This is a genomic window from Olsenella sp. An285 (genome assembly GCF_002159625.1).
Taxonomy (GTDB): domain Bacteria; phylum Actinomycetota; class Coriobacteriia; order Coriobacteriales; family Atopobiaceae; genus Thermophilibacter; species Thermophilibacter avicola.
Genome location: NZ_NFIZ01000001.1, coordinates 113,454 through 330,139, shown reverse-complemented (window position 1 = coordinate 330,139; position 216,686 = coordinate 113,454). Strand labels below are relative to the sequence as shown.

Annotated in this window: 195 protein-coding genes, 9 tRNA genes and 2 pseudogenes; 67 read left to right on the top strand and 139 right to left on the bottom strand. The window is 66.3% G+C overall.

The window, feature by feature from the left end:
- Both B5F79_RS01540 and B5F79_RS01535 read right to left on the bottom strand, forming a co-directional pair.
- A partial coding sequence (locus tag B5F79_RS01540) for a hypothetical protein (RefSeq protein ID WP_087217127.1) occupies positions 1-1,303 on the bottom strand: 1,303 nt, incomplete at its 3' end.
- Between the two features lies 1 nt (position 1,304).
- The gene (locus B5F79_RS01535; RefSeq protein WP_143786203.1) at positions 1,305-3,077 is read right to left on the bottom strand and encodes a hypothetical protein; all 1,773 of its coding nucleotides are present in this window, start codon (positions 3,075-3,077) and stop codon (positions 1,305-1,307) included.
- 224 nt (positions 3,078-3,301) lie between these two features.
- Here B5F79_RS01535 and B5F79_RS01530 point away from each other — a divergent pair, with 224 nt between their 5' ends.
- The 3 genes from B5F79_RS01530 to B5F79_RS01520 are packed head-to-tail and all read left to right on the top strand — an operon-like array spanning position 3,302 to position 6,255.
- Complete coding sequence (locus tag B5F79_RS01530) at positions 3,302-4,042, top strand: DUF4428 domain-containing protein (RefSeq protein ID WP_087217125.1); 741 nt, start codon at positions 3,302-3,304, stop codon at positions 4,040-4,042.
- A gap of 53 nt (positions 4,043-4,095) precedes the next feature.
- Positions 4,096-5,388: an SPFH domain-containing protein gene (locus B5F79_RS01525; protein WP_087217124.1), complete on the top strand. Its 1,293-nt coding sequence runs from the start codon at positions 4,096-4,098 to the stop codon at positions 5,386-5,388.
- A 27-nt stretch (positions 5,389-5,415) separates the two neighbouring features.
- Positions 5,416-6,255, top strand: coding sequence for a hypothetical protein (locus tag B5F79_RS01520; RefSeq protein ID WP_143786202.1), 840 nt, complete (start codon positions 5,416-5,418; stop codon positions 6,253-6,255).
- A 191-nt stretch (positions 6,256-6,446) separates the two neighbouring features.
- Here the strand turns inward: B5F79_RS01520 and B5F79_RS01515 are convergent, their stop codons facing one another.
- Positions 6,447-7,745, bottom strand: coding sequence for a hypothetical protein (locus B5F79_RS01515; RefSeq protein WP_087217122.1), 1,299 nt, complete (start codon positions 7,743-7,745; stop codon positions 6,447-6,449).
- Between the two features lie 461 nt (positions 7,746-8,206).
- Here B5F79_RS01515 and B5F79_RS01510 point away from each other — a divergent pair.
- Positions 8,207-8,746: pseudogene (locus B5F79_RS01510) on the top strand (BREX system ATP-binding domain-containing protein); the annotation flags it as partial.
- A gap of 2 nt (positions 8,747-8,748) precedes the next feature.
- On the opposite strand, the gene B5F79_RS01505 reads toward B5F79_RS01510, so the two are convergent.
- Complete coding sequence (locus tag B5F79_RS01505; RefSeq protein WP_087217121.1) at positions 8,749-9,903, bottom strand: aldo/keto reductase; 1,155 nt, start codon at positions 9,901-9,903, stop codon at positions 8,749-8,751.
- A gap of 111 nt (positions 9,904-10,014) precedes the next feature.
- Positions 10,015-10,608 carry an iron-containing alcohol dehydrogenase gene (locus tag B5F79_RS01500; RefSeq protein ID WP_087217120.1) on the bottom strand — a complete coding sequence of 198 codons (594 nt, stop codon included), beginning with the start codon at positions 10,606-10,608 and terminating at the stop codon, positions 10,015-10,017.
- A gap of 392 nt (positions 10,609-11,000) precedes the next feature.
- On the opposite strand from B5F79_RS01500, the gene B5F79_RS01495 reads away from it, so the two are divergent.
- On the top strand, positions 11,001-11,945 hold the full coding sequence (locus B5F79_RS01495; protein WP_158094809.1) for an IS1634 family transposase: 945 nt from the start codon (positions 11,001-11,003) through the stop codon (positions 11,943-11,945).
- A 237-nt stretch (positions 11,946-12,182) separates the two neighbouring features.
- Here the strand turns inward: B5F79_RS01495 and lacB are convergent, their stop codons facing one another.
- Both lacB and lacA read right to left on the bottom strand, forming a co-directional pair.
- On the bottom strand, positions 12,183-12,710 hold the full coding sequence (lacB, locus tag B5F79_RS01490) for a galactose-6-phosphate isomerase subunit LacB (protein ID WP_087217118.1): 528 nt from the start codon (positions 12,708-12,710) through the stop codon (positions 12,183-12,185).
- Between the two features lie 12 nt (positions 12,711-12,722).
- Positions 12,723-13,136 (bottom strand): annotated as a pseudogene (gene lacA, locus B5F79_RS01485) (galactose-6-phosphate isomerase subunit LacA); the annotation flags it as partial.
- A 343-nt stretch (positions 13,137-13,479) separates the two neighbouring features.
- Here lacA and B5F79_RS01480 point away from each other — a divergent pair.
- Positions 13,480-13,794 carry a PTS lactose/cellobiose transporter subunit IIA gene (locus B5F79_RS01480; protein ID WP_241147222.1) on the top strand — a complete coding sequence of 105 codons (315 nt, stop codon included), beginning with the start codon at positions 13,480-13,482 and terminating at the stop codon, positions 13,792-13,794.
- Positions 13,795-13,903: 109 nt separating this feature from the next.
- On the opposite strand, the gene B5F79_RS01475 is transcribed toward B5F79_RS01480, so the two are convergent.
- Positions 13,904-14,950: a LacI family DNA-binding transcriptional regulator gene (locus B5F79_RS01475; protein ID WP_342632970.1), complete on the bottom strand. Its 1,047-nt coding sequence runs from the start codon at positions 14,948-14,950 to the stop codon at positions 13,904-13,906.
- A gap of 293 nt (positions 14,951-15,243) precedes the next feature.
- Here B5F79_RS01475 and B5F79_RS01470 point away from each other — a divergent pair, with 293 nt between their 5' ends.
- Together B5F79_RS01470 and lacG are read left to right on the top strand one after the other, a co-directional pair.
- Positions 15,244-17,118 (top strand): lactose/cellobiose PTS transporter subunit IIB, encoded by a 1,875-nt coding sequence (locus tag B5F79_RS01470; RefSeq protein ID WP_087217115.1) that lies wholly within the window; start codon positions 15,244-15,246, stop codon positions 17,116-17,118.
- Positions 17,119-17,256: 138 nt separating this feature from the next.
- Positions 17,257-18,690, top strand: coding sequence for a 6-phospho-beta-galactosidase (gene lacG, locus B5F79_RS01465; RefSeq protein ID WP_087217114.1), 1,434 nt, complete (start codon positions 17,257-17,259; stop codon positions 18,688-18,690).
- 73 nt (positions 18,691-18,763) lie between these two features.
- Here the strand turns inward: lacG and B5F79_RS01460 are convergent, their stop codons facing one another.
- On the bottom strand, positions 18,764-19,378 hold the full coding sequence (locus tag B5F79_RS01460) for a hypothetical protein (RefSeq protein WP_241147221.1): 615 nt from the start codon (positions 19,376-19,378) through the stop codon (positions 18,764-18,766).
- 270 nt (positions 19,379-19,648) lie between these two features.
- Here B5F79_RS01460 and B5F79_RS01455 point away from each other — a divergent pair, with 270 nt between their 5' ends.
- Complete coding sequence (locus B5F79_RS01455) at positions 19,649-20,809, top strand: IS110 family transposase (protein ID WP_087217113.1); 1,161 nt, start codon at positions 19,649-19,651, stop codon at positions 20,807-20,809.
- A 153-nt stretch (positions 20,810-20,962) separates the two neighbouring features.
- Here the strand turns inward: B5F79_RS01455 and B5F79_RS01450 are convergent, their stop codons facing one another.
- From B5F79_RS01450 to B5F79_RS01440, 3 genes are all read right to left on the bottom strand, one after another.
- On the bottom strand, positions 20,963-22,465 hold the full coding sequence (locus B5F79_RS01450) for a hypothetical protein (RefSeq protein WP_087217112.1): 1,503 nt from the start codon (positions 22,463-22,465) through the stop codon (positions 20,963-20,965).
- Between the two features lies 1 nt (position 22,466).
- Positions 22,467-23,093 (bottom strand): ABC transporter ATP-binding protein, encoded by a 627-nt coding sequence (locus B5F79_RS01445; RefSeq protein ID WP_446723458.1) that lies wholly within the window; start codon positions 23,091-23,093, stop codon positions 22,467-22,469.
- A 449-nt stretch (positions 23,094-23,542) separates the two neighbouring features.
- On the bottom strand, positions 23,543-26,230 hold the full coding sequence (locus tag B5F79_RS01440; RefSeq protein ID WP_087217110.1) for a valine--tRNA ligase: 2,688 nt from the start codon (positions 26,228-26,230) through the stop codon (positions 23,543-23,545).
- Between the two features lie 177 nt (positions 26,231-26,407).
- Here B5F79_RS01440 and B5F79_RS01435 point away from each other — a divergent pair, with 177 nt between their 5' ends.
- Together B5F79_RS01435 and B5F79_RS01430 are read left to right on the top strand one after the other, a co-directional pair.
- Positions 26,408-27,175 carry a TatD family hydrolase gene (locus B5F79_RS01435; RefSeq protein WP_087217109.1) on the top strand — a complete coding sequence of 256 codons (768 nt, stop codon included), beginning with the start codon at positions 26,408-26,410 and terminating at the stop codon, positions 27,173-27,175.
- Positions 27,176-27,370: 195 nt separating this feature from the next.
- Complete coding sequence (locus tag B5F79_RS01430; protein WP_241147220.1) at positions 27,371-28,495, top strand: glycosyltransferase family 8 protein; 1,125 nt, start codon at positions 27,371-27,373, stop codon at positions 28,493-28,495.
- Positions 28,496-28,617: 122 nt separating this feature from the next.
- Here the strand turns inward: B5F79_RS01430 and clpX are convergent, their stop codons facing one another.
- From clpX to B5F79_RS01410, 4 genes are all read right to left on the bottom strand, one after another.
- The gene (gene clpX / locus B5F79_RS01425; protein ID WP_087217108.1) at positions 28,618-29,934 is read right to left on the bottom strand and encodes an ATP-dependent Clp protease ATP-binding subunit ClpX; all 1,317 of its coding nucleotides are present in this window, start codon (positions 29,932-29,934) and stop codon (positions 28,618-28,620) included.
- A 4-nt stretch (positions 29,935-29,938) separates the two neighbouring features.
- Complete coding sequence (locus tag B5F79_RS01420) at positions 29,939-30,556, bottom strand: ATP-dependent Clp protease proteolytic subunit (RefSeq protein ID WP_087217107.1); 618 nt, start codon at positions 30,554-30,556, stop codon at positions 29,939-29,941.
- A gap of 101 nt (positions 30,557-30,657) precedes the next feature.
- Entirely contained in the window at positions 30,658-32,007 is a 1,350-nt protein-coding gene (gene tig / locus B5F79_RS01415) for a trigger factor (protein WP_206390950.1), read from the bottom strand.
- A 53-nt stretch (positions 32,008-32,060) separates the two neighbouring features.
- Positions 32,061-32,147 (bottom strand) — tRNA-Leu (locus B5F79_RS01410).
- Positions 32,148-32,333: 186 nt separating this feature from the next.
- Here B5F79_RS01410 and B5F79_RS01405 point away from each other — a divergent pair.
- A complete protein-coding gene (locus B5F79_RS01405) occupies positions 32,334-33,617 on the top strand; it encodes a serpin family protein (RefSeq protein WP_087217105.1) in 1,284 nt (427 codons plus the stop codon).
- A gap of 287 nt (positions 33,618-33,904) precedes the next feature.
- Here the strand turns inward: B5F79_RS01405 and B5F79_RS01400 are convergent, their stop codons facing one another.
- Positions 33,905-34,114, bottom strand: coding sequence for a helix-turn-helix domain-containing protein (locus tag B5F79_RS01400; RefSeq protein WP_087217104.1), 210 nt, complete (start codon positions 34,112-34,114; stop codon positions 33,905-33,907).
- A 10-nt stretch (positions 34,115-34,124) separates the two neighbouring features.
- A complete protein-coding gene (locus tag B5F79_RS01395) occupies positions 34,125-34,820 on the bottom strand; it encodes a hypothetical protein (RefSeq protein ID WP_143786201.1) in 696 nt (231 codons plus the stop codon).
- Positions 34,821-35,027: 207 nt separating this feature from the next.
- On the opposite strand from B5F79_RS01395, the gene B5F79_RS01390 reads away from it, so the two are divergent.
- On the top strand, positions 35,028-35,765 hold the full coding sequence (locus B5F79_RS01390) for a hypothetical protein (RefSeq protein WP_087217102.1): 738 nt from the start codon (positions 35,028-35,030) through the stop codon (positions 35,763-35,765).
- Positions 35,766-35,795: 30 nt separating this feature from the next.
- Here the strand turns inward: B5F79_RS01390 and B5F79_RS11090 are convergent, their stop codons facing one another.
- From B5F79_RS11090 to B5F79_RS01355, 7 genes are all read right to left on the bottom strand, one after another.
- Positions 35,796-37,037: a sensor histidine kinase gene (locus B5F79_RS11090; RefSeq protein WP_206390948.1), complete on the bottom strand. Its 1,242-nt coding sequence runs from the start codon at positions 37,035-37,037 to the stop codon at positions 35,796-35,798.
- The gene (locus B5F79_RS01380) at positions 37,034-37,756 is read right to left on the bottom strand and encodes a LytR/AlgR family response regulator transcription factor (RefSeq protein WP_158094808.1); all 723 of its coding nucleotides are present in this window, start codon (positions 37,754-37,756) and stop codon (positions 37,034-37,036) included. The genes B5F79_RS11090 and B5F79_RS01380 overlap by 4 nt, the downstream gene beginning before the upstream one ends.
- Positions 37,757-37,968: 212 nt before the next feature.
- The gene (locus B5F79_RS01375) at positions 37,969-39,807 is read right to left on the bottom strand and encodes an ABC transporter ATP-binding protein (protein ID WP_158094807.1); all 1,839 of its coding nucleotides are present in this window, start codon (positions 39,805-39,807) and stop codon (positions 37,969-37,971) included.
- On the bottom strand, positions 39,797-41,509 hold the full coding sequence (locus B5F79_RS01370; protein WP_158094806.1) for an ABC transporter ATP-binding protein: 1,713 nt from the start codon (positions 41,507-41,509) through the stop codon (positions 39,797-39,799). Before B5F79_RS01370 ends, B5F79_RS01375 begins: the two co-directional genes overlap by 11 nt.
- A 252-nt stretch (positions 41,510-41,761) precedes the next feature.
- Entirely contained in the window at positions 41,762-42,100 is a 339-nt protein-coding gene (locus tag B5F79_RS01365; RefSeq protein WP_087217098.1) for a DUF3784 domain-containing protein, read from the bottom strand.
- A 328-nt stretch (positions 42,101-42,428) separates the two neighbouring features.
- Entirely contained in the window at positions 42,429-42,902 is a 474-nt protein-coding gene (locus B5F79_RS01360; protein WP_087217097.1) for a GNAT family N-acetyltransferase, read from the bottom strand.
- Entirely contained in the window at positions 42,899-44,113 is a 1,215-nt protein-coding gene (locus B5F79_RS01355) for an MFS transporter (RefSeq protein WP_143786199.1), read from the bottom strand. Before B5F79_RS01355 ends, B5F79_RS01360 begins: the two co-directional genes overlap by 4 nt.
- 259 nt (positions 44,114-44,372) lie before the next feature.
- Here B5F79_RS01355 and B5F79_RS01350 point away from each other — a divergent pair, with 259 nt between their 5' ends.
- Complete coding sequence (locus B5F79_RS01350) at positions 44,373-45,251, top strand: hypothetical protein (protein ID WP_087217095.1); 879 nt, start codon at positions 44,373-44,375, stop codon at positions 45,249-45,251.
- Between the two features lie 3 nt (positions 45,252-45,254).
- Here B5F79_RS01350 and B5F79_RS01345 read toward each other — a convergent pair whose 3' ends face one another.
- From B5F79_RS01345 to B5F79_RS01330, 5 genes are all read right to left on the bottom strand, one after another.
- On the bottom strand, positions 45,255-46,973 hold the full coding sequence (locus B5F79_RS01345) for an ABC transporter ATP-binding protein (RefSeq protein ID WP_087217094.1): 1,719 nt from the start codon (positions 46,971-46,973) through the stop codon (positions 45,255-45,257).
- A gap of 41 nt (positions 46,974-47,014) precedes the next feature.
- Positions 47,015-47,506: a hypothetical protein gene (locus tag B5F79_RS01340; RefSeq protein WP_087217093.1), complete on the bottom strand. Its 492-nt coding sequence runs from the start codon at positions 47,504-47,506 to the stop codon at positions 47,015-47,017.
- Positions 47,503-47,652 carry a hypothetical protein gene (locus B5F79_RS10920; RefSeq protein WP_158094805.1) on the bottom strand — a complete coding sequence of 50 codons (150 nt, stop codon included), beginning with the start codon at positions 47,650-47,652 and terminating at the stop codon, positions 47,503-47,505. Before B5F79_RS10920 ends, B5F79_RS01340 begins: the two co-directional genes overlap by 4 nt.
- A 227-nt stretch (positions 47,653-47,879) precedes the next feature.
- Positions 47,880-49,004, bottom strand: a complete 1,125-nt coding sequence (locus B5F79_RS01335) for a DUF4179 domain-containing protein (protein WP_087217092.1) — start codon at positions 49,002-49,004, stop codon at positions 47,880-47,882.
- Positions 48,988-49,512, bottom strand: a complete 525-nt coding sequence (locus B5F79_RS01330; protein WP_206390946.1) for an RNA polymerase sigma factor — start codon at positions 49,510-49,512, stop codon at positions 48,988-48,990. Before B5F79_RS01330 ends, B5F79_RS01335 begins: the two co-directional genes overlap by 17 nt.
- Positions 49,513-49,867: 355 nt before the next feature.
- On the opposite strand from B5F79_RS01330, the gene B5F79_RS01325 reads away from it, so the two are divergent.
- Complete coding sequence (locus B5F79_RS01325; RefSeq protein ID WP_087217091.1) at positions 49,868-51,070, top strand: helix-turn-helix domain-containing protein; 1,203 nt, start codon at positions 49,868-49,870, stop codon at positions 51,068-51,070.
- 131 nt (positions 51,071-51,201) lie between these two features.
- On the opposite strand, the gene B5F79_RS01320 is transcribed toward B5F79_RS01325, so the two are convergent.
- Positions 51,202-52,383: an FtsX-like permease family protein gene (locus B5F79_RS01320; RefSeq protein ID WP_143786198.1), complete on the bottom strand. Its 1,182-nt coding sequence runs from the start codon at positions 52,381-52,383 to the stop codon at positions 51,202-51,204.
- A 114-nt stretch (positions 52,384-52,497) separates the two neighbouring features.
- On the opposite strand from B5F79_RS01320, the gene B5F79_RS10760 reads away from it, so the two are divergent.
- From B5F79_RS10760 to B5F79_RS01315, 3 genes are all read left to right on the top strand, one after another.
- The gene (locus B5F79_RS10760) at positions 52,498-52,782 is read left to right on the top strand and encodes a hypothetical protein (protein WP_143786197.1); all 285 of its coding nucleotides are present in this window, start codon (positions 52,498-52,500) and stop codon (positions 52,780-52,782) included.
- Between the two features lie 198 nt (positions 52,783-52,980).
- Positions 52,981-53,169: a hypothetical protein gene (locus tag B5F79_RS10915; RefSeq protein ID WP_158094804.1), complete on the top strand. Its 189-nt coding sequence runs from the start codon at positions 52,981-52,983 to the stop codon at positions 53,167-53,169.
- Positions 53,150-53,632, top strand: a complete 483-nt coding sequence (locus tag B5F79_RS01315; protein ID WP_158094803.1) for a GNAT family N-acetyltransferase — start codon at positions 53,150-53,152, stop codon at positions 53,630-53,632. The genes B5F79_RS10915 and B5F79_RS01315 overlap by 20 nt, the downstream gene beginning before the upstream one ends.
- A gap of 147 nt (positions 53,633-53,779) precedes the next feature.
- Here B5F79_RS01315 and B5F79_RS01310 read toward each other — a convergent pair whose 3' ends face one another.
- Both B5F79_RS01310 and B5F79_RS01305 read right to left on the bottom strand, forming a co-directional pair.
- Positions 53,780-54,226 carry a GNAT family N-acetyltransferase gene (locus B5F79_RS01310; RefSeq protein WP_206390944.1) on the bottom strand — a complete coding sequence of 149 codons (447 nt, stop codon included), beginning with the start codon at positions 54,224-54,226 and terminating at the stop codon, positions 53,780-53,782.
- 54 nt (positions 54,227-54,280) lie between these two features.
- Complete coding sequence (locus B5F79_RS01305; RefSeq protein ID WP_087217088.1) at positions 54,281-54,577, bottom strand: hypothetical protein; 297 nt, start codon at positions 54,575-54,577, stop codon at positions 54,281-54,283.
- Between the two features lie 180 nt (positions 54,578-54,757).
- On the opposite strand from B5F79_RS01305, the gene B5F79_RS11085 reads away from it, so the two are divergent.
- Positions 54,758-55,420 (top strand): helix-turn-helix domain-containing protein, encoded by a 663-nt coding sequence (locus tag B5F79_RS11085; RefSeq protein WP_087217087.1) that lies wholly within the window; start codon positions 54,758-54,760, stop codon positions 55,418-55,420.
- Positions 55,421-55,471: 51 nt separating this feature from the next.
- Positions 55,472-56,029, top strand: coding sequence for a hypothetical protein (locus tag B5F79_RS01295; protein ID WP_087217086.1), 558 nt, complete (start codon positions 55,472-55,474; stop codon positions 56,027-56,029).
- Positions 56,030-56,208: 179 nt separating this feature from the next.
- Here the strand turns inward: B5F79_RS01295 and B5F79_RS01290 are convergent, their stop codons facing one another.
- The 5 genes from B5F79_RS01290 to B5F79_RS01270 form a co-directional block, all read right to left on the bottom strand.
- Entirely contained in the window at positions 56,209-57,255 is a 1,047-nt protein-coding gene (locus tag B5F79_RS01290) for a sensor histidine kinase (RefSeq protein ID WP_241147219.1), read from the bottom strand.
- Positions 57,252-58,073 (bottom strand): hypothetical protein, encoded by an 822-nt coding sequence (locus tag B5F79_RS01285; RefSeq protein ID WP_087217084.1) that lies wholly within the window; start codon positions 58,071-58,073, stop codon positions 57,252-57,254. The genes B5F79_RS01290 and B5F79_RS01285 overlap by 4 nt, the downstream gene beginning before the upstream one ends.
- Entirely contained in the window at positions 58,070-58,870 is an 801-nt protein-coding gene (locus B5F79_RS01280) for a hypothetical protein (RefSeq protein ID WP_087217083.1), read from the bottom strand. Before B5F79_RS01280 ends, B5F79_RS01285 begins: the two co-directional genes overlap by 4 nt.
- A complete protein-coding gene (locus B5F79_RS01275; RefSeq protein ID WP_087217082.1) occupies positions 58,867-59,820 on the bottom strand; it encodes an ABC transporter ATP-binding protein in 954 nt (317 codons plus the stop codon). The genes B5F79_RS01280 and B5F79_RS01275 overlap by 4 nt, the downstream gene beginning before the upstream one ends.
- A gap of 114 nt (positions 59,821-59,934) precedes the next feature.
- Positions 59,935-60,645, bottom strand: coding sequence for a response regulator transcription factor (locus tag B5F79_RS01270; protein ID WP_087217081.1), 711 nt, complete (start codon positions 60,643-60,645; stop codon positions 59,935-59,937).
- Between the two features lie 237 nt (positions 60,646-60,882).
- Here B5F79_RS01270 and B5F79_RS01265 point away from each other — a divergent pair, with 237 nt between their 5' ends.
- From B5F79_RS01265 to B5F79_RS01245, 5 genes are all read left to right on the top strand, one after another.
- Positions 60,883-62,031 carry an ABC transporter substrate-binding protein gene (locus tag B5F79_RS01265; protein WP_241147218.1) on the top strand — a complete coding sequence of 383 codons (1,149 nt, stop codon included), beginning with the start codon at positions 60,883-60,885 and terminating at the stop codon, positions 62,029-62,031.
- 160 nt (positions 62,032-62,191) lie between these two features.
- Positions 62,192-63,145, top strand: coding sequence for an ABC transporter permease (locus B5F79_RS01260; protein ID WP_206390942.1), 954 nt, complete (start codon positions 62,192-62,194; stop codon positions 63,143-63,145).
- The gene (locus B5F79_RS01255; protein WP_087217080.1) at positions 63,142-63,966 is read left to right on the top strand and encodes an ABC transporter permease; all 825 of its coding nucleotides are present in this window, start codon (positions 63,142-63,144) and stop codon (positions 63,964-63,966) included. Before B5F79_RS01260 ends, B5F79_RS01255 begins: the two co-directional genes overlap by 4 nt.
- Before the next feature lie 12 nt (positions 63,967-63,978).
- Entirely contained in the window at positions 63,979-65,025 is a 1,047-nt protein-coding gene (locus tag B5F79_RS01250; RefSeq protein ID WP_087217079.1) for an ABC transporter ATP-binding protein, read from the top strand.
- A gap of 82 nt (positions 65,026-65,107) precedes the next feature.
- Positions 65,108-66,094, top strand: coding sequence for a histidinol-phosphatase (locus tag B5F79_RS01245; protein WP_087217078.1), 987 nt, complete (start codon positions 65,108-65,110; stop codon positions 66,092-66,094).
- A gap of 27 nt (positions 66,095-66,121) precedes the next feature.
- Here the strand turns inward: B5F79_RS01245 and B5F79_RS01240 are convergent, their stop codons facing one another.
- From B5F79_RS01240 to B5F79_RS01195, 10 genes are all read right to left on the bottom strand, one after another.
- Positions 66,122-66,964 carry a PHP domain-containing protein gene (locus B5F79_RS01240; RefSeq protein WP_087217077.1) on the bottom strand — a complete coding sequence of 281 codons (843 nt, stop codon included), beginning with the start codon at positions 66,962-66,964 and terminating at the stop codon, positions 66,122-66,124.
- A 245-nt stretch (positions 66,965-67,209) separates the two neighbouring features.
- Positions 67,210-70,428: a carbamoyl-phosphate synthase large subunit gene (carB, locus tag B5F79_RS01235; protein ID WP_087217076.1), complete on the bottom strand. Its 3,219-nt coding sequence runs from the start codon at positions 70,426-70,428 to the stop codon at positions 67,210-67,212.
- Positions 70,429-71,697: a glutamine-hydrolyzing carbamoyl-phosphate synthase small subunit gene (gene carA, locus B5F79_RS01230; RefSeq protein ID WP_241147217.1), complete on the bottom strand. Its 1,269-nt coding sequence runs from the start codon at positions 71,695-71,697 to the stop codon at positions 70,429-70,431.
- 258 nt (positions 71,698-71,955) lie between these two features.
- The gene (gene hydF, locus B5F79_RS01225; protein ID WP_087217074.1) at positions 71,956-73,191 is read right to left on the bottom strand and encodes a [FeFe] hydrogenase H-cluster maturation GTPase HydF; all 1,236 of its coding nucleotides are present in this window, start codon (positions 73,189-73,191) and stop codon (positions 71,956-71,958) included.
- A 96-nt stretch (positions 73,192-73,287) separates the two neighbouring features.
- Positions 73,288-74,736, bottom strand: a complete 1,449-nt coding sequence (gene hydG / locus B5F79_RS01220) for a [FeFe] hydrogenase H-cluster radical SAM maturase HydG (RefSeq protein ID WP_087217073.1) — start codon at positions 74,734-74,736, stop codon at positions 73,288-73,290.
- Positions 74,737-74,826: 90 nt separating this feature from the next.
- Positions 74,827-75,894, bottom strand: coding sequence for a [FeFe] hydrogenase H-cluster radical SAM maturase HydE (gene hydE, locus B5F79_RS01215; protein WP_087217072.1), 1,068 nt, complete (start codon positions 75,892-75,894; stop codon positions 74,827-74,829).
- Positions 75,887-76,180 carry a TM1266 family iron-only hydrogenase system putative regulator gene (locus B5F79_RS01210; RefSeq protein WP_087217071.1) on the bottom strand — a complete coding sequence of 98 codons (294 nt, stop codon included), beginning with the start codon at positions 76,178-76,180 and terminating at the stop codon, positions 75,887-75,889. Before B5F79_RS01210 ends, hydE begins: the two co-directional genes overlap by 8 nt.
- A gap of 293 nt (positions 76,181-76,473) precedes the next feature.
- A complete protein-coding gene (gene gdhA / locus B5F79_RS01205; RefSeq protein ID WP_087217070.1) occupies positions 76,474-77,829 on the bottom strand; it encodes an NADP-specific glutamate dehydrogenase in 1,356 nt (451 codons plus the stop codon).
- Positions 77,830-78,061: 232 nt separating this feature from the next.
- Positions 78,062-78,135 (bottom strand) — tRNA-Gly (locus B5F79_RS01200).
- Between the two features lie 5 nt (positions 78,136-78,140).
- Positions 78,141-78,217 (bottom strand) — tRNA-Pro (locus tag B5F79_RS01195).
- Positions 78,218-78,397: 180 nt separating this feature from the next.
- Between B5F79_RS01195 and B5F79_RS01190 the strand changes: the two genes are divergently transcribed.
- Both B5F79_RS01190 and B5F79_RS01185 read left to right on the top strand, forming a co-directional pair.
- Positions 78,398-78,853, top strand: coding sequence for a DUF5684 domain-containing protein (locus tag B5F79_RS01190; protein WP_087217069.1), 456 nt, complete (start codon positions 78,398-78,400; stop codon positions 78,851-78,853).
- A 60-nt stretch (positions 78,854-78,913) separates the two neighbouring features.
- Complete coding sequence (locus B5F79_RS01185) at positions 78,914-79,837, top strand: diacylglycerol/lipid kinase family protein (protein ID WP_087217068.1); 924 nt, start codon at positions 78,914-78,916, stop codon at positions 79,835-79,837.
- 18 nt (positions 79,838-79,855) lie between these two features.
- On the opposite strand, the gene B5F79_RS01180 is transcribed toward B5F79_RS01185, so the two are convergent.
- From B5F79_RS01180 to B5F79_RS01130, 11 genes are all read right to left on the bottom strand, one after another.
- Entirely contained in the window at positions 79,856-80,611 is a 756-nt protein-coding gene (locus B5F79_RS01180; RefSeq protein WP_087217067.1) for a transposase, read from the bottom strand.
- 129 nt (positions 80,612-80,740) lie between these two features.
- A complete protein-coding gene (gene ptsP / locus B5F79_RS01175; protein WP_087217066.1) occupies positions 80,741-82,444 on the bottom strand; it encodes a phosphoenolpyruvate--protein phosphotransferase in 1,704 nt (567 codons plus the stop codon).
- A gap of 99 nt (positions 82,445-82,543) precedes the next feature.
- Positions 82,544-83,554 (bottom strand): 1-phosphofructokinase family hexose kinase, encoded by a 1,011-nt coding sequence (locus B5F79_RS01170; protein WP_087217065.1) that lies wholly within the window; start codon positions 83,552-83,554, stop codon positions 82,544-82,546.
- 161 nt (positions 83,555-83,715) lie between these two features.
- Positions 83,716-83,792 (bottom strand) — tRNA-Arg (locus tag B5F79_RS01165).
- Positions 83,793-83,815: 23 nt separating this feature from the next.
- A complete protein-coding gene (locus B5F79_RS01160) occupies positions 83,816-84,472 on the bottom strand; it encodes an NUDIX hydrolase (protein ID WP_241147216.1) in 657 nt (218 codons plus the stop codon).
- A gap of 7 nt (positions 84,473-84,479) precedes the next feature.
- Entirely contained in the window at positions 84,480-85,271 is a 792-nt protein-coding gene (locus B5F79_RS01155) for a DNA/RNA non-specific endonuclease (protein ID WP_087217064.1), read from the bottom strand.
- 161 nt (positions 85,272-85,432) lie between these two features.
- Positions 85,433-85,508: transfer RNA gene (locus tag B5F79_RS01150), tRNA-Lys, on the bottom strand.
- Between the two features lie 4 nt (positions 85,509-85,512).
- Positions 85,513-85,588: transfer RNA gene (locus B5F79_RS01145), tRNA-Lys, on the bottom strand.
- 13 nt (positions 85,589-85,601) lie between these two features.
- A tRNA-His gene (locus tag B5F79_RS01140) sits at positions 85,602-85,677 on the bottom strand.
- Positions 85,678-85,783: 106 nt separating this feature from the next.
- The gene (locus tag B5F79_RS01135; RefSeq protein ID WP_143786196.1) at positions 85,784-86,014 is read right to left on the bottom strand and encodes a hypothetical protein; all 231 of its coding nucleotides are present in this window, start codon (positions 86,012-86,014) and stop codon (positions 85,784-85,786) included.
- A 46-nt stretch (positions 86,015-86,060) separates the two neighbouring features.
- Entirely contained in the window at positions 86,061-86,810 is a 750-nt protein-coding gene (locus B5F79_RS01130; protein WP_158094802.1) for a Fic family protein, read from the bottom strand.
- Positions 86,811-86,991: 181 nt separating this feature from the next.
- Here B5F79_RS01130 and B5F79_RS01125 point away from each other — a divergent pair, with 181 nt between their 5' ends.
- Positions 86,992-88,065, top strand: coding sequence for a M42 family metallopeptidase (locus B5F79_RS01125; RefSeq protein ID WP_087217061.1), 1,074 nt, complete (start codon positions 86,992-86,994; stop codon positions 88,063-88,065).
- A gap of 388 nt (positions 88,066-88,453) precedes the next feature.
- Here the strand turns inward: B5F79_RS01125 and B5F79_RS01120 are convergent, their stop codons facing one another.
- The 3 genes from B5F79_RS01120 to B5F79_RS01110 form a co-directional block, all read right to left on the bottom strand.
- Entirely contained in the window at positions 88,454-89,470 is a 1,017-nt protein-coding gene (locus B5F79_RS01120; protein WP_087217060.1) for an aspartate-semialdehyde dehydrogenase, read from the bottom strand.
- A gap of 48 nt (positions 89,471-89,518) precedes the next feature.
- Complete coding sequence (locus tag B5F79_RS01115) at positions 89,519-90,850, bottom strand: aspartate kinase (protein ID WP_087217059.1); 1,332 nt, start codon at positions 90,848-90,850, stop codon at positions 89,519-89,521.
- Positions 90,851-90,941: 91 nt separating this feature from the next.
- Positions 90,942-92,063 carry a homoserine dehydrogenase gene (locus B5F79_RS01110; protein ID WP_087217058.1) on the bottom strand — a complete coding sequence of 374 codons (1,122 nt, stop codon included), beginning with the start codon at positions 92,061-92,063 and terminating at the stop codon, positions 90,942-90,944.
- Positions 92,064-92,175: 112 nt separating this feature from the next.
- Between B5F79_RS01110 and thrC the strand changes: the two genes are divergently transcribed.
- Both thrC and thrB read left to right on the top strand, forming a co-directional pair.
- Positions 92,176-93,660, top strand: a complete 1,485-nt coding sequence (gene thrC / locus B5F79_RS01105) for a threonine synthase (RefSeq protein WP_087217057.1) — start codon at positions 92,176-92,178, stop codon at positions 93,658-93,660.
- Positions 93,657-94,565, top strand: coding sequence for a homoserine kinase (thrB, locus tag B5F79_RS01100; protein WP_241147215.1), 909 nt, complete (start codon positions 93,657-93,659; stop codon positions 94,563-94,565). Before thrC ends, thrB begins: the two co-directional genes overlap by 4 nt.
- 434 nt (positions 94,566-94,999) lie before the next feature.
- On the opposite strand, the gene B5F79_RS01095 is transcribed toward thrB, so the two are convergent.
- The 15 genes from B5F79_RS01095 to B5F79_RS01025 form a co-directional block, all read right to left on the bottom strand.
- Positions 95,000-95,908, bottom strand: a complete 909-nt coding sequence (locus B5F79_RS01095; protein ID WP_143786195.1) for a hypothetical protein — start codon at positions 95,906-95,908, stop codon at positions 95,000-95,002.
- 791 nt (positions 95,909-96,699) lie between these two features.
- Entirely contained in the window at positions 96,700-97,410 is a 711-nt protein-coding gene (locus tag B5F79_RS01090) for an ABC transporter ATP-binding protein (protein ID WP_087217054.1), read from the bottom strand.
- Positions 97,411-98,265, bottom strand: a complete 855-nt coding sequence (locus B5F79_RS01085; RefSeq protein ID WP_087217053.1) for an ABC transporter ATP-binding protein — start codon at positions 98,263-98,265, stop codon at positions 97,411-97,413. It lies immediately after the preceding gene.
- Positions 98,258-99,391 carry a branched-chain amino acid ABC transporter permease gene (locus tag B5F79_RS01080; RefSeq protein WP_241147214.1) on the bottom strand — a complete coding sequence of 378 codons (1,134 nt, stop codon included), beginning with the start codon at positions 99,389-99,391 and terminating at the stop codon, positions 98,258-98,260. The genes B5F79_RS01085 and B5F79_RS01080 overlap by 8 nt, the downstream gene beginning before the upstream one ends.
- A gap of 27 nt (positions 99,392-99,418) precedes the next feature.
- The gene (locus B5F79_RS01075) at positions 99,419-100,291 is read right to left on the bottom strand and encodes a branched-chain amino acid ABC transporter permease (protein ID WP_087217051.1); all 873 of its coding nucleotides are present in this window, start codon (positions 100,289-100,291) and stop codon (positions 99,419-99,421) included.
- Between the two features lie 101 nt (positions 100,292-100,392).
- Entirely contained in the window at positions 100,393-101,604 is a 1,212-nt protein-coding gene (locus tag B5F79_RS01070) for an ABC transporter substrate-binding protein (protein WP_087217050.1), read from the bottom strand.
- Positions 101,605-101,761: 157 nt separating this feature from the next.
- Positions 101,762-102,247: a VanZ family protein gene (locus B5F79_RS01065; RefSeq protein WP_087217049.1), complete on the bottom strand. Its 486-nt coding sequence runs from the start codon at positions 102,245-102,247 to the stop codon at positions 101,762-101,764.
- Positions 102,244-103,425: a hypothetical protein gene (locus B5F79_RS10910; protein WP_158094801.1), complete on the bottom strand. Its 1,182-nt coding sequence runs from the start codon at positions 103,423-103,425 to the stop codon at positions 102,244-102,246. Before B5F79_RS10910 ends, B5F79_RS01065 begins: the two co-directional genes overlap by 4 nt.
- 263 nt (positions 103,426-103,688) lie before the next feature.
- Complete coding sequence (rho, locus tag B5F79_RS01055) at positions 103,689-105,641, bottom strand: transcription termination factor Rho (RefSeq protein ID WP_087217047.1); 1,953 nt, start codon at positions 105,639-105,641, stop codon at positions 103,689-103,691.
- A gap of 189 nt (positions 105,642-105,830) precedes the next feature.
- Positions 105,831-106,532, bottom strand: a complete 702-nt coding sequence (locus B5F79_RS01050; protein ID WP_087217046.1) for a MarR family transcriptional regulator — start codon at positions 106,530-106,532, stop codon at positions 105,831-105,833.
- Between the two features lie 182 nt (positions 106,533-106,714).
- Positions 106,715-108,559, bottom strand: a complete 1,845-nt coding sequence (locus B5F79_RS01045) for an arginine--tRNA ligase (protein ID WP_087217045.1) — start codon at positions 108,557-108,559, stop codon at positions 106,715-106,717.
- 541 nt (positions 108,560-109,100) lie between these two features.
- Entirely contained in the window at positions 109,101-110,591 is a 1,491-nt protein-coding gene (locus B5F79_RS01040; RefSeq protein ID WP_087217044.1) for a nicotinate phosphoribosyltransferase, read from the bottom strand.
- Between the two features lie 8 nt (positions 110,592-110,599).
- On the bottom strand, positions 110,600-110,908 hold the full coding sequence (locus B5F79_RS01035) for a hypothetical protein (RefSeq protein ID WP_087217043.1): 309 nt from the start codon (positions 110,906-110,908) through the stop codon (positions 110,600-110,602).
- Between the two features lie 34 nt (positions 110,909-110,942).
- Entirely contained in the window at positions 110,943-111,938 is a 996-nt protein-coding gene (locus tag B5F79_RS01030; RefSeq protein WP_087217042.1) for a radical SAM protein, read from the bottom strand.
- The gene (locus B5F79_RS01025; RefSeq protein ID WP_087217041.1) at positions 111,935-113,164 is read right to left on the bottom strand and encodes a glycosyltransferase family 4 protein; all 1,230 of its coding nucleotides are present in this window, start codon (positions 113,162-113,164) and stop codon (positions 111,935-111,937) included. Before B5F79_RS01025 ends, B5F79_RS01030 begins: the two co-directional genes overlap by 4 nt.
- Positions 113,165-113,608: 444 nt before the next feature.
- On the opposite strand from B5F79_RS01025, the gene B5F79_RS01020 reads away from it, so the two are divergent.
- Positions 113,609-113,684, top strand: a tRNA-Ala gene (locus B5F79_RS01020).
- Positions 113,685-113,804: 120 nt separating this feature from the next.
- Here the strand turns inward: B5F79_RS01020 and B5F79_RS01015 are convergent.
- On the bottom strand, positions 113,805-114,626 hold the full coding sequence (locus B5F79_RS01015; protein ID WP_087217040.1) for an ABC transporter ATP-binding protein: 822 nt from the start codon (positions 114,624-114,626) through the stop codon (positions 113,805-113,807).
- Between the two features lie 117 nt (positions 114,627-114,743).
- On the opposite strand from B5F79_RS01015, the gene ilvA reads away from it, so the two are divergent.
- Positions 114,744-115,964 (top strand): threonine ammonia-lyase, encoded by a 1,221-nt coding sequence (gene ilvA / locus B5F79_RS01010; protein WP_087217039.1) that lies wholly within the window; start codon positions 114,744-114,746, stop codon positions 115,962-115,964.
- A gap of 107 nt (positions 115,965-116,071) precedes the next feature.
- On the opposite strand, the gene B5F79_RS11180 is transcribed toward ilvA, so the two are convergent.
- Both B5F79_RS11180 and B5F79_RS11175 read right to left on the bottom strand, forming a co-directional pair.
- Complete coding sequence (locus tag B5F79_RS11180; RefSeq protein WP_241147213.1) at positions 116,072-116,344, bottom strand: hypothetical protein; 273 nt, start codon at positions 116,342-116,344, stop codon at positions 116,072-116,074.
- A 103-nt stretch (positions 116,345-116,447) separates the two neighbouring features.
- The gene (locus tag B5F79_RS11175) at positions 116,448-116,810 is read right to left on the bottom strand and encodes a transposase (RefSeq protein WP_241147212.1); all 363 of its coding nucleotides are present in this window, start codon (positions 116,808-116,810) and stop codon (positions 116,448-116,450) included.
- Positions 116,811-117,223: 413 nt separating this feature from the next.
- On the opposite strand from B5F79_RS11175, the gene ilvD reads away from it, so the two are divergent.
- The 4 genes from ilvD to ilvC all read left to right on the top strand — a co-directional run bounded on the left by ilvD (position 117,224) and on the right by ilvC (position 122,345).
- Entirely contained in the window at positions 117,224-118,888 is a 1,665-nt protein-coding gene (gene ilvD / locus B5F79_RS01000) for a dihydroxy-acid dehydratase (protein ID WP_087217038.1), read from the top strand.
- Positions 118,885-120,759, top strand: coding sequence for a biosynthetic-type acetolactate synthase large subunit (ilvB, locus tag B5F79_RS00995; RefSeq protein WP_087217037.1), 1,875 nt, complete (start codon positions 118,885-118,887; stop codon positions 120,757-120,759). The genes ilvD and ilvB overlap by 4 nt, the downstream gene beginning before the upstream one ends.
- Positions 120,759-121,244, top strand: coding sequence for an acetolactate synthase small subunit (gene ilvN, locus B5F79_RS00990; RefSeq protein ID WP_087217036.1), 486 nt, complete (start codon positions 120,759-120,761; stop codon positions 121,242-121,244). Before ilvB ends, ilvN begins: the two co-directional genes overlap by 1 nt.
- Positions 121,245-121,349: 105 nt before the next feature.
- Positions 121,350-122,345: a ketol-acid reductoisomerase gene (gene ilvC / locus B5F79_RS00985; protein WP_087217035.1), complete on the top strand. Its 996-nt coding sequence runs from the start codon at positions 121,350-121,352 to the stop codon at positions 122,343-122,345.
- Between the two features lie 624 nt (positions 122,346-122,969).
- Here the strand turns inward: ilvC and B5F79_RS00980 are convergent.
- From B5F79_RS00980 to B5F79_RS00960, 5 genes are all read right to left on the bottom strand, one after another.
- Positions 122,970-124,349, bottom strand: coding sequence for a helix-turn-helix domain-containing protein (locus B5F79_RS00980; protein WP_143786194.1), 1,380 nt, complete (start codon positions 124,347-124,349; stop codon positions 122,970-122,972).
- A 158-nt stretch (positions 124,350-124,507) separates the two neighbouring features.
- Entirely contained in the window at positions 124,508-124,867 is a 360-nt protein-coding gene (rplT, locus tag B5F79_RS00975) for a 50S ribosomal protein L20 (RefSeq protein ID WP_087217034.1), read from the bottom strand.
- 48 nt (positions 124,868-124,915) lie between these two features.
- The gene (rpmI, locus tag B5F79_RS00970) at positions 124,916-125,113 is read right to left on the bottom strand and encodes a 50S ribosomal protein L35 (protein WP_087217033.1); all 198 of its coding nucleotides are present in this window, start codon (positions 125,111-125,113) and stop codon (positions 124,916-124,918) included.
- A gap of 2 nt (positions 125,114-125,115) precedes the next feature.
- Positions 125,116-125,691: a translation initiation factor IF-3 gene (gene infC / locus B5F79_RS00965; protein ID WP_087217032.1), complete on the bottom strand. Its 576-nt coding sequence runs from the start codon at positions 125,689-125,691 to the stop codon at positions 125,116-125,118.
- Between the two features lie 318 nt (positions 125,692-126,009).
- Positions 126,010-126,528, bottom strand: coding sequence for a ferritin (locus B5F79_RS00960; RefSeq protein WP_087217031.1), 519 nt, complete (start codon positions 126,526-126,528; stop codon positions 126,010-126,012).
- A gap of 115 nt (positions 126,529-126,643) precedes the next feature.
- Here B5F79_RS00960 and B5F79_RS00955 point away from each other — a divergent pair.
- Positions 126,644-126,728 (top strand) — tRNA-Leu (locus B5F79_RS00955).
- A 289-nt stretch (positions 126,729-127,017) separates the two neighbouring features.
- Here B5F79_RS00955 and B5F79_RS00950 read toward each other — a convergent pair.
- The 6 genes from B5F79_RS00950 to B5F79_RS00925 form a co-directional block, all read right to left on the bottom strand.
- Positions 127,018-127,656 (bottom strand): MBL fold metallo-hydrolase, encoded by a 639-nt coding sequence (locus B5F79_RS00950; RefSeq protein WP_087217141.1) that lies wholly within the window; start codon positions 127,654-127,656, stop codon positions 127,018-127,020.
- Between the two features lie 163 nt (positions 127,657-127,819).
- On the bottom strand, positions 127,820-130,225 hold the full coding sequence (locus B5F79_RS00945; RefSeq protein ID WP_087217030.1) for a RelA/SpoT family protein: 2,406 nt from the start codon (positions 130,223-130,225) through the stop codon (positions 127,820-127,822).
- Positions 130,209-133,574, bottom strand: a complete 3,366-nt coding sequence (gene recJ, locus B5F79_RS00940) for a single-stranded-DNA-specific exonuclease RecJ (RefSeq protein ID WP_087217029.1) — start codon at positions 133,572-133,574, stop codon at positions 130,209-130,211. Before recJ ends, B5F79_RS00945 begins: the two co-directional genes overlap by 17 nt.
- The gene (locus tag B5F79_RS00935; RefSeq protein ID WP_087217028.1) at positions 133,575-135,020 is read right to left on the bottom strand and encodes a SecDF P1 head subdomain-containing protein; all 1,446 of its coding nucleotides are present in this window, start codon (positions 135,018-135,020) and stop codon (positions 133,575-133,577) included.
- 88 nt (positions 135,021-135,108) lie between these two features.
- A complete protein-coding gene (tgt, locus tag B5F79_RS00930; protein ID WP_087217027.1) occupies positions 135,109-136,248 on the bottom strand; it encodes a tRNA guanosine(34) transglycosylase Tgt in 1,140 nt (379 codons plus the stop codon).
- Positions 136,249-136,435: 187 nt separating this feature from the next.
- The gene (locus B5F79_RS00925; protein WP_075280393.1) at positions 136,436-136,708 is read right to left on the bottom strand and encodes an HPr family phosphocarrier protein; all 273 of its coding nucleotides are present in this window, start codon (positions 136,706-136,708) and stop codon (positions 136,436-136,438) included.
- A 251-nt stretch (positions 136,709-136,959) separates the two neighbouring features.
- On the opposite strand from B5F79_RS00925, the gene B5F79_RS00920 reads away from it, so the two are divergent.
- On the top strand, positions 136,960-138,237 hold the full coding sequence (locus B5F79_RS00920) for a hypothetical protein (protein WP_087217026.1): 1,278 nt from the start codon (positions 136,960-136,962) through the stop codon (positions 138,235-138,237).
- Between the two features lie 117 nt (positions 138,238-138,354).
- Here B5F79_RS00920 and queA read toward each other — a convergent pair whose 3' ends face one another.
- The 4 genes from queA to B5F79_RS00900 form a co-directional block, all read right to left on the bottom strand.
- The gene (gene queA, locus B5F79_RS00915; RefSeq protein WP_087217025.1) at positions 138,355-139,521 is read right to left on the bottom strand and encodes a tRNA preQ1(34) S-adenosylmethionine ribosyltransferase-isomerase QueA; all 1,167 of its coding nucleotides are present in this window, start codon (positions 139,519-139,521) and stop codon (positions 138,355-138,357) included.
- A gap of 64 nt (positions 139,522-139,585) precedes the next feature.
- Positions 139,586-140,557 (bottom strand): magnesium transporter CorA family protein, encoded by a 972-nt coding sequence (locus tag B5F79_RS00910; protein ID WP_087217024.1) that lies wholly within the window; start codon positions 140,555-140,557, stop codon positions 139,586-139,588.
- 395 nt (positions 140,558-140,952) lie between these two features.
- Positions 140,953-141,549, bottom strand: a complete 597-nt coding sequence (locus B5F79_RS00905; protein ID WP_087217023.1) for an epoxyqueuosine reductase QueH — start codon at positions 141,547-141,549, stop codon at positions 140,953-140,955.
- Entirely contained in the window at positions 141,546-142,088 is a 543-nt protein-coding gene (locus B5F79_RS00900; RefSeq protein ID WP_158094800.1) for a DUF3267 domain-containing protein, read from the bottom strand. Before B5F79_RS00900 ends, B5F79_RS00905 begins: the two co-directional genes overlap by 4 nt.
- Before the next feature lie 69 nt (positions 142,089-142,157).
- On the opposite strand from B5F79_RS00900, the gene B5F79_RS00895 reads away from it, so the two are divergent.
- Together B5F79_RS00895 and B5F79_RS00890 are read left to right on the top strand one after the other, a co-directional pair.
- Positions 142,158-144,179 carry a class I tRNA ligase family protein gene (locus B5F79_RS00895; protein ID WP_087217021.1) on the top strand — a complete coding sequence of 674 codons (2,022 nt, stop codon included), beginning with the start codon at positions 142,158-142,160 and terminating at the stop codon, positions 144,177-144,179.
- Positions 144,180-144,413: 234 nt separating this feature from the next.
- The gene (locus tag B5F79_RS00890) at positions 144,414-145,904 is read left to right on the top strand and encodes an alpha/beta fold hydrolase (protein ID WP_087217020.1); all 1,491 of its coding nucleotides are present in this window, start codon (positions 144,414-144,416) and stop codon (positions 145,902-145,904) included.
- A gap of 119 nt (positions 145,905-146,023) precedes the next feature.
- Here B5F79_RS00890 and B5F79_RS00885 read toward each other — a convergent pair whose 3' ends face one another.
- The 10 genes from B5F79_RS00885 to B5F79_RS00840 form a co-directional block, all read right to left on the bottom strand.
- On the bottom strand, positions 146,024-147,052 hold the full coding sequence (locus B5F79_RS00885) for a hypothetical protein (protein WP_087217019.1): 1,029 nt from the start codon (positions 147,050-147,052) through the stop codon (positions 146,024-146,026).
- Positions 147,036-147,542, bottom strand: coding sequence for an RNA polymerase sigma factor (locus B5F79_RS00880; RefSeq protein WP_087217018.1), 507 nt, complete (start codon positions 147,540-147,542; stop codon positions 147,036-147,038). Before B5F79_RS00880 ends, B5F79_RS00885 begins: the two co-directional genes overlap by 17 nt.
- 245 nt (positions 147,543-147,787) lie before the next feature.
- Positions 147,788-149,179: a sensor histidine kinase gene (locus B5F79_RS00875; protein WP_087217017.1), complete on the bottom strand. Its 1,392-nt coding sequence runs from the start codon at positions 149,177-149,179 to the stop codon at positions 147,788-147,790.
- Between the two features lie 164 nt (positions 149,180-149,343).
- Positions 149,344-150,024, bottom strand: a complete 681-nt coding sequence (locus B5F79_RS00870) for a response regulator transcription factor (protein WP_087217016.1) — start codon at positions 150,022-150,024, stop codon at positions 149,344-149,346.
- Positions 150,025-150,065: 41 nt separating this feature from the next.
- On the bottom strand, positions 150,066-150,761 hold the full coding sequence (locus B5F79_RS00865; RefSeq protein WP_087217015.1) for a phosphate signaling complex PhoU family protein: 696 nt from the start codon (positions 150,759-150,761) through the stop codon (positions 150,066-150,068).
- A complete protein-coding gene (gene pstB, locus B5F79_RS00860; RefSeq protein WP_087217014.1) occupies positions 150,761-151,549 on the bottom strand; it encodes a phosphate ABC transporter ATP-binding protein PstB in 789 nt (262 codons plus the stop codon). Before pstB (B5F79_RS00860) ends, B5F79_RS00865 begins: the two co-directional genes overlap by 1 nt.
- Before the next feature lie 17 nt (positions 151,550-151,566).
- Positions 151,567-152,367 carry a phosphate ABC transporter ATP-binding protein PstB gene (gene pstB, locus B5F79_RS00855; protein ID WP_087217013.1) on the bottom strand — a complete coding sequence of 267 codons (801 nt, stop codon included), beginning with the start codon at positions 152,365-152,367 and terminating at the stop codon, positions 151,567-151,569.
- Positions 152,364-153,305 carry a phosphate ABC transporter permease PstA gene (gene pstA, locus B5F79_RS00850; RefSeq protein WP_087217012.1) on the bottom strand — a complete coding sequence of 314 codons (942 nt, stop codon included), beginning with the start codon at positions 153,303-153,305 and terminating at the stop codon, positions 152,364-152,366. The genes pstB (B5F79_RS00855) and pstA overlap by 4 nt, the downstream gene beginning before the upstream one ends.
- Positions 153,298-154,197: a phosphate ABC transporter permease subunit PstC gene (gene pstC / locus B5F79_RS00845; protein WP_087217011.1), complete on the bottom strand. Its 900-nt coding sequence runs from the start codon at positions 154,195-154,197 to the stop codon at positions 153,298-153,300. Before pstC ends, pstA begins: the two co-directional genes overlap by 8 nt.
- A gap of 74 nt (positions 154,198-154,271) precedes the next feature.
- The gene (locus B5F79_RS00840; protein WP_087217010.1) at positions 154,272-155,219 is read right to left on the bottom strand and encodes a phosphate ABC transporter substrate-binding protein; all 948 of its coding nucleotides are present in this window, start codon (positions 155,217-155,219) and stop codon (positions 154,272-154,274) included.
- Positions 155,220-155,567: 348 nt separating this feature from the next.
- Between B5F79_RS00840 and B5F79_RS00835 the strand changes: the two genes are divergently transcribed.
- From B5F79_RS00835 to B5F79_RS00815, 5 genes are all read left to right on the top strand, one after another.
- Positions 155,568-157,430 (top strand): ABC transporter ATP-binding protein, encoded by a 1,863-nt coding sequence (locus B5F79_RS00835; RefSeq protein ID WP_087217009.1) that lies wholly within the window; start codon positions 155,568-155,570, stop codon positions 157,428-157,430.
- Positions 157,430-159,454, top strand: coding sequence for an ABC transporter ATP-binding protein (locus B5F79_RS00830; RefSeq protein ID WP_087217008.1), 2,025 nt, complete (start codon positions 157,430-157,432; stop codon positions 159,452-159,454). The genes B5F79_RS00835 and B5F79_RS00830 overlap by 1 nt, the downstream gene beginning before the upstream one ends.
- A 727-nt stretch (positions 159,455-160,181) precedes the next feature.
- Positions 160,182-160,622, top strand: coding sequence for a MarR family winged helix-turn-helix transcriptional regulator (locus B5F79_RS00825; RefSeq protein ID WP_241147211.1), 441 nt, complete (start codon positions 160,182-160,184; stop codon positions 160,620-160,622).
- Positions 160,623-160,708: 86 nt separating this feature from the next.
- The gene (locus tag B5F79_RS00820; protein WP_206390953.1) at positions 160,709-162,469 is read left to right on the top strand and encodes an ABC transporter ATP-binding protein; all 1,761 of its coding nucleotides are present in this window, start codon (positions 160,709-160,711) and stop codon (positions 162,467-162,469) included.
- The gene (locus B5F79_RS00815) at positions 162,462-164,390 is read left to right on the top strand and encodes an ABC transporter ATP-binding protein (protein ID WP_087217007.1); all 1,929 of its coding nucleotides are present in this window, start codon (positions 162,462-162,464) and stop codon (positions 164,388-164,390) included. The genes B5F79_RS00820 and B5F79_RS00815 overlap by 8 nt, the downstream gene beginning before the upstream one ends.
- A 555-nt stretch (positions 164,391-164,945) precedes the next feature.
- Here B5F79_RS00815 and B5F79_RS00810 read toward each other — a convergent pair.
- Complete coding sequence (locus B5F79_RS00810; protein ID WP_087217006.1) at positions 164,946-165,536, bottom strand: HdeD family acid-resistance protein; 591 nt, start codon at positions 165,534-165,536, stop codon at positions 164,946-164,948.
- Between the two features lie 191 nt (positions 165,537-165,727).
- On the opposite strand from B5F79_RS00810, the gene B5F79_RS00805 reads away from it, so the two are divergent.
- Positions 165,728-166,120, top strand: coding sequence for a metallopeptidase family protein (locus B5F79_RS00805; protein WP_206390937.1), 393 nt, complete (start codon positions 165,728-165,730; stop codon positions 166,118-166,120).
- Positions 166,121-166,151: 31 nt separating this feature from the next.
- Here the strand turns inward: B5F79_RS00805 and B5F79_RS00800 are convergent, their stop codons facing one another.
- From B5F79_RS00800 to B5F79_RS00790, 3 genes are read right to left on the bottom strand one after another with little or no spacing between them, the layout of a single operon-like run.
- Positions 166,152-166,946, bottom strand: coding sequence for a CHAD domain-containing protein (locus B5F79_RS00800; RefSeq protein WP_158094799.1), 795 nt, complete (start codon positions 166,944-166,946; stop codon positions 166,152-166,154).
- A 56-nt stretch (positions 166,947-167,002) separates the two neighbouring features.
- Entirely contained in the window at positions 167,003-168,325 is a 1,323-nt protein-coding gene (locus B5F79_RS00795; protein ID WP_087217004.1) for a lipase family protein, read from the bottom strand.
- Positions 168,322-169,584 (bottom strand): putative ABC transporter permease, encoded by a 1,263-nt coding sequence (locus B5F79_RS00790; protein ID WP_241147210.1) that lies wholly within the window; start codon positions 169,582-169,584, stop codon positions 168,322-168,324. The genes B5F79_RS00795 and B5F79_RS00790 overlap by 4 nt, the downstream gene beginning before the upstream one ends.
- Before the next feature lie 288 nt (positions 169,585-169,872).
- On the opposite strand from B5F79_RS00790, the gene B5F79_RS00785 reads away from it, so the two are divergent.
- Positions 169,873-170,802, top strand: coding sequence for a LysR family transcriptional regulator (locus B5F79_RS00785; protein WP_087217002.1), 930 nt, complete (start codon positions 169,873-169,875; stop codon positions 170,800-170,802).
- Between the two features lie 119 nt (positions 170,803-170,921).
- Here B5F79_RS00785 and B5F79_RS00780 read toward each other — a convergent pair whose 3' ends face one another.
- Complete coding sequence (locus B5F79_RS00780; RefSeq protein ID WP_087217001.1) at positions 170,922-171,920, bottom strand: hypothetical protein; 999 nt, start codon at positions 171,918-171,920, stop codon at positions 170,922-170,924.
- 201 nt (positions 171,921-172,121) lie between these two features.
- Here B5F79_RS00780 and B5F79_RS00775 point away from each other — a divergent pair, with 201 nt between their 5' ends.
- From B5F79_RS00775 to B5F79_RS00755, 5 genes are all read left to right on the top strand, one after another.
- The gene (locus B5F79_RS00775) at positions 172,122-172,895 is read left to right on the top strand and encodes an SDR family NAD(P)-dependent oxidoreductase (protein WP_087217000.1); all 774 of its coding nucleotides are present in this window, start codon (positions 172,122-172,124) and stop codon (positions 172,893-172,895) included.
- 66 nt (positions 172,896-172,961) lie between these two features.
- Positions 172,962-173,987 (top strand): Gfo/Idh/MocA family protein, encoded by a 1,026-nt coding sequence (locus B5F79_RS00770; RefSeq protein ID WP_158094798.1) that lies wholly within the window; start codon positions 172,962-172,964, stop codon positions 173,985-173,987.
- An 84-nt stretch (positions 173,988-174,071) separates the two neighbouring features.
- Positions 174,072-174,368 carry a hypothetical protein gene (locus B5F79_RS00765; RefSeq protein ID WP_087216998.1) on the top strand — a complete coding sequence of 99 codons (297 nt, stop codon included), beginning with the start codon at positions 174,072-174,074 and terminating at the stop codon, positions 174,366-174,368.
- 285 nt (positions 174,369-174,653) lie between these two features.
- Positions 174,654-175,319, top strand: coding sequence for an MBL fold metallo-hydrolase (locus B5F79_RS00760; RefSeq protein WP_087216997.1), 666 nt, complete (start codon positions 174,654-174,656; stop codon positions 175,317-175,319).
- Between the two features lie 41 nt (positions 175,320-175,360).
- Positions 175,361-175,849, top strand: coding sequence for a prolyl-tRNA synthetase associated domain-containing protein (locus B5F79_RS00755; RefSeq protein WP_087216996.1), 489 nt, complete (start codon positions 175,361-175,363; stop codon positions 175,847-175,849).
- A 30-nt stretch (positions 175,850-175,879) separates the two neighbouring features.
- On the opposite strand, the gene B5F79_RS00750 is transcribed toward B5F79_RS00755, so the two are convergent.
- The 10 genes from B5F79_RS00750 to B5F79_RS00705 form a co-directional block, all read right to left on the bottom strand.
- Entirely contained in the window at positions 175,880-176,764 is an 885-nt protein-coding gene (locus tag B5F79_RS00750) for an aldo/keto reductase (protein ID WP_087216995.1), read from the bottom strand.
- Positions 176,765-176,939: 175 nt separating this feature from the next.
- The gene (locus B5F79_RS00745; protein WP_087216994.1) at positions 176,940-177,851 is read right to left on the bottom strand and encodes a PDDEXK nuclease domain-containing protein; all 912 of its coding nucleotides are present in this window, start codon (positions 177,849-177,851) and stop codon (positions 176,940-176,942) included.
- Between the two features lie 9 nt (positions 177,852-177,860).
- A complete protein-coding gene (locus B5F79_RS00740; RefSeq protein ID WP_087216993.1) occupies positions 177,861-178,316 on the bottom strand; it encodes an SWIM zinc finger family protein in 456 nt (151 codons plus the stop codon).
- Positions 178,317-178,328: 12 nt separating this feature from the next.
- Positions 178,329-178,949, bottom strand: coding sequence for a DNA-3-methyladenine glycosylase I (locus B5F79_RS00735; RefSeq protein ID WP_087216992.1), 621 nt, complete (start codon positions 178,947-178,949; stop codon positions 178,329-178,331).
- A gap of 75 nt (positions 178,950-179,024) precedes the next feature.
- Positions 179,025-180,269, bottom strand: coding sequence for an MFS transporter (locus B5F79_RS00730; RefSeq protein WP_241147208.1), 1,245 nt, complete (start codon positions 180,267-180,269; stop codon positions 179,025-179,027).
- Between the two features lie 42 nt (positions 180,270-180,311).
- Positions 180,312-180,950 carry a response regulator transcription factor gene (locus B5F79_RS00725; RefSeq protein WP_087216990.1) on the bottom strand — a complete coding sequence of 213 codons (639 nt, stop codon included), beginning with the start codon at positions 180,948-180,950 and terminating at the stop codon, positions 180,312-180,314.
- A complete protein-coding gene (locus tag B5F79_RS00720) occupies positions 180,947-182,077 on the bottom strand; it encodes a sensor histidine kinase (protein WP_087216989.1) in 1,131 nt (376 codons plus the stop codon). Before B5F79_RS00720 ends, B5F79_RS00725 begins: the two co-directional genes overlap by 4 nt.
- Before the next feature lie 48 nt (positions 182,078-182,125).
- Positions 182,126-183,331 carry an ABC transporter permease gene (locus B5F79_RS00715; protein ID WP_087216988.1) on the bottom strand — a complete coding sequence of 402 codons (1,206 nt, stop codon included), beginning with the start codon at positions 183,329-183,331 and terminating at the stop codon, positions 182,126-182,128.
- Complete coding sequence (locus B5F79_RS00710) at positions 183,318-184,520, bottom strand: ABC transporter permease (RefSeq protein WP_087216987.1); 1,203 nt, start codon at positions 184,518-184,520, stop codon at positions 183,318-183,320. The genes B5F79_RS00715 and B5F79_RS00710 overlap by 14 nt, the downstream gene beginning before the upstream one ends.
- Positions 184,521-184,529: 9 nt before the next feature.
- The gene (locus B5F79_RS00705) at positions 184,530-185,492 is read right to left on the bottom strand and encodes an ABC transporter ATP-binding protein (protein ID WP_087216986.1); all 963 of its coding nucleotides are present in this window, start codon (positions 185,490-185,492) and stop codon (positions 184,530-184,532) included.
- A gap of 135 nt (positions 185,493-185,627) precedes the next feature.
- On the opposite strand from B5F79_RS00705, the gene B5F79_RS00700 reads away from it, so the two are divergent.
- Positions 185,628-187,052: a DUF2252 domain-containing protein gene (locus B5F79_RS00700; protein ID WP_087216985.1), complete on the top strand. Its 1,425-nt coding sequence runs from the start codon at positions 185,628-185,630 to the stop codon at positions 187,050-187,052.
- A gap of 73 nt (positions 187,053-187,125) precedes the next feature.
- Here the strand turns inward: B5F79_RS00700 and B5F79_RS00695 are convergent, their stop codons facing one another.
- The 3 genes from B5F79_RS00695 to B5F79_RS00685 are packed head-to-tail and all read right to left on the bottom strand — an operon-like array spanning position 187,126 to position 188,844.
- On the bottom strand, positions 187,126-188,133 hold the full coding sequence (locus B5F79_RS00695; protein ID WP_241147207.1) for a PDDEXK nuclease domain-containing protein: 1,008 nt from the start codon (positions 188,131-188,133) through the stop codon (positions 187,126-187,128).
- Positions 188,134-188,141: 8 nt separating this feature from the next.
- Positions 188,142-188,570, bottom strand: a complete 429-nt coding sequence (locus B5F79_RS00690) for a type II toxin-antitoxin system VapC family toxin (protein WP_087216984.1) — start codon at positions 188,568-188,570, stop codon at positions 188,142-188,144.
- Positions 188,563-188,844, bottom strand: a complete 282-nt coding sequence (locus B5F79_RS00685) for a type II toxin-antitoxin system RelB/DinJ family antitoxin (protein WP_087216983.1) — start codon at positions 188,842-188,844, stop codon at positions 188,563-188,565. The genes B5F79_RS00690 and B5F79_RS00685 overlap by 8 nt, the downstream gene beginning before the upstream one ends.
- Before the next feature lie 348 nt (positions 188,845-189,192).
- On the opposite strand from B5F79_RS00685, the gene B5F79_RS00680 reads away from it, so the two are divergent.
- The gene (locus tag B5F79_RS00680; RefSeq protein ID WP_241147206.1) at positions 189,193-189,465 is read left to right on the top strand and encodes a DUF4143 domain-containing protein; all 273 of its coding nucleotides are present in this window, start codon (positions 189,193-189,195) and stop codon (positions 189,463-189,465) included.
- A gap of 40 nt (positions 189,466-189,505) precedes the next feature.
- Here the strand turns inward: B5F79_RS00680 and B5F79_RS00675 are convergent, their stop codons facing one another.
- The 3 genes from B5F79_RS00675 to B5F79_RS00665 all read right to left on the bottom strand — a co-directional run bounded on the left by B5F79_RS00675 (position 189,506) and on the right by B5F79_RS00665 (position 193,079).
- Positions 189,506-190,537: a helix-turn-helix transcriptional regulator gene (locus B5F79_RS00675; RefSeq protein WP_087216982.1), complete on the bottom strand. Its 1,032-nt coding sequence runs from the start codon at positions 190,535-190,537 to the stop codon at positions 189,506-189,508.
- Between the two features lie 487 nt (positions 190,538-191,024).
- Positions 191,025-192,038, bottom strand: coding sequence for a DUF2207 family protein (locus B5F79_RS00670; RefSeq protein ID WP_087216981.1), 1,014 nt, complete (start codon positions 192,036-192,038; stop codon positions 191,025-191,027).
- 9 nt (positions 192,039-192,047) lie between these two features.
- Positions 192,048-193,079 carry a DUF2207 domain-containing protein gene (locus tag B5F79_RS00665; protein ID WP_087216980.1) on the bottom strand — a complete coding sequence of 344 codons (1,032 nt, stop codon included), beginning with the start codon at positions 193,077-193,079 and terminating at the stop codon, positions 192,048-192,050.
- Positions 193,080-193,432: 353 nt separating this feature from the next.
- Here B5F79_RS00665 and B5F79_RS00660 point away from each other — a divergent pair, with 353 nt between their 5' ends.
- The 3 genes from B5F79_RS00660 to B5F79_RS00650 all read left to right on the top strand — a co-directional run bounded on the left by B5F79_RS00660 (position 193,433) and on the right by B5F79_RS00650 (position 194,721).
- Positions 193,433-193,642 (top strand): helix-turn-helix transcriptional regulator, encoded by a 210-nt coding sequence (locus B5F79_RS00660; protein ID WP_087216979.1) that lies wholly within the window; start codon positions 193,433-193,435, stop codon positions 193,640-193,642.
- Positions 193,643-193,647: 5 nt separating this feature from the next.
- Positions 193,648-194,139: a hypothetical protein gene (locus B5F79_RS00655; RefSeq protein ID WP_143786192.1), complete on the top strand. Its 492-nt coding sequence runs from the start codon at positions 193,648-193,650 to the stop codon at positions 194,137-194,139.
- 342 nt (positions 194,140-194,481) lie between these two features.
- Complete coding sequence (locus B5F79_RS00650; RefSeq protein WP_087216977.1) at positions 194,482-194,721, top strand: ATP-binding protein; 240 nt, start codon at positions 194,482-194,484, stop codon at positions 194,719-194,721.
- Here the strand turns inward: B5F79_RS00650 and B5F79_RS00645 are convergent.
- The 3 genes from B5F79_RS00645 to B5F79_RS00635 form a co-directional block, all read right to left on the bottom strand.
- Positions 194,718-196,040: an ATP-binding protein gene (locus B5F79_RS00645; protein ID WP_087216976.1), complete on the bottom strand. Its 1,323-nt coding sequence runs from the start codon at positions 196,038-196,040 to the stop codon at positions 194,718-194,720. The genes B5F79_RS00650 and B5F79_RS00645 overlap by 4 nt on opposite strands.
- Before the next feature lie 425 nt (positions 196,041-196,465).
- Complete coding sequence (locus tag B5F79_RS00640) at positions 196,466-197,164, bottom strand: DegV family protein (RefSeq protein WP_087216975.1); 699 nt, start codon at positions 197,162-197,164, stop codon at positions 196,466-196,468.
- Positions 197,158-197,442, bottom strand: coding sequence for a hypothetical protein (locus B5F79_RS00635; protein WP_087216974.1), 285 nt, complete (start codon positions 197,440-197,442; stop codon positions 197,158-197,160). Before B5F79_RS00635 ends, B5F79_RS00640 begins: the two co-directional genes overlap by 7 nt.
- Positions 197,443-197,562: 120 nt before the next feature.
- On the opposite strand from B5F79_RS00635, the gene B5F79_RS00630 reads away from it, so the two are divergent.
- Entirely contained in the window at positions 197,563-198,012 is a 450-nt protein-coding gene (locus tag B5F79_RS00630; RefSeq protein WP_087216973.1) for a MarR family winged helix-turn-helix transcriptional regulator, read from the top strand.
- 10 nt (positions 198,013-198,022) lie between these two features.
- Here B5F79_RS00630 and B5F79_RS00625 read toward each other — a convergent pair whose 3' ends face one another.
- On the bottom strand, positions 198,023-198,883 hold the full coding sequence (locus B5F79_RS00625; RefSeq protein WP_087216972.1) for an AraC family transcriptional regulator: 861 nt from the start codon (positions 198,881-198,883) through the stop codon (positions 198,023-198,025).
- 141 nt (positions 198,884-199,024) lie between these two features.
- On the opposite strand from B5F79_RS00625, the gene B5F79_RS00620 reads away from it, so the two are divergent.
- Entirely contained in the window at positions 199,025-199,432 is a 408-nt protein-coding gene (locus B5F79_RS00620) for a hypothetical protein (RefSeq protein WP_087216971.1), read from the top strand.
- Between the two features lie 246 nt (positions 199,433-199,678).
- On the opposite strand, the gene B5F79_RS00615 is transcribed toward B5F79_RS00620, so the two are convergent.
- The gene (locus tag B5F79_RS00615) at positions 199,679-200,977 is read right to left on the bottom strand and encodes a Na+/H+ antiporter NhaC family protein (protein WP_158094797.1); all 1,299 of its coding nucleotides are present in this window, start codon (positions 200,975-200,977) and stop codon (positions 199,679-199,681) included.
- Positions 200,978-201,025: 48 nt separating this feature from the next.
- Positions 201,026-202,003 carry a helix-turn-helix domain-containing protein gene (locus B5F79_RS00610; RefSeq protein WP_241147205.1) on the bottom strand — a complete coding sequence of 326 codons (978 nt, stop codon included), beginning with the start codon at positions 202,001-202,003 and terminating at the stop codon, positions 201,026-201,028.
- A gap of 135 nt (positions 202,004-202,138) precedes the next feature.
- On the opposite strand from B5F79_RS00610, the gene B5F79_RS00605 reads away from it, so the two are divergent.
- Positions 202,139-202,807, top strand: a complete 669-nt coding sequence (locus B5F79_RS00605) for an ABC transporter transmembrane domain-containing protein (RefSeq protein ID WP_087216968.1) — start codon at positions 202,139-202,141, stop codon at positions 202,805-202,807.
- Positions 202,808-203,127: 320 nt separating this feature from the next.
- Here the strand turns inward: B5F79_RS00605 and B5F79_RS00600 are convergent, their stop codons facing one another.
- The 4 genes from B5F79_RS00600 to B5F79_RS00585 form a co-directional block, all read right to left on the bottom strand.
- Entirely contained in the window at positions 203,128-204,027 is a 900-nt protein-coding gene (locus tag B5F79_RS00600) for a hypothetical protein (RefSeq protein ID WP_087216967.1), read from the bottom strand.
- Positions 204,028-204,065: 38 nt separating this feature from the next.
- A complete protein-coding gene (locus tag B5F79_RS00595; protein WP_087216966.1) occupies positions 204,066-204,632 on the bottom strand; it encodes a hypothetical protein in 567 nt (188 codons plus the stop codon).
- Positions 204,633-204,656: 24 nt separating this feature from the next.
- Positions 204,657-205,031: an SHOCT domain-containing protein gene (locus tag B5F79_RS00590; protein ID WP_206390935.1), complete on the bottom strand. Its 375-nt coding sequence runs from the start codon at positions 205,029-205,031 to the stop codon at positions 204,657-204,659.
- 375 nt (positions 205,032-205,406) lie between these two features.
- Complete coding sequence (locus tag B5F79_RS00585; protein WP_087216964.1) at positions 205,407-206,792, bottom strand: hypothetical protein; 1,386 nt, start codon at positions 206,790-206,792, stop codon at positions 205,407-205,409.
- Between the two features lie 272 nt (positions 206,793-207,064).
- Between B5F79_RS00585 and B5F79_RS11305 the strand changes: the two genes are divergently transcribed.
- Complete coding sequence (locus tag B5F79_RS11305; protein ID WP_087216963.1) at positions 207,065-207,226, top strand: helix-turn-helix domain-containing protein; 162 nt, start codon at positions 207,065-207,067, stop codon at positions 207,224-207,226.
- A 198-nt stretch (positions 207,227-207,424) separates the two neighbouring features.
- A complete protein-coding gene (locus B5F79_RS00575; RefSeq protein WP_087216962.1) occupies positions 207,425-207,985 on the top strand; it encodes a recombinase family protein in 561 nt (186 codons plus the stop codon).
- A 276-nt stretch (positions 207,986-208,261) separates the two neighbouring features.
- On the opposite strand, the gene B5F79_RS00570 is transcribed toward B5F79_RS00575, so the two are convergent.
- Positions 208,262-209,656: a tyrosine-type recombinase/integrase gene (locus tag B5F79_RS00570; RefSeq protein WP_087216961.1), complete on the bottom strand. Its 1,395-nt coding sequence runs from the start codon at positions 209,654-209,656 to the stop codon at positions 208,262-208,264.
- Positions 209,657-209,798: 142 nt separating this feature from the next.
- On the opposite strand from B5F79_RS00570, the gene B5F79_RS11295 reads away from it, so the two are divergent.
- The 5 genes from B5F79_RS11295 to B5F79_RS00545 all read left to right on the top strand — a co-directional run bounded on the left by B5F79_RS11295 (position 209,799) and on the right by B5F79_RS00545 (position 214,673).
- On the top strand, positions 209,799-210,998 hold the full coding sequence (locus tag B5F79_RS11295; protein WP_342632969.1) for an ABC transporter ATP-binding protein: 1,200 nt from the start codon (positions 209,799-209,801) through the stop codon (positions 210,996-210,998).
- Entirely contained in the window at positions 210,999-212,732 is a 1,734-nt protein-coding gene (locus B5F79_RS11290; protein ID WP_087216960.1) for an ABC transporter ATP-binding protein, read from the top strand. It abuts the gene before it with no gap.
- 98 nt (positions 212,733-212,830) lie between these two features.
- Positions 212,831-213,502: a DUF3793 family protein gene (locus tag B5F79_RS00555; protein WP_087216959.1), complete on the top strand. Its 672-nt coding sequence runs from the start codon at positions 212,831-212,833 to the stop codon at positions 213,500-213,502.
- A 38-nt stretch (positions 213,503-213,540) separates the two neighbouring features.
- Positions 213,541-213,969 (top strand): flavodoxin, encoded by a 429-nt coding sequence (locus B5F79_RS00550; protein ID WP_087216958.1) that lies wholly within the window; start codon positions 213,541-213,543, stop codon positions 213,967-213,969.
- Between the two features lie 71 nt (positions 213,970-214,040).
- Entirely contained in the window at positions 214,041-214,673 is a 633-nt protein-coding gene (locus B5F79_RS00545) for a DUF6796 family protein (protein WP_087216957.1), read from the top strand.
- A 25-nt stretch (positions 214,674-214,698) separates the two neighbouring features.
- Here the strand turns inward: B5F79_RS00545 and B5F79_RS00540 are convergent, their stop codons facing one another.
- Together B5F79_RS00540 and B5F79_RS00535 are read right to left on the bottom strand one after the other, a co-directional pair.
- On the bottom strand, positions 214,699-215,868 hold the full coding sequence (locus B5F79_RS00540; protein ID WP_075280470.1) for an ATP-binding protein: 1,170 nt from the start codon (positions 215,866-215,868) through the stop codon (positions 214,699-214,701).
- Positions 215,869-216,170: 302 nt separating this feature from the next.
- A complete protein-coding gene (locus B5F79_RS00535) occupies positions 216,171-216,587 on the bottom strand; it encodes a YjdF family protein (protein ID WP_087216956.1) in 417 nt (138 codons plus the stop codon).
- Between the last annotated feature and the right edge of the window lie 99 nt (positions 216,588-216,686).

Here is a 216,686-nt window from a genome sequence, read left to right as displayed (position 1 = left end):
CCCTCCCGCCCGAATCCGCACCCTCGTCCGTCGATTCGAGCCTCACCTCGACCGAAGTCGCGCGCGCGTGGCGCACGGCGTTCGTCACCGCCTCCCTCACGACGCGAACAAACGCATCCGCCACCTCGTCGCGGTCGGGAAGAGAGCCGGAAACGTCTATGCCGACACCAATCAGCTCAAACGCCTCGATGACCGACATTAGGTCTGCCTTGGGGTCGGCCTGCTCGCGCATGGCCAAGTCGGCCATGATGGTGTCAACCATCTCTCGGAGATTGCCCAGATGGCTACGAGAGAGGTCCCCGTCTTCGAGCGCGCGGTGAAGAATCGACAGACGCTGTCCGATGACGTCATGCACTCGCGCACGCATGTGGGCGAGCGCGTCGAGCTCCGCCGTCGCATCGACAACCGCAAGAGACGCGCGCAGGTGGTCCTCCACGAGCGCAAGCTCGGCGTTGGTCGCGTCAAGCTCCTCGTTGAGCTTCATGAGCTCCGTTACGTCCGTCGCGATCACGCGCCCGCAATGCCCCATCCCCAACCGGACCACATCGAACACGAGACGCCATCTGGTCGAGTTGGGGGCCGTTATCCACGCCTCGCCCACGTCACCATTTGCATCCAGCATGCACTCGTGAATCTCTCGCGCATCTGACAGCAATATCCGACGCACCTCGCACGCGTCGACGAGCACGCTCCGACACCCCAGCGTCTCGAGAAGGCCGCGCATGGCGTCGTTCATCACGAGAATCCTGCCATCCGCCTTGTAGCAGAGTATCCCCTCCTGAGCCGTGTTCACGACTTCGGCGAGCGAGAATCGCGTGACGAGCTCGCCACCACGTCGGTAGTCAAGCGCGACGCAGGCAAGCGAGCGAGACGTCATGAATGCCACGCCAATCGCCACGACCCAGGGCCACGCACTCCCGAGAAGCCATACGAAGGGAGGGAGCCAGCATGCCATGACCACAAGCTCCGCGACCATGATGGGGCGCCGCGCCACGAGCGCCAGAATCGTCCCCCAGAGAACGGGCGCGACGTTCGCCCAGCTCGCATCGATCGCCGGCACGCAAAACGAGCGCGACCACAGCGACACGTAGGCGTAGTTCGCGCAGGCCTCGCGAAGAATCACAGAGGCGAGCAGCAGGTGCACCATCAGCAGGGCCTCGTACACCAGCGTGCCGACGCGCATCGGGCTCTCTCGCCAGAGCGCCAGAACGAAGAGATGCGCCCCCTGCAAGGCCATTGCGGAGAGGCAGGCGGTACCCAGCAGCAGCAATGAGACGTCGTTGAGGTGAAACAGGACCTCCACGCTACCTCTCCTTCCTCACGACCACAACGAGCACAAGCGACCCCTCTTCCCCCGTGAGGCGATAGGCCACGTCCCTCCCATCGAGCAACACGCGCAGCTCCTGCATCTCCTCGGATTCGGCGAGGTTGCGAAGCTCCCCCGTGGAGAGCGCGAGCCGCATCTCTATCGCGCCGTCGCTGTAGTCGGAGAAGTACATCATGAGAACGGGGTCCACGCAGTACAGCGACGCGATCGAGAAGTCGTACAGGCAGTCGTACAGCACGCTCACGGCATCGACCGGGATCATCTCGCCGGTCTCGACGAGCGCTCCGCAGCTCACCCCCGCGGTCTGGAGGTCGGTAACGAGCTCACCCACGATGAGTTGGAGCTTCTCGCGCTCGAAGTCGCAGTCGCTTCGACGCGCGAGCACGATGCCGCCCTTGCGCTTGCAATACGAGATGAGCATCTTGGCAATCGTCAGCTTGAAGACCGCCTCGTCACCCGGCAGGCCCTCAACCTGGCACATGAGCTCCCGGGCCCTCCCAAGCGCCTCGGAGATGGACTGGTCAACCTCGTCGTAGAGCGCCCTTTCGCTCTCCTGCTTGCGGAGGCGCTCGCGCATCAGGCGCTCCTGCTCGAGCAGTGCACAGCTTGAGCGAAGGGCCGCGTGCCGTTGCTCGAGCACGCGTCGACGCGAGGAGATGGCCGAGATGTCCTCGGTGACCAGCGTGATGCCGCCCGAGACCCTCTGGGCGTGATACACGACATCGGGGGTCACGTCAGAGATGAGCCGTACGGGCCCCGTCGCGCACGCCTCGACGCAGGACCGCCCCTGGGGCGAGACGGGGCCGGCCTGAAACGTCGCGTAGACGGGACCATCCCCCCTCTCGGCAGAGAGGGAGAACACCTTCACGTCCATGGGGAGGGTCTGGAACAGGCGCCCGTAGTGAGCGAAGGCCGGAATGATGCCGAAGTCGAAGCACAGCTCGATTGCCACGCATACGAACCACGTATAGCTGAGAGAGAAGTTGCCCGAGAAGAAGAACGGGACGCGCAGCACGTAGGCCAATCCGTACACGACCGCCAGCGCGCAGATGAGCGACACGGTGACGATCGCGCCCCTGAGCTGCCGATACGCGTTTGCAAAAAGCAAGGCAAAGAACGCGACGAACTGACCGACGGCCATCGCATACACCGCGTAGTACAGAGGCGCGTACTCGTAATTCTCATACCAGTCGGGGTCTGTGGCACCAAAGGAGAAGACCGCGTGGTGGATCCCGTTGGTGAACACCACCACCAGAAGCAAGGCGTTGATCGCGAGGAGTGCCCTCCTGCACCTCACGACGGCAGGGCGGCCATCCACGCCGGCAGCCCGAAACGCCGTGAACACGCACAGCATGGGGACGAGCAGGATAGGAACGTAGAAGCAGTACCACAGGAGCTCGACGGCGGGGTCCCAAACCACGGCGTATTTAACGATGACGACGAGCATCCAGCCGGCAAACAACATGAAGCAGCCGGCCATGTACCTACGAACCAGAGGATCGAAGCACCGCCAGCACGAAAAGGGACCCCATATCGACAGGATGGCGACCGTCGCTGCCATGTGGGGCGTCGTGTTGTAGTGCCCAAGGGGATAGAACGCGTCCCGATCGGCCGAACGCCAGATATCGTGGTCGAGAAGACCCTCCGACAAGAGCAGCAGCACGATGATCGCAAGGGCACATGCGGCGCAGGCGACGAGGACCTGACGCCTGTCGGCAGCTCGCACGCGTGCGGCGGCCTTTCGAACCATCGAAGCAATCCCTGACATCGCGACACCCCCGCTCGGCCCGATCCTAGTCCATTGTACGCAACACCGCCCCCCGAACATGGGACATCAGGCGCGCAATACCCGCCAAGCCTGGGCCGCAGGGGCATCGCCCGCAAACGCGACGCGCTCTATCGTAAGGCCAACGCCACAAAGGCGGCAAGCCGAAGCGCCAGCGCATCGGTGGCGCCCTAGGAGAAGGGATTGCCATGGGACTCTTTGGAAGCCTCTTCGAGAAGAAGTCATGTGACATCTGCGGCAAGGAGCTCGGCCTGCTGGGAAAGCGCAAGCTGGAGGACGGCTATCTCTGCAAGGACTGCGCCGGGAAGCTCTCCCCCTTCTTCAGCGAACGCCGCAGCTCCACGGTACAGGACATCAGGGAGCAGCTTGCCTATCGCGAGGAAAACAAGGCACGCGTCTCCTCCTTCACGCCCACGCGCACGCTCGGCCAGCGAACCCGCGTGCTCATCGATGATGACGCGCGCGCATTTGCCGTCGTGCCCGCTGGGTCCGGCTGGCGCGAGGCCAACCCCGACATCATCGACTTCAGCCAGGTCACAGGCTGCATCGTCGACGTACGAGAGACGCGCACCGAAATCGAGCGCGAACTCGAGGATGGGACGAGCGTGAGCTACGACCCGCCGCGCTACGACATCGACTACGACGTATACGCAATCGTTCAGGTCAACGCCCCGTATTTCGATGAGATCACCGTCAAGGCAAACACCTCTCGCATAGAGACCCAGGGCTCCCCCGACTACCGCGAGGCCGTGCGCATAGCCGAGGAGATTCGCGAGGCGCTCCTCGGCGCTCGTGACGCGGTTCGCGACGAGGCCGTTGCCGCCGCCGCTCCCAAGGAGGCGCGTACCTGCCCGTTCTGTGGAGCCACGACCTTCCCCGACGCCAATGGCCGCTGCGAGTACTGCGGAGGAGCCATGGGCTCGGCTTAGGGGCAGCCGAGACTCACCATCCCGTCCTTCCGACACCGTCATTGGAGGCAACCATGGGACTTCTCAAGGCTGGCACCGGAGCCGTCGGCGGCGTTCTCGCCGATCAGTGGCGTGAGTTCTTCTACTGCGACTCGTTGGACGCCAACGTCCTCGCCGCGAAGGGCCAGAAGAGGACCTCAGCACACGGGCGCAGCTCAAATACCAAGGGCGAGGACAACATCATCTCCGATGGGTCAATCGTCGCCGTCAATGAGGGCCAGTGCATGATCATCGTCGAGCAGGGTGCCGTGGTCGAGGTCTGCGCCGAGCCTGGCGAGTTCGTCTTCGAGAGCTCCAGCGAGCCGAGCGTATTTGCCGGCAACCTCGGCGACAGCATCAGACGTTCGTTCGAGACGCTGGGCCGCCGCTTCACCTTTGGCGGAGACACAGGCCGTGACCAGCGCATCTATTTCTTCAACACCAAGGAGATCGTCGGCAACAAGTACGGTACGGCATCCCCGGTCCCCTTCCGCGTGGTCGACAGAAACATCGGCCTGGACGTGGACATCGCGGTGCGCTGCAACGGCGAGTACTCCTACCGCCTCGTCGACCCGCTGCTGTTCTACAAGAACGTGTGCGGCAACATCCAGGACGTCTACACCCGCGACAGGATTGACTCCCAGCTCAAGAGCGAGCTGCTCACCGCCCTGCAGCCCGCCTTCGCGAAGATTTCGGAGATGGGCATCAGGTACAGCGCCGTGCCCGGGCACACCATGGAGCTCTCTCGCGCCCTCAATGAGGTTCTGAGTGACAGCTGGGCGGAGACGCGCGGCATTCAGGTCGCGGCCTTCGGGGTGAACACCATCTCGGCGTCGCCCGAGGACGAGGCGATGATTAAGGAGCTGCAGAAGGCCGCGGTCATGCGCGATCCCACCATGGCAGCCGCGAACCTGGCAGCCGCGCAGTCCGATGCCATGCGTGCCGCCGCCTCCAACGAGGGAGGGGCCATGGCGGGATTCATGGGGCTGGGCCTCGCCGGCATGGCCGGCGGCATGGGAGCAGGCAACCTATTTCAGATGGGAGCCCAGCAGCAGGCGACCCCGCCCGCCCCTGACGCCGCACCTGCCTCACCAAACACCTGGGCCTGCGGCTGCGGCGCAGTCAACGTGGGCAAGTTCTGCATGGAGTGCGGAGCGCCCAAGCCGAGTCCCGCTGGCTCATGGACCTGTAGCTGCGGGTCCGTAAACACAGGCCGCTTCTGCCCCGAGTGCGGATCCCCGAGACCGGAGACCGCCGAATGGACATGCAGCTGCGGGGCAGTCAACACGGGCAAGTTCTGCATGGAGTGCGGAAGGCCACGCTCTTGACGGTAGCGTACGAGCAAGGAGGGCATCATGAAGAGAAATCGGTTTGTCTTGGCGCTTGCCACCGTGGTAGCGGTTTGTCTTGCCTTGGTGGGCTGCAGCGGAAGCGGCGGGGGCGGAGACCCGACAAAGGCTTTCCTAGGTACCTGGGACTTGACCGAAGCCCCGGATCTTACCTCAGAAGACATCGACCTCATGAAGGCGTTAGGCATCTATTGCTATGTTGACCTGCAGGATGAGGGCAAGGCAGAGCTCAATCTCATGGGAGAGCCTCTCGAAGGCACGTGGGAGGCGAAGAGCGCGAGCGAGTGCGACATCACCTTCGAGGGCGAGACCGCCACAGCCACTCTGGAGGACGATCTTCTCAGTCTCGACATGGACGGTGAGGTGATGTCCTTCAAGAGACTCAGCGACGAAGACGCGACCAAGCTCAAGGAAGACGCCGCGAGTGCCCTCGATTCGCTCGCGGAGTCCGAGGAAGGAGAGGATGCCGGAAGCTCCTGGGGTGACGATGAGGAGATCGTCGAGGAGGTCAATCAGCAGATCGTGAACGATGACACCTGCACTATCGAGATCGTAAACAAGAAGACCGACTGGGCGGGCGACTCCGGCTACACCCTGAGGATTACCAACAACTCCGCCTCTGACATCTCGGTAGACGCCTCGTGGGGCACCTTCTCCGTAAACGGCACCATGGCCGACCCGGTGCTGAGCGAGACCATCAAGCCCGGCTGCAACGCCGAGACATTCATGTGGTTCGCACAGAGCGACGTCCCCGACCTCGCGTCCCTCGTTTCCGTTGAGGGCAAGCTTGAGGTCTATGACGCGAACACCTACGAGACCATCGCGACGTACCCATTCGCCGCATAGGCGCTGGCATACGGCCTTCCATACGCGCGCCTGAAGCCCGCATCGGTCTGGGCGCCCTTCCAGTAGCAAGGCATCCGGAAGGGCGCCCGGTTCCATCTTCCAGTAATCCCTAGTCAGTTCGAGGCCGTCCCGCCCACCAACTCCTCCGGTGGCGGGACGGCCTCGCTCTGGCACCGACCGAGACGCCGCCTCTACTTGTCGGTCCTCTCGATCCTACGCCTCGTCACGCTCGTGGACGTGAAGACGTCGGCCTTGTCCGTCAGATCAAACGTCTCGCGCCTCATGAACCCATTCGCCTGCGTCGCCTCTCGGGCGGTTCTCATCTCGGAATAGAAATAGAGGCAGGTGACGATAGCCACTAGCGCGGGAACGCCAAATTGGGCTGCAAGTCTCAGTGTCTTGTCGTCCTCGAACAAATCAAACACCGAGGTTGCGGCGATCATCATACCAAGCGCAACAGCGAAAATGCCCACGAACCACGCGACGACCTTACTCGCAGCAATCGGAAGGTCGCCGACGAGCTTCCCGGTCTGGCCGTTCATGGCAAAGAGAAATCCCCTGCCACCCCACGTGGTGTATAGCACCCACACTGGCAGCAACGCATATTTAGCCTCCTGCCAAGACGCTTTCGCGTCGCAACTCTCCGTGCAAACCGAGTCGTATCCGGTCACAGTGTCCCGAAGAACGTCCTCCATGGTCGAGATGATGCGTCGCTCGGCTCGATCCCGGCACTCCTCCTGACCCAAGTCGAAGCGATTGGCAGCAAACCCAGGAAGATATGCCATGGAGAACGACACGAGCCCCTCGTAGTCAAAGGGCTCAATCGCATCCATATGGGCATCTGACATCTTGGCAGACCCGTCCACCGGAACACGCCTGAACGACATCGACCCGGCACGATACACATCGTAGTGATCCGTCTCCGTCACCTCCTCGTCTCCCGCCCGATACGTCCTGGAGCGGTTCGCGCTGAACCTCGCAGATGCGTCGACCTCAGCGTCATAGAGCCAAAACGGCACATAGACGCCTTGAATCTTATCGATGCGATTGTTCGCGGCAAATGCTCCGGGCAAGAATCTCTTCCCCTTGTAGTGGGCGGAAAGCGCTGAGACGGCCGCGGCCTTGTCTAGTTTGAAGGGGATGACGAGGTCGGGCCTGAACTCGTCCACGAGAACGCCTGGGACAACCGCCTGGTTGCCGCAGTACGGGCACTCCGTGATCGCGGTCGTGGCGTCACACACGAGCTCGGCGGCGCATGAGGCGCAGGTGTAGGTCCTCATGGGCGCGACGTCATGTGTCGGCCCCGTCGGGGGCAAAGTATCCGTCATCCGGGAATCGGCGCGCTCAAGGCGAGGCGCGAAGGCCGCCTCGACCTCCGCCACCGTAAAGCTCGAGTCGCAGTAGTCGCACCGCAGCTCTCCCGTCCCCGTGAAGTACCTCAGCACCCCTCCACATGACGGGCATTGATAGTTGGCGGACTCGACGGCCATGGCCCCTCCCTCGCATAGGAACGACGCCCCACTTCGCTCGGGTTTGGTACCATGGTGCTTACTCGCATGACCGTCCCCCAGACACCCGTGGCCCATAATTGCCCGGCCATTCACGACCGGAGTCCCGTTCCCTCCCAAACCCCGGCTTTGGCGACACGACAGGAGCTACGCATGGGAGAAAGTGGACCACGTCGAACACGTTACTGCACGTATCGGCAAGGGCTTTAGGGGTGAGGCCGGACCATGCCCGCTCAAGCGTATGGCATTGCGTCTCATGAGGCACGGTCTGGCAGCACGAGACCGCATTCCCTTCGCGCAAGAGACAGGAGCGCATCTCGAGCGAGACAAGCCTCTGATACGTACTAGACCGGCCGCTCTGCTCGGTTATCCCAGGGAGGTCCCCTCCCCTTCAGAAAATACGAACATCTGTTTGTATTTTCGACAGGTGTGTGCTAGTATGAATGGTCCATCAGGCCGGCGAGAGGAGCCCCGTGAGCGTCGTACCCAAGGTGCCCAGGCGCATCGCAGCGGTCATTGTCAACTCCCTCAAGGGCGGCGTCGTCCCGCGCATAGGCCTCCCCTACGTAACCGTCGGCCGCGAGCGCGAGATCCAGGCGCTGCTGCACGACCTCGAGCTCGTGGCGGACGGCGGCGCGAGCTTCCGCTTCCTCGTCGGCCGCTACGGCGCCGGCAAGAGCTTCCTGCTTCAGACCGTCCGCACGCACGCCATGGGCAAGGGCTTCGTGGTGGCGGACGCCGACCTCTCCCCCGAGCGCCGGCTCCAGGGCGGTCAGGGCCAGGGCCTTGCCACCTACCGAGAGCTCGTCCGCAACCTCTCCACCAAGACGCGCCCCGAGGGCGGCGCGCTCCAGCTCGTGCTCGACCGCTGGGTCGCGGCGCTGCGCGAGCAGCCCGACGCCGAGACCGCCCTCGCAGACCAGCTCTCCCCCCTTCGCGAGCTCGTCTGCGGCTTCGACTTCACGCAGGTCCTGCGCCTCTACTGCTAGAGCCCGAAGAGCCCCGCCGCCGCGGCCATCTTGTCGGCCACCTTCACGCCAAAGGGGCAGCGGCCCTCGCACGCGCGACAGGCGATGCAGTCGCCAGCATGGGCATCGAGCGCGCGGTAGTGGTCGCGCACGGAGTCGGGCACCTCATCGTGCAGGACAGCGAGGTCGTAGAACTTGTTGACCGTGGGGATGTCGATGCCCTTGGGGCACGGCGCGCAGTGGCCGCAGTAGGTGCACTGACCCAGGTAGGCGTGGCGCGGCGCCCCGGCGAGCACGCTCGCATAGTCGCGCTCCTCGGCAGAGGCGGTCTCGTAGGCAACGGCCTCGACCACGTGCGCGGGCGTGGAGAAGCCCACCATGATGCTCGCTACCGCCGGGCGCGTGAGCGCGTAGTGGATGCACTGCACGGGCGTGAGCGCCACGCCGAAGGGCGAGGTCGCCGCGTCGAGCAGACGGCCGCCGGCGTACCCCTTCATGACGGTGATGCCCGTGCCCGTCTCCTCGGCGCGCGCGTAGAGCTCGGCGCGGTCGGCGTTGATGCCGCCCTCCCCCACGCCCGTGTAGTCGCCAAAGAGGTCGTCGAGGTTCTCGGTCGCGGGCATCATGTCAAAGGCCGGGTTCACCGAGAAGAGCATCATCTCGATCTCGGGGTTCTCGGCAACGCGTCGCGCGACCTCGGTGTTGTGCGTGGAGAGACCGATGTGGCGGACGGTGCCCGCCGCGCGCAGCTCGCGCACGTAGCGCATGAAGGGGCTGTCGCCCAGAACGATCCGCTCGTACTCCTCGACCTTGTCCACGTAGTGAATCATGCCCAGGTCCACGTAGTCTGTGTGGAAGCGGGCGAGAAGGTCCTCGAAGGCCGGCTTCACCAGGTCGAGGTCGCGCGTACGCGTGTACTGCCCGTCAACCGTGACCGACCCCAGGTGCCCCTGGATGACCCAGCGCCCGCGGCTGCCGAGCTCCCGGAGCGCGTCGCCCAGGTTGGAGCGGCGCGTTGCGTCGTTCATCCAGCAGTCGAGGATGTTGATGCCCGCCCCCTCCGCGGCGCGCACCACCTCGAGCGTCTCCTCGGGAGAGCGGTCCATCCACTCGCCGCCAAAGCCGATCTCGCTGACCATAAGGCCCGTGTTGCCCAACGCCCGATACCTCATCGCCGCCCCCCTTCGGTTGTTTGTACACCTATGATACGTTCCCAGATTGTTTTCCGACCGCACGCGGGTTTTCATATGCGGGTTTCGGACACTTAGACGAGAAGGACCGTCCTACCGACACTCGGTCAGGATCTGGAAGACCTCATCGCGGCTCAGCTGCTTGGCGCAGCCGGGCATGAGAAGGCACGTGTCCGCCACGGCGCGAAGCGTCTCGTCGGAGGCATCGCCGCCGAGCTCGGAAAACGTGGTCGGCAGCCCCATCTCCGCTGTGAACGCGGCGAGCGCGTCGATGCCGGCCATGGCCGCGGCAAGGTCGTCCTTCTCGGCCACGCCCCAGACCTCGCGCGCCCAGCGGGCGAACTGCGCGGGCGCCTCGGGCGCCAGGTGGCGGTAGAGCGCCGGGTGGATCACCGCGAGGCCCATGCCGTGGTTGGTATGGGTGTAGGCGCCGTACTGATGCTGAATCATGTGCGCCTGGAAGTCCGTGACCTTGCCCACCTTGAGCACGCCGTTCTCGGCCATCGCGGAGTCGTAGACGAGCTCGGAGCGTGCCGCGAGGTCCTGGTCGTTTGCGGCAACGGCGCGCAAGTTGCGGATGACGTTGCGCTGGATGGCGAGGTTGATGTCATCGGTGACGCTGGTCTCGCGCGGGGTGCCGAAGTAGCTCCCGAGTTTTGCAGCCGTATCGGATAAATAGCGCGCTATCGGCCCTGCTAGAGGGCCTTTTTCTTTGTGTCGATCATATGACTATTATACTAGGTGCTTGTCGGTGCATGATATAATTGACCTTTACCGCGCGCTCACCTACCTCGACGAGAGGCGCGGCGAGCTGGTCGCGCACGCGAACGCCTCGCTCGAGGCGGCGCGCGGCCCCCGGGACACCCGCGTGCTCTACTACGACGTCACCAACTTCTTCTTCGAGGTCGAGGACGAGGACGGCTTCCGCATGCGCGGGGTCTCCAAGGAGCGCCGGCCGAGCCCGATCGTGCAGATGGGGCTGTTCCTCGACGCCGACGGGATCCCGCTGGACTACGCGCTGTTCCCGGGGAACGCGCCCGACGTCGCGACGCTCGTGCCGGCGATGGAGGGGGGCGGGCGTGCGGTTCGGGCCCGACAGCCCGGAGCGGGTCGTCGTGGTCGCCGACAAGGGCCTCAACGCCTCGGCGAACATCGCCCGCTGCATCCTGGACGGCAACGGCTACGTCTTCTCGCAGAGCGTGCGCAGGGCGGACGCCGGGCTCAGGTCCTGGGTGCTGGCCGACGAGGGCTACGCCTCGAACGAGGAGGGGACGTACAAGGTGAAGTCCCGCATCGGCGAGAAGGCGGTCTACGTCACCGGCGAGGACGGCCGCAGGAAGAGGGTCATGGTGCCCGTCAAGCAGGTGGCGTTCTGGTCCAGGAGGTACGCGGAGAGGAGCCGCGCCGAGCGCGCCAAGGTGGTGGAGAAGAGCCTGCGCGCGATCGCGCGCGGCGACGCGGCGCGCGCCTACGAGAGGTCGAGCTCGCGCTACGCGAGGCCGGTGCCCGTGGACCCCGAGACCGGCGAGGTCGGCGCCACCGCCTGGGTCCTCGACGAGGCCCGGATCGCCGGGGACGCCCGCTGCGACGGGTACTGCTGCATCGTCACCTCCGAGCAGGACATGGCCGACGGGGAGGTCATCGACTGCTACCGGGGCCTGTGGAGGATCGAGGAGTCGTTCCGCGTGGTCAAGGGGGAGATGGACGCGCGGCCGGTCTACGTGTCGACCGAGGCGCACATCCGCTCCCACTTCCTCGCGTGCTTCCTGGCGCTGCTCGTCATGCGCCTGATGCAGGCCGACGTCGGGCGGGCGACGGGGTCGAGGCCCTCGGCCGGCGCGGTGCAGGAGGCGCTCTCGGGCGTCGTTGGGCACCGCCTCGACGGGAACCACTGGATCTTCGACTACCGCACCGACCTGACCGACGCGCTCGGCGAGTCGACAGGCATCGACCTGACGCGTCGGGTCGCGTCCAAGGGCAGGGTGCGCGAGATCATGGCGTCCGTGAGGAAACCGAGGAGCTGAGGCGTACCACGTCGTGAAAAGTCATCGCGGAGAGGGCGGTTCTCCCAGCTAGACGGTGGAGAACCGCCCTTTTCAGCTGCAAAAGTCAGGTTGTACGCCCACGGCGTTCGCGGCGTGCGGCACCATGTACCGCAAGGCCGGTGAGTTCGAGCGACCCGCGCCGCATAGCGCAGACGGGCCCGGGAGTCCCGGGCCCGTCTGATGAGGGGGTGCTATGCCACAGGACGCAAGCCCGCACTAGTCGTGATAGCCTCCGCGATCCCACTTCTCGATGAACTCATCGAAGAAGTGCGGATCGGCCTGAGCCTCGGCGTCGGCCTTGTTGACGGCGTCGATCTTGGCCACCAGGGCGTCACGCTCGGGCGTGGACTCGTACTCGGCCTCGAGGAAGGCGAGCATGATATCGGCCATGAGGAACTCACCGGTGATCTTGCCGCCGAAGCCGACGACGTTGGCGTTGAGCTCGCGGCGGGCGTACAGGGCGCTCGTCATGTCACGGACCAGGGCGCAGCGGGCGCCGGGAACCTTGTTCACCGAGTTGGTGATGCCGATGCCGGTGCCGCAGAGCACGACGCCCAGGTCGGCCTCGCCGAAGGCCACGGCCTCGCCCACGGCCTTGCCGTAGATGGGGTAGTGGGTGCGGGTGTGGCTGAACGTGCCGCAGTCCAGCACCTCGTAGCCGGCCTCCTCGAGGCGGTCGTGCAGGTAGGTCTTCTCGTCGGTGACGATGTGGTCGCAGCCGAGGGCGACGATCTTCTTGGTCATTTCTTGTCCCCCTTAGGCCATCTTGTTGAGCATATCGACGCGGATCTGATGACGGCCGGCGGCGTAGTCGGCCTTCAGGAACTCACGGGCGATCTTCTTGGCGACCTCGGGGCCGACGACGCCGGAGCCCATGCAGACCATGCGGGCGTTCTTGTGCTCGCGGGTCATGTAGGCGCTGCGCTCGTCGGAGATGTTGGCGGCAACCATGCCCTTCACGCGGGTGGCGGCGAGGTAGCTGCCCACGCCGTACTCGTCGAAGCAAAGACCCTGGGAACCCTCGTTCTCAAGCAGGTCCGCGGCGACCGCGCAGGCGGAGTCCACGAAGTCCGCGGCAGGGGTCTCGGACAGGTCCACGACCGCGTGGCCGTCCTCTATCAGCGTCTCCTTGACGAGTTCCTTGAGCGGCATGCCAGCCGCGTCAGAACCGAGGACAACCCTCGTGTTGCCCTCCTCCTTTTCCCATGACGCTCACGTTGCGCGTCATTGTGCCTATTCACATTATTCAACATAATTAAACACTTTCAATCATGCAAGAACTATTTCAAACTCACGTAATCTTCGAGGATATTCGTTCGAATCTTGCACTATCCACCGTTTACCGGGCTATTCATACCATCTATCCATCTCCATGCGTATAGCAAGGTGTTTACTTTTGTTGCTATGCTAGGCTGCGTTGTGCCCGGATGCTCTACGTTTTTTTTATCCACCAAAATGAGCACGTGCTCATTTAGAAAGGAGGAGCCTCGTGGCATCTAAAGAAGAAATCTCGATGATCGGTTTTGAAATCATCGCTTACGCGGGGGACGCCCAGACCGACCTGCTCACCGCATGCGAGAAGGCCAGCTCCGGCGACATCGCCGGGGCGCGCGAACTCCACGCCTCGGCGAAGCAGGCGCTCATCGACGCCCACAATGTCCAAACCCGGCTGCTTTCCCAAGAGGCGGGCGGCTGCGAAATGGACGTCACCTTCATCATGGTCCACGCCCAGGACACCCTCATGACCACCATGATGCTCGAGAAGCAGACCCGCTTCACCATAGACGCCTATGAGCGAATCGCCTCGCTCGAGGCGAAGCTCGCCTAGGCGGGCGCCAAGGTCCTATCGCCCCGGCACGGTCACACACGCTCACCCTGGGCTCGCGGCGAATCAAAACACTCCGAGCATCGCCCCAGGGTATGTGAATCCGAGCGCGCTACGGTCTCACCGCGACCGTGGCGCGCTCGACTATTGCACCCGGAAGACGCACCGCCTCGACGCGCTCCTCCCCCGACATCTGGGCGAAGAAGTGGTCGAACGTCCTCTTTCCCCGCTCGCGCAGGTCAAATCGAACCGTGGTCAACGTGTTGTGCGGCACCACGCCTTGCAGGGAGTCGTCCACACCCACGACGCTCACGTCCTCGGGCACCCGACGCCCATGGGTCCTCAGGGCGGTCATCGCCCCCATCGCCATCTGGTCGTTGCCGACGTACAGCGCTGTCATGTCCTTGTCCTGCGCAAGCTTGACGCCAAGCTCATAACCGCTGTCCGCCGTCCAATCGCCGCGCAGGGGCTCGAGCCGCTCAAGCCCGGCAGCGTCGAGGGCGTCGGCCCAGCCGCGCAGGCGGAAGTCGGCCGTGATCGAGCCCTCGGGTCCGGCGAGGTGCCTGATGTGCGCATGGCCGCGCTCCCGCAGATAGTCGACGACCATGCGCGAGCAGCCGTACTGATCGGAGTCTATCGTCGTGCAACGAGGATGCTCCTTCATCGAGATGATGATCGTGGGCAGGCCGGGCACGGGCTTGAACTCGTCGAAGTCCTCCACCGCGCGGTTGGTGTTGAAGATCATGCCGTCAACGGGAAGCTCCGCCAGGCGGCGCGCGACGTCGCGAAGGCGCACCGGCCCTCCCTCGTCGAACTCGACGAGCGTCACCGCGTAGCCGCAATCGCGCGCCGCGGAGACGATGCCGTCGAGAGTCGCCACGTTGCCGGCGCGGGTGATGTTGAACATGCACAGGCCTATGCAGCCGTACTTCCCGCCGCGCAGGGACCTGCCGGCGAAGCTTGGGTAGAAGCCGAGCTCATCCATGGCGTCCTCGACGCGCTTGCGTGTCTCCTCGACAACGCACGCCTGATTGTTCACCACGCGCGAGACCGTCTGGCGCGAGACGCCCGCCAAGCGCGCGACGTCCGCCATCGACACCGCGCGGGTTCCGCGCCGGCCCGCCGCCGCACCCGTCTCTCCTGCTACCGACCGCCCCACTCGGGCACCCCCCTCGACTTGTTCAAGACGCACTGGCCCACTCTATCATCATCGCCGCCGAGCGGCCAACGCCGCTCACGGACGATTTCACGCCCTTCACAGACCGCCTCACGGCGGCTCGGTCGATCTCGCATGCCGTATGTTAACGTGCTCATTGTAGTTATGGGCACGTGCTCATTACGGGATCGCATCCGGGCAACAGGCCCGTCATGCAGCCGCCGCCCACCGCAGACACCTGTTTTCAGCTGGCTATTGACATCTGCGGAACAACCTGCCATGTGAACGGAGGATCCATGGAAAAACTCATCGCGCTCATCGAGAAGGGAAAGCCCTTCTTCAACGCCATCGCGCGCAACAAGTACCTCAAGGCGATTCGCGACGGCTTCATCTCCGTCATGCCCATCATCATCGTGTCGAGCGTCTTCCTGCTCGTCAGCGCCGTCCCCAACGTCTGGGGCTTCTACTGGCCCGCAGAGATCAACGACGTGCTCATGAAGGCCTACAACTACTCGATGGGCATCGTCGGCATCTGCGCAGCGGCCACCACGGCCAAGCACTTCTGCGATGCGCAAAACCGCGACCTGCCCAAGAACAACCAGATCAACTTCATCTCGGTCATGATCGCATCGCTCATCGGTTTTCTGCTGCTCTCCAGCGACGCCATCAGCTTCACGGATAACGGGGTCTCCATCTCCGGCCTCGCCAACGGCTACATGGGATCCAAGGGCCTGCTAACCGCCTTTATCTGCGCGTTCGCCACCGGCATCATCTACAAGTTCTTTATCAAGCGCAACATCACCATCAGGATGCCCGAACAGGTGCCGCCCAATATCTCCCAGACCTTCAAGGACATCATCCCCTTTGGCGTCTGCCTGGTCTTCTTCTGGGGCTTTGACTTTGCATTCCGCAACATCTTTGGCTTCTGTTTCGCCGAAGGCGTTATCCAGGTGTTCCAGCCGCTCTTCTCCGCGGCAGACGGCTATGTTGGCCTCGCCATCATCTACGGCGCCATGTCTCTCTTCTGGTTTGTAGGCGTCCACGGCCCCTCCATCATCGAGCCCGCAATCTCCGCCGCCCTCATCTCCAACCTCGAGCTCAACATGGCCATGTACCAGGCCGGCGAGCACGCAACCGCCGTCCTCACCAAACCGCTTCAGGATTTCGTCGTCGCCATGGGCGGCACTGGTGCCACGTTGGTGATCTGCTTCATGTTCGCCTTCCTCGCCAAGTCCAAAGAGATGCGCGCCGTGGGCCGTGCCTCAGCCGTACCGGTTTGCTTTGGCGTCAACGAACCGTTCCTCTTCGGCGCGCCCATGGTCTTGAACCCCATCTTCTTCATCCCCTTCATCTTCGCGCCCATCGCCAATATCTGGATCACCAAGTTCTTCATCGACGTCTTGGGTATGAACGGCTTCATGTTCAGCCTTCCCTGGACCACCCCCGCACCCGTTGGCATCGCCATGGGCCTGGGACTTCAGCCCCTTGCGTTCCTGCTCATCCCCGCCCTGCTGATTGTCGATTTCCTCATCTATTTCCCCTTCTTCAAGGTATACGACCGCGAGAAGTGCGCTGAAGAAGCCGAGGCCGATCAGGCTGAGGTCGCCCAGCGCGCCGCCCATAAGCAGGCTGCCATGAACGCCGCATTCCAGGGCAAGGCCGACACCGCAAGCGTCGCCACCGGTGCCGTCGCCAAGGCCGCTGCGAGCATGGCAGCAGAGAAAAAGCGTGCCGCCGGCCAGTCTATGGACGAAGAATCTGCGGGCAACACCACCCCCGCTGCATCTGATAACGCCGTTGCCAGCGCCTCGTCCAGCACCATCGCCGCTGCGAGCGACCCCTATGCAGCGCTCAACGGTCGTCGCGTCCTTGTCCTGTGCCAGGGAGGCGGAACCTCCGGCCTGCTCGCCAACGCGCTGGCCAAAGCTGCCCGCGAGCACGGCATCGACCTTGAGACCGCAGCGGACGCTTACGGCAGCCATCTGGACATCATGCCGGACTTTGACCTTGTTATCCTGGCGCCCCAGGCAGCGTCCTACTTCGACGACCTCAAGGCCGACGGCGAGCGTATGGGCGTTGCCTGCTGCGTCACCCGCGGCAAGCAGTACATCGACCTCACCCGCGACGGCGAGGCATCGCTGGCATTTGTAGCCCAGCAGTTGGGCCTCTAGATCCCTGCACGTGCGACGGCGCGCTCGAATAGAGCCCCCCATTTCCGCGGTCCGGGGGCAGCACGCTCTACCGTCTTCTCCCGGACCGCCCCTAACCCCTTCAGCCCTAACAGTCCTTCAAACAAGATTGGATTCGCCATGAGCCACATGTCCCACGCCGATACCTCCCAGCGCTTTCCCGACAGCTTTGTTTTTGGCGGCGCCACCGCCGCGTACCAAGTGGAGGGCGCCTGCCAAAGCCACGGCAAAGGCAAGGTCGCTTGGGACGACTACCTCGCCGAGCAGGGGCGTTTCTCACCCGAGCCCGCCTGCGATTTCTACAACCGCTACGACTCCGACCTTGAGCTGTGCGAGCGCTTTGGCATGAACGGCATCCGCGTGTCGATCGCCTGGAGCCGCATCTTCCCCGAGGGCGGCACCGGTCCGGTCAACGAAGAGGGCGTCCGGTTCTACCACGACCTCTTCGCCAGCTGCCGAGCCCACGGCGTCGAGCCCTACGTGACCCTCCATCACTTCGACTCCCCCGCCGCGCTCTATGCCGACGGCGACTTCCTCAACCCCGCCACCATCGACGCCTTCGAAGCCTACGCGCGCTATTGCTTTGAGGAGTTCCCCGAGGTCGCGAACTGGTTCACCTTCAACGAGATAGCGGCGGCGACCATCAATCGCTATGTCGAGGGCACCTGGCCCCTGGGAAAGAAGGTCTGCCTGCACGAGTGCCTCCAGGCCCAGCACAACATGATGCTCGCCCACGCGCGGGCGGTGCTCGCCTTCGAGGAGTGCGGCCATCCGGGCAAGATCGGCGTCATCCACGCACTCGAGTACAAGTATCCCTACGACCCCCGCAGCGCCGCGGATATCGAAGCCGCAGCCAACGACGACGTGCTGCAGAACCGCCTGCTGCTCGACGCCACCTTCCGCGGCGACTACGCGCCCGACACGCTCGCCCGCATCGAGGCGCTGTGCGCCGTGAGCGGCGGTACGTTCCGCGCCCCCGAGGGCGACCTCGCCATCATGCGGCGCGCCGCCCAGCTCAACGACTGCATGGGCATCAACTACTACCAGAGCCGCTTCCTCAAGGCCTATGACGGCGAAAACGACTTGCATCACAACGGCACGGGTGACAAGGGCACCGGCCGCTGGCGCGTTGCCGGCGTGGGCGAGCGCGCGCTGCGCCCCGGCATCCCCACCACGGATTGGGACTGGATCATCTACCCCAAGGGGCTCTTCGACCTCATGATGGACATCTCCCTGCGCTACCCCAACTACAAGGAACTCCTCGTCACCGAGAACGGCATGGGGCGCAAGGACGAGCTCGTGGACGGCGCGGTCGATGACTCCGAGCGCATCTCCTATGTCGAGGACCACCTGCGCTGGATCCTCAAGGCCGTTGAATGCGGCGTGAACGTCACCGGTTACTTCATGTGGAGCCTGCAAGACCAGTTCTCCTGGACCAACGGCTACAACAAGCGCTACGGGTTCTTCTACGTCGACTTCGAGACGCAGAAGCGCACGCCGAAGGCGAGCGCCTACTGGTTCAAGCGCATAGCCCAGACGGGACGACTGGCATAAAAAACGCGCCGCCGAGAATCACCCTCTCGGCGGCGCACGCCGTTGGAATCAGCGGTATCAAGCGCGAGAAGCCCTACTTGAGGGCGTCCTCGAGCACTTTCTCCGCGCGGGCCTGGTGCTCCTTGGCTCGCACCTCGTCCTCACGGTTCTCGCACTGGATCGCCAGCAACTGGCACAGGCGGAGCTCCTCGGCCTGCCGGGCGCCCTTCAAAGCGCCCTCCATCTCATCCACGCATGCCGAAGACCCGCACAGGAAAATGTCGTACGTCTCGCGACTGCCCTTGGCCAGGGCCTCCGAGCCGCTCACCTCTATGCGCTTGAGCATGTCGTGGGCCGCCTTCTTGTCCTCCACCTCGACATAGAAGCTGAACGCGCGGATCGCGAGGGCGAGCTCCTGCTTCTTGTTCATGCGCAGGGGCAGCATCCGCTCGATCACGCGGGTGGAATTCTCGTTGTCGCCGAGCGCGAGGTACGCGTTAAGGCTCATGTACAGGCGGTTGTACTCCGAGTACAGGGCCTTCGTGATTGGCTGGTCGAGCAGCGCCAAGCACGCATCGAAATCCCGCTCGCCCAGGTTATGCTCCAGGCGGGCGAACGTCGTGCGCTTCTTCACCTCGACGAAGATGAGCGCCGCGCCGGACACGATGAGACTGATCATGCCGATCGTCTTCATATCCATGATGCCCATTACAGTTTGAGCCGTCCCGAGGGCGGCTCTTTTTTTCATTTCCCAATCTGGGAAATACCATGGTGCCGGGCCCCTCGGGGCCGCCGGCCTGCCGCCCCGGATGGCCCTTTTCCCTGCCCCGCGAGGGTCCGGGGGGTGCTGCCACCGGGGCGGAGGAGCCGCGGGAGACGACTGATAGAGAAGTGCCGGGCGCGCGGCGCCACGGCCGGGTAATGTGGCTGTCGACCCCGCGGCGGAGTCGGGCCGGCCGACCTGATTGGAGGATACGCCATGGGAAGGCGCGTGAAGAAGCCCACCGCCGTGGTCGGCTTCGACGTCGGCAAGTCGTTCCACCGGGCCTTCGGCGTCGGCGCCGGCGGCGAGGCCGCCCTCAGCGAGCGAGTCGACAACCGGCCCGCGGCGATCGACCGCGTGCTCGCCGAGGCGGGCGCCGGCGCCCTCGTCGTCGTGGACCAGCGGCGCAACATCGGCGCGCTCGTGCTCTCCAGGGCGCGCGGCGCGGGGATGCGCGTCGCCTGCCTGCCCGGGAAGGCGGAGAAGCGGGCCCGCGAGATGTTCCCGGCGACGGGCAAGACCGACGAGCTGGACGCGGAGGTGATCGCGCGGACGGCGCTCGGGATGCCCTGGACGCTGCGCGAGGCCCCCGAGGAGGACGAGAGGCGCGCGTCGCTCAGGATGCTCTCGTCCCAGCGCGCGTTCTGCGTGAAGGGGCGCACCGAGTCGCTCAACCGGCTCCGGGCCGTGCTCCTCGAGGCCGACCCCGCCCTCGAGGCGGCGCTCGACCCGTCCAGGCGCTGGCAGCTCGAGGCGCTTGCCGCCCTCGGGTCGGCCCACGGCTGCGCGGCGGCGGGCGTGGAGCGCTACCGCGAGCTCGCCGGCGCGCGCGGCGGCAGGGAGGACGCGCTCTGGGAGGCGCCCTCCGCCTCCGCGGCGTCGCGCCCGGAGGTCCGCGCCGAGGGGGCGCTCGCCTCCATGCTCGCGGGGCGGGTCCTCGCCCGCGACGCCGAGGTCTCCGCCCTCGACGCGGCCATCGGGGAGCTGCTCGAGGGCGACGCGACCTACGAGGCCCTGCTCACGGTGCCCGGCATCGGCCCCAGGACCGCCGCGGCGCTCGTGACCTCGGTCGACGTGACGATGTTCCGGAGCCACGACGAGCTCGCCAGCTACTGCGGCATCGCGCCCGCCGACAGCCAGTCGGGCACGAGCGCCAGGTCGACGAAGCCGAAGCGGGGCGGGAGCAAGCCCCTCAAGAACCTGCTGATATTCTCGTGCAGCTCCCCCATCGGGACGAAGAACGAGTTCGGCAGGTACTACGAGGAGTGCCGGGGGCGCGGCATGCGGCACAACAAGGCGCTCAAGGCGGTCGCCCGCAAGCGCCTGAAGGTGATCTACGCCATCATGCGCGACCGGGTCCCCTACCGGGCGGCCTAGGACCCCTCAGGACCACCTGGAAAAGCGCCCGCCCGCCGGGCGCGCCGCGGCATGCCGAAATCTCCTCGAGGGATTGACAAAACCATAGAGACACCCCCCCCCCGTTCCACGCCATCAGCCCTGTAGGGCATTTGGGGAGAGCAGCGCGGAGGACTACCGCAGCGCGCGGGCGAGAAGGACCACGAGCAGCACGGCGCACGCAAGCGCGAAAGCCGAACCCAGAAGCGACGCGAGCCCCACCGCAACAAGCGCCACGGTACCAAACGAGAAGCCTGTCAGCAGCACGGATCCCAGCCGCACAGGTGCCGCGGGGTCGTCAAGCCCACACGACAGGGCGAGAAGGACGTCGAGCGCGCAGCAAAGAAGGACCACGGGCGCCGGGTCAGCCCCCACCGCTGCCGCCGCGAACCCGCCGACCACCCCGCTCGCCACGAGCGTAACCGCGAGCGCGGGCAGCACGTCGAGCACCAGCAGCTCAAGGAGGCCGAACGGCAGCAGGGAGCGCACGAGGCGGTTGCGACAGTCCTCCCGGAAGACGTGCCCGAGCTCGAGCGGCTCGCGCAGGGAGAGGCACGCGCAGACGAGCCAGCAGAGCGTCACGCCCACGCCGGGTCGCAGCGTCATGACGAGCGCACCCATGGGCACCAGGAGACCGCCCACCGAGAGCAGCCCCAGGAGCGCCGAGGGGCGCCGCGCGAGCGACGCGAGCGCGTGGGAGACGGGCGCCAGGCGCCCGGGCCGGAAGCGCCAGGTTCTTCTCGCCCGACGGTTCCTGCGCGCGCGGCGACGGCGGCAGGCCTCCTTGTAGGCGCCGGCGTCCACGAGCGCGAGAAAGCGCAGCGAGCTGCGGGCGGCGTAGAGCTCGTTGTCATCGATGACGAAGGCCATGTCCGCGTAGCAGGACTTGTTGCCGGCCGTACCCAGAAGCAGCAGGTCGGCGAGAAGGACGACGACCACGGAATAGGCGCCGAGGGACAGTGCCCGGGGCAGCAGCGCGGCGAGCGGCGCGGCTGCGAGCAGGAGCGCCAGACCCGAGGCCGCCACGATCACGTAAGCCACGACGGTGGCCGCGCGGCGGCGGCGCGGCCCGGCGACCGAGCGGGACAGCGCGGTGTCGAGCGCAAAGAGCCGCGCGGTCAGCATGAGGGCGGCGCACGCGGCGGCCCAGAGACCCAGGTGGTCGGAGGCAATCTCACCGAGCAGGGCCCCACCGAGCGCGGAGGCCAGCGCGATGACCGGCAGGTCGCGCAGGAGCCGCACGACGAAGAGCTCCTCGGGACGCACGACGCGCGCGAGCCAGGTGATGTCGGGAGCGGTCAGGCGCAGCGGGGTCTCGCGCAGGTCGGAGACGCCCCACGCCACGAGACCCGCCGTCGGCGCAAGGACGAGCAAGAGGTGCGCAAGCCGCGCGGAGACCGTGACCCCCAGGCCTTCGCGCAGCTGCCCCGCCAGGTCAAGAACCTGCGCAAACGAGAGCGCGAGTGAAATCACCATGAAGATTAGCAGGTAGAGCTGGTAGGCTCGGTCGAGGAAGTCCCGCTCCTCGTCTATGTCCGTCCCGGCGGCAAAGAGCAGGAAGCGGGCGTTCGCGCGCACGTGGCGCCGCTCCAGGCGGACGAGCGTACGCAGGCCAGCGCCGCGTGCCCCGCCGCCCACCTCAGGACTCCCTCGCGAGGGCGCCGTCACGCAGCGCGAACGAGACGTCGGGCTCGATTCCCGGAACGTCGTGATGGCAGCTCAGGAGCACCGCCGTGCCCATGTGCGCCGCGGCGGCGAGCTCCTGGGAGAGCGTGAGCGAGGCCTCGCGGTCGAGCGGGCCGTGCGGCTCGTCGAGCAGCAGCACGCGCGGTCGCAGCGTGAGGGCGAGCACGAGGGCAAGCTTCTCGCGCATGCCGCGGGAGTATGCCGAGGGCGGCAGGCGCTCCTGACCGGCAAGCCCAAAGCACTCGAGCAGGCGATCGGCGCGCGGCCGGGCGTCCTCGGCGCGGTTGGCCGCGAGCACGAGCTCCAGGTGCTCCGCGGCGGTGAGGTCGTCGTAGAAGGCGGGGACGTCCGGCACGAAGGAGAGCGTCCCGGGTACCAGGCGCGTGCGCCCCGTGAAGGGCTCGCCGGTCACCAGAATCTCCCCCGCGTCCGGCTCCAGCCAGCCCGCAAGGCAGCGGAAGAGCGTGGACTTGCCCGCGCCGTTGGGACCGGTCAGAAACGCCACCTGCCCCGCCGCCAGCGAGAATGACACGTCCTCCCACACCGGCACGTCACCGTACCCAAAGCAGAGGTCCCGCACCTCGAGCACCGCGTCTGCCACGCGAGCCCCCTCTCATAGGATGCGGAGATGATACTCCCCCGCCGTCCGGCGTCAAGCCACCAACCCGCCAAACGGAGCCCCTCGACCCTGCGTCCCCGCCCCCGTCCCCGCCGTGAGGGTATGTACAGTGCGCATACCTGGTATGTACAGTCAGTCCCGAGGTCCTTCTCGCAAACCCGCAGGTCAAAGGCACGGGCGAGAAAAACGGACGAGTCGAGAAGTGCACATACCCGGTATGCGCACTGTACATACCCGCAAAGGGCAGGGCAGGGCGGGAAGGTCAAAGTACGCCAGGGCGCCATGCCCCACCTAATAGTCTGAGCGAGGGCAGAGATGCGGCGACCCCTGGTTCTTCTCGCCCAGCGACTTCTGCGCGCAGCGCAGTGAGCTGGGGAGAAGAACCAGGGGTCGCCCCGGCGCAGGATGACCTACGCGAAGTCCTCGATCTGCGCCTTCAGCTGCTCGATCGTGGTCGTGAGCTCGGCGGCCTGCGCGCGCTTCTTCTCGATGACGGCGGGCGCGGCCTTGGCGACGAAGCCCTCGTTGGCAAGGGTGCGCTCCACGCCCGCAAGGTCCTTCTCGGCCTTGGCGAGCTCCTTCTTGAGGCGGGCGGACTCGGCGGCCAGATCCACGAGGTCGCCCACGTGGACGAAGATCTCGAGTGCGCCGTCGGCAACGGAGACGCAGCCCTCGGGCTTCTGGACGCCGTCGGCGGCCGTGAAGGCGCCCACGTGGCCGACGGAGCGCACGAAGCCCTCCTGGCCGGCGAGCACGGCGGCGTCCTCGCAGCAGCAGCGCACGCACACGTCGAGCTCGGCGCGCGGCGACAGGCGGTAGCGGGCGCGCGTGGAGCGGACGCAGGAGATGACGCGCTTGGCGAGCTCGAAGTCCTTCTCGGCCTTGTCGTTCACGAACTCGGAGAAGCGCTCGGGCTCCGGCCAGGCGGCCACCATGAGGAACTCGGCGGAGTGGTCGTCCAGGCCGGAGGCGGGAAGGGCGTCCCAGACGCTCTCGGTCACGAACGGCATCACGGGGTGCAGGAGGCGCATGCAGGTGTCGAGTACGAAGACGAGGTTGCGCTGGACCTGGAGGCGCTCCTCGGGCGCGCCGTCGAGCAGGCGGCCCTTGCAGAGCTCGATGTACCAGTCGCAGACGTCGCCCCAGAAAAAGCTCTGGATCTCGCGCGCGTAGTCGCCAAAGGCGTAGGTCTCGAGCTGCTCGGTGGCGTGCGCGACGGCGCGCGCCAGGCGGCTGAGCATCCAGGCGTCCTCGGGCGTGACGGCCGCGGGCGCGCCCGGCTCGTAGCCCTCGAGGTTCATCTGGACGAAGCGGCTCGCGTTCCAGATCTTGGTCACGAAGCCGCGAGCCTGCTCGGTGCGCGGGCTGTCGATGAGCCGGTGGGTCTTCTTGTCGATGTTGGCGTCGAACTTGACGTCCTGGTTGTTGGTGATGAGCGTGAGGAGGTTGTAGCGCATGGCGTCCGCGCCGTACTTCTCCATGAGCTCCATCGGATCCACGCCGTTGCCCTTGGACTTGGACATGCGGCTGCCGTCCTTGGCCAGAATCGTGGCGTAGATGTAGACGTCGTGGAAGGGCACCTCGTCGGTGAAGTAGAGCGAGCTCATGATCATGCGGGCCACCCAGAGGGCGATGATGTCGCGCGCGGTCACGAGGACCTTGGTGGGGTGGTGCTCGGCGAGCTCGGAGGTGTCGTCCGGCCAGCCCTGCGTGGCGAAGGTCCATAGCTGGCTCGAGAACCACGTGTCGAGCACGTCCTCGTCCTGGTGCACGTGATGGCCGCCGCACTTGGGGCAGACGTCCGTATCCTCCATGAGGGCGTCCTCCCAGCCGCAGTCCTCGCAGTAGAAGACCGGGATGCGGTGGCCCCACCAGAGCTGGCGCGAGATGCACCAGTCCTTGAGGTTGTCCATCCAGGTGAGGTAGGTCTGGGTCCAGCGCTCGGGGTGGAACTTGACCTCGCCGTCGCGCACGACCTGCGTGGCGCGCTCCTTGAGCTTGTCCACGGCGACGAACCACTGCTCGGAGAGCCAGGGCTCAAGAGCGGTGTTGCAGCGGTAGCAGTGCATGACGGAATGGTCGAGCTCCTCGACCTTCTCGAGCAGGCCGTGCTCCTCGAACCACGCCACGACGGCCTCGCGGCACTGGTCGCGGTTCATGCCGGAGAACTCGCCGTAGCCGTCCACGACGACGGCGTGCTCGTCAAAGATGTTGATCTGCTCGAGGTCGTGGGCCTGGCCCATCGCGTAGTCGTTGGGGTCGTGCGCGGGCGTGACCTTGACGAAGCCGGTGCCAAAGCCGGCGTCCACGTGCCAGTCGGAGAAGATCGGGATCTCGCGGTCCACGATGGGCAGGCGCACCATCTTGCCCACGAGCTTGGCCTTCTCGGGGTCCTGCGGGGAGACGGCCACGCCCGTGTCGCCGAGCATGGTCTCGGGGCGCGTGGTGGCGACGGTCACGTGGTCGATGCCGTCGACGGGCTCCACGAGCGGGTACTGGAGGTACCAGAGGTGACCCTTCTCGTCCTGGTACTCGGCCTCGTCGTCGGAGATGGCGGTGCAGCAGGAGGGGCACCAGTTGACGATGCGCTTGCCGCGGTAGATGAGGCCGTCGTGGTACCAGTCGCAGAAGACCTTGCGCACGGCGCGGGAGAACTCGGGGCTCATCGTGAACTTCTCGTCCGAGAAGTCGATGGAGCAGCCCATGCGCTTGATCTGGGAGACGATCGTGCCGCCGTACTCGCGCGTCCAGTCCCAGCAGGCGTCGAGGAAGCGGTCCCGGCCGATCTCAAGGCGCGAGACGCCCTCGCTCTTGAGCTTCTTGTCCACCTTGGTCTGCGTGGCGATGCCCGCGTGGTCCGTGCCCAGGATCCAGCGCGTGGAGCGGCCGCGCATGCGGCTGTAGCGCACGTAGGTGTCCTGGATGGAGTCGTCCATCGCGTGGCCCATGTGCAGGATGCCCGTGACGTTGGGCGGCGGGATGACGACGGTGCAGTCGCCCACCCCCTTGGAGCGCTGGTAGCAGCCGGCGCTCATCCAGCGCTCGATGAGCTCGGGCTCGGCGGTCTGGGGATCGTAGTTCTTGGGCATCTCTTCCACGGTCTGTCCTCTCGTGGTGCGCGTTCATATCAGCTCAACAGGATAGCACGCGAGAGGTGCCGCCTCCGCGGGAGCGCTGGCCGGCGCAGGCGCTGCACAGTTTGGCCCCTCGTGCGATGTACGGAGGGCGAAACCCTGCACGCAAGGGGAAGATATACTCAACTGAGGGGGGGCGCCATGGGCACAGCAGACATCGAGTACTTCGACGCACACGTTCATCTGGGATGGTTCGCGAACGCGGCCGCGGTTGCTCGCGATGCCGCCAAGCGCGGGCTCGGCATGCTCGCCGTCACGGTGACTCCCGAAGAGTACCCGGGCGTGTGCCGGAACTCTGCCGCTCAGAGCAACGTGATGCCTGCGGCAGGCCTCCACCCCTGGTGGGTCCGGAGCCCCGAGGACGCGGACGCCCTTTGCGAGCTGCTCCCTAACGTGCGATTCGTGGGGGAAATCGGCCTCGATGCCTCTCCGCGTCACGAGGCGACATGGGACGCTCAGCTCGCCGCCCTCGTGAAAATTTGCGCCGCGTGCGCACAGACGAGCGATCCCACCGCGCCCAAGGTCCTCTCGATTCATGCCGTCCGCAGCGCGAATAACGTGCTCGACGTCCTCGAGCGCACGGGCGCCGCGACGAGCTGCCGATGCGTGCTCCACTGGTTCTCCGGCAGCTCCGAGGAGCTCTGGCGAGCGGTGCACCTGGGCTGCCGCTTCTCGCTCGGAGAGCGCTCCCTCCAGACGCGCCGCGGCCGCGAGTACGCTCGCATCCTTCCGGTCGAGCGCCTTCTCACGGAGACCGACCTCCCCAAGGGCGAGCGCTCCCCCGCCACCGCCGACGACATCCTCGACTCCCTCACCCGCGCCATCGAAGGAATCGCCGCAGCCCGCAACACCCCAGCCGAAGCCGTGCGCCTTGAGATTGCCGCCAACGCGGCGGAGCTCCTGGGCTGACCGGCCCTTTCCTTTCCCGTCGGCGGCGCACATCGCCGCGCGCAGTTCTGCAGCCGCGCGCCAAGCGCGGCGAAGCTGTTTGAGCACGGGGGTGTGCGCCGCCGACGGGAAAGGAAAGGGCCTTCCAACCATTTGAGCGCCCGCGCCGTCAATGGTAGAGTTGACGGGTCATGAGAGCGCACGAACAGAGGTCCCATGAAGCCGCTTCGCAAGACTACACGCGCCAGGAACAAGGTCACCTCCACGATGCTCGCGTCGACGTCGGGCGACCTCGACCTCCCGCTCGACGATGTCGTCATCGTGTTTGCCTGCAGCGAGAACTTCGTCCCGTACCTCTCCGTTGCGGTGCAGTCGATCATCGACAACGCGAGCCCCAGCCGGCGCTACGACATCGTGGTCCTCACGCGCAACATCTCTCCCACGAGCATGATCACGCTCACGAGGCAGGTCACCTCCCCGCACGTGGGAATCGGCTTCCTTGACGTGGATGCCGCGCTCGGCGACATCGAGCTCCCCCACCACGGGCACTTTCGTCCGGAGACCTACTTCCGCCTGCTCGCGCCGCAGCTGCTCCCCAACGTCGACAAGGCCATCTATCTCGACTCCGATCTCATCGTTGACGACGACGTGGCCGAGCTCTTCGACGTTGACGTGACGGGCTACAAGCTCGCCGCCACGAGGGACGCGGACACCATCGGGCAGATAGACGGATACGATGCCACAGTGGGACCGTACCTCAAGGACGAACTCGGCATGGACGACCCGCACGACTACTTTCAGGCTGGCGTCCTGCTCATGAACCTCGCAGAGCTGAGAAGAACCGTCACGCCCGAGGAGTTTCTCGCCCTCTCCACCGAGCGCATGTGGCGCTGGCTGGACCAGGACGTTCTCAACAAGGTCGTGAACGGCGACTACGTTCGCGTTCACATGCGCTGGAACTACCTCATGGACTGGCAGCACCTGCGCCGCACCCACATCATCGCAAACGCCCCGGCCGACGTGCGCGCCGAGTACGAGGAGGCGGCGGCGGACCCCGCGGTCATCCACTTTGCGGGCCCGGACAACCGTCCCTGGCTCTACCCGGACGCGGACCGCGCGGAGCTCTTCTGGCACTACGCCATGCGCTCGCCCTACCTGGACGAGATTCGCGGCCAGCTGGAGGAGTCGCGCGCCTCGGTGAAGGGGCTCGCCAAGCGTGTGCAGGTGATGGCGCTCTACAAGGGCATCATGCCCGCCTTCGACGCCATCTGCCCCGCCGGTACCCTGCGCAGGAAGGCCGTCATCAAGACCTACATGGGCCTCGGCGGCGCCAACCTGTAGCGTGCCTCTGGCACAGCCCTCAACTCACATAAATGTTTTCTGCAAATTGGGGACTGTCCCCAATTTGCAGAAAAGGGGCGCCGCCTATGGAGGCGACGCCCCGAAGTCGGTCGAGGTGAGCCCTAGACCGCCAGGCGATGCTTGCCGTGGGCCTTGGTGACAAGACGGGGGCTCGTTCCGCCGCCGACGCTCTCCGCCGTCACGACTACCTTGGTGATGTCGAGGTTGCTCGGCAGGTCGAACATCGTGTCCTGGAGCGTGGCCTCGCAGATGGCGCGCAGGCCGCGGGCGCCGGTGCCGCGCGAGATGGCCTGCTTGGCGATCTCCACGAGCGCGTCGTCCTCGAACTCCAGCTCCACGCCCTCGAGCTCGAACATACGGCGGTACTGCTTCACGAGGGCGTTCCTGGGCTGCGTGAGGATGCTCACGAGGTCGTCCTCGGTGAGCTCGCGCGTGGCGGTGATCACGGGGATGCGGCCGAGGAACTCGGGAATCATGCCAAACTTGTGCAGGTCCTGCGGCATGACCTGCTCCATGAGGTAGTCCTCGTCCTTCTCGGCGTTGCGGCCAACCTCGGCGGCAAAGCCGATGCCCTTCTTGCCGATGCGGTCGGCCACGATCTTGTCCAGGCCGACGAAGGCGCCGCCGCAGATGAAGAGGATGTTGGTGGTGTCGATGCGAATGAGCTCCTGCTGGGGGTGCTTGCGGCCGCCCTGGGGCGGGACGCTGGCCTCGGTGCCCTCGAGAATCTTGAGAAGCGCCTGCTGCACGCCCTCGCCGGAGACGTCGCGCGTGATGGAGAGGTTCTCCGCCTTGCGGGCGATCTTGTCGATCTCGTCCACGTAGACGATGCCCACCTGCGCGCGCTCGACGTCGCCGTCGGCGGCGGTGATGAGCTTGAGCAGGATGTTCTCCACGTCCTCGCCCACGTAGCCGGCCTCGGTCAAGGTGGTGGCGTCGGCGATGGCAAACGGCACCTCGAGGAAGCGGGCGAGCGTCTGCGCGAGCAGCGTCTTGCCGGTACCGGTGGGGCCAAGCAGCAAGATGTTGCTCTTGGCGATCTCCACCTCCTCGGCGCCCTCCTCCACCTCGTCGTTGCCGGAGAGGATGCGGCGGTAGTGGTTGTAGACGGCCACGCTCATTGCGCGCTTGGCCTGCTCCTGGCCCATAACGTACTGCGAGAGCTCGTCGTAGATCTCGTGCGGGGTGGGAAGGTCCTTGATGGGCAGGTCGCCGCCGGGGGCCTCCGTCACGTCCGCCGCGGCGTCGAACTCCGCCTCGTCGATCATGTCGGAGCACGCGTGCACGCACTCGTCGCAGATGAAGACGCCGCTGGGGCCGGCGATGAGCTTGCTCACCTGGCTGCGGCTCTTGCCGCAGAACGAGCAGTGCACCTCGTTGGGCGAGAAGCCCGGGCCGGGCTGGTCGAAGTTGGGCATCTGGCTACTCCTGGGTCTGCTCGGTGCGGGAGGTGATGACCTTGTCCACGAGGCCGTAGGCGCAGGCCTCCGCGGCGCGCATGTAGTTGTCGCGCTCGGTGTCCGCGTTGATCTTCTCGATGGGCTGGCCGGTGGCCTCGGAGAGGATCTCGTTGAGGCGCTGGCGGATCCAGCGGGTCTCGTCCGCGACGATCTGGATGTCCGTCTGCTGGCCGGAGACGCCGGAGCTCGGCTGGTGGATGAGGACCATCGAGTTGGGAAGCGCGAGGCGCTTGCCCTTGGCGCCGCAGGCGAGGATGGCCGCGCCCATGGAGGCCGCCATGCCCACGCAGATGGTGGAGACGTCGGGCTTGATGAAGTTCATCGTGTCGATGATGCCCAGACCGGCGTAGACGTCGCCGCCCGGGGAGTCGATGTAGAGCGCGATGTCCTTGTCGGGGTCCTGGCTCTCCAGGTGGAGGAGCTGGGCGATCACGAGATTGGCGGAGTCGCGCGTGACCTCCTCGCCGAGAAACACGATGCGGTCGTTGAGCAGGCGCGAGTAGATGTCGTAGCTGCGCTCGCCGCGCGGCGTCTGCTCAACGACGTACGGGATGAGCGGGATGTTGGTGGGCTGGTGCATGCATGCTCCGTTTCGTTTGACGTTCTGGAACGGCTTTTTTGTAGAAAGCCCCGGACGAGGGTGGGCTCGCCCGGGGCGCACAGGTGACGTAAGCGCAGAAGCTACTCGGCGTCCTCGTTCTTCTCGGCCGCGGCGGCACGCTCGGCGACCTCGTCGACGATGTTCACCTTGCAGTTCTCGACGAGCCAGTCGAGGGCCTTGGTGCGGCGGATGGAGTCGCGGATGGCGGGCAGACGGCCCTCGTCCTTCCACTCCTTGTAGGAGGCGTCGACGTCCTCGACGCCAGCCTTCTCGAACTCCTCGCGGACGTCGTCCTCGGTGGCCTCGAGGCCGAGCTTGGCGGCAACGGCGTCGAGGGCGAGGGACTGACGCGCGCGCTCCTCGGCCTGGACGCGCAGGTCGGCGATGAAGTCGTCGGACTTGATGCCGCGGGCGCGCAGGAACATGTCGAGGGAGACGTTCTGGCGCTGGAGCTGGCCGAGGAACTCCTGGGCGAGCTCGTTGAAGATCTCGTTCTGGTAGGCCTCGGGCACGGCCTCGAGGTCGAGCAGCTTGCCCACGGCCTCGACGACGCGATCCTCCTTGAGGTTGGGGATCGTGGTCTTCTTGTCGCCCTCGATCTCCTCCTTCACGGCGTCCTTGAAGGCGTCGACGGTGTCGTAGCCGTACTTCTTGGCCACCTCGTCGTCGAGCTCGGGGGTGACGGCCTTCTTGATGGCGTTGAGGGTGACCTTGACGGAGAAGGTGTGGGAGTGCTCCTCGCCCTCGTGGACGTGGGTGTGGGTCCACTCGATGGCCTTCTCCTCGCCCTTCTTCATCCCGACGATGCCCTCCTGGAGCTGCTCGGGAACCTGCTGGCCGTCGAGGGCGAGCAGACGGTTCTTGCCGGCGAGGTGACCGGCGCCGTCGACGTTCTCGATGTCAACGGAGACGACGTCGCCGGGCTCGGCGGCGCGGTCCTCCTCGACGTCCTCGTAGGTCACCTGGTAGCTGAGGAGCTGGTTGATCTGCCAGTTGATCTCGGCCTCGGTGGCCTCCTCGGGCGGGAGGTTGATCTCGGGGGCGTCATAGGAGGTGAGCTCGGCAGAGGGGCGAACGCCGATGGTGGCGTCCACGACGTAGTCGGCGTGCTCGGCGGCGAGCTCGGGGTCGGCGCCCTCGGGACCAAAGCTCACGCGGCCCACGGGGGTGACGTCGAGCTCCTCGAGCATCATGGGCTCGAGGGCGTTGAGCAGGTCATTGGTGGCCTGGGCGAGCACGGCCTGGCGGCCGATGATGCCGTCGATCACCGGACGGGGCGCGTGGCCGCGGCGGAAGCCCTGGAAGTTGTACTTCTTGGCGATGTCCTTGTAGGTCTTCTTGATGGCAGCGTCGACGTCTGCGGCCGGGACGGTGACCTTGGCGGCCATCTTCTCGTCGACGGGCTTCTCAGCGGTGACGGTGATCTTCAACGTTCCTCCAGTGTCTCGTGCCTGGCGGGCCAGCCCCGCCATGTTTCCTTGCGTGGTGCGGGCGAAAGGACTCGAACCTTCACGGGGTCTCCCCCACTGGAACCTAAATCCAGCGTGTCTACCAGTTCCACCACGCCCGCGGTTTTCACAGCCTTGCTAGTGTACCAAACTTCTACAGGAAGACCGCTTCTCGGCAGATTATTCACGGTTCGGGCGGCCGCCGGCTCCGCCTTGCGCCCCTCCCGCTCGCGCGGCCGCTCGCCCAAGCGTTGCCGCCGCCCATCCGTGGGTACGATGACTGAAAGCCCGCTGACGGGAGGTGTCCCATGACGCGCCCCAAGGCAACCCGTAAGCTCGCCCCCAAGACCGCACCGAGGTCGGCCGTCCTTCTCGGCCTCTGCCTCGCCGCCGCGCTGGCGGGCTGCACCGCGCCCGCGGCAGACGCCCCGGCGCACGAGACCAGCGCCGAGGAGCAGGCCGCCCTCGAGGAGCTGAGCGCGGACGTGGACAGCTCCGCCGCCATGCGCGACTTTGCCGCGAGGCTCCTCTCCCGGTGCGTGGACGAGGACCCGGAGCGGAGCACGCTCGTGTCCCCGCTCTCCACGCTCTACGCGCTCGCGCTGCTCGAGAACGGTGCCGCGGGCGAGACCCTGGCTCAGCTCGAGGAGGCCACCGGGATCACGTGCGAGGAGCTCACCTCGTACCTCTCCGCGTACGTGGTGCTGGCGGCGGAGGGCCCGCTCGATCTCGCGAACTCCGTCTGGCTGCGTGATGACGACGGGCTTAAGGTGAGCGACGACTTTCTCGAGGTCTGCGAGCAGGAGCTCGGCGCCCAGGCCTTCCTCGAGCCCTTCGACGACACCACGGCCGAGGCCATCAACTCGTGGGTGAGCGAGGAGACCCGCGGCATGATTCCCTCGATCGTGGACCACGTTTCCGAGGGCGCCATGCTCTACCTGGTCAACGCGCTCGCGTTCGAGGGCACGTGGGAGGAGCCCTACGAGGACGCCTTCGTGCAGGGCGACACCTTCACCTGCGAGGACGGCACGGAGAAGGACGTCCAGATGATGCTCTCCAGCGAGGACGCCTACTACGAGAGCGACCTCGCAACCGGGTTCTCTCGCCCGTACGAGGGCGGATACTCGTTCGTGGCGCTTCTGCCGAGCGAGGGCGTCACGGCGGCGGAGCTCGTGGCAACCCTTGACGGGGAGACGCTGGACGAGCTGCTCACGCCGGTGGCAAACACCGTGGTCGACGCGTATCTTCCCAAGTTCGCCACCACCTACGACAACGAGCTCAAGGACGAGCTGCGCGCACTGGGCGTCGAGGACGCCTTCGACGCCTCCCGCGCCGACCTCACCCCCATGGGAACCGGCCCCACGTGCCCGCTCTACGTGAGCCAGGTGCTGCACCGGACCTACATCGACGTCAACGAGGAGGGTACGCGCGCCGCCGCGGCCACGGCGGTGGCGCCGGCAGACGGGGGCGCCGCCCCGACGGACGAGCCCGAGGTCAGGGAGGTCAGGCTCGACCGCCCGTTCGTCTATCTCATCGTGGACGACCGCACCGGGACGCCCGTCCTTCTCGGCACGTACATGGGCACGGAGTAGGCGCGCGCTCGGACGGTCAATCAGCAGCGCTCGAGGACGTCATCTGGGCTATTGTCACCACGTAACTTGTTCCTGAGCGAAAGATGGGCGGGCGAGGGTCACGTCAGGAAGGGGCGGCCCCATTTGTAGGGTGTTTTGAGAGGGCAATCGAGAATACACTAGAAACGAGTCAACGCCTGTAGCTGGGGTTTTCCCGGTTTTCATTTTCGGTGTATCTCAACTTGTCCGCTGGAAATACCCTACAAATGGAGATTCCCCTCCAATGGCCCAAAATCCCTCTGATGGGCTCACTCCTCGCCCGGGACGTACTCCAGGATGTCGCCGGGCTGGCAGTCCAGCACGCGGCAGATCGCGTCGAGCGTGGAGAAGCGCACCGCAGAGATGCGCCCGGTCTTGATACGGGAGAGGTTGACCTCTGAGATGCCCACCCGCTCGGCGAGCTCCTTCGAGCGCATCTTGCGATCCGCCAGCACGCGGTCGAGGCGCAGGACGATCATCGCTCGGCCCTCACAGCGTCTCGTCGTCCTGCTTCTGCAGGATGCAGCCGTACTCGAAGACGCGGCCCACCAATACCAGCAGGATTCCCAGGGAGACGAGCATGAGGTCCTGGGGCTCGAAGTTCGCCGTGAGCGCGCAGCTCAGCATCTCCCCGGACTCCACCAGGGCATGAACGATCGCGGCCGCAATGGCCTCCAGAATCATGTGGAGCAGCGTGGGCGCGCACCCGGCAAGAAGGACCAGCCATCCCACGCGCCCCAGCTCACGCGCGCGCTCGGGCGCAAACGGCACGCCGGTCCTCTGGATCTTGGAGCACATGAGCGCCGCGAGGGCAAACGCCGCGCACGCCAGGCCGCCAAAGACGACGCCGTTGGCGAGGGTCGAGATTGGGCTGCCGGAATAGGAGACCTTGCCACCCATGACCTGCGAGCGACCGACCTCGTTGCCGTCCTCGTCGTAGCGAATCTCCGGCGGCTGCTCGCCCGTCTCGCTCACGAGGAAAATGCCGCTCGCCTCGCTCGCGGTAAAGAGGGCGGTCAGGACGTCACGGCCGGACTCCCGCATCGAGGCGGTCGTGAGGAAGACCGTCGACCACGCGTTCAACAGGGCCAGGAGCAGGGCCACCAGGGCGGCTACCCAGCAGAAGCACGTCGCCACGCGCGCGGCGCCGCGGATGCGCCCGTCCGCCTGTGCCCTTATTAGCATCTCGTGTTTCATCGTGACCCCTCCGTTCTTCTCGTCCGTCCGCTCTTATCGTTCTTGTACCACTAATTATCGACTATCGATAATGGTGAGAAGGGAGTCCGGCAGACGGCACCATCCGCTCGGCGGGCGCGCGCCTAGCCCCCCACGCTGGGTACAAGCTTGGCAACGGCAGCGATTCGGCTGTCAGCCCTTACGAAAGGGGCGACCATGTACGAGAAGCCTCCGGTCACGATGAACTCGCCCAAGCTGCGCGAGAATCTGCGGGCACGCGGCTTTAGCAGGCGGACGGCAGCGGTGCTTGCGATGCTCATCTTTGCGTTTCTTGTGGTCAGCATCGTGCAGTTTGCGGTGCGGTTTGGGAGCAGCGTGTCGGAGCAGATGGACGCTCCGACAGAGGACAGCATCGCGCTCCCCTATTACGAGCTCACCGCTGATGAGCAGGCTGCCGTGGACGCGACGGGCGAGTATCTCTCCGCCCTGAAAGAGGAGCCGAGCTCCAGCGACCTGACCGCCGAGCTTGCGGGCTGGCTCGAAGGCAGGCTCAGGCAGGGCCTTCGCCACACGCCCGAGGACCTGGGGATCGACGCCGAGGCGTGGGCGGGGCAGATGGTCTCCCGTCTCACGTACTCCATCGAGAGCGTCGAGCTATCCGGCGACGTGGCGACCGTCAGCGTGCGCGTCTGGGCGCTCCAGGCCGACGAGACCGTGTCAGAGGCCAGCAAGGGCATGAGCACCTACTTCTACAACCAGGGGGTGCGCGACGGGGAGCCGCTCCCGGAGGATCTGCAGGAGGACGTCCTCCGTACCTTTGAAACCGCGACGGATTCGGCCCCTGTCGAGGAGCGCCTGCTCGACATCGCCCTCACACGCTCCGAAGACGGGTTCGCCGTCGACGAGCGGTCGCTCGAGAGGGACCTCCTGAACGCGTTCGACGCGGTCGTGTGAATGTTACGAAGGGACTGTCCCATCGTAACGTCACAGCGGGAGGCTGACCTCGGCGGCAAAGATGCCGGGCTCGTTGGCGAGGTTAAGAAACCCCTCGTACTTGTCGACCACCGCCGCCACGCGCTTCATGCCCAGGCCGTGGTTGCCGCGCTTCTCGGTGATGTAGTTGCGCGCGTTGAAGCCCGGGTCCTCTACGGCGGAGTTCTGGATGCTCACGTAGAGCTGCGAGCCGCGCGCGGCCAGGTACACGCGCAGCCAACGCTCGGCAGCAGGCAGCTTCTCGCAGGACTCGAGCGCGTTGTCCAGGAGATTGCCCAAGATCACGCAGAGGTCTACGTCGTCCACCGTCAGCAACTCCGGCACCACGGCCTTGCAGGTCACGGTCACGCCGTCCTTCTCGGCGAGGCTGAGCTTTGAGTTGAAGATGGCGTCCACCATGAGGTTGCCGGACTTGACGTAGGTGTCCACGCGATCGAGGTCGCGCTCGAGCTCGTCAAGGTAGGCCCAGAGCTCCTCGAGGTGCCCTGCCGCAAGATCTGCCTTCATGACCTGCAGGTGGTTGTGGTAGTCGTGACGCCATCCGCGCATGTCCAGGTAGATGCCACGGATCTCATCGTACTGGCGTGAGAGGACCTCCTGCTGGAAGCGCTCCGTCGAGCTCTCGAAGCCACGCCGGAGGCGCTCGAAGCCGCCCGTGAGCAGCAGGTAGACAAGGAGCTCGACCACAAGTGCGCCCGCCGCGACCATGGGCTCAGCCAGGCCGACCGCAGCCGAGCAGAGCGCGAGCACGCAGGCGAGAAGGACCGTCTCATGGAGGCTCGCGTTCCCCCGCCGGCGCATGGAGAGCACGAACATCAGCCAGAGCGGGGCTCCGACGATCGAAGCGGCAACGGCGGTTGGTGCGACGCCGCCACCCAGGCCAACGGTGCAAGCGAGAAGAACGCAGGTCAGCAGGCCCGGAGCCGCGACGGGCGCCCACATGAGCGAGACGGGCTCCTCGTCGAAGAAGGCATCAAACAGCGTTAGGGTAAGCGTCGCCGCGGCCCACGACACGGAAACGCCCCAGGGCACGCCGGCGACAAGCGGATCCGTGGCCGTGGCCGTGAGCGCCCAGGACCAGAGCGTGCCGCCGAACCAACCGCAGGCAAGCGCGCTCACGCAGATGGCAAGCGCGACCACCCATGCGGTGCGGGACGCACGCAGGCGCCCGAGCCGACGCACATACGCCGCGTACACAGCGAGCAGTACCGCCTGTGCCGCAAGTGCAATCATGCGAGCGTCCCCCGGCACCAAGCGAGCCACGCGCGGTTGAGCTCCTCCCAGCGACCGCGCGCGACGGGAAGCACGTCGCCCGTGTCCATCTCCACGTCACGCCGCGTGATACGCCGCACGTGCGGGAGATTCACGAGATAGGAGCGATGCGTCTTGAGAAAGAGGCCGGAGGTCTTGGAAAGCCCTGCCTCCATCTGCGCAATCCCACGCGTCGAGACAAGGCGCGTGCCGTCCACAAGCGTGACCAGTGTGTCGTGGCCGCGAGCCTCGAGGAAGCAGACGCGCGTGAGGGGTACGCGGCTCGTCTCGCCCGCCGAGTCCACGATGAGCACGGGCTCTTCTCGCCCCACGCGCTCGCGCGCCCGGTCAAGCGCGGCTTCGAGCTTCTCGGCGCGTACGGGCTTGAGGAGGTAGGAGACGGCGTCCACGTCGTAACCGTCGAGCGCGTGGTCGATGATGCCGGTCACGAACACGATCTGCGTGCGCTCGCCGCGGGAGCGCAGGTCGCGCGCCAGGGCCATGCCGTCGATACCGGGCATCTCGATGTCGAGGAGGACGACGTCGTATGACGCATCGTCCAGCGAGAAGAGCAGCTGCTCGGCGGACGCAAAGGTCACGACCTCGGCCTCGACGTTACGTCTTCGCGCCCAGTCGCGCGCGAGCGAGCCGTAGAGCTCCCGGGCCGCTTCCTCGTCATCGACGACAGCAACGCGCAGCACGTCCTTCTCCCCTGTCCTCTCCTGGATTTGCAATGCGTATCATGATAGCGCTCGCAGGGTATGTACACCGCGCCCTGAGGGTATGCGCACCCTCCGACCCGACCTCCGTTCTCGCCCAAAGCTCTGACCTGCAACTTTGCGAGACGAGCCTTGTGGCCGGGTGTACATACCGGGTATGCGCACTGTACATACCCTAAAGGTGCTGCGCTGTGTCAACCTACGTAGTAGCTGGCCTGCGCGTCCCAGAGCTCGGCGTAGAGCCCGCCCGCCGCAAGCAGGTCGTCGTGCGAGCCACGCTCCACGACGCGCCCGCCGTCAAAGACGATGATGTCGTCGCAGAACCGGCAGCTGCTCATGCGGTGCGAGATGTAAATTGCCGTGCGACCCTCCACCATGCGATCAAACCCCGCGTAGACCTCGGCCTCCGAGATGGGGTCGAGCGCGGCCGTGGGCTCGTCCAGAATCACCACCGGCGCGTCCTTGTAGAGCGCGCGGGCCAGCGCGAGCTTCTGGGCCTCGCCGCCGGACACCATCACGCCGTCGCCGAGGTCCTTGTAAAGCCGCGTCTCCAGACCCTCCGGCCACGTGCGCACGAGGCCGTCCGCCCCGGCCTGCGCGAGCGACTTCCAGAGCCGGCGGTCGTCGCGCGGGTAGCCGGCGGCGAGGTTCTCCCACACCGGGAAGGCGAAGAGCCTGAAGTCCTGGAAGACCACCCCAAAGAGGTCGCGATACTCCTCCTCGTCGTACTTGCGGATGTCCACGCCGTTCAGCGTGATGCGCCCCTCCGTGGGGTCGTAGAGCCGGCAGAGCAGCTTGATGAACGTCGTCTTGCCCGCGCCGTTGGGGCCCACCACGGCGAGCTTTCCGAGCGTGTCGATCTTGAGGTTGATGTCACGCAGTACCCAGGCGGCCGTCCCGGGATAGCGGAAGCTCACGTGCTCAAAGGCGAGCTCAAATTGCCCGTCATCGCGCTTCTCTACCGGGATGGAGCCCGCGGGACGCGGGTCCTCCATATCCGTGAAGTCGAGAAACTCCTGCAGGTAACCGCAGCACTGGCGCAGGTCTCCGTTGTTGGACACGAGCGCCGTATAGGCTGCGCCAAACTGCGCAAGCGCGCCAGCGTACTGCGTGAACGCGCCCACAGTGATAGCTCCCGCAAGGACCTTCACCGCCACGAGCGCATAGGAGGCCACTGTGAAAACAGCGTTGACAGCGCTCGTCCCCACGTCAATGCACCGCTCGCCCGAAATCCAGCGATCGAAGTACTCCATCGAAGCACCATGGTTCTTCTCGAGATTGCGCATGAGCATGTCACCCATGTCATAGATGCGGGCCACCTTGGGGACGCGCCGGTCAAAGAGCACGAGGTTGAGCAGGTACATGATGCGGTTCTCGACGGATGAGTGCGTGCTCGTTACCCAGTCCAAGAGGCGCGCACGAAATCGACCTACCAACGTATTTCCACCAAGAGCAACGAGAAGAACGAGTGTCAGCAGCGCCAACGAGACCGCAGGCGAGGCGGCGACGCCGAGTGTGCCCTTCGACGCAGGCTGCGCAAACGCGAGCGCCACCACGAGAGAAACACAGGTGAGCATGTTGACGGCAGCCCCAATGAGGTCACGATAGAAGCGCGGAAGCGTGCCAATGCCGCCGTGCATCTGGGCGGTCCGCTCGATGTAGGCGATGCGCTCGGCGAGCTTTGGGTCCTCGGCGGTCTCGTAGGAGAGCGAGAGGGCCTTCTCGCGCAGCATGAGGCTGAAGCGCCAGGCGCACCGCATGCCGCCGACCGTCGCACGTCGCTTGCAGTGCGCGCAGACGCAGGAGACCACAAAGGACGTCAGCACGAGCGCCGTCGCATAGACCACCGCCCCGCGAAGCTCGAGCGCCACGAGCGCGTCAACGAGCCCCGCCGTGAGCGCGAGGCCCACGTAGATGCCCGCCACCTGAGTGAGCGCGTAGATGAGGCTCACCGGCAACAGCGCCGGATCGATCTTGCGCACGAGGGAGAGCAGGCGAAGCCCCGTCCTGTGAAACGCCAGGCTACTCAGCATCCTCATCGCCCCCAATTGAATCATCCTCGTAGTAGCGGGCCTGGGTCTCGAACATGCGGGCGTAGCTGCCGCCCACGGCCATGAGCTCGTCGTGCGTGCCCTGCTCGACCACGCGCCCGCCCTCCATGTAGAGAATCCGCTCGCAAAAACGCGTGGACGAGAGCCGGTGAGAGATGAAAACGCTCGTCTTGCCCGCCGTAAGCTCGTCGTAACGCTCGTACATCTGGCGCTCGGCCAGCGGGTCGAGCGCCGCGGTCGGCTCGTCGAGAAGGACCACCGGCGCGCCCTTGTAGAGCGCGCGGGCGAGCATGAGCCGCTGGGTCTCGCCACCAGAGAGCGAGGCGCCCTCGGGGTCCACATCCTGCCCAAGGTAAGTCGCTGAACCGTGCGGCAGCCCCGCGACCTTCTCGGCAAGATCCGCCTGGGCAAGGCAGGCATCCAGACGCACGGGATCCACGTCCTTCTCGCCCCCCGAGCAGCTCACGTTGTCCGCAACGGTGAACGAGAAAGGAAAGCAGTCCTGGAAGACCACCGAGAACTCACGCCACAGGCTCCGGGGATCGATGGACGCAACGTCAACGCCGTCAAGGTAGATGCTGCCGGACGTGGGGCGGTAGAGCCCGCAGAGGAGCTTCACGAGCGTGGTCTTGCCCGCGCCGTTGACGCCTACGAGGGCGATCTTCTCGCCAGGGTGTATGGTGAGGGTGAGGTCGTGCACCGCGTCCTTGCTGCCGTCATACGAGAAGGACACGTGGTCGAGACGAATCTCGTGAGCGCGGCCAGGGTTGGGGGCGGCATTTGTGCCGTGAGCGGCAGGCGCGCAGCCATCGTGAACCTCCCGATAGGCACTCACGTGGCGCAGCTGGACCGTGAGCTCGGAGAGGCTGTCAAAGGCGGTCTGCATCCACGTTCCAAATCCGGAGACCATACCCGCAAGCAGCAGAAACGCCGGAAGGTCAATCGAACCCGCAAAGAGAAGCCAGATGAGCGTGGCATAGGAGGCACCGTCACGGAAAAGGGCGCAGGCGGCAGCCACGTACCCCGCCCGCTCGAAGGCCCCGTACTCGATGTCCCTGAGCTCCACGTTGCGGTCGAGCACCTGAGCGAAGGCGAGCTTGAACCACGCGGACATGCGGTAGAGGCGGATGTCCTTCCCGTTTGCGGGATCGAGCGCCTGGCGCCTGAGGTACTCAAAGGCCTCGCTTGCAGCGAACTCGTCGTCCATGACGGCATAGCTCTTCTCGTTTGCCCAGAGGTTCGCCGCGATGGAGACAATGGTGAGCAACACGAGCGGCACGAGCAGCCACGGGACAAACGCGCCGATAACTGCCGCGTACGCCACCATGCCGAGCGCGCCTCCCAATGCGGCAAAGAACCGCCGCAGCGCTTCCTCGACGCCCATGGAGCTGTCGTTGAAGAACGCGCGGGTAGCGAGGTCGAGCTTCTTATGCGCCTCGTCGCTCTCTATGTAGCGGTAGTCCGCGGCGAGGGCGTCCCGGCAGAGGTCGAGCCCGCCCCAGACGCGGGTGCACGTGTAATACCAGTTGGACTTAGCCTGCGTCCAGGCCTTGAGCACCACGAGCGCCTGGAGCAGGGCGGCCGCGCCCGCCACGAGCGCGAGCGCAACAAATGGCTCCGCCCCGGACGTAAGCGCAGCAACCACGACGCTGGGAAGGGCCGCCGCAAGGAAGGGCTGCGTCACGCCTGCGGCCATATCCAGCGCGCACACGGCGAGCGCACGAGGCCCGCTGATACGAACCAGCCAGCGGAATAGCTGCCCGACATTACCCCAAAAGCCGTAACGACGCTGGGCCCCCAGGGCCGCTTTCGTCTCTTGCACGTCGTATCACATCCCTTCAGATCCCAGTATGTGATACGACGCGCGCGTCAGATGCGACGAGATTCCGCACGAGTTGCGCGGTTTTCCGCGCGAGATGTTGGGGAAGAGATAATGCTAGGAATACGTGCCCATGTTCGCGCGATAGCCCGCTACGCAGAGCGCGGCTACGGGTGCGATCGCGCCGATGCCGGCAACGAGGAAAAGCGTCGTTCTGTCTACGGCGCCTTGAATGTGCGCGTAGACGAGAAGCGCAACAGCAGCGGCGTAGATTGCGCACGCGAGAACCGCCCCTCCCATGATGCGCGCGAGCTTCGGCGCGTTGACGTGGGCTCGCTCCGCGAGCAATGCCGTGCTGTAGCCGGCGAGGAGGCCTGCTCCGCGTCCGCTGAGCAGCACGGCAGAGATGACCGCGAGGGCACCGGCGATGACGCCCCACATCCAGACGTACTCCACGACGCGCCTCCCTTTTCCAGAGCCAGGCCGAGCACGTCGCCCGACCTTTGACACATGGTACCCAAGCGGAGGGACAGGCGCCCCGACACGGCGGACGGTCTATCTGAGTCCGTGGGAGGGTTGTAAGCCCCCCGTCATCAAGGCCAACCATACGTACCCGTCAATTCCGACCCACACGTGGGCCTCGAAATGACGGGCGCGCATGGTCGCCCGCTCTACAGGTCGCGCCTCCGCATGACGAACTCATTGCAAGCGGACCGACCATACAACACCCGCCTTTCCCGGACGAAATTGCACCCCTGGCACGGGTGTTGTATGGTCGCGCAATCTACAGGTCGCGTCTCAGCATGACGAACTCGTCGCTTCGCCACTCCTCGACGAAGCCGTGCCGCAGGAAGAGGCCTATGGCGTGGTTGTCCAGGGCGACGTTGTCGCGCAAGGTCGCGACGCCGCGCCCACGGGCCGCGTCGCAGAGGAGCTCGAGGCCGGCGGCGCCGTACCCGCGCCCGCGGAGGCGCGCGTGCAGGAGCACGTCCGTGATGAAGCTGCCGTAGCCCGGGTCCCAGCGATAGGCGACCTCGCCCACGAACTCGCCGGTGCCAGGGTCGCGCAGGTAGCGGTAGTAGCGCCGCCCCTCGCCCTCGCGCGCGGCCCAGGCGTCGTGCCAGCGCCCCCAGAGGTCCTCCGGGAAGTCGACGGTTCCTCCCCAGGCGCGGTTGTAGGACACGGTGGCCTCGTCGGCCAGGAGGTCGCGCCTAAACCAGAGGTCGCGCTCGGCGGGGCGATAGAGCTCGATGGTCATGAATGTGCCTCCTTCTGAAGCAGGTCGATCCGGGAGAACACCAGGTTAATCGCGCCGAGGAGGGCCATCGACGTCGCGAGCAGTGCCACCATCGCGAGCCGCATGTCCAGAAGGCCCGAGAGCCAGCCGAAGAGCGGCTGCGAGACGGCGGAAAGCAGCGACACCGCAATCGAGGCGAACGAGAGCGACGTCACGCGGTAGCGCGGGTCCAGCGCGACGTTGAGGACCTTCGTGCGCACCGGGTTCACGAGACAGAACGTCGCGAGTCCGGCCATGTAGAGCGCAACGGCAGCCCGCGGGTCCTCGCAGAGCGAGAACGCCAGGAAGAGCGCGACCACGGCGAGCGGCCCCAGCCGCGCCACGCGGTCGTCCCCCAGGCGCCGCGCGAGGCGGGCGCTGCCAAGGCCCGCAAGGCTCGTGACCGCGAACTGCGCCGCCACGACCGCGCCCACCGCCGGCAGCGGGACCCCAAAGTAGCCGTTGAGGTAGTTGTTGTAGAAGTCGTCCACGGGCACCATCGACCACGCGACAGCGCCCTCCACCAGCACGTAGTAGAGCACGGGGCGGCACCCCGCCACGTAGCGCGCAGCCTCGAGCGCGCGGACCGGGACCGCGGGCGCGCCGCCCCTCTCGCCCGCCCGGTCGTCGCGCATGAGGAGCACGCAGACGAGCGCCCCGGCGAGCGCCGCGAGGGAGAGCGCGAAGACGAGCCCGTAGCCCACCTCCGCGAGCAGGCCCGCCGCGAGCGCCGAGGCCCCGTAGCAGCAGTAGAAGACGATGCGCGAGACGGCGCTCACGCGCGTGAGCTCGCCCTCGCGGCCGCGCGCGATGAGGTGGTCGGCCACGAGGGCCGTCGCGCAGCCCGTGGTGAGCGTGTAGGCCGCCGCGAGGACGAGCATCACGCAGAGCATCGCCGGGAGCCCGCGCGCGACGAGCATGAGGGCGTAGCCCGCCATCTCGAGCGCCACGGCGGCGGCGAGGCTCGCCCGGCTGCCGAAGCGGTCCGCGACGAAGCCCGTGGGCACCTCGAGCAGGGTCTTGCCCAGCTGCAGCGCGCCGAACAGCACGCCGACGCCCGCGAGCGAGAACCCGACGTGCTCGAGGTAGAGGCCCATGACCGTGGAGACCATGGACAGGTTCGAGAACGCCACGTAGGCGTAGTAGAGCGGTATCAAGTTGGGAAGCCTTTCACGAAGGGTCGACCTTGACAAGGGGACAGTCCCTTTGTCAAGCCTGCGGTCGGATCCCTCGGGGAGGCTGTCGGCACGCCAAGGCCCGCCCGCCTGCGCGGGCGTCACCGGGTCACGCCGGGAACGGGCCTCCCTAGCGGAGGGTCTCCTCGTTCGTCTGCCTCATCGCTGCCCCCTTCTGATCGACGGAAAGGCCACGGCTAGGATAGCACGCCCCAGACATGGCAAGTGGCGCAGCCGCACTTTGGTAAAGTGGAGTAACCCGTTTGAGGGAGGCGTTATGACGCGACGCGAAGCCCTTATCGCCCTGCTGTGCGCGGTCTGCCTGGCCGCACTGCCCGGATGCTCGGACGATGCACGTACGGTCGGCGGGGAGAACGGCCCCGTCAGTCACAACGAGCGCGCGCTCGTCCTCTCGGTGGACGAGGAGAGCCAGACCGCCGAGGTGCGCATCCTCGAGCGTCCGGACGACCTCACGCTCACGTGGGGCACGCACCCGGCGGGCGCGGAGGGCACGGCGGACTTCTCCGAGTGGGGTTCGTCCTGCCTCCCCGAGGTCGGCGACGACTTGATCCTCAAATGGATTGGGACTCCGGCCGAGAAGAGCTCCTTCCCCATCCTGGTCAACAGTTGGGAGCCCACCGTCGGCTTCTACGAGTCGCTCGACGACGCGCGCGAGGTGCGCCTCCCCGCCTCCATGCTGAGGTTCTTCTCGCAGACGTCCGAGGAGCTGGTCGCGGATTATGCGGAGGAGCCGGAGCTCGCGCTCGCGGCGCGCGCAGACGACGAGGACCTGGTGCTCACGTTCACAGGCAAGCAGCTCGCGGACTACCGCACGGACGTCGAGCAGAGCCTCGCTGACTACGTCTCCTCGCTGCAGGACGCAGAGGACGTGAGCGCGGTGGAGGTCACGGATGACCACGCGTCCGTCACCATTACCGCCTCGCCCGCGCTTCTCGACAAGCCGCTGCTCGTGGGCCAGGCGTTCATGGCCGTCCCCGGGGTGTGCGCCACCCTGCAGGCGCTCGACGGAACCGAGGACTGGCACGTCGAAATCGTGGTCATCGACGCCGAGAAGAACGTGAAGGTCGCGCGCGTCGCGCTGCCCGACGAGTCCGTGACCATCACAGCCGAGAGCTGGGCCGAAGCAGTTGGCTAGTCCTCACCCGGCAACGGAGCAGAGGCCGGCGAAGTAGCCGCCCGCAGCCACAAGCTCGTCGTAGGTGCCCCGCTCGACCACGCGGCCCTCGCGCAGGACGAAGATCTCGTCGTAGCGCTCGAGCAGCGCCGGCTCCAGCCGGTGCGTCACCACCAGGCGCGTGGGCCCCTCGAGGTCCAGGATCGCGCCCGCCACCTCGGAGGCCGTCCTCGCATCCAGCGCGGACGTCGCCTCGTCGACGAGAAGAACCGGCGTCTTTCGCAGCAGCGCCCGCGCGATGGAGACGCGCTGCCGCTCCCCGCCCGAGAGGTGGGCGCCGCCCTCGCCGCATTCGTACCCCAGGCCCTTCTCGGCGACGAGCTCTCCCAGGCCGGCGCGGCGGCACGCGCCCAGAACGGCCTCCTCGGGGAAGTCGCGGAACATCGTCACATTGTTTCGCAGCGTGTCGTCGAAGAGGAAGACCTGCTGATCGATGAGGCCCATGAGGTCGCAGAGGCTCCCAGCGTCAATGCACCGCAGCTCGTGGCCGCCCACGCGGATGCTGCCCATATAGCCGTCCTCACCGCCCATGAGGAGGTTCAGCAGCGTGGACTTGCCGCTGCCGGAGGCGCCCACGAGCGCGTAGCGCCCGCCCGGGGCGAGCTCCAGGCTCACGTCGGAGAGCACGGGCTCCCCGCCGCCGTAGGCGAACCCTACATGGTCCAGCACGACGCCGCCCGAAAGGTCGCGCCCGACCTTATCGCCCCGCCGTGCCTCGTTCCTCTCGGCCGCCTCCGCGAGCTTCTCGATGAGGCCCGCGGCGGCACGGCGGCTCGCCAGGAACTGCGGCAGCACGTTGATGGGCATGACGAGGTAGTTGCACAGGTTCACGAAGACGAGCACCGTGCCGGCCGTGACCTCACCCGCGATGGCGAGCCACGCTCCCGCGAGGAAGACGCCGAACTGCAGGAGCGACCCGCAGAGGTTCTCGCTCACCGCGCCGATCAGGCACTCCCACCAGTACCGGCGGCGCTTGAGGCCCTCCACCTCGGCGTTGGCCGCGTCGAAGAGCCGGCGTGCCTCCGCCTCCGCGCGGAACGCCTTGACCACGGAGAAGCCCGCGAGCAGGTCGCGCAGGCGGGAGACGAAGCGCTCGTTGCCGGCCGAGACCTCCTGCTCGCGCTCCCCCATCTCGCGCCCCATGGCCACGGACACCGCGAGCGGCGCCGCGCTGAGCGCCACGGCCACCACCGTAAGCGGCACCGAGAGCGCGAGCATCATCGCGAGCGACCCCGCGAGCAAAAGCGCGTGGTAGACGATGAGGAAGCCGCGCTTGAGGTAGCCTTCCTCGATGGAGGCCACGTCGTTGGTGAGCAGCGAGAGGTAGCTTCCCGTGTTCTCGCGGGCAAAGGCGCGCACGCCCTTCTCGGAGAGGCGCTCGAACGCGAGCGACTTGTACTGCGCGAGCGCACGGTAGATGAAGGCGCACTTGGCGCGGTACATCCCCAGGCTCACGGCGAGCGACGCGACGAGGAACGCGGCGCAGAGCGCGGCCAGGCGAGCGAGCTCGGAGACGTCACCGGTGCCGATGACGTCGATGATGCGGCCGAGCAGCCACGACCCAATAAGCGCGGCGGGCACGTCGAGCACCGTAAGCGCGAGGGCAACAGCAAGGTTGAGACGGTTGTCACGATAGAACGCGCGGACGTAGTCGCGCGCGGCGGCGGACATGGTCGACTTCATGGTCTTCTCCCATCAGGTGTAACTGATATGTCGAGAAGGACCTAGAGCATGTCGACCTCTCGCCGGGTGCAGTACGAGCCCATGGTAGCAGGCGGACGACGGCGCACGCTCGGCCCGTCATTCATCGCGCCCAAACGGACAAATCCCGGGGCTCGACGGCGCAAAAGTGGTCGTTCAAGCGCGATGAATGACGTGCCGTGGCCCGCATCGTCAAAGGCGACCGACCCGTTGCAGCGCCTGATGGCGAGGAGGATGGCCAGCGCCGGGAGCGCTATGCCCGCGACGCCTATGATCGCCTGGGCACCGCCGGCCGCGTCGCCCGCGAAGGCCGCGAGGCAGGCCGAGGCTGCGAACGAGGCGCCGACCACCAGGAGCGCCGGCCCGCACACGAGGGAGAGCCTCCGCTCCCCCTCCGGCGTGAGGTTGCGCCGGTGGACGGCCTTGAGCGGGGAGCAGGTCCTCCTCACGATCATCTTGGCCCCCGCGAGGAGGGACATGACGCTCGCCAGCGCGAGCACGACGGCGGAGATCACCTCTGCACACCCCTCTCGTCGCCCGCGTCGCCCGCCCCACGCGAAGCCTCGCCCGCGAGCCTCCTCAGGTCGGCCACGGCCCTGCCGACGTCCTCGTCGAGCGTGTCGAAGCCACCCTCGCTCTCCGGGTAGTTCGTGAACCACACCTCGGAGCCCCCGTACGAGTGCTCCCGCAGGCACGGGCGGTGCGGGTCGCTCCTGCTGTGCCCATGGCACCTCCTCGAACAACGCTAGCCCGGGACATCATGCCCTCACGGCACAAAAGGGGCCACCTGCGCAGTTGTGTTACTTCGAGCGGAAAGGCACCGCTGAAACAAGAGGGGCGAGCCTCCCGGATGGCGGCTCGCCCCTCTCGTCAATAGTTGCGTCAGCCCTACGCGGCGCTCACGGGAATCTCCACGTCGCCGACCGTCACGCTCACGATGTCGCCCGCGGCCACGATGCGGTCGTAGGTCACCGTCTTGGTGGCGGCGCTCGTGCCGTCGTCCTGCTCCTCCGCGTGCGTGTTGGCGTTGGTGGCGTCGAACGTGGTGCCGTCCGCGAAGGTCACGGTGACGGGCAGGCCGGTGACCGCTTCCGTCTTCGCCTTGGCCTCGTCGCTCATTTTGCCCGAGGAGCCGAGGTCGCCGATCTGCCGGTCGATCGTGTAGTCGACCGTGACGCCGACGGAGGACACCGCCACGGCGTCGACCGTGACGTCCGCGCCCTGCCACGTCGTCTCCTGGCCGGCAGGGAGGTCGACGGTCGTGTCGACGTAGTTCATCTCGAACTTGAGGCTCCAGTTGCCGGTCACCAGGGTCGTGTACCCACCCTCGGCATCGTAGGCCCTGATTTCGCTCATCCAGAAGCGCATGGTGCGCCCGATGATGCCGGCGCCGTTCCAGGTGGTGAAGCCCATGGTCTCGGCGTACTGGATGGTTCCGTCGCCCGGGTCGGCGTCGAAGAACCAGGACCCTCCGCCCCCGCCGTTGACGCCGTCGACGTAGCGGGTGGCCTCGGCCACGAGCGGCAGCGTGCCGTCCTCGCCGGGCTCGATCCCCTCGAGCGCGGAGGGGTCGCCGAACTCGACGTCGTACACGACGGTGAAGTTCGACCGGTCGCCCACCACGGCCTCGGCCGTCACGGTGACGCCGTTCGAGGTCGCGCTCGCGCCGATCGGCCGGCCCACCTCGTTCAGGAGCTCGGTCTGGGCCGGCGCGCCGCCGAAGACGTCGAAGAGCACGTCGGCCGGGTTGGGAAGCACGCCCGCCGCCACGGCGACGGTGCCGCCCCCGCCCAGCGTGAGCGCCAGGACAAGCCCGGCGGCGACACGCGCCCAGCGGCGCGGGCGGCGCGCGGGCGTGGTCAGGACCTCGGCAGGGGCCGCAGGCTGCGCGTTCTTCTCGGCGTCTCTTGCGGTGGCAACCTCCTGCAGACGCGCAGCCATGCGGGCCTTGGCCTCGTCGGAGAAGTGCAGGCCATCCATCGAGACGGTGTAGGAATCAAGCGGGGAAGTCATCGTAGTCTCCCTTCAGGTGGTCTCTGAGGCTCGCGCGGGCGCGGCTCAGGCGCTGGCGCACGGCGTCGTCGGTGGCGCCGACGATCCGAGCGACCTCGCGCGTGGGGTAGCCCTCGTAGTAGTGCAGGTAGACCGCCTCGCGCTGCGGCAGCGGGAGCGCCATCACGGCGCCGAGCACGCGGTCGTCGCGCCTCCGGAGCGCGTCCTCGCCGGGCGCCTGCGCCGCCGGCTCCGGCACGTCGTCGAGCCCCACTGCCGGGTGCGCGCCGCGGTCGCGCAGCAGGTTCCTGCAGGCGTTCGCCGCCACGCGTATGACCCAGGCGCGCTCGTGGCCGGGGTCGCGGAACGGCTCGTCGCGGCAGATGAGCTTCACGAGCGTGTCCTGGCAGACGTCCTCGGCGTCGGACGTCGAGCGCAGGTAGGTGTAGCACACGCGCAGGACGAGGTCGGCATAGGCGCGCACGAGCCGCTCGGGGTCGCGGTCGGGTGCATTGCGGGGGATCTGCATCGGCCAGCCTTCTCTCAGGTCCGTCTCTCGTCTCTGGGATGCGGCCGCCATCCCGTCACCTACTACACACGTCCGCGCACAAAACGTGACAGCCTGAATTGGCTCAGAGATGAGCCTTTCGGCTCCACCTCAGTTATCGGCAAACCATTGGCCTAAGAAGTGTATGTGTCTCTCGGTAACCTCGCCGTCAACGGACGGTAGCAGCTCGGGCACCTCCGCATAGAGGGACAGGCATCTTGATGTGGTAGCGCCCAGGTTGACATTTGGCGCGAGATGTCAACCAGCGCTCCTTTGATTCCACTCTTGCTCGACCGTATTCTTGAGTCGATAGATGGTCTCACGTCGAGGGGGCATCATGGACGCATCCATCAACATCGGCCGCACGATCGCGCGAGAACGGCGTCGTGCTGGCGTCACGCAGGAGACCTTCGCCGCCCACCTGGGCGTATCGAAAGCCGCCGTGAGCAAGTGGGAGCTCGGGCAGAGCCTCCCGGACGTGAGCCTGCTGCCGCGCATCGCCGCGTTCTTCTCGCTCTCCCTGGACGAGCTCTTCGACTGGCGCGACGAGCTCACCCAGGAGGAGTCCGCCGCGCTCTACGCCGAGGTCTACGCTCTGGGCGAGAAGGACCTCGCCAAGGCGCACGAGACGCTGCGCGCACTTGCCGCGGAGCACTACTCGGACGCGAACCTGCTGCTCATGCTGGCGTCGCTCCTCACGGCGTGGGCGGGCGGCATGGCAACGCCGTTCGCGCCGGCGGGCGAGAGGGGCTGCGCGCCCGATGCCGACGCGCTTGTCGACGACGCACTCGCCCTTCTCGGCCGCGTGCTCGAGGTGGCGACGGACCCGTCGACCCTCTACCTCGCGCAGCAGCAGAAGGCAACGACACTCTTCCAGGCAGGACGCCTAGAGGAGGCCGCGGCGCTGCTGGAGCCGCTCGTGCGCCGACAGGACGCGAGCGCTCCTACGATGCTTTTGGCCTCGACCTACCGCAAGCTCGGCCGCGACGACGAGGCCCTCGAGCTCCTGCAGGCGGAGCGACTGCGCGCGGCGAGCTTCGTGCTCTCGTCGCTCATGCAGGAGATGGGCATGCGTGACGACGCCACGTTCGCACTCGCGGCAGGTGGCGCCGCCGAGGCGGTCTTCGAGGCGCTCGACATGGGCGCGGTGAACCCGTTCTTCTCGGCAACGATGTCCCTCGAGGTCGCCGAGACCCTGCGTCGCGCGGGCGAGAAGGACGCGGCGCTCGAGGCGCTTGCGCATGCGGTCGAAGCCCTGGCGGCGACCCCGGCGAATCCGGATCCGTCCAGCTCCCCGCTCTGGGACCGCATGGCCGACCGCCTCGACCCCTCCCGCGCCGGCGAGGCCTGGGCCGAGCACAAGGCCCATCAGGTGGACGAGGTAGCCGAGCTCATGCGCCGAGCACTCGTCGAGGAGGTCACGTCCCCCGAGTGGCGCGAGCTCGCGAGCGATGACCCGCGCTACCGCGAGATCGTCGCAACTTTAGAGCGGCTACTGGCATATACGGACCCTGCGGCGACGGACCAACGCAATCGCTGACCTCAGTTCGGGCAGTAATTCAATCGCCATGTTTCTGCGGACAAAACTGGTCGTCTGAGGAGGCGATTTTGTCCGGAGAAACATGGCGATTGAACGGTGCCGCAAAGTTGGCAAGAGGCTCGTGACGGAAATCAGTCAGCGCGGAGCGCGTCGAGCAGCGGAACGTCCCGCAGCCGGTGCATCGCGTACGCGCAGCTGGCGAGAAGGACGAGCGCAACCAGCACCACCGCCCCCGCCACGTGCGCCCAGGGAACGACGAGACCCAGGCTTCGCACGCTAATGCCACCCCGCACGTAGAGCCAGACGTCAAACGCGAGCGCCACGGCAAGACCGAGCGCAAGGCCCCATGCCGCCGTCCGCACGCGCTCGTACGCGAGCATCCGCCGCAGCGCCCGCTCCCCCATCCCCACGGAGCGCAGCACGGCAAAGTCATGCCCGCGCAGCAGCACGCTCGCGGCCGAGGCGTTGAAGACGCTCGCCAGGCCGACCGCGGCGGCGACGATGCCGACTCCCGAGAGCAGAACCTCCAGCGCCGTATAGAACACCTGAGCCCGATGCGTCTCGGCCCGCTCGTCCACGGCCCCGTCCAAGGCGGCGAGCGCGGGATCCTCCTCGAGCAGACGCTCGACGTCCTCAGCGGCGCGCACCGAGTCCTCCGCCGTGGCGTAGAGCGTGACGAGGCCGTACCCAACGAGATCCCGGTCAACGTTCGCGACGGTGGACGCCGATGCGAGCACCGTGGGAAGAACGCTCTCAAGCTCGCCGCGCGTGAGCCAGAACCACCCCGGCACACCGTCGAGAAGCCCCACGACCTCCCACGACACGCCCGCCCCGACGACGGAGAGCCCCGTGCCGAGAAGCGCCTCGGAAAACGGCCGCTCCCCCGCGCGGTCCGCGTCGGTCACCTCGTTCACGACGATGCAACCTCCCGGATTCGCCGCGGCGCCCACCTCCTCGCAAAGACGCGCCCATGTGGCGTCGTCGACGTAGAGGACCGTGCCAAAGACGTTGCCGTCAGGACGCCAGATCTCCCCGTCGGCCCACTCTGCAACGGCATTGTCGTCCAGATCCAGAGAGACCTGCGTCTTGGACACGAAGCCCGCCTCGTCGATGCCGTCCTGAGCCCGCAGCCGCTCAAGCAGCGCAGGCAGATAGGCAAGCTCGCTCTTGGCACCCAGCGCAGCCGCAGCTCCCTCGCGACTCACCTTCACGCTCACGTCCGCAGGCGTCCCCGCGAAAATGGTCTCTCCCTGATAGGTCGCCATGACGCCGCCGCCCACCAGAAGCGCCACGGAAAGCGCGAGCGCAGCCACCGTCGCCCTTCCGCGCGACCTGCCCGAACGACGGAAGCGCCGGGCGAGAAGGACGGGAACCTCGCGGCTCGTCGGTGGGGAGAGGGTCCGCCGCGAGTTCTGCAGGCGCGCTCTGTGCGCCGAAGCTGTCCGAGCGCCGGACCCTCTCCCCACCGACGAGCCCAGGCTGGCTTCTACCCCGCGCATGGCCTCGACGGCGGGCAGGCGGCTTGCACGGAGCGCGGGTGCAAGCGCGCCGACAAACACCGCTGCCACGGACACGCCTGCAGCTGGGAGGAGAGCGACGACGAGATGACCTTCGGCGAGGCACAGTGCTACGACCGCCTCTGCTACGACGAGGCGGCGCGCGACGCCTACCTCGAGGGCGCCGCCAACATCATCGCGAACACGCTCGGGTAACGGCGGCACGTCCTTCTCGTCCGCGCTGCCGTTGCTACATTCAAAATCATGTAGCAACCGACTCCTCGAGGGGCCTTTTGGTCGTTTGACCGCAGTTGCTACATGGTATTTCATGTAGCAACGAGAGACCATTATCGAAAGCGTTCACCCCAACGCGGGGGGCATGCGCTACGGCAGGGGCTACGAAGGAGGGGCGTCATGGACATCCCGCGCAGGCCATACCTCAGGTTCAACGAGTTCGGCGGGACGTCGCTCTGGTTCACGGGAGTCCCCGACCCTCCCTGCGACGTCCCGGACATCGAGGAAAAGGTCGAGGAGGCAACCGAGGAGATTCGACGGCTTGAGAGGCGGATGCAGGAGAGGACCGATGTCGCCAAGCATTCTTGATATAGCCACCGACCTGCGGCTCGTTCGACTGCACGCGCCGCCCGCCGAGGCGCTCTCGTGGTACCAAGACCCCGAGACGCTCTGGATGGTCGACGGGAAGCGCGAGCCCTACACGCCGGAGCGACTCGCGCGGATGTACGACTGGCTCTCGGAGCGCGGCGAGCTCTGGTTCATCGAGGTGCGCGACGAAGGCGCGGACTCCGGCTGGCGCGCGGTCGGCGACGTCACGCTCTGCCCGGGCGACCTCCCCATCGTCATCGGCGAGAAGGACCTGCGGTCGCGCCACGCCGGGCGGCGCGTGATCGAGGCGCTCTGCGAGCGTGCGCGCAGCCTCGGCTGGCGCGAGGTCCTCGTTGGCGAGATCTACGACTGGAACGTCGCGTCCCAGCGATGCTTCTCGGCCGCCGGCTTTGAGCCCTACGAGCGCACCGAGAGCGGTGCGCGCTGGCGCCGGAGGCTGTAAGTCAACAACGTAAGACGGCGAGGGGCCGCAAGCGCTTGCGCTGGCGGCCACGAACCCAAAGACGACGCTGCCTAGGCCTCCACGCGTAGGCCGCCGTCGAGCTCATTGTACCCTGCCGCAACGTGCCTCAATCAGAGAACGGATCCTTCACGCACCTGACCCTACTGCAACCCTGACATAGCTGACGCATCCCATCGCGTCGCTGCGAACAAAGCCGAGCCTCTCATAGAGCGCGCAGGCACCCGACCCGTCGTCCGTGAGGAGCTCCATTTGGTAGACGTCCGAGAAACGGTTCATGACGGCCTGCATGAGCTGGGCCCCAATGCCTCTGCGCTGATGCGACGGCGCGACGATCAGGTCCTGCACGAAGACGATCGTCACCCCGTCACCCACGACGCGCACGACCCCAACGAGCTTATCGCCCGCAAATGCGCCCCAGGCGGCGAGGGAGCCTTCGTACCCCGCGCGCAGCGTATCGGGGCGAGCGATGTAGTTTGTCCAGCCGACCGCCCCGTATAGGGCGAGAATCTCGTTGAACCGGGTCAGACTCACGTCCGCAGTGAGCTCCCGAACCTCAACGACGTCCTTCTCCACCGTGTCCCTCCTTACGTGCGTTCACCATGTTTCTGCGGACAAAAACGACCCTATTCAGCCCCGATTCTGTCCGGAAAAACATGATGAATGACGGACGCAACGTACAACGGCGACGCCGGAGAAGAGCGTCGCCCAGACCATGAGGAAGGCCGCTCCAAAGAACCAGCCATTGACTGTGTCCAAAAGCGTCGAATCGTCGGCAACCACGTTACACCACAGCACTGATGTGAGACATAGTGCCAGGAAGAAATAGCTCACCGCAACGAGGCCCAGCGTGCGGGCACTAGGCTGGACGGTCGCGGCAACCACGGGCAGCAAGAGCACGGGAACGCCGAGAGCAAGGGGAAGCATGGGCACTCCTTTCGGTCTGCGACCACTATATCCCGAGCTGTGGACAATCCACGCAAAAGAATGGTTGAGAAGAGCATCGTCCCAGCTCACAGCCATAGCAAAACCCTTTGCCATACCTCTCGCCGCCACGCGGGCGCCCCTGGGCGGACGGGTGGGTACACTTGCCTCAAGGGAGGCGCCATGGACGAAAAGACCACCGAGAGGACCAACGACCAAGCGACCGCGCAGCGGATCATCGGCGCGCGCATCCGCGAGTTCCGCGAGGCTGCGGGGCTCTCCCAGGCCGAGCTCGCCCGGCGCGTCCACGTCTCTCGGCAGACGGTCGAAAACTGGGAGGCGGGGCGCACGCTGGCGGACGTGCAGAGCCTCGTCCTTCTCGGCCAGGTCTTTGGAACGACGGTCGACGCGCTCATCGGCGAGAGGGGCGCGCAAGCCGTGCGGTCGACCGCCAACGAGCGCCACGAGCTCCTGCAGCTGCTCGCGCTCTGCGCCACGCTGCTCGTCGTCTGCATCGCCCTCGTCTTCGTGCGCTACCTGCTCTCGCCGCTGCGACACGCGAGTCCAGCAGTCGAGCCCCTGCGCGGTATCATGTTGCTGGTCATGGTCGTCTGTGAGGCCATCCTCGCACTCCGCGCAGTCCCCCGCCTGCGCGCGTTCATGCGAGAGCACGACCTCGCGGGCGCCGTCGCCGCGACGGCGTTTCTCGAGGGACGCGACCCGACGGAGGAGGTCCCGCGCGACTTCCTGTTTCGCTGGTTCATCCCCCACTGGAATGTCTGGCTGGTCGCGATCGTGGCCGTTGCGCTGGTTGCCGCAGCACTCTATGTAGGCGAGCTCCCCTAGGGGCGATGTAGAATTCAAGAAACGCCACTGCCGTGCAGACGGGAGGTCGCCATGTACTCCATTGACTCTAAGCCCACGCCGGACGACCGGCACGTCTGCGTCATCTGGCTCTCGCGCGCGGGCCTTGTGATTGGGGCGGACGGGCAGCCCGTCGAGGCCGAGCCCTCCCCCGCCTCCGCTGCCGCGCAGGTTGCCGAGAAGCACCTCAGCACCCGACTCTTCCCGCCCGAGCGGCGCGGCGGCAGGAGCCGACTCCAGATAAACGAGATCCAGTCGCTCAGGCACGGCCTCGTCGCCGGGCCCGACATGAAGGGCGTCGTCGCGCACCACGAGTCCGTCGTGCTCATCACGCCGATGGCGGACGGCCGCCTGCCGGACATCGTCACCGAGGCGCTCACGAAGTTTGGCCCGTACGACCTCGCCGGCATCACGGTGATGCCGGTCGTCACGCTTGCCGACAGCACGGGCGAGGTCGGTGACGCGCTTCTCGCCGACCTGCGCGCGGCCCTGACCGGCGCTGAGCTGCTCGAGCCGCTCGTCCTTCTCGGCGAGACGCCCAAGGAGATCGAGCCCCATCTTACGCCCCGCCTCGACGAGCTCGTTCGCTAGCCACCATCTTCGCCGTTGCCGTCCGAGGGTATGTACACCGGCCTTTGAGGGTATGTACACCCCGCCATCGAGTGCGGGCAGCAAACCTGCAGGTCAAAGAGTTGCCGAGAAGAACGCGCGCTCGAGGAAGTGTGCATACCCTAAGGGCTGGGTGTACATACCCTCGAGAGGGCGTCAGGTCAGCCGCCCATCTGTGAATTGGGGACTGTCCCCAATTCACAGACGAGGGTGGAGCCGGAGAGATGGGCCGTGAGGGTCATGCCCTGGGCCTCGGCGAGCTTGGCGGCGACGGAGAGGCCGAGGCCCGAGCCCGCCGTCGAGCGCGAGGCGTCGGCCTGGTAGAAGCGCTCGAAGAGGCGGTCAACGTCGATGGCGGAGGGGTCGGCCACGGGGTTGGAGAACTCAACGGCCACGCCGTTCTTCTCGCCGTCCCTCTCGCCCGCGGGATGCACGTGCACCGCAAGCGGGCCCGAGCCGTGCCGCAGCGCGTTCACCACGAGGTTCTCCACGATGCGCGAAAGCGCCTCTCGGTTGGCCGTCACGACGACGTCCCTGCAGGTAAGCTCCGGCTCCCAGCCGCGCGCCTCGAACTCCGGGTAATGGCCGAGAAGGACCTGCTCCAGCACGGGTCTCAACGCAACCGGCCCCAGCTCAAGTGGGCTATCGGGGTCGGCGGCGCGGGCGTAGGAGAAGAGCTCGTCCAGAAGGCCCGACATCGCGGCCAGGCGCGCGTCGGCGGCGGCGAGCTGCTCGTCCTTGCGCGCCGAGTCCGACTCCTCACGAGCCAGCTGCAGGTAGCCCCGCGCCCCGGTGAGCGGGGTCCGCACGTCGTGGGAGAGCGCGGAGAGTCCGCGCGAGAACTCGTCTGCGGCACGCAGGGCCTCCACGCGCTCGGCGTCGGCGGCGTCGATCTCGGCGTTCACGGCGTCGACCATGCCGACCATCCCCGGCAGGCGGCTGCCGCAGGTGAGCCGCGCGTTGCTCAGGCGCTCGCGGCGCGCGAGAAAGCGAGCATGGCGCCCGAGCTCGGTCGCATAGCACACACAGACGAAGAACGCCCCGAGTCCCAGGCCCACGAGCAGCAGCGCGGCGACCACGATTCCCTCGACCATCCGAAACCTCTCGACGACACCGACCCACGACCCCATGGTAGAGCTTGCGAGCAACCACTCCGCGACCGACCGAAGCCAGCGGTAGAGCGGCTCGAGGAACGCGCTGGACATCATGCGACGTCGCGCCTCGAGCCCACGAGGGTTCCGAGCGCGCCGCACGCCGCGCAGAGAGGCGCGCAGACGATGAGCGCACGGACGGCGGGCGCGAACCCCGTGACGTCGACGGCGAGCATGTCCGCGGCGCCGTTGCCGACTGCAGCCGTGGTGACGTAGGGCATCCAGGCGATGGCGGCCTCGAGCGCAGGGCCCCACCCTAGGCCGAACGCGTCGCTCACAAGCAGGAGGAAGCTAAAGAACCCCTGTTCCACGGCACCCGAGAGCAGCAGGAACGAGACTATCACGGCAATAGCCTTGACGCGCGTGAGCTGTCCTGCCAAAAGCACGACGAGCGCATAGGCGCACGCCACAAGCCAGCCCTCCCCCGCCCAGGCAACGACCTGCCAGAGCGGCTCGACGTTTTCCACCGGGCGCATGGTCACGAAGACGCCGATGCCGCTGAACGCGAGGTAGGCAAGCAGGATGGCCGCCGTGACGATGACCACGAGCAGGTACTTTTCGGCGAAGCAGGCGACGCGCCCGCGCAGAGACGAGAGGAGGGTGCGGTCAAAGCCTGCTTCGGAGTCCGCGCAGGAGAGGTGCGCCGCCACGAACACGGCGACCATCTGGACGAGCGTGATGCTCGCGCCGCGCCCGGCGAGGCGCAGCGCCCCGTCGCGCCCGGTCAGGCCGTTATAGACGACGTCGGGCTCGAGCGGCCACCAGACGGTGAAGACAGCGCTGCCCAGGGTGGCAAGCGCGACAAGGGCGATTATGACCCATGGCCAGCGGGCACGCATGGCGCGGTAGAGGTCCGACCTGAGCAGCGCCATCATGCGGCATCCCTCCTCGAGACGAGCAGCGCGTCAACGGCGACGGTAGCCACGGTGAGCGGCAGGCAGACGATGAGCGCGCGGACGGCGGGCGCAAGCTGGACGGCGTTCTCCGCGGAGAGCATCGTTCGTGCGCCATCGCCCACCGCAGAGGCGATCTCAGCGGGCAGCCACGGGCCCACGGCGGCCGTCACCGTGAGAAACTCGCCGCCGAGAAGCGCGTACAGGAAGTCGATTCCGATGAGCAGGCCGCCCTCGAGGAGCCCTCCGGCACCGAGCACCGCGAAGACCGTGGTCACACCCTCGCTGCGCGTGAGGTGCGCCACGAGCACCGTGAGCACCACGTAGGGGGCGCTGCAGAGCCACGTGAAGCCGAGCCATGCCGCCACCTGCCACGCAGGCTCAGGGTTCGTCACCGGAACCCCGGAGGCCAGCAGGCCGAGAAGCCCCACCACAAACGTGAAAACGATAAGAACGGCGTCAAGAACCAGCGAGAAGACGCACTTCTCGGCAAACCAGACCATACGGGCGCGCTCGCCGAGGGACGAGAGGATCGAGCGGGCAAACCCGATGTCGGTTCGGTCGCAGCACACGATGGCCGCCATGGCCGCGGCGAGGATCTGGACGCCCGTCATGGGGAGCGCCGAGCCGGTGAGGTCGTCGTAGCAGACGGGCCCCATGCTGGTCCAGCGCATCATGAGGGCAGGCGCGAGCAGGAGAAACGCCACGATGGCGGCCACGAGCCAGATCCAGCGGGAATGCAGGACGCGATAGGCGTCCGAGCGAAGCAGGGCGATCATCGGACGCCACCGTCCTTCTCGCCGTGCAAAGGTGCCTGTCCCCTTTGCACGCCCATGAGCTCGACGAAGTACTCCTCGATGTCGCGCTCCTGCTGGGTGAGCTCGCGGACCTCGATGCCGGCAGAGAAGCACGCGGCGCTGACCTCGTCGAGCGTGGCGCCCGTGATCACGAGCGCGCCGTCGGGATCTGCGCGGAAGGTCGCCTGGGGCAGCGTCTGCTCGAGCAGGGCGAGGCCGCGCTCCGGCACAGCCAAGCGCACGCGCACCGAGCTGCCGCAGCGCTCGTGGAGCTCCTCGTCGGTGAACTCTGCCGTGAGGCGTCCCTCCGCGATGACGCCGAAGCGCGTGGCCACGCGGTCGAGCTGGTCGAGCACGTGACTGGAGATCATGATCGTGACGCCGTGCTCGTGGTTGAGCCGCACGAGCGCGAGGCGCATGGCGCGCGTGGCCTCGGGGTCGAGGCCGTTGAAGGGCTCGTCAAGAAGCAGCAGGTCGGGGCCGCCCACGAGCGCGAGCGCCAGACCCAGGCGCTGCTTCATGCCGAGCGAGTACGCCTTCACGCGGCGGTGGTCCGCCGGGTCAAGTCCCACGAGGCCGAGCAGGTCGTCCGCAACGTCGCCCGCGTGCGTCATGCCGAGCGCGAGCGCCTTGGCAACGAGGTTGTCGCGCGCCGTGAGGCTCTGCAGCACGCCCGGGCTCTCGATGAGGGCGCCGATGCGCGAGAAGCCCTGCGGCGTGGCGCCGCCGTGCTCCGGATCACCAAAGAGGACGACCTCGCCCGCCGTGGGGCGCGCCAGGCCACAAATCATCTTCATGGTGGTGGACTTACCCGACCCGTTCTTGCCCACGAAGCCGTAGATGTCGCCGGCGGCGACGGTCATGTCCAGATTGTCCACGGCCAGCTTGCGACGGTAGCGCTTGGTGAGGCCGTGCGTCTCGATGACGTTCACGCGAGCTCCTTTCTAGAGGCTGCCTCCCAGTCTGGCAGGCAGACCTTTAGAAACCGTGAGCCAAATCTAAAGAATGCTTGAGGATAATCCAATTGGGGATAGACCCCTCTTTGATCATGCGAGCTTGAAGCCCATGCCCCAGACGGTCTGCACGTAGTCGTCCGTGCCGGTCTCACGGAGCTTGGCGCGGATGTTGGAGACGTGCACCGCAACGGTGGAGTCGTCGCCGGCGAAGGGCTCGCCCCATGCCAGCTCGAAGAGCTCCGACTTTGAGAACACGCGGTTGGGACGACGGACGAGCGCCTCGAGGATGTTGAACTCGATCTTGGTGAGTGAGACCGCGCCGCCCCTCTCGCCGGCCTCGCCGGGAGCCACCGCAAGCGTGCGGGCCTCGGGGTCAAGCTCCCAGCGCCGCCAGGTCAGGACTCCTCCCAACGGGCCCGTCGACCCGCGGTGCCGCAGCTGCACCTCCACGCGCGCGGCCAGCTCGTCGAGGTCGAAGGGCTTGGTGAGGTAGTCGTCGGCGCCTAGGTGCAGCAGGTCGATCTTGTCCGCGGCGGTTGTGCGCGCGGAGATCACGATCACGGGAGTCGCCTCGTCGCGCCCGCGGATGAGCCCAACGAGCTCCTCCCCCGTTGCGCCCGGAAGCATGAGGTCGCAGATGACGACGTCGAAGGCTACGCCCTTCTCGCCCGCGCCGCCCAGCAGCAGGCGCGCCTCGGAGCCCGAGAACGCCTGCGTCACTGCGTGACCGTCGCGCGTGAGCCGCGTCGTCACCACGTCGTTGATCGCCGCGTCGTCCTCTATCACCAGCACCCGCGCCATGTCTCTCCTCTGCGTGCAAAAGTGCCTGTCCCTCCCGCACATCATATTGTAAGGGTGCCACCGGGCTCGCGTAAGAAATCCCCCGTCAGCATCAGCCACCCGTAAATGACCGTCAGCGCTGCGCAAGGGCTCGCCCGCGCCGCCCCCTGCTGCCCGAGACGCGCCATATGGTGAACCCCGGACGAAGCCGGCAGACAAAGCTACCGGTCAACGAACAGGGCATCGAAGGGAGCTCTCGTGAAGAACAGCGTCACCGCCACCGGCGGCATCTCTCGCCGCTCATTCCTCGGCATGCTCGGCATGGCGGGCTTTGCCTGCGCGGCGGGCCTCGGCCTCACCGGCTGCGAGGACAGCGCCGCCCCCGCGACGGAGGCCGTGGACTACAACTCCATGTCGCTGGACGACATCATCGCCCAGGCCAAGGAGGAGGGCCAGATCAACTCCGTGGGCATGCCGGACACCTGGGCCAACTGGGTCGGCACCTGGGATGACATCGAGGAGAAGTACGGCATCACGCAGGCCGACCAGGACATGTCCTCCGCCGAGGAGATCGCCATGTTCAAGCAGGAGGGCACCGACGGCACCAAGGACATCGGCGACGTGGGCCAGCAGTGGGGCCCCACGGCCGAGGCCGAGGGCGTGACCCTCAAGTACAAGACCAGCTACTGGGACGAGATCCCCGACTGGGCCAAGGACGACGACGGCGACTGGGTCGTGGGCTACTACGGCACGATGTCAATCATCTCCAACGACGACCAGGTCCCCAACCCGCCCACGACGCTCGCCGAGCTCGCCGACGGCGACTACAAGGTCTCCATCGGCGACATCACGGCCGCCGCGGCCGCGCAGCACGCGGTGCTCGCCATCGCCGTCGCCCTGGGCGGCGGTCTCGACGACATGCAGCCCGCCTACGACTTCATCACCAAGATCGCCGAGGCCGGCCGCCTTGACGTCTCCGACGTCTCCGTCGCCCGCCTGGAGTCCGGGGAGGTCGCCGTGGGCCTCAACTGGGACTACAACTCCCTTAACTACCGCGCCCAGATCGTCGAGAACAACCCTGACGCCAAGTTCACGGTGAGCATCCCCACGGACGGCTCCGTGCAGTCCGGCTACGCCACCATCATCAACGTCAACGCGCCGCATCCCGCCGCTGCCTGCCTCGCCCGCGAGTACATCCTGTCCGACGATGGCCAGATCAACCTCGCCCGCGGCTTCGCCACGCCCATCCGCAGCTCCGTGGAGCTTCCCGAGGACGTCAAGGCGCTGCGCCTCCCCGAGGAGCAGTACGGCGACCAGGTCCAGTCCATCGACTACGACAAGTGGACTGACGTCACCAACGAGCTCGTGACCTGGTACCAGGAGAACATCATCCCCATCCTGGGCTAACGGCACGACGATCACCCGCCGCCGTCATCGGCGCACCCGGGCGGCCTCAGGGCCGCCCTTCTTCTTGGGGCCCAGCGTCCTTCTCGCCAGCACGCCCTGCGGGGCGAGAAGGACGCGGTACCCATCAGTGACCAGAACAGATAGCTTGTAAGGAGGTACCGTGGCAGACATCTCTCAGGCGGGCGCCACCCTCGCCGCAGACGCCCCCGCGTCAGGTGCAGGACGTGCCGCCGCCCACGCCTCGGCCGAGAAGGCCAGGCCGCCGAGGGGTCGCAAGTGGGTCGGCTACATCGCCTTTCTCCCCTTCCTGCTCGTGATCGTGGGATACGAGCTGCTTCCGCTCGCACAGCTCGTCCTGGACAGCCTTATTGGCAAGGAGTCCGGCACCTTTGGCCTCGAGAACTTCGTCAAGGTCTTCACCACCCCGCTCTACCAGCAGTCCATTATCAACAGCGTGTGGATCAGCCTGGTCTCGGCCGTTGTGGGCATCGTCGTGTCGTTCCTTGCGGCGCGCTTTGCCTACGAGTCGAGCGAGCGCGTGCGCAACGCCTTCACGATGGTCCTCAACATGATGTCCAACTTCTCCGGCGTGCCCCTGGCGTTTGCCTTCATGATCCTCATGGGCAACTCCGGCGTCCTCACCATCCTGGGCGAGCAGTGGGGAATCCCCTTCCTCGCTGACTTTGACCTCTACACCGGCGAGGGCCTGCTCGTGCTCTACATCTACTTCCAGATCCCGCTGGCGACGCTGCTGCTCCTGCCCGCCTTCAGCGGCATCAAGAAGTCGTGGCGCGAGGCTGCGATCATCCTGCAGGCCTCCCCGCTGGACTACTGGTTCAGAATCGTGATCCCCAACCTCATGCCGTCCATCCTGGGCACCCTCTCCGTGCTCTTCTCCAACGCGCTGGCCGCGTACGCCACCGCCTTTGCCGTCGTCATGAACAACTACGCGCTGCTCCCCCTGCAGATCACGTCCAAGTTCAAGGGCGACGTGCAGATCGACGCCGCGACGGGCGGGGCGCTGGCCGTGGTGCTCATCATCCTGATGGTCATCTGCACGCTCATCAACAACTACTTCACCAAGCGCGCATCCAAGGGGCGTGAGATCATATGAGTCTGAAGACAAAGGCCGTCGGGGCATCCGCCCCCGACAAGAAGACCCCGCTCGCCGCAAAGATCTTCCTGGGCGTCGTCGCCCTGTACCTGCTGGTTCCGTTTCTCACCACGCTCGTGTACTCGCTCTTCGTCGAGTGGACCGACGTCCTTCCCTCGGGCTTCACGCTGCGCAACTACGCGGAGCTCTTCACCAACTCGACGTTCTGGTTCTCCATCGGCCGCACGCTCGTCCTGTGCCTGGTGAGCGTGGCCATCACCATCGTTCTTCTCCTTCTGGCCATGTACGTCGTCGTGGCCGTGAACCGCAGGCTGGGTCGCTTCATGCAGTTCGTCTGCATGATTCCCTACGCGCTCCAGGGCGTCATCCTCTCCATCGGCATCATCTCGCTCTACACCGGAACCGGGACGATTCTCTCCAACCGCATGTTCATGCTCTTTGGCGCCTACACCATCCTCGTGCTGCCCTACATCTACCAGGGCATCCGCAACGCTCTCAACGCCATCGACGCGAACATGCTCATCCAGGCGGCAGAGATGCTCGGCTGCGGCCGCTTCCGCGCCTACGTGCAGGTGGTCCTTCCCAACATCGTGTCGGGCATCCTGGTCTCGAGCCTCCTGGCAGAGAGCATCGTCTTTGGCGACTTCGTTCTCGCCAACAACATCGCAGGCACCAACTACCAGAACATCCAGGTGTTCCTCCAGGCCAACATGGCCCGCTCCAGCGGCCTCTCCAGCGCCATCGTGGTCGTCATCTTCCTCGTGGTGGCGGCGGTGACCGCGCTCGTCCTCAAGCTCCAGCACACCTCTCAGAACAAGTAAGGAGTCAGCCAGATGGCCTACATTGAGTTCAGGGACGTCGTCAAGCGCTTTGGCGACAACACCGTCCTCGACCACATCAGCTTTGGCATCCAGCAGGGCGACCTCGTGACACTGCTCGGACCCTCCGGCTGCGGCAAGTCCACGCTGCTGCGCTGCCTCTCCGGACTCGAGACCGTCACCGAGGGCCAGATCGTCCTCGACGGGCGCGACGTCACCAACGTGCCCGCCAGCAAGCGCAACATCGGCATGGTCTTCCAGCAGTACAGCCTCTTCCCCAACATGACGGTCGAGCAGAACGTCGCGTTTGGCCTCAAGATGAAGAAGGTCGACCCGGCCACGATCGAGCGGAAGGTCGCCGAGGCCATCGCGATGGTCGAGCTCTCCGGAAAGGAGAAGGCCTACCCGTCGAGCCTCTCCGGCGGCCAGCAGCAGCGCGCCGCGCTCGCCCGCTCCATCGTGACCGAGCCGGCGGTCCTGCTCCTCGACGAGCCGCTCTCGGCCATCGACGCCAAGCTCCGCAAGGCGCTCCAGTCCCGCATCCGCGAGATTCACCAGGAGCTCGGTCTCACCACGATCTTCGTCACGCACGACCAGGACGAGGCCATGGTCATGTCCGACGTCATCCAGCTCTTCCACTCCGGCCGCATCGAGCAGGCCGGCAGCCCCGTCGAGGTCTACACCAGCCCCGTGTCCGAGTTCGCCGCGAGCTTCATCGGAAGCTACAACCAGCTCTCCGCGAGCGACTTCACCGCGCTCACGGGCGTTCCGGTGCCACAGGGCAACGTGATTGCCATCAGGCCGGAGACCATCGGCATCAGCCGCGAGAGGCCGGACGAGAAGGACGCGCACCTCGTCGACGGCACCGTGGTGGACTCCACCCCGCGCGGCAACGTCCTGCGCTACACCGTGAGGCTCGAGGGCGGGACCACCGTCTTCGTTGACGTTCTCTTCCGCAGCTTCCACATGTTTGACCGCGGGAACAAGGTCTACCTCTCCCTCCCAGAGCGCGACTGCCTCGTCATCCCGGTCAACGCAGCAAGCGCCCGAACCGCCGCCTAGGACGGCGGTGCCTCGAGCCCTTCCTTCCTCGCCCGGCCCGTGCCCTCCCCGCACGGGCCGGGCACGTACGAACGGAGGCGACATGCCCTTCCACGACCAGACGTGCCTTTCCGAGGACCTTCCCCGCTACAAGGGGAACCTCCACAGCCACACCACCAACTCCGACGGGCACCTCACCCCGGCAGAGTCCGTCGCCGCCTTCCGGGCGCGCGGCTACGACTTCCTCTGCCTCTCGGAGCACGACCTCTACACGGACCTCTCGGGCCAGTTCGACGACGAGGGATTCGTGATTCTCCCTGGGCTTGAGGCATCCGCCTACCTCTACGCGGACGAGGCGGAGACGCTGCGCCTCAAGTGCCACCACATGCACGGCATTCTTGGGACGAGCGAGATGGTCGCTTCCGCGCGCGAGCGCTTCTCGCACATGGAGCGGCTGGAGCCCCTGCGCTTTCACGGCTCTTGGGACGGAGAGGCGGTCGCAGCGCAGCTCGCCAGCGAGCTTGCGGAGCGTGGCTGCGTCGTGACCTACAACCACCCCATCTGGAGCCGCGTGGAGCCCGACGAGTTCTGCGGCGCCGAGGGGTACTTCGCGCTCGAGATCTTCAACTACGACACCGTCAACGAGTCGGGCACGGGGTACGACACCACCTACTGGGACCTCATGCTGCGCCGCGGTCGGCGCGTCTGGGGCTTTGCCTCGGACGACAACCACAACGAGGGGATCTTCGACGACTCCTTTGGCGGGTGGGTCGTCGTGAGCGCGCCGGCCCTCACAAGAGACGCCCTGGTGAGGTCGCTCCTGGCGGGGACCTTCTACTCGAGCTCCGGCCCCGACATCATCGGCTGGGGCGTGCGCGACGGCCGCGTCTGGGTGGACTGCACCCCCTGCGAGCGCGTCAGCCTCATCGCCGGAGGACCGGTCAACGCCGGGACCACCGTCATAGCGCCCGAGGGCGACCCGCTCACGCACGCCGAGTTCCCGCTCGCCGGGCACGAGACCTACGTGCGTCTCGAGTGCACGGACGAGCGCGGCCGCACCGCCTGGTCCAACCCCGTCTTCGCGGATTAGTTCCAGCGCCCCCCTGCGCTCGAGACGCTACTGTAGCGGCATTGACTCCCAGGAGCCGTCTGCGCGAGGGACCTCGATCGCGCGGTAGCCAGCGTCCCAGGCATGAGCGTAGGCCTCGCGGATTCCGTCGCACAGGTCGGCGGGAACGTGCGCGTCCGAGCCCACGGTGATGGGCACGCCGGCGCGACAGAAGCGGTCGAGCAGTCCGCGCGCGGGATAGTAGTCCCCAACCCCCTTGCGCCAGCCCGCCGTGGAGAGCTCCACGCGTCGACCGGTGTCGCGCGCGCAGGCGACCATCTCGTCCCAGAGCGGCGCGAGGTCGATCGTGGCGGCAAAGCCCTCGTTGCGCATGCGCTCCGGGAGGTCCGGATGCGCCATGGTCCCAAAGGGCAGTGGGCTCTCGCAGGCGCGGCACCAAGCATCGACGTAGCGGCGCCACACCTCGTCAGGACCCAGCTCTCGCCAGATGGTCATATCGGACGCATCGTCGATCCACGCGCCATCGTCCTTCTCGCCCAGCCAGTGCACGCTGCCCAGGAGCACCTGGGCGCCATCGCTCCAGCGACGGACGTTCTCCTCGCACCCGGGGTACCAGTCGCACTCGAAGCCGTAGATCATCTCGAGCTCTGGATGCGCGGTGCGCGCGGCCTCCCACGCGGTGCGATGGGCGACGAGCTCAGATTCAATGACCTGCACATCTCCCGCAGGGTCCATCTCCGACGGCAGCGTGAGGTGGTCGGTCGAGACCAGCACGGAGCAGCCCGCCGCCACGGCGGCGCGGGCGTTCTCCTCGAACGTCCCGACTCCGTCCGAGAATCGCGTATGCGTGTGCGTGTCAACAATGGAGCCTGGTGCGAGTGGTTCTACCATGGCTGCCTCCCCGTCCTACTACCCCATGCCGAGAAATTAGTTCACATTGGATATCTGAAAGAACTGGGCCAGCTGGGGCTTCCTTGGCAAAGACGCACTTTTCAGCTTTCCAATGTGAACTAATTCTACCCCTCGTGAATCAGCGCCCCGTAAGGAAGGCTGAATCAGCCCAGCAGAAAGGCCGCCGGGAAAACCCGACGGCCCGTCACATCAAAGGTGTGTGTTAATTGGGGACTGTCCCCAATTTACAGGTCCTGGAGGGCATTGACGGAGAGCGGGCCCTCGCGCAGCGCGGCGATGGCCTGGACCAGCGCCACCGCGCCGGACATGGTCGTGGCCATGTCGATGCCGCGGCTCACGGCCTCGCTCCTCATCTTGGTGCCGTCGCCGCGGGAGCTGTGCCCCTTGGGCGTGTTGATGACGAAGGAGATCTCGCCGGCGGCCATCATGTCGAGGATGTTGGGCGAGCCCTCGGAGATGGGCTTCACCACCTCACACGGGATGCCGGCGGCGCGCAGCGTCTTGGCGGTACCGCGCGTGGCGAGGAGGTCGTAGCCGAGGTTGCGCAGCGAGAGCGCCACCGGCGCCACGGAGCGCTTGTCGCGGTCGCAGACCGAGATGAAGACGTTACCGGACTGCGGCACGTCGTACTCGATGGCCTCGCGCGTCTTGGCGTACGCCTTGGGGAAGGTGACGTCGAGACCCATGACCTCACCCGTGGACTTCATCTCGGGGCCGAGCGTGACGTCGGCGCCCGGGAAGCGGCTCCACGGCATGACGGCCTCCTTGACGGCATAGAAGCCAAGGTCGCGCCCCTCCTCCGGAAGGTCGAGGTCGGCGATCTTCTCGCCGCTCATGATGCGCGCGGCGCACTTGGCCAGCGGCACGCCGGTGGCCTTGGACGAGAAGGGCACGGTGCGCGACGCGCGCGGGTTGAGCTCGATCACGAAGACCTGCTCGTCGCGGACCGCGTACTGAACGTTGAGAAGGCCCTGGATGTGGCAGGAGAGCGCCAGGCGACGCGTGGTCTCGCGGACCTTGGCCACGATCCTGTCGGAGAGCGAGAAGGGCGGGAAGCAGCAGGCGGAGTCGCCGGAGTGGATGCCGCACTCCTCGATGTGCTCGAGGACCGCGCCCACGTAGCACTGCTCGGTGTCACAGAGGGCATCGACGTCCAGCTCGATGGCGTCCTCGAGGAAGGCGTCGAGGTAGACGGGGTGGTCCGGAGAGACCTTGGTGGCCTCCTCCATGTAGCTCACGAGGTCGTCGTCATCGTAGACGATGCCCATGCCGCGGCCGCCCAGGACGTACGAGGGGCGGACGAGCAGCGGGTAGCCCACGCGACGCGCCACGGCCTTGGCCTCGTCCACGGTCTCGGCCGTGCTCGAGGGCGGGTAGGCGATCTCGAGGCGGTCGAGCAGGCTCGCAAAGCGGTCACGGTCCTCGGCGAGGTCGATGGCCTCGGGCTGGGTGCCCATGATGGGGACGCCGGCTGCCTTGAGGCGCTTGGCGAGGTTGATCGGGGTCTGGCCGCCGAGGGTGACGATCACGCCCACGGGCTTCTCGACCTCGATCACGTTCATGACGTCCTCGAAGGTGAGCGGCTCAAAGTAGAGGCGGTCGGAGGTGTCGTAGTCCGTGGAGACCGTCTCGGGGTTGCAGTTGACCATGACGGTCTCGTAGCCCTTGGCCGCCAGCGCGTAGGCCGCGTGCACGCAGCAGTAGTCGAACTCTATGCCCTGGCCGATGCGGTTGGGACCTGCGGAGAGAATGACCACGCGGGGCTTCTCGGCCTCGTGGAACTCGGTCACGCCGCCCTTCTCGTAGGTGAGGTAGTGGTAGCTCGTGCGGGCCGCGAACTCGCCGGCGCAGGTGTCGACGGTCTTGATGCACGGGCGCACGCCCAGGACCTCGCGCACGGCGCGCACGGTGTCCTCGCGCTGGCCGGTGAGGTGGGCGAGCTGAGCGTCGGAGAAGCCCAGCTGCTTGGCGGCCATCATGTGGTCGGCGTCGAGGCCCGCGATGCCGAGCTCGGAGATGACCTTCTCGGCGGAGACGATGTCCTTGATGCGGTTGAGGAACCAGTGGTCGATCTTGGTGAGGTCGAAGACGCGCTCGACGGCCCATCCGCGGCGCAGCGCCTCTGCAACGTAGAGGATGCGGTCCGGCGTGGGGGTGGCCACGCGGCTCTCGAACTCCTCCTCGGTGAGGCCGTCGAAGTCGTCGTTGCCGTCGGCGCCAAGGCCGGCGTGACCCTGCTCGAGGGAACGCATGGCCTTCTGCATGGCCTCCTCGAAGGTGGCGCCGATGGACATGACCTCGCCCACGGCCTTCATGCGCGTGGTGAGCGTGTCGTCGGTGCCCTTGAACTTCTCGAAGGCGAAGCGCGGGACCTTGACCACGCAGTAGTCGATCGAGGGCTCGAAGCAGGCGGGCGTCTCGCGCGTGATGTCGTTCTCGATCTCGTCGAGCGTATAGCCCACGGAGAGGAGCGCGGCCATCTTGGCGATGGGGAAGCCGGTGGCCTTGGAGGCGAGCGCCGAGGAGCGGGAGACGCGCGGGTTCATCTCGATGACGATGACGCGGCCGTCGTCCGGGTTCACAGCAAACTGCACGTTGGAGCCACCGCAGGCGACGCCCACGCGCTCGAGGATGGCGATGGAGTAGTCGCGCAGGCGCTGGAGCTCGAAGTCGTTGAGCGTCTGGCAGGGCGCCACGGTGATCGAGTCGCCGGTGTGCACGCCCATGGGGTCGAGGTTCTCGATGGAGCAGATGACGACGCCGTTGCCCGCGGAGTCGCGCATCACCTCCATCTCGATCTCCTTCCAGCCCTCGACGGACTGCTCCACGAGGACCTCGCTCTCGGGCGAGAGCGCGAGGCCCTGCTCGGCAATGCGCACCAGGTCGTCATGGTCGTAGGCCATGCCGCCGCCGGCGCCGCCCAGGGTGAAGGCCGGGCGCAGGACCACCGGGTAGCCGAGCTCCTCGGCGATCTTCTCGCACTCCTCCACGGTGTGCGCGATGCCGGACTTGGCGACCTCGAGGCCGATGTCGCGCATGGCGTTGGCAAAGAGCTCGCGGTCCTCGCCGGTCTCGATGGAGTCGACGTCGCAGCCGATGACCTCGACGCCGTACTTGTCAAGGATGCCGGCCTTGCCCAGGGCCACGGCGCAGTTGAGGCCCGTCTGGCCGCCCATGTTGGGCAGCAGCGCGTCCGGGCGCTCCTTCTCGATGACCTTGGCCACGGACTCGACGGTGATGGGCTCGATGTAGGTGCGGTCTGCGGTCTCCGGGTCCGTCATGATGGTGGCCGGGTTGGAGTTCACGAGCACGACCTCGTAGCCCTCGCGGCGCAGGGCCTTGCAGGCCTGGGTGCCGGAGTAGTCGAACTCGCAGGCCTGGCCGATGACGATGGGGCCGGAGCCGATGATCAGGATCTTCTTGATGTCAGTGCGCTTGGGCATCTAGAAGCGCCTCCCCTCGCGGACGTCGATGGCGAGATAGTCCTCCTCGCCGCGCATGAGCTTGGCAAACGCCGAGAAGGCGTACGTGGAGTCGTTGGGGCCGGGCTTGGCCTCGGGGTGGTACTGCATGGAAAACGCCGGGATGTCCAGGAACTGGATGCCCTCGGGCGTGCCGTCGTTGAGGTTGACGTGCGTGAGGCGCACGCGGCCGTACTCCTTGGTCTGGACGACGGGCGCCACGTGGCGGCGGGACCAGAAGCGCAGGTCCTCGTCCGCGGGGTGCTCGCTCACGCCGTCGGAGAGCTCGGGCACCAGCGGGCCGAAGCTGGAGAAGACCGGGCCGTAGTTGTGGTTCTGGGCGGTGATCTCCACCTTGCCGGTGAGGAGGTTCATCACGGGCTCGTTGCCGCCGTGGTGGCCGTACGGGAGCTTCTCGATCTGCGCGCCGGCCGCCATGGAGATGACCTGGTTGCCGAGGCAGATGCCAAAGACGGGGAGCTTGCCCAGGCACGCGCGGACGGCGTCGACCACGGGCGGGACGGAGACCGGGTCGCCGGGGCCGTTGGAGAAGAACACGCCGTCGGGGCTCATCTCGAGGACCTTATCGGCCGGGGTGTCCCACGGCACCACGGTGACCTCGCAGCCGGCGGCGGAGAGTCGCTTGGCGATGCCCTTCTTCTCGCCGCAGTCGTAGGCCGCGACGCGCAGGCGCGGCTGGCCGTCGGCGTCCTGGCCGGGCACCGTGTAGGACTCGCGCGTGGAGACGTCCGCGACGTAGTTGTGCTCGGCGATGGCCGGCGACGCCTTCACGCGGGCGACGAGGCTCTCGGGGTCGAGGTCCGTGGTGGAGATGGCCGCCCTCATGGCGCCGCCCTCGCGGATGGCGAGCGTCAGGGCTCGCGTGTCCACGTCCTCGATCGCAACGACGCCGTTCTGCGCGAGGAAGTTCGGGAAGGTCTCGACGCTCTGCCAGTTGCTGGGGGTGTAGCACATGTCGTGCACCACGAGGCCGGCAAGGTGGAGCGGGTCTCCCTGCATGTCCTTCTCGTTGATGCCGTAGTTGCCGATCTGCGGGTACGTGAGCGTGACGATCTGGCCCGCGTAGGACGGGTCGCTCACGATCTCCTGATACCCCACCATCGAGGTGTTGAAGACTATCTCGCCAAAGGTCTCGCCCTCGGCGCCGGCAGAGCGCCCGAAGAAGTGCATCCCGTTCTCGAGCGCGAGGAGCGCCCTCGGATGCCTGCCGTTGTCCACCAGTAGGTTCACAGCAACACCGCCCTTTCTTCCGGGCGCCCTCATCAGGCAAGTCGCCGGCTACAAAAAACGGAGCACCCGCGAGCGAGGACTCCGAATTAAGGCTGCGACAAGTATGTTGTGGACGCCTTTTCGGTCTCTCGTACCGTCTTAAAGGTCGTCTACGAGCATAGCAGGTCGAGCGTTGCTTGTGTGGCGGCGCAACGACTTCGCAAAAAACTCGGGCGCAGGGCAAGAAGAACCTCGTCCCGCGCCCGCCCCACGGGAGCCCTAATCCCCCAGCGCGGCGAGCGCCTCCGGGAAGGGCGCGAGGCTGCGGCGCAGGATGCCGTGCATGTGCGCGATGGCCACGCCGTAGTTGGTCATGGGGACGCCCTGTCGCGCGGCACGGTCCTGGCGCGAGCGCATCTCGCGCGCGTTGAGGGTGCACCCGCCGCAGTGGACCACGGCGGCGTAGCGCGTGAGGTCCTCGGGAAAGTCCGCGCCGCTCGTGAAGGAGAGCTCGAGCGAGGCGCCCGTGTGCGCAGCGAGCCACGCGGGCATCTTGACGGTACCGATGTCCTCGCACTGCCGGTGGTGCGCGCAGCCCTCGCTGATGAGCACGGCGTCGCCGTCGCGCAGGCGGTCGAGCGCCGCCGCGCCGCGCACGGCCCCCACGAGGTCCGCCTTGTAGCGCAGCATGAGGATCGAGAAGGACGTGAGCGGGACGCTCTCGGGCACGATGCGCGCCACCTGGCCGAAGGCCTGCGAGTCCGTCACCACGAGCGCGGGCGGCCCGGAGAGCGACGCCAGCGCGGCAGGAAGCTCGGTCTCGCGGCAGACCACGGGAAGGCAGCCCCCGTCCAAGAGGTCGCGAATGGTCATCTGCTGCGGCAGGATGAGGCGTCCCCTGGGAGCGGAGGCGTCGATGGGGCATACCAGCACCACGACGCTTCCGGGCGCAACGAGGTCGGCCACGACGCGGCGCTCGCGACCGCCCGGCGCGCCGAGGGCGGCGATGCGCTCCTTGAGCTCGTGCACCCCCTCGCCCGTGAGGGCACTCACGGCAACAGCCGAGGAAGCGAGCTCGGGCTCCCGCCGCCCCAGGTCCGCGAGCGAGTCGCGCGCCGCGGGCAGGTCGCACTTGTTCCAGGCCAGCACGCTCAGCACCCGCCGTCCCCGGAATGCCGCGAGGAGCTCGCGGTCCTTCTCGGAGAGGCCGCTCTCGCCGTCCACCACCAGCACGGCCACGTCGCAGCTCGAAAGAGCCCGCAGCGCCCTGGCCACGCGCGCCTCCCCGAGCGCGCCCTCGTCGTCGACGCCGGGCGTGTCCACGATGACCACGGGACCCAGGGGCAGGAGCTCCATGGCCCTCTTGACCGGGTCCGTGGTGGTTCCCCGCACGTCGGAGACGATCGCGAGCTCCTGCCCGGTGACGGCGTTCACCACGCTCGACTTGCCGGCGTTTCTCAGCCCGAAGAACCCTATGTGCACGCGCTCGCCCGAAGGCGTCTCGTTGAGTCCCATCTCTCCCCCGTCTGCAAGTTGGGGACAGTCCCCAATTTGCAGATACTTTTGATATCAAATCTTTGTGTAAATTGGGGACTGTCCCCAACTTGCAGGCTAGAAGCGGAAGTCGCGGCGGTTGGAGCCGCGGATGTCCGCCACGTGCTCGGTGGCGATGCCCCGCGTGCGCTCGTTGGGGATGCGCGCGAGCTCGCGCTCGATGAGCGGCCAGCCCACCTCGGCCGTGGCGGGCGAGGCGTAGTCCACCAGGTACTCCGCGAGCGTCATCAGGGCATTGGGATGGCAGCAGTTGAGGATCTGCCCGCTCTTGCAGAGGCTCATGAAACGGTCCCCCGTGCGACCCTCGCGGTAGCACGCGGTGCAGAACGAGGGGATGTGGTCGAGCTGCATGAGCCAGCGCACCACCTCGTCGAGCGAGCGCTGGTCGGAGACGTCGAACTGCTCGGAGTCGTGCGGGCGCTCCTCCTCGTCGTAGCCGCCCACGCTCGTGCGCGAGCCGCCGGAGATCTGCGAGATGCCCAGCTCGAGGGCACGCCCGCGGACGGTCTCGTTCTCGCGCGTGGAGATGATCATGCCGGTGTAGGGCACCGCCACGCGGATGCACGCGATGATCTTGGCAAAGGTGTCATCGTCGATCCCGTTGTCGAACTCGTCCGGATCGATGTCGTCCGCCCTCTTGAGGCGCGGCACGGAGATGGTGTGCGGCCCCACGCCGTGCACGGCCTCGAGGTGCTCGGCGTGGCAAAGCAGGCCGGCGAACTCGTAGCGGTACTTCTCCAGACCAAAGAGCACGCCCAGGCCAACGTCGTCGATGCCGCCGTCCATGGCGCGGTCCATGGCCTCCGTGTGGTAGTCGTAGTCGTGCTTGGGACCGGTGGGGTGCAGCTCTAGGTAGCTCTTCTTGTCGTAGGTCTCCTGGAAGAGGATGTAGGTGCCTATTCCCGCATCCTTGAGCATGCGGTACTCCTCCACCGTGGTCGCGGCGATGTTGACGTTCACGCGGCGGATGGCACCGTTTTTGTGCTTGATGGAGTAGATCGTGTCGATGCACTCGAGGATGTACTCGATGGGGTTCATCCTGGGGTCCTCGCCCGCCTCGATGGCAAGGCGCTTGTGCCCCATGTCCTGCAGCGCGATTACCTCGCGGCGCACCTCGTCCTGCGTGAGCTTGCGGCGCGCGATGTGCTTGTTCTTGGCGTGGTACGGGCAGTAGGTGCAGCCGTTCACGCAGTAGTTGGAGAGGTAGAGCGGCGCAAAGAGCACGATGCGGTTGCCGTAGTAGGCGAGCTTGATCTGGCGCGCCAGCTCGAAGATCTTCTCGTTGAGCTCGGGCACGTCGCAGGCCAAAAGCACGCTCGCCTCGCGGTGCGTGAGGCCCGCACAGTGGTAGCCGTTGCCCCGTCGGACGGGCTTCGCCTTCTCGAGCAGGCTCTCGATGAGCGCGACGTCGTGCGCGTGCGCGGCGGCATAGTCGAGGGTCTCGCGGATCTCCTCGTCGTTGATGAAGTCCTCGGCATAGCGGGACCTCGGGTCGTACTTCGCCATATGTCTCCTCTCCTTCGCGGTCAGGCTCGCGGGTGCGGACCTTCCCCCTCAGATGCGCGCCGGGCGCGGCGTGACGCCCGGACTCGGCTGTCAGCGACGCCTGGCGTCGCCTCGGTCGACCACCACGTGGCAGCCGATCTCCTCCATGCGCCGCGACAGCTCGGCAAGCCCCTCTGCCGCCTCGCTGCCGGCGCACGCCTTATTATCGTACAGCTCGTACTTCTCGCGCGCGTCCGTCGGCGAGAGGTTGGGCATGACCACGTTGGCGCCGGCGAGCATGCCCCGCTCGCAACCGCGCGCGTCAAGCGTGGCGAGCGCCGTCGTAGCCGGAAGCAGCAGCGCGGGCTCGATCAGCCGCAGGAGCGAGAGCAGGTAGCACGTGAGCCCCGCCGAGCCCGCCGGCTCGTGCGCGAGCGGGGTGGCGTGATGCGGGACAAAGGGGCCGATGCCGCACATGGCGGGGCGGAGCTCTTCCACCAGCTTGAGGTCGGCGGCGAGCGTGGCAGGCGTCTGCCCGGGCGAGCCCACCATGAAGCCGCAGCCAACCTGGTAGCCTATGGCCGCGAGGTCGCGCAGGCAGGCCAGGCGGTGCTCCAGCGTGAGCTCCGCCGGATGGAGGCTCGCGTAGTGCGCGGGGTCAGCCGTCTCGTGCCGCAGCAGGTAACGGTCCGCGCCCGCGTCAAAGAGGGCCCGGTAGCTCTCCTGGCTGCGCTCCCCCAGGGAGAGCGTGACCGCACAGTCCGGGTGTGCCAGCTTTATCGCGCGCACGAGCCCGCACATGAGCTCGTCCGTGAGCGCGCCGTCCTCCCCGCCCTGGAGCACGAAGGTCCTGAAGCCCAGCTCATAGCCCTCGTTGCAGCACGCGAGCACGGTCTCCGGGGAGAGCCGGTAGCGCTCCGCCGTTCGGTTGGAGCGGCGAAGGCCGCAGTAGAGGCAGTCGTTTCTGCAGTAGCTGCTTATCTCCAGGAGGCCGCGGACGAAGACGTCGTCCCCGTAGATCTCTCGCCGGGCGGCGAGGGCGCGCTCGGCGGCATAGGATGCCAGAGAAGGCGAGAAGAACGCGACGAGCTCCTCGTACTTCTCGATGGGAAGCATGTGCTCGCAGGCGAGAAGGTCGACGAGCTCGCGCCCGCGCTCCTCGGCGGCGCAGCTAGGCATCCGACCCGCCCTGTCCTGCCACTTCCTGCTCTGCGACCACGTTGGAATAGAGCGTCTTCACGCTCACGCCCGGGAGCGACCCCACCTTGCCGGCGAGGGCGGACGTGACGTCCTGCGGCGCGTCCAGGGCGACGGAGATCACGCCCACCCCGCGCTCGCGGTACGGCACCCCCATGCGACCGAAGATGTGGTCGCGGTACTCGTGCAGAAGCTCGTTCAGGGCCTCGACGGACTCCGGGTCCTCGATGATGATCCCCATGATGGCGACGCGCGTGGTGGCTGACATGGCGCTCCCCTCCTCTGTTGACCGTGCGCCCATCATAGTTCTTCTCGGCAGCGTCACGCTTCAATCACCATGTTTCTGCGGACAAAACAGGCTTCGACAACGGCCGATTCTGTCCGGAAATACATGGTGATCGCACGGCGAGAAGAACGCGGAGGCAGCGCCTCCCGCCCGCGTCACCCGGCGGAAGGAGCGACATGCGAGAGGCGGCCCCGGACCTGCTAAGAGGAAGTTCCGCGCAGCGCACTTCCTCGTGCAGGTCCGGGGCCGCCCCCACCTCGAGCCGGGTCAGGCGACTAGCACACTCCCTGGGCCATCATGGCCTCGGCGACCTTGGTGAAGCCGGCGATGTTGGCGCCCATGACGAAGTTGCCCTCGTGGCCGTAGGCACGGGCGGTGTCGTCCACGTTGTGGAACATGCCGCGCATGAGGCTCTCGAGCTTGCCGTCGACCTCCTCGAAGGTCCAGGAGAGGTGCTCGGCGTTCTGGCTCATCTCGAGGCCGGACACGAGCACGCCGCCGGCGTTCGCGGCCTTGCCGGGCATGAAGGCGACGCCGTTCTCCATGAGGTAGGTGGTGGCGTCGGGCGTGGTGGGCATGTTCGCGCCCTCGCCCACGACCTTGCAGCCGTTGGCCACGAGCGCCTGGGCGTCCTCGAGGTGCAGGGTGTTCTCGCGGGCGCAGGGAAGCGCGATGTCGCAGGGAAGCTGCCAGACGCCGCGGCCGTCGCCCTCGTGCCAGGTGGCGTTCGGGCGCTCGTCGACGTACATCGCGAGGCTCACGCCCTGGTCGTGGCCGGAGCGCTTCTTATTGTAGATGTGCTCGAGCACCTGGTAGTCGATGCCCTCCTGGTCCTCGACCCAGCCCTTGGTGTCGGAGCAGGCAACGACGGTGCCGCCGAGCTGCGCGACCTTCTGGATGGCGTAGATGGCCACGTTGCCGGAGCCGTGGACGACGACCTTCTTGCCCTCGAAGGAGTCGCCGTTGCTCTTGAGGTACTCGTCGACGAAGTACACGAGGCCGTAGCCCGTGGCCTCGGTGCGGGCAAGCGAGCCGCCGAAGGTGAGGCCCTTGCCCGTGAGGACGCCGGTCCACTCGTTGCGGATGCGCTTGTACTGGCCGAACATGTAGGCCACCTCACGGCCGCCCACGCCCAGGTCGCCGGCGGGAACGTCGGTGTTGGGGCCGATGTGGCGGCAGAGCTCGGTCATGAAGGACTGGCAGAAGGCCATGACCTCGCGGTTGGACTTGCCCTTGGGATCGAAGTCGGCGCCGCCCTTGCCGCCGCCCATGGGCAGAGTGGTCAGGCTGTTCTTGAAGATCTGCTCGAAGCCGAGGAACTTGAGCATGCCCAGGGTGACCGTGGGGTTGAAGCGCAGGCCGCCCTTGTAGGGGCCGATGGCGGAGTTGAACTCGACGCGGTAGCCGCGGTTGACCTGGACCTTGCCGGCGTCGTCGACCCAGGGGACGCGGAACATGACCACGCGCTCGGGCTCGACGATGCGCTCGAGCAGGGCGTTCTCCTCGTACTCGGGGTGAGCGTCGAGGGCGGGCTGCAGGGTCTCGAGGACCTCCTTGGCCGCCTGGATGAACTCGAGCTGCTCGGGATAGCGAGCCTCGAGATCGGCGATGACCCTCTCGGAATACGTCATGTGAATCTCCCTTCACTGGCGGCAATGCCGCGACGAAAGTTCCGGAAGAGAGAATACGTGCGGAAAACCCCTCGAAAAACAATCGCGGACGAAGTGTAACGGCATCGAACCTCGCGCGAAATCTGCCGTACACACGAAACACAGGCGCAATCCATACGCCCACGTTCTGTTAATTGGGGACAGTCCCCAATTAACAGAAAGCCCGGACGCATGGCCCGGGCTCATCAAAGTCTGGAGCGGGTGACGGGAATCGAACCCGCGTCATCAGCTTGGAAGGCTGAGGTTCTACCATTGAACCACACCCGCGTGCATGGTCGGGGCGACTGGATTCGAACCAGCGACCCTCTGCTCCCAAAGCAGATGCGCTACCAAGCTGCGCCACGCCCCGGTCGCAAGTGATAAGTATAGGCGAGCATCCCCCGCCCGGCAATCTGTAAATTGGGGACTGTCCCCAATTTACATATCGCTCGCCGTGCTTCAGGGCGCGTCCGCCGAGTCCTCCCAGCCGGGTTGTTACAGCCCTTCGTTCGTGGGTAGCGAGTAAACAAGCCGGAGAAGGGAGGCCGTCATGGACGATCTGTTCCTCGCCAATTCCATGCTGACGCTGTGGTTTCCCGCGGTGGTCATCCTCTCGCTTGGCACCGTTGCCGGCAGGTGGGCGGCGCTGGGAAAGATGGGCAGGCGGCGTTGGGCCGCGATCGTCCCGATCTTCTCGACCTGGGAGGTGAGCGAGGGGGCCTCCGGTAGCCGCGTGCTGAGCACGGTTGCCGCCACGGCGAGCGCGGCGTTTCTGATCTCCGTCCTTCTCGGCCTCGGGCGCCACTACGAGACGCAGTGGGTCGCGACGCTCATCCTCGCACTCTGGATCGTGACGCAGCTCGTGGTGAGCGAGCGGCTCGCGAGGGCCTTTGGGGCGGGTCCGGGCTTTGCGGCGGGGCTCGTTCTTGTCCCCATCGTCACATACCCGCTCCTCGTGATGGACGGAAAGGTATATCTCGGCCCGGTTGACGGGGCTGGGGCATAGGCCATCCTCGTGCCGTCTGGCGTACAATCGGGACGAGAAGAACCTCGAGAAGGACGTCATATGGCCCACTCCCCGCTCGGTCGCACACTGCTCATAGCCAACCCCGCCGCCCACAGCGGCCGCGGCGCTGAGGGCGCGGACTTCGCGCGTCACTTCCTGGGGAGCTATTCCACCGCGACAAGAGGGTACGAGGTCCGCCTCACCGGAGGGCCCGGCGATGCCGTGGGGATGGCCGCGGGCGCCGTAGGCCTTGACACGGTCCTCGCGCTCGGCGGCGACGGGGTCATACACGAGGTTGTGAACGGTCTCATGCGACTTCCGGAGTCCGCGCGCCCGCAGCTCGGCATCATTCCCCTTGGCTCCGGCAACGACTACGCGCGTACGCTCGGCATGGTCAAGAACGACGTCGAGAGAGCGTTTGCCCAGCTCGTTCGTGGCACGGTGCGCGAGCTCGAGGTCGGGCGCGTCAACGGGATCCACTTCATGCAGACGCTCTCGTTTGGCCTGGACGCGGCAATCGCGCTGGACACGACCGACCGTCGCGCGGCCAACACCTCGCAGGAGGGCGAGGCGCTCTTTATCACCTCCGGCCTCAAGATCCTCTCGCGCGCGAGGGAGGGCTTCCCCTGCACGGCGCGCTTTGACGACGAGGGGCCCGTCGACCTCAGGACGCTCATCTTTGCCGTGCAGGTGGGGCCCACCTACGGCGGCGGCTTCAGGGTCTGCCCGGACGCCGACCCCGGCGACGGTCTTCTCGATGTCTGCTACAACGTCAAGAAGCCGGCGCTCCCCCATCTGATGGCCCTCTTTGGGCTCGCGCGCTCCGGACGTCACGCGAGGTCGCGCGTCGTGCGCCTGCGCCGCATCCGCCACGCCGAGCTCGACTTTGCTGAGGAGCCGCCCTGCCAGGTCGACGGCGAGCGCCTTGCCGGCACCCACTTCAAGATCGACGTCATCCCCCGCGCCCTCCGCGTCATCTGTTAATTGGGGACAGTCCCCAATTCACACACATTTTTGATGTAAGGCCTTCTCGATGGCGTAGCGACCGAGCCCCGTCAGCCTTCCAATTTGCTTTACTGAGAGACCTGCCTCGCTGAGACTCCGCAGCGGATTCGAACGACTCTCCGGAGGCATCGCCTTGAGGCTGTCGAGAGAGATGGGCCAGATTGCGGCAGCGGCAGCCTCGATCGCGTCCTCGTCGGGAATGCGCGAGGAGGTCCTGGGATAATAGGGCGCCGCCTCTGGATCGCTGACGAACTCACAGAAGCCGGAGACTCCCCCGAGCATGTCCAGAAGCACGCTCGTCTCGCAGAGGCCGGGGACGCCGGCATACTCGGAGTAGCTGCTCCACCTGTAGTTTCGATGCTCCGACACCCCGGCCCTGCTTGGGTTGAGGTGGATGTACCTCATCGTTGCGAGAAGCTGCTCGTCGGTACGAACGGCCACGCTCGTAAAGCGCGAAGCGAACACGTGACCAACGTGACCCCACCGCTCGTTGAAATGACGCGCGCACGCAGTCGACACCAGGTGAGCGAACTTGCTCAGCTCCCCCTTGGCGTCGTCAACGAGCAGGTGCACATGATTGCTCATGAGGCACCATGCGAGAACACTCAGCGAAAACCTGTCGAGCGCCCGCTGCAGCACCCGAAGAAACGCCTCGTAATCAGCCTCGTCCTCAAAGATGACCTGCTTGCCCGCTCCCCTCATGATGACGTGATAGAATCCCTGCTCCGACAGCTCCCTTGGTCCTCTTGGCATGTCTCCCCCCATCAACGGCGTGCGAGCAAACATACCCGGCGTAACAAAGCATAAAGATGCCGCCCGCCGACGGTTCGGCGAGCGGCATCAAAGTTTTGTGCTAATTGGGGACTGTCCCCAATTTACAGACTAGCGGGCGGCGGCCTGGAGCATGGCCTTGACCTCGGTGGCGGTCTTGAGCTTCATGACCTTCTCAGTGAGGGCGTCGGCCTCGGCCTTGGTCCACTCGGAGATGATGCGGCGGGTGCGCAGGATGGACGGGGCGGAGACGGAGTACTCGCTCAGGCCGAAGGAGATGAGCACGGGGATGAGCAGCGGGTCGGCCGCCGCCTCGCCGCACATGCCCACCATGATGCCGGCCTTGTTGCCCTCCTCGATGATGCGCTTGAGCGAGCGCAGGACGGCGGGCTGGTAGACCTCGTAGAGGTAGCCCACCCTGTCGTTGCCGCGGTCGGCGCACATGGTGTAGCCGATGAGGTCGTTCGTGCCGATGGAGAAGAAGTCGCACTCGGCGGCAAGGTCGTCGGCAATGAGGGAGGCGGCGGGCGTCTCGATCATGGTGCCGACCTCGATGTCCTTGTTGTAGGCCACGCCGCGGGCGTCAAGATCGGCCTTGCACTCCTCGACGAGCGCCTTGACCTGGCGAATCTCGTCGATGTTGGTCACCAGCGGCACCATGATCTTGATGTCGCCGAAAGCGGAGGCGCGAAGAAGGGCCGTGAGCTGGACCTTGTACTGCTCGGGGTTGTTGAGGCAGTAGCGGACCGCACGGTAACCCATGAAGGGGTTCTCCTCCTTCTGGAGGTTCATGTACGGGATCTCCTTGTCGCCGCCCACGTCGAGCGTGCGGATGATGACCGGCTGGTTCTTCATGCGCAGCGCGACCTTCTGGTACGCGGCGAACTGCTCGTCTTCGCTCGGGAGCTCCTTGGCGTCCATGAAGAGGAACTCGGAGCGGAAGAGGCCGACGCCCTCGCAGTCGTGCTCGGCCGCGACGTTGGCGTCATCCGGGTTGCCGATGTTGGCGACGAGAAGGACCTTGTCGCCGTCGCCGGTGACGGTGGGCTTGCCGCGATAGGCCTCGAGCGCCTGCTTCTCCTCGGCGAACTGCTTGGCCTTGGCACGGTAGTGGGCGAGGTCGTTGTCGTTGGGGTTCACCAGGACGCGGCCGCGGGAACCGTCAACGATGACCATGTCGCCGCCCTTGACGTTCTTGGTGCAGTCCGCGACGGAGAGCACGGCGGGAATCTCGAGCGCGCGGGCGATGATTGCGGAGTGGGACGTGCGGCCGCCGGTCTCGGTGACGATGCCAGCCACGTTGTCCTTGTCGATGTCCGCCGTCATCGAGGGCGTGAGCTCGTGGACGACCACGATGGAATTCTCGGGCAGCGTGGAGAGGTCGACGACCTCCTTGCCCAGCAGGTCGGCGAGAAGGCCGGTCTTGACGTCGGCGACGTCGGCGGCGCGCTCGCGGAAGAGCTCGTCCTCCATGTTGGAGAACATGTTGTAGTACATGTCATAGGCCTCGGAGACGGCCTGCTCGGCGCACATGCCGGCCTCGATGGAGCCGTTGACCATCTCCTGGATGCCCTCGTCCTCGGCAAACTCGATGTGGGCGCCCATGATGGCGGCGGCCTCCTCGCCCACGGTCTGCGTCATGCGCTCGATCTGGGCGTTGGTCTGCTCGATGAACTTGGCGACGGCGGCGGCGTAGCGCTGCTTCTCGTCGCCGGCGTCATCCGGCTTGTGCGGAGTGAAGCTCAGGTCGGGCTCAACGGCCACGCGCGCGACGCCGATCCCGATGCCGTCAGATGCGTTAACTCCCTCGTACATGTTCTCCCCCATCCTTCTGGCCGCAAGCGGCCAAGCTGAACATTGTCTCGCCCCCGGGACCCGGGGACGGGATACCCCCATATGAGCGCGAGCGGTCAGCTACTGCTGCTTCTCGCCCTCCTCTGCCGCGGCGGCAGCGGCCGCGCGGTCCTTGTTCGTCTGGATGTCCTGGGCGATGATGCCGGGAATGGCACGGCCCATCTTCTTGTAGAGCGCGGTGACCACGCGGTCGATCGTGGCGCGACGCGCGATGCCCTTGCTCGCCGCGGTGGCGGTGCCGCACGCGGAGGCAAAGATGAGCGCCGTCTCGTAGTCGACGCCACGCGTGACCTGAGAGAGGAAGCCGCCCACCATGGAGTCGCCCGCGCCCGTGGCGTTGACGAGCTTGATCTTGGCGGTGGGGACGATGTGCTCCGCGCCGTTCTCGTCAAGCAGCAGCGAGCCGTGCCCGCCGCAGGAGATGATGACGTTGCGCGCGCCCTTCTCCTGGAGCTTGTGCGCGTAGGGCATGCACTCCTCGGGCTCCTCGATGTTCACGCCGTAGATGCGCCCGACCTCGTGGTTGTTGGGCTTGATGAGGAACGGGCGCATCTCGAGCGACTCCATGAGGAGCTGGCCGGGGGCGTCCACGACAAACTGGATGCCGCGCCCGCCGAGGCGGCGCATGATCTGCATGTACATGTCCTCGGGCAGGCTGTTGGGGATGGAGCCCGTGAGAACGAGGGTGTCACCGGCGCCGACGACGTCCATGCGGCCAAGGAGCTCGTCGACCTTCTTCTCCGGGATCTTGGGGCCCATGCCGTTGACCATCGTCATGACGATGCCGTTGAGCTTGACGTTGATGCGGGTGTACCCGCGGTCGAGAAAAACGAAGTTGCTCGCGATGCCCTTCTCCTGAAGACGGCGCAGGAGGTAGTCGCCCGTGAAGCCCGCGGCGATGCCCATCGCGATGCTGGGCGTGTCGAGCTCGTTCAGGATGGTGGCGATGTTGATGCCGTTACCACCACAGTGAAGCTCCTCGTTGGAGGAACGGTTGGTGAATCCCATGTCGAGCGTCAGGGGGTGCATGACATAGTCGAGGGCGGGGTTCAACGTCATTGTGTAAATCAACGCGCGCTCCTTCCAACGGGCGAGGCCACCTGAGCCACCTGTTCAGTATGCAGCACATGAAACCGTTCTCTCGCGCAGAATTACGCGAGCGCGCGCGTCCATACGGCCAGAGGCTCGAATCGAGCCGGGCGCCGTCTCCGGCACCCGGCTCGCAAGCTGTCTGGTGCGCCCTGAGGGATTCGAACCCCCGACCTTCGGATTAGAAGTCCGCGGCTCTATCCAACTGAGCTAAGGGCGCGATGGACGAGCGCGGGAAACATTTTAGAGCATCCCGTAGGCCTTCGCGGCGAGAATGCCCTCTACGGTCTTGGCGTCCTGGATGAGCCCCTGGCGGATGGCCTCCACGGTGTCGTCCACGTCCACCCAGACGACGCCCACGAACTCGCCCTCGTCCGGCCGGGACGCCTCCTGCGTGAGGCCACGGGCAAAGTAGACCGAGGTGTGCTCGTTCGTGAAGCCGGGCGCGCCATAGGACTCCGTCAGCAGCTCCAGCCGCTCGGCCACGAGCCCCGTCTCCTCCGTGAGCTCGCGCGCGGCGCAGACGTCGCGGGGCTCGCCGGGGTCCACCTTGCCGGCGGGGATCTCGAGCGTCATCTGTCCCAGCGCCACGCGGTACTGCCGCACGAGGCACACCCGGCCGTCCACCACGGCAACGACGCCCGCCCCGCCGTGGTGCCGCACGATCTCGCGCCAGTCCCGGCTGCCATCAGAGAGCTCGACCAGCAGGTGCTCGACCGAGAAGATCTTGCCCTCCCACTCGCGGTCCGTCCGCACCACGCCCTCCATGAGCCGGGGCTCGGGCTCGAGCGCACGCCTGACGGCTTCGAGGCCGTCGTCCTTCTCGCCAGCGCGACGGCTCTTCTCGGCGTCCTTCTCGACGTCCTTCTCGCCGCGCCCCTCGGTGCCCTTCCCTGTCATTGACGCATCACTCCCCCGTGGTCTCGAACTCGCCCGTGGCGTAGTCGATGTCGAATCCGTACGCGGTGTTGAAGACCTCCACCCTGAGGTCGAGCTCCCCGTCGGAGGAGCGCACGTCCACGAAGACGCTCCTCGCCAGAAGCTCGTCACCCTCGTAGACGGGTGTGGCCGAGTAGAAGACGGTGCCGTCCGGGTTGTCCCAGAGCCAGTCGCGAGCGATGCCCTCGGTGTAGGCCATGCCGCCGTCCTGGCCGCGGTTGTCGCCCACGTTCTGCGGGCGGGTGCCCGTGATGAGGTTGTACGCGGCGTCGTCTCCGCCGAGGGACTTGGCCAGGAGGTGGCTGCGGTTGAAGAGCGCGCCGTGATAGGTCTTCTCGCCGGGCATCTTGATGTCGACCTCGCGGTTGTGCCCCCAGCCCGAGGGATGGATCCCGTGGATGTCCTCGCGCTCGCGGTCGCTTCCCTCGCGCATCATGTCGAAGGTCACCAGCGCGACGGCGCGCCCGGTGCGCCCGAGGGAGTCGAGCCCCTCGTAGCGCGCCTCACCGGGCTCGAGCTCGACGTCCACGACCGCAGAGCCTGCCTTGCGGTAGTACTCCGGGTACTCGTCGAAGCTCCAGGAGCTGTACGCGAGCTCGCCGCTCGCGGACGCGGCCGGGGCGCCCGAGCCGGAGCCGCCGGTGATGGAGGGCAGCGCGCCCGAGAGGCACACCGCCAGCAGCACGACGACGATCGAGGCGACGAGCCCCGCGGGGCCGCGCAGCTTAGCCGGGTTGGTCTCCTTGCGCCTGTCTGACATGGTCCTCCTCTGATCCTGTGTGTCATCGCAGGATACCACGGGAGCCGGACGGCACCTCAACGCCCGCCTCAGGGAATGGGGGCGGAGCTGCGGCCGGCGGGCACAGAGCGTCCACGCAAAAAACGGCCGGGCACCACGCGGGCGCCCGGCCGAAGCTATCGTGGTGGATCGTCAGGGGTTCGAACCCTGGACCTTGGGATTAAGAGTCCCCTGCTCTACCAGCTGAGCTAACGATCCAAAATGGTGGATCGTCAGGGGTTCGAACCCTGGACCTTGGGATTAAGAGTCCCCTGCTCTACCAGCTGAGCTAACGATCCGTATTCGATTAAATGGGGTGGGCGAAGGGTCTCGAACCCTCGACCTACGGAGCCACAGTCCGTCGCTCTACCAACTGAGCTACACCCACCATTTCGCGAACCTCTTCAGGCAGCTCGATTATTATGCACGCCCGCACGGGGCGATGCAAGGACTTTTTTGCGCGGATTCGGATTTCCTCCACGAGACGCACCGCGCTATGAGGCCGCGCAGCTCGCGAGCATCCAGAACAGGAGGAAGAGCAGGGCGAGAAGAACGGCCGCACACCCGCACCCGCTCAGGCACGATCCACATCCGCCTCCGCCGGACGGCGACCCGCCGCGCTCGGAGTCCGCGCGACGGTACTCCCCGCCTATGCCGTAGTGCGTGAAGGCCCGCTCGGGCGCGCTCCAGCGCCCGTCGCGGTCGAAGTCGTAGGGATTGGCCATGCTCACACCGGACAACCTGACAAACTACCCTGTCCCCTTTGTCATATCAGTCGAGGAGCCCCTCCCAGGTGAGGAGCGCCGAGTTCCTGAGGAAGCGCCGGAAGGGGCTGATGTCGCCCTCGAGGTGGAAGACGTCGAGCCCGGCGTGGTAGGCGCCGTGGTCCTGCGCGCGGATCACGATGGGCGGCATCCCCATCGCAAGCAGCACGCCGTTCATGAGCAGGCGCGCGGTGCGCCCGTTGCCGTCCGCGAAGGGGTGGATCTCAAAGAGCCGGGCGTGGATGTACGCGGCGATGGTGAGGTGGCGGCGGCCCTCCTCCAGGTACGAGTTCACGTCGTCCGCAAGGACGCCCACCGCATGCGGGACCTCCACGGCGGGGATGCCGATGCTCGCCGGTCCGCCGACGTAGTTCTCGAGCTTGAACGTGCCAGGGCGCTCCCCCGCAAGAAGGAGCTTCTCGCTGTAGGTCCCCATGGTCACGAGCCCCTGCGCCTCCTGGATGAGCTCCTCGCTGAGGCGGGGGTCCTCCGCGAGCCTGCGGCGCGCCAGGTCCCAGGAGAGCTTGAGGTTGCGCGTCTCCACGAGCACCTCGACGTCTCCGGTGTAGCTCTCGACGGCGTCCCCCTTGATGATCTGGCTCACGGTGGCAAACGCGAGCTCGTCGTTCTCGATCTTCTCGGAGTTGTAGACGTAGTCGAAGACGAACTCGTCAAGGAGCCTCTCGCGGCGCTCCTCGGGAAGCGCCACCCACTTCTCGACCAGCGCGTCGTAGCGTTCCTTAAGCAAGTTGGCCATGGTGCACCTCCCGTCGGCGATGATTGCTAGCATTCTAGCGAGCGCGAGGGGCTGAGGGGCCCTCGACTCTGCCAGAGGCCCCGCGCCCTCGGCGGAGGGACCGGGCGGGAGCGGAAAATGAGGGCGCGCCCATACGCGCTGCTATACTGTCGACAGCTGCACGCATTACGAAAGGACCTCCATGGACATCAACGAGACCGAGCTCGCAGGGCTTCTCGGCGCGCTCTCCAGCGCGAAGGCCCCTTCGGGCTTCGAGGACGAGACGATCTCGGTGGTCCGCTCGTTCTGCGAGGAGTGGGCCTCCGTGGAGGAGAACACGCTGCGCGACGGGCTCGTCGTCCCGCGAAACTTCACGGGCGAGAAGCCCGTTCTCATGCTGGACGCGCACGGCGACGAGGTTGGCGGCATGGTCAAGGCCGTGCTCTCCAACGGCACGATGAGCTTCGTCGAGCTGGGGCGCTTCTCCCCCGGCGCGCTCGCCGGCCAGGGCGTGCTCGTGCGCGCGACGGACGGCACGTGGGTTCGCGGCGTCATCGGCGTGAAGCCCCCGCACTTCTGGACCGATGCCGAGCGGGCCTCCGGCAAGGCGGGCCTCGTGCTGGACGTGGGCGCGAGGTCGCGCGAGGAGGCCGTCGGCACCTTTGGCATGGGTATGGGCGAGCCCTTCGTCCCGGACACCGCCTTCTCGTACGACGCCGGTCGCGGCGTGGCCTTTGGCAAGGCGCTCGACTGCCGCGCAGGCGTGTGCGCGATGCTGTTCGCCCTGCGCGAGCTCGCCGGCCACGACGACCTTCCCGTGGACGTCGTGGCCTCGGTCTCCGCCCAGGAGGAGGTCGGCGAGCGAGGCGTGGGCGCAGCGGCCCGGCACTTCTCTCCGGACGCGGCCTTCCTGTTTGAGGGCTGCCCCGCCGACGACACCTTCACCCCGGCCGACGAGGTCGGGGCCGCCCTGGGGCGCGGGCCGATGTTTCGCTATTTCGACCGCTGCATGATCACGCACCCACGCTACCAGCGCTTCGTTCTGGGCGTCGCCTCAAAGGCGGGCCTTCCCGCTCAGACCTCCGTGCGCGAGGGCGGCGGCACGGACGGCGGCGTCCTGCACCAGCTCGACGTCCCCAGCGTGGTCGCGGGCGTGCCCTGCCGCTACGTGCACGCAGGAACCGCCATCTGCCGGACGGAGGACGTCGCGGCGGCGGCGAGAATCGCCGTGGCGGTGGCCGAGCGCCTCACGCCCGAGGTGCTCGAGGGTTTCTAGGATCGGGCAGGGGGTCCGGAGGCGCGCTCACTGATTACGCCGCCAGGTGGCCCTCCGGGAAGCCGACGCCGGAAGGACCAGAGATCGATCCCAGAACGGCTTGCCAGCCAGAATCCCCCTCGATTGGGCAAAAGAGTTGATGGTCGAGAGGACGCGCTGCCGTCTTCAGCACGTGACGTAAAGTCCCGCTTGTTCTTCTCGCCAGAATCATGAGGCGATTGGGCAGCATTCTTGATTATGCCGGGGTTTTATATCAAACAGTTTGCCCACTCGTCGGTGGGTTTGGCGGAAGCGCCATTGCGGGCGACGAGACGCAAAGCGCAGCGCGGGGCCGAGAAGGACCTCGGCCCCGCGCCAACCGCACGCTCTTCTTCCCTCAGCGGCCCCGCTACACCAGGTACTCCGCGATCTGCACGGCGTTGGTGGCCGCGCCCTTGCGGATCTGGTCGCCGCAGCACCAGAAGGTGATCGAGCTCACGCCGTCGGGGGCGGAGAGGTCGCGGCGGATGCGACCCACCCACACGAGATCCTGGTCGGAGGTCTCGAGCGGCATGGGGTAGCGCGAGGAGGAGGGCTCGTCCACGACCCTCACGCCCGGCGCAGACTCGAGGATCTCGCGCGCCCGCTCCACGGAGAGCGGCCGCTCGAACTCTGCGGTGATGGACTCGGAGTGCGAGCGCACCACGGGCACGCGCACGCAGGTGCAGTTCACGCGCAGCTCGGGCAGGTGCATAATCTTGCGGCCCTCGTTCTGCATCTTCATCTCCTCGGAGGTGTAGCCCACCTCGTTGAAGCCGCCGATCTGCGGGATGAGGTTCTCGGCGAGCTGGTACTGGAAGGGGGCGCTCTCCCCCACCTCCTCGCCGGCGGCGACGCAACAGATCTCGCGCTCGAGCTCGAGGAGGCCCGGCAGGCCGGCGCCCGACGCCGCCTGGTAGGTGGAGACGATGAGGCGCGTGAGACCGGCGGCCTGGTGGAGCGGCCACACCGGCACGAGGCCGATGATGGTGGCGCAGTTGGGGTTGGCGATGATGCCGTGGTGCCCGGCTATGTCGCCGGCGTTGACCTCGGGAACGACGAGCGGCACGTCCGGCTCCAAGCGGAAGGCGTGGCTGTTGTCCACGCACACGGCGCCGCGGCGGACGGCCTCGGGGAGGAGCTCGCGGGCCGTGGCGTCATCAGCGGCGCCGAGCACGATGTCGGCGCCCTCGAAGGCGGCAGGCTCGGCCAGGCGGACGGGCACCTCCTCGCCGCGGAAGCTCACGGTACGCCCGGCGTCGACGGAGCGCTGGCTCGCCAGCGGGACGAGCTCGCGCACGGGGAAGTCGCGCTCCTCGAGGCACTGGAGCATCTGCTGGCCCACGACGCCCGTGGCGCCGAGGATGGCAACGTTCTTCTCGCTCATGGCGTTTCCTCTCAGTCGGGTTGACAAAGGGACTGTCCCCCTGTCAAGTTAGCTGGCGGTGACCATCTCGTCGCGGACGAAGCGGTCGTAGATCACCTGGACGGCGCGCTCGAAGTCGTCGTTGTTGACGCCCATGATGATCGAGATCTCCTGGGAGCTCTGCGTGATCATGCGGATGTTGATGCCCGCCTCGCCCAGCGCCCCGAAGATCTTGCCGGAGGTGCCGCTGCGCTTGGACATGTTGCGGCCGACCACGGAGAGCAGGGCGAGCTTGTCCACCATGGTGATGTCGTCCGGCTCGAGCTCGCGGCGGATGTCGGTCACGATGGAGTAGATCGAGTCGCGCACGTCGGCGCCGTTGACCACCACGGAGAACGAGTCGACGCCCGTGGGGATGTGCTCCACGGAGATCCCGTACCGCTCGAAGACGGAGAGCGCGCGGCGCACGAAGCCCACCTCGCCCGACATGTGGGCCTTCTTGACGTGCACGGAGATGAAGTCCTTCTTGCCGGCGATGCCGGTTATGAGGTGCTCGTCCTCGCCGATGCGCGCCTTCTCGCGGATGATGGTGCCCTCGTCCTGGGGACGGTTGGTGTTCTTGATCTGGATGGGGATGTTGACCTCGCGCACGGGGAAGATTGCCTCCTCCTGCAGGACCGAGGCGCCCATGTAGGAGAGCTCGCGCATCTCGTCGAAGGTGATGCGGCGGATGGAGCGCGGGTGGTCGACGATGCGCGGGTCGGCGGAGAGGAAGCCGGAGACGTCCGTCCAGTTCTCGTAGAGGCCGGCGTCGATGCACCGGGCGAGGATGGCGCCCGTGATGTCGCCGCCGCCGCGCTGGAAGAGCTTGATCTGACCGTCAACCGTGGCTCCGTAGAAGCCGGGCAGCACGAAGGAGCCCTGGCGCACCATCACGTCCTTGAGGCGCGAGGCCGTGCGCTCCATGTCAACCTCGCCGTTGTGATGGAAGACCATGACGTCCGCCGCGTCGACGAACGGCATGCCCAGGTACTCGGCCATGAGGTGGGCGGTGAACCACTCGCCGCGCGCGACGATGTACTCGGGCGAGTGCTTCTTGATGTTCTTGGCGAAGATCTCGAACTTCTCGTGCACAGGCCACTTGAGCCCGAGCTCGGAGGCGATGTCGAGGAAGCGCTGCTCGATGTCGGCCAGAAGGCCCGTGCAGTCGACGTGGTACTGCACGTGCGCGTTCACGAGGAGCAGGAGGTCGGTGATCTTGTTGTCCCCGTCGAAGCGCTTTCCGGCAGCGGAGACCACCACGAAGCGGCGGTCGGAATCCGCTTCGACGATCTCCTTGACCTTGCGGAACTGCTCGGCGGAGGCGACGGACGACCCGCCGAACTTTGCGATCTTGATCATGCTGTAAAACCTAGCCTTTCGGACGGTCGGGTTGACAGTTGGCCCCGGGCAAACTGTCAACTTGACAGCTGGCCCCGGGCAAACTGTCAAGCTACGAGAGCGCGGCCATGAACGTGGTCGGGTCGGAGACGAGCGCCTCGTCGAGAAGGGCGCGCGCGGCCTGCGCGGTGAGGTCGCGCACGAGGACGGCGCCCGGCGCGTACTCCTCGCCGCCGATGCTCGCGGAGGTGCGGTACACGTAGTCCGCCCGCAGGAGCGAGGGGTCGTACGCGAGGCCGCGCGAGAAGTCGTAGACGGGCCTGCGCACGCCGGTCGCGCAGTCGAGCACGTCCTGGACGATGGCGTTGCCGGTGGGGAGGCTGCCCGCCCCCTGGCCGTAGAACCTGAGCTCGCCCACCGTGGTGGCGTCGAGCGTGACGAGGTTGAAGTTGGAGGGAACGGCGGCCTCGAGCGAGTCCGCCGCAACCGCGACGGGCTCCACCGCGGCGGCGTAGCGACCGTCGCGCGAGACCCCCCTGCCGAGCAGCTTCACGGTGCGGCCGTGCGCGGCAAAGAGCTCGAGGTCGGAGAGGCGCAGGTTGCGGATGCCCGACGCGGGAAGGTTCTTCTCGCACGCAACGTCAAACGCCACGGAGGCGGTGATGATGGTCTTGTTGAGCACGTCGATGCCGTCGACGTCGGCCGAGGGGTCGCGCTCCGCGTAGCCCATCTCCTGGGCGCGGGCGAGGACGTCGTCGAAGTCCTCCGCGTCGCGCCGCATGGCGTCGACGATGTAGTTGGTGGTGCCGTTCATGATTCCCGAGAAGGACGTGACCTCGTCCACCCTGCGCACCTTCTCGATGCTCGCGATCCAGGGGATGCCGCCGCCGACGGAGGCCTCGATGTAGAGACTCGCGCCCGTCGCGCGCGCCGCATCCGCGAACTCCTCGAAGTGCGCGGCGACGACCGCCTTGTTTGAGGTCACGACGTTCTTGCCAGCCGCAAGGGCGGCCATGATGTAGGTGTGAGCGGGCTCGACGCCACCCATGCACTCGACCACGAGCTCGACGGAGGCGTCGGCGAGGATCTCCTCATAGCTCGACGTCATGCGCGGGTCCGTGAGGCGATCGGGGAGCTCGAGGATGTGGGAGACCTCCACCTGCGGCACGCGCGCGGAGACTATCTCGTCCACGCCGCGGCCCACCGTGCCGTAGCCGAGAAGGGCGATCTTCATGTGCGTCCAATCTTTCGAGTCTGTGTCAGGCGGCCGCGGGGCGCGGCCTGCGGCTTATCATACATGCGTCAGGAAAGGCCCCGGGCCTTGGTCCCCAACGCAAGGAGCAACCGTGACCACGTTCTACCACAGCACGCGCTCTGCAGGCGATTCCGTAACAAGCAAGCAAGCTATCCTCGCGGGCATCGCGCCCGACGGCGGCCTCTACGTGAGCGACGCGCTCGGCGAGACGCCCGTTTCGCTCGAGACCGTGTGCGCTCAGGGCTTCCACGACACGGCCCGCCTGGTGCTGGGGACGCTTCTGCCGGACTACGCCGCCGAGGAGCTCGCCTCGTGCGTCGAGGGCGCCTACGGGCCCCAGTGGGACACGCCCGCCGTCTGCCCGGTGACGCCGCTCGGCACGGACTGGCTGCTCGAGCTCTATCACGGGCCCACCTGCGCCTTCAAGGACGTGGCCCTGCAGATGCTGCCGCGCCTCATGAGCGTCGCGCGCGGGGGCGACGGCCGCAAGATCATGATCGTGACCGCCACCTCCGGTGACACCGGCAAGGCGGCACTCGACGGCTTTGCCAACGTGGCGGGCACGGGCGTGGCTGTCTTCTACCCCCACGGCAAGGTCTCGGACATCCAGCGCCTGCAGATGGTGACCCAGCCCGGCGACAACGTGGCCGTGTGCGCCGTGCGCGGCACCTTTGACGACTGCCAGGGCGAGGTCAAGCGCATCTTCTCCGACGAGGCCCTGGCCGAGCGCCTCGCCGGCAACGGCGTTGCGCTCTCGAGCGCCAACTCCATCAACGTGGGGCGCCTCGCCCCGCAGGTCACCTACTACTTCGACGCCTACGCCCAGCTGGTGCGCAGGGATGCCGTCCGCATGGGCGAGGAGGTCACCTTCTGCGTGCCCACGGGCAACTTCGGCGACGTGCTCGCGGGCTACTTCGCCAAGCGCCTGGGCCTGCCCGTGAGGCGCCTCGTGGTGGCGTCCAACGCCAACGACGTCCTCACCGACTTCCTCACCACCGGCACCTACGACCGTCGCCGCGACTTCCACAAGACCATCTCCCCCTCGATGGACATCCTCGTGTCCTCCAACCTGGAGCGCCTCCTCTACTACGCCTCCGACGGCGACTGCGAGCTCGTCTCCTCCCTCATGGCCCAGCTTGCCGAGAAGGGCTTCTACACCGTGCCCGACGCCGTGATGGACGAGATCCGCTCCACGTTCTCCTGCGGCCGCGCAGACGACGCGCAGACGCGCCGCACCATCCTCGACACCTGGCGCGAGCTCGACGTCCTCATAGACCCGCACACCGCGGTGGCCAAGCACGTCCTCGACGCGCTGCCCGCTGACGGGACGGAGCGCGTGTGCCTCTCCACGGCGAGCCCCTACAAGTTCTGCTCCGACGTGCTGGGCGCGCTCGGCGAGGCCACCGACGGCATGAACGGCTTCGCGTGCATGGACGCGCTCGAGCGCCTCACCGGCACCGTCGCCCCGGAGCAGCTCTCCAGCCTGCGCGAGGGCGAGGTCCTTCACGACGACGTCTGCGACCGAGAGCGCATGGGCGCCTTCGTGGAGTCCGCCTGCGCGAGGGTCTTCCTGTGATCGGGGCAGACGGGCGCGAGAGACCCATGGTGATCGTCCGCGTTCCCGCGACGAGCGCCAACGTGGGCGTGGGCTTCGACTGCCTGGGCATCGCCCTCGACCTCACCGCCACGTTTCTCATGACGCCGAGCGAGCGCCTGGAGGTCGAGGGCTGCGAGCAGCGCTTTCGCGGGGAGGACAACCTCGTGTGGCAGTCGTATCTCGACGCCTGCGCGCGCCTTGGCACGCAGGCGCGACCGCTCCACATCACAATCCTCTCCCCCATCCCCCTCTCCGGTGGCCTCGGCTCCAGCTCCGCGTGCGTCATCGCCGGAATCGGCGCCGCCATGGCGCTCTCCTCCGAGGGGTTCGACCGCGAGCGGGCGCTCGAGCTCGCCGTGGCCATGGAGGGTCACCCGGACAACGTGGCGCCCGCGCTGCTGGGCGGTCTCGTGAGCTCGTTCGTCGACGGCGGGACGACCACCTCCACGCGCATGGACGTTGCGGGCAACCTTCGCTTTGTTGCCGTTGCGCCTCCCTACGAGGTCCGCACGGCCGAGGCGCGCCGCGTGCTGCCGACCGGGGTCTCCCGCGACATCGCCGTCTGGCAGATGGGCCGCTGCGTCGCGGTGGTCCGCGCGCTCGAGCTGGGAGACGCCGAGCTCCTTGGCGCGGCCTGCCACGACAGGCTCCATGAGCCCTACCGCGCCAAGCTCATCCCGGACTACGACGCGCTGCGCGAGGCGGCGCTCGAGGCGGGTGCCTGCGCATACATGATCTCCGGCTCGGGGTCGACCATGCTCGCCGTGGCAGACGGCGACCAGACCGCCGCCCGCGTTGCCGACGCCCTGCGGAAGGCCCGCCCGGGCTACTGGCTCCAGGTGCTCCCCGCCAACACGCTCGGCACCACCGTGGAGGTGCACTGACGGGTCCTTCTCGCCCCGCGGTTCTTCTCGCCCCGCGGTTCTTCTCGCTCTCTCGTTCTTGTCCGCCCCAGCAGACGCCCCCGCACAAAACCCTTGCGATTGGGCAAAACCTTTGATCCCGGACACGCCATGGCATCAAAGGTTTTGCCCAATCTCCTAATGAAAGTGGCAAAATGACGCGCCAGGGGCGTCTTCTGATGCTCATGGAAAGAATGCGCATCAAAGATAGTGCCCATTCGTAGGGTCAATTTGCCAGGCCAGATGGTGTGGGAAGCGCGCTTCCGTCCGTTTACCCAATGACAGCGGTTTATTGGCAGCAATCTTCAGGCGCCACCCGTGCGCCAGCGATACGCGTACAGCAGTTACCCCCATCGGCGAAGTTCGCACGATTGCGCGGCAGGGAACACGCAGATGGGACCATCGGCCCCGCATCGTCATCTCCCAAGATCCACCAGAAGCTTCTTCCTGAGGTTCATCTGTCTCGTGCGTATGGTCTTGCTCGGCTCGCGCCACCTGATTCCGAGCCCTCTCCCCACTGACTTGGCAACCTCCTCCATGCGGTCCTGCCTGCCGAGCATGGCCGCGTCAACCTGAATGACGGTTCTGTTGTCCGCCCCCAGCACGTTTCCCTTCCTGCGATCGTAGGCGGCACGAGATCGCAGCTTGTGATGACCTCCCTGGAACTCCACGACAGGCCCCTCGTCCCAGCTGAGGTCGCAGACGAAAGAGTCAATGCCAAAGAGCTCGGCCGTGGACGACCGCAGATGCACGCAGACGTTGAGCTTCGCCGGAGGGAGCCCAAACCCTCCCAAGACACGGGGTGACGTAAGGACCATCGACGTTATGGCCTCCCCGGGAGACGCCGCTCGGTCCCGCACCCTTCCGAGCGCGCGACGCGCCTTCGCGAGTCCGGGCGGAAGCCCCTGTCCCCGGGCTCTTCTCAGCTCCTCCAGACGGTCGAGATACGCCGCAACCCTTGCCACCGAGGTAAGCGCCGGACAATTGACGAACCCGTCACGCCCCTCCCCCTCTCGTGCGTAGAGCCCACAGAGCTCATAGCCAAAGGCGGCGAGCAGATCATCGTCAAGGTCCCGCGCGGACTGAAGAAACGCAAGCTCGGGAGAGACGACAACCGCGGAAGCCGAAATCCGCCAGAACGACCCCACGGGATAGCTCCCCGTCATCAGGTGAACGCGGCACGAGCGCACGTAATGGCGCGCGCCTTGGGTGGAAACGCAGACGTCGACGGTCTCCCCGAGCTCAGGATGACTCGCGGCAAGCTCCTCCACGCAAGATGTGGCAACGCGCGAGGGAATGCTCGTCACACGGGTCTTAGCGGGCATGCATCCAAGGTCGACCCCCTCGCCCTTTTGAAACAAGAGCCTCACGAGCAGCGGGGGGGACGTCCTCCGTGGCGGGATTGGCCGCCGCAACGAGACGCCCGACGCCCCGCCAGAAGCCCCGAGCGCTCGCAAAGCTCACGAACGTCAACTCGTCCATGACCTCACCCCCATCCCACACGACCTTCCGACAGCCACGCCCTCAGGTCTTGGAGCGTAGCCAATCCCGCAAAGTCATGCCGAGGGGGTATCCCGAAAGTGTTGTGCAAGCTTGCAGTAAGAAAGGTTTTTCCTGCTCAGAGGCTATGTTTCCGCATTTTCTTGGAGGCGAGAAGAACCGGGCGGGCTCATGCGGTCTCGCGACCACACAAAATCCATTGGAGGGCATGCCGTTCCGCGTCGAGACATCGTGCTGCCCCTGGGGTTCCCTCGACAGCCATGTTAAATTCCCCGCGTGATTGGGCATTGCCCCCGGGCCGCGCATCTCACGTTGTCGAATCTGCAAAGAACCCCTTCGATTGGGCAAAGGGTTTGATGCAGCCTGCGCCCAAACCGCTGGCAAAAGGGAGAGAACACGCTTTTCGACCAAATATCCAGCTCGATTGGGCAATACCTTTGATGCGCGGGGATGTCAGGCATCAAAGGTATTGCCCAATCGCCCCGGTAATTCGCAGCGAACCAGCCGGGGGATCACGACCTGCATCAGGAGAACGGCCACGACCTCAACACACAAAACGGCGGCGGACCCGGGAGGGTGGTCCGCCGCCTACGACGAGGGCATCTGCCGCATGCGACTATCCGCCCAGGTACGCCTTTCGGACGTCATCGTCCACGAGCAGCTCGGCGCCCGTGCCGGACTTCTTGATCGTTCCGATCTCGAGCACGTAGGCACGGTCGGCGACGGAGAGCGCCATGTTGGCGTTCTGCTCCACCAGAAGGATCGTCGTTCCGGCCTCGTTGAGCTGCTTCACGATGTCGAAGATCTCCTGAACCAGGATGGGCGCCAGACCCATGGAGGGCTCGTCGAGCATGAGCAGGCGCGGGCGGCTCATGAGGGCACGCCCCATGGCGAGCATCTGCTGCTCGCCGCCGGAGAGCGTGCCCGCCACCTGGCCTCGACGCTCCTTGAGGCGCGGGAAGTGCGCGTAGACCTTCTCGAGCGTCTCCCTGTTCTCGGCGTCCGAGCGGGTGTAGCCGCCCATCTCCAGGTTCTCGGCCACGCTCATCTGCGTGAAGACGCGCCTGCCCTCGGGGCAGAGCGCCATGCCGCGGCCGACGACCTTGTGGGCCGGGACGCCCACCACGGAGGCGCCGTCAAACTCGACGGTACCCGACTCGGGCCTGATGAGCCCGGCCACAGTGTTGAGCGTCGTGGACTTGCCCGCGCCGTTGGCGCCGATGAGCGTCACGATCTCGCCCTCGTTGATGTCGAACGAGATGCCACGGACGGCCTTGATGGCACCGTAAGAGACGTGCAGGTCGCGCACGGAGAGAAGCGCTGACATCTACTTCACCTCCTGCTTGCCGAGGTATGCCTCGATGACCCTCGGGTCGTTCTGGATCTGCTCGGGAGTGCCCTTGGCGATGATCTTGCCGTAGTCGAGCACGCCCACGACCTCGCAGACGCCCATGACGAGCGACATGTCGTGCTCGATGAGCAGGATGGCGATCTGGAGCTCGTCGCGGATCTTCTGGATGTTCTCCATGAGCTCCTCGGTCTCCGCCGGGTTCATGCCGGCGGCGGGCTCGTCGAGGAGAAGGACCTTGGGGCCGGTTGCCAGCGCGCGCAGGATCTCCAGGCGGCGCTGGGCTCCATAGGGCAGGTTGCCCGCGAGCGTGTCCGCGTACTTGCGCATGTCAAAGATGTCGAGCAGCTCGAGGGCGCGCTCGCGGTACTCCGCCTCCTGCTTCCAGTGGGACGGGAGGCGCAGCATGTCCGCCAGGAGATGCGTCTTCATGGTGTTGCCAAAGCCCACGAGCACGTTCTCCTCCACCGTCATCTTGGTGAAGAGGCGAATGTTCTGAAACGTGCGGGCAATGCCCATGCGGTTGACCTCGGCGACGGACTTGCCGGCCGTGTCGTAGCCGTCGATGAGGACGGTTCCGCGCGTGGGCTTGTAGACGTTGGTGAGCAGGTTGAAGATCGTGGTCTTGCCGGCGCCGTTGGGGCCGATGAGGCCGGAGATCTCCGTGCGGCCCATGGCGATGTTGAAGTCGTCCACGGCGGTGAGGCCGCCGAAGTCGATGCCGAGGTGCTCGGCCTGGAGCACCGGGATGGTGCCAAGGTCGCGCTCGGGAATGAGGTTGGGCGTCTCGACCTGCACGAGGACGGGACGGCGCTTCTTCTTCTCGCTAGGCATCGGCGGCCTCCTTCCCCTCGGCGGTCCCCTTTGACCTGCTCCACGGGAAGTCGCGGTTCATGACGCGCTCGATGATGCGGGAGAGCGAGAAGTCATAGGAGCCGAGAAGACCCTGTGGTCGGAAGATCATCACGAGGATGAGCACGATGGCGTAGGCGATCATGCGGTACTCGGAAAACGCGCGCAGCGCCTCGGGCAGGATCGTGAGGACGGTGGCGGAGAGCGCCGAGCCGAGCATGGAGCCCATGCCGCCGAGGACCACCATGACGAGGATCTCGATGGACTTCATGAAGCCGAAGACGGCGGGCTGCAGGACGCCGACGCACCCGGCGTAGAGGCCGCCCGCAACGCCGGCGAAGAACGCGGAGACGACGAAGGCGAGCGTCTTGTAGTAGGTGGTGTTGACGCCCGAGGCCTCGGCCGCGATCTCGTTGTCACGGATGGCCAGGATGGCGCGGCCGTGACGGGACTTCATCATCGTGTGCGTGAGGAAGCACACCACGGCGACGCAGCCAAAGACCAGAAGGAAGCTGGAGTAGCCGGGGATGCCCGTGAGGCCCGCGGCGCCGCCGGTGAGGTCGAAGCCCACCACATCGTCGATGTTGAGCATCACGACGCGGATGATCTCCGCGAAGGCGAGCGTGATGATGGCGAGGTAGTCTCCCTTGAGGCGCAGCGCCGGAATGCCGATGATGATGCCCGCGATGGCGGCGCAGATGCCGCCGACCACGAGCCCGCCGAGCACGAGGGCGAGCGCGAGCGGAGAGCCGGTGACGAAGTCACGGGCGCCGACGCCGAGGGCCTCGCTCATGCGGATGATGAAGATCGAGCAGCCGTAGGCGCCCATCGACATGAAGCCGGCGTGTCCGAGCGGCAGCTGGCCGAGGTAGCCCGTGGCGATGTTGAGCGAGACGGCCAGGATGATATAGATGCCCACCTGCTCGAGCACCGTGGACTGGTAGCGGTTGACCACGCCGCCGTCGATCATGAGCTCGCCCAGGACGAGAAGGACGAGCACCACGACGGCGTTTATGGCATAGCGCGCCGGCATGGGGAGCGACTTTCGGTCCGCGCCCTCCAGGCGCGGGCCGCCGCCCGCGGAGATGATGGGGCGCTTCTCTGTCATGACCTCTTCTTCCATGATTGCACCCCCTTAGACCTTCTCGCTCATCGTGCGGCCGAAGATGCCGGTCGGACGCACCACGAGGACGATGATGAGCAGGAGGAACACCACGGCGTCCTTCCACACGGAGAGGCCGATGGCGGTGACGAAGACCTCGGCGAAGCCCACGAGCAGTCCGCCCACGACGGCGCCCGGGATGGAGCCGATGCCGCCCAGGACGGCCGCCACGAACGCCTTGGTGCCGAGCATCATGCCCATGGTGGGCGTGGCCTGGGTGTAGGCCATCGCGTAGAGCACGGCGCCGATGCCGGCGAGCGCGGAGCCCACGGCAAAGGTGAAGGAGATCGTGGTGTTGACGTTGATGCCCATGAGGCGAGCCGCGCCCATGTCCTCGGACACGGCGCGCATGGCCTTGCCGAGCTTGGTCTTCTGGACCACCACGGTGAGCGCCACGGTTGCCACGGCCGTCACCAGGACGGTGAGGATGGACGGGAACGAGAGGCTGAGCCCGCCGAGCTGCACGGTGGTGAGCTCGGTATAGGCCGGGACCACCTTGGCGTCGGCGCCAAAGACGAGCTGCGCGCCGTTCTCGAGGAAGTACGAGACGCCGATGGCGGTGATGAGGATCGAGAGCCTCGGGGCGTTTCTGAGCGGCGCGTACGCCACCTTGTCTATGAGCACGCCCATGAGCGTGCACGCCGCGACCGAAAGGATGATCGCGAGCACGGGGGGAAGCCCCAGCTGGGCCATGACCAGCCACGACACGTACGCGCCCACCATGATGATGTCGCCGTGGGCGAAGTTGAGCAGCAAGATGATGCCGTACACCATCGTGTAGCCCAGGGCCACGAGCGCGTAGATGCTGCCGAGCTGCAGGCCGTTGAGAACCTGCGTGAAGAACAAGGAAGGACTCCTCTCAGGGTTCGCGCGACGCGACGTCGCGCACTACCAAAAGCGGGGCAAGGCGAGCCCTTGCCCCGCGATGGGACGAGAAGGACGAGCGACTAGGCCTCGAGGACCTCGAAGGTCTCCTCGGTGCCGTCCTCGGCGAAGGTGATGATGAGCGAGGACTTGATCGGGTCGCCGGTGCCCTCGTAGGAGATGGAGCCCGTGACGCCCTCGACGGTGCCGCCGGCGATGCCGTCGATCACGGCCTGCTTGTAGTCCTCGGAGCCCGCGCCGAAGCCGGCCTCCTCGGCAGCAGCCAGGCCGTTCGCGAGCACCATGGCCGCGTCGTAACCCAGAGCGCAGAAGTTCGTGGGGGTCTCGCCGTACTCGGCCTCGTAGTCCTCGATGAACTGCGCGGCGACCTCGGAGTCGTTGGAGGAGCTGAACGCGCAGCAGTAGTAGCAGTCGTGGAGGTCGGCCGCGTCGGCGTAGTTCTCGGAGCCGCCGTAGATGCCGGACCAGCCGTCGACGCCGAGGAAGACCTTGTCATAGCCCTGGGCGCGCGCCTGGGTGACGATCATGCCGTCGTCCTGGTAGTAGTTGGGGACGAGGATGGCGTCGGGGTTGGTGTTGATGATGTTGGTGAGCTGGGTGTTGAAGTCGACGTCGCCCTCGGAGTAGGACTCCTGAGCGGTGATGGTGATGCCCTGGGCCTCGGCCTCCTCGACAAAGGCGTCGTTCACGCCCTCGGAGTAGTCGGAGCCGTTGAGGTAGAGCGTGGCGACGCTCTTGTAGCCCTGCTCCGCGGCGAAGTTGGCCATGACGCGGCCCTGCTCCGGGTCGGTCACGCAGGCGCGGAAGTAGTTGGAGCCGTAGGTGACGACGTCGGCAGCGGTGGCGGACGGGGTCACGCAGGGCATGTTGTCGGCCACGGAGGCCTGTGCCACGGCGATGGTCGGGCCGGTGGTGACGTCACCCACGATGCCGGTCACGCCGTCCTCCTGGACCAGGCGGTTGTAGGCGTTGACGGCCTCGGTGGCGTCGCCCTTCTCGTCGTAGACGATCGCCTCGATCTGCTTGCCGTTGACGCCCCCGTCAGCGTTGAGCTGCTTGAAGTAGAGCTGGGCGCCGTTCAGGCAGGCGAGGCCGTAGGACGAGTTGTCGCCGGTGTGCGGGCCCATGATGCCGACCTTGATGGAGCCGGAGCCGCCCTCGCCACCCTCGGAGCCGCCCTCGGAGCCGCCGCCGTTGCAGCCCGCGAGGCCGAGAATGGCCACGCCAGCCGCGGAGACCTGCAGGAAGTTGCGCCTAGAAACGTTCTCGAACATGTCTTTCTCCTCCCGTCGCTTCTTTCAGAAGCAAAAAGCGTGGGGCTACCGTACGCCCCCGCGCGTGCTTGAATTGGTGATGTGGAGGATTTGTTAACCGAGCCGTGACGCTGCTAACACTCCTGAAACATAGGTGAAGCAGCGCGAACGGAGGGCGTCAGGGCCTGACCGCCGCTCCCCCGCCCCGACGAAGGCGCGCGCCCAACAGGAAAGCGGCGAATCCGAGCGCCATCCCCGTAAGGTCGATGAGGACGTCCGAGAGCTGACCGGAGCGCCCGGGGACGTGGAGCTGGATGCCTTCGTCAACAAAGGGTACGAGGGCGACGAGCGCCACGAGCACGACCAAGGGGACGGGGCGCACGCGACGCCGGGACAAAACGAGCCCGCAGAGCAGGACGCCGAGCACGGCGTACTCGCTCAGGTGCGCCCCCTTTCGGATGACGAGGGTAACGACGTCTGGGTCGAGGTCACCCACAAACGGAAGGACGGTGGAGAGCAGGGCGGCAACGGCGTCGCTCTCGCCGGTCGACTGCGGGCCGGGGACGAGCGAGTGGCCCCATATGAACGCCACCCAGCACACGAGAGCGGCGCCCCACGAGATGGTGGGGCGCCGCGCGTGTCCGCTGTGTCTCCCGGGCGTCACGCCTCCGCCGCCATGGGAACCGCGAAGTGCTTGCCCACGTAGCCGAAGTCCGTGTCATCGGCGCTGTCAAGAAGGCGAGACGAGGTGCCGCCCTCGAGCATGCGCAGGAACCTCCTGGAAGTCCTGCGAACGGCCCTGGAGGTGTTCTTGGAGAACTCCTCCTCGATGAGGTGGTCGACGTAGCTCTCCGCGTCCACGACCTCGGGGTGGCCGGCGAGGGGCTTGAAGGGGATGAAGGCGGTGGCGGGCTCGAGGTTGTCGGGCTCGTCGAGCGTGTCGATGCCGCCCACGGCATCCGCGAAGGAAACCTGCTCAGAAACGCCGAGCTCGGTGACAAGGCGCTCGTCGAGCGACCTGAGGGCGCTCGCCCAGTCATCGTCATCCGAGAGGTCGTCCACGGTCCGGCGCTCGGGGTAGACGCCCTCGTCGACGAACGCGACGCGCTCGGAGATGCTCGGGGCGGCGAGCCCGGAGGCAAACGGGATGGCACGGGCGGAGGGGTCGGTGAAGTCGGACGGAATGGCGAGGTCGTCGTCCTCCGCCGCGAAGCCGGAGTCCGAGATGATCGAGCCCGCCCCGACGGACGCCGTCCACCAGCTGGTCCCCACGTCGCCGACGGAACCGTCCGCGCGGGCGATGACGGGGACGCCGTCCATCTTTCCGGCGTCCATGCGCTCGCGAAGGGTTGCCGCGACGCCCTGGGCGCGGCGGGCCATCTTGTCGCGGAACGTGGCGCGGCCCACGTAGTTCTGGGCGATGTCCTCGTAGTCAAGGGCGGCGTGGCTCGGGCCGCCCTGAGCGACGGCGGGGGCGTCAGCGGTGGTCTTCTCGGGCTCTACGGTCTCGGGCTCCACGCGGAAGTGGCGTCCGCGGGGCTTCTGGGCGCCCTCGCCCTCGGAAGAGAGGGCGGCGCGCTCGGACGTGGCGTCGAGCTGCTCCTCGACGGAGGAGGAGCGCCTGCCCAGGCGAACGAAGAGGCTCACGAGGCCGCACCAGGCGGCGGAGGCAACGGCGCCGCTCGCAAGGCCGGCCGCAAAGGCCACGGAGGGGGACACGAGCACGGCGTCGAGCGCCGAGTTGACTTCGCTCAGGGAAAGCGCCGTGGCCTCGGACGGCGTAAGCAGGGCAAACGAGCCCATGAGGCCCGCGTACAGTGCGGCGTGTCTTCTTACGCCCATATGGTTCTCGCTCCTCCCCCAGGGGAAGACGAGACGAGCTTCAAACCCATGATCCCCGCCCCGGGGGCAAGGGAGTGCGTCAACGGTTTGTGCTGCGTTTCATCTTCGTGTTCGTTGACCGTCCGAATGCTCGGACAGATACGAATATACCTGCTTGTCACGGGGGCGCGCAAGGTCTTGACCGCAGTTGGAGGCAAAAGGCCGGCCCCGCGCGGGGCCGGCCTCTAAGGTCAGTGCCAAAGTCTGGGGAGCGCCCGGGCGCCCTACCCGACGTAGCCCGTCTGGGCCGCCTTCTTGGCGCTCTTGATGAGGAACTCGCGGTTGGAGTCCGTCTCCTTGAGGCCGCGCACGAGGGCGTTGGCGGCGCGCTCGACGTTGTTCATGTTGGCGAGCACGCGACGGATGCCCCAGACCAGCGGCTGGTACTCCGGCTCGATGAGCAGGTCCTCGTTGCGCGTTCCGGACGAGACCGGGTCGATGGCGGGGAAGATGCGCTTGTCGGCGAGGTCGCGATCGAGCTTGAGCTCCATGTTGCCCGTGCCCTTGAACTCCTCGAAGATGACCTCGTCCATCTTGGAGCCGGTGTCCACCAGAGCGGAGGCGATGATGGTGAGCGAGCCGCCGTTCTCGATGTTGCGCGCGGCGCCCAGGAACTTCTTGGGCGGGTAGAGCGCGGCGGAGTCGACGCCGCCGGAGAGGATGCGCCCGCTTGCCGGCTGCGCGAGGTTGTAGGCGCGGGCGAGGCGCGTGATGGAGTCGAGCACCACGACGACGTCCTCCCCCATCTCGACGAGGCGCTTGGCGTGCTCGATCACGAGCTCGGAGACGTGCGTGTGGTTCTCCGCCGGCATGTCGAAGGTCGAGGCGACGACCTCGCCCCTGATGGAGCGCTCCATGTCCGTGACCTCCTCGGGACGCTCGTCGACGAGCAGGCAGAAGAGGTGCACCTCGGGGTTGTTGGCGGCGATGGACTGGCAGATCTTCTTGAGGACGGTGGTCTTGCCGGCCTTGGGAGGCGACACGATGAGCCCTCGCTGACCCTTTCCGATGGGAGAGACGAGGTCGATGGCTCGCCCGGTGATGGAGTCCTTGCCGCACTCCATGACGAGCCTCTCGTTGGGGAAGACGGGCGTGAGGTCACGGAAGCGAGGGCGCGCCTTGAGCCCCTCGGGCTCCCTCCCGTTGACGGAGGAGACGCGCTGGAGCGGGGGGTACTTGCTGTTGGCACGACCCGGGCCCACGGTGCCCGCCACGCGGTCGCCGGGACGAAGGCCGAGGCTTCTGATGAGCTGCTGGTGCACGAAGGCGTCGTCGTCGCCCTCCATGTAGTTGCCCGTGCGGATCCAGCCGTAGCCCTCGTTGCCGATCTCGAGGATGCCCTCGACCGAGCGGAAGCCCTCCGCGGCGGCCGCGGCGGCGTAGACGGCGTCGACGAGCGCCTGCTTGCGGACGCCCGCATAGTCCAGACCGAGCTCCGCCGCCTTCGCCCTCAGCTCGGCGACCTTCATCGCGGCGAGCTCGTCGCGCGAGAGCGTGGGCTCGGCGGCAACGTCCTGGCGGCGGTTGCGGCGCCGTCCCTGGCCGTTCTGGCGCTTGCCCTGGGCCTGCTGGCCGCCGGCGGCACCGTTCTGGCGGTCGCCCTGGCGACGGTGCTTGCGGGAAACCTTGTCCTGCTGGTCCTGCTGCTCGCGCCCATCGTTCTTCTCGGCCCTGGCGCCCTTGTCCTCCTCCGCGGGAGCGGGCGCGACGTGAGCCTCGTCGGAAGCGGCCTGGGCGGCGTCGGCCGTCTGCTGGGGGGCCTCCCCCCTCTTCGGCTCGTCCGGGGACGTCGTCTCAGGGGCGGGCTCGGCAGCCTTGCGAGGACGGCCGCGGCGGCGGCGCTTCTCGGGCGCCGGCTCCTGGTCGGAGGGCTCGGCATGGGCCGCCTGCGGGGCGTCGGGAGCCTGGTCCTCCGCGGGGCCCTTTGCCTCAGCGGCGGCCACGGCCTCGGTCTCGGACTTCTTGGGCCTGCCGCGACGGCGCTTGGGCGGCCAGGGCTCCCCCGCCGCCTCGGCGGCGGCGCGGGCGGCGGCCTCCGCCGCGCGAGCGGCCTCCATCTCTGCCTTGGTGCGGCGCTTGCGGCGAGGCTTCGCCGGCGCCTCTGGCGCGGGGGCTGCCGCGGGGGCGCTCTGCTCGCCAGATGCGGGAGCGGATTCGGGCGTCTCGGTGTCCGACATGAATCAACCTCTCTGTGCGCTGTCCACGCAACAACATGCAGCGAGCAGCCTGCTCGCTGTCCGGAAGGATGCGTATCTGAATATCGGAGTATGTCGCGCGGTACATTTAGAGTCCTGCGCCCCTCGGGGGCGCAACTAACTTAACTATACCATCTCTTTGGCGCAAGGCGGAGCAGGCGGCGAGCGGTGCTACCCGACGTTGGGGCTCGCCTTGCGGGGGCCACGAAGCTTGCGCCGGACCACGATGTCCTCGATCTTCTCGACAAGCTCGACCGCAAGGGCACTGCCCTCGGCGGTGAGTCGCACGCTCGCGGTGTGCGCACCGTCGTCGCCCTGGTGGGCGCGCTCCACGAGCCCAAGCTCCACGAGAGAGGAGACGGACATGGAGACCGTGGGCTGGAGCAGGCCCAGCGCGTCCACGATCTGCATGATGGTGAGGCTCTCCTCGCCAGCCGAGTGGAGGCCGAGGAGCACGAGGTCGCCCGCCTTGCAGAAGAGCGCTCCCATGGCGTCGACGTACTTGCAGATGCGCTCTGCGGAGGTGCGGGAGAGGGCGCGGCCGGTGGGAATCTCGGAGCGCGTGAGGTCGGCGAGCTCCGAGACGCGCGCGCGACCGGGCTCGGAGATGGCGCAGACGACGTTTCTCCTGTCCTGGGTCCCCTCCGAGCGGTCAATGAGGCCGAGCGAGGCGAGGTGGTTGGTACGATGCGTCATGGTGGGGCGGAGCGCGCCCTGGTACTCGGCGATGGCGGAGGTCTTCATGGGGGCGTCGGAGGCCGCCAGACGGCAGAGGATGGCGAACTCCTCGAAGGTGAGGCGCTCATCCGACTCGACAGACTGCCTGACGATGTTGTACGCCCTGCGCACGGACATGAATTCCTTGAGGTCCACAGCCCCCGCCCCTGTCTCTGACTCGAAAAACGAACCGAGCGGCCCGCCAAGGCGGCCCGCCCGCTTTACCGCATGGAAGTATACAGAATCTGCTCGCGCAGTCCCACGTCGTAGACGTAACTGAAATAAAAATCGTAGATAACGGCACATGCCGGCCGCTCGGGAGAACGGCCGGCACGCGGCTACATGCTCTGGGGGGCGCGGACGCCGATGAGCTCGAGCGTGAGCGCGAGCACGCGGCGCGTGGCGTCGCAGGCGGCGAGGCGCGCTCGGGAGAGACCGGCGTCCAGGGGACGACCCGTTCCGGGAAGCACCTGGCAAACGGTGTAGAAGGAGTGGAACTCGCCGGCGAGCTCCTCGGCGTAGTGCGTGAGGCGGAACGGGGCGCGGTCGCGCGCGCAGCCCTCCACCAGACCCGGGAACTCGGAGAGCTTCCTGGCGAGGGCCGCCTCGGCGGGCTCGGTGAGAAGCGAGAGGTCGAAGTCCTCGCCCACCGCGCGTCCCGCCACCTCGTCCATGCCGAGGGCCTGGGCCTCCTCGAGCGTCACGCCCGCGCCGCGGCGCAGGATCGAGCAGATGCGCGCGTGCGCGTACTGCACGTAGTAGACGGGGTTGGTGTTGTCCTGGCGCTTCACGCGCTCGATGTCGAAGTCGATCATCTGGTTCGAGGACTTGGAGATGAGCGTGTAGCGCGTGGCGTCGGCGCCCACCTCGGCGAGCAGCTCGTCAAAGGTGACCATCGTGCCCTTGCGCTTGGACATGCGCACCGGGCTGCCGTCGCGCAGGAGGTTCACCAGCTGGCCGAGAAGAACCTCGAACTGCGTGGGGTAGCCCAGCGCCTCGCAGGCGGACTGCACGCGCTGGATGTAGCCGTGGTGGTCGGCGCCCCAGATGTCGATCACGTGGTCGACGCGCTGGAACTTGTTCCAGTGGTACGCGACGTCGGATGCGAAGTAGGTGTACTCGCCGTTGGTCTTGATGAGCACGCGGTCCTTGTCGTCGCCGAAGGTCGTGGAGCGGAACCACAAGGCTCCGGAGTCGTCGCGGTAGAGGTGGCCCATCCCGTCGAGCGCGGCGAGGGCGCGGTCCACGGCTGAGGTGCCGTCCTCGCCCTTCTCGTAGAGGCTGCGCTCGGAGAACCAGACGTCGAAGTCGCAGCGAGCCTCGTGGCAGGTGCCCCGGATGGAGTCGAGCATCCAGAGGTAGGCGCGCTCGCGGAACTCCGCCATGCGCTCGTCCTCGGAGGCGTCCGCCCACCTGCGCCCGTCCTCCTCGACAAAGCGCGCAGCAATGTCGACGATGTAGTCGCCGCCGTAGGCGTTGCCGCCCAGCGCCTCGTTGAAAGCGTCGGTGAGGGGATGGGTCTCGGGCGCGGAGTCGTCCTCGTCCGCGACGAAGGCCTCGCGGTCCGCGAGAAGGGCGGCGCGCGCGGCGTCGAGGTCGCACCCACGCTCGTCCATCACGGACAGGAGCTGCTGGTAGCGCATGGAGATGGAGTGACCGAAGACGTCCATCTGCGAGCCGTGGTCGTTGACGTAGTACTCACGCTCGACGTCGTAGCCCACGTGCTCGAGGACGCGGCAGAGCGAGTCGCCGATGGCGACCCAGCGGCCGTGGCCGATGTGCAGCGGGCCCACGGGGTTCGCGGAGACGAACTCCACCTGGACCTTGGTCCCGGCGCCCACGGCGGAGCGGCCGTAGTCGCGCCCCTGCTCCCGAACGGTGCGGAAGACCTCGTTGGCGGAGGCGGCGGCAAGGTAGAAGTTGATGAAGCCGGGGCCGGCGACCTCCACGCGCTCGACCGAGGGGTCAGACGCCACGTGGGCGACGATGGCCTCGGCGATCTGGCGCGGCGCGCGGTGCGCGAGCTTGGCGGAGCGCAGGGCCACCGTGGAGCTCCAGTCACCGTTCGAGGTGTCAGCCGGCCGCTCGAAGCCGAGGTCCGAAACCTCGAAGGGCGGCAGCTCGCCTGCCTCCTGCGCGGCGCTGATGGCGGCGTGTACGAGCTCCTCGATCTTCTCGGGCATGCGGTTCTCCCGTCTCGTTATGCGTTGTGATTACAGCTGAAAGAGTGTAGCAGAGCCACAGCGGGGCTCGGGCGGCGGAGCGCGCTTCCGCAGCTACATCACGTTCTCGACAGGCGCGGCGCCGAGCGCCCGAGCGGACGCCGGAATGCCGGAGCTCAGGGGCGCAAAAAGCCCGCTCCGGCGAAAACCCCTGACGATTGGGCAAAACCTTTGATGGATGGGACTTTGCGGGGACGCGTGCGGGTGTCGGGATAAAGCGGCGCTTGTCCTTCTTGCCAGAAAACAAGGGAGACTGGGCAACATTCTTGATTACGCCAGAGTCTTATATCAATGATTTTGCCCACCCGTCGAGGAGTTTGGCAGGAGCCCCGCAGGCTGCCAACGCCCAGGGCGGTCTTTGCCCACTCACGGGGAGATTTGGTCAGGCCGGTCAGACGCACCGCCCCCAAGCACCGCGGCGGCCGCGCTCCCCGCAGGTGGCGAGAAGCACGGCCGTGCAAGAAGAAGCTCCGAGAAGAACGGGCGGGCAGGCGCCCCGTCCCTACTCCGCCGAGGGCCGCCCGGACTCGGCACGCTCCTCGCGGGCGAGGCGGCTGCGGAGCTCCGCAAGGCCGAGCTCGAGACCCACCGGGTAGGTCTGCGGGTTGAGGAAGCGCGCGACCGCCGGGTCGAGGCGCATGAGCGCGTCCTTGCAACGCTCCCTCGCCTCCTCTATGCCCTCCGGCTCGCCGACGCGCCGGCCGTGCTCGACCACGGGCACGAGGAGCTCCACGGGCTCGCCGGTGAGGCGGTGCGTCACGTAGGGGTCGAGGATGTCCACCATCTCGCGCGCGACGCCCTCGCGGGCGACCTCGTCCACCACGAGCATGTCCGCCTCGGGGCGGCCGGCCTGGTCGTAGTACCGGACCACGTGCTGCACGCCGGGGACGGTGCGCTTGTACGCCTGCTCGGAGAGCTTGATGACGGGCGTCCAGGGCTCGTCCGCGCCGCAGCGAATGGCGGAGAGCTTGTAGACGCCGCCGAGCGAGGGCTGGGGGTCGCACGTGGCGAGCTTGGTGCCCACGCCAAAGGAGTCGATCGGCGCCCCCTGCGCGAAGAGCGACTGGATGGTGTACTCGTCGAGGTCGTTGGAGACGGAGATCTTCACGTAGGGCAGGCCCGCCTCGTCAAAGGCGGCGCGGGCCTCCTTGGAGAGGCGCGCGAGGTCGCCGGAGTCCAGGCGAACCGCGGAGAGGCGCTCGCCTGCCTCCTCCATCTCCTTGGCCACGGTGATGGCGTTCCTGATGCCCTGGTGGACGTCGTAGGTGTCCAGGAGCAGCACGCAGTTCTTGGGGCTCGACTTGGCAAAGGCGCGGAACGCCTCGAGCTCGCTCGGGAACGCCATGACCCAGGAGTGCGCGTGCGTGCCAAAGACCGGGATGCCGTAGATCTTGCCGGCGAGCACGTTGGAGGTCGAGGACGCCCCGGCGATGTAGGAGGCGCGCGCCACCGCGAGGCCGCCGTCGGGCCCCTGGGCGCGGCGCAGGCCGAAGTCGGAGACCGGGTGCCCCTCCGCCGCGCGCACCACGCGTGCGGTCTTGGTTGCCACGAGCGTCTGGAAGTTCACGAGGTTGAGCAGGGCCGTCTCGATGAGCTGGCAGTCGATGACGGGACCCTCCACGCGGACCATGGGCTCGCGCCCGAACGCGATCTGACCCTCGGGTATGGCGTGGATGGTGAGGTCCAGGCGGTGGTTCCTCAGGTACTCGAGAAACCCGGGCTTGAACATGGGGCCGCCGCCCGGGGCCTGGATGCCAGAGAGGAACTCGATGTCGTCATCCTCGAAGACGAAGTTCTCAACGAGGTCGGCGATCTGGCCGGTGCCGCAGCAGACGGCGTAGCCGCCGTCAAAGGGGCAGTCTCGGAAGAAGGCGTTGAAGCACGCCTGGGCGTCCGCGAGGCCCGACTCCCAGAACCCCTGGGCCATGGTGAGCTCGTAGAGATCCGTGTTGAGGCAGACGTCGGTGGGCTTGGTGCGATCGGTGAGCGACATGGCTCCTCCTATCCAAGGACCGTGACGGCGAGCCACACGATGGCGACCACCACCACGGCGAGAATGACGATCTTCTGTCCCGGAGCCATCTTGAGGTCGTCGTCATCGGGCTCCATCAGCTTGCGCCCGCGCTCGAGCGCGGCGGCGTCCCGCGCCCTCGCGGCGCGCTCCTGCTCACTCGCGGCACGCTCGCGGCGCAGCCGCTCGAGCTCCCTGCGCTCCCGAGCGTCCTTCTCGGCACGCTCCCTCTTGGCCTTCTCGGCACGAAGCGCCTCGAGCTCGGCGCGCTCCTCGTCGCTGAGCCTGTCCTCTGACATGTCTCCTCCGTCGTCGTAGCGGCAGTGCCTACTGTTATACCCCTTGTGCGCCGCAGGCGGGGCCGTCGCCCGGCCGGCGGGCGCCGAGCTCCGGGCCCCGGACCCCGGTGGCATCGAAGGCGGGGACGAAGCTCTCGGAGACGGTCCCGCCCTCCTGCCACCAGATGCGGGTGAAGCCGAGGTCGTCGGCGTGGCAGAGCACGATCTCGTACTCCTCGTCCGAAACGCCGTGCGAGAGGTCTCCCCCGGCGCGGCGGCACGCCTCGTTGGGGGTGTACTGGTTCATCACCGAGAGGTCCGCCTCGTCGCCCGCGAGCTCCCACACGCGGTCGAGGACGGCGCAGGAGTCGTCCGCGTGCCCGGGGAGGACGAGGTGGCGCACCATCACGCCGCGCCTCATCGAGCCGTCCGGAGCGAGCTCCCGGCCGCCAGCCGCGCGCACGCACGCGAGCATGGCCTCGAGCGCGCGCGCCGCCACCTCCGGGTAGTCGGGTGCCGCCGAGAGCTCGCCCGCGAGCCGCCCGCTCGCGTACTTGAAGTCCGTGAGCCAGACGTCGACGACGTCCCCCATCGCGCGAACGACGTCAGCACGTTCGTATCCCGAGGTGTTGCAGACGATCGGGAGCCCGAGCCCGGCCTCGCGCGCGGCGAGCACCGCGTCGCGCACGTGCGGGGCGTAGTGCAGGGGCGTGACGAGGTTGATGTTGAGGGCGCCCTGGCCCTGGAGCTCGAGCATCATCTCGGCGAGGCGCGAGGTGCTGACGGGCAGGCCGAAGCCCCCGCTCGAGATCTCGTGGTTCTGGCAGAAGACGCAGCGAAGCGGGCAGCCCGAGAAGAACACGGCGCCCGAGCCCCGCTCGCCGGAGATGGGGGGCTCCTCCCAGAAGTGGAGCGCGGAGCGCGCCACGCGCAGCTCGGAGGTCATCCCGCACGCGCCTGGGACGCCTTCGGAGCGGCGGGCGCCGCAGCGCCTGGGGCAGAGCTCGCAGGCGTCGTAGGCGGAGGGCGAAAGGTCCGCGGGTCGGCTCACTTCCTGCCCCTCCTTTGGGAGGGAGAGCCGGGGCGGAGCCGCTCGGGCAGGCGGTGGCCGCTCTCGTGCATCCTCTCCGCCTCCTCCTCGAAGGCGTCGTCATCCGGCCCCACGAGCTCGTCCGCACCGGTCTTGGGGTTGAAGTGGTGCAGGAGCACGGGCTCGAAGAGGCGCAGGTGCCAGGCGAAGGCCATGGACGCGAGGAGCAGCACGCAGAAGATGAGGATGCGCGGGAGCGTCTCCACCTGCGTCATGACAAGCGACCCGATGCACAGGAGAAACGTCCAGCCGTACATGAGCAGCACCGCCTGGCGCTGGTCGTAGCCCTCGTCGATGAGGCGGTGGTGGATGTGGCCGCGGTCCGCGTGGCTGATGCCCGTGTGCCCGCGCAGGCGGCGCACGATGGCGGAGAAGGTGTCGATGATGGGGACGGCGGCGATCACCAGCGGCACGATGATGGTGGTGAGGCCCGCGAAGCGCGTGACCGAGAGCAGGGAGACCGCGCCCAGCGCGAAGCCCAGGGTGAGCGCACCGGAGTCGCCCATGAAGATCGAGGCGGGGTGGAAGTTGTAGCGCAGGAACCCCAGGGAGGAGCCGGCAACGGCAACGGAGAGCGCCGCGGCGTCGAGCCTGCCCGCCCAGACGGAGAGGACGAACATGGTGAGGCCCGCTATGGCGGAGATTCCCCCGGCGAGGCCGTCCAGGCCGTCGATGAGGTTGATGATGTTGGTGTAGGCGACGAGGTAGACCACCGTCACCGGGTACGCGAGCCAGCCGAGCTGGATGAAGCCGCCGGGCGGGAAGGGGTTGGAGATGTCGCCGATCACGAGACCGCCCGCGACGGCAAAGGACGCGGCGATTATCTGGCCAAGGAGCTTCTTGCGCGGGGAGAGCGAGCGGTAGTCGTCGACGAGGCCCGTGAAGAAGATGACCAGGAACGCCACGACCAGCATCCAGTAGTTGACCTCGAGCTTGGGCGAGGGCACCAGGACGACGGGCCAGTCGAAGAACGTGGTGCCCACGTACTGCGTGACGAAGGCGGCCACGATGCCCAGGAAGATGGCGATGCCTCCCATGCGCGGGATGGGCTTCTTGTTGATCCTACGAGCGTTGGGGTAGTCCACCGCACCGCAGCGGACGGCAATCATTCTGGCGAGGGGCGTCGTGAGAAGCGAGACCGCAAGAGCCGCGACGAACAGGCACAGATACGGTACGAGGTCGTGCACGCCCTTCTCCCTTCCCATCTACGTTTACTGCCGCACGTGCTCAGGACATGATAGCGAAATCGAGGGATGGGGGCGTTGGGAAGGCGCAGGAGTGAAGGACGCGTGCAAGCGCACGTACATATCAACTTTTGCGGAGAACTCGACGCAAGTCAAGACTGGTTTCTCCTCATGGCTCCCCTATAGTAGGTGGTGTCGTCCCCCTGCGGTCAAACTGGGTGAACCGACAAGCGTTACGAGGGAGTCCGATATCTCGTGTTCAGTACGGGGATCCTCCGTTGATGAGGAAGCCGGAACGCGCGATGGGGACACCCACCTTCTGAGAGGTGGGTTCATTATCGAACCGCAGGGGGCGTCTTCGTGCCGCGGGCGCCCCGTGGGGGCGTCGCAATTCACGCTTGACACCGCCCGCGCGAACCGCCACAATATCCAACGCGCAATGCGCCTGGGGACGTAGCTCAGCTGGGAGAGCGCTGCCTTCGCAAGGCAGAGGCCGGGGGTTCGAATCCCCTCGTCTCCACCAGGTAGACTCAGGGCCCGGATGCCTGACGGCATCCGGGCCCTTCTTGTTGCACGAAAGGGGACGTGCCTGAAACGTGCAATTATTTGCACGTTTCAGGCACGTCCCCTTTCGTGCAGCCGATTACTCGCCGTACGAGCCGCGGAGCGAGTACCAGCCGCAGGACTCCCCCGCCACGAGCGGGACGTCAAAGAGACTGCTCATGACCTTGCTCGTGAGAAGCTCCTCCTTGGGGCCGTCGGCGAACACCTCCGCGTCCTTGATGAGCAGAACGCGCCGGATGGCGGGGACTATGTCCTCGGGGTAGTGCGTCACGAGCACCACCGAGCGCCCCTCCGCGGCGAGCGTGCCCATGGTCTTCCTCACGTGGTACATGCCCTCCGGGTCGAGGCCGGTGCAGGGCTCGTCGAAGATGAGGACCTGCGGGTCGCGCACGAGCTCGCGAGCAACCAGAACGCGGCGCACCTGACCCGTTGAGAGGGTCATCACGTCGCGCGGGGCGAGCTCGGCGATGCCCAGGCGCTCGAGCGCGTCAGTCGCGAGCGCCCGGTCCTTCTCGCCAACCTCGCCGCGCAGCGGGAGGCCCAGCGTGCCAAAGAGGCCGCCCGTCACGATGTCGATGACGGGCAGGTGGACGCGCACCTGGTCGTGCATCGTGGAGCTCACGATGCCCAGGGTCCGCTTGATGTCCGCCAGCCTGGGGCGCTCCTGCCCGCGAAAGCGCACGGGGGGCTCCTCGCGCCAGAGGGGGAAGACCTCGCGGGTGAGGAGCTGGATGAACGTGGACTTGCCCGCCCCGTTGGGGCCGAGAAGCGCCACGTGCTCCCCCTCGGCGAGCGAGAAGTCGCTCACGTGCAGGATCGTCTTGCCGCCACGGACCACGCTGGCGTCCTTTATCTGAAAGAGTGGGACGCCGGCACCCGGCGCCTGCTGGTTGGTTTCCATTTGGTGCCCCTTCGACGTGCGCCGAGGACCCCGTGCCTCGGCAGGACTACTATAGGCAAACGAAAAACCGCGGCGACGGCGTCGTAACGCGCCGTCTACTTTCGCAGGGGGTAAGGCATGGCAGAGATGCTCACGCTCGAGGCCTTTGAGGAGGCCTCCGAGAAGGTCCGGGAGGTCACGCAGGAGACCAAGCTCGTGGAGAGCCCTTCGTTCTCCGCCCAGTGCGGCAACCGCGTGTGGCTCAAGCCCGAGAACATGCAGCGCACCGGCGCCTACAAGGTGCGCGGCGCCTACTACAAGATTTCCACCCTCTCCCCCGAGGAGCTCTCCCGCGGCCTCATCACCGCGAGCGCGGGCAACCACGCGCAGGGCGTGGCCTACGCCGCCTCGCGCGCCGGCGCGCGCTCCGTCGTGGTCATGCCCACGACGACGCCGCTCATCAAGGTCGAGCGCACCAAGGGCTACGGCGCCGAGGTCGTCCTCCACGGCGACGTCTACGACGAGGCCTGCGACTACGCCCTCGAGCTGGCGGAGCGCGAGGGCCTCACCTTCATCCACCCGTTCAACGACCCGACCGTGTCCACCGGCCAGGGGACCATCGCCATGGAGATCGTGCAGGAGCTGCCGCTCGTGGACACCATTCTCGTGCCCGTCGGCGGCGGAGGCCTGGCGTGCGGGGTGGCGACCTTCGCCAAGCTCCACAACCCCAAGATCCGCGTGGTGGGCGTGGAACCGGCCGGGGCTCCCTCGCTCACGGCCGCGCTCGAGGCCGGTCACCCGGTGCGCCTGCCCTCCGCCAACACCATCGCGGACGGCACGGCCGTCCTGGAGGTGGGCGACCAGGTATTCCCCTACCTGCGCGACAACCTTGACGACGTCATGACCGTCCCGGACGACGAGCTCGTGGTGGCGTTCCTCGACATGGTGGAGAACCACAAGATGATCGTGGAGAACTCGGGCCTTCTCACCGTGGCGGCGCTCAAGCACCTGCCCGCCGAGAACAAGCGCGTGGTCTCCATCCTCTCCGGCGGCAACATGGACGTCATCACGATGAGCTCGGTCGTCCAGCACGGCCTCATCATGCGCGACCGCATCTTCACCGTGAGCGTTCTGCTGCCCGACCGCCCGGGCATGCTGGTGCGCGTGGCGCAGGTCATCGCAGAGCAGAACGGCAACGTCATCAAGCTCGAGCACAACCAGTTCGTCTCGACCAACCGCAACGCCGCCGTCGAGCTGCGCGTGACGATCGAGGCCTTTGGCACCGACCACAAGGACCAGATCGTGGACGCCCTCAGCTCCGCGGGCTTCTCCCCCACCCTCGTCCAGACCTCTCTGTGAGACGGGGGCGCGGCGACCCAAGTGGGGACAGGACGAAACTGGGACACCCGAGCGGGTGTCCCAGTTTCGTCCTGTCCCCACTTGGGTCGCCGCGCCAATATGAGTCGCTACGTCGTCGCCCGCGTAATGGTCTTGGCCCCAATTCCCGTAAGCCGTTCGACTTGCCGAACGGAGAGCCCGCACTCGCGAAGAGCGCGAAGCCTCTCGTTTCTCTCCTCCACCGGAAGAGCCTTCACATCGTAAACGGAGACGTCTCCGAGCACAGACCTCGCCATTTCCCCCATCTCGTCGTCGGCAATCCTCACACGACCGGAGAACCTATAGCTTAACGCGGGCACGGCGGCGCAGAACTCTTTGAAGCCTTCCACCCCACCAAGCATGTCAAGAACAGTTTCCGTATCGGTAATCCATGAACTCGTGACGTATTCCGAGTAGCTGCTCCATGGGTACTCCTCAGCACGACAGATACCGCTCTTCTCAGGGTTATTGTGAACGTAGCGGAAGCCTCAAGAAGGTACGCGTCGCTCTCGATGGGAGAGCTCTTAAACCTCTCTTGGAAGACATGCCCAACATGCCCGGTCCGCATATTGAAGCACTGGCGTAGCGCATGGCCAGAGACCCTATGGCTATGCTTAAACAACTGCTGGAATCTTGTACGACGAGGTGGACGTGGTTATCCATCAAGCACCAGGCAATTATGTCCACCCCTCGATTGACCACCTGCTCGGAAAGCAGCTTAAGAAACTCCCTACGGTCATCATCGTCTTCAAAGATTCTGCGCTTGCCGTCCCCGCGCAGGATAACGTGATAGTAGCCTGACTCTGAAACCCTCCTTGCGGCGCGCATTTCCGCCTCCTTCCCCCGGTCCTTCTCTGATACCCACCTGAAGGGCGGGCGGGTCGCCGCAGAATGTCCCAATTGCATCCTGTCCCTATTTGGGACACCGCTTGGGTGGGAAACACTACCGTTCGCGGGCGATTACGCCCCGGAAACACGGGCCGCGTAGGATACGGACCACTGAGCAAATGCGATGACAGGGCCAGTAGGGGCCGCATTCGTCCCACAGGGAGCGGGCAGACTGAGAACCCGCGGCGAACGGCACCGAACACTCCCTCGAGCAGCTCGCGAGAACCTCCGCGCCGTGCGACGGGACAACCCCGCAAACGCGCCGAGAAGTACCGCGCGCCGGCGGCCACCGTAACGGCTTCGAGGTTCTGGGCCTCGCATTTCTCACAACGACGAGGAAAGCGAGGGGGAACGTGGAACTGAGAAGCGACGCAATAAAGCGAGGCCTGGCGCGAGCGCCGCACCGCAGCCTGCTCAAGGCCGACGGCCTCACCGACGAGGAGCTCGACCGGCCGCTCGTGGCCGTGATTTCCGCCCAGAACGAGGTCATCCCCGGGCACCTTCACCTCCAGCAGATCGCCGACGCCGTCAAGGCGGGCGTTCGCATGGCGGGCGGCACGCCGCTCCAAGTGAACACCATCGGCGTGTGCGACGGCATCGCCATGAACCACGAGGGCATGCACTACAGCCTCACCAGCCGCGAGGTCATCGCGGACTCCGTGGAGTGCGCGGTGCAGGGTCACCAGTTCGACGCGATGGTTCTTATCCCCAGCTGCGACAAGATCGTCCCCGGCATGCTCATCGCCGCGGCGCGCCTGGACATCCCCACCGTGCTCGTCTCCGGCGGCCCCATGCTCGCCGGCCGCGGGCGCGACGGGTCCCAGACCGACCTCAACTCCCTCTTCGACGCCGTGGGCCAGGTCACCGCCGGCACCATGACCGAGGAGGAGTGCCACTGGCTCGAGGGCACCGCCTGCCCCACCTGCGGCAGCTGCTCCGGCATGTTCACCGCCAACTCCATCTGCTGCCTCGCGGAGGCCCTGGGCATCGCCCTTCCCGGCAACGGCACCGTGCCTGCCGTCTACTCCGAGCGCATCCGCCTTGCCAAGCAGGCGGGCATGAAGGTCATGGAGCTGGTCGAGAAGAACCTCACCGCGCGCCAGATCCTCACCCCGGCCGCCATCCACAACGGCATGGTGCTCGACATGGCCTTCGGCGGTTCCACCAACACGATGCTCCATCTCACGGCCATCGCGCAGGCCGCCGGCTGCCCCGTCACCATGGATGACTGGGACCGCGCCAGCGCCGAGACCCCCAACATCGTGCGCATCGCGCCGGCCGGCCCGCTCCACATCCAGGACCTCAACGACGTGGGCGGCGTCTCCGCCATTCTCGGCGAGCTCGGCCGCACGGGGCACCTCGACATGAGCGCGCTCACCTGCCACGGCACCATGGCGGAGTGGGTTGCGCAGTGCCCGCCCGTTGACGGCGAGGTCGTGCGCAGCGTGGACAACGCCTACTCCCCCGACGGCGGCCTCAAGGTCATGCGCGGAAGCCTCGCGCCAGACTGCGGCGTGGTCAAGAAGAGCGCCGTGGACCCGGGCATGTGGCAGCACTCCGGCCCCGCGCGCGTCTTCGACTCCGAGGAGGAGGCCTGCAAGGCCATCTTTGGCGGGGCGATAAACCCGGGCGACGTCGTGGTCATCCGCTACGAGGGTCCCTCGGGCGGACCCGGCATGCGCGAGATGCTCACCCCCACTTCCGCCATCTGCGGCATGGGGCTCGCGAGCTCGGTGGCCCTCATCACCGACGGGCGCTTCTCCGGCGCCTCCAAGGGCCCGTGCATCGGCCACGTCTCGCCTGAGGCGGCTGCCGGCGGCCCGATTGCGCTGGTGCGCGAGGGCGACGTCATCGACATCGACATCCAGGCCGGCACGCTCGAGCTGCGCGTGCCCGCAGACGAGCTCGCCGCGCGGCGCGCCCAGTGGGAGCCGCCCGCGCCCAAGTACGCCACGGGAGTCCTCTCCCGCTACGCAAAGCTGGTCACGAGTGCAGACAAGGGGGCGTACCTCTCATGATCACCACCGAGGAGAAGATCGCCCGGCGGCAGCGCGCCATCGAGGGGCGCCCGTTCGGGCCTGGCAGCAAGACGGAGCACGAGGGCAAGACCATGACCGGGGCGCAGGCGATCATCGCCAGCCTCGAGGCCGAGGGCGTGGACACGATCTTCGGCTACCCCGGCGGCCAGGCCATCAAGATCTACGACGCGCTCTACGACTCCAAGAAGATCCGCCACGTCCTCGCCCGCCACGAGCAGGGCGCCACCCACATGGCCGACGGATACGCGCGCGCCACGGGCAAGGTGGGCGTGGTGCTGGTCACCTCCGGCCCCGGCGCCACCAACACCGTCACGGGCATCGCCACCGCCTACATGGACTCGGTGCCCCTCGTGGTCATCACGGGCCAGGTCACGCGCGGCGTCATCGGCACGGACGCCTTCCAGGAGTCAGACATCGTTGGCATCACCATGCCCATCGTGAAGCACAGCTTCCTGCTCCAGTCCACCGACGACCTCACGCGGACCTTCCGCGAGGCCTTCTACATCGCCTCCACCGGCCGCCCGGGCCCCGTGCTCATCGACATCCCGAGCGACCTCTCCGGCTCCGAGATGGTCTTCCACTACCCGGACACCGTGAGCATCCCGAGCTACCGCCCCACCTACAAGGGCAACGCCAAGCAGGTCAAGCAGGCCGCGCAGCTCATCTCCGAGGCCAAGCGCCCGCTCATCATGGCCGGCGGCGGCATCGTCGCCTCCCACGCCTGCCCCGAGCTCGTGGAGCTCGCGGAGCGCATGCAGATCCCCGTGGTCACCACCCTCATGGGCAAGGCGGCCATCCCCTGCTCCAACCCGCTCAACCTCGGCCCCGTGGGCATGCACGGCTCCAAGTACGCCAACATGGCCGTCACGGAGTCCGACCTCATCATCGCCTGCGGCGCGCGCTTCTCGGACCGCGTGACCGGCAAGGTCTCCGAGTTCGCGCCGCACGCCAAGATCATCCACATCGACATCGACCCGGCCGAGATCGGCAAGATCGTGAACCCCGCCGTGCCCATCGTGGGCGACGTCAAGGTGGTCCTCGCCGCCGTCAACGAGCGCCTCGAGAAGATGGGCGCCACGCCGGTGGCGGAGGCCTGGCGCGACGAGGTCTTCGAGTGGCGCGAGCGCTGGCCGTTCTACACCTCCGACTTCGCGGACTACCCCGACAAGATCGCGCCCGAGGTCCTTCTCGAGACCCTCTCCGCCAAGCTCGACCCGCACGCCTCCATCGTCACCACCGAGGTCGGTCAGCACCAGATGTGGGCCCTCCAGAACATCCACCGCGAGCACGCGCGCACCTTCATCTCCTCCGGCGGCCTCGGCACCATGGGCTTCGGCTTCCCCGCCGCCATCGGCGCCAAGATCGGCTGCCCGGACGAGCAGGTCGTCTGCATCGCCGGCGACGGCTCCTTCCAGATGAACAGCCAGGAGATGGCCACCGCAAAGATCAACGGCGTCAACGTCAAGGTGCTCATCATCGACAACCGCGCCCTTGGCATGGTTCACCAGTGGCAGCACCTCTTCTACAACGACCGCTTCTCGTTCACCGAGCTCGCCGACAACCCCGACTTCGTCAAGCTCGCCGACGCCTACGGCTGGCAGGCGGCGCGCATCTCCCGCCCCGAAGAGGTCGACGCCGCGCTCGACGCCATGCTCGCCGCGGACGGCCCCTACCTCCTCGACGTCGTGATTCCCGCCGCGCAGACCGTCTACCCCATGGTCGCTCCCGGCGCCCCGATCGATGACATCATCGGCGCCCTCGACGTCACCCTCGGCGGCGTCCGCGTGACCGAGAAGGGCTTCGGCGAGTCCGGTCGCCCACTCCCTTCCCACGAAGGAGTTGATGAGTGATGAACTACCTGCTCTCCGTTCTCGTTGAGAACAAGCCGGGCGTGCTCTCCCGCGTCACGGGCCTCATCAGCCGCCGCGGCTTCAACATCGAGTCGCTCACCGTCGCCCCCACCGAGGACGAGAACCTCTCCCGCATGACCATCATCGTCGAGGCGGACGAGGTCGGCTTCGAGCAGATCACCAAGCAGCTGCACAAGCTCGTCTCGGTCTACAAGATCTCCGACCTCACCTACGAGGAGGCCGTCGAGCGCGAGCTCGTGCTCTTCAAGGTCCAGGCCTCGCCCGAGCGCAGGCACGAGGTCATCGAGGTCGCCAACGTCTTCCGCGCCAAGGTGGTCGACGTGGGCAAGAACTCCCTCACGATCGAGGCGACGGGCACCGCGAGCAAGCTCGACGCGATGGAGGACCTCTTCCGCAGCTACGGCATCAAGCAGCTCACGCGCACGGGCAAGATCGCCATGGCCCGCGGCGCCCACGAGCAGTAGCCCTTGACAGGGGGACAGTCCCTTTGTCAAGTCTCCCGGCACCACCCGCCGTCCTTCTCGGCGGTTGAGCATAGCAACGAACGGCAAGACTAAGGAGAAAAGCACATGGCCGTCACCATCTACTACGAGAACGACGTCAACCCCAACGTCATCCTGGGCAAGAAGGTCGCCATCATCGGCTACGGCTCCCAGGGCCACGCCCACGCGCTCAACCTCATGGACTCCGGCGTGGACGTCCGCGTTGGCCTGCGCGAGGGCTCCAAGTCCGCCCAGGCGGCGCAGGAGTCCGGTCTCAAGGTCATGAGCATGGACGACGCGGCGGAGGAGGCCGACGTCATCATGATGCTCGTCCCCGACGAGATCCAGCCCAAGGTCTACGAGGAGCACGTCAAGGACCACCTCAAGGCCGGCGACACCCTCGCCTTCGCCCACGGCTTCAACATCCACTACGGCTACATCAAGGCCCCCGAGGACGTCAACGTCATCATGTGCGCCCCCAAGGGCCCGGGCCACATCGTCCGTCGCCAGTACACCGAGGGCTCCGGCGTGCCCGACCTCGCCTGCGTGGCTCAGGACGCGACCGGCGACGCATGGGACATCGCGCTCTCCTACTGCTGGGGCGTCGGCGGCGCCCGCTCCGGCATCATCAAGGCCACCTTCAAGGAGGAGACCGAGGAGGACCTCTTTGGTGAGCAGGCCGTGCTCTGCGGCGGCCTCGTCGAGCTGGTCAAGGCCGGCTTCGAGACCCTGACCGAGGCGGGCTACCCCGAGGAGCTCGCGTACTTCGAGGTCTATCACGAGATGAAGATGATCGTCGACCTCATGTACGAGTCCGGCATCCACTTCATGAACTACTCGATCTCCAACACCGCCGAGTACGGCGAGTACTACGCCGGCCCGCAGGTCATCAACGCGGAGTCCCGCGAGGCCATGAAGCGCATCCTGGCCCGCATCCAGGACGGCAGCTTCGCGCAGGAGTTCGTCGACGACTGCAACAACGGCCACAAGTGGCTCCTCGAGCAGCGCGAGGCCATCAACTCCCACCCCATCGAGAAGACCGGCGAGAAGATCCGCTCCATGTTCTCCTGGATCAAGAAGTAGCGTCTGTAAATTGGGGACAGTCCCCAATTTACACAAATGTTTGATGCTGGCCCGGCGCCGCTTCCTGCGGTGTCGGGCCCTCTTGTGGCCGGCCCTTCTCGCGCTGGGGCATCTTCGATCCTGAGGGAGGGTATGCGCACCCACCCTCTAGGGTATGCGCACTTTCCGCTTCGCCCGTTCTTCTCGTCCACGCCCTTGGCCTGCGGTTTTGGGAGAAGAACCTCGAAGCGAGGTGTACATACCCGGTATGCGCACTGTGCATACCCTTCAGGAGGTGCCAGAGAGCGCCAGCAATCGAGCACACAAAACAGGGGCGGCGCCCCATTGCGCCGCCCCGCCTCGTCTGTACTTTGGAATCACCCGTGTCGCTGCGTTGTATGTCGGACAGCCAGCGATTCGATGTCTGGACCCGCTCCGCAGCTTCTATCAACGACCCAAACCGATAAACGAATCGGAGACGTTGGCGAGTGCGCTCGCCCGAAGCTACAGGGTCTCGGTCGCGCGGAAGGCGGGTCCAAACCCTGCTACCAGATCAATGTTCATTGGACTCGCCTCCTCTGCCGGTCGCTTTGTGGGTAGCGACGATTGACAACGTTACTTTTTTTGTTCCCGCGCAAGCGGTGTTTACGCACTCGTTGCAGAGTCTTCCGCAGACGGTTCCCTTTTGCCGGCAGACGGTACCCGCCCCACGTCACGGGCGAGAAGATCGGCGAGCTCCTTGCTCGAGTGCACCCCCAGAAGCTCGTAGCCCTGCGCGCGGTAGGCGTTGACGGTGCCACGGGCAACGTGCAGCGCCTCGCAGATCTCCGGCGCGCTGCGCCCGAGCGCGATCTCGGTCAGCACGCGCGCCTGGAGCTCTCCCGCGCCACGCCCGCGCAGGTAGAGCACGCAGCGCTCCTCGTCGAGCGTCGTGACCTCCCGCACGACCGGCCACAGCAGGTGCGGGGCGAACAGCACCAGCGAGGCCACGTACCCAACGAGCGCGACAAGGCTCAGGCTCACCATGGTCTGAGGGGCGCCCTGGGAGGGCGGGGATACCCAGAGCGGATCCATCCCGCCCGCAGAGAAGCCGAACGCCACCAGGGTCACCAGCACCAGCACCAGCCGGCCACTCGCCTCGCGATGCCGCACCCGCATGCCCCTCAGCCGTGCATAGGCGAACAGACAGCCCCAGGGCACCGTGAGCGCGAGGACGGGGACCGCCACCAGATCGACCTGAGACGCAAAACTGAGGTACGGAGAATAGCCCGTCACGTAGTGCAGGATCATCCCCGCGCAGAGCGCGAGCGCCATGAGCGGCAGCGAGCCCGCAGCGCCCACGTCGAGCCGCGACGGGACGGACGCCGCCCCATAGGCGCGCGGCACCAGCTCGTCAAGCGAGGCTACCCCGAGCTTTTCGCACGCGCGCGCCCGGTACGTGCCCACGGAGGAGGCGCTAATGCCAAGCGCCTCGGCCGCATGCGCCTGCGTGCTCCCCGAGACAAGAAGCTCCGCCACCTCTCGCTCGCGCTCCGTGAGCGCCTCCGCCCCGGGACGCCCGTCAAGCGGAGAGCCCACCTTTTCAGCGAGCGTTTCCGCAGGCAGCACCCACGTCACCAGCGCGGACCCCCACAGCCCCCACGCCGTGTAGCGCGCCACCTTCTCGAGAAGGACCAGCAAGCCGCGCAGTGCATACTCCGTCACGAAGGCGCCAAGGTAATAGGCGGACGAAATCCCCAGATATGCCACGAGCGCAGCCACGGCCGCAATCACGAAGGCGCTGCGTCTTCCGGCAATGCGCTCCCGGAACGAGAACGTCAGCGCGGCGGCCACAAAGGCAAGCGGAATGGCCGCGCTCCACGGCACAAAGAACCACAAGTCGAAGGGGTCAGCCCAACCCTCCGTCAACTTCTCCAGGTAGCTCGCGTACCGCAGCGCACCCGGCACAAAGAGCATCGTCGCAAGCCACGCCGCCCACGCGGCGAAGCGCGCCACCAGCCCCAGCGTCCTTCTCGTCCGTAGCATGACCGCCTCCCTTGCGTCCGTCTGTGGCCCCATCGTAGGAAACGCCCGCTCGGCTGTCATGTCGCGGGCGATATGCGAACGTCACGACAGACAAAAAAACGCCCCGGGTCGTAACCCGGGGCGCATAACATGACAAAGGGACTGTCCCCTTGTCAACTTTACTCGGCGAGGGCCTTCTTGGCGACCTCGGCGATGTCGGCGAAGGTGGCCTCGTCGCTGTAGGCGATCTCGGCGAGGACCTTGCGGTCGAGCTCGATGCCGGCGAGCTTGAGACCGTGCATGAACTGGCTGTAGGAGAGGCCGTTCATACGGGCGGCAGCGTTGATGCGCTGGATCCACAGGGCGCGGAAGTCGCGCTTCTTGTTGCGACGATCGCGGTAGGCGTACTGGCCGGAGTGCTGGGCCTGCTCCTTCATGCCGCGGAAGGTGCGGGAGCGGACTCCGTAGTAACCCTTGGTGCGCTCGACGAGCGTCTGACGCTTCTTACGGCCGGCGACGGCGCGCTTGACTCGTGCCATATCTGATCAACTCCTTGTTGGAAACTGCAAACGGAAAGCGCGGAGCGCCTACTTGGAACCCATGCGCTGGGAGACGGTCTTCACGTCGGCGTCGGCGATGACGGTCTCCTGACGGAAGCCACGGATGCGCTTGGGCGACTTCTTGGTGAGGATGTGGCTCTTGAACGCCTTGGCACGCATGATCTTGCCGGTGCCGGTGCGGCGGAAGCGCTTTGCCGTACCCTTGTGCGTCTTCATCTTCGGCATGTCTAGTTCTCCTTCTCCGTAGTGACGTTCTCGTCCGCGTCCTTGGGCTTCTCGTCAAAGGCGCCCTTGATCGGGACGATGGTCATGTGCATGTTGCGTCCCTCCATGAGAGGCTGCTGCTCGACCGTGGCAAAGGGCTTGAGGTCCTCGGCAAGGCGATCGAGCACCATGCGACCCTGCTCCGGGTGGGCCATCTCGCGGCCGCGGAACATGATCGTGATCTTGACGCGGGCGCCCTTCTTGAGGAAGCGCATCACGTGACCCTTCTTGGTCTCGTAGTCGCCCACGTCGATCTTGGGACGGAACTTCATCTCCTTGACCTCGACCTTGGCCTGGTTCTTGCGCGCGGCCTTGGCCTTGCGGTCCTGCTCGTACTTGAACTTGCGGTAGTCGAGCATCTTGCAGACGGGGGGCTCCGCGTTGGGGGCGATCTCAACGAGGTCGAGACCCTGGTCGCGAGCGATGCGAAGGGCGTCGCGCACGCCAAACAGACCCATCTGCGAGCCGTCGATACCAATCAGGCGGCACGTGCGAGAAGTGATCTCCTCGTTAATGCGAGGACCGTCGTTCCTGGCTATCGTTCACACCTTCCTCTCCGCGCGGCTCTCGCCGCATAAAAAAGCTCCCGGCAGACAGCATCCGGGAGACATCGCTCGCCTGGGGCGAGAAGAACTGCTACGTTGTCTGACCAGACAGCTGCCCTGAGGCGCCGTGTAGGTGGGGACCCAAGTTCGATCCCACTTCGCAAAAAGCACACTAGGAGAGAATAGCACGCGGGATGCGCCCGGGCAACGAGTTTTTCTCGCCAGCGTTTCTCCACATGTCGCGCGTCCCACAGGGGCGCAGGGCCGCTTGTCAGGGCATCCCGGCAAACGGCCCTGGCACCTTTGTCTGGCCTAGAGCTTGAGGGAGGCGGACTGCACGTACGTGCGCGCCTGGTACTCGCGGTCGAGGTCGTAGAGGCCCTTGGGGTCGCAGCCAAAGAGCTTCATGTTGGTGATCATGTCGCGGGCGTTGGTCTCCTCCTCGCCCTGCTCCTCCACGAACCAGTCGAGGAACTTCATCGTGCGGACGTCGTGCTGGGCGTGCGCGACCTCGTAGCAGTGGTGGATGAGACTCGTGACGTACTCCTCGTGCTCGAGGCCGGCCTCCAGCGGCGCGAGGTCGGTGTCGAAGGTCTTGTCCGGCTTGGCGATGGCCTCCATCGTGGGTCGGAAGTCGTTGTCCAGGAGGTAGCGGCGGATGGCCAGCGCGTGGTCCATCTCCTCCTTAGCCTGGATCTCGTACCAGTTGGCGAAGCCCTTGAGACCGCGGTCGTCATAGTAGTCCGCAAAGGTGAGGTAGAGGTAGCTGGAGTACATCTCCTTGTTGATCTGGTCGTTGAGGACGGCGGTGACCTCGCTCGAGAGTGCCATGGCGTTTCTCCCTTTTTCGATCGGCTGCAGTTCGAACACGCTCACTATATACCCCGCTGGCGAGAAAAACGCGGCGTCTGCTATAGTTCTTCTCGCATAGGCAAACGCGCCCCTTGCCCGAGTGGCGGAATTGGCAGACGCGACGGTCTCAAAAACCGTTGGGGAAACTCGTGCGGGTTCGAGCCCCGCCTCGGGCACCACCACTCCCCCACCCATCATCACGACTCGCTGACCCACGGCTCGCACCGTCCGGGAGGCACTGTGTTGAGTGCGGCCTTCACAGCACCCAATGAGGGCACCTGCGCGCACATCTCAAGAGGCGGAGCGCACTCGATGTGCCCAGAGCCCAAATGTGCCCGCACCTGATGCCCGCACTCATGAGTGCGGGCACCCCCTCGTGAAACGACGAGAAGTGCCGGCCCATCAAGAGGCTCAGCGGCCCGTCGAGAAGGACGGCAGAGCCGAGAAGAACGCGCCGCCCGAACCGTCCTAGCGCAGGAACGGGTTTCTTGCCAGCTCGACCGCCATGGACGTCTCGGGTCCGTGGCCGCACAGCAGCATGGTCTCGGGCGGAATCTCGGCGGCCATGCGCCGCAGGGACGCCAGGATCTGGCGCTCGTCGCCGCCCCTGAGGTCCGTGCGCCCATGGCTCCCGGGAAAGAGCGTGTCCCCCACGAAGGCCAGGCCCTCGGCGGTGCCACCGCCCAGAAGGACGATGCCGCCCGGCGTGTGGCCGGGAGTCTCCATCACGGTGAAGGTGGCCGTGCCAACGGAGATGACGTCGCCCTCTGCGAGCGTGCGGTCTGCGGCGGGAGCGTTCTCGTCGTAGCTGCGGCCCACCTCGCTCATCTCGCCCGCGTGGCGCGCGAGCTCGCCGTCGGCAGCGTGGAGCGCGAAGGGCACCCCCGTGGCGCGACAGAGCGCGGCGACCCCGCCCACGTGGTCTCCGTGGCCGTGCGTGGCCGCGACGCAGGTCACGCGCACGTCGGAGAGGTGCTCGGCCACGGCCGCGCCGGAGCCGCCCGGGTCGACGACGAGGCACTCGCCGGCGCTCACGTAGGCGTAGCAGTTGGTCTGGAGCGGCGTCACCACGAACTGCCGCAGCTCGTCTCGGTCCTTCTCGGTCATGCGCTCCTCGTTCCTCTTGGAGTCCGGCAACGTCACAGGTAGTGTGACCGTAAAAAATAAAATGACCTTCTAACCTAACCAATTAGTGTACTAGACGTGGTAGTAACCACTACCTGCAACGTTTGGCGAAAGGCTGCGCGGCGGCGGGCGCCTTCGCCCGCCGCTACCGCACGCGCTGCTTCATCTGGTTGGCGCCCTCGCCGGGCATGATGCGGCGCGCGTCGTAGACCGAGGGCACGCGGCTCACGGCGGAGAGCAGCACGTCGAGCAGGCTCGCGTCCGAGATGGCCACGAGGAAGCGCAGGCGCGCGACGCCCTGGGCGCTCGTCTGGGTTGCGGCGGAGAGGATGTTGGCCCCCGCGTCCCCGATGGCGACGGTGATGTCCTTGAGGAGGCCCATGCGGTCCGTTGCCTCCACGACGATCTCCACGCGAAACTCGGTGGCACCCGAGGTGTCCCAGGCGACCTCGATCATGCGGTCGGGGTTCCTCATGAGGTCCGTCACGTTGGGGCAGTTGGAGCGGTGCACGGAGACGCCGCGGCCGCGCGTGATGAAGCCCACGATCTCGTCGCCCGCCACGGGGTTGCAGCAGTGGGCCAGGTGCACCAGGAGATCGGGGTCGCCCTTCACGACGACGCCGCAGTTGCTGCGCTTGCGCTTGCCGCGCGCGGCCTGCGTGAGCGCGTAGGACTTCATGACCGGCGTGCCGGTGGCCATGGCGCGCTCGTGCTCGGCGCGCCTCTCCGCCTCGGCCGCCGCGGCGGCGATCTGCTCGGGCGATCCCTCCTCGAGGATCTCCTCGATGCGGTTGGCCGCCTGCTTGACGGAGACCTTGCCGGTGTGGATGCAGGCAAAGAGGTCGTCCGGGGTGCGGAGCTCGAAGTGCTCGCACACGCGCGCGATGGCCTTGACCGTGCGCTTGGTGGAGATGCCGTAGCCGCGCTTGCGCAGCTCGTGGGCGAGCTCGGTGCGCCCGGCCTCGGCGTCGTCGTTCCTGTTCTGGGTCGAGAAGAACTTGCGGATCTTGGCTCGCGTGGACGGCATCACCACGATGCCCATCCAGTCGCGCGACGGCTTGGCGTTCTTGTTGGTGAGGATCTCCACGCGGTCGCCCATGCTGAGCTTGTAGGAGAGCGGCACCACCGAGCCGTTGACCTTGGCGCCCACGCAGTGGTTGCCCACCTCGGTGTGGACGGCGTAGGCAAAGTCGAGCGGCGTGGAGTCGCGGCGCAGGCTCATGACCTCGCCCTTGGGCGTGAAGACGAAGATCTCGTGCTCGAAGAGGTCCACGCGCAGGTTGTCGAGGAACTCGTGCGGGTCGTCGATGTCGTCCTCGGTGGCCCAGTCGAGGGTCTTGCGGATCCAGTTGATGGTGGAGTCGATGGCGCGGTCCTCGGCGCTCATGCGGCCGCGGGAGTTGCCCTCCTTCTTGTAGAGCCAGTGGGCGGCGATGCCGTACTCGGAGGCCTCGTGCATCTCCGCGGTGCGGATCTGGATCTCGATGGGCTTGCCGTCCGGGCCCACGACGGTGGTGTGCAGGCTCTGGTAGAGGTTGGCCTTGGGCGTGGCGATGTAGTCCTTGAAGCGGCCGGGCATCGGGTTCCACAGCGAGTGGACGGCGCCCAGGGCCGAGTAGCAGTCCCCCACCGTCTGCGTGATCACGCGCAGGGCGATGAGGTCGTAGATGTCGGAGAACTCGCGGCCCTTGCGGGTCATCTTCTGGTAGATGCTCCAGAGGTGCTTGGGGCGACCCGTGATCTGGTAGTTCTTGAGCCCGGCGGCCTTGAGCTCGTCGTCGAGCGTCTTGATGGCCGCCTCGGTGTCGTCCTCGCGCTGGGCGCGGGAGTCCTGGACCATGCGCGCGACGCGCTGGTACTCGTCCGGCTCGAGCCAGAAGAAGGCGAGGTCCTCGAGCTCCCACTTGACCGACGAGATGCCCAGGCGGTCCGCGAGCGGCGCATAGACGTCCATGGTCTCGCGCGCCTTGAACTGGCGGCGATCGGGCGGGAGGGCCGCCAGCGTCCGCATGTTGTGCAGGCGGTCCGCGAGCTTGATGATGACCACGCGGATGTCGCGGCTCATGGCCAGGAACATCTTGCGCAGGTTCCACGCCTGCTTGGCGTCCATCGAGGAGACCTGGATGGAGGTGAGCTTGGTCACGCCGTCCACGAGGTCGGTGACCGTCTCGCCGAAGAGCTCCTTGAGCTCGTCGAGCGTTGCGGGCGTGTCCTCCACCGTGTCGTGCAGCAGCGCCGCGCAGATGGTGTCCTCGTCCATGCGCAGGTCGTGCGCGAGGATGAGCGCGACCTCGACGGGATGGTTGATGTAGGGCTCGCCGGAGCGGCGGCGCTGGTCGCGGTGATAGTCCGCGGCAAAGCGGTACGCGCGCTCGACCTTCTCGCACCCCTCGGTGTCGAGGTAGGCCTCACACGCGGACTGGAGGAGGCGGAAGTTGGCAGCGCCGGGGACCGGCTTGGGCTGCGGCTTGGAGGCCACCGGGGCGGGGGCGGCGGGCGCGGAGCTCGCCGGGACGGGCGCCGAGGCGGGCGGCCTATCGTTGCTGGGCATGGGGACTCTCCTTCCCTTCCCCGAAAATAATACCGAAGTCCGGGGTGATGGGACGGTTGACGCGCGCGAGAAGCTCGTCGGCGGCCGAACCAAGGGCCCAGGCGCTGAACTCCTCGAAGGCGGCGCGCGCCCGCAGGCCCTCCGCGTAGCAGACCGAGCGGGCGAGCTCCATGTGGGAGGGGGCCGGCGCCATCCTCACCACGCGGTCCTCCCCCCAGCCGGAGACGGCGCAGAAGCCGAGCTCGGAGAAGACCGTGACGCCGGTCTCCACCTCGCCGGCGGAGATCGGGGCTCGCGGGTCGAGGGAGAGCGCCTCGCGGGCGATGAGGGCGTCGTCGAGGGGGAACTCCCCAAGCGACCTCGAGAGCGAGAGGAGCGAGCGGTAGAGCGTCACGAGCCGCTCGCGCGGGGGCGCGGCGGCGCTGAGGAGCGTCTGGTCGAGGGAGACGTCGCGCGACCCAAAGAGCACGTGCACCGTGGCCGGCGCCCCGTCGCGGCCCGCGCGACCGCTCATCTGGTTGAACTCGACCTGCCCCAGCGGGAGCCCAAAGAGCACCACGTGGCGGATCCCCGGCAGGTTGACCCCCTCGCCGAAGGCGCTCGTGGAGACGATGCAGGAGAGGTCGTCGCCCCGGAAGGCGCGCTCCACGCGAGCGCGGACGTCACGCCCGAGGCCGGCGTGGTAGAAGGCCACGCGAGCGGCGAGCTCGGGCACGCGGTGGCGCAGCATGCGCACGAGCGAGACGGCCTGGTCGCGCGACGTGACGTAGACCACGCTCTTCTCGCCGAGGGCGACGATGGAGGCCAGGGCGGAGTCGCGGTCGCGCAGCTCGCGGAGGTCGTCGATGACGAGGTTGCCGCGCACGGCCTCGTCCACGACCACGTCATCGGGAGATATGGCGAGAAGATCGCAGACGCGCGCGGCCACCTCGCGCGCCGCGGTGGCCGTCACCGCAAGGCACACGGGCTCGCCAAGGTCGTGGCGGATGGCGGGAAGCTCGAGGTAGGCGTCCCTGTCCCCGGGCTTGGAGGCGCCGGCGTGATGGGCCTCGTCAACCACGAGGAAGCCCACGCGCCGGGACTCGGCGAAGCGCGCGCGGTGGATGGAGAGGAACTCGGGCGTCGTGAGGACGACGTCCACCGTCCCGTCGGCGAGGCCCAAGAGGACCCGCTCGCGCTCGGGGCCGGGAGTCTCGCCGGTGAGCACCTCGACGGACACCCCCAGGGGCGCGAGGTCCTGCGAAAGGTGGAAGGCCTGGTCCGCCACGAGGGCGCGGAGCGGGTACACGAAGACGCTCGCGCGGCCGGATCGCAGGGCCTCGCGGGCGGCGTGCAGATGGAAGACGAGCGACTTTCCGCGCCCGGTTGCCATGACGGCGAGGCAGGAGCGGCCCGCGGAGAGGCGGTCGAGGGCTGCCGCCTGCGCCGGCAGCAGCGCGGCGTCACCTATGAGGGCTCGACGCAGGGCGTCCGTCAGCTCCTCCTTAGAGAGGCAGGAGAGCTCGGCGCGGAGCTCGGACGCGCCCTCGGGGCAAGACGGGCGGGCATCGGGGCGCACGGCACCCGGGCGGGGCATCATCTCATCCTCCGCCTGGGCGAGGAGCTCGTCTGCGAGGGAGGGGTCCCCCAGACCGGCAACGTCACGGAAGAGGATGTCCTTCACCATGAGCTTTGGCTTGATCCTCCCCTGCCAGGTTTCGTTGACTGCCTCGAAGACGAGGTCGACCACGCCCTCCCAGGAGGCGGCGCGCTCCGGGTCCGGCGCGCGGAACATGATAGCGGCGACGGAATTCGCGCCATCGGTTGCCAGGAAGCGCAGGTGCGAGCCGTCGGCGCCCACGCGAGCTCGGCTGCGCATGCTCACGCCCGTGACGGCAAAGAGGGGCTTCTTGTTCCCCTGGCCGAAGGGCTGGAGGCTCTCGAGGGCGTCTATGCTCTCCACCGTGAGCTCGGAGAGGGAGACGACGGCCGTGACCTCGCCGGTGTCCTCGAACTGCTCAGCGGGAAGCTCGTCGAGCGCCCGCTCGAGGCGCTCTCGGAACTCGTCCAGGCGCGCCGCCTCGCAGGTGATGCCCACCGCGCCGGCGTGCCCGCCAAAGCGCACGAGGACGTCCGAGCACTGCTCGACGGCATGGAAGAGGTCGACGGAGCCCACCGAGCGGCCGGAGCCGCGGGCGATTCCCTCCTCGTTGATGGTGAAGACGATCGAGGGGACGTGGTAGCGGCTCACGAGGCGTGAGGCGACGATGCCCTTCACGCCCTCGTGCCAGCCCCTGCCGCCCACGACGACGGCACGCCCGCCGCGGTAGGTGCGCTCGACCTCCGCGAGGGCGGCCTCCGCGAGGGCGGCCTCGGTCTCGCGCCGCTCCGAGTTCACGGCCTCGAGCCGCCCGGCAAGCGTGACCGCCTCGGCGGGGTCGTCCGTGAGGAGGAGGTCGAGCGCCGCGTCCGTGGAGCCCATGCGGCCCGCCGCGTTGAGGCGCGGGATGATGGAGAAGGGCAGGCTGTCCGCCGTGGCCTCGGCGATGTCGAGCCCGGCCGTGGCGGCGAGCGCCGAGAGGCCGGGGCGAGCGCCGCGGCGCATGAGCTCGATGCCCTCGGAGACGAGAGCGCGGTTCTCACCCGAGAGGCGCATCATGTCCGAGAGCGTCCCCAGGGCGGCCACGTCGCGGAACTCGAGCCAGAGGTCGGGCTCGCCGCGGCGCCGCCCGAGCTCGCACACGAGCTTGAGGGCCACGCCGGCCCCCGCGAGGTCGCGAGAGGGACAGGTGTCGGAGAGCTTGGGGTCGGTCACGGGCACGCCCTCGGGCACGAGGTCGGCGGGCTCGTGATGGTCGGTCACCACCACGTCGACGCCCTCGGCCACGAGCCACTCGACCTCCCTTGCCGCCGCGATGCCGTTGTCGACGGTCACCACCAGGTCCGGGTCGCACGCCTCGCGCACGCGGGCGAGCGCCTCGCGCGAGAGGCCGTACCCCTCGCCAAAGCGGTGCGGGATGAACGGGAACACGCTGCCGCCCAGGCGGCGCAGGCCGAGCGTGAGCAGGCAGGTCGAGGTCATGCCGTCGACGTCGAAGTCGCCGAACACCGCGATCTTCTCGCCCCGGTCGAGGGCGCGCTCAAGACGGTCGGCGACCTCCCCCATGCCGGGGATGCAGAGCGGGTCGGCCCAGTCGCGCGCGAGAGAGGGCGAGAGGAACTCCCGGGCCTCGCGCGGCTCCCTGAGCCCGCGGGCCGCGAGGACGTGGGCCACGAGGGGCGAGATCTTGAGCTCGGCCGCGAGGGAGCGCTCCGCCTCCGGGTCCGCCGCGAGGACGCTCCAGCGGCGGCTGTCGGAAAGGCCGGGCATCTACCGCTCGTCCGCGTCTCTGCGAGAGACGCCCCAGGCACCGGGGTGGGAGCGCATGGGACCGAGGGCCGCCAGGCGCACCAGCGGGACCGTCACCAGAAGGACGGAGAGCGCGCCGGAGACCACGGCCACCGGCAGGCACAGGCCCGAGGAGAACGTGGGGTAGCCACCGAAGGAGTAGAAGAAGTAGAGGAGCGTCCCGCCCACGGCGAGCACCGCCGCCACGACGGCGAGCTCGCGCGACTGGGCGCGCAGCGTGACGCGCACGGCGTCACGGGCGTTGGTGCCCGCGCGCATGCGGGAGCGCACGCCGGCCAGGTAGTACAGGCTCGCGGCAAAGACCACGAGGACCGCCACGGCGGCGGCGAGGTACGCGGTGACGGAGGGGACGAAGATCCCCTCGCCGGAGAGGAGTGCAAGGCCGCCCACCTCGAAGAAGCACAGCGCCACGAGGCCCGCCCAGGCCACGAGGCCGAGCAGGCGCATCCAGACGAGAAGGGCCACGAGCAGGGCGAGCACCACCACACCGGCCACGATGACGGCCTGGAGGAACTGCGAGGTGCCCACGACGGGGGCAACGGACTCGGAGGCCTGCTGGGTGAGCGCACAGGGCAGCTCGCCCGTCTCGACCGCCGCGGCGATGCCGGTTGCCTCCTGCTGCGTGAGGCCGGCGGAGACGCTCACCTGACCGCCGGAGATGGCCTGGCTCACCTGCGGGGCGGCGACGACGGTGCCGTCGGCGACGATGAGGATCTGCCCGTAGACGGGCGCGAGCTCGGCGGTGACCTCCTCGAAGGCGGCCGCGCCCTCGGAGTCGAAGGAGAGCGTGAGGCCGTAGCTCGCGCTCGTGGAGGACGTGAGGACGGCGGCGGCGGACGTTATCTGGGAGCTCTGGATGAAGGGCTCGTAGGTGCCCTCCTCGAGCGTCACGTCCGTGGAGCCGCTCTGGATGCGGGCGATGGCGTCGGCGTCCGAGACGGCGTCAAGGCGCACGAGCTCGAGGGTCCCGACCCCGGTGGCCTCCTCCACCGCGCTGGCGTCGTCATGCGCGGCGGGGAGCTTCACGGTGAGCGTGCCGTCCTCGGCGGTGACGGATGCGCCGGTCGCGCCCATGCGCTCGAGGCGCGAGCGGACGATGCCGGCCGCGGAGGCGAGGTCGGCGTCGGAGTCCGCCACGTAGGTGTAGGAGGCGCCGCCGGCGAAGTCCGTGCCCCAGCCCAGGCGCTCGGCGGGCGGCCACGCCGCGGCGACCGCGCACGCCACGAGGGCGAGCGCCACCACGAGCGCGAAGATCTGGGTCCCCGCGCCCTTGGGCAGGCCCTTCCTCGAGCGGATGCGACGGCGCTTCTTGCCGCCGCCCTCCTCCTGCTTCCAGCGGCTCACGCCGGTGGTCTTCTCGTCCTTCTCGGCCTCGCCCGCGCGGGCCTGGTTCTTCTTGTCTGCCATCTGTGCCTCTTCGGTTGCTCGGGCCATGGGCCCCGTTGTCAATCCGGTCAATGATAGCGCAACGCGAAGAGGGCACGCGGCGCCGGCGCTACCAGTCGCGCGCGGCGGGAGAGGCCATCCACTCCTCGACGAAGGCGCCGTATGTCCCGGCGACGACGGCCTCGCGGGCGCGGCGCATGAGGTCCAGCAGGAAGTGAATGTTGTGCTGGGAGATGAGGATGCCGGCGAGCATCTCCTTCTGGCGAACGAGGTGGTGCAGGTAGGAGCGCGAGAAGCCGGCCTGGCAGGCGGGGCAGGTGCAGGCCTCGTCTATGGGGCGCGGGTCGTGGGCGAAGCGGGCGTGGCGGAAGTTGAGGCGCCCCTCGCTGGAGAAGGCCGACCCCGTGCGCGCCGTGCGCGTGGGAAGGACGCAGTCGAACATGTCCACGCCGCAGCCGACGGCGCGCACCAGCGTGGTGGGGTTGCCCACCCCCATGAGGTAGCGGGGCTTGTTCCGGGGCATGTGCTCCGAGACCAGCGGCTCGAGGGTCTCGAACATGGTCTCGTGGTCCTCCCCCACCGAGTAGCCGCCGATGCCGTAGCCCGGGAAGTCGCCGATCTCCTCGAGGTGACGCAGCGACCTCAGGCGCAGGTCAAGGTGCATCCCGCCCTGGACGATGCCAAAGAGCGCCTGGTCGGGGCGGGTATGGGCCGCATAGCAGCGCTCTGCCCAATAGCTCGAGAGCTCCACGGAGCGCTCGACCTTCTTCCGGGGCGCGGGATAGCCCACGCACTGGTCCAGCTGCATCACGATGTCCGCCCCGAGCTTCTGGGCGATGGCCATGTTCTCCTCGGGCGTCCAGGTGATCCACTTTCCGTCGTAGTCGATGGCGCGAAAGCGAACCCCGTCCCTGGAAAGACGGAAGAACTCCTCATGGCTGAAAACCTGGAATCCGCCGGAGTCGGTGAGGATGGGGCCGTCCCAGCGCATGAAGTCGTGGAGGCCGCCCATCTCCGCCACGAGGTCGGCCCCGGGGCGCATGGAGAGGTGGTAGGTGTTGGCAAGGAGGATCTTGGTGCCGAGCTCGCGCAGGGTGGACGGCATGATCCCCTTGACCGTGGCCTTGGTCCCCACCGGCATGAAGATGGGCGTGGGGACGTCGCCGTGCGGGGTGTGGAGCACGCCGGCGCGGGCGTGGGTGCCGGGATCCTCGGCTATGACGTCATAGGTGAACAGGCTCTGGTCCATGTTGTCTCCGCTCGTGGGAGTCGGCTGGCGAGAAGGACCACGAGGTCCTGCGCTCGGACAGTCCCCAAGGTCCTTCTCGCCAGCCGACCATAGTCGAAAGCAAGGCATCCCATCGTACACAAAGAAGGCCCGACGCCGCGCGGGCGCCGGGCCACCACATCCAGAAGATGCTCTTCTCGCCTCTTGACTACTCGCCGAAGCCGGAGTCGATGAGGGCGATGAGGGCGTCCAGGGCCTCCTGCTCGTCAGCGCCGTCGCAGGCAACCTCGACCTTGGTGCCGGTGCCGAGGCCGGCGGCAAGGATCATCATGATGGACTTGGCGTTGACAGGAGCGGAGTCCTTGTCGACGTTCTTGATGGTGACGTTGCACTGATACTTCTTGGCCTCGGTCACGAAGACGGACGCGGGACGCGCGTGAAGGCCGGTGGCGTTGATGATGCTCGTCTGCTTAGAAACCATGTTGCGGACTCCCTTTCCAGATTTCCCTACGGTACGGGGAATATCTGATCCCCCGAAAACAAAACATATCCTAACAAACGAAGGGCATCTTGGCATGGTCGTTCTCGCCAAGGATGCAAAACGGGGGCTGAGCGGATTTCGCGGGAGCAGCGAGGGCGACGTGGGCACGATATAATGTACGGGGTCGCACACCGGCGACCACCTGCACGAAGAGCAAGACGGGCGCGTGGCTCGTCCGAGAGGAGGGCGCAATGTCTGACGATCCGAGGGAGCTGGGCGGACCATCGGCGGACGGCGCGAATTCGAGCGCGAGCGACAGCCGGGACGCTGGCGAGGGCACGAGCCCCGAGGCTGCGGGCTCCGAGGCCGGGCGCAGGGCGCTCGAGGCGAGCCGCAGGGCAGCCAGCGCCGCCGCGTCCTCGTTCATGAGCGGGCTCTCCGCGGTGCGCGACGTCCGCGCCGCCTCCAGGCGCCACTCCTCCGCCCGCTCGCAGCTGCGCGAGATGGAGCAGGCGCTCCAGGAGGACGAGGCCGCGCTTGCCCACCGCGAGGAGGTGGAGGCCGGCTACGAGGGCATCGTCTCCGAGCAGGGCGCCATCGTCGAGAAGACCTCGGAGGAGCTCTCCGCGCACCAGGACGAGGTCGAGCGCCTCGAGAGCGAGGCCAAGCGCCGCGAGGACGCGCTCGAGCGCCTGAAGGCCGACAACGAGCGCGAGCTCAGGCCCTACAAGAGAATCGCGGAGTCCTCGAAGGAGCGCCTCGACGAGGCGAACCGCGTGGTCTCAGAGGCAAAGCGCGCGGTCAAGACCGCAGAGGGCCAGGTGAAGTCCGCGACCGAGCGGCGCGAGCAGAGCGTCGCCGCCGCCAACAGGGCGCTCGACAGCTCGCAGGCCCGCCTCAGGAAGGCCCAGGACGAGCTGCGCCGCGCCCAGGAGGGCAAGGCCGCCCCGAGCGCCGTCTCGCAGCTCCAGAGCGAGATCGTGACCGAGCTCGCGCACGTGGAGTCCGCCAAGGCGGAGGTCGCCGCCGCCACGCGGGAGACGCAGGAGAGCGTCGACGCCGCGCAGACGCACCTCTGGACGCAGAGCAAGTCGCTCGAGGAGGCCCAGCGCGAGGCCGAGGCCGCCCGCAAGGAGCACGACACCCACAAGAAGGAATACGACGAGCTGCTCGAGAAGGCGCGCGCCGAGGAGAAGGAGATCGAGGACGAGATCTCCGCGCTGCGCGACCAGACCGACGAGGCCAAGGCCGCCTACGACGACGCCGCCGAGCGCCACGACGCAGCCCAGGCCCTCGTGGACGAGGCGGAGTCCATCCACGCCACCCCGGAGGAGACGGAGCGCCTGCGCGCGAGCATCGAGGAGCAGAGGTCCGCGCTCGACGAGCAGCGGGGAACGGTCGAGAAGCTCGCCGCCGGCGAGAAGAGCCTCAGGGAGCGCACCCGCCGCGACCGCGTGGTCTTTGGTGCGATCATCGCGGTGGCGCTCATTGCCGTCATCGCCATCGTGGTGCTCATCCTCACGCGCTAGACAAGCGTTCGCACGGGGCTCTGACAAGGGGGGCAGGGTTGTTTGTCAGGTTCTTACCTGACAAACAACCCTGCCCCCCTTGTCAGAGCCCCGTCCCCCTGTCAGGACCCCGTGCGACTACTCGATGAGCATGGCGTCGCCGAAGGAGAGGAAGCGGTAGCGCTCCTCGATCGCGGCGTGGTAGGCGTCCATGATCTGGTCGCGCGTGGCAAAGGCGGAGACGAGCATCATGAGCGTCGAGCGCGGCACGTGGAAGTTCGTGATCATCGCGTCCACCACGTGGAAGTCGGATCCGGGCATGAGGTAGAGGTTCGTAGCGGCATTCTCGCGCGCCACGATGTCGCCGCGGCCGGCGGCACCCTCGAAGCGGCGCGCGGCCACGGGCGGCTCGCTCGGCGTGGCGCTCTCCTCCCAGGCGCTCTCGAGCGAGCGCACGGACGTCGTCCCCACCGCGATCACGCGGTGGCCCGCCGCCTTGGTGGCGTGGACGGCGTCCACGACCTCCTGGGGCACGTGGTAGCGCTCGGTGTGCATCACGTGCTGGGTGGGGTCGTCCTCGGTGACCAGACGGAACGTGTCGATGCCCACCTCGAGCTCAACCGTCGCCCAGCCCACGCCCTTCTCGCGGATGCGCTCGATGAGCTCCGGCGTGAAGTGGAGCCCCGCCGTGGGGGCCGCCGCCGAGTGCTCCTCGCTCATGGCGTAGACGGTCTGGTACTTCTCGGGGTCGCCCTCGTACTGGGTGATGTAGGGCGGCAGCGGCACGTGGCCTGCGGCGTGGATGGCCTCGTCCAGGGTGCGCGGCGAGCCGTCGTCCTTCTCGCCCGCCGGCGAGAAGCGCACGAGGCGGCCGCCCTTGCTGCCCTCGACGAAGTCCACGATCTCGCCCGTGAGCACCACCGGCGCGGACTCCGGGGCGTGCAGCCCTCCCGCGCGGTACTCGATGACGGTACCCGGCTGGCGCAGGCGCTTGCCGGGGTTGACCAGGCACTCCCAGACGCCGCCGAGCGCGTCGACGTCCTCGCGGCGCTTGAGGAGGAGCGTCTCGCAGACGCCGCCCGTCCCGCGCTTGCGCCCCACGAGGCGCGCCGGCATGACGCGCGTGCGGTTGGCCACGAGCAGGTCGCCGGGCTCGAGGTAGTCGAGCACGTCCGTGAAGCGACGGTGCTCGACGGAGCCGTCCTCGCGGTGCAGCACCAGGAGGCGGCACGAGTCGCGCGGCTCCGCGGGGGCCTGGGCGATGAGCTCGTCGGGCAGCGGGTAGTCAAAGTCGTCGGTGCGCATGGGTGTCCTTTCGGCGGTTTTCCAGCGCTCTACGATAGCACTCGCGCCCCGCGCGTTCCTCTTGCTAGTGCCACATGCCCTTGCGCTTGAAGATCCATGCGGCAACGAGGCAGCCCGCCGCGGCAAGGAGCAGCGGGAACGCCCAGTTGTCCAGCAGGGGCACGCCGTCAAAGGGAAGCTCGACGTTCATACCGTAGAAGCCGAAGACGATGTTGGGGATGGCCATGACGATGGTGATCACGGAGAGCACCTTCATCACGATGTTGAGGTTGTTGGAGATGATGCTCGCGAAGGCGTCCATGGTGCCGGAGAGGGTGCCCGCGTAGATGTTGGCCATCTCGATGGCCTGGTGCACCTCGACGAGCACGTCCTCGAGGAGGTCCTGGTCGTCCTCGTAGAGCGGGATGATGCGGCCCTGGGCGATCTTGTTGAGCGTCACCTCGTCGGCCTTGAGCGAGGTGGAGAAGTACACGAGCGACTTCTCGAGGTTGAGCATTTGGATGAGCTCCTCGTTGCGTACGGAGGCGTGCAGCCGCGCCTCGGTGCTGGAGGAGATGCGGTCGATGCGGCGCAGGTAGACGAGGTAGAGCTGGCTGATGTGCAGCAGCGCCTGCAGCAGGAAGCGCGTGCGGTAGCGGGTGTCCACGCCGCGGACCCGGCCGCCCCTCAGGTCCGCGACCACCTCGTTCTCGCGGATGCTGATGGTCACGAAGAGGCTCTTCTCGGGGAGGAAGACCATGGTGAGGGGCATGGTGTCGTACTGGAGTGGGAGCGAGGCGCGCACGGTGCCGTCCTCGTCGACCACCGGGTAGTCCACGATGACGAAGATCTGGCGCTCGTCCTCGTCAAAGTCCACGCGGGAGGTCTCCTCCTCGTCGAGCGCCGAGCGCACGAACTCGGGGAGCACGCCGAGCTCGCCCTCGAGCCATGCCCGCTCGTCGTCCGTGGGCGCGACGACGTTGACCCAGCACCCCGGACACGGGGCCTCCACCCTCTCCATGGTTCCGCTCGCGCTCGTAAGCAGGCACTCGATCATTTCACACCGTCCTTCTTGCCTCTTGGGGTTGCGGGCCCCACCACGGTAGCCCACGGGCCGGCGGGCGAGAAGGACGGGCGGGCGCCCTTGCCAAATCCTTACAGACAGGCGGAGCGAGGTGCGGGCGGGGGACGCTTTGGGCGTCGGAAGCGTCGCGCGGCCGCACCTCTCACGTTGAAGTGCGGGAGAGCGACGGTCTCAGGGCCGAAAGCGTCGCGCGGCCGCACCACTTTCGTTGGCGTGCGAATCCGCGACGCTTTGAGCCACGAAAGTGTCGCGCCGCCGCACCCCTCACGTTGAGGTGCGAGAAGACGACGGTCTGGCGAGAAGAACCGTCGAGATGCCGCACCTCTCACGACGTCAGGTAAGAATCCGCGCCATCCGAACGGCCGCGCCTACGCGCCCTTGCGCGCTGCGGCCCTGGCGGCCTTGCGGGCGTCACGCGCCTCGTGGCGCTCGATGGCTGCCTCCGCCGCGGAGAAGCGGCAGCCGCAGTAGTTCTGGCGGTACATGCCCAGCTCGCGGGACTCGCGCGTGGCCTCGGGGTAGAACGGGCGGAAGTCGCGCCACACGGGCGTGAGGCCGTGGCGCGCCGCGGCGGCGCGGAGGATCTCGCCGCAGGCGTCGAAGAGCTGGTACGGCGAGACCGCGAGCGTGGTCGAGACGTGCTCGAAGCCCCGCTCGCGGGCGACGCGGCACGCCTCCTCCAGGCGCAGCGCGTAGCAGGCTCGGCAGCGCCGCTCGCGGTCGAAGCCGGCCGGGGCGCAGGCGCGCTCCCAGGCCGCGCGGTCGTCGCCGGCAACGATCACGTCCACGTGGGCGACGTCCGAGGCCCAGGCCAGCAGGGTGTACAGGCGCAGGGCGTGCTCGGCAAGCGGCTGGATGTTCGGGTTGGTCCAGAGGATGGTGGGCTCGAAGCCCTCCTCGCGCAGAAGGCGCACCGGCTCGAGCGAGCACGGCCCGCAGCACGCGTGCAGCAAGAGCGGCGTCATGGCGCCACCTCCCTCGAGAGCAGGTCGATTCCCACGTCCGTGTCACGGACGTGGGTGCAGCGGGGCTCGGAGAGCGCAGCCCAGGCCATGAGCGCGTCGCCGGCGCAGCCGGAGAGGTGGAACCCGGCAAGAAGAACCGCGAGCAGCGGGCACCCCATCGCGAGCGCCGCGGCCGCGACGCCCGCCGTCACCAGCACCGCCGGCGCCAGAAGCACGGCCACCATGCGGCCGCGCGACGCCACCGCGCCGTCGGTCTTGGTGTAGAGGAAGGCGTCCTGGAAGCCAAAGGACACGCGGCAACCCGGGCAGAGCAGCTTGAAGGCCGCGCCGTGCACGAGCTCGTGGACGGGCAGCGGCACGAAGCAGCCCAGGGCCAGCGCCGCCCACCAGAGGGCGGAGGAGACCTCTCGCGCGCCCGTCGCCACGCCGGCGACGGCGGCGGCGAACGCCGTGGCACCCGCCGCTACCAGCGAGACCCGCACGACCCGCCGCTGCAGGTCCTCGTCACCCAGAATGTCCAGAGAGGCTATCTTTTGCATGTGCTCATGGTACCCCATGGGAAGAAGTGCCAAAATGGAAAGGCTGAACCCGTCCCATAAGGAGCGCACATGCCCGAAACCCGACCGAGCTTCCCCCGCCGCGCCGTCATCACCGGCGGCATGCCGTACGGCAACAAGAACCTGCACTTCGGCCACATCGGCGGCGTCTTCGTCCCCGCGGACTTCTTCGCGCGCTTCCTGCGCGACCGCATCGGGCCCGAGAACGTGCTCTTCGTCTCCGGCACGGACTGCTACGGCTCCCCCATCGCCGAGGGCTTCCGCAAGAAGGTGGAGAACGAGGGCTACGCCGGCACGATCGAGGACTACGTGCGCGTGAACCACGACGCCCAGAAGGCGGCGCTCGACGCCTACGGCATCTCGCTCGACCTCTTCGCCGGCTCCGGCCTCGAGCCCGCGCGCGACGTGCACGCCCGCCTCACGGACGAGCTCATCCGCCGCCTGCACGAGCGCGGCTACCTCCACCGCCGCACCACGCGCCAGTTCTTTGACGTGGAGGCGGGGACCTTCTTGAACGGCCGCCAGGTTCAGGGCCGCTGCCCCGTCCGCGGCTGCAAGTCCGAGAAGGCCTATGCGGACGAGTGCGACCTCGGCCACCAGTTCGACCCCGAGGAGCTCATCGCCCCCGTCTCGCAGCTCACCGGCACCACGCCCGAGCTCCGTCCCGTGGACAACTGGTACTTCGACCTCCCCGCCTTCCGCGAGGAGCTCGAGCGTCTGATGGACGAGTGGGACCTCGACCCGCAGGTCCGCGCCGTCGTGACCAAGACCGTGCGCGAGAGCCTCGTCGACCCCGTGATCTACGTCCAGACCAAGTTCCGCGAGGCCTACGACGCAGTGGCTGACAGGCTCCCCGGGCACGTGCTCACGGAGGCCGAGAAGGGCCAGCAGTCCTTCTCGCTCACCTTCTCCGGATGGGAGGCGCGCGACGAGGCGCGCGAGGTCCTCGACGCCGCGGGCGTCCGCTTCCGCACGGGCAAGTGCCTGCTGCCGCTGCGCATCACCGGCAACATCGAGTGGGGCGTGCCCGCGCCCGAGCTCGAGGGCAGCTCCGGGCTCACCGTGTGGGTGTGGCCGGAGAGCCTCTGGGCGCCCATCTCGTTCACGCAGACCGCGCTCTCGCTGGCACCGGAGGGCCGCTACTCCAGCCGCGACTGGCACGACTGGTGGTGCTCCGAGGACGCTCGCGTCTACCAGTTCATCGGCCAGGACAACATCTACTTCTACTGCGTGGCACAGCCGGCCCTCTGGGAGGCGCTCGGCTGGGGCCTCACGCAGGACGTGCCCGTGGCCAACTACCACATCCTCTTCATGAACAAGAAGGCCTCGAGCTCCGGCAAGATCGTGCCCCCCATGGCCGCCGAGCTCCTGGACGCCTACACCCCCGAGCAGCTGCGCGCCCACTGGCTCTCGCTCGGCCTGGACCAGAAGGCCGTCTCCTTCAACCCCAAGGCCTTCGACACCTCGGTCTCCCACAAGGACAAGAAGACCGGCGAGGACGTGCTCGTGCGCGACGACCCGCGTGTGGTGGACCCCGCCCTCAAGGAGAGCGCCTTCCTGACCAACATCTTCAACCGCCTCGCCCGCAGCTGCTTCTACGGCGCGGCAAACGTCTGCGACGCGCACCTGCCCGCCGCGGCGCCCGCGGCCGACGCCGTGCACGCCGCGCGCGAGGCCGTGCTCGCCTTCGAGCGCCGCGCCTACGAGTTCGACGCCCACGGCGCCCTTGCCGTGGCCGAGGAGTTCTGCCGCGCCGCCAACAAGCGCTGGGACGAGGCCTCCAAGGCGGCAAAGGGCGACGACGCCGCCTACGAGCAGGCCCTCGCCGACGCCTTCGTGGCGCTCCGCGCGACGGCGCTGCTCATGCACCCCGCCGTGCCAGCTGGCTGCGAGAAGATCTGCGAGCACATGGGCTTCTCGCCCGAGCTCTTCTTCAGTTGGGAGCACGCCTTCGACGGCCCGGCGGAGCTTGCGGCCGCGCTCGGCGAGACGCCCGAGTCCCACGCCATCGTGCCGCTGCCCCCGCGCTACGACTTCTTCGAGAAGCACCCGTCGCAGGTGAAGGGCAAATAACCCATCCGTCCGGCTCAGGGCAGGGAGGCTCCGGCGCTCAGACAGCTTGCCGAGAAGAACGCTCGGCAAGAACTCGCGGCGGACCTCCCTGCCCTGAGCCTACGAATACCGTTGTCGCAGGTCTGGCGAGAAGGTCCGCCGCGAGTTCCGCAGCCGCGTCCTCTGCGGCGAGGACTGTCTGAGCGCCGGACCTTCTCGCCAGACCGTTCGAACACGTGACCGAAAGGATCCGGTATGTCCGTCGAGTTCCCGCCCGTACACGTCCCGCGCCCGTACGCGCTGCCGCAGACGCCGCTCGCCGCGCGCGTGGAGTGCCCCATGCCGGACGGCGCCACCATCGTGGCGTGGGTCTACGCACCCGAGGGCGTGACGGACGCGCCGGGGACGCCCTTCGGCGTGGACCTGCGGGTGCCGCCGGTCCTCATGCTGCACGGCAACGGCGAGGAGCACGGCATCTTTGGGCCCGTGATCGACGCCGTCTGCGCGAGCGGGCGCTCGGTCGTCGCCGTGGACTCTCGCTCCCAGGGCGCCTCGACGCGCGGCACCGCCCCGCTCACCTACGAGCTCATGGCTGCGGACGCCATCGAGGCCTGCTCGCGGCTGGGCGTGCCGCAGGTCCACGTGCTCGGCTTCTCCGACGGGGGCATCCTGGGGCTTCTCGTCGCGCGCGACTGGGGCGCGCACGTGCTCAGCCTCACGGCGCTCGGCGCCAACCTCACGCCCGCCGGGCTGCCGCAGGAGGACACGGACTGGATGGCCTTCGCCGCCGCCGAGAACCGCCGCTGGGCCGAGGAGGGCTACGAGGGCGCCACGCTGGAGGACGGCACGCCCGTGCCCTCCCCCGCCGAGTCCGCCCGCATCGCGGAGCTCCTGCAGCTCATGGTGGACAACCCGCAAATTGACGCCGCATCGCTCGCGGGGATCGACTGCCCCGTGACCGTGATGGTGGGCGAGTTCGACGAGATCCTCCCCGAGGAGACGGACCGCATCGTGGCCGCCGTCCCCGGCGCGATCAAGGTGGTGGAGCCCGGCATCGACCACAACCTCCCCAAGATGGCGCCCGCCGCGGTGGCGCGCGAGCTCCTTGCCTGCGTGGCGAGAAACGACGAGTGCCACGAGGCCCGCGGCGTCGAGGTCCCGGGCGACCTCGCCGTCTGCCGCGTCCCCGTCTCCGGCCTCTGGGCCGAGAAGCTCGACGAGCTGTACCGCCACGTGGACGCCGAGCCCGGGACCTCGGGCTGGGTCCAGGACGTGTGGCCGCCCGCGGGCATGGCGAGCGAGCTCCTCGCGTCAGGGGCGTACTGGGGCGCGTTCGAGCGCTCGGACGTGCGCGACGGCATGCCCACGGACGACGCCGCCCTTCTTGGCGCGGTAGCGGTGAACCGAGAAGCCTCCATGGGCAACGGGCGTGCCTCCGGCCACGGCTCCGGCCTCGGCGGGCCCAGCTGGAAGCGGCGTGCCAAGAAGGACGTCGCCGGCTGGCACCTGCTGGCCGTCGACCCCGCCGCACGCGGGCGCCACGTGGCGGACGCGCTCATCGCCGCCGGCATCCTGGGCGCACGCGAGCTGGGCGCCAAGGTGGTGCGCCTCAACACGAACGTGGCCAACGTGCCCGCCAACGCGCTCTACGCGAGCCGGGGCTTCACGCGTCACCGCCCGATCTGGCTCCCCTACCCGGGCCTCCCCCTCCCCGGCTGGTCCAACCTCTGGGAGCTCGAGCTCTAGCCGCACATTTGCACATTTTGGGACGTGCCTGAAACGTGCAACACATTTGGGGACGTGCCTGAAACGTGCAAGAATCTGCACGTTTCAGGCACGTCCCGTTTTATGCACCGTTTTATGCACTACCCGCGGGGAACCTCGATCGCCACGTCACCGATCGCCACGCTCGCGATGTCGCTCACGTCGAGGATGCGGTCGAAGATGACGCCCACGGTGACGTCAAAGCCACCGTCCGGGCGCGGACTCACCTGAGAGCCCCCGTTCAGCACCTCAAACGAGGTCCCATCCACGAGCGTCACGGTCACGGGGAGGGCGGTCGCCAGGTCAAGGCCTCCGGAGCCCACCTCGCACACGAAGCTCGCAGAGAGCGGCGAGACCGTGGCCTCCCGCACGGTGAGAGTGACGCCCCCAACCGTGGCCTCCTGCCCGGCGCTCAGCTCGACGGTAGTGTCCTCGTAGTCCAGGGGGACCTCGAGGCTCCACTCGCCCTCGGCCAGAGGGGTGTCGGGGTCGCCCGGATGAGCGCCGTGAACGTAGAGGTCGCCCAGCGTCACCCGTGCCGTGGAGCCCTGCACGCCGCCCTCTCCAATCCCGGCGTTCGCCAAGATCACGAACTCATGGGCATTGTCTCCTGGATCCGCGTCAGAGAAGGAGCCCGAGGAGACAACGTCCTTCTCGCCGCCATCGACCTCGAGGGACATGCTCTCGAAGCAGAGGCCGCGACTCGAGGGGCTCGCGGAGTCGAGCAGTCCCTCGAAGTCCTCCCCGTCTTCCCGTTTGACGGAGAGGACCACGGCAAAGGCGTAGCGGTCCCCGTAGACCGCCTCCGCCGTGACCGTCACGCCGTCGCAGGCAGCACTCGCGCCGAGGGGCCGCCCCACCTGCCCCACAACGTCATCCGACGCCTGGCCTCCCCAGAAGGCGCTGGCCACGTAGGCTGCCACGGCGTCGATGGCCCCCGTGGCGCGCGCCACGCCCGCACCCGCCCCCAGCACGAGCGCCAGCCCGGCGATGGCGGCGGCGCGAGCGACCCAGGGACGCCTCCGCGGGGCGGATGCCGCCAAGAGCCTCTCAACCAGCTCGTTCTTCTCGGCAGGCGAGAAGGACAGGGCGTCGAGGCCCTCGCGATAGTCGTCAAAGACCCTCTTCATCGTAACCAGCCTCCTTGAGCAGCACCCTCAGCTTTGCGCGGCCCCGACTCAGGCGCTGTGCCGCCGCGTCCTCGCCGCAGCCGCACGCCCGGGCAACGTCACGAATGGAGTAGTTCTCGTAGTAGCGCAGGAAGATGGCCTCGCGATACTCGAGCGGAAGGCGCATGACCGCGCGCAGGACGAGCTCGGCTCGCGCGCGGTCATCCCCCGGGTCCGGGGCAATTGGCTCCGAAACCTCGTCAAGAGGGAGCGTCGGGCGCGCGGAGCGGCATCGGAGCAGGTCCTTGCAGCGATTGGCAGTGACGCGCACCACCCAGGCACGCTCGTGCTCCGGGCTCGCAAAGGGCTCCGCGCGGTCGAGCAGCTTAAGGAGGACCTCCTGGCACACGTCCTCTGCATCCGCGGCTGTGCCCAGATAGGTGTAGGAAAGGCGCTTGATGAGGTCCGCGTAGTCGTTGACCAGCCGCTCGGCCCGATGTCCCGCGCTCACGTCCCCTCCCCTCCCCGGTGCCTCTACCTACGATACGCACGGAGGAGGAAAACCTGACAGGGAGTTTCGGCGCGAGGAAACCGTCACCCGGCCTCTGCCGCCAACCCACCGATTCAGTCTCGGGACCGTGGATGGCCTCGAGCGCGCAACGAGTAAGAGCTTTTGCCACGCTTAATGCACATTTTGGGACGTGCCTGAAACGTGCAAGTATATGCACGTTTCAGGCACGTCCCAAAATGTGCAAGCTACGGCTGCGAGGGGAAGAGCACGGTGATCGTGGTCCCCTTGCCGACCTCGCTCTCGAGCCTGATCTCGGCACCGTGGTAGGCCGCGGCGTGCTTGACGATCGCAAGGCCCAGGCCGGTGCCGCCCATGTCGCGGCTGCGCCCCTTGTCCACGCGGTAGAAGCGCTCGAAGACCTTGTCCCGCGACTCGGCGGGTATGCCGATCCCGGTGTCGCTCACGCGCACGGCGGGGCGGCCGTCCACCGGCAGGGCCCAGACGTAGACCTTGCCGTCCACCCGGTTGTAGCGGATGGCGTTGTCGCACAGGTTGGTCACGAGCTCGTCCAGCAGGCGCGCGTTGCCGCGCACGGGACACGAGACGCCGCCCACGCTCACAGTGACGCTGCTCCTGCGGGCCTTGGGCGCAAGGCGGTCCGCCACGTCGCGGGCAACCGAGAGCAGGTCGACGGGCTCGGAGGGGCCAAAGAGCTCCTGGTTGCCGTTGCGCTCGGAGTCGTCCAGCTTGGAGAGGGTGAGGATGTCGCTCACCAGGCTGGAGAGGCGCCGTGCGTCGTCGTAGATGCGCCCCGCGAACTCGGGGACGTCCTTCTTCTTGGCGATGCCGTCGCGGATGAGCTCGGCGGCCATCTGGATGGAGGCGATGGGCGTCTTGAGCTCGTGCGTCACGTTGGCGGTGAACTCGCGGCGCAGGTCCGCAGCGTCCTGGACGGCGCGCATTCGGTGGAGCAGCTCCTCGTGCTGCTCGTTCAGGCGCGTGACCAGCGGGTCGAGCTCAACGTAGGGAGCGACGCCGTCGCCAGAGGACGGGTCTATCTCCAGGATGGGCCGCACGAAGCGGTGCGAGAGCCGGTGCGACACCACCCAGCTCGCGGCCACCAGCACCACGGCGAGAAGAACCAGGAGCACGATGTCCTGCACGAGAAACGCGAGCACGCCGGCGCGGTCCACGGAGAGGCGCATGACCTGGCCGGACTCCAGACGCACAGCCTCGTAGATGCTCGTGTAGCCCACCGTGTCGCTCGCGCGCTCGGAGGTGCCGGATCCTGACTCGAAGGCGTTCACGACCTCGGGGCGGTCTCCGTGGTTCTCCAGCGTCTCGGCGTCCGCCTGGGAGTCGAAGGTGACCGAGCCGTCCGGGTCTATGAGGGTGGCGCGGATCTCCCCGAGGTCGAGCACGGAGAGCACCTTCGCGTCGTCATCCGTCTGGTCCAGGAGCGACGCCAGGGTCCGGCACTCGGCTGCGAGCTGCTCGTGCTCGTCCGCGAGGAAGGCGGACTGGTAGAGCAAGGAGGCCGCCGCGGTAACCACGACGGCCACGCTGGCGCACGCCACCACGAGGGCAACGAACATCCTGTGTGAGAGCGAACCCTTTCCGCCGGGCTGCCTGGTCATTCGTCCTCCTCCTTGCGCTGGGGCGTGGCGTGACAGTCGGGGTTGACAGTTTGCCCGAGGGGCTGACAGTTTGCCCGGGTCCAACTGTCAACTACTCTGGTTGACAGTTGGACCCGGGCAAACTGTCAGCCCCTCGGGCAAACTGTCAACCCCCATTGTCACACCTAGCCGCGGACGCGGTAGCCCACGCCGCGGACGGTCTCGATGAGGTCCGACGAGTCGCCCAGCTTGGCACGAATCTGCTGGACGTGCACGTCAACCGTGCGCGAGCCGCCGTCGAAGTCCCAGCCCCAGACGCGCTGGAGGAGCGTCTCGCGCGAGAAGACCACGCCGGGAGAGCGCATGAGGAACTCCAGCAGGTCGAACTCGCGCATGGTGAGCTGGACCTCGCGCCCGCCCACGGTGACCTCGCGGCGCTCGGGCCAGAGGGTCACGTCACCGGAGACGAGCGACGCGGGCTTCTCTGCCGCCGCTGCCTCGCGCCCGGAGCGACGCAGGAGCGCGCGCGTGCGGCTCACCATCTCCATCATGCCAAAGGGCTTGGAGAGGTAGTCGTCCGCGCCCGAGTCCAGGGCCTTCACGGTGTCGAGCTCGGTGTCCTTGGCGGTGAGCATCATCACCGGCACGTGCGAGAGCCCGGGGGTGCGACGCAGACGGGCCAGGATCTCCAGCCCGTCCGCGTCCGGCAGCATGATGTCGAGAAGGACGGCGTCGGGCGTGCGCTCGGCGCAGGCGCGGCGGAACTCGGCGTCATCGGCGCAGCCGCGCGCCTCGATGCCGCCCTGACCGAGGGCGTAGACCGTGAGCTCCCGGATGTTCTTGTCGTCCTCTACGTAGTAGACCACCGCAGTTCCTTCCCGACGCTCGAAACCCATCCTACTGTACCCTACTCCGCGGTCGCAGCCTGCCTCTGACTCGCCTTCTCGGCGACGACGTGCTCGCCGGTCACGCGGAAGATGGCCCAGGCGGCGATGCGCTTGGCGAGGTCGCCCATGCGCTCGAAGTACTTTGCCACCATGAGGAGCTCCGGCAGGTACTGCGCGGAGGCCTTGCCGTCGCGGATGAGGCCCACGAGCTTGTCCTCCACGGCAACGTAGAGCTCGTTCACCGCGTTGTCGGCCTCCATGACCTCCTGGGCCCTCTGGACGTCGGAGGCGCAGAAGGCGTCGACGGCCTTCTCAACCATGGCGGCGGCCTGCTCGCTCATCTGGGAGATCTCGGTCTCGATCTTCTTGGAGGCCTTCTCGGGGATGTCCTCGGAGAGGAAGACCGCGTCGCGCGTCATGGAGTCGATGTGGGAGAGGTCGCTCACCATGCGGAAGGCGCCGGAGACGAAGCGCAGGTCCACACCGATGAGCGGCTGCTGGAGCAGCATGATGTCGAGACAGGTGTTCTCGATGGCGGAGCGCAGGCGGTCCTCCGCCTTGCGGCCGTCCATGACGCCCTCGGCGGCGCCCTTGTCCCCGTTGGCGGCGAGCCCGGCGGCGCGGACGTCCGCCACGGTCTTCTCGCCAAAGCGCCTGATGTACTCCTCGACCTCGTTGAGCTGGTCGGTGAACTTGGTGCGGGTGCTGATGACCATTAGCTGAACCTCCCTGAGAGATACTCTTGCGTACGCTCCTGCTTGGGGTTGCCGAAGAGCTCGCGCGTGGGGCCCTCCTCGATGAGCTCGCCCAGATAGAAGAACGCGGTCTTGTCGGCCACGCGGGTGGCCTGCTGCATGTTGTGCGTCACCACGACGACGGTGTGGTCCTCGGAGAGCTCGGTCATGAGCTGCTCCACCATGCTCGTGGAGATGGGGTCGAGCGCCGACGTTGGCTCGTCCATGAGCAGGATCTCCGGGTCGGTGGCAAGCGCCCGCGCGATGCAGAGGCGCTGCTGCTGGCCGCCGGAGAGGCCCAGGCCGCTCTTGTCGAGCTTGTCCTTGACCTCGTCCCAGAGCGCCGCGCGCGTGAGGCAGCGCTCACAGATCTCGTCGCCCTCGGCCTTTGAGATGCGACGCATGCGCTTGGGGCCGTAGAGGATGTTCTCGCGGATGCTCATGGGGAAGGGGTTGGGGTGCTGGAAGACCATGCCCACGTAGACGCGCAGGGCGTTGGCGTCCATCTGGAAGATGTCCTGCCCGCCGAACTCGATCGTGCCCTCGGTGCGCACGGACTCCACGAAGTCGCACATGCGGTTGAAGGTGCGCAGCAGCGTGGACTTGCCGCAGCCGGACGGGCCGATGAAGGCCGTCGCGCGGTTGCGCGGAATCTCGAGGTTGATCTTCTTGAGCGCCTGGAAGTCCCCGTACCACAGGTCGAAGTCGCGGATGGTGATGGCCGTCTGGGCCTCGGCGATGCTGCGATGGGAGTCGTTGGTGCCTGCCATGTTCTTATCCCTCCCCCTTAGCCGAAGCGGCCGGTCAGATAGTCGATGAGGCGCTGGTCGCGCGGGTTGCGGAAGATCTGCTGCGTGGTGCCGGTCTCCACCATGTCGCCCACGTAGAAGAAGGCGGTGCGGTCGGAGACGCGCGTGGCCTGCTCCATGTTGTGCGTGACGATGATCTCGCAGATGCCGGTGGAGGCGATGTCGCGGATGGTCTCCTCGATGGCAAAGGTGGAGATGGGGTCGAGGGCGGAGCAGGGCTCGTCAAAGAGCACCACGTCCGGCTTCATCGCAAGGGTGCGCGCGATGCAGAGGCGCTGCTGCTGGCCGCCCGAGAGGGCGTGCGCGGACTGCTTGAGCTTGTCCTTGACCTCGTCCCAGAGCGCCGCCTGCCTGAGCGACGTCTCCACGAGCTCGTCCTCCTCGGCCTTGGTCCTCACGCGGCCGTGCTTCTTGGGTGCGAAGAGGATGTTCTCGCGGATGGACTTGCGGAAGGGCGTGGGCTGCTGGAAGACCATGCCGATGGACTTGCGCAGCTCGAAGAGGTTCTCCTTGGGCGTGTTGATGTCGCGCCCGTGATAGAGGATCTCGCCGCCGATGGAGCACTTGGGAATCTCGCGGTTCATGAGGTTGAGGCAGCGCAGGAAGGTGGACTTGCCGCAGCCGGAGGGGCCGATGAGCGCCGTGACCTGACCCTTCTCAAAGGTGAGCGAGGTGCCATGCAGAGCCTCGTGCGTGAGGTCGTAGGTGACGGTCACGTCCTTGGTAGTGAGCAGGGAGCCCTCGGCGGGCGTCGCCTGCGCGGTGGTGGCGTCTGTCATTCTGCGGTCAGCCTCCTCGAGAGAAGCTTGCCGAGCAGGCGGGCAAGCAGGTTGAACAGGAGCACGCAGACGAGAAGAACGGTCGCGGTGCCCCAGACGATCTCCGTGGAGCCGGCCGTGGGCTCGGAGGTGAGTCGCCAGATGTAGACGGCGAGCGAGCAGGCCGGGCGGAAGATGTTGAAGGGGTTGGTGGGGCTCAGGAAGTTCACCGAGGCAAAGTTGAGGCGCGCGGGCGCGGAGCCGGCCGTGAAGATGAGCGCGGCGGCCTCGCCGAAGACGCGGCCGGCGGAGAGCACGATGCCGGTCACGATGGCGGGCATGGCGGCGGGGAGAAGAACGTTGATGGTGGTCTCCCAGCGCGTGAGGCCCATGGCGAGCGCGGCGTCGCGCTGGCTGCGGGGCACGTCCTCGAGCGCCTGCTGGATGGTGCGCACCAGGATGGGGATGTTGAACATCGTGAGCGCGCACGCGCCGGCGAGGATGGAGATGCCCCAGCCCAGAGTCACCACGAAGAAGAGCGAGCCGAACATGCCCACGACAATGGAGGGCAGGCTGGAGAGGGTCTCGATGGCCGTCTTGGCAGCCGAGGTGACCCAGTTGTCGGGCGCGTACTCAACGAGGAAGATGGCCGCACCCAGCGAGATGGGCACCGAGATGACGAGCGTCACGATCAGCATGTAGAAGGAGTCCCACAGCTGGTAGATGATACCGGGAACGACCTCGTCGTTGTAGGGGTTGGTAAGGAAGCCCGGCGTGAGCGCGCGACCGGCGCCGCGGACGAGGATATAGGCGATGATGGCCACGACGAGCAGCATGACCAGGCCCACGATGACGGTGAGGATGCCGGTGGCGACCTTGTCCTGGGAGTCGATGCGGCGGACGTGCGCGTCGAGCTCCGCGGAGCGGCCCTGCGCGGCCGCGTTCTTCTCGCTAGCCATTGGCCTTCGCCCCCTTCCTGCCGATGAGGTGGATGATCAGGATGAAGACGAGCGACATCGCCAGCAAGATCAGGCCGAGCGACCACAGGGCGTGGTAGTAGACCGAGCCGGAGACCGCGTTGGAGAGGCCTGCCGTGAGCGCCGCCGTGAGCGTGGACGCCGGGTCGAGAAGACCGGTGGGCATGGAGCGCTCGACGCCGCCGATGACCATCTGGACGGCGAGGGTCTCGCCGAAAGCGCGGGTCATGCCCAGGATGACCGCCGTCATGAGGGAGGGCGTGGCGCTCTTGAGCACCACGTGCCAGGTGGTCTGCCAGCGCGTGCAGCCCAGGGCGTAGGAGCCCTCGCGGTACTGATTGGGCACGGCGCGCAGGGCGTCCATGGAGAGCGTGGTGATCGTGGGCAGAATCATGATGGCGAGCACGATCGAGCCGGAGAGGATGCCGGCGCCGGTGGGCGCGGCGTCGCCGAAGATCGCCTTGATGAGCGAGTTGATTACGTAGAGGCCCAGAACGCCGTAGACGACCGACGGGATGCCCACGAGCAGCTCGATGAACGGCTGGAACACGCGGCGGCCGAAGGTGGGCGCCACCTCCACGACAAAGATCGCAGAGCCAAGGGCGACGGGCAGGGCGAAGAGGGTCGAGAGCAGCGTGACGGCGAAGGAGCCCACGATCATGGGCAGCGCGCCGTAGCGCTCCTGCTCGGGGATCCAGTTCTGGCCGAAGAAGAAGTCGATCGGGTTGAGGCCGTCAACGAAGAACGTGGTGAGGCCCTGCTGGGCCACCATGAAGATGAGCGTGACGACCACGAGCGCCACCAGCGCGACGCAGAAGCCCGTGATTCCCAGGCCTATGTTCTCGAGCCTCCGCTTGGGCATGAGGTTTGCCATATGGAGGAGCCTTTCTCGTCAAGGGAACGGCGGCGCCCCCGGAAGGGGACGCCGCCGCAGGGAGGAAACCTAAGCTAGGCGGCGGTGATGTTGCCGTCGGCGTCCTTCTTGACCTGCATGTCGGCCATGGGGATGAAGCCCTCCTCCACCACGGTGTCGGCAAAGTCGTCGGAGAGCATGAACTCGATGAAGGCCTTGGTCACGGCAGCCGTGGACTCGTCCTCGTCCTCGCGGGTATACATGTGCTCGTACGCCCAGATGGTGAAGTCGCCGGACTCGACGTTGGCCTGCGTGGGCTCGACGCCGTCGACGGTGAGGGCCTTGATGCCGTCGTTCTCCATGTAGTTGAAGGCGACGTAGGAGATGGAGCCGGAGGTCGCGGCGACCTGCTCCACGACGGTGCCCGAGGAGTCGACCTCGGCGACCGGGCGGAAGCTGTCCGGGGCGACCTCGCCGCCGAGGACGGCGGCCTCGAAGGTGGCGCGGGTGCCGGAGCCGGCCTCGCGCTGGATGACCTGGATGGCGCCGGCGGTGCCGCCGAGGTCGGCCCAGTCGGTGATCTCGCCGAGGAAGATGCCCTTGAGCTGCTCGGTGGTGATGTCGGTGACGTCGACGTCGGCGTTCACGATCGGGCCCATGCCCACGATGCAGACCTGGTTGTCGACGAGGCCCTCGAGCTGGTCGGCCTCGAGCTTCTCCTCCGCGAAGACGTCGGAGCGGCCGATCTGCACGGAGCCCTCGGCGACCTGCGAGAGGCCCTGGCCGGAGCCGCCGCCGGAGATGGCGACGGAGACGTCGGGGTTGGCGTCCTGGAAGGCGTCGCGGGCCTTCTCCACGAGCGGCTGGAAGGAGGTGGCGCCGGAGCAGGAGATGGAGCCCACGAGCGCGGCGGTGTCGGTGCCCTCGGCGGAGTCGTCGGTGGTGCCGGAGCCGGTGTTGCCGCAGGCGGCAAGGCCGGCGATGGCGGCGGTGGCGCCGAAGGCGCCCAGGAACTGGCGACGAGAGAGATCGAACTTGGACATGAAGGTATCCTTTCCCGTGGATGTGGCCCGTCCCCCGCGGGGGCCGCGCCGTTTCGCTTGCATCCTAGGTTCTTCTCGCCCGCTCCCCCGGCCTCGCGTTGCATGCATTACGGGACCATGACGGCGGCTTACACGTGCCTTACAGAGCGCCTTACAATTGCGCCCCCGTATGTAAGCTACCGTTCGCCGGTTGACGCGAGCTGGCATTTCTACCGTTCGCCGGCACCTTACAATTTGTGTCGCGGGCCGTCGAGATGATGTTTTTGTTTGGTACCACGAGAGATTGCACGGTACCTTGAAATCTTCTTCGCTCCGTCGCAAAATGACTCCGGTCGAAAGGAGACATATATGAAGAAGAAAAGAGAGACGGAGCTGAGCGGCCGCGACGTCGTCCGCACGCTCAAGGGGAGCCTGCGCGAGTTCAAGGCCCCCTCGATCGCCACGCCCATCATCGTGTCGGGCGAGGTCGTCATGGAGGTTGCCATCCCCTTCGTGACGGCGCAGCTCATCAACTCCATCCAGGCGGGGGCCACGCTGTCCGACATGCTCCCCTACGCCGGGATCCTCGTGCTGATGGCGCTCGCGTCGCTCGCCTTTGGCATCGGCGCCGGCATCACGTGCAGCCAGGCGTCCTGCGGCTTTGCCATGAACCTGCGCCACGACGTCTTTGCCGCCGTGCAGCGCTTCAGCTTCGCGAACATCGACCAGTTCTCGTCGAGCTCGCTCGTAACGCGCCTCACCACGGACATCACCAACGTGCAGCTCGCCTACATGATGATCATCCGCACCGCCATCCGCTGCCCGTTTTTGCTGCTCGCGGGCATCGTCATGGCCTTCATCATGGCGGGGCCGCTGGCGCTCGTCTTCCTGATCATCGTGCCGCTCCTGGGCTTTGGCCTGTTCAAGGTCGTGCGCACCGTGCACCCGATCTTCCGCTCGGTCTTCCACAAGTACGACGCCCTCAACGAGTCCATCGAGGAGAACGTCACCGGCATGCGCGACGTCAAGAGCTACGTGCGCCAGGACTTTGAGAAGGAGAAGTTCGGCCGCGCCGCCCAGGACGTCTGCGCCGACTTCACCCGCGCCGAGAAGATCCTCGCGCTCAACACGCCGATGATGAACTTCGCCGTCTACACCGTCTTTGCCGTGACCCTGCAGTTTGGCAGCTACCTCATCATCTCGAGTCGCGGCGAGCTGCTCAACGTGGGCCAGCTCTCCGCGCTCACCACCTACGGCTTCATGATCCTCATGGCCCTCATGATGGTCTCCATGGTCTTCGCCATGATCACGATGGCCCAGGAGAGCGCCGAGCGCATCTGCGAGGTCCTCACCACCGAGCCCACGATCAAGAACCCCGAGCACCCCGAGAAAGAGATGCGCGACGGCTCGATCGACTTCGACAACGTGACGTTCAAGTACTCCGAGAAGGCCGAGCACCGCGCCCTGGCCGAGATCGACCTGCACATCAAGAGCGGCGAGACCATCGGCGTCATGGGCGGCACGGGATCTGCCAAGACCTCGCTCGTGAACCTCATCAGCCGCCTCTACGACGTGACCGAGGGCTCCGTCAAGGTGGGAGGCGTGGACGTTCGCGACTACGACCTCGACTTCCTGCGCAACAACGTGGCCGTGGTGCTGCAGAAGAACGTGCTCTTCTCGGGCACCATCAAGGAGAACCTGCGCTGGGGCAACCCGGACGCCACCTACGACGAGCTCGTGGAGGTCTGCAAGCTCGCCCAGGCCGACGAGTTCATCCAGGGCCTCCCCAACAAGTACGACTACTACATCGAGCAGGGCGGCACCAACGTCTCCGGCGGACAGAAGCAGCGCCTGTGCATCGCGCGCGCCCTGCTCAAGCGCCCCAAGGTGCTGATCCTCGACGACTCCACGAGCGCCGTCGACACCAAGACCGACGCGCTCATCCGCGAGGGCCTCAGGACCTACCTGCCCGACGCCACCAAGATCATCATCGCGCAGCGCACGAGCTCCGTGCAGGACGCCGACCGTATCCTCGTCCTGGACAACGGCCACATCGCCGGCCTGGGCACCCATGACGAGCTCATGAGGAGCTGCCCGTTCTACCGCGACACCTACCTCGCCCAGAACCGCACGAGCCAGGAGGCCGCGCCCGAGGCACAGGACGAGAAGAACGACGAGCCCGTCGCCGACACCGCGACGCCCGTCGAGCCCGCGAAGGGAGGCGAGGCCTAATGGCGTCCAGCAACAACTCCGCCGAGAACATCCTCAAGAACGTGACCGGCTCCAACCAGCCCACCGAGCCCGAGCGCACGCCCGAGCGCCAGAACGTCGCCGGTCGCCAGGTCGAGCAGCCCCGCCGCCGCGGCGGGCGCGGCAAGACCCTCGGCCGCCTCATCAAGATGCTCTTCTCGTTCTATCCCAAGATGCTGCCGCTCGTGATCGTCTGCATCGTGGTCTCCGCCGTGCTCTCCGCGCTGCCCGCCACGTTCATGCAGCGCACCCTCGAGATCGTGACCGCCACCTGGCAGTCCGGCGACTGGGAGTCCGTCGCCGGCAGCATCGGCTCGCTCGTGCTCACGCTCGTGGGCATCTACGTCGTCTCGCTCGTCCTCAACTTCACCTGGACGCGCGCGATGGCCGTCATCACGCAGGGCTCGCTCGAGAAGTTCCGCGAGCGCCTCTTCGGCCACATGCAGGACCTGCCGATCAGCTACTTCGACCAGCACCAGCGCGGCGACATCATGAGCCACTACACCAACGACATCGACGCCCTGCGCCAGATGATCGGCCAGTCGCTGCCCAACATCACGCTCACCATGGTCACGCTCGTCTCGGTCTTCTCGGTCATGATCTTCTACAGCGTGTGGATGGCCGTGGTCGTCGTGGCCGGCGTGCTCTTCATGGCGTACATGACCAAGGTGCTGGGGTCGCGCTCCGCGCGCAACTTCGTGGCGCAGCAGCGCGAGATCGGCATCGTCGAGGGCCACGTCGAGGAGGTCATGAACGGCCAGCGCGTGGTCAAGGTCTTCTGCCACGAGGACGCCGCGCAGGAGGACTTTGACGTGCGCAACCGCCGCCTCTTCGAGGCGAGCCGCGTCGCCAACATGTACACCAACACGCTCGGCCCCATCCTCATGAACCTGGGCAACCTGATCTACGTCATCGTGGCCCTGATGGGCGGCGTCTTCATCGAGACCGGCATCCCCAACCTCTCCATCTCCGGCCTGCCCTTCTCCATCGCCGTCACGGTGCCCTTCCTCAACATGACCAAGCAGTTCGCCGGTCAGATCGGCCAGATCTCCCAGCAGATCAACTCCGTGGTCATGGGCCTCGCCGGCGCCGAGCGCCTCTTCGAGCTCATGGACGAGCCGGTGGAGCAGGACCAGGGCTACGTCGAGCTCGTGGCCTGCACCATCGACCGCGCCGGCAACGTCACCGAGTGCGACCGCCGCTCCGAGGACTGGGCCGGCCGCTGGGCGTGGCGCCACCCGCACGGCGACGGCTCGCTCACCTACACCCCCCTCGCGGGCGACGTGCGCCTCTTTGACGTGGACTTCGCCTACCGCAAGGGCCACACCGTCCTGCACGACGTGAGCGTCTGGGCCAAGCCCGGCCAGAAGGTCGCCTTCGTGGGCGCCACGGGAGCCGGCAAGACCACGATCACCAACCTGATCAACCGCTTCTACGACATCGAGGACGGCAAGATCCGCTACGACGGCATCAACATCAACAAGATCAAGAAGAGCGACCTGCGCCGCTCCCTGGGCGTGGTGCTCCAGGACGTGAACCTCTTCACCGGCACCGTCATGGACAACATCCGCTTTGGCCGCCTGGACGCCACGGACGACGAGTGCATGGCGGCGGCGCGCCTGGTGGGCGCCGACGGCTTCATCAAGCGCCTGCCCGAGGGCTACAACACCTGGCTCACGGACAACGGCTCCAACCTCTCCCAGGGCCAGCGCCAGCTCCTCTCCATCGCGCGCTGCGCCGTGGCGGACCCGCCCGTCATGATCCTGGACGAGGCCACCTCCTCCATCGACACCCACACCGAGGAGATCGTGCAGCGCGGCATGGATGCCCTCATGACCGGGCGCACCACCTTCGTCATCGCGCACCGTCTCTCCACCGTGCGCAACTCCGACGCGATCATCGTGCTCGACCACGGCCGCATCATCGAGCGCGGCAGCCACGACGAGCTGATCGCCAAGCGCGGCACGTACTACCAGCTCTACACGGGAGCCTTCGAGCTGGAGTAGCAGACATCCTCACACGAGCGGTGGCCGCCCCCGACGTTCCTTCGAGAAGTGCGCTTCGCGGAACTTCTCTCCGGAACGTCGGGGGCGGCCTCGTTCTCGGCGCCGGGCTCTGACCGCCGGGAAGTGAGGTGCGGGAGATGGACGGTTCTTCTCGGCAGACCGTCGTTTTGCCGCGCCTCAACGAGGAGGATGAGGTCGGGCGCTCGAGCGTTGCGATTATTCCGACTGTGGCACGGATTCCCGGCCGGGCGTCGCGAAAAGCGGGGCCGGGGCACGGATTCCCAGCCGGGCGTCGCGAAAAGCGGGGCCGGGGCACGGATTCCCAGCCGGGCGTCGCGAAAAGCGGGGCCGGGGCACGGATGCCCCAGCGTCCTTCTCGCCGGGAGCGAGAAGGACGGTCCGCTCGCGGTCGCCCAGCGTGCCCTGGCCAAGCTTTTCGCGACGCCCGGCTGGGAATCCGCGCCCTGGCCCCCGAAACCGCAGCGCCCCGATCCCCCTCGGAGCCTCGGGAACGTCACCTGTCGCCCCCTCCGACCGATGGGACGAGGCAGAAAAGCGTTGGGGCACGGTCGGATCTCGAGGTACCGCGAGAAATATCGCATGGTACCTTGACATCTGGACGGAAGCCACTCAAAGTAGGTAACGTACCTGCAACAAATCGCGAAAGGAGGCTGCCGTGTGTGATACGGAGGACGGAACCCCCCGCCAGAGCACAGAGATGCGCATCATGCGAAACTTCGGGTACTTTGGCTACTACCTCCACGTCCACTGGGGCGGTCGAAACGGCAAGCAGCACATCCTCGTGGAGCTTCTGGCAAACGGGTCGCAGATGACGCAGCGAGACCTCCAGGAGGCCTCGTGCATCACCTCCGCCTCGCTCTCCGAGGTCATAGCCAAGCTCGAGACCGAGGGGCTCGTGACGCGCGAGCGCTCGGCGACGGACCGTCGCCAGCTCACGGTCACCCTCACGCCCGAGGGAGAGGCTCGCGCCCGCGAGGTCGTCCGCACGCGCGCGGAGTTCGAGGCGCGCGCCTTCGACTGCCTCGAGCCCGCGGAGCGCGAGCGTCTCGCGGACACGCTCGACCGCGTGGCGGCGCGCTGGCTCGAGCTCGAGGCCCAGGAGAAGGGCGAGAAGAACGTGAGGACCGAGAAGGAGGATGAGCGATGAGCCTGCTTCCGAAGAAGCCCGACCTCGACCAGGAGTTCGTGAAGACCGCCTCGCACGTGGGCTACGGCACCGTGGGGCGCAAGCTCATGCAGAGCGTGCGCGAATACAAGACGGCGGCAGTGGTCACTCCCCTGCTCGTCCTGGGCGAGGTCGTCTTTGAGGTGATGATCCCCCTGCGCACCGCGGACCTCATCGACGCCATCAAGGCGGGCGCGGACCTGGGGGAGATCGTCTCCACGGGCGGCGTGCTCGCGCTCATGGCGCTCGTCTCGCTCGCGTTTGGCGCGGCTGCCGGCCTCACGTGCGCGAAGGCCTCTACCGGCTTTGCCAGGAACCTCCGCAGGGACATGTTCTACAACATCCAGACCTTCTCGTTCGCGGTGATCGACCGCTTCTCGAGCTCGTCTCTCGTGACGCGCATCACCACGGACGTCATGAACGTCCAGATGGCCTACATGATGCTCATCCGCACGGCCGTGCGCTCGCCCTTCATGCTCGTGCTCGCCTTCATCGCGGCCTACAGCATGGCGGGGTGGCTCGCGCTGGTCTTCGTGATCATCATCCCGGTCCTGGCGCTCGCCCTCTTTGGGGTGATTCGCAAGGTCGTGCCGGTCTTCCGTCGCATCTTCCGCAAGTATGACGCCCTGAACGAGCGCGCGGAGGAGAACCTCGCCGGCATCCGCGTGGTCAAGTCCTACGTGCGCGAGGACTACGAGAAGCAGAAGTATGACCGTGCGGCCTCCGAGGTCCAGAGCGACTTCACCTACGCAGAGCGCATCCTGGCCCTCAACGCGCCGATCATGAACTTCTGCGTCTACACCGTCATGGTCTTCGTCATCTACGCCGGCTCCTACGCCATCGTCACCACGCGCGGCCAGCAGCTCGACGTGGGTCAGTTCTCGTCGCTCATCACCTACGGCTTCATGATGCTCATGCAGCTCATGATGCTCTCGATGATCTTCGCCCAGGTGGTCATGTCCGAGGAGAACGCCCGGCGCATCTACGAGGTCCTCGACGCCAAGACCACGATCGACCAGCCGGAAGACCCCGTCTTCGAGGTGGCCGACGGCTCGGTGGACTTCGACCACGTGGGGTTCTCCTACAGCGGCGACAAGAACCGCGAGGCCCTGCGCGACATCGACCTGCACATCAAGAGCGGCGAGGTCATAGGCGTCATAGGCTCCACGGGCTCGGCCAAGTCCTCGCTCGTGCAGCTCGTTCCGCGCCTCTACGACGTTACGGAGGGGTCCGTGCGCGTGGGCGGGCGCGACGTTCGCGAGTACGACCTCGAGTCCCTGCGCGACGCGGTGGCCATGGTGCTCCAGAAGAACGTGCTCTTCTCGGGCACGATCGCCGAGAACCTGCGCTGGGGCAACGAGAACGCCACCGACGAGGAGGTTGTCGAGGCGGCGCGCCTGGCCCAGGCCGACGAGTTCGTCCAGACCTTCCCCAAGAAGTACGACACCTACATCGAGCAGGGCGGCACCAACGTCTCCGGCGGCCAGAAGCAGCGCCTGTGCATCGCGCGCGCCCTGCTCAAGAAGCCCAAGATCCTCATCCTTGACGACTCCACGAGCGCGGTGGACACCAAGACCGACCGCCTCATCCGCGAGGGCTTCCGCAACTACCTGCCCGAGACCACCAAGATCATAATCGCGCAGCGCACCTCGAGCGTGGAGGACGCGGACCGCATCGTGGTCATGGACTCCGGCACGATCAACGACATCGGGACCCACGATGAGCTCCTGCGCAGGAACGCCATCTACCGCGAGGTCTACCTCTCGCAGAACAAGCAGAGCCACGACGAGCGCCAGCTCGGCGATCTGGAGGTGAGCGCCGATGAGTAGGAACATGCACCGCGGGCGTGCGCCAAAGTCCATGGGCAGGACCGCGCTGCGCGTCCTCAAGATGCTCCGCGGCTTCTACCCGGTGATGCTGCCCGCCGTGGCGTGCTGCATCCTCGTGCAGTGCGTGGTCCAGGCCATGCCCAACGTCTTCATGGAGCGCGCCCTCACCGTGGTGGGCGAGACCTGGGAGTCGGGCGACTGGGCAACGGCGCAGCCGCAGGTCTTCACCAACGCGGCGATCCTCGCCGCGCTCTACTTCGCGAGCCTCATCTGCAACGCGGTGTGGCAGCAGTTCATGGCCATCATCACGCAGGGCTCGCTCAAGAAGTTCCGCTGCCTCATGTTCGACCACATGCAGGACCTGCCCATCAGGTACTTCGACACGCATCAGCACGGCGACGTCATGAGCTACTACACCAACGACATCGACGCCATGCGCCAGATGATCGCCCAGTCGCTGCCGCAGCTCTTCCTCACGACGCTCATGCTCTGCTCGGTGGGCTGCATCATGCTCTGGTACAGCGTGCCGCTGACGCTCGTGGTGGTGGCGGGCGCCGCGATCATGGCGTTCCTGGGAAAGACCCTGGCGGGTCGCTCGGCCAAGAACTTCCTGCGCACCCAGCGCGCCGTGGCGGCCGTGGAGGGCCTCGTCGAGGAGGTCATGAACGGCGAGAAGGTCGTCAAGGTCTTCTCGCACGAGCGCCAGATCGAGCGCGCCTTCGACGAGCTCAACGACGAGTTCCAGCAGGCCGCGTGCACGGCCAACTCCTACGCCAACACGCTCATGCCCATCCTCATGAACTCCGGCAACCTGCTCTACGTGATCGTGGCCGTGGCCATCGGCGTGTTCCTCGTCGTGGGCATCCCCAACCCCTCGATCTCCGGGGCGGCGCTCACCATCGCCGTGGGCGTGCCCTTCCTCAACATGACCAAGCAGTTCGCCAACCAGATCGGCCAGATCTCCAACCAGGTGAACTCCGTGGTCATGGGCCTCGCCGGCGCCGAGCGCATCTTCGAGCTGCTGGACGAGCCGGTGGAGCAGGACGACGGCTACGTCGAGCTCGTGGCCTGCACCATCGACGGCGACGGCAACGTCACCGAGTGCAAGCGCCGCGACGGCAACTGGGCCGGCCGCTGGGCGTGGAAGCACCCCCACCAGGCGGACGGCACCGTCACCTACACCCCCCTCGCGGGCGACGTGCGTCTCTTTGGCGTCGACTTCGCCTACGAGCCGGGCCACACGGTGCTCCACGACGTCTCGCTCTACGCCAAGCCGGGCCAAAAGGTGGCCTTCGTGGGCGCCACCGGCGCGGGCAAGACCACGATCACCAACCTCCTCAACCGCTTCTACGACATCGAGGACGGCAAGATCCGCTACGACGGCATCAACATCAACAAGATCAAGAAGCCGCACCTGAGGCACTCGCTCGGCATGGTGCTCCAAGACGTGAACCTCTTCACCGGCACCGTCATGGACAACATCCGCTACGGGCGCCTGGACGCGACGGACGAGGAGTGCGTGGCCGCCGCGCGTCTTGCCGGCGCGGACGACTTCATCCGCCGCCTGCCGGACGGCTACGACACCATGCTCACGGACAACGGCTCCAACCTCTCCCAGGGCCAGCGCCAGCTGCTCTCCATCGCGCGCGCCGCGGTGGCCGACCCGCCGGTCATGGTGCTCGACGAGGCAACTTCCTCCATCGACACGCGCACGGAGGCCATCGTGCAGCGCGGCATGGACGCCCTCATGACCGGGCGCACCACCTTCGTCATCGCGCACCGCCTGAGCACGGTCCGCAACTCCGACGTCATCATCGTGCTCGACCACGGCCGCATCATCGAGCGTGGCACGCACGAGGAGCTGATCGCCAAGAAGGGCACGTACTACCAGCTCTACACGGGAGCCTTCGAGCTGGAGTAGCGAGAAGGACATCGCGCCCGGGGACGCCCCCGAGGTCCCGCAAGGAAGTGCGCTTCGCGGAACTTCTCTCCGGAACGCCGGGGGCGGCCTCGTTCTCGGCGCCGGGCTCCGACCGAGGGGGATTGAGGTGCGGGAGGTGGACGGTTCTTCTCGGCAGGCCGTCGCTTCTCCGCACCTCAACGAAAGGGGTGCGGCAGGGCGACGGTTTTGTCGTAGAGATCGTCGTTTCCCCGCACCTCAACGATGGGCGCGAGGGCGGGGACGCCGAACGTTGCGATTATTCCGACCAGGGCACGGATTCCCGGCCGGGCGTCGCGAAAAGCGGGGCCGGGGCACGGATGCCACCGCATCCATCTCGCCCCGGGCGAGGTGGACGACCCGCTCGCTGCAGCACCGCGTGCCCCGGCCGCGAATCACGTGACGCCCGGCTGGGAATCCGTGCCCTGGCCAAGCTTTTCGCGACGCCCGGCTGGGAATCCGTGCCCTGGCCCCCGAAACCGCAGCGCCCCCGAGCTTCCCTACGGAGCCTCGGGGGCGTCGCTCTGCCACGTCTCGCTAGCGTCTGATGGGCTTCATCGAGATGCCCTCCACCAGGATGCAGACGCCGCCCACGATGAGGTAGCCAGCCATGAGGTAGCCAAGCACCAGGGACGAGAAGAGCGGCATCAGCAGGAACGCCACGCCCACGATGATGTTGATGACGCCCGTGGCGGTGGAGACGCCCGAGCCGCCCATCTGGAAGTAGCGCATCCTGCGCGCGAAGGTGATGCGCTCCGCGCCGGCGATGATGAAGAGGAACGACAGCAGGAACACCATCGTGGAGGCAGTGAGGTACGTGGGCAGCACGAGCAGCATGAGGCCTAGCAGCGGGTTCAGGACGCCCATGATGAGCGTGGAGGGGCTGCGGAAGAGCTCGGGCGTGGCCGCATAGGAGAGGGCCTGCGCCGCGCCGCCCACGATGAGCGCCACCGAGACGAAGATCTGAATCGTGGCGTAGATGCTGTAGGGGTCCGCGGCGCTGCAGATGCCCGCGACCACCAGAAGGACGCCCAGGACGATGGTCCAGAGGCGCGTGCGGCGAACGCTCGCGTTCCACCTCTCGACGAAGTCGCCCACGTGATCGAAGTTAGAGTCGTACCGTTCCATGACATCTCCTTGTTCGCGCCGCCCCGCCTGCCGTGTGGCGCGGGGCCGGCCTACCCCTCTTCTGCCCAAATTGCTACTTTTAAACTCGCAATTTGGTGGCCGGGGAAAACGACACGCCGCGAACACACCCCTCGACCCGCGCTGAAAGTCGGCGTAGAGTGGCGAGAAGGACCACGAGGGGGGAGGCGCCCGTGACGAACGACAGGTTCGAGGCCATGGTGGAGGATGCGATCGACTCCATCCCCGACCGCTTCTTCGACGAGCTGGAGAACGTCGTCTTTGCCGTCGAGGACGAGCCGAGCGAGGAGCAGCTCGCCGGCGCGGACGAGGACAACTCGGTCCGCGAGGGCGACGAGCTCCTCGGCCTCTACGACGGCACGCCCATGACGGAGCGCGACAGCTACTACGGGACGGGAGAGCTCCCGGACGTCATCACCATCTTCAGGGGCCCGCATGAGCGCTGCTTCGGGGACGGGCCGGACGCCGAGGCGGCAATAGCCGAGGAGGTCCGAAGGACGGTCATCCACGAGGTGGGGCACTACTTCGGAAACGACGACGAGACGCTCGAGGCCATGGGCTACTAGCCGAAGCGCGAGCGAGGCTCCGCCCTTCACGTCAGCCGGCGAGAAACTCGTCCAGCAGCGCCTGGTTGCGCGCGATGAGGGTCTCGAGGGCGCGCCGTGCCTCATCTGAGAGCCCCTCCGCGGGAAACTCCCCCGCCATCGCCACGTTCACGCGCGCGTCGCAGATGTCTCCCAGAAGGTCCTGGACGCCCTTCATGCGACGTCCCTCCGCCGCGGCGCCCTCGCTGAGAAGCCCCGCGAAGCTTTCGCTCACGTAGCGCACGCGCTTGGCGCGCTTCCTCAGGGTGTGCACGGCGTCGGCGTCAGAGCGGTCCACGACCGCGTATCCCTCGTCCACGACGCACACGAGGTCCCGGAAGATCTCACGAACGTCCGCGCGCGAGACTCCGGCCTCTCGCACCGAGTCCCTCCAGGGAAGCCGCGCGAGGGCCTTGCGCACGCGACGCAGCGCCCGGCGCGTGTGCCGGCCGCGCATGACGTCGACCACGTGGTTGCGCTCGAGCTCCCGGAGCCCCGCGATCTTCTCGGCAAGCTCCCCGTACGGCACGTCGAGCGCACGGACCTGACGAAGCAGCACGTCGTACTCGCGCAGGCGCGAGGTCTCTATCACGACCGATCGAAGGTCGTCCTGGAGGATCCGGTGGCGTCTGCGCTTGAGGAGGGGCGAGACAAAGGCGAGCAGGCTCCGCAGCGTCCGGATGGAGATGCGCAGGCGATGCACGGTCTCCACGTCGTCTGGGTCCGCGAGGAAGTCCTCCAGGCGGCGCTCGACCGTCTCCTCACCCTCACGCAGCACGCGGGCGAGCTCCTTGCGCACTTCAGCCATCTCAGGCCCCCTCTCGCTGCCGGGGGCGGGCATGGGGCCCGTCCCTCAGTCACATTCTACGCGACGGGCAGCGTGTCGAGCGACTGCATCCAGGCGATGTAGACGCTCGGGTAGTGGCCGTAGAGCACCTGCATGGGGTTCACGTCCGCCAGGAGGTCGCGCGCGAGGGAGAACACCCCGCCCACGCTGGCAAGGTCGTCGGACGTGGGAATCTCGCGCGAGAGGTCCTCGACGAGCTTGTCCACGCGCTCGCGGTCCTCGGGGACGTAGGGACACTCGACCTCGGTGTTGCGCTCGAAGACAGCGCACATGAGCTCGTACCTCTCGTCAAAGCCGTCGTCTCCATAGCCGGGGAGCCAGAGGTCGTTCCCGTAGCGCGCGTAGCCCCAGGACGCGAGCGGCAGGCGCGGGACCATGTCGCTCGGGTTCATGACGTTGAAGATGTTGTCGTAGAGCGCGTCATGGGCCGTGTCAAAGGTCGTGACCTCGGGCGTGGCAAAGGTGTAGCAGTATATGCTCGAAAGCGGTGCCAGGACCCGCATGCCCTGCGACATCTCGTCGGCATACGCGGCGGCTATGTTGGCTGCGGCAGCACCGCGCGAATGGCCGGTGAAGAGCAGGCAGATGTCGTCCGTGCCGTCGAGCCCGGCCTCCTCGGTGATGCGCTCGGTGAGGTCGTCCACGATCTCGCGCGCGGCGCGGGCGAAGCCCTCGTGCGTGATCTCGTCCATGTCGTACGCGGCGCCGCCCATGTTGAGGTCGCTCAGCCACTCGGACCCGTAGCTTCCGCGGATGGACACCAGAAAGAGGGTCTTCTCGGCACCGTCCTCGCCCGTCACGCGCTTGGTTGCAACGGAGTACGCCACCACGTCGTCCGTGCCGGTGATGAAGTCCACCACCTCGTCGAAGATCTCGCTTCGGTACTGGTAGGACGCGGTGGAGATCTCCTCGAAGCCCAGCGCGGCGAGCGCGGCCTCCATGTACGCCGGCGAGTCCGACCCCGCCTGGTAGTACGCGGACTCGGAGTTGGCCACGGCCGAGAGCACGGAGCACGTGGTCGCGAGGTCGTGGTTGTACTCCGTGGGGTCGCGGAAGAACCAGTCGTCGTCCCAGAGAACCTCGGTCGAGATGGTCTCAGAGCCCGTGGCCATGCTCGTGAAGTCTATGCGCGCGGTAAACGACCCCGTGCGCCCGGAGGAGCCCTCGAGCGCCTCGAACTGGCTCGGCTGCTGGACCACGCCCTCGCCCAGACGGCGCTGCTCAAGGCGGTGCCACACGGCCACGGCAAGCGCCACGCCCGCTACCAGCACCACCGCCAGCAGGGCGAGAAGAACGCGGCGTCCCCAGTGCGGACGCCTCTGCTCGGTCGCCTCCGTCATGCCGCGTCACTCTCGAACGTGGCATCAGCAGCCTCCTCGAGGATCTGCTCGTCGGTCTCGAGGGCGGCGCGGCCGGCGCCGTCCACGCGCGCGGAGTCGTCCGGCGTGATGGTCATGCTCTCGAAGCGGTGCGCCATGTAGTCGTTATCGTAGTGGTCCGCGTAGAACTGCTCGACGGGCGTGGTCTGCGGGATGCCGGAGAGACGCTCGAACCAGCAGTCGAGGGCCTCGAGCGTCATGACGCCGTTCACCAGCATGAGGGCGGCGCAGAGCGTGGTGAAGGAGTAGCGGACCTTCCACGGGATGAGGTTGATGAGCTTGAGCATCCAGGGCAGGCAGAGCTTGATCCACACGAATCCGAGGACGCCCCACATGCACATGAAGAGCGCGCTCGTGCGGCCGCCAAAGATGACGGCGATGGGGTCCGGAAAGAGGCCAAAGATCGTGGAGCCGGAGTAGTCCCAGGCCACGGCGCCGAAGCCCATCTCCATGAACCAGGCCGTTGCGGCCTCGAAGAGGCCCCCGATCACCGCGGAGACGAGGAAGATGATCACGGGGTTGGCCTTGTAGAAGCGGTTGAGCGCCACCGTCATGAGCACGGCGCCAAATCCGTAGATGGGCGAGAACGGGCCAAAGAGCAGGCCCGCGCGATCCTGAATCTCCCCCGGGACCACCACGACGAAGTGATAGACGGTCTCGATGATGAGCCCCAGGAAGCAGCAGATGACAAAGACCCAGAACAGGTTGAAGAAGTTGAGCTCGATGTAGCCCTTGCCCTCGAGGTCGCGCCCGAGCATGCCCTCCTCCGCGGCCTCGCGCTCGACCATGTCCTGAACGCGACGCTTGAGCTCGCGCTCCTTCCTGAGTGACGGGTCGACGGTGACCGAGACCGCCACCAGGAGCGCAAGCTGGATGGCATCGGGAATGAGCGTGACGTCGATGCCCTGGAGCATGATCTTGAGAAGGATCTGGATCACCGACGTCGCAATGAGCACGTGCGAGACGCGCGCCGCGTTGCGCTTGCTGCCGCGACGCAGCATGCGCCCAAAGACGATGAGCGCGACGGCGTCGACGAAGGTGATCACGCACGAGATGACGAGAAGGACCACGGGCAGCGTGGGATCGGTCCCCACGATGATCATCGACGGGTCCGTCTGAAGCGCCCAGGTCATCAGAGCCGCGAACATCGCGACGGCAAAGAGCGTGAAGATGCCGAGGACGATGCAGGCAAGACCGTACACGCGATATGCAAGGGGCATCTTCGGCTGTTCCTTTGCGTGCGCGGGCGCCTTTGCCGACGTGGCGGGCTTTGGGGTTTCGGGCTGAGGCTCTGGGGTCATCTGAGCTCCTTGGAGAGGTGTTTGGAAGACAGTCATACAGCTTATAACGTTACCTGACTCAAGGAATCTTTCAGTCAGCGACCCCCTACGGCTCTTGATAATCAAGCTGGGGTTGATATTTGAAGACGCGCGTCCTTCTCGCTGACCGGCGCGCAACGGCCCTGTCTAGACTAGGGACGAGCAAAGGACTTCCACCGGAGTAGCAACATGAACATCAGACAGCTCGTGTTTTTCTGCCGTGCGGCCAGCGCTGGAAACTTCTCCGCAGCCGCAAAGGAGGAGGGCGTCACCGTTCAGGCAGTCTCGAAGTCGATTCACGAACTCGAGGAGGAGGTCGGCGGCCGCCTCTTTGTTCGTGCGGGACGGAGGATGCGCCTCACCCAGCTCGGGAGCATGCTCCTCGAGCCGGCGCTCAAGACCGTCGAGAGCTTCGATTCCGTCGAGCAGACGGTGATGTCGTGGCAGAGCGCGTCTCCCAGAAAGGACCTCAGGCTCGCGCTCGTCACCCCGCCGTTCTCGAAGCACGAGTTCATCTGCGGCATCATCGCGCGCCTCATCACGCACTCGCTTGGGGTGGAGACCCATCTCTCCGTCTCAGTTGGGAAGAGCGCGCTGACGAGCCTTCGCGCCGGAACCCTCGACGCCCTGTTCACGATTGGCGAGCTTGACGCCCCGGACTGCACCTGCGTGCAAATCGGGATGGTCATGCCCGGGGTGTTCATGGGCAGGCGCCACCCGCTGCGCGGCAAGCGCCCCCTGACCTTTGCCGACCTCGAGCCCTACCCCGTGCTCTGGTCGGAGGAGATTGACGGCTTCAACGAGACGATCCTCAACAGCTGCCTGAAGCACGGGCTCGCCTCCCCCCTCGAGAGCATCGACACCAACGAGGAGGTTGTCGACTTCCTCGAGAACCGCAACGGCTACATCATGGGCGTCAACCTCAAGGCACTAAGCATCGTGCCCTTTGCCATGATGCACGAGATCGATCCGGAGGGGGCGCCTGCGATACCCGTCTGCCTCGTGATGCTCGACGCGCCGCAAAGACCAGAGGTGGAGCGCCTCAACAGGTTTGCCCGGAGCGAGTTCTCCTTCATGAAGCGCCTGTTCAACTCTGACAAGACGGTGATCGGCTACTAGCGTGCCCGACATGTGACGCGCCCGGAACGGCAGGAGGGCGAGACCGAGGTCTCGCCCTCCCGTTTTGTCGCTAGATTGCGCGCAGGAGTGCCAGGCACTTTTGCACGGACCGCTGGCCGCTACGCGACCGAGGGCGCGCCCTCTCCGGCCTTGTCCATCGCCTTCTTGAAGCCCTTGGACATGCCGGAGAGCTTCTCGTAGACGTCAACCTGCGGCGTGTCCGCACGGCCGGCCTCGATGTAGCGGCGCATGACGGAGACGAGGAGGTACGGCTTCACGAAGGCGCCGTGGACGCCGCTCCACAGAACGAGGGCGATGACGGCGCAGAGCGCGATCAGCGAGGTGCCGGCGGGCACGGCGGTTCCGTCCTCGAGCGTGGCCGCGGCATCGATGTCCGCGAGGACGGCGGTCAGCGGCTCAATGGAGCCCAGCGCGAGGTAGGCCACGGCGAAGAACGCGCCTCCTATGAGGGCGAGCGAGACGATGGTGATGGCGATGACCTTTGCGGAGTTCTTCATGAGCGTCTTCCAGTTCTGGAAGTAGACGACGGCGCCGTCGCAGGTGCTCTTGAACGCGGACTGCTCCTTGTGGAGGAAGACCCAGCCCAGGCTGCAGTAGTTGAGGTACTCGAGCACCACGCTCACGATGCCGGAGATGATGCCGGCAACGACGGAGGCCGCGCCACCCTGGTTGTCACCGTCAATCCCGCGCGCGATGGCGTTCATGCCCGAGGAGATCTCGTTGGTGATGGCCCTGGTGACGCTCCACAGGCCGTAGTACACGCTCGCCGTGGCAAAGCGGCTCCTCACGGCCTGCTTGCCCGCGGCATAGGTGTCCTCGGGAAACTCGCCCGTGGCCACGCCCTCGGTGATCATGGCCACCTGACCGGCGGTAAGCAGGTATCCGCCGAAGTGCGCCACGAGGTAGAACACGATGAGGGCAACGATGAACGCGACGCCCGTGGCGGCGAGCTGCGCGGTCTCGTCCAGGCCGGCAAGACCCGTGGCAACGAATGCGATCAGCGGCAAAGCGGCGAGCATGACGACGCACAGCACGGTGCGCACGAGGCGCATGACTGAGAATTTCAGCGTTCGGCGATAGATCTCGGAGTTCTTCACGACGTTCCTTTCCAGTGATTGTGAGGCCCAGCCTACTTCGTGGGCAACGTTCGAACTGAGTCCATGAAACCGGGTTATAGTAGCAAGTGAGATTTCCCCGCTTGATAAGAATCGTGAATATTATCCACTGGTGGAATTTCGAACAGAATGACCGTCGTCCCCGCGCACATCACGGGGCTTCGCGCACGGGAGGCGCCAGCCATGACCAACATCGCCATCGTCACCGGGGCGTCATCCGGACTCGGGCGCGAGATCGTCCGCCAGCTCGAGGGAGGCGCCTTCGGGAGGCTCGACCAGGTCTGGACCGTCTCCCGCCGTGCCGAGAAGACCAGTCGACTCGTGCGCCCCTTCGCGCTCGACCTCACGGACCCCGCCTCGTTCGACGTCCTGGGGGACGCGCTTGCCCAGACGCCCGACGCGCACGTGGCGCTGCTCGTGAACAACGCGGGCTTCGGGACGTTCGGCGACTTCGCGGACATGCCGGGGCGAGACAATGCGGACATGGTGCGCCTGCTCATGCTCGCACCGGTTGAGCTCACGTACCGCGCGCTGCCGTACATGGCGGCAGGGTCGCGCGTCCTCAACGTGGCCAGCGTGGCCGCCTTCATGCCGCAGCCGGGGCTCGCCACCTACTCGGCGGCAAAGCGCTTTGTGCTGGACTTCTCCCGTGCGCTCGACGCGGAGCTCGGGGAGGTCGGCATCCACGTGACCGTGCTCTGCCCCAAGTTCATGCGCACGGGGTTCCTGGACCACGCGGGCGCGGACGACGTCGCCGCCAAGATGTCCCGTCTCACGGGATTCGAGGACGTGGCGCGCGTCGCCGAGCGGGGCCTCGAGGCGGCGCGGAAGGGCAGGGCGCTCTGCATCCCCTCGCCGGACATGCGGGCGCTCTACGCGGCCACGAAGCTGCTCCCCTATCCGCTCGCCCTTTCCGTCGAGCGCGCGCTCCTGTTGCACGAAAGGGGACGTGCCTGAAACGTGCAAGATTCTGCACGTTTCAGGCACGTCCCCTTTCGTGCAACCACCGAGGAGGGAATGATGATGACAGACAGGAAGGTCCGCTGGGGAATCGTCGGCGCCGGCAGGATCGCGCACCGCTTCGCGCGCAGCCTCGCGCACGAGCAGCGCTCGGAGCTCGTGGCAATCAGCTGCCGCTCCGCGGAGCGAGCACGTGCGTTTGCGGATGAGCACAGCGTGCCAGGCGCCGGCGCCCTCTCCGACGAGGCCCTCGGCGACGTTGCCGGCGCCGCTCACGCAGCCCTTCTCGCCCGTAAGGACATTGACGCCATCTACCTCGCGCTCCCCCACGGCATGCACCGAGCGTGGGCGGAAGCGGCGCTGCGCGCGGGCAAGGCGGTTCTCTGCGAGAAGCCCGCGTGCGCGAGCGCGGCCGAGGTGCGCGAGGTTATCTCCGTTGCCCGCGAGACCGGCACCCTCTTCATGGAGGCCATGAAGACGCGCTTTACCCCGCTCTATCGCCGCGTGCGAGAGCTCGTGGCGGACGGCGCCGTCGGCGAGCTGCTGCGCGTGGAGGCACTGCTGGAGAACGACATGGGGGACCGCATCGCCCGGGGCGGGGACTACATGTCGGACCCCGTCGCCGGGGGCATCCTTCTGGACTCGGGCATCTACTGCGCCTCCTGGATCGATGACTTCCTCGCGGGCCCGTTCGAGGTCACCGCCGCGAGCGCGCGCTGGGACCACGGGATCGACTGCTTCGTCGACGCCGAGCTCGCGCTGGGCGAGAAGACCGCGCGACTCGCCACCGCGGCCGACGTCGCCGGACCCCGGACCGCGCGGCTCGTGGGCACCGCCGGCGAGATCGTGGTCGAGGACATGCACCGCCCCCAGTGGGCCGTTCTTCTCGCCGGCGGAGAGGGACCGCGCGACATTGACCTCCCCTACCCCGTGGACGACTTCTACGACGAGATCGAGCACTTCACGGGACTCATCCTCGCGGGACGCACGGAGTCCGACGTCATGCCCCTCGCGGCAACGCTGCGCTGCGCGGAGATCCTCGACGCCGTGCGCGACTCCCTCATCGCCCTCAACCAACGCTCCGCGTAGGGCCTTCAGCTACCTTGGACGACGCGTGAGAGGGTACCCTAGACGTGCAAACGCGCGCAACGCGCACGACCCGAAAGGAAGCACGTGGACGTTCAGGACATCATCGCCCAGGTCTCCGCGGCCCTTGCCGACGCCCCCGAGAAGCTCCAGGGCCTCGTCTCCGACCCCAAGGGCACCATCGAGGAGCTCACCGGCCACGACCTCGGCGACGTCGACCCCTCCGAGATCGTCGACAGCATCAAGAGCCACATCGCCGAGGGCGGCCTCGACCTGGGTGGGCTTGACCTCGGCAACCTCGCCGAGGGGCTTGGCGACGCGCTCGAGAACAGCCCGCTCGGCGGCATCGCCGACAGCCTAGGCGGCCTCTTCGGCAGAAAGTAGCCAGGGCGAGAAGGACGCGGGGTCGCCCGCACTTCTTGCCATCCCCCCGGGAATCGGCTCGCACTTACGGCTCGCACTCGCAGGAGTGCGGGCCGTCGCGCATCTGTTGGGGGCACTTGCGTGCATCCGCCGTGTACGAAGTCGCACTCGGTGCGACAACGCCCAAAGATGCCCGCACTCCTCGCCCGCACTCCTCGCCTCGCCCGCGACCGTTCGCCACAAGCCGACGAATCGTCCCCCTTGCGCTCTACAATGGCTCCATCAGTCACGTCGTGAGGAGCAGCCATGAGCACGAGCCTGGAGAACGTCCGCGTGTACACCCAGAGCGCCATTCGCATCGAGGGGCCGCGAGGCACTGTCGTCTACCTCGACCCCTTCTCCCTCACCGACGGCGAGGCGGCGCACGACGCGGACTACGTGCTGATCACCCACGCCCACTACGACCATCTCTCGCCAGAGGACTACGCGCGCGTTGCCGGCGAGAAGACCGTGCTCGTGGCACCGGCGAGCATGGCGACGGACGTCGCGGGGCTCGCGGCGGCGGAGACGCGCCTCGTGTCCGCGGGCGAGAAGATCGAGCTCCCCGGGCTCGCCCTGGAGGCCGTGCCCGCCTACAACGTTGAGCCCGAGCGCCTGGGCATGCACCCGCAGGCCAACGGCTGGCTCGGTTACGTGCTCTCGCTCGACGGCGACCCCACGCGCTACTACGTCTCCGGCGACACGGACCAGAACCCCGACAACGAGACCGTGAGCTGCGACGTAGCCCTCGTGCCCATCGGCGGCACCTACACCTGCGACGCGCGCCAGGCCGCCGCCTTCGTGAACGCGCTGCGCCCGCAGGCCGTGGTCCCCACCCACTACGGAAGCATCGTCGGCACCTACGACGACTTCGACGCCTTTGCCGCCAAGGTGGACCCCGCCATCACCGTCATCCGCAAGCTCGAGCACTGATTCAAAAGGGGACAGACCCCTTTTGAATCATTTTGGACGCCATGTACGGGAAACTAGAGACAATCACGCTGCTTGACCAGGCCGGAATCGCCTACGAGCTCTACGAGCACGAGGCCGTCTTCACCGTGGAGCAGGCGCACGCCGCGGGCATACCCCATCGGGAGCTTGGTGCAAAGAACCTCTTCCTGCGGGACGACAAGCACCGCGCGTACTACCTCGCCTGCCTGCCGGACGAGAAGGACGTCTCGCTGCGAGAGATCCAGGAGCGGCTGGGGTCGCGCCGCCTCTCGTTTGCGAGCGCCCAGGACCTGCACGACATGCTCGGCCTCGCGCCCGGCTCCGTCACGCCCCTCGGGGCGCTCAACGACGCCGATCACCGTGTTGAGGTAGTGCTCGACCAGGAGCTCATGGACGCCGGGCACGTGACCGTCCACCCGTGCGACAACACCGCCACCGTCCTTATCGCCACGGCGGACCTTATTGCGCTTCTGCGCGAGCACGGAACCACCGTGCGCGTAACCGACCTGTAGGCGCGACAGAAGGGACTGTCCCTCTGTCACCTACTGCATGTCGAGCGGCATCTTCCTCGTGGGCGCGGGGAAGGCCCTGTCAAGCAGCGTGAGGTCGCGGTCGTCGAGCTCGAGCTCCGCCGCCCTGGCGTTCTCGACCGCGTGCTCGGCGCTCGACGTCCTGGGAATGGCGATGACGTTGCCGTCGCGCACGCAGAACGCGAGGAGCACCTGGGCGGGCGTGGCCCCGTGGCGCCTGGCGACCTCCTCGACCGCGGGACTGGTGAAGAGCCCACGGCGGAGCGTGCCGGCCTGCGCGAGCGGGCAGTACGCCATGCAAGCGACGTCGCGCTCCTCCATCCACGGAAGGAGGTCGTACTCGATGCCGCGCGAGCCCAGGTGGTAGAGCACCTGGTTCACGACGCAGTGGTCTCCCACGGGCACCTCCCAGAGCTCCTCCATGTCGTCGACGTCGAAGTTGGAGACGCCCCAGCGCAAGATCTTGCCCTGCGCGACGAGCTCCTCCATGCAGGCCACGGTCTCCCGCAGGGGCACGTTGCCGCGCCAGTGCAGGAGGTAGAGGTCCAGGTATTCGGTGCCAAGGCGCTCGAGCGAGGCGTCACAGGCGTCGAAGATGCGGTCGCGGCCGGCGTTCCACGGGTAGACCTTGGAGACTATCGTGAGGTCCTCGCGCGGCACGGGGGCGGCGAGCCCGGCCGTGCCCAGCAGCGCCTCGCCCACGAGGCGCTCGGCCTCGCCGTCTCCGTACATCTCCGCGGTGTCAACGAGCATGACGCCCGCCTCCACGCCCGCGCGGAGCGCCTCTGCTTCCTCGTCGCGGGGGGAGCGCCCTTCGCCCAGGTACCAGGTGCCCTGACCGATCGCGGGCATCTCGGCGCCGTCGGAAAGCTCGATCATGTGAACGTCGATGGCCATGGGGCCCTCCTCCCCGCCCGCGGAGACGGGCGTCTATGTGTCAGCTAGCCGAGCGCCCATGCCGAGCGCCCGTCCTCGATAAGGTAGACGAGCGAGCGCCGCGCTTCAATGTCTCCCGCGACAGTCTCACGGGCACGCGGCGAACGCGGATAACGGCGAGAAGAACGGCTCGCCGTCACTCCCCCTCTCGCTCCGCCCGAGCCTCCGCAATCGCGCGACGCGTGGGCTCGAGGGCATCGGTCAGCTCCTCCTCGGTGGGCAGGCATGTGACGTAGCTCGACGCGAAGAGCCCCTTGCCGTCCGCAAGCGCGGAGTACTTTGCCACCGTTCGATCGGAGCTCGAGCAGAGGATGAGGCCGATGGTCGGGTTGTCATCCGCACCAGCGTACTTCTCGTTGAACAGTCGGACGTAGAAGTCCATCTGCCCTACGTCCTTTGCGTTGAGCGGGCGCGTCTTGAGCTCGATGAGAACGTAGCACTTGAGCTTGATATTGTAGAAGACGAGGTCGACGTAGTAGCTCGCCTGCTCACCGTCGAGCCGGTACTGGCGGCCAACAAAGGCGAAGCCCCTCCCCAGCTCCAGCATGAACTCCTGCAGCCGCGTCATGAGCGCCTGCTCGAGCTGGTGCTCGTCAAAGTCGGTACGACCGCCCAAGTCGAGGAAGTCCAGGACGTACGGGTCCTTGATGAAGTCGTCAGCCGCCGTCACCGGCTCGGAGCACTGAATCTCGGTGCGGATGAGCTCGCGCGTCTCGCCTTGGGACGAGAGCAGGCGCTCGCGATAGAACGTAGCGATTTGGTGGTCAAGCTGACGAGAAGTCCAGTGCTCGTCAGCCGCGGCGTTCATATAGAACTCACGCTGCTCCTGGTTGGGAATGCGCATCAACCTGCGGTAATGCGTCCAGCTCAATTGTGCACGCAGTGCGTGCACTTTTGGAAAAGCAAGATAGAACTGCTGCATCTGATAAAGATTCCTCTGAGTGAACCCCTTCCCATATTCCGCAGTCAGCCTCTCGGCTAGATACTTCACCAGGCGCTTCCCGTACTCGGCACGCTCCCCCGTTGCCTCCACGATCTGGCGGCCAATCTCCCAGTTCTACAACCAGCGCCGCCTGTAGCGCAGGTCATCGATCTCGAGCAAGGCCCGATAGAGCCCCTCCTGCAGCTCGGCCTTCTTGAGCCCCTTCACATACCGCCAGGTCTCGGCACGGTGCGCCACCTCGCGCGCGACCTCCTCGGCCTCCCACCGCTCCTGAGCATGAAGCAGCTCATCCGCCTCGGCAGGATAGATGGTGAAGTAGAGCGCGACCATGTGCTTGCAGATGACGTGGCGCCCCTCCGCAAAGGGGCAGGTGCAGGTCGACTTCTTAGGGTGCGCTATGTCTATGTGCACCTCGTAGGGCTTGTCGCCGTTTCCCAAGACGACACCGTCGAACTGCTGCGGATACGCTCCCGGCTCCGCAGGCTCCCACGAGAGCACCTTGTGGTCGACGTAATAGTCGTATCCCCTCCACAGTGAGGCCCCGCTCGCCAGATACGGAAGCTTGGTCATCCCTGCGCCTTACTACTCGTAGTGCCGCACGCCCCTCTCAAGGTAGCGGCGCCTCTCCACCGTGGGGCCCATGGCGTTGACCGCCGCGAAGCGCGGGCAGCCGCGGGCATGGTCGTTGATGATGCCGCAGGCCTGCAGGTGCGAGTAGACCGTCGTGGGACCCAGGTACTTGAAGCCACGCTTTCGCAGGTCCGCCGCCACACGCGCGGAGAGACCGTTGCTCACCGGGATCCACCCGTCAGCGTGCTTGTTGTAGAGGATCGTAGCGCCGCCGGCCATGCCCCAGAGATAGGCGTCGAAGCTGCCGAACTCCGCGCGCACCTGCTGGAAGCGGCACGCGTTGTTGATGATGGCCTCGACCTTGCGGCGGGAGCGAATCATCCCCGGCACCCCCAGGATGCGCTCGACGTCTTCCGGACCAAACGCCGCCACGGCGTCGAAGTCGAAGCCCGCGAAGCACGCACGCATGACCTCGCGCTTGTGCAGCATCATGGTCCAGTTGAGCCCGCACTGCATCACCTCGAGCGAGAGGTACTCGAACTGCGTGCGGTCGTCGTGCACGGGCACGCCCCACTCCTCGTCGTGGTAGCGCAGGCAGAGCTCGTCGGTGGTGTCCCAGTCGCAGTAGGACATGCGGACCTCCGTTCTTCTTGACAGGCGACGGGAACAACATCTGACCACATGATACGAAGGGACTGTCCCTTCGTATCATTCCTCGATGCGGCGGATGGCGGGGATCGCCCAGGTCACGCAGGCGAGAAGGACCATCGCGGCTCCGGCGCCCACAAACCACCCCGGCGCGCCCACCGCGTCCGCGAAAAGCGACGAGAACGCGAGCCCCAGCGGCATCGCCCAGGACATGATGGCCCCGTAGAGACCGAAGACGCGCCCCAGATACTCGAGCGGAACCTTCTCCTGCATGAGCGCGGTCTGCGGGCCGGAGTAGAACGGCGAGCTCAGGCCCATGAGGAAGCTCATACCGAGAAACGCCGCGAACCCGCCTGTGCCGAGCAGCCCCGCCCCAAGCGTGGCCACGCCATAAAGCGCCGTCGCAGCCACGACGGTCAATGCGCGGTTCTTGAACCCGCCCGTCGCCGTGAGCAGCGCCGATCCCGCGATCATGCCCACCGAGAACACGATCTCAGCCGTGGCGGCGTCGCCCGTGGTGCCGCCGAAGTGGTCGAGCGTCATGAGCGGGAAGAGCGCCGAGATGGGCGAGAAGACCAGCGTGAACACGAAGCCGCACCACAAAAGCGCGAAGAGGCCACGGTAGCCGCGCAGCACGCGGTAGCCGTCGGCGGTCTCCGCGGCGAGGGCGCGCGCCTGGGCCACGAGGCGGAGGCCCTTCTCGCCCACCGGCGCGCCGACCCCCGAGCCCCCGACGTCGAGCCGCGCCGCCAGCACCGCGACCGTGGCGAAGAGCGCGCCGGCCACGTCCAGCGCAATCATCGCCGTGAGCCCCCAGAGCGGGTAGATCACCGCCGCGATAGCCGTGCCCAGGATGTAGCCGCCCGACTGGACGGCCTGCGTCACTCCGGCGAGACGCGTGAGGTGCTCGGCCGGAGCGACGAGCGGCGTGAGCGCCTGGAAGGCGGGCGTGTGCAGGGAGCTGCCGATGGCCCGCACGAAGAGCGCTGCCATGACCACCCACACGGGCAGCACGCCCGTGAGCGAGACCATCGCCACGACGGCACTCACCGCGGCGATGAAGAGGTCGGCCCCGATGAGCGTGGTCCTGAGCGGCAGGCGGTCGACGATGGCCCCCGCGAAGGTGCCGAAGAGCGCGAGCGGCAGGAAGCCCGCGAGCGACGCCAGCGAGAGCATGCTCGCCGAGTTCGTGGTAAGCGTGATGTGCCAGACGAAGCCCATCTGCAGGATGGAGCTCGTGAGCACCGAGACAAGCTCGCCGCCCCACACGCACGCAAGCTTGAGCTTCCAAGAGGTGTTTGTCACAAGAATTCCCGTCCTAAGACAAAAGGGGCAGGTTCGTTTGTCTTATCGAAGCGCCCTCCAGTATGCCACAGCAATCTGCGTGCGATTCTTCAGATGGAGCTTGGCCAGGATCGAGCTGATGTGGTTGCGAACGGTACCATCGCCCATGTAGACGGCAGCCGCGATCTCGCGGTTGTCGAGGCCCTCCGCGATGAGCGCAACAACCTCGCGCTCGCGGTCCGTGAGCTGGGAAAAGACCGTCGTGAGGTCGGGCTTCTCGGCCACCGGCACACCCGCCCCCAGGGCGACCGCCCGCTCCAGCACCTCGCCCTCCAGCACGCTGCGCCCCGCCATCACTGCGCGCAGCGCCGGGGCCACCCCCGCCACGTCCTGTTTGATGAGGTAGCCCGCAGCGCCCAGCGCAAGAGCGCGCACGATGTACTCGTCGTCGGAGAAGGTGGTGAGAAAGACCACGCGCGGCGGCTCCGGGGAGGCGAGGATCCTCTCGGCAGCGCTCAGGCCGTCCATGCCGGGCATCTGGATGTCGAGAAGAACGATGTCGGGCGCAGAGTCAGCCGCCAGGCGCACGGCGTCGGCCCCGTCAGTCCCGCAGCCCACGACCTCGATGTCCGGTTGCGCGTCCAGCACAATCCGGAGCGACTCCACCACAACGGCGTCATCGTCTGCGATGACCACCCTCATGCGTTCCCCCTCTCTCCACCAGAGCGCGGCACGCTCGCGAAGACGGTCCAACCGCCGCGTGAGCCGGGACCGGCGCGAAACGCCCCGCCGAGCGCCCGCACGCGCTCCTCCATCGAGGCGAGCCCCATGCCGGAGCCGCCGCCGGGCGCGCCGGCCGGCGCCGTCCCATCATCAGTCACCGTAAGGCGCCAGAGCCCCGGATGCTCCACCAGCTCCACGCTCACGTGGCGCGCGTCCGCGTGGCGCAGCACGTTGGAGACGGCCTCGCGCGCGACCGCTGTGAGGCAGCTCGCCACGGCGGCCGGCGCCTCTCCCGCCTCCACGCGTACTGCGGGCACGACTGCCGTCCCCGCACAGGCACGTTCCACGACCGCGCGCACCTGAACCGAGAGGTCGCAGGCATCGTCGCGCAGATCGTGCACGCTCGCGCGCACCTCGTCGAGCGCCTCGCGCAGGGTGAGCGCCACGGCGGCGAGGTCCTTCTCGGCAGGCTCGCCGCCGTGCACCACGCGGTACGCCTCGGCCTGCACCACGGCACGCGTGAGCAGGTGGCCCACGTTGTCGTGGATGTCACGCGCGATGCGCGCCCGCTCCGCGAGCGTGGCCAGGCGCACCTCGTAGTCCTGGGCGCCCAGGAGCTCGCGGTTCTTCTCGACAAGGGCGAGGCGGGCGGCAGCGAGGTCGTCCCGGGTACGGAGGGCGTCGCGGCGCCGCAGCTCGGACGCCCCAACGCGCAGGCCGAGCCAACCGCCCACAACGACCCCGACCGTGGCGAGAAGAACCGCACGTCCGTCAGGCACGCCGCGCGCTGCGCCCCAGGCGAGCGGCACGAGCACGGCGGCGGGCACGGCACGCACGCATCCCCGCTCCCCGGCGCTCACGCGGCACAGGTCGTAGGCAGCCACGCCGAGAAGCGCCGCAGCCTCGGGCAGGACGCACGCGAGAGCGCAGAGGGCAAGCGGCGGCACGAGAGCCGCCCGGCCTCGGGCGAGCTCGCAGAGGGCCGCCAGGGCAACCGCCGCCAGTAGCGCGACCACCAGGCCGACACCAGCCGTCCCGCCCGCCGCCGCGACGAGCGCGGGCAGGCAGGCGACGAGCACCACGAGCTTGTCGGCCAGTCTCTCCATGGGGCGATTCTAACAGCGCGGTCGGACAACAACACACACGGGCGTCGCTCACGCCGCACCGACGACGCGGCGGCGCGCGCGGCCGAGCGCGAGCCCCACGGCAAAGAGCGTCACCGCGAAGAGCAGAACGATCCCCAGGTTGGTCCCCAGCTCGGCGGCCAGCTCGGGCGTGAGCGCCTCGGCGTGCAGCACCGTCGCGACCGCCTGGCTCACCCAGTACGAGGGCGAGAGGCGCGCCGCCATCTGAACGACGTCGGGCAGCATGGAGAGCGGCACCCACGCCCCGCCGAGAAACGAGAGCATCATGGCGCCGATGTTGCCGCAGGCGTTGACCGCGTCCTCGCTGAGACCGAGCTGCGCGAGCAAAAACGCCAGCGCGAGCGGCACCAGGGCAAAGGGCAGCACGCTCCCGAGCGCGCAGGCCACGAGCGCCGGATCCGTCCCCGCGAGCGCTCCCCCACACGACGCGAGGGCCACGGCGCAGGTCCACGCCCACACGGCCACCACGAGCACGAGGCACGCCGCGACCTGCCCCGCAGAGAGACATGCGGGCGAGACGGGACCCGCCGCCGTGCGACGCCGCAGCTCCGGACGCTGGAACGCCGCAAGCGAGACCCCAGCCACCACCACAATGGAGCTCATGACGGAGTACGTCGAGAAGTTCAGGTACGTGGCGAGCCGGTCGGCACCGCCGAGCGCACCCTCTGACTCCCGCACGTCCACCTCGGCCCGCTCGGCCGCGCTGGCCTGCGCGAGGTGCGCGACCTCGGTCGCTGACGCCGCCGGCTCGAGCGCCGCAGCACCCGCCGCGAGCGAGGCCCAGCGCGACGCCGCCTGCGCCGCGAGCGCACCCGCCTGCACGTCCTGGCCGTAGGCGACCTCGAGTGCCGGCACCTCGTCCCCCGCGTGCGCCGCCTCGAGCAGCTCCCACTCAAAGCCCTCCGGCAGCACCACCAGGCAGTCCACCTGGCCCGTCGCCACGCCGTCCTGCAGCGCGAGCGGCTCGTCCGCAACGTCCACGAGCTCGAAGGCGTCACTCACCCACGCCACGAGCGCGTCCGAGAGCGCCGTGCCGTCGCGGTCCACCACCGCGACGCGCGCCTCGTAGGCGGCATAGCCGCCCTTCTCGCCCGAGGTCGCAACGCCCATGTCCCCCACCACGAACACGCCCATGAGAGAGAGAAACACCACGTAGAGCGCGAGGTAGATGGGGTGTCCGGCAACCACGCGCAGGGCGGTCCTAAAGGTGCTCATAGCTCTGCCTCCTAAAGTTGGCGCCGGCCACGGCGAGAAGGGCGAGCGCACCCGCCACGCAGGCGGCGAGGCGCGCGGCGAACGGCGCGAGCGAGGTGTAGTAGTAGAGCGCGTAGAACGTGTCGCACACGAGCTTGGTCGGGTTCACCCAGCTCGTCCACGGCAGCGTGTGGGCGAGGTTGTCCGCGAGCTCCATCGCCGCAGTTCCGTAGAGACCGGCAAAGAGCGAGAGCACGCAGGTCAGCGCCGTGAGGATACCCGAACGCGCGGAGATGCCGGCCGAGAGGGGCAGCGCCCCCACGCACGCACCGAGCGCCGTGGCGAGCAGCGCGCAGACGGCAACGGCCACGAGGGCAAGTCCTTCTCGGCCGCCAAAGTCCACGCCCGCCACAAGGCGCAGGAACGCAAAGGCCAGCGTCAGCGCCACGGTCGAGACCGCCCACGCGCCGAGCGCGCAGCCGGCGAGCTGCCGCAGGCGCGAGGTGCCCGAGACCGCCCGGCGCGCCCCGAGCGCCGAGACGCCGGGCTGCGCATACGCCACGGCGAGCATGCCCGCCTGGGAGGCCATGAGCGTGGACATGCCGAGCAGGGCGTAGTAGTAGCGCACGATCTCCTCGGGCCGGGCGTGCGTGATCTGCGCCTGCTCCACGGCAACATGGATGCCCAGAGCGTCCGCCACCGCAGCGGGGTCCGCGAGCGCCGCCGAGTCGCGCTGCGCCACCTCCTCCAGGAGGGCCCGCGACTGCACGTAGGAGCTGGCGACGGTCTCCAGGACCGTGCGGTTGACCGCCGACGCGCCGTCCGCACTCGCGAGCGTGTAGGCCGAGCCCACCGTGAGCGCGGGCGCGCCGTCAGAGGCAATCTCAAAGTAGCCGTCAATCTCCCCACTGGCGAGAAGGACCTCCGCCTCGTCGGCGGTCCCCACACGCCGCAGGTCGAGCAACCGGTCCTCCCCCGGCTCCGCGAGGGCGTCCACGACCTGGGTGAAAGAGCCCGCAGACGCATCGTCCTTCTCGTCCACCGGAGCCACGAGCGCCACCGGCACCGGGTCCACCACGCCGTCCGTACGCATACCGGAGAACATGAAGAGGAAGATGGCCGACATGATGAGGGGAAACGCCAGCACCCATACGATCACCGAGGGCGTGCGCACGAGGCTCTTGACGCTCACCAGAAACGAGGTTCCCATGGCCGCCCCCTAGTCGCGCAGCTCGCGGCCGCAGAGCTCGAGGAAGACGTCGTTGAGCGTGGGCGGCTCGGACCACACGCGTCCCAGGCGCACGCCGGCGGCGGTGAGGACGGAGAGCGCGTCGGTGAGGTTGTGCGCGCTCGCCTCGCAGGTCAGGTGCAGCACGCCGTCCGCGTGATCCGCCGAGAGCACGTGCGAGAGGCCGCACAGGCGCTCGAGCGTGCCCTCAGGCAGCTCGCCTACCTCGGCCGTGATCTTCTCGCCGAGGCTGATCATACGCTTGAGCTCGTCGGCGGTGCCCTGCGCCACTGCCCGCCCGCGGTCGCAGATCATGATGCGACCGCAGATCTGCTCGACCTCCTCCATGTAGTGGCTCGTGTAGACCACCGTGGCCCCCTCGTCGCGCAGGCGGCAGATGCCGTCCAGGATGTTCGCGCGGCTCTGCGGGTCAACGGCGACGGTGGGCTCGTCGAAGAAGATGAGCTCCGGGCGGTGGGCGATGCCGCAGGCGATGTTGAGCCGTCGCGCCAGGCCACCGGAGAGCTTGCCCGGGCGGAAGCGTGCATAGTCACCGAGGCCCACAAAGTCAATCGCCTCGTCCACGAGCTGGCGGCGCCGACGACGGTCGCGCACGTAGAGCGCGCAGAAGGCGTCCACGTTCTCGCGCACGGTGAGCTCGTCGAAGACGGCCACCTGCTGCGGGACCACGCCCACGCGCGCCTTGAGGTCGTAGCGGTTCGGCGCCATCGGCTCGCCGAAGAGCTCGATGGTGCCGCGGTCGTAGGAGAGCAGCTGGAGGATGCAGTTGATTACCGTGGTCTTGCCCGAGCCGTTGGGGCCCAGGAGGCCAAAGATCTCCCCCTTGCGCACGGAGAGGTCCAGGTGATCGAGCGCGACGAGGTCGCGATAGCGCTTGACGAGACCCGTGACGTGGACGACGTCTTGCGATGGTGCGGTCTGCGTGTGTGACATGGCGGCCCCTTTCTCTTGGCGCCATTGTCACAGGCTGCCCGCGCACGCGGAAGTGAGTTTTGTCACGAGTGAGGCCCCGCGCGCAAAGGGCCCTCCGTGCGATAATCTGGAGTCACGTCACACGAAAGGACCCGCATGGACGAGCTCGAAGAGATCGAGAAGAACGCCGCTCCCAGCTCGCAGGCGGTGCTCTACCGTCCCGCGCCGACCGTCGAGGAGCGCCGGACCGCAGGCGTCGCCGCGCGCGAGACGTGCCCGATCGAGACGCTCGGCACCTGGGAGCCCCGCGCGTCCAGCGCGCCCGCGATCGACCTCATAGAGCAGCAGTCCGTCACGCGCGACCCGAGCCTCGTGCCGCTGCGCTACCAGCGCATGGGCGTCTCGCCGTTCACGTTCTACCGCGGCAGCGCCGTCATCATGGCCGCCGACCTCGCCACCATGCCCGTTACCGGCATCGAGGTCCAGTGCATCGGCGACGCGCACGTGGGCAACTTCGGCATCTTCATGAGCCACACGCGCCATCTCGTCTTTGACGTCAACGACTTCGACGAGACCGCGCCCGGGCCCTGGGAGTGGGACGTCATGCGCCTCGTTGCCAGCATCGAGATCTGCGGGCGCGACCGGGGCTTCTCCAAGCAGGACCGCAAGGACGCGGTGCGCGCCTGCGCCAAGCAGTATCGTCGCGCGATGGCCCACTTTGCGGAGAAGGGCGAGCTCGACGTCTGGCACGCCCACCTCGACGTCGAGCACATGCTCGACGAGTTCGAGCTCGACGGCAAGACCGGGCGGACCATCCGCAGGGTCGTGGAGAAGGCACGCGAGAAGGACAGCGCACGCGCGGCCGACCGCCTCACGGTGCGCGACGGGGGGCGCCTGCGCTTTGACACCCGCCCGCCCGAGCTGGTGCCGCTCTCGGCGCTCTCCGCCGAGCAGGGCTACGACGCCGCCCAGCTGGGCCACGCGCTGCGCGGCCTCCTGGACGCCTACTTCGAGAGCATCCCCCGCGACCGCCGCGTCCTTCTCGGCCACTACCGCCTGCAGGACGCCGCGCGCAAGGTCGTTGGCGTGGGCTCGGTGGGGCGGCGCGCCTGGATTGCGCTGCTCACCGGCCGCGACGAGGACGACCCACTGGTCCTCCAGGTCAAGGAGGCAGAGGAGTCCGTCGTGGAGCGCTACTGGCGCCCGAGCGGCTTTGCCAGTCACGGCGAGCGCGTGGTGGAGGGCCAGCGCCTCGTGCAGTCCACGAGCGACTTCCTCTTGGGCTGGACGAGCGTGCCCACGGCAGGCGGCGGCACGCGCGACTACTACGTGCGCCAGCTCTGGAACGGCAAGGGCTCGATCGACCTCGCCGCGGTGGGCCCGGAGAGCCTCGAGAACGTCGCACGGCTCTGCGCGTGGTCGCTCGCGCATGCGCACGCCCGCACCGGCGACGAGGTGGCCATCGCGGCCTACCTCGACGACGGCCACGCCTTCGAGGACGCCATGTGGGACTTCGCCCGCGCCTACGCCGACCAGAACGAGGCCGACTACCAGGCGTTCATTGAGCGAATCGACTCGTAGTCGCCAAACTTCCAATGACGTTCAACGGCATGCCATTCTTTCGGGATGCCAGAATAGCGCGGGATATCCCGCGTCAAACGCGGCTTGCGATGTCCTCCGGCGTCGGAAGGACTCCGCGCATCTCCTCGGGGGGCTCGTCCGCGGTTCTGTACTCGCTCGCCCCGATGGGGGCTGACGCGCTGCGCAGAGAGTACTCGACGATGGTGTTGTCCTTCGTCTTGCAGAGTAGGAGGCCGACGGTGGGACCGTCGTGCTCGTTGCGGAGCAGGCCGTCAACGGCGGCGACGTAGAACCCGAGCTTTCCCGTGTACTCCGGACGGAACTCTCCCGCCTTGAGTTCTATGACGAAGTAACGCGCCAGCCTCGTGTTGTAGAAGAGGAGGTCGATGTAGAAGTCCTTGCCGGAAACGGCCAGATGGTACTGCCTGCCCATGAACGCGAAGCCGGTGCCCGGCTCGAGGAGCAGCCCCGTGATGTTCCTGACCATCTCGTCCTCGAGCGTCTTCTCCTCGACGCCCTCGTTCGCGGTTACGAAGTCGAAGATGTAGGGGTCCTTGAGAGCCTCCTGAACCATCTCGCTGTCCGCCGGCGGGAGCATGCGGTCGAAGTTGGTGACTTTCTGGACCTCGGATTGGCGCTCGAACAATCCGGTGGACACCTGATGCATGAGCGTCGCGCGGCTCCAGCCATGCTCGGCCGCCTTCCTCATGTACCAGTCTCGCCTGTCCCGGTCCCCAACCTTGTCAAACAGATACATCGTATGACCCCAGGGAATTTGTGCAGCAAGCTGCTGCACAAATTCGAGGTCGTACTCGCGCGCAAGCCGAAGCATGTACTTGAGGTTGCGAACCGAGAAAACCTTGATGCCTGGATACGCGAGCCTGATGTCACCAGACAGCGAGTCGATGAAGCGATTGCCCCACTCGGAGTGCTCGTCGATGAGCTTGCCGATCCTCCAGTACATGCAGACAACCTCGCTGTTGACAGCCAACACGGCGCGCGACCTCGCCCCGGAGATCTCTCGCTTAACGCGCTCGAGCGTCTCCATGTAGCTTGCATCGTTGCACAGCAGCTCATCCATGGCGTCTCCTAGCCAAAGGTCTCGAGATACTCCGCGCAGGTCATGGCGCGAACCTTGGATCGCTTGTACGCGTCCGCGTCGCGCGTGAGGATGACGTCCACGCAATTGAGCTCGGCACAGGCGCGGATGAGGCCGTCCTCGAAGTCCGGCTCACCGCAGCCGAGCGAGAGCTCGCACTCCTCCGCGCCCATCGGCACGATAACGAGCAGCTCGCGCAGCCATTCCACCGATCTTCTCGCCTGCGCCTCGCCGTACTGTCGCTGCAGCACGTAATACGCATCCTTGAGCGACCCCACGGCAGCAAGCCCCAGGTCTCCCCCGCCGTTGCAGCGATGAAGAACCTCGCATGCCTCTGCCGACTGCGGCCGTTCCTTACAAACCGCGTCGAGAAGAACGTTGGTGTCGAAGAGTAGCCTCCTGCTGTTGAAGTCACGCATAGCGGCCCGCAATCATGTCGCGCATCTGCTCTTTGGTGAGGTTGACCAGCCACGGGTCAGCCTTGGGAAGGCTCTCCCTGAACTCCATGAAGCGCTCCCAGGCACCACGGGACCCCTCCGACGGCGCCACCTCCGGCACCTCGCCCGTGCGCGCGATGTTCTCCCAGACCACCTTGATGACCTCGGCCGGCGTGGACCCCGCCGCGCGGATGTAGGCGTCCGCGCGCTGACGGATCTTCTCGTCCACGCGCCCGGAAACGACCGCAGTTGCCATGCGAACCTCCTTTGTAGACGTGTCTACATAGTAGCAGAGAGAACGTGCGAGCCGCCTCGCCCAGCGCAAAACAAGTCAACGGAAGTCAAAGAAATCAACGGAAGTCAAAGAAATCAAAGAACCGGGTGTAGTGCCTGCTCGAGGTTGGTGTAATAGAGGAGCCCCGACCGAGGCTCATCCCTGCTCGAGATCGGGACGCACAGAGCCCACCCCGCTCATGGGACACTCCCCGAGGCGCTCCTCGGGGAGCTGACACCGGCGACGCTCGCGCTCCACCAGTCGCGCCACGAAAGGCGTCGCCGGTCGGGCGAGACGGACCTCGCGCTCGGGACGATCCCCGACGCTGAAGTGCGCTACTACGGAGACGCGGACGGCCTCGAAGTTGACATCATCATTGAGCTTCCTGACGGAAGGTGGGGCGCTTTCGAGGTGAAGCTGAGCGAGGAGAAGGTGCCCGCAGCAGAGCGTAACGTCCTTAGGCTGCGCGACAAAGTCGCGCGAAACCCCGTTGCACGCAACGCGAGCCCCTCGTTCCTTGCGGTCCTTGTTGGCAAGGCGTCCTTCTGCAGAAGGACGCCCAACGGAGTGTTTGTTGTCCCCATTACCGAGCTGGGGGCATAAGGCAATAGCCCACGAGGCACGGTGTTCTTGCACAGGCACGTCACTCTTCCCGGCCGAACGCCTCCCAGAGCAGCGTCACGATGCCGCAGATGAGACCACCCACCGGCCAGGCCACCCAGAACCACATGGCCGAGGTGCCCTCCGGGGTCCAGGAGTCCATGTTTGGCGCCGAGAACACCGGCGCAAAGAGAAGCGCCAGGCCCACGATGGTGGCCACAATCATGATGGCGCCGCACACGGCGCCGAGCTTCTTGCCATGCCGCTTCTGGGCGAGAAGAGCCTCGCGCCGTGCCTCGTCCAGCTCTGCCGATACGATGTCCTCCACCTCGAGGTCCTCGGCGATGGAGCGGTTGTACTCCTCGACGTTGACCCGTCCGAGCAGCATTCCGCCGCGCACGATCCACCACACGCCCAGGGCGATGAAGAGCATGAGGAAGAAGAGTCCCCAGTTCTCCGCGGTCTTCTCGAGCATGAGCAGGCAGCCGATGCCCGCGAAGATGAGCGCGAGGCCGGCAATGAGCGCCGCCGAGAACTGCCGGCGGGCGGCGGCGCGGTCCTCGTCGGTGTAGAAGTCCTCCACGTAGGGGTGCGCCTTCTGAAACGCCGTGTGCTCCATGCCCGCGGGAACGAGCAGCGCGAGGCCCGCGAGGATGCCCACGAGCACGATGATCACGAAGAGGCCGTCGCGCCCGTTCCAGGACGCCAGCTCGACGGCACCCTCGAAAAGCAGGCCGAGCGCGATGCCCAAGAGGATGAGCGCCACACCGGTGGGGACCTTGAGCGCCAGCATGCGCCAGTGCTCCTCGTAGCCGCAGACGTCGGTGGGCGGGCCGGCGGGGATGGGGGCAGCCGTCGCAGGCGCGGCGCGGCCGGTGAGGTCGCCTGTCACGAGCTCGTCGAGCGTGCAGTCGAAGATCTCGCACATCTTGAGCAGCTTGTCCATCTCCGGCTGGCTCTTCTCGGCCTCCCACTTGGTGACGCTCTGGCGGGAGACACCGAGCAGCATGGCCAGCTGCTCCTGGGTCATGTTGCGCTCTGCGCGCAGGTGCTGAAGGTTGTCGCGAAAGCTCATGGTCTGCCCTTCTTCGGGGTGTGCTCCGTCTGCCGGCACCCCATAGTCTGCGGGCGCGCACGGCGCAATTCTACCAACCAACGGTAAGCAATTTGCTCGTTTTTGAGGCAACCAGAAGGCGCCTGCCGGTTGCGCGCCGCAGGTAGAGGGGCCTATAGGCCACACGAACTTCTCGCCAATCGATCGAGTGTGCATGAACCGAGAAAAACGCCTCGCCCTGAGCCTCATTTCTTCGATTCCTGCACACTCGATGAACAGAACACCCCCCCCCAAAAAAAATGATACGAAGGGACTGTCCCTTCGTAGCACTCAACAGCAGGGAGGGAGATCCGTGGACGAGTGGGCGCCGCTCGGAGAGGCCGAGAAGAGAGGCCGAGAAGAGCGCCGCGCCACCGAGCTCGCCGCGCGCGAGACGTGCCAACGTCGAACGGTGGCGCGTCTCGTGCCTGCGCCTGCGCCAATCGGAACGAGGCTAACTACCGGGCATTCATTGGACGGTGACGGGGTGTGACGGACGCGAACTGGCATTCTTCTTGTCATGGGCACGCACGTAGGCAACGTACCAGTCGGGCGCCGCGGGGGCGCGGCTGGACTCAATCTTGGGGAAGAGATCGCGCGGAGCGGCTCCCACAGCGTTGACGGCAACGCCATAGACCAGCTGCTCGCCCCACAGCGCGACGTCGGTAAGGCGCGCGTCGCGCATGCTCGTGAGCTCAACGAGGTAACGCTTGAACGCATGGCAGCGCACGAGCAGCGCGTGGCCTTCGACTGTGTAGACCTCGCGCGGCCGCGAGTACGCGACCATCATGGCAAGTCCCGGCAGTCCAAAGAAAATCATGGGCAGCACATCATAGCCCACGAACAGGAAAGCCACGAGCGCATAGAAGGCGAGAAGCACGACAGCAAGCCAGAAGAGCGACGGCGATACCCCCTCGACGAGGTGGCGCTCCTGCACGTCGCGCGTCGCCTTGCCCGATAGGCAGTGGCTCTGTCGCGTGAGGTAGGCGGGAAACTCCCGCCGCGCCTCCGCTAGCTCCTCTGCTGTGATGCTCGCGCGACCGTCAACAAAGACAAAGTCAAGCGTCATGCGCTCGTACTCCGTAAGGCGCTTCGTGGACACGTTGGAAGCAAGCGAGACGCGGACGGTCTCGCGCTCGAGACCAGCTGCGCGTTGGGCGAGCGTCTTGGCCGCGTGTGCCTCGTCCATCCGATCGTTGATCCTCGGGCGACACCACGCCGTGGGAACGCGCTCGATACGCACGACGCCCTTGTGGTCTAGGGAGAGTAGGGTCGCCGTGACTCCGGAGCGCACGAAATCCTCGTCCATCACGCGCGCCAGAAACATTGGCTCGTCGGTGCTGGGAGGCTCGCACAGATAGCCGTCGCGGATGTCCGAGCTGTCGACATGCGCAAAGCGCGCGCGGTCCGAAAGACGCACCATGACGAGGGCGAGCACGTACGGAAGGATGATGTAATAGAGGAAGTTGGTGATGACGCTCATCTTGGCTCCCTAGCTGTCACTCATGCGATCGTCCTCGTGGACCGCCACTTCAAAGAGTTTCTCGAGCGCACGCAGCGGCGAGGGAAAGCCCTCTGCCGGCTCAGTGAGAAACCACTCGATGTCTTCGTCGCCCGAGCGACGCGCGAGCTCGGCTACGACCTCATCGCTGAGCCCAAACGCCAACGCAAAGCGAAGCGTTCGATCGACACGCTTCGCCGATCCCGGAAGTGCCTCGCCCGAGCGGTAGCACTGCACAATCCAGCGGCGATGCGCGTCAGCGCGAGCGAGCACGTCTTGGAGCTTGTCGGCGTTAACGCTCGTCCCAAGCGAACCCTGCGTAAAGATCAGGGCTACGAACCCACCAATCACGACTGCAATGGCAGAGAGTCCGGGCAGCGTCGTGAACGCAATGAAGCACGACCCCACAATCATCTGCGCTAGCATGAGGACGACAGTCGCGTTGCCGCTACCACCGTCCTTCTCGGAAAGATAACCCGCCCTGAGAACCTGGTCACCAGCGCACCTAGTAAAGTCGTGCACAGGGCAGCATGCGTCGTCGGGTTTTTTCACGTAGCGCGCGATTGCCCCACCGACCGTCTTGTCGAGCGAGCCCGCCGGCAGACAGACGCGCGTAGTCGCGGAGGCGAGGCCCGCCTTCGACAGCATGCCTTGGTCGAGCACGTCAAAGCGGTATGCCCCCTCTGCCGGGGAACTCGTTGGTCTCATGGAGAGACTACCGTCGCGAAGCAGGGAGAGCACCGAGAGCGCAAAGACCCGACCGCCGACCTGACCGCAAAACGGAACCCCTAGCACCTCCGGCTTCATGCTCTCGGGAAGCTCGTCAAGCAAATCGCCCGAGAAGAGTGTTGCCCTAGGAATCCGCTCCTCAACACGATTCCGACGCACCGCACATATTCGCGCAACGAGCAGGGCAACGAGCGGAATGCCAAGAAACACCCCGACAAAGGCAATGTTGACGAGATCCTGCGAGATCGGGACGCCCGCAATGCTCATATGCCCGAACAGCGCCTCAATGCCCAACGCTCCCACCCCCTTCTTAGGGGCATGATGGCAGACCAACGTCAGCGAGAAGTAAGGTGTGACAAGGGGCATCACACCAAGGGCGTACGACAGTCACGCGCCCCCGCCGCGCCAAGCAGCCGATGAGTTCCCCAGCTGCCGTCGCGCGCATCGCCTTGCGCACGTCGAAGTGGCAGCGCCCCTCGCACGCGCGGCACGCGAAGCAGCCCGCCGGCGTGGCGCCGAGCGCGCTCACACCGCACATTACATTCTGGTTGCAAAGTTGACTTGTCATTTTTTGCAAAGCTCGCTATTCTAGAGATGCAAAGCACGCTTGTCATCTCTGTCGGACGCAACGCGAGAGGAGTGATGCCATGCGAACGCGCATCCGCGAGCTGCGCCGCGAGCGCAAGATGAGTCAGGCCGAGCTCGCCGAGGCAGTGGGCACCACGCGGCAGACCATAACCTCCATCGAGGTCGAGAAGTACACCGCCTCGTTGCCTCTCGCCTACAAGATTGCCCGCTACTTTGGCCTTGCAATTGAAGACGTCTTTGACTTTTCTGAGATAGACGAGGAGCTGTGATCGCCATGAAGAAGACCGTCGAAACCCTGCGCGCTGACATCCGCCGCCGCCTGCGTCGCGAGCGTATCTCGCTCGCCATCATCCTGGCCGCGATTGCCATCATCGCCGCCATGGCCGTCGCCGGCATCTTCCCCGCTGGGGGAGACGACTACGTCACGAGCTTTGCCTCGGGCTTCCTGATCGGGCTTCTTGCTTTTGCCGCAGGCTTCACCGTAAAGCAGATTCGCAAGCTCCGGGGCGCCCTCTCAGACGACACCGCGCTGCGCGCCCTTCTTGCTACAGAGAACGATGAGCTCGAGACATACCTGGCACGCGAGGTGTCCCGAACCTTCGTCCATCTCATCCCGCCGCTCTCCGCCGTCATCGTGGTCATAACCGCCCTCGTTGGACGCGAGGCCATGCTCTCTGCGGTGGGCACGCTGCTCTTCCTGTGCACGGCGCTGCTGGTCGTGAGGTTCATCTACAAACGCCGCCTCATGGGTCCCGAGACAGAGTAGAGAAGCGCCACGCGCGCTGGCGGAACTTCTCGTCCAAGCAGCCGAAAACTCCCGAGGTTGCCATGCGAGCCTCTCTACGTAAGCATGCGGCAAATGGCGCAGCTCGATATAACCCTTGCCCTTGGGGGCAGCTGCCCCATATCATTGATGAGTGGCGGGACGTCCCAGTTTCTTTCAGGCATAACTGAAACTCGAATGGTTCAAGAAGGTTATTTCGAGTACGCTCGAAATAGTATTTCCCATGGAGGCGCCCTCACACGCGCCCCGACACGGACGTCTACATCACCGGATCCAACGCCCACATCCTCTCATCCGACCTGGCGACGTGGCTATTCCGTTGAGGTGGGAACACTCAGAGCGGGCGAGGTCGATTTTGTGGCGAGAAGGGCCAACGAGGCCGACTACGTCCAGGTTTGCGAGACGATGGTCGACCCCGCCACGCGCGAGCGCGAGCTGAGTCCGCTCCGCGCCATCACAGACGCGTTCCCCAAGTGCGTGATTACCCTCCACCGATACGGCCTCGATACCACCAGCGACGGGATCAAAGTGCTGGGCGCAATCGACTGGCTGCTCGGACGCTAGTCCAGCGGGAGCATCCAGCGCCATGCGTCCTGCACTTGAATACGGGCATCTTCGGGCTCGGGCACGTCTCGTGCCGACATGACCAGCAGCGTTCCCTCAGAAAGCCCCATCTCGTCAAGAGCGGCGCTTAGAGCCCGGACTTCGCGCGCAAACGTAGTCGCCTCCTCGGCGTGAGCGGCCACCTGGTACAGCTCCGATACCGACCGATCTTCAACGTCTCCCACGGCAAAGTCGACCTCAAAGCCCTCCTTCGTACGATAGAACCCGATGCCGGTCCTCCGGTCCCCCAGGCAGCGTCTCCTAAGCTCCAGGTAGACGGCGTCCTCAAGCCGCTGCCCCTCATCTGCAGAGGAGGCCGGGCCAAAGGCAAACTGTAATCCCGGATCAATCGCGTAGAGCTTCCTCCTTCCTCGGGTGGCCTCAGTAAGGTCCGCGCCAAATCGGGATACGAGAAAGAACAGATAGGCATCTTCGCAGTGCTCAGGCAGCGAGAAGGCATCGGCCTTCGACAGCGGAATCTGAGCGCTGTGGAGGTCGTTATAGGTTTTGCGCACGGAGAACTCTCGTCCAGAGAGGCGAAGAGCCCTCTGGACAAACTTTCTAGTTCCCAGCATGGGAAGCCCATGGCGCTCGGCAAGGTCGCGAGCAGCGATGGTCCAGACGATGTCCTGAAGGGCCGTTATCCGTGTGGCGACGCCCGCATCCTGAACCTCGGGAAAGCCGCCAATGTGCAGATACTGCTCAAAGAGGATCGAGAGCTCACGCGCCTCGTCAGGCGAGACAATTCCCTTGGGCTCGTGCGCCCGATACCGCAAGAATTCCCTAAACGAGAAAGGCTGCAACTCGGCAGAGATTCCCCTCCCCCTGAACTCGGTCGCCACATCCTCCGAAAGCATCTTTGCCGACGAGCCGCTCACGCATATCTCAAAGCGTGGGTTCTGTGTGAGACGCCTCAATGGCCTGCCCCATCCCTCGACGTTTTGCACCTCATCAAAGAACAGATAGAGCTTCTCTGGCAGTACGGTCCCAAGTGCGCGAAGAAACTCCTCGACCACGTCACCTATCACGTTGTCGGAAACGCCATCGAGACGATCGTCTTCAAAATCAACAAAGAGCATGTGGTCGCGGGGGACACCCTCCAAGACGAGTTCCCCCATGCGCTGGAACATCCTAAACGTCTTTCCGCTACGACGAACGCCCTTGATGACCGAAGCGCGCTCGGCAAGGTGCGGGATGGCAACGTCCCGCGAAACCACAGGGGGGATCGGCCTCGTTAGACCTTCGGCCACTACCTCACGTATGACTTCACGCAACGCCATGACATCTCCTCCCCCGCCCGTTCCGTTGCTGGTATTATAGCAATCTATCCCGATTGCGGGACAGATTTATTGAATAGTGACCTAAATTCGGGGCAAAATACTCGCCCGCTAAGCGTAGCACCTCCTAGCTGAACAGTCCTGCAGGATAATCGAGAACAAATGGCACAGCGAGAGACCATGAGCATCTCGGAAAGGCCAAAGACGCTGCCAGGCCCTACAGCGACAAGAACATCTCCTCGCTCCTGAGCATCGTGCTGTGAAGGGAGGCCGGGTAGCTCATGACCCCGATTGCCCCCCTCCCCCACATGCGTAGCGATGCAGGAGCCGATGGTCACGCGACCGCCGCACATGGAGCTCGGAACTCGCTCCCGCACTGCGGCTTCGAGGCGTTCGACGTCCTTCTCCGTCCGCGTGTGCAGCGTGAATTAGATGAGCGCTCCCTGCTCGCGCTCCTGGTCGGAGAGCGTATTGGCCATGAAGCTCGCCGCCCGACGAGTGCCGTGCGCTTTCTGGACCACCCGCATCTCACCCTTGCCGTTGAAGCTCACGACAGGCCTGATGCGAAGCGCCGAGGCGGCAACCGCCTGGAGAGCGGTCGCCCTTCCGCCTTTGACCAGGTTGGTGAGCGATCTTGGGACAAACTGTATCTTGATGAGGTCCCTGAGGGTGAGGACTTTGGCAACTGCCTCGTCGATGGTGCCAGCGGCCTCGGCGACCGCCGCCGCCTTGAGCACCAGCGCTCCCTCCGCAACTGAAGCCGTCCGGCTGTCGATAACCTCGATGTTGACGTCGTTGAACATCGAGCTCGAAAGGAACCTCGGTATCTCGACGGTCGAGGACAGCGCCCGAGAGAGATGGATGGACAAGATGTCGGTGTACCCTCGTATCGCGAGCGAGCGGTAGGCCTCGATAAAGTCGCTTGGGCTGGGCATGGACGTCCTCGGCAGCTCCTCACAGGTCCGCAGCAAATCCAGGTACTGGCCCGTCTGCACGTCGACACCGTCGCAAAGATCCTTTCCTCCCATGTTGATGCGCATGGGTACCACGCTCACTCCCAACTCCCGAGCTATCTCCGGATGAATGTCGGAGGCGCTGTCTGTGACGTTGGCAAACTTCCTCAGCATGATGGGTTCCTTCCCTCAAAAGCGTCCTTGCCCGCCGGGAACGTCGCACCATCGACGTTCTTCTCGCTTTTCTTTATGAGCTTTTGCGCCGCCCTCTGCAGCCACCCCCGCACGTCGATACCGAGACCCTGCCCAACGAAACCCACCCCGATGAGGATGAGCACCATCCCCGAGCCGGGCAGGATGAGCAACGGCACACCGATGACCGCGAGCACCAATCCGCCCACCACCTTGCCAAGACGCTTTGAGAAATCGCGTCTGTTCATGTCGTCCCGCATGATTGGCCTCCCAAAACCGCATAATATACGAATTCGGATTTCTGCTTACCGGGAATGTTATCCCAATTCGGATTACAATATTCAGAGGACGACTCACTCGACGAAAACGACAAGGTGCCTATGCCCGAGACAGAAGATCACACCACCGCTCGACTCAATCAGCTCTACTTGGAGATCGAAGGCCTCTACCACGACTACGCGAAGCGGCACGGGCTCTCCGACTCCATGCTATGGCTGCTCTATTCCCTCCAGCTGCATCGCGAGCAGCTGACCCAGCGAAGGCTCTGCGACGAGTGGCACACCTCGCCGCAGACCATGAACTACGCCCTGAAAATCCTCGAAGGAAAAGGCTACGTCAGCCTCGAGCCCCTTCCGGGAGGTCGGCATGACAAGGCAATCGTTATAACGCGACAGGGACAGGCACTTATCGACGACGTCATCGAGCCTCTCATGCGAGGGGAGCGCCATGCGTTCCACTCCCTTAACGAGACCGAGCAGGGCCAGCTTCTCTCGCTGACCGGTAAGCTCGTGTCTGCCCTGCGCGATGCGCTGGGACCTGGTGACTTCTAGGCGCCCTCGCTCACGCCTTGCGGCGAACGGGCACCCAGATTTCGCTGTAGGCGGTACCGTCGTCGCGGACGTCGCTGAACGAGAGCATGCGGAAGCCGTCGAGCTCCCAGGGCACCTCGGCAAGCCACTCGGCATAGATGCGGGCGGTCGTCTGCTGCATGGTCTCGGGGTGCTGGCCTTCGTTGGGAAAGACCGCCCACGTGAGCGCCGGCACCTCAACGAGCGCGAGGCCCTCCCCCGCCGAGCGCGCTATGGTGGGCACGCCGATGAGGTGCGTGAGCTCGCCCGCCTCCTCCTGGATGTTGGTGTCCGAGTTCCAGGAGGCGTTCACCACGCGGCGCGGCTCCGTGTCCATCAGGCGGTTCATCTCGGCGCGCTGCTCCCCCGTGATGTCGCGCGCGAGTTCCGCTATCGCGGGGTTCTCGCCCTCGAACTGCATCGGCACACGAGCCATGACGCCGGCGAGGCGAAAGGCGTCCTTCTCGACGATTCGATACTCCATGAGATGGCCTCCCTTTACATCAACCACAATGTGCAGGGGGGAGCGCATGTGCGAACCAAGCTGGGCGACGTCCGAGGGAAGCGTTCCGCACCAGGAGCGAAACGCCCGAGAGAAGCCCTCGACCGAATCGTATCCATAGCGAAACGCGACCTCGGTGACGGAGCCACCGGCCATGAGGTCGGACGCCGCCGCGGAGAGACGCCGCTCACGGATGTAGCGTGCCGGCGTCATACCGGCAATCAGCAGGAAGGCCGCGCGAAGCTGTTCCACGGTGACGCCGGTCGCCTGAGCGACCTCCTCGATCGTTGGCGCCTCAGCAAGATGGCACTCAATGTAGTCAAGCGCATGCTCAAGATACGAACCCGGCATCCCCTCACCCCCTTCTGCGAAATTGTACGCAGCTGCCTCCAGTTGCGCCCGACGGTTTGTCGGGAACTTTGTCAGCTGCCCTGAGGCGACTGCTTTTCCTTGGGTAGACTAAGGGCATCAACACGACCGAGGAGGTGCCCTATGGAGAAAAGACGTCTCGTCCCGCCCGTCATCATCTACGGCATGGTCTGGCTTGCCTGCCTCGTCTTCTACTGGGGGTCCCTCGCGACGGGTGCCCTCGACGGGGGCGGCATCATGGGCTACGTGATTCTGACGCTCCACATAGCCCTGCCCATAGCCGGAATCGTCTCGGCGTTTCTGATTGGTCGCACGGCCGAGCTCGGCTGGTGGCGCCTCGTCGCGCTGATCACGATCGCCGTCCTCTACGTGCTCCATACGGTGGCGACGTTTAGCCTCTCAAACGCTCTCGGCCTCACGAACATCGCACCTGCGGACCTGGCGGCCTTCATGTACGGTCTCATCCCCGCCGCGATTGGCCTTGCGATTGGCTGGGTCGTATCGCTGAGCGGTGTCACCAGGCGGGTATGACGCGGGAACGGCGCCATCGCGTCATGCCCGCGCGTTCATCGCGCCCAGACGACCAGTTTCGAGGTTCTTCTCGGCATCTTATTGGTCGTCTGGGCGCGATGAATGATACGGTTGGCTGTCGGCACGGCCAATGTACAGAAATCTCGGAGTTCTTCCGGCGTTCCCCCAGTTGGGCACTGAGGAACTCCGAGATTTCTGTACATTGCGGCGCGCAGCGTCGGCGTGCGGCGCGCGGCGCCGGCGCGCTCAGCGTCCCTCCCCGCGCCGCCAGCTCGTCGCGAGCCGCCAGATCGGGAGCGCGTAAATGAAGACCGCGAGCGCCATGCTTGCGGTGGGGGCGCCCATGGAGGCGAGCGGCACCCCGCCCGCGATGGACCACGGCACGAGACCCGCCACCAGCACCACAGAGTCCTCGAGGTCGAGCGCGTGCTCCTCGGCGGTCTGCGGGAGGTCGCGGCTCAGCTGGTGCGCCATCATGATGGCGAGCGTCTGGTTGCAGGAGACCACGGACGCGAGGACCGACACGCCGAGCGTGGCCGCATAGGGCGTAACGCGCGTCGCGAGCGCGGAGACGACGCCCTCCACGCCGCTCAGGAGGTCTGTCTCCTCGAAGATGCCGGCGTAGGCCGAGGTCACGCAGACGATGCACGCTGCGGAGAGCATCGAGACAACGCCCCCGCCCGCGAGCGCCTCCGTGCCGGGCGTGGGAGCCGAGAAGCCCAGGAGGGCCGTCTGCATGACCTCGGCAACGCCCATGCCCTGCAGAAAGAGGCACAGCGGCACGGACGTCAGGACGCCCGCCACGATGACGAGCAGGATGTCCACGCGCAGCGCCGCCAGCGCGAAGACCACAACGGGAGGCAGGAGGACCGCCGGAGAGAGGTCGAAGGCCGCGCGAAGCTCGCCCACGAGCGCCGCGGATCCGCCGGACGCCGGGAGAAGAGCGCCGGCAACGAGGTACGCCACGCACGAGACCGCCAGCGGGACCGCGACCGTGCGCGCCATGCGGCGCAGGTTGCCGTAGAAGTCCGTGCCCGTCACGTCCGCCACGAGAAGGGCGCTCGTGGAGATGGGCGACCAGCGGTCCCCGAAGAAGGCCCCGGCCAGCGCCGCCCCGCCCGCGAGCTCCAGCGGCACGCCCATGCCCGAGGCGATGGAGACGCAGATGGAGCCCATCGTTGCCGCGGTGCCGAAGGACGTCCCCGTGATGACGGAGACCAGGCAGCAGAGCAGGAAGGTCATGAGAACGAAGAGGGACGGCGTGGCAAGGGGCACCGCGTACGCCACGATCGCGGGGATGACCCCGGCGGCGCGCCAGAGTCCGGTGAGGATGCCCACCGTGAGGAGCATGCCGAGGATGCGTCGGATGGGGCGGATGCCGTGCCAGCACATCGCGAGCACCTCCCCGGGCGCGTGGCCCGAGCGCCACGCGCAGCCACAGAAGAGCGCGAGCCCCACGAGGAGGGCGTAAACGGTCGGCACGCCCGCGGCGACGCTGCCCACGAGCACGGCCACGAACGCCCCGAGCGTCACGAGCTCCGCCATACCTCCCCTTTCGTCGCACATAACTTGACAAAAGGGACTGTCCCCTTGTCAAGTTTTATTCGCCCATGCGCGGGGGGACATGCCCGTGAAGTCGGAGAAGGCGTGGCAGAAGGCCGAGGGGCTCGGATAGCCGAGAAGGACGGCGATCTCGGAGACGGTATGATCCCCGTCCCCGAGGAGACGACACGCGCGCTCCATCCGCAGCTGACGCGCATACGCGCCCACAGTCTGTCCCGTCTCGCGCTTGAACGCGTCACAGAGCCGTGACCGGCTCACGTAGAGCTTGCGCGCGAGTTCGTCGACGGAAGGGGGCACGCCGCCCTTCTCGACGGCAGCCGACAAGAGCCTCCTTGCGTGGCCCGCCAGCGCACCCTCGTCTTGGCCGGCACCTCCCCCGCCCGCAGCTAGCGACGCCATGAGGGAGGTAACGGTCGAGAGAAGCCCGAGCGAACCGCCGGGGCCGAGTGGCGGGCCCGCGGGTATGTTGCCGAGCGCATGACGAATCGCACCTGTGGCCTCGGGACCCCAGGTGCCGTCGAACGCCGAGAAGAGCCCGCCGAACTCCCCCGGATAGCTGCGGTCAAGCTCGTCGAAGAAGTCGGGCAGCATGATGACGGAGCGAGAGCGGTAGACGTGGCCGGCGAGCAGGCGACTCGAGAGCGAGCGGGGGCCGCGCTCAACGAACGTGGCGACCTCGTCATGTAGACGATGCGCGCCGCCCCCGGGGCCGACGAACCTGATCGGAAGCCCGCAGTCCCGCGAGCATGCGACTGCGTCGTCCCCCATCGTGCAGACGCAGGCGTACGGCCCGAGCGACCCCTCGAAGAGCGGCATGTCCTCAAGCGGAGTGACGTCGTGACAGAGCACGAGGCAGTGCGGCGCCGGCGCGCAGAGCCACATCGAGCCTGTCGCCACGGAGCCTCGCGCCTCGCCCACCCAGATGCCGCCCCGGCGCTCGAGACGCACGCCAAGCTGCTCGACCTGCGGCTCGAAGAGCGCAACGAGCTCGCGAGGAATGTCTCCCATGCCCGTCATCTTGAGGGTTCGTCCATCTCCCTTGAGGAATCGTCCAACATTAGTTAGCCAAAGCTAACAAGTATCGAATCCCATGATAAGGTGCGACGGAACGTCTATCAAGGTCTCCACAGACAGGAGGTTCCGATGTCTGAATCTCAAGCGACAGAGGCGAGCGACGCCCGCGGCAAGGGCGCCGTGAGTCGCCTGCTCGCCTTCGCCGGTCCGCGACGCGCGCTCACGTACCTGGGCTGCGCGCTCTCGGCCGTCTCGATGCTCGTGAGCTTTGGCCCGTACGTCTGCATCTGGCTCGTGGCGCGCGACCTCATCGCCGTGGCCCCCGACTGGGGCGCGGCCACCGGAATCGCCGCGTACGGCTGGTGGGCGTTCGGCCTTGCTGCCGCGAGCATCCTCATCTACTTCGCCGGCCTCATGTGCACGCACCTCGCGGCCTTCCGTTGCGCGTCCAACATGCGCAAGCGCACCACGGACCACCTCATGCACGCAAGCCTCGGCTACTTCGACACGCATGCGAGCGGCGCGCTGCGCCGCGTCGTGGACGGCTGCGCCGCCGAGACCGAGGGGCTTCTCGCCCACAAGCTCCCGGACACCGCGGGCAGCATTGCCATGATCGTCGGCATGCTGGTGCTGTTCTTCGTCTTTGACTGGCGGCTTGGCCTCGCGTGTCTTGTCGCGGTGATCATCTCGCTCGGCTGCATGTTCTACATGATGGGCGGGCGTGGCATGGACTTCATGACGCGCTACATGGAGTCGCTTGTCAAGATGAACAAGACCGGCACCGAGTATGTGAGTTAGGCTGTTTACCTGCGTGTTTTATCCTCTCTAATGGACGTACAAGGTTGTTGTACAAGGAAAGAGAGGAAAGATGAACGGCACGCACAACTTCACCAAGACAGAGGCACGCAACGGAATCCTGCACGACATGGAGGTTAACACCCAACAGCTCAACACGCTCACCGAAAGCACTTGGCAATGTTGAATGGTCCCACAAAGAAGCTGTCGTATGGCCGCCGGATACCTGACTCAACATAGAAACCCCGCCCCTCCGTGTCCGGACGATTGGTCCAGATGGTTTGGGGCGGGGACTATTGGAAAGAGACGCTATATAAATTCAGCTACGAGTAGCTCAGGTAGGGGACATACCAGTCCTCTCCGTCATAGTTCTGCAAGGCAAGGATGATGTAGTTCTCCCGGCTAACAAATAGGTAGGCAGGTCGCTCGTTCAGCTCCTTGTTAGGGTCTTGATTGACGCTCTGGTCGAAATCGGCAGTGAAGTTGACCTGTGTGTTTACCAGTGCGCTCTGAGGCGTTCCGTTTTCTCCAACTACGGTAATCTCAGTGGTGGGTACGTTTACGATTTCATACGTGTAGTTTCGCGAGCTTCCGTCAATGAAGAAGTTGACATACGGAGGCAAGTCGGTGGCGTCTCTGCTACTGATTACCCATGTCGGGTGACTTGAGGTCTGCATGGTGACCGGTTCGAAGGACCACTCGTCGGGAAGGGCGGACTCCTCTAGGGCAAAGGGATACTCTCCGGAATTGGTCTGTCGGCTGTATGAGGCCGCTTCCTTAGAGTCGAGAAAACTCTCAAACGCTTCGTTTTCCCCAAGCAGGGTATCTAGAGCATCGATGTATTCGTCTTCCCGCGAGCCATCAATTGCGGACTGAGCTGCTTCGCTTGCCCGGTCGAGGTCTTTCATATCGTAATACTGGGCATAGTAGTTTGAGCGTAGCTCCTCCGTCACCTCCAGCGCTTTGGTCAGCTCCTCGTATGCGATTTGTGAGAGTGCTTCATTTGCCTCTTCGAGCAGTCCATAGTTCTCCACGTTCTTTTTCTGCTCGTCCGTTAATGAGGCGTAGGCATCATTCGCAGACGCTATCTCGTCCTCAGAATCAATGGTCACCTCCCCAATAGCATTAATTGCTTCCGTCACCTCTGTGACCTTTGGGTCGGTGCAGCCTGTCGCGAGACAAGCCAGAGCTAATCCCATGGCTATCAACGCTACTTTCTTCATCTTTTCCTCCTAAGGCGTCTACTCAGCGCGCTATTCGGCTAGAACCACGTATCCCCGCCATCGATGGATATGGAGTCGACCTCGCCGTCACCGTCGCTGTCCATGACCCAGTTGCCGTTACCGTCGGTGGCTATGGAGCTGCCGTCCTCGTTCATCCGCATTCCAAAATCCTCACCGGCGAAAATCCCGTCACCGTCCTCCCCGACCACGCCGTAAATCCCGGTATCTTCGTCGTAGACGCGCTGGTATTCGTCATCGTCATCGGTCGAGGAATAGTCCCTGTCAGAGTAGTCGTATGAATAATCGTCCGAACTATCCGAGGAAGAGCCGCTTGAATCATCATCTTCGACGGTCTTACTGTCCTGAGAGCTTCCGGAACGGTCTTCTGTCCCAGCCTCAGAGGTCCGTGTAGTCGTTCCGCAGGACGTTGCCCCGATGGCAAAGACGGCGATGATTAGAACAACAACGAGAACGAGCTTGAGGAAGAACCTGCCCGAGCCGTCATTTCGTGCCTTCGCTTGGCTGTCCGTTACAGGAATCTGAGTTTTGCCCACGCTCTCAACTTGCTCGGCTGTCTCTCTCATGTGTTTAGGGCTGGTCTCCATGGGTGGACCCTTCTCTATCGGCGATTAGCTGTTCAGCAGCTCGCTTTTCTTCTTGTTGAATTCGGCTTGAGTGATAACTCCCTTATCTAGCAGTTCCTTATATTTCAGGAGCGCGTCAGCATCACTGGCGGAGGTGTTGCTCCTGTCGGGAATAACGGCGGCAACGATGAGTCCGATAATCCCGGTCACCAGCCCTATGGCCAGAAATGCGTAGTAGCTGTACCCCTTCTTGGACGCCATCCGAGCGGATACACCCGCGCAAATCAACCAGAGAATAAGGACAATGTACATCGGCGATACGTCCACGGCGATTCCTTCCATCACAATGGTCCTACGGGCGCTGTGGAGGAAGCCGAAGAAGACAATAACGATGTGGAGGGCACCTGCCACAGTTACCACACCGCAAGGCTCCACGCGTGTACGCGAACAAGCCCTGAAAGGCGGGTGCCCTCCAGACCACTTGTTGCGCGTACACAAGAACCGGTCTTGCATTCAGTTGTGGAGCAACCCCCGATTGCTCGGGACTTGCGGTGTGGTGATGCCATTGTATCAGGCAAACTTGAGATTCATGACAGGGAGACCGTCGATGTTCTAAGCGGCAACTCTTGGGTCGTTAACGGGATAGACGGCACGTTTTGGACGTTCAGAGACTCAATAGGGGAACGAGTGAACCGAATCACCTGACAGACAATGAAAGGAACTCAGAACGCCCCACGGTTCACTCCATTGCGACATTGTTCAGAGAAAACCTTGAGCCAAGGTTGTGTGACTGGCTTAGGCGGGCGTTGCCCCTTTTCCCCTTCTGGGCTTCCACTTCTGCACGGTTGTCGGGGATATCTCCAGCTCCCTGCTCGCCTGTTCCACCGTAGCTTGTGGATTGTCGCGGAAATAGTCAAGCACAAGCATCTCTTTGGTGCCGCTGCCCCTCGGCCTTCCGGTACGACCCTCCGCACGGGCCTTCTCCAACGCTTTCTCTCTGTTCCTCTTGCAAGGATTCTCGACCTCAGCGCCGTCAATCTCCCAAGTCTCCGCCTGTAGGTGCTCCCACCTGCTCCGATGGTTCCTCTTTCGCTCGGGGATGCTGATTCCGGTCAACCTTTCTATCTCGGCTCGCGGGAACGTCGCATAGTCGGCGTCATAGCACTCCATTGCAGAATCGACATCTGATTGCGTGAACGGGTCATCAGGGTGAATCACGTTGAGCATTTCCACGAACGACTCGGCGTCCGCCCTTAGCTCGTCCTCCCCTATTCCGCACTTCACTGCATATATGGCGAGGGCCATCACGCAGAAATATCGATGCCCGTATTCCGCACTCTCATAAATCTGCTGTTTCCACCAGTCATATACGTGACGGTCCGTCTTCCACGTTCCTCTCGGCTCACCGTTTAGCACCCTACGCTCGTACCAGTCGGGATATAGCTGCCGAGCCTCCTCGATGGTCAGGCCGCTCTCTTGATGCATCCTTGAGACGTCAACGCGATTCTCCGGAGACGCGAAGTCGTTCAGGTACTCGATTGAAGTGGGATGGTCGCTGACCTTGAAGGCTCTTGCAACCACACCCTTCCTCTTTGCCTTCGTTCCCGGGATTCTGTACGCCTGATTGATGCCCTGATACTGGGGACGGACGATTGAAGAGGTCCGCTCGTTCCAAATGAGCTTAGTCAGGTCATACTTGAGAGACTTGAGTTGCGTTTTCGTCATTGGATAGAGCGGTATAGGCTCCTCGAAGACGTAATAGAGGTGTACGCCGTTACCTGAGAGAACGATGTAATTGGGAAGAGGGTATACATCGCAGAGTGCGCCGTCGATGAAGCTTGCCAGACTCTTGTCGGTAACGCCGTCTAGGTCAAATACCATCGCGTACATCTTGGACTGGCGCTCGTTGACGTTGCGCTTCCCGAAGTACGTGAGGCAGCTCATGTAAGCCCAGTCGTAGCCCCCAAGCTCCGTCAGGCGCGATTCGAAATCGTCTTCGAACATGATGATGTGCCTAATGTGACCAGCTCTATGCGCTATTGCTATGGGGTTGGTCTTGAACTGCCCTCCCTTTTCGTCCTTCTCCTGAATCAGATGCTCTCCCAACCTGAATATGTCGGTATAGAAGTCGATTGGAGAGACTTCGGTAAAACCATAGCGTGATAAGACTTTTTCTTTCATATGATAATATCACCTACTTATTATGCTATTTATTACATTGATTACCTCGACTAGTTCGTAGTTTTACAATTCGCACCTGCTCATTGTTTAAATAGAGCCTTCGCCCTATTGTCACGTTATATTATCAATAGAATTAACTGTTATAAGTTAACGTAATTGACGGGAATAACGTGCTCTGAGACAACCTTAGTTCAAAGTCATATAATCACCTTCCTTCTCCGCTCCAAAATGTTCGGGAGCTTTCCCAATGCCGAATCGCCTATACTTGACCCATGAAGAAGATTGACCCAGACAAGCTGCGGCGGGCTGTATCCCTCTACGCCGGGGGCAAGCCAATCTCCGAGGTCGTTTCCATCTCCGGCATCGGGAGGTCGACCATATACAGGGAGCTTGACCGCCTAGGCATACCACGTCAGAGCAAGGCGAAGCGCTGAGTCTTGGTAATACTTAACTGTAACTCATCTCGTTTTATCTGTCAATGGAAAGACAACATTGCTTCTGACGTAGTCCAAATCAGTGAGTCTAAATAACATTTGTTTTCTAGACCGTTTGCCGACGCGACGTTTGCCCAGATGATTTGGTCCATTAATATAGTCTAATAAGTAAGGCTTTCAGAGAGGGGCGATTGGACCATGCGATACGGCTACGAACGCGTCAGCACGAACAAGGAGACTCAGAAGTTCGACCGGCAGGAGGACCCTCTCACAAAGGCGGGGTGCGAGGAGATACGAAGCGAGAGGGTCAGCGGGACCGCCACATCTAAGCCGGTGCTAGAGGAGCTTCTTGATGAACTTAGGGAAGGTGACCAACTCGTCGTGGTCTCCATCGACCGTCTGGGGCGCTCCACGCAACAGGTGCTCAACGTCATCGAACGACTCAGGAAAAAGAAGGTCGACTTCGTCAGCCTCAAAGAAAACGTGGATACCTCGACCTCGCAGGGAAAATTCTTCCTCACCATCGTCGCGGCCTTTTCCGAGCTTGAGGTGGAGATGTGCAGGAGCAGGGTGAGGGACGGCCTTGAGGCGGCGAAGAGGCGCGGAAAGAGGCTGGGCAGGCCCCGCAAGGACATGGACACGGCGATAAAGATGTGGCAGTCCAAGGAGTACTCGATATCCGAGATATGCTCCGCCGTCGGTTGCGCCAAGCAGACGCTCTACAACGAGATAAAGCGTCGTGGGGTGACGCGCGACTAACAATAGGCCCTCGGGGTGGTTGACACCTCGGAGGTCACTTCCCCTGAATCGGCACCCCGAACGTGGTCCGTCCACACAGCACGGTCACAAAATCCTAGATAGATGATTTCTCGCAGGTAGACGCCCAAATCTTTATTTTTTATTGCGTGAAATCAATTCTGAGCAATTTTAAGGCCCTGTAATGCCCCCACTGGTATAAGTATCCAATAGGTACGATACAGAGCCTTAGAAGTGCTGAAAACTCGATTCTATTGCGTATCTGAGGGTACTAGTCTTTTACTTCCCTAGCCTTTCGTCTATCTCACGCCACTTGTCGGAATACTTCTTTTGAATCGTTTCGTCATACTGGCTCCACCATTCACTTGGTATTCCATCCGGGAACTCTTTTTCCAAATACTTATGGAATCTTCTTTCCTCCATTGCCTTATACGTCTCTGTGTCATAATTCATGATTCTGCTCTCTATGGCAGAAGCCAACCCCTTGATAGCCTTCTCCTTAACCTCATCGTCTCCATAGCCTACATACAAGTTCATTGTCGTTGAAGCCTTGGAGTGTCCCATGAGCTTAGACAGGCTCTTGATGTCTACTATGTTGTCCTGAACTATAAGAGTGGCAAATGTGTCCCTGAGTCCGTGCATGGTTAGATACTTTCCGTCTGAACCCTTGATTTCGTGCTTCTTCATGAGACGCCAGAATGCTCTTGACGTGTTGTCAGGGTTTCTGAACTTGTCCCTCTCTCCAACCACGAACCAATCAGGCTCAGGCTCATCAATATCATTCTGAGCACACACCACCCTGCGCCTGTCAAGAAGAATCTTCTCAACGTTTGCAAGGTTTGGCAGCTCTCTGACTGACGATTCAGTCTTCGTTGTCTTGAGGTAGGGCTTTCCGTTGTTCCTCGCAACTGCCTGTCTGATTGTGATTGTCCCTAATGAGCCATTCTTTGAGAACGTTACGTGCTTCCATTGCAAACCCGCTATTTCCTCGCCCCTAAGCCCAAGATACAGAGCAAGATAGTATGAAGTTAGGTTTACGTCTCCACGCCTCTTCTCCCAAAGGCTATCCAAAAGGGTTCTGAGCTGTGTCAGAGCTTTGTCATTGGCGTAATTGATAGTGTGAGAGTCCTTAGCAGGTGACTTCATGAACTGAAACGGAGTGGCAGAAATCAGTCCAGTCTCCAAATCCTTCATGTACGTCTGTCTTAGAGTCGAATAGGGCGTCTTTATGGTTGAGTTTGACAGTCCCCTATTTCTCAGCCCTATTATCCACTCCTCAACGTCTCTCTTGTTTACGCTCGCATACTGCTTTCTTGCGATAGGCTCAGTGAAGATGTACCTCTCTGCGTTGACAGTCTTATTGGTGAGAGTTGACTGCTCCATCTTTCCCATTGTCACCTCAGACTCAAGGAATGCCAAATACTCCCTCACGCGCTGCTCTACCGTCTTACCGTTGGATATGGATGTGTCCTGTGTCTTGCCCGTGGCAATGGCTTTCAGGTTCAGTTCGGCTTTCCACTTGACGAAAAGCTCCTTAGACTCGCGCTTGCTCTTCGTGAATGTCTTTGACTTTGGTTTCCATTTGCCATTCTCGTCCTTGTAGTGAACAGTTCCAACCCACTTCTTGCGCCCCTCTCGCCAGTAGATGTCTCCACCCCTGTAAAAATCAGCCATGACTCCCCCATCGTCTCTGGATTACTTATCACGTCAGATGGTACAAGAATGGACAAGGTTTGTACAAGGTAATCCGTCCTAAGTTGGCTATACTCTTGTTCTAGAGAGTGAGAGAATCGCTGGTAGATAGATTGAAGCTGATTTGTCCCTTACCGGCACCGAGTACGTGCGCGGCATCCCCGTGGTCAAGGTGTTCCAGCAGACGGTCTACAGCTTCCGCGCGTTCCACGACGCCATCGAGGAGTTCACGCGGCTCGCGCAGGACTACGCCGTCAAGTGGTGCCAGACGCCGCAGTCGCTCTCGCTCACCATCATCAACGGCGTCGCGATCTTCCTCGTGCCGGCGGCAATCCTCGTCGCGCCCGGTGAGGGGGACTTCGCGCGCTTCCTGGCCAACTTCGCGTTCTACGCGATCTTCTCGGCCGTGATCCCCACCGCCATGACGCGCGTGATGTTCATGTCCGAGGCGTTCCAGTCCGCCGCGGACGCGGTCTCGCGCGTCGAGGAGGTGCTGACCGCGCCCGTGATCTCCGCCCCCGCCGCACCTCGCACGCCCGCGGGCAACGCCATCCGCTTCGAGGACGTGAGCTTTACCTACGAGGGCGCAGACGCCCCGGCGCTCGACCACGTGAGCTTTGAGGTGCCGGCCGGCGCGACGGTGGCGCTCGTTGGCCCCTCCGGCGGTGGCAAGACCACGGCGGCGAGCCTCGTGCCACGCTTCTGGGACGTGGGCGCCGGACGCGTGACGCTCGGCGGCGTGGACGTGCGCGAGATGGATCCGCACGACCTCATGGACCGCGTGGCCTTTGTCTTCCAGGCCAACCGCCCCTTCCGCCAGACGATCCTGGAGAACGTGCGCGCCGCGCGCCCCGAGGCCACCCGAGAGGAGGCGCTCGCCGCGCTTGAGGCAGCGCAGTGCGCGGACATCCTGGAGAAGCTGCCCCAGGGCGCCGACACGCTCGTGGGGACGGGCGGCACCCACCTCTCCGGCGGCGAGGTGCAGCGCCTCATGATCGCCCGCGCGATCCTCAAGGATGCTCCGGTGGTGGTGCTCGACGAGGCGACGGCCTTCGCCGACCCGGAGAACGAGGTCAAGATCCAGGCCGCCTTCAAGCGCCTCGCCCGTGGGCGCAACGGAGAGCCACGAACGGTACTCATGATCGCGCACCGCCTCTCCACGGTGAGAAATGCCGACAAGATCGTGGTGCTCGACGCCGGACGCGTGGTCGAGCAGGGCACGCACGACGAGCTGCTGGCAGCGGGCGGCCTCTACGCCCGCATGTGGACCGACTACGAGAAGTCCGTGAGCTGGCGCATCACGAGCGCCGCGGAGGTGGAGTAGATGAGCATCCAGGAGAAGTACGCCCTCACCGACGAGGGCCTGCGCAACGTCAAGCTCGGCGCCGTGTGGACCGCCGCCTCGAACCTCGTGGTCTTTGGCGGGGTGGGCGCCCTCTACCTGCTCATGAGCGAGCTCGTGGCGCACCTCACCGAGGGCGCGCCGCTTCCGGACCTCCTCCCGTACGCAGCGGGCCTCGTCGCCTTTGCCGTCGCGCTCTTCGTGACGGAGTACTGGGCCTACTACTACCAGTACGGCGTCATCTACAAGGAGAGCGGCCGTCAGCGCATCGGCCTGGCCGAGCGCCTGCGCAAGCTGCCCCTGGGCTTCTTCGGCCGCCGCGACCTCGCCGACCTCACCGAGACCCTCATGACCGACGTCAAGACCACCGAGCACGCCTACAGCCACGTGCTGCCCGAGCTCTACGGCGCCTACATCACGCTTGTCGTGGCGGCCATCTGCCTGTTCTCCTTTGACTGGCGGCTCGCGCTCGCATCGCTCTGGAGCTGTCCGGTAGGACTCGCCATCCTCTTTGGCGCGCGCCGCGCGCTCCAGCCCATGATGGAGGCAACGCGCATGCGCGGCCTTGCCACCTCGGAGGACATCCAGGAGGCGCTCGAGTGCGTGCGCGAGGTGCGCGCGACCAACCAGGAGGAGCGCTACCTCGAGCACATCCATGCGGACGTCGACGCCGCGGAGCGCCAGGCCGCCCGCTCGGAGATCGCCTGCGGCATCGCCGTCAACGGAGCCCAGATCGTGCTGCGCCTGGGCCTTGCCACCACGGTTCTCGTGGGCGCGACGCTCATCCTGGAGGGCTCATGCACGTTCATGACGCTCTTCGCCTTCCTTGTGGTGGTGAGCCGCATCTACGCGCCCTTCGACCAGTGCCTCATGCTCATCGCCGAGCTCTTCTCGGCCAAGACCGCCGCGGCGCGCATGAAGAGCTTCTACGAGGAGCCCCTCGCGCAGGGAGGCGAGACGTACGAGCCCGTGGGGCACGACGTCGCCTTCGAGGACGTGTCCTTCTCCTACGATCGTGGCGAGAAGGTCTTGGATGGCGTGACGTTCACGGCACGCGAGGGCGAGGTCACGGCGCTTGTGGGTCCGTCCGGCTCCGGCAAGTCCACCTGCGCCCGTCTGGCGGCGCGGCTGTGGGACGCCGACGCCGGCCGCGTCACCGTGGGCGACGTGGACGTGGCAGCCGTGGATCCCGAGGTCCTTCTCGGCGACTTCTCCGTGGTCTTCCAGGACGTGCTGCTCTTTGACGACACGGTGATGGGCAACATCCGCCTGGGCCGGCGCGGCGCCACCGACGAGGAGGTGCTCGCGGCGGCGCGGGCGGCCAACTGCGACGAGTTTGTGAGCCGTCTGCCGCAGGGCTACGACACGATGATCGGCGAGAACGGCGCGCGCCTCTCCGGCGGCGAGCGCCAGCGCATCTCCATCGCCCGCGCCCTGCTCAAGGACGCGCCGGTCGTGCTCCTGGACGAGGCCACGGCGTCGCTCGACGTTGAGAACGAGACCCAGGTCCAGGAGGCGCTCTCGCGCCTGCTCGCCGGCAAGACCGTCATCGTGATCGCCCACCGCATGCGCACCGTCATGAGCGCGGACAAGATCGTGGTGCTCGACGGCGGTCGCGTGGCCGAGCAGGGCTCGCCGGAGGAGCTGCTCGCCGCGGGCGGCCTCTTCGCCCGCATGGTCCACCTGCAGACCCAGAGCGCAGACTGGACACTGTGATCCAAAAGGGGCCTGTCCCTTTTGGATCATGGACAACATGTTAGCTTTGGTTTACTCTATGCTCAGTAGAGTTAGAGGTAGCTAACTATTGGAGGCGCATGGGTAAGGGGATGGACATCTGTCTTGCCGTTGACGCCAGCGACGCCTCGCCTCACGATCGTCTTGAGGCGAGGTTCGTGCGCTGCCTCGTCTGTCAGGCGGGCATCGTGCTCGCGGGACGCAAGCCTGCCGCAGTCTTTGGCTTCCGGATGCCGCTCGACGATGCCGCACGGTGCCCGACGTCCATGCGCCGCCTTCTCGTAAAGACCCTCATATGGTTCTACGCATGGCACCTCCGACGCTTCGGCGTGCGCGTCTCCCTGCTGGGCTGGCGAGAAGGGCGGGCGATGCTGCTCGTCTGGAGGCCGCGCTGCGTCCAGTCTCTCCTCTCCGCCGCGGGGGCGCACGAGTTTCTCGCCAAGAACCGCCTCCCCTCTCGCTGCGGAGCGCTCATGGGAGTGCTCAGGCGCCGCCTGCGCGCCTACTACAACGACAGGACCCCCTTTCCCCACGAAATCGGCTTTGTCCTCGGCTACCCCATCGAGGACGTCGACGGCTTCATGTCGGACGGGGGCCAGGGAGCACGGGCGTGCGGACGCTGGAAGGTCTACGGAGACGTGGACGAGGCGCTGCGGCGCTTCAAGGAGCTCGAGCGCGAGGAGCTCAGGATCAAGAGGCTCTACTCCGAGGGAATGCCCCTGCGGGGGCTCCTCCGGATGGCAACGGCATAGCAGGGGCGGCTGAGTCCGCACGACGGAGGGAGACTTCCATGAGCAAGAACATCGCGATCGTGTACTGGACGGGGACGGGCAACACCGAGGAGATGGCCCATGCGCTCGAAGCGGGCATCGCCGACGCAGGGGCCGAGGCCCGCGTCGTGCCCGCCGCGGACTTCTCGGCGGAAGATGTGTCCAACTATGACGCATTCGCCTTTGGCTGCCCCGCCATGGGCGCCGAGGAACTTGAGTCTGACGAGTTCGAGCCGGTCTGGGAGGCGTGCGTGGGCGCGCTGGGCGACAAGCCCGTGGCGCTGTTCGGCAGCTACGGCTGGGGCACCGGCGAGTGGATGGAAACCTGGCAGGCGGACGCCGAGGGGGCAGGCGTGAACGTGGTCTGCACCGTCATCGCCAACGAGGCCCCCGACGACGACGCCGTCGCCGAGCTCGAGGCAGCCGCAAGGAGCCTCGTCGAGGCGTAAGGCTTGCCCTGAGGCCCCGGGGCCGGGCAGGCCCCGGGGCCATCTGACGCCCGCGATGGATGGGAGGCGCCATGCCAGCGACGCTCGTTCTTCTCGCCCTGGGACTCCTGGGCTCGATTCTCATGTTTGCCGGGGACATGCTGCTCTACTTCACGCCCGGCGCCTACGACATGGACGGGACGCTCAGGCCGTATATGCGCATCATGCGCGACGTGCCCGCCGGCCGCGCGCGTATCGGGGGCGCGCTGGGGCCCGTCGCCGCGTTCCTGTACGTGCTCGGGTTCGCGGGGCTTGCGCTCGTCGCGCGCGGCGACCTCTCCTGGCTCGTCTGGCTGGCCGCGGCGCTGCTCGCCTTTGCCCTCGTCTGCGGCGGCGCCTACCACGCTCAGTACGTCTACCTCTCCGTCATCGCCAAGGCGGGGCGAGAAGAGCTCTACGACGAGGTCGCGGGCAACATCATGTTTGTCATGCGGTTTGCCACCGTGCCCATGTACCTGGGCTTCGTTGCGCTCGCCGCGTCCGTCGTGCTCGGACAGACCGTCTTCCCCGCCTGGCTTGTGGTCCTCACGCCGCTGGTCACGTCGTTTCTCGGTCTTGTGTGGATGCGCGTGCCGCAGCCGGCGCGCTGCGTCCTCTTCGGCGGGTGGAGCAACCTCGTCTTCACGGTCATGTTCGCCGCGATGCTCGCGTTCGTGGTCGTCTGATGACAAGTGGACGACGTCATCCATGCTACGAAAGCAGCCGCTCCATCTCCGTCCACGAAACGAGCTCCCCCATCCGCGTGGAGAGACACTCCGCACCACCATATACCACGGCCTGCCGCTTGGCATCGAGCTCCAGGCGCTCGCCGGCAATGCGGTTGAGCGTCTCGAAGTAGCGGCTGCGATATGTCGCGGAGGACTTGCACTCCACCGCTCGAGCGACATCTCTCCCCCGCTCAATGAGAAGGTCTATCTCCTGCTTGTGGTCGTCTCGCCAGAACGAGAGGCGCGGCGTCCTTTTGCGCGCATACAGGCGCTTCGATACTTCGGCAACGACCGCGCACTCGAAGAGCCGACCCGTTGCCTCATCCTCATACAGGTCGTCGGCGGATTCGAGCCCTATGAGATGCGCCGCCAACCCAGTATCATGGAAATAGAGCTTAGGTGACTTCACGAGTCGCTTCGTGCGGTTTGAATAATACGGGCGCAGCAGAAACACGATGTGGCTCGCCTGGAGAATGGAGAGCCATTCGCGGGCCGTGGTGGGTGAGATGCCGCAGTCGGCAGCCAGCGAACTCACGTTAAGCAGCTCCCCGCACCGCAGCGCGCAGAGCTGCAGGAAGCTTTGGAAGCCGGCAAGGTTTCTCACGCCCAGCTCGGCACGGACATCGCGCTCGAGATACGTCTGCACGTAATCGGGAAAGAAGTCTCGCGGGTCGCGGACGGCATCGTACAGGCGCGGGTACCCACCCCTGAACAACCACTCTTGTAGTGTCGACGGCAATTTGCCCGATGCGGCAAGCTCGAACTGAGAAAGCGGGAGGAGGGTGAACAGCGCGACCCTGCCCGCAAGCGACTGGCTGACAGATTTCATGAGCAGGAAGTTCTGAGAGCCCGTGATGACAAACTGCCCGAGCTGTCCCGACTCGTCGACGACTCCCTGCAGATACGAGAAGAGCTCCGGAACACGCTGCGCCTCGTCAAAGATGACGTGCGACCCATGACGTCTGAGAAAGGTCACCGGATCATCCTCGAACGAACTCCGGACATCAGGATTCTCGAAGGATAGGTACTCATAATCGGGGAAGGAGCTCTTGGCAAGGGTGCTCTTACCGCTCTGCCTGGGACCGGTAATCGACACGATGGGATACTGCTCGGAGAGCTCGAGCAGCTTTGCCGTCATCTCACGCTCGATCATGTTGACCGCTTTCCTGGGGCGTTTACTTTATACTGGTCGATTATCGCATATTCTACTAGTCAATCACCGCAAGTTTCGGTAGCCCATTGGCGCAATTCGATGAATCTGCCCTGGCTGCCGCAACACGAATGGTGGAGATTCAGGGCGAGAGGTCGGCGGGCGTCTATGCGCGAGCAGTCCATGGCGGCTTCCTTCTTCACGAGCAGCTACAGGACGACGCGGGTGAAGTCGGAAGCCATATGGCGCACGCGGTATAACAGGACTGTCTTGCGCTCCCCGTCCGCCCGATTGGCCCGCTAGTGTCAACGACGCTTCCGCTTCGCCTTCTCCTGCCTCTGCTCGAAGCGTCGGCGCCTCTCCTCTTCTCCGCGCTCCTTGTCGCGGGCAGCCGACTCCCGCGCCAGGGCCTCGCGCCGCTCGGCGAGCGCGACCAGGGCCTTCGTCGAGGGACCGCGCTGCTTCAGCTCGCGGGCGGACTGGCGCTGGCGGCGCTTCGGGTTTCTCGCCATCGCCCGCTCCTCGCAGGCGACGGCGGGGCCGAGGGGTAGCCTCGCCCACTCCCTGAGCACGAAGTCGAGGACCTCCTCGTTCGAGGGCTCGGCGCCGAACACGACGCGGCATGAGCTCAGGGCGCCGTCCTCGACGCGCTCCACGATCCCCACCCAGAACTGGCCGTCGAAGCACACGACGAGGGTGGAGGACACGGATGTCTTCCGCATGGCGAATTCCTCCTTTGTGTAGAAAGCCACGCGGAGAAGGGACAACCAAGGAGGCAGGTTACTGACGGGCGGCGCCCGCACCCCGACTACCCGACGGGG

Excerpts from the sequence above, each read along its gene's own strand:
- B5F79_RS01535 (WP_143786203.1), bottom strand. The coding sequence starts at position 3,077 with ATGGTTCGAAAGGCCGCCGCACGCGTGCGAGCTGCCGACAGGCGTCAG.
- B5F79_RS01530 (WP_087217125.1), top strand. The coding sequence starts at position 3,302 with ATGGGACTCTTTGGAAGCCTCTTCGAGAAGAAGTCATGTGACATCTGC.
- B5F79_RS01525 (WP_087217124.1), top strand. The coding sequence starts at position 4,096 with ATGGGACTTCTCAAGGCTGGCACCGGAGCCGTCGGCGGCGTTCTCGCC.
- B5F79_RS01520 (WP_143786202.1), top strand. The coding sequence starts at position 5,416 with ATGAAGAGAAATCGGTTTGTCTTGGCGCTTGCCACCGTGGTAGCGGTT.
- B5F79_RS01515 (WP_087217122.1), bottom strand. The coding sequence starts at position 7,745 with ATGGCCGTCGAGTCCGCCAACTATCAATGCCCGTCATGTGGAGGGGTG.
- B5F79_RS01505 (WP_087217121.1), bottom strand. The coding sequence starts at position 9,903 with ATGAGGTATCGGGCGTTGGGCAACACGGGCCTTATGGTCAGCGAGATC.
- lacB (WP_087217118.1), bottom strand. The coding sequence starts at position 12,710 with ATGACCAAGAAGATCGTCGCCCTCGGCTGCGACCACATCGTCACCGAC.
- B5F79_RS01480 (WP_241147222.1), top strand. The coding sequence starts at position 13,480 with ATGATCGGTTTTGAAATCATCGCTTACGCGGGGGACGCCCAGACCGAC.
- B5F79_RS01470 (WP_087217115.1), top strand. The coding sequence starts at position 15,244 with ATGGAAAAACTCATCGCGCTCATCGAGAAGGGAAAGCCCTTCTTCAAC.
- lacG (WP_087217114.1), top strand. The coding sequence starts at position 17,257 with ATGAGCCACATGTCCCACGCCGATACCTCCCAGCGCTTTCCCGACAGC.
- B5F79_RS01460 (WP_241147221.1), bottom strand. The coding sequence starts at position 19,378 with ATGGGCATCATGGATATGAAGACGATCGGCATGATCAGTCTCATCGTG.
- B5F79_RS01455 (WP_087217113.1), top strand. The coding sequence starts at position 19,649 with ATGGGAAGGCGCGTGAAGAAGCCCACCGCCGTGGTCGGCTTCGACGTC.
- B5F79_RS01435 (WP_087217109.1), top strand. The coding sequence starts at position 26,408 with ATGGGCACAGCAGACATCGAGTACTTCGACGCACACGTTCATCTGGGA.
- B5F79_RS01430 (WP_241147220.1), top strand. The coding sequence starts at position 27,371 with ATGAAGCCGCTTCGCAAGACTACACGCGCCAGGAACAAGGTCACCTCC.
- clpX (WP_087217108.1), bottom strand. The coding sequence starts at position 29,934 with ATGCCCAACTTCGACCAGCCCGGCCCGGGCTTCTCGCCCAACGAGGTG.
- B5F79_RS01420 (WP_087217107.1), bottom strand. The coding sequence starts at position 30,556 with ATGCACCAGCCCACCAACATCCCGCTCATCCCGTACGTCGTTGAGCAG.
- B5F79_RS01405 (WP_087217105.1), top strand. The coding sequence starts at position 32,334 with ATGACGCGCCCCAAGGCAACCCGTAAGCTCGCCCCCAAGACCGCACCG.
- B5F79_RS01400 (WP_087217104.1), bottom strand. The coding sequence starts at position 34,114 with ATGATCGTCCTGCGCCTCGACCGCGTGCTGGCGGATCGCAAGATGCGC.
- B5F79_RS01395 (WP_143786201.1), bottom strand. The coding sequence starts at position 34,820 with ATGCTAATAAGGGCACAGGCGGACGGGCGCATCCGCGGCGCCGCGCGC.
- B5F79_RS01390 (WP_087217102.1), top strand. The coding sequence starts at position 35,028 with ATGTACGAGAAGCCTCCGGTCACGATGAACTCGCCCAAGCTGCGCGAG.
- B5F79_RS11090 (WP_206390948.1), bottom strand. The coding sequence starts at position 37,037 with ATGATTGCACTTGCGGCACAGGCGGTACTGCTCGCTGTGTACGCGGCG.
- B5F79_RS01375 (WP_158094807.1), bottom strand. The coding sequence starts at position 39,807 with ATGCTGAGTAGCCTGGCGTTTCACAGGACGGGGCTTCGCCTGCTCTCC.
- B5F79_RS01360 (WP_087217097.1), bottom strand. The coding sequence starts at position 42,902 with ATGACCATCGAGCTCTATCGCCCCGCCGAGCGCGACCTCTGGTTTAGG.
- B5F79_RS01350 (WP_087217095.1), top strand. The coding sequence starts at position 44,373 with ATGACGCGACGCGAAGCCCTTATCGCCCTGCTGTGCGCGGTCTGCCTG.
- B5F79_RS01345 (WP_087217094.1), bottom strand. The coding sequence starts at position 46,973 with ATGAAGTCGACCATGTCCGCCGCCGCGCGCGACTACGTCCGCGCGTTC.
- B5F79_RS01335 (WP_087217092.1), bottom strand. The coding sequence starts at position 49,004 with ATGACTTCCCCGCTTGATTCCTACACCGTCTCGATGGATGGCCTGCAC.
- B5F79_RS01330 (WP_206390946.1), bottom strand. The coding sequence starts at position 49,512 with ATGCAGATCCCCCGCAATGCACCCGACCGCGACCCCGAGCGGCTCGTG.
- B5F79_RS01325 (WP_087217091.1), top strand. The coding sequence starts at position 49,868 with ATGGACGCATCCATCAACATCGGCCGCACGATCGCGCGAGAACGGCGT.
- B5F79_RS10915 (WP_158094804.1), top strand. The coding sequence starts at position 52,981 with ATGGACATCCCGCGCAGGCCATACCTCAGGTTCAACGAGTTCGGCGGG.
- B5F79_RS01315 (WP_158094803.1), top strand. The coding sequence starts at position 53,150 with ATGTCGCCAAGCATTCTTGATATAGCCACCGACCTGCGGCTCGTTCGA.
- B5F79_RS01305 (WP_087217088.1), bottom strand. The coding sequence starts at position 54,577 with ATGCTTCCCCTTGCTCTCGGCGTTCCCGTGCTCTTGCTGCCCGTGGTT.
- B5F79_RS11085 (WP_087217087.1), top strand. The coding sequence starts at position 54,758 with ATGGACGAAAAGACCACCGAGAGGACCAACGACCAAGCGACCGCGCAG.
- B5F79_RS01295 (WP_087217086.1), top strand. The coding sequence starts at position 55,472 with ATGTACTCCATTGACTCTAAGCCCACGCCGGACGACCGGCACGTCTGC.
- B5F79_RS01290 (WP_241147219.1), bottom strand. The coding sequence starts at position 57,255 with ATGATGTCCAGCGCGTTCCTCGAGCCGCTCTACCGCTGGCTTCGGTCG.
- B5F79_RS01285 (WP_087217084.1), bottom strand. The coding sequence starts at position 58,073 with ATGATGGCGCTGCTCAGGTCGGACCTCTACCGCGCCATGCGTGCCCGC.
- B5F79_RS01280 (WP_087217083.1), bottom strand. The coding sequence starts at position 58,870 with ATGATCGCCCTGCTTCGCTCGGACGCCTATCGCGTCCTGCATTCCCGC.
- B5F79_RS01270 (WP_087217081.1), bottom strand. The coding sequence starts at position 60,645 with ATGGCGCGGGTGCTGGTGATAGAGGACGACGCGGCGATCAACGACGTG.
- B5F79_RS01255 (WP_087217080.1), top strand. The coding sequence starts at position 63,142 with ATGAGTCTGAAGACAAAGGCCGTCGGGGCATCCGCCCCCGACAAGAAG.
- B5F79_RS01250 (WP_087217079.1), top strand. The coding sequence starts at position 63,979 with ATGGCCTACATTGAGTTCAGGGACGTCGTCAAGCGCTTTGGCGACAAC.
- B5F79_RS01245 (WP_087217078.1), top strand. The coding sequence starts at position 65,108 with ATGCCCTTCCACGACCAGACGTGCCTTTCCGAGGACCTTCCCCGCTAC.
- B5F79_RS01240 (WP_087217077.1), bottom strand. The coding sequence starts at position 66,964 with ATGGTAGAACCACTCGCACCAGGCTCCATTGTTGACACGCACACGCAT.
- carB (WP_087217076.1), bottom strand. The coding sequence starts at position 70,428 with ATGCCCAAGCGCACTGACATCAAGAAGATCCTGATCATCGGCTCCGGC.
- hydF (WP_087217074.1), bottom strand. The coding sequence starts at position 73,191 with ATGGGACTCAACGAGACGCCTTCGGGCGAGCGCGTGCACATAGGGTTC.
- hydG (WP_087217073.1), bottom strand. The coding sequence starts at position 74,736 with ATGGCGAAGTACGACCCGAGGTCCCGCTATGCCGAGGACTTCATCAAC.
- hydE (WP_087217072.1), bottom strand. The coding sequence starts at position 75,894 with ATGCCTAGCTGCGCCGCCGAGGAGCGCGGGCGCGAGCTCGTCGACCTT.
- B5F79_RS01210 (WP_087217071.1), bottom strand. The coding sequence starts at position 76,180 with ATGTCAGCCACCACGCGCGTCGCCATCATGGGGATCATCATCGAGGAC.
- gdhA (WP_087217070.1), bottom strand. The coding sequence starts at position 77,829 with ATGACGTATTCCGAGAGGGTCATCGCCGATCTCGAGGCTCGCTATCCC.
- B5F79_RS01190 (WP_087217069.1), top strand. The coding sequence starts at position 78,398 with ATGGACGATCTGTTCCTCGCCAATTCCATGCTGACGCTGTGGTTTCCC.
- B5F79_RS01185 (WP_087217068.1), top strand. The coding sequence starts at position 78,914 with ATGGCCCACTCCCCGCTCGGTCGCACACTGCTCATAGCCAACCCCGCC.
- B5F79_RS01180 (WP_087217067.1), bottom strand. The coding sequence starts at position 80,611 with ATGCCAAGAGGACCAAGGGAGCTGTCGGAGCAGGGATTCTATCACGTC.
- ptsP (WP_087217066.1), bottom strand. The coding sequence starts at position 82,444 with ATGTACGAGGGAGTTAACGCATCTGACGGCATCGGGATCGGCGTCGCG.
- B5F79_RS01160 (WP_241147216.1), bottom strand. The coding sequence starts at position 84,472 with ATGACAGGGAAGGGCACCGAGGGGCGCGGCGAGAAGGACGTCGAGAAG.
- B5F79_RS01155 (WP_087217064.1), bottom strand. The coding sequence starts at position 85,271 with ATGTCAGACAGGCGCAAGGAGACCAACCCGGCTAAGCTGCGCGGCCCC.
- B5F79_RS01135 (WP_143786196.1), bottom strand. The coding sequence starts at position 86,014 with ATGGCCAATCCCTACGACTTCGACCGCGACGGGCGCTGGAGCGCGCCC.
- B5F79_RS01130 (WP_158094802.1), bottom strand. The coding sequence starts at position 86,810 with ATGGCCAACTTGCTTAAGGAACGCTACGACGCGCTGGTCGAGAAGTGG.
- B5F79_RS01125 (WP_087217061.1), top strand. The coding sequence starts at position 86,992 with ATGGACATCAACGAGACCGAGCTCGCAGGGCTTCTCGGCGCGCTCTCC.
- B5F79_RS01120 (WP_087217060.1), bottom strand. The coding sequence starts at position 89,470 with ATGAGCGAGAAGAACGTTGCCATCCTCGGCGCCACGGGCGTCGTGGGC.
- B5F79_RS01115 (WP_087217059.1), bottom strand. The coding sequence starts at position 90,850 with ATGATCAAGATCGCAAAGTTCGGCGGGTCGTCCGTCGCCTCCGCCGAG.
- B5F79_RS01110 (WP_087217058.1), bottom strand. The coding sequence starts at position 92,063 with ATGAAGATCGCCCTTCTCGGCTACGGCACGGTGGGCCGCGGCGTGGAC.
- B5F79_RS01095 (WP_143786195.1), bottom strand. The coding sequence starts at position 95,908 with ATGCCCGCTAAGACCCGTGTGACGAGCATTCCCTCGCGCGTTGCCACA.
- B5F79_RS01090 (WP_087217054.1), bottom strand. The coding sequence starts at position 97,410 with ATGTCAGCGCTTCTCTCCGTGCGCGACCTGCACGTCTCTTACGGTGCC.
- B5F79_RS01085 (WP_087217053.1), bottom strand. The coding sequence starts at position 98,265 with ATGCCTAGCGAGAAGAAGAAGCGCCGTCCCGTCCTCGTGCAGGTCGAG.
- B5F79_RS01080 (WP_241147214.1), bottom strand. The coding sequence starts at position 99,391 with ATGACAGAGAAGCGCCCCATCATCTCCGCGGGCGGCGGCCCGCGCCTG.
- B5F79_RS01070 (WP_087217050.1), bottom strand. The coding sequence starts at position 101,604 with ATGTTCGAGAACGTTTCTAGGCGCAACTTCCTGCAGGTCTCCGCGGCT.
- B5F79_RS10910 (WP_158094801.1), bottom strand. The coding sequence starts at position 103,425 with ATGGGCGTAAGAAGACACGCCGCACTGTACGCGGGCCTCATGGGCTCG.
- rho (WP_087217047.1), bottom strand. The coding sequence starts at position 105,641 with ATGTCGGACACCGAGACGCCCGAATCCGCTCCCGCATCTGGCGAGCAG.
- B5F79_RS01045 (WP_087217045.1), bottom strand. The coding sequence starts at position 108,559 with ATGCCCGAGAAGATCGAGGAGCTCGTACACGCCGCCATCAGCGCCGCG.
- B5F79_RS01040 (WP_087217044.1), bottom strand. The coding sequence starts at position 110,591 with ATGTCGCTCACCGATCGCACCAAGCCCACCGACGTCTGCCTCAACACG.
- B5F79_RS01035 (WP_087217043.1), bottom strand. The coding sequence starts at position 110,908 with ATGTCAGAGGACAGGCTCAGCGACGAGGAGCGCGCCGAGCTCGAGGCG.
- B5F79_RS01015 (WP_087217040.1), bottom strand. The coding sequence starts at position 114,626 with ATGGAAACCAACCAGCAGGCGCCGGGTGCCGGCGTCCCACTCTTTCAG.
- ilvA (WP_087217039.1), top strand. The coding sequence starts at position 114,744 with ATGGCAGAGATGCTCACGCTCGAGGCCTTTGAGGAGGCCTCCGAGAAG.
- B5F79_RS11180 (WP_241147213.1), bottom strand. The coding sequence starts at position 116,344 with ATGCTTGGTGGGGTGGAAGGCTTCAAAGAGTTCTGCGCCGCCGTGCCC.
- B5F79_RS11175 (WP_241147212.1), bottom strand. The coding sequence starts at position 116,810 with ATGCGCGCCGCAAGGAGGGTTTCAGAGTCAGGCTACTATCACGTTATC.
- ilvB (WP_087217037.1), top strand. The coding sequence starts at position 118,885 with ATGATCACCACCGAGGAGAAGATCGCCCGGCGGCAGCGCGCCATCGAG.
- ilvN (WP_087217036.1), top strand. The coding sequence starts at position 120,759 with ATGAACTACCTGCTCTCCGTTCTCGTTGAGAACAAGCCGGGCGTGCTC.
- ilvC (WP_087217035.1), top strand. The coding sequence starts at position 121,350 with ATGGCCGTCACCATCTACTACGAGAACGACGTCAACCCCAACGTCATC.
- B5F79_RS00980 (WP_143786194.1), bottom strand. The coding sequence starts at position 124,349 with ATGCTACGGACGAGAAGGACGCTGGGGCTGGTGGCGCGCTTCGCCGCG.
- rplT (WP_087217034.1), bottom strand. The coding sequence starts at position 124,867 with ATGGCACGAGTCAAGCGCGCCGTCGCCGGCCGTAAGAAGCGTCAGACG.
- rpmI (WP_087217033.1), bottom strand. The coding sequence starts at position 125,113 with ATGCCGAAGATGAAGACGCACAAGGGTACGGCAAAGCGCTTCCGCCGC.
- B5F79_RS00960 (WP_087217031.1), bottom strand. The coding sequence starts at position 126,528 with ATGGCACTCTCGAGCGAGGTCACCGCCGTCCTCAACGACCAGATCAAC.
- B5F79_RS00950 (WP_087217141.1), bottom strand. The coding sequence starts at position 127,656 with ATGACCGAGAAGGACCGAGACGAGCTGCGGCAGTTCGTGGTGACGCCG.
- B5F79_RS00945 (WP_087217030.1), bottom strand. The coding sequence starts at position 130,225 with ATGCCCAGCAACGATAGGCCGCCCGCCTCGGCGCCCGTCCCGGCGAGC.
- recJ (WP_087217029.1), bottom strand. The coding sequence starts at position 133,574 with ATGCCCGGCCTTTCCGACAGCCGCCGCTGGAGCGTCCTCGCGGCGGAC.
- B5F79_RS00935 (WP_087217028.1), bottom strand. The coding sequence starts at position 135,020 with ATGGCAGACAAGAAGAACCAGGCCCGCGCGGGCGAGGCCGAGAAGGAC.
- tgt (WP_087217027.1), bottom strand. The coding sequence starts at position 136,248 with ATGGACCAGAGCCTGTTCACCTATGACGTCATAGCCGAGGATCCCGGC.
- B5F79_RS00925 (WP_075280393.1), bottom strand. The coding sequence starts at position 136,708 with ATGGTTTCTAAGCAGACGAGCATCATCAACGCCACCGGCCTTCACGCG.
- B5F79_RS00920 (WP_087217026.1), top strand. The coding sequence starts at position 136,960 with ATGTCTGACGATCCGAGGGAGCTGGGCGGACCATCGGCGGACGGCGCG.
- queA (WP_087217025.1), bottom strand. The coding sequence starts at position 139,521 with ATGCGCACCGACGACTTTGACTACCCGCTGCCCGACGAGCTCATCGCC.
- B5F79_RS00910 (WP_087217024.1), bottom strand. The coding sequence starts at position 140,557 with ATGATCGAGTGCCTGCTTACGAGCGCGAGCGGAACCATGGAGAGGGTG.
- B5F79_RS00905 (WP_087217023.1), bottom strand. The coding sequence starts at position 141,549 with ATGACGCCGCTCTTGCTGCACGCGTGCTGCGGGCCGTGCTCGCTCGAG.
- B5F79_RS00900 (WP_158094800.1), bottom strand. The coding sequence starts at position 142,088 with ATGCAAAAGATAGCCTCTCTGGACATTCTGGGTGACGAGGACCTGCAG.
- B5F79_RS00895 (WP_087217021.1), top strand. The coding sequence starts at position 142,158 with ATGCCCGAAACCCGACCGAGCTTCCCCCGCCGCGCCGTCATCACCGGC.
- B5F79_RS00890 (WP_087217020.1), top strand. The coding sequence starts at position 144,414 with ATGTCCGTCGAGTTCCCGCCCGTACACGTCCCGCGCCCGTACGCGCTG.
- B5F79_RS00885 (WP_087217019.1), bottom strand. The coding sequence starts at position 147,052 with ATGAAGAGGGTCTTTGACGACTATCGCGAGGGCCTCGACGCCCTGTCC.
- B5F79_RS00875 (WP_087217017.1), bottom strand. The coding sequence starts at position 149,179 with ATGACCAGGCAGCCCGGCGGAAAGGGTTCGCTCTCACACAGGATGTTC.
- B5F79_RS00865 (WP_087217015.1), bottom strand. The coding sequence starts at position 150,761 with ATGGTCATCAGCACCCGCACCAAGTTCACCGACCAGCTCAACGAGGTC.
- pstB (WP_087217014.1), bottom strand. The coding sequence starts at position 151,549 with ATGGCAGGCACCAACGACTCCCATCGCAGCATCGCCGAGGCCCAGACG.
- pstB (WP_087217013.1), bottom strand. The coding sequence starts at position 152,367 with ATGACAGACGCCACCACCGCGCAGGCGACGCCCGCCGAGGGCTCCCTG.
- pstA (WP_087217012.1), bottom strand. The coding sequence starts at position 153,305 with ATGGCTAGCGAGAAGAACGCGGCCGCGCAGGGCCGCTCCGCGGAGCTC.
- pstC (WP_087217011.1), bottom strand. The coding sequence starts at position 154,197 with ATGGCAAACCTCATGCCCAAGCGGAGGCTCGAGAACATAGGCCTGGGA.
- B5F79_RS00840 (WP_087217010.1), bottom strand. The coding sequence starts at position 155,219 with ATGTCCAAGTTCGATCTCTCTCGTCGCCAGTTCCTGGGCGCCTTCGGC.
- B5F79_RS00835 (WP_087217009.1), top strand. The coding sequence starts at position 155,568 with ATGAAGAAGAAAAGAGAGACGGAGCTGAGCGGCCGCGACGTCGTCCGC.
- B5F79_RS00830 (WP_087217008.1), top strand. The coding sequence starts at position 157,430 with ATGGCGTCCAGCAACAACTCCGCCGAGAACATCCTCAAGAACGTGACC.
- B5F79_RS00825 (WP_241147211.1), top strand. The coding sequence starts at position 160,182 with ATGCGAAACTTCGGGTACTTTGGCTACTACCTCCACGTCCACTGGGGC.
- B5F79_RS00820 (WP_206390953.1), top strand. The coding sequence starts at position 160,709 with ATGCAGAGCGTGCGCGAATACAAGACGGCGGCAGTGGTCACTCCCCTG.
- B5F79_RS00815 (WP_087217007.1), top strand. The coding sequence starts at position 162,462 with ATGAGTAGGAACATGCACCGCGGGCGTGCGCCAAAGTCCATGGGCAGG.
- B5F79_RS00810 (WP_087217006.1), bottom strand. The coding sequence starts at position 165,536 with ATGGAACGGTACGACTCTAACTTCGATCACGTGGGCGACTTCGTCGAG.
- B5F79_RS00800 (WP_158094799.1), bottom strand. The coding sequence starts at position 166,946 with ATGGCTGAAGTGCGCAAGGAGCTCGCCCGCGTGCTGCGTGAGGGTGAG.
- B5F79_RS00795 (WP_087217004.1), bottom strand. The coding sequence starts at position 168,325 with ATGACGGAGGCGACCGAGCAGAGGCGTCCGCACTGGGGACGCCGCGTT.
- B5F79_RS00790 (WP_241147210.1), bottom strand. The coding sequence starts at position 169,584 with ATGCCCCTTGCATATCGCGTGTACGGTCTTGCCTGCATCGTCCTCGGC.
- B5F79_RS00785 (WP_087217002.1), top strand. The coding sequence starts at position 169,873 with ATGAACATCAGACAGCTCGTGTTTTTCTGCCGTGCGGCCAGCGCTGGA.
- B5F79_RS00775 (WP_087217000.1), top strand. The coding sequence starts at position 172,122 with ATGACCAACATCGCCATCGTCACCGGGGCGTCATCCGGACTCGGGCGC.
- B5F79_RS00770 (WP_158094798.1), top strand. The coding sequence starts at position 172,962 with ATGACAGACAGGAAGGTCCGCTGGGGAATCGTCGGCGCCGGCAGGATC.
- B5F79_RS00760 (WP_087216997.1), top strand. The coding sequence starts at position 174,654 with ATGAGCACGAGCCTGGAGAACGTCCGCGTGTACACCCAGAGCGCCATT.
- B5F79_RS00755 (WP_087216996.1), top strand. The coding sequence starts at position 175,361 with ATGTACGGGAAACTAGAGACAATCACGCTGCTTGACCAGGCCGGAATC.
- B5F79_RS00750 (WP_087216995.1), bottom strand. The coding sequence starts at position 176,764 with ATGGCCATCGACGTTCACATGATCGAGCTTTCCGACGGCGCCGAGATG.
- B5F79_RS00740 (WP_087216993.1), bottom strand. The coding sequence starts at position 178,316 with ATGACCAAGCTTCCGTATCTGGCGAGCGGGGCCTCACTGTGGAGGGGA.
- B5F79_RS00735 (WP_087216992.1), bottom strand. The coding sequence starts at position 178,949 with ATGTCCTACTGCGACTGGGACACCACCGACGAGCTCTGCCTGCGCTAC.
- B5F79_RS00725 (WP_087216990.1), bottom strand. The coding sequence starts at position 180,950 with ATGAGGGTGGTCATCGCAGACGATGACGCCGTTGTGGTGGAGTCGCTC.
- B5F79_RS00720 (WP_087216989.1), bottom strand. The coding sequence starts at position 182,077 with ATGGAGAGACTGGCCGACAAGCTCGTGGTGCTCGTCGCCTGCCTGCCC.
- B5F79_RS00715 (WP_087216988.1), bottom strand. The coding sequence starts at position 183,331 with ATGAGCACCTTTAGGACCGCCCTGCGCGTGGTTGCCGGACACCCCATC.
- B5F79_RS00710 (WP_087216987.1), bottom strand. The coding sequence starts at position 184,520 with ATGGGAACCTCGTTTCTGGTGAGCGTCAAGAGCCTCGTGCGCACGCCC.
- B5F79_RS00705 (WP_087216986.1), bottom strand. The coding sequence starts at position 185,492 with ATGTCACACACGCAGACCGCACCATCGCAAGACGTCGTCCACGTCACG.
- B5F79_RS00700 (WP_087216985.1), top strand. The coding sequence starts at position 185,628 with ATGGACGAGCTCGAAGAGATCGAGAAGAACGCCGCTCCCAGCTCGCAG.
- B5F79_RS00695 (WP_241147207.1), bottom strand. The coding sequence starts at position 188,133 with ATGGATGAGCTGCTGTGCAACGATGCAAGCTACATGGAGACGCTCGAG.
- B5F79_RS00690 (WP_087216984.1), bottom strand. The coding sequence starts at position 188,570 with ATGCGTGACTTCAACAGCAGGAGGCTACTCTTCGACACCAACGTTCTT.
- B5F79_RS00685 (WP_087216983.1), bottom strand. The coding sequence starts at position 188,844 with ATGGCAACTGCGGTCGTTTCCGGGCGCGTGGACGAGAAGATCCGTCAG.
- B5F79_RS00675 (WP_087216982.1), bottom strand. The coding sequence starts at position 190,537 with ATGAGCTTTCGCGACAACCTTCAGCACCTGCGCGCAGAGCGCAACATG.
- B5F79_RS00670 (WP_087216981.1), bottom strand. The coding sequence starts at position 192,038 with ATGAGCGTCATCACCAACTTCCTCTATTACATCATCCTTCCGTACGTG.
- B5F79_RS00660 (WP_087216979.1), top strand. The coding sequence starts at position 193,433 with ATGCGAACGCGCATCCGCGAGCTGCGCCGCGAGCGCAAGATGAGTCAG.
- B5F79_RS00655 (WP_143786192.1), top strand. The coding sequence starts at position 193,648 with ATGAAGAAGACCGTCGAAACCCTGCGCGCTGACATCCGCCGCCGCCTG.
- B5F79_RS00645 (WP_087216976.1), bottom strand. The coding sequence starts at position 196,040 with ATGGCGTTGCGTGAAGTCATACGTGAGGTAGTGGCCGAAGGTCTAACG.
- B5F79_RS00640 (WP_087216975.1), bottom strand. The coding sequence starts at position 197,164 with ATGCTGAGGAAGTTTGCCAACGTCACAGACAGCGCCTCCGACATTCAT.
- B5F79_RS00635 (WP_087216974.1), bottom strand. The coding sequence starts at position 197,442 with ATGCGGGACGACATGAACAGACGCGATTTCTCAAAGCGTCTTGGCAAG.
- B5F79_RS00630 (WP_087216973.1), top strand. The coding sequence starts at position 197,563 with ATGCCCGAGACAGAAGATCACACCACCGCTCGACTCAATCAGCTCTAC.
- B5F79_RS00625 (WP_087216972.1), bottom strand. The coding sequence starts at position 198,883 with ATGCCGGGTTCGTATCTTGAGCATGCGCTTGACTACATTGAGTGCCAT.
- B5F79_RS00620 (WP_087216971.1), top strand. The coding sequence starts at position 199,025 with ATGGAGAAAAGACGTCTCGTCCCGCCCGTCATCATCTACGGCATGGTC.
- B5F79_RS00615 (WP_158094797.1), bottom strand. The coding sequence starts at position 200,977 with ATGGCGGAGCTCGTGACGCTCGGGGCGTTCGTGGCCGTGCTCGTGGGC.
- B5F79_RS00610 (WP_241147205.1), bottom strand. The coding sequence starts at position 202,003 with ATGGGAGACATTCCTCGCGAGCTCGTTGCGCTCTTCGAGCCGCAGGTC.
- B5F79_RS00605 (WP_087216968.1), top strand. The coding sequence starts at position 202,139 with ATGTCTGAATCTCAAGCGACAGAGGCGAGCGACGCCCGCGGCAAGGGC.
- B5F79_RS00600 (WP_087216967.1), bottom strand. The coding sequence starts at position 204,027 with ATGAAGAAAGTAGCGTTGATAGCCATGGGATTAGCTCTGGCTTGTCTC.
- B5F79_RS00595 (WP_087216966.1), bottom strand. The coding sequence starts at position 204,632 with ATGGAGACCAGCCCTAAACACATGAGAGAGACAGCCGAGCAAGTTGAG.
- B5F79_RS00585 (WP_087216964.1), bottom strand. The coding sequence starts at position 206,792 with ATGAAAGAAAAAGTCTTATCACGCTATGGTTTTACCGAAGTCTCTCCA.
- B5F79_RS11305 (WP_087216963.1), top strand. The coding sequence starts at position 207,065 with ATGAAGAAGATTGACCCAGACAAGCTGCGGCGGGCTGTATCCCTCTAC.
- B5F79_RS00575 (WP_087216962.1), top strand. The coding sequence starts at position 207,425 with ATGCGATACGGCTACGAACGCGTCAGCACGAACAAGGAGACTCAGAAG.
- B5F79_RS00570 (WP_087216961.1), bottom strand. The coding sequence starts at position 209,656 with ATGGCTGATTTTTACAGGGGTGGAGACATCTACTGGCGAGAGGGGCGC.
- B5F79_RS11290 (WP_087216960.1), top strand. The coding sequence starts at position 210,999 with ATGAGCATCCAGGAGAAGTACGCCCTCACCGACGAGGGCCTGCGCAAC.
- B5F79_RS00555 (WP_087216959.1), top strand. The coding sequence starts at position 212,831 with ATGGGTAAGGGGATGGACATCTGTCTTGCCGTTGACGCCAGCGACGCC.
- B5F79_RS00550 (WP_087216958.1), top strand. The coding sequence starts at position 213,541 with ATGAGCAAGAACATCGCGATCGTGTACTGGACGGGGACGGGCAACACC.
- B5F79_RS00545 (WP_087216957.1), top strand. The coding sequence starts at position 214,041 with ATGCCAGCGACGCTCGTTCTTCTCGCCCTGGGACTCCTGGGCTCGATT.
- B5F79_RS00540 (WP_075280470.1), bottom strand. The coding sequence starts at position 215,868 with ATGATCGAGCGTGAGATGACGGCAAAGCTGCTCGAGCTCTCCGAGCAG.
- B5F79_RS00535 (WP_087216956.1), bottom strand. The coding sequence starts at position 216,587 with ATGCGGAAGACATCCGTGTCCTCCACCCTCGTCGTGTGCTTCGACGGC.